The following is a 230,686-nucleotide window of genomic DNA, read 5'->3' on the forward strand; positions in this document are numbered from 1 at the left end:
CTCCGGTGCATTTTTGGAGTTGAGTGTCAATTTTAATTCACCGTCATCATTTAAAATAATGAAATCAGGAATGATGTAATTTTCTACCTTGGCTCCGCCTGCATAGCCGCTTGCGGGTTTGGGATTGAGTTTTAGTATTTCTTCTATCACATCTTTGAGCTCATCTTCCGAAATATTCAGATGCCGCGCTAATTTGTGATAGTGTTTTTTTGTAAATTCTTCAAAATGATGGGTCAAAATTTCCTGCGCCATCTCAATATGAATACGGTGTCCTTCTTCTCTGCGGTGCAACTGGATAATCAAAGACTCCTGTAAACTACGCGCTCCCACACCTATTGGCTCAAAACTATTTTGTATAACTTTCAAAATTCGTTCAATATGTCCTGTACTGGTATCTACATTGTGCCTAAATGCCAAATCATCAATGATTGCTTCTAAAGGGCGGCGCAAATAACCGTCATCGTCTATGTTGCCGATAATTTGTTTCGCAATTTGCTTGTCTTCGCCGTTGATGTTCAATAAATTAAGCTGTTGTAGCATGTACTCATGAAAAGTATCCAACATCGGCAGGGGCAAATAGCGATAACCTTCCTCATCGTTATTGTTTGCATTGTCGTGGTCGGCACGGCTTTTATACGAACTATCCATCAAACTTTCATTTGACAAATGATCACTCATATCTACATGATTCAATGTGGTGTAGGCATCTATATCAATGGCTTCGTTTTCGGAGTCGTTGTCTTCTTCACCGGACATTTCGTTTTCATCTAATGCCGGATTTATTTCTAATTCCTCCTTGATACGTTGCTCCAAAGAAGTAGTAGGTATTTGCAACAACTTCATCAGTTGTATTTGTTGCGGCGAAAGTTTCTGGACTAAACTTTGTCCGAGTTTCTGTTTTAGCATGGAGCGAGAGTAGAGTTGTATCGTTATAATAAAAGTTTTTAGAGTACTTTTTGCTTTTATCAAATAATATGCCAAAAATAAATGTTTTAATTCAAAAAAACAAGAAAAAATATTTTATTACCTTATAGTCGGTTTGGAATGGTAGTTGATTTATTATGAGAAATCTTTTATAATAAGACGTTAATTTTTAAAAAGTAACATACTTGTAAAAAAATAATATGACATATTGTGTCCTATCTTTTTCAACAGTAAATATATCAATAATCAATGATAATTGGCATTGATTACCTATGCTACAATTGTTGAATAAGCATTATATTAATTGTTTTTTTACTTTAAATGTTTCAAAATGTTTCAAAGTAAAAATTATAATAATATAAAAAAATAAACACTTTTTACATAAAAAGCATCACCTTTGCCCTGCTTTTTTTCAACAGCTGCTCTGTATTTGGTATTATTGTGCCTGTTTTTGTATCGAAAAAAACGGCTCTTTAATTATTCCGGTTCGGCTTTTAATTGACTTTATTTTTTAAAATATACTTTATTTACCCATTTATTTATATCAGTACTTAATAATTTATGAAGCAGGTTTATATTGCTCAACTTGCAGCACACGAAAACGAAACAGTGCATTTAAAAGGATGGCTGGCGAATAAACGCACCGGAAAAGGTATCGCTTTTTTGATTATGCGCGACGGCTCGGGATATTGCCAATGCGTAGCAGAAGAAAGTTCTTTAAACACTGATGATTTTGAGGCTGCTAAACGCATTTCTTTGGAGAGTTCGCTTGAAATTACGGGGCTTGTACTCAAAGATGAACGGCAAGAGGGTGGCTACGAAATTAGGGTGCAATCCATACAAATTTTGCAACAAGCCGAAGAATATCCTATTGCCAAAAAAGAACACGGTATTGATTTTTGCTCGATAATCGCCATTTGTGGCTGCGTTCACGCAAACAATGGGCAATTATGCGCATTCGCAATCGTGTCAAGTATGCGATTTATACGTTTTTCTATGAGCGCGGTTTTGTTCAGATAGATACGCCTATCTTCACCGGAAATGCTGCCGAAGGCACTACTACCCTCTTCGAAACCGACTACTACGGGCAGCCCGCTTATTTGGCGCAAACCGGACAACTCTATGGCGAAGCGGCGGCTATGGCACACGGAAAAATTTATACTTTCGGTCCTACCTTTCGTGCCGAAAAATCTAAAACACGCCGCCACCTTTCCGAGTTTTGGATGATAGAACCTGAAATGGCTTTCCATGATTTGGAAATGAATATCGATATGATAGAAGATTTTGTACGTGCCATCGTCAACGATGTGTATCTGCATTGTCGTAGCGAACTGGATATATTGGAGCGCGATACCAAATTGTTCGAAAGTATCCACCAGCCGTTTCCGCGTATTCCTTACGATGAGGCTGTGCAGATTATTCGCGGCGAGCGCAACGTAAATGGTAAAAATGCGTTGGAGGCTTTTGAAAACGACCTGAAAGAGTTGGAAGAGAAAGCCGCCGCCGCCCGTCAGGAAATTGCAGAGCGCGAAGATGCCATCAAACAACCCGGAACCAAAGCAGGTGTTATTAATTTTAATCAGAATAAAATTGATAAACTCAAAAACGACCTCAAAGAATGGGAGGAAAAAATGCGCAATATTCCACAATGGCTGCAATCGGCACGCAACTTTGAACACGGCAACGACTTGGGCGGCAGCGACGAAACCGTACTGACGCGCCTGTTTGATACGCCCGTATTTGTTTATAATTGGCCCGCCGCCATCAAAGCGTTTTATATGAAGCGCGTAGAAGGAAATCCCGATTATGTAAAAGGTGTGGATTGCTTGGCTCCCGAAGGCTTTGGCGAAATTGTAGGCGGCAGCCAGCGCGAAGAAGATATAGAGTTGCTCAAAGCACGTATCCGCCACGAAGGGTTGCCAATGGAAACTTTTGAATGGTATTTGGATTTGCGCCGCTTTGGTTCTGTGCCGCACAGTGGTTTTGGATTGGGCTTCGAGCGGCTTATTATGTGGCTCACCAACTGCCAGCATATCCGCGAAACTATTCCGTTTCCGCGCTACTACGGCAGATTGTTTCCATAATAAACCAATTTAATTGTATTTAAAACGACATTTCCTATTCGGGGAATGTCGTTTTTCTTTTACTACATACATATATAATATAAATTCTGTTTTTGCCCTTTTTTACCCCAAAAACAAATGTATTTTTATAATTTGCCCCTTTATTTTGATATTATATTTTATTTGTGTAAAAAAATATTAAAAAAAATTTGTTTTAATAAAAAACACTGTTTAACTTTGCGCCTCAATTTGAGCATAAGGTCTTTCCAATATCTTAACGTGTAAGATTTTTCGCTTGTAAATTAATGGAAGCATTTGTCCTTGACAAAATAAAAAATAAAGCCTTCCCTCTTAATTCAATTACAAGAAACATTGAAACCAAATTTTTTTGTTTTCAACTTCGCTTTCCTGTTCTTTTAAGAGGTTAATGTGCCTAACATTTTTTTGCTTTTGCAAATACTTCCCGTCAGTTAAAAAAAATATTAACCTCAACAATGCCTACCATACAGCAACTTGTAAGAAAAGGTCGCACTACTACAGAAGTGAGCAGTAAATCGCGTGCGTTAGATGCCTGCCCTCAAAAGCGTGGCGTTTGTACTCGTGTATATACTACCACTCCCAAAAAACCTAATTCCGCTTTGCGCAAAGTAGCCAAAGTACGCTTAACCAACCAAATTGAAGTAATCGCCTATATACCCGGTGAAGGACACAACCTTCAGGAGCACTCTATTGTGCTCATTCGCGGTGGTCGTGTAAAAGACCTTCCGGGTGTGCGTTATCATATTGTGCGCGGCACTCTGGATACCTCTGGTGTTGCCAACCGCAAAAAAAGCCGCTCCCTCTACGGCGCAAAACGTCCGAAACCCGGACAAGTTGTGGATCCTAAAGCCAAAGGAAAAGGCGGTAAAAAATAAAAAGCCGTTCAGTTAAAAGCAGTTTTATTGTAAAAACGGAATTAAAAAATGAGAAAAGCAAAGCCTAAAAAAAGATATTTGGCGCCCGACCCCCGCTACAGTGATGCCTTAGTTACTCGTTTTATCAACAACTTGATGTACGATGGCAAAAAAAGCGTAGCTGCTTCTGTATTTTATGAAGCATTAGATGTCGTAACTCAAAAAACCGGTGAAGAAGGTTACGAAGTGTTTAAAAAAGCACTCGCCAACATTATGCCGCAGGTGGAAGTACGCAGCCGCCGTATCGGAGGTTCTACTTTCCAGATTCCTACCGAAGTACCCCAAGATCGCAAAATTGCCGTAGGTATTAAATGGCTCATCACCTACTCGCACAAAAGAAGCGGAAAATCTATGGCTGAAAAATTGAGCAGCGAAATTATGCAAGCTGCCAAAAATGAAGGTGCAGCCGTGAAGAAAAAAGAAGATACGCATCGTATGGCTGAAGCCAACAAGGCTTTTGCTCATTTTAGAGCGTAATTTTTTGATAGCAAGTTTATTTTTTAATAAAAATGGCAAGAGATTTAAGATATACCCGAAATATAGGAATTGCTGCTCACATTGATGCCGGCAAAACCACTACTACCGAGCGTATTCTCTATTACACCGGTAAAACCCATAAAATTGGTGAAGTACACGACGGTGCTGCTACTATGGACTGGATGGTACAAGAGCAGGAGCGCGGTATCACTATCACCTCCGCCGCTACCAAAACCGAGTGGCGTTATAAAGACGATCTCTATACTATCAATATCATTGATACCCCCGGTCACGTGGATTTTACCGTAGAGGTAGAACGCTCTTTGCGTGTGCTGGACGGTGTGGTGGCTTTGTTCTGTGCAGTGAGTGGTGTAGAACCTCAATCTGAAACAGTATGGAGACAAGCCGACCGCTACAAAGTACCGCGTATCGGTTTTGTAAATAAAATGGATCGCTCCGGTGCAGACTTCTTTGAAGTAGTACGCCAAGTGCGCGAAATGTTGGGCGCAAATCCTGTGCCTTTACAAGTGCCTATCGGAGCAGAAGATACTTTTAAAGGTGTTGTGGATTTGATTAGCAATAAAGGTATCGTATGGCACGCCGAAACACAAGGTGCTACTTATGACGTTGTGCCTATTCCTGACGACATCAAAGATGATGTGGCTCACTGGCGCGAAAAACTCATAGAAGCCGTTGCAGAATTTGATGACCAGATTTTGGAAAAATTCTTTGATGATCCGGATTCTATCACTGAAGAAGAAATCAAAGCAGCTATTCGCCAAGCTACCATCAATATGAAAATTATTCCGATGATGTGCGGCTCGTCTTTTAAAAATAAAGGCGTACAATATACTTTAGATGCTGTAGCTTCTTATTTGCCTTCGCCGATGGATGTTGAAGCCGTAGAAGGAACAAACCCTGATACTGGTGAAACCATCTTCCGCAAACCTAATGCAACAGAACCTTTTGCAGCTTTGGCTTTCAAAATCGCTACCGATCCCTATGTAGGACGTTTGGCATTTTTTAGAGTATATTCAGGTCGTTTAGATGCAGGTTCTTATGTGTTGAATACGCGCAGCGATAAAAAAGAACGTATTTCGCGCATTTATCAAATGCACGCCAATAAACAAAACCCTATCGAATTTATCGAAGCGGGTGATATAGGAGCAGCAGTAGGTTTTAAAGAAATTCGTACCGGTGATACCTTGTGCGAAGAAGCAAATCCTATTGTGCTGGAGTCAATGCAGTTCCCTATACCGGTAATCAGTATTGCTATTGAGCCTAAAACTCAAAAGGATTTGGATAAATTGGGTATGGCACTCAACAAATTGGCGGAAGAAGACCCTACTTTTAAAGTGTCTTTTGACGAAGATACCGGACAAACCATTATCAGTGGTATGGGTGAGTTGCACCTTGAAATCATTGTGGATCGTCTCAAACGCGAATTCGGCGTTGAATGTAACCAAGGTGCACCGCAAGTAAACTACAAAGAAGCTATCACACAAGCCGTTCAACACCGCGAGTTGTACAAAAAACAATCGGGTGGTCGTGGTAAATATGCCGATATTATTTTTGAATTGATGCCGGCTAAACCTGATGAAAACGGTAAAGTTGAAGAAGGATTGCAGTTTGTAAATGAAATAGTAGGTGGTGCTATCCCGCGCGAATATATCCCTTCTATAGAAAAAGGATTCCGCGAAGCAATGTCCAACGGTGTATTGGCAGGCTATACGATGGACTCTTTGCGGGTACGTTTGCATGATGGCGGCTTCCACGCAGTGGACTCTGATGCCTTCTCTTTTGAGCAAGCCGCAAAAATGGGCTATCGCGAAGCCGCTCGTAAAGCAAGACCGGTATTGTTAGAGCCGATTATGAAATTGGAAGTGATTACACCCGAAGAAAATACTGGTGATGTGGTAGGTGATATTAACCGCCGCCGTGGTATTATGGAGGGTATGGATATGAAAGCAGGTGCACAAGTGATTAAAGCTAGAGTTCCTCTCTCGGAAATGTTCGGCTATGTAACTGCTTTGCGTACCATTACTTCCGGACGTGCTACTTCTGTAATGGAATTTTCGCATTATGCCGAAGCTCCTACAAATATTGCAGAAGCTGTTATCGCTAAATCTCAAGGAAAAATTAAAGTTGAACAATAGTCGCTTATTTTCTCATGACACAAAGAATCAGAATAAAATTGAAGTCGTATGACCACAACTTGGTGGACAAATCGGCTGAAAAAATAGTGAAAACTGTAAAAGCTACCGGAGCCGTTGTAAATGGACCCGTGCCGCTTCCTACTCACAAGCGTATTTTTACCATTTTGCGCTCTCCGCACGTTAATAAGACTTCACGGGAGCAGTTTCAGTTGAGTACTTATAAAAGATTGCTTGATATTTATAGTTCAACTTCTAAAACTATTGACGCATTGATGAAACTGGAATTGCCCAGCGGTGTTGATGTAGAAATTAAAGTGTAATTAATATTATGATAGGAATAATAGGAAAAAAAGTTGGTATGACCAGCATTTTTCAAGCAGACGGCGTTTATGTCGCTTGTACCATCGTTGAAGCTGGACCTTGTCCTGTAACGCAAGTAAAAACTGACGAAACGGACGGTTATAATGCCATACAGGTCGCTTTTGATGATGCTAAAGAAAAAAATGTTCCCAAACCGATGAAGGGGCATTTTGCCAAAGCAAACGTAACCCCTAAACGTAAAGTGATGGAGTTCCGAAATTACAATACCGTGCCTGCTTTGGGCGATGCTATCAATGTTGAAAATTTTGTAGAAGGAGATAAAGTAAGTGTAGTAGGTGTGAGCAAAGGAAAAGGTTTTCAAGGGGTAGTAAAAAGACACGGATTTGGTGGTGTAGGTGAAAGCACACACGGACAACACAACCGTGAACGTGCACCTGGTTCTATTGGTGCTTGTTCATTCCCTTCGCGTGTGTTCAAAGGCAAACGTATGGCGGGAAGAACCGGCGGTGAGCGTATTAAAATTAAAAATTTAGAAATTATTAAAATCTACAGAGACGAAAACCTCCTCCTCATCAAAGGGGCTGTTCCGGGTGCTAAAGGCTCTTATGTAGTAGTTGAAAAATAATTACGGATATTGACCATGACTATAGACATTTTAAATACACAGGGAACATCAACCGGCAGAACGGTTGAATTGCCCGATGCTATATTCGGTATTGAACCAAACGATCATTGTATTTACTTAGCCGTAAAACAATATCTCGCCAACCAACGTCAGGGAACGCACAAATCCAAAGAACGCAGCGAAGTGTCGGGTTCTACTCGCAAATTGCATCGCCAAAAAGGTACGGGCGGCTCTCGTAAAGGAGACATCAACAACCCGCTTTATCCGGGTGGGGGACGTGTGTTTGGTCCAAAACCCAGAGATTATCGCTTTAAATTAAATAAAAAAGTGAAAGAATTGGCACGTCGCTCCGCATTAGCTTACAAAGCGCGTGAAAATAATATCATTGTTGTTGAAGACTTGAATTTGAATCAGGCAAAAACCAAAGATTTTTATACTATTGCTAAAAATTTAGGTGTAGTTGGTAAAAAATTCCTCTTGGTTACGAAAGATATAAATCCTAATGTGTATCTGTCGGCTCGCAATATTCAAAATGCGCAAATAATGACAGCCGGTGCTTTAAATACTTATCAAGTAATGAAAGCGCATTCGCTTATTTTGTCGGAAGGTGCTATCAGTTTGATACAATAAAAATTACTCATTTTAATAAAACGAGCAATAATAAGATGTCTATTCAAATCATTAAAAAACCCATTATCAGTGAAAAAATGGATAAAATGGGTAAAAAAATGAACCGCTACGGTTTTATCGTTCATAAAAAAGCCGATAAGCCTGCTATCAAAGCAGCCGTAGAAGAAATGTTCGGAGTGCAGGTCGCAGCAGTAAACACAATCATTGAACCAGCAAAAACTAAACGCCGCTATACGCGCCGTGGTATTTTGGAAGGCTCAAAACCCTCCATCAAAAAAGCCATTATTACTTTAAAAGAAGGTTTTACCATTGATTTATATTCAGGCGGTGAATAATTTTTAACATTCAAAACTAAGTTTTTCGAGCAGCACGCAGCATCGAATTATATATTTTAATTACATGGCAACTAAAAAATTTAGTCCAATTACTCCGGGTTTGCGCTTTCGCGTAGCAGTAGATTTGTCGGAATTGTCAAAAGTAGCTCCCGAAAAAAGCCTCTTGCAGCCTTACACCAAAACTGGCGGTAGGGGTAAAGACGGCAGAATGTCCACCCGCAATGTTGGTGGTGGTCATAAAAGAAAATACCGTATTGTGGATTTCTTGCGCAATAAGCACGGTGTTCCTGCTACTGTGAAAACTCTTGAATACGATCCTAACCGTTCGGCTTTCATTGCTTTGGTGAGTTATGCCGATGGCGAAAAACGCTATATCTTGGCTCCCGAAGGCTTAAAAGTGGGCGATACCGTACAATCCGGTGAAAATATAGCCCCTAATTTAGGCAATACCTTGTTGTTGCGCGATATTCCACTTGGTACGGTTATCCACAATATTGAAATGCAACCGGGCAGAGGAGGAGTAATGGCAAGAAGTGCTGGTACTTATGCGCAGGTGGCAGCCAAAGATGGCAAATATGTTGTTATTAAATTGCCTTCAGGCGAAACTCGTATGATTCTCCATACTTGCTTGGCTACTGTCGGTACTGTTTCTAACCCTGATCACGGATTGAAAATTTTAGGTAAAGCTGGACGCAAACGCTGGGAAGGCAGAAGACCTCGTGTGCGTGGTGTAGCGATGAACCCTGTGGATCACCCGATGGGTGGTGGTGAAGGAAGAGCCTCTGGCGGACACCCGCGCTCTCGTACTGGTTTGTATGCCAAAGGTCAGAAAACACGCAATGCCAATAAAGCGTCTTCTAAACTTATTATTGCACGTAAAAAAAATGCTAAAAAATAACAATGGGAAGATCTCTTAAAAAAGGACCTTATGTGGCTTATCACCTCCAAATTAAAATTGATAAGCTCAATGAGTCAGGTAAAAAAAATGTGGTTAAAACTTGGTCGCGCCGCTCTTTGATTACGCCCGATTTTGTGGGACACACTTTGGCGGTGCATAATGGAAATAAATTTATTCCGGTGTATGTTACCGAAAATATGGTAGGGCATCGTTTGGGTGAGTTCTCACCTACACGTACCTTTAAAGGACACTCATCTAAGAAACAAAAATAATTTTAAATAATAACTCATGGAAGCGATTGCAAAGCTGAAAAATTGCCCCTCATCGCCACGAAAAATGCGTTTGGTTGCTGATTTGGTGCGTGGTATGAACGTTGAAAAAGCTTTATTTGTATTGAAATATAGCAATAAACAAGCAGCACGCGATATAGAAAAATTATTGCTCTCTGCCGTTGCCAACTGGACTGTTAAAAATAACGACAAAAGCATTGATGATGTTGATTTGGTGGTGAAAAGAATTTTTGTGGACGGCGGCAGCCAGATCAAACGCTTTCAAACCGCTCCTTTCGGCAGACCGCGTAAAATCAGAAAACGCTCTAACCATATCACTATTATTGTTGATGGTGCGACTGCGGAACAACCCCAAAAAGTATCTTCTAAGAAATAATACAACTCTGTAAAATTATATGGGACAAAAAACCAACCCTATAGGTAATCGTTTAGGCATCATCAGAGGCTGGGAATCCAATTGGTACGGCGACTCTAAAGATTTTGCTACTAAATTGGTAGAAGATGAAAAAATCCGCCAGTACCTCAATGCTCGTATCAGCAAAGGTGGTATCTCTATGATACAAATTGAGCGCACGCTCAAACGTATCACTGTTACTATTCATACTTCTCGTCCGGGTATTATTATCGGAAAAGGCGGTAATGAAGTAGATAAAATTAAAGAAGAGTTGAAAAAACTCACCAATAAAGAAATTCAAATTAATATCAGCGAAATCCGCCGCCCTGAATTAGATGCCAATATCGTAGCTGAAACTATTGCTAAACAATTAGAAGCGCGTGTGAATTTCCGCCGTGCCATCAAAATGGCGATAGGTTCTACCATGCGTATGGGTGCCGAAGGTATTAAAGTGCGTATTTCTGGTCGTTTGAATGGTGCAGATATTGCCCGCAGCGAGGAATATAAAGAAGGAAGAACTCCTTTACACACCTGGCGTGCAGATATTGATTATGCTTTGAAAGAAGCCTTGACAGTGTATGGTTTGATTGGCGTGAAAGTGTGGATTTGTCGTGGCGAGAAATATGGGAAAGTAGATTTGTCGCCTGTAACAATAGCACCTAGCAAAGGTTCTTTTGGTGGCGGTGATGGTGGTAATCGTGGAGACCGCGGAGACCGTGGTGGCAGAAAACGTCGTGATGGCGGCGGCGGCGGTCGTGATGGTGGTGGTCGTGGTGATGGCGGTAATCGCGGAGACCGTGGCGGCAATCGTGGCGGCAAGCGTTAATTTTTTAATGGATATTTTTTATTTTATATTATATATAGCGCAATTTTGTTGGAATTAACAGGTAAATGAAAGACATCTCTTTTTTTTGATGCATCACACTTTCATTACCACCAAATTTTAAATCATTATGCTTCAACCCAAACGTTCAAAATATAGAAAACAGCAGAAAGGCAGAGTAAAGGGTATCGCCCATCGCGGAGCTACCATCGCATTCGGTTCTTTCGGACTAAAAGCTACCACACAAGGTTTTATTACTTCAAGAACTATTGAGGCGGCTCGTATTGCACTCACCCGTTTTATGAAACGCGAAGGTAAAGTATGGATTCGTATTTTTCCTGATAAACCGATTACCGCTAAACCCGCTGAGGTGCGTATGGGTAAAGGTAAAGGTGCACCCAGCCATTGGGTAGCTGTTGTAAAACCCGGCAGAATTTTGTTTGAAGCCGATGGCGTATCACCGGAAGTGGCGCAGGAAGCTTTCCGTTTGGCTGCTCAAAAACTTCCTGTACTCACTAAATTTGTAGTAAGACCGGATTACGGTAATTAATCTTTATATATTCAAATTTCCATGGCAAAACAAAATATTATTGATTTTAAAGGAATGTCGCAAGAGGAGCTGCTTCAATATGTGAAAGGCGAAAAATTGCGCTTGCAAAGAATGACATTCAACCATAGTGTTACTCCTATGGAAAATCCTACCCAAATCAAAGCCTTGCGCAGAGATATTGCGCGTGCCAAAACTGAAATGCGTGCTCGCCAGCTCGCTGCTCTTAAATAATTTTTAAGCCTATATTTTTACATATATATTATGTTAGATAGAAAATTAAGAAAAACCCGTGTCGGCATCGTAACAAGCAATAAAGCCGATAAAACTATTACGGTATCTATTGAACGGAAAGAAAGACACCCTTTATACGGAAAATTTATTAAAAAAACCAAAAAGTTTCACGCACACGACGAAAAAAACGAATGTAACGAAGGAGATACTGTGCGTATTACGGAAACACGCCCTTTGAGCAAAACTAAAAGATGGCGTTTGGTGGAGATTGTAGATAGAGCCAAATAATATTTTTTTTATTTGCTCCTATATTCCCGACACCTTTTGATTTTTTTATATTTTTCATAATTTTATTATCAAAAGAGAACGATTGTTCTGTTTGTCATACAACAACGATTTTAATTTAATAAACCATGATACAGCAAGAATCCAGACTGAAAGTAGCGGATAACAGCGGCGCAAAAGAGGTGCTTTGCATCAGAGTGTTGAAAGGAACACGTGCTCGCTATGCTAGCGTAGGCGATAAAATTATTGTAGCAGTAAAAGATGCACTGCCCGGTGGTGCCGTGAAAAAAGGTGCCGTTTCCAGAGCTGTGGTAGTACGCACCAAAAAAGAAGTGCGCCGCAAAGATGGTTCTTATATCCGCTTTGATGATAATGCCGTTGTTATTTTGAACAACCAAGATGAACCGCGCGGTACCCGTATTTTCGGTCCGGTGGCTCGCGAATTGCGCGACAAACAGTACATGAAAATCATTTCCTTAGCACCTGAAGTATTATAAAAAATACCATGAAAAACGAAGCAAAGAAAACATTCAAATTCCATATCAAAAAAGGAGACACCGTGAAAGTAATTTCAGGTGACGATAAAGGTAAAACAGGAATTGTCTTGCACGTAAACAGAGATACTTACCGCGCTATCGTGGAAGGATTGAATATGGTAACTAAGCACCAAAAACCAACAGCCGCCAATACTGCAGGCAGCCGTGTACAGTTGGAAGCACCTATTCATATTTCTAATTTGATGCTGGTAGATGCTAATGGCGTTGCCGGTCGTGTTGGTCGTAAAGTAGTGGACGGCAAAAAAGTTCGCTATTCCAAAAAATCAGGAGAGGTTATTATCAATCAATAGAACATTATCTTATGAGTAAAGTAAAAATAGAATCGCGTTTGCGTAAAAAATACCAAGATGAGGCGGTGGCAAGCCTGATGGAGCAATTTCAATATAAAAGCCCAATGGAAGTGCCTCGCTTGAAAAAAATATGCTTGAATCAGGGAATGGGTATTGCCGTTTCTGATAAAAAAATGATTGATGCCGCTATTGACGAAATGACGGCTATCACCGGACAAAAAGCTGTTTCAACTCGCGCTAAAAAATCTATCTCTAACTTTAAATTGCGCGAAGGAATGCCTATTGGTGTGCGTGTTACTTTGCGCCACAATAATATGTGGGATTTCTTGGATAGATTTGTTTCTATTGCTTTGCCTCGTGTACGCGACTTTCGCGGTATCAACGATAAAAGCTTTGACGGACGCGGAAACTATACCATGGGTATCACCGAGCAAATTATTTTCCCTGAAATCAATTTGGATAAAGTACCCAGAATTTCAGGATTTGATATTACTTTTGTAACCTCTGCCAAAACCGATAACGAAGCATTTGCTTTGTTGAAAGCTTTGGGATTGCCTTTTAAAAAGTAACCTTATTTTTATTTTTTTGACTATCACCGAATTGTTTTTTATATACAATGTCTAAAGAAAGTGTAAAAGCGCGTCAGTTGAAACGCGAAAAAATAGTGGCTCAATATGCCGACAGAAGAAAAAAATTAAAAGAAGAAAGTAATTGGGAAGCTTTGGACAAACTCCCAAAAAATGCTTCGCCTGTACGTTTGCGCAATCGCTGTAAAATTACCGCAGACCCCGTGCTTATGTACGCTTTTTCGGAATTTCAAGGATTAAATTGCGCGACCTCGCCAATGCAGGTAAAATACCCGGCGTGGTAAAAGCAAGCTGGTAATCTTTTTTTTAGTATCATTTTTTTCTATCTATTTAGGATTTTATATATATCAAACGGTAAAATTTAAATATATCTATGTCAGCAGTTACCGACCCTATTGCCGATTATCTTACCCGAGTGCGCAATGCCATTATGGCAAATCACCGTATTGTAGAAATTCCGGCTTCTAACCTTAAAAGAAGAATTACCGAAATTCTTTATGAACAAGGTTATATCTTGAAATACAAATTTGAAGGTACCGAAAATCATCAGGGGCTTATCAAAATAGCCCTTAAATACGACCCCGTTACCAAATTGCCGGCTATCCGCGAAATCAAACGCTACAGCCGCCCCGGCTTGCGCCAATATGCCAAATCTACCGAGATTCCGCGCGTTATCAACGGCTTGGGTATCGCTATTGTATCTACTTCGCAAGGCGTGATGACCGATAAAGAAGCTCGCGAACGCAAGGTGGGCGGCGAGGTGCTTTGTACGGTATATTAATTTTGATAAAAACGGTTTTTTTAAAAACAACAACTCAGTAAATAACTTTTTATATGTCACGTATCGGAAAATTACCCATTACATTGCCGAACAATGTCAATGTAAGCGTAAATAACAATAATGTAGTTACCGTAAAAGGACCTAAAGGCGAATTAAAACAAGCCTTGAGCAATGGAGTATCTGTGAAAGTGGAAGACGGTGTGCTTACCGTAGAACGCGGCAATGACCAACAACAAACCAGAGCATTGCACGGATTGTACAGAGCATTGCTCAATAATATGATTGTGGGGGTATCCAACGGATATAAAGTAGAGTTGAACCTGGTAGGTGTGGGGTATCGTGCTACGAATACCGGTCAGTTGCTTGAACTTACACTTGGTTATTCGCACCCGATTATGTTTGTATTGCCTCGCGAAATAAAAGTAACGACTACCGCCGAAAAAGGTCAGGCTCCTGCTATTATTTTAGAAAGCAACGATAAACAACTGCTCGGACAAATTTGTGCAAAAATACGCGCATTTCGCAAACCTGAACCTTATAAAGGAAAAGGTATTCGCTTCAAAGATGAAGTATTGCGCCGCAAAGCAGGTAAAACCGCATCTAAAAAATAATTTCATATATTACCATTTCCGATTTATTCAATTTTTCTTTTTATTGGAACGGTATTTCGGTTGGAATCGAAATAAAATATTATCATCAACATGGCAACTCTAACGAAAAAAGATAGAAGAAAAAAAATTCATTATAAAATCCGTAAAAAAATAAGCGGTACCTCACAACGCCCGCGCTTGTCGGTGTTCAGAAGCAATAGTGATATTTATGCACAGGTAATAGATGATACGGCAGGACGTACTATCGTTTGTGCTACCTCTAAGGATAAATCTATTAGCGAAGGCACTAAGTCGGAGCGCGCTAAAAAAGTGGGACAGATGATTGCCGAAAAAGCAAAAGCAGCTGGTATTGATACTATCGTATTTGACCGTAGCGGTTATTTGTATCACGGTAGAGTTAAAGCTTTGGCAGAAGGTGCACGCGAAGGCGGATTGAATTTCTAATTTTTATTTTATAAAATTGCTATAAAAACGAATTATATCTCGTGAAAGTAGAAGCACAAAAGGTAAAGCCTACCGATATAGAAAATTTACAAGACCGCGTGGTAGCGGTAAATCGTGTGGCGAAAGTAACGAAAGGCGGTAGAACTTTTAGTTTTGCAGCGATAGTGGTGGTGGGTGATGGCAACGGCTCCGTGGGACACGGCTTGGGCAAAGCACGCGAAGTAACTGATGCTATTACTAAAGGTAAAGATGCCGCTATTCGTAATATGATTAAAGTTCCTGTTATCAATGGCACTATTCCGCACCCGCAAAAAGGAAAATTCGGTGCAGGTAAAGTATTGTTGCGCCCCGCCGCTAAAGGAACTGGTGTTATCGCAGGTGGTGCGATGCGTGCCGTATTGGAAAGTGCCGGTATCCACGATGTAATCGCAAAATCTATGGGATCTTCTAATCCGCATAATGTTATTAAAGCTACTTTAGATGCTTTAACTTTGTTGCGTAGCGCAAAATCGGTGGCTAAAGACCGCAATATTTCCTTGCAAAAGGTTTTTAATGGTCACTAATTTAAAATAATATCTATTGTATTTTTTTGCTGCATTACAAAACTGAATACAAACATTCATTGTATTGAATTTTTTTTCTTTATTTGCGTATTATAAGCAGTATCAGAGAAAGAGCAGCAGCTTATGTTTTTATAAAAAATTAGACTCGCAACCAATAATGGCACAATTAAAACTTACACAGGTTCGTAGTTCCATCAAACGTCCGCACACACAAGTAAGTGTGTTGAAAACTGTAGGATTGGGACGTATCGGAAAAACTGTTATCGTCGAAGATAGCCCTTCCATTCAAGGCGTTATCGCTAAAATAGGTCATCTTTTAAAAGTAGAAAAGATTTAATTTTGATATGAAATTACATACATTAAAACCCGCCAAAGGCTCTGTTCGTGATAATAAACGCAAAGGTAGAGGACAAGGCTCTACTTTGGGAAATACCTCCGGACGCGGACATAAAGGTGATAAAGCTCGTTCAGGTTCCAAAGAAAAAAAGGGATTTGAGGGCGGTCAGATGCCTTTGCAACGCCGTACTCCAAAGCGTGGATTCAATAGTTTGTTCCGCACCGAATATGTTGGCATAAATTTGGATAAGGTTCAAGAATTAGTAGACAAATACCAATTGCGTGAGTTTAGCTTCGATAAGTTACGCGAATTAAAGTTAGTTAAGCAAAGTGATAAAGTTAAAATTTTAGGAAGAGGCGAGTTGAAAGCTAAAGGTGTGCAGTTTAATGTACACGCTTATAGCGAAGCTGCTAAAACTGCTATTGAAAATAGCGGTGGTGCTGCTAATCTTCTTTAAAATTGAGATGTGTTTCCAAAGGCTTAATTTATTTTATAAATAATATTGTATCCTATCGAAGTCCTTGTCATTGTTTTGGCAAGCAGGGGCTTCGGTTTTTTTCTTTTAATTTATATTCAAATTTGCACAGCACTTTTGTATGACAGGATTTATTAATACCTTAAAAAATATTTGGAAAATTGATGAATTGCGCAACAAGATTATCTATACCTTGTTGCTTCTTCTCATTTATCGAATAGGTACCTATGTGGTATTGCCCGGTATCGACCCTAACCGTTTGGCTGATTTTAATGCCAACCAAAATGACGGCTTGTTGGGATTGATTAATATGTTTGTAGGAGGCTCGTTTTTGCGTGCTTCCGTGTTGGCTTTGGGCATTATGCCTTATATCTCGGCATCTATTGCTATGCAATTGCTCACCTTGGCAGTGCCTTATTTCCAAAAAATTCAGCGCGAAGGAGATAGTGGACGTAAAAAAATTACCCAATGGACTCGCCTTTTGACTGTGGCAGTAGCTGCTTTTCAGGGCGTGGGTTATGTTACTTTCTTGAAATCTACGGTGGGTAATGCCGTTACTCTCAATAATACTTTCTTATTTACCCTTTCAACGATGGTAGTGCTCACCGCCGGTACGCTTTTTTGTATGTGGTTGGGTGAGAAAATTACCGACAGAGGTATCGGCAACGGAACTTCTATAATTATTATGGTGGGCATCTTGGCACGTTTGCCTTTTGCTTTTATGGCAGAATTAGGTGCTAAAACCGCTAAAGGAGGCGGTGGATTGGTGTTTTTCCTCTTGGAATTGGTGCTTTGGTTAGTAATTGTTACAGTGTGTATTTTGTTGGTGCAGGGTGTGCGCAAAATTCCGGTGGATTATGCCCGCCGTGTATTAGGTGTGCGCCAATCTACCAGTGGGGCACGTCAATATTTACCTTTGCGCGTAAATGCTTCCGGTGTAATGCCTATCATTTTTGCCCAAGCATTGATGTTTATTCCTACTTTTATTGGGCAATATTTCCCTAATAGTTCTTTGGGACAATCTTTGGCGAGTGGTCAGTTTTATTTTTCGTGGTGGTATAATTTATTGCTCTTTTCATTAATTGTAATTTTTACTTACCTCTACACTGCCCTTATCATTAATCCGACCCAAATGGCGGAAGATATGAAACGCAACAATGGTTTTATTCCCGGAATTAAACCCGGACAGCAAACTGCCGAATTTATAGATACTGTTTTGTCGCGTATTACTTTGCCCGGAGCGGTATTGTTGGGCTTTATTGCTATTTTTCCTACCGTTGCCAGAGCTATTGGTATCAATACTCAGTTTTCACAGTTTTTTGGTGGCAGTTCTATTCTGATTGCCGTAGCTGTAATGCTGGATTTGTTGCAACAAGTAGAAAGCTATTTGCTGATGCGCCATTATGATGGTTTGATGGAGGGCGGACAACGTATTCAAGGACGTAATGCTATGAGTAATGTAATGCCTTAGTGTAAAAGTTTTTTAATAAAAAATTTACCTATAAAAAAACTGCTGTTTGGATAACCAAACAGCAGTTTTTTTATATGAATCAGATTGTTTTATCCTTTTTTCTTCATTAGTTGTCTTCGGACACAACCATTAATTTATAGCCTTTTCCATGAATATTTTTGATTTGGATATTCGCATCGTGGGAAAAATATTTGCGCAATTTGGTAATATATACGTCCATACTGCGTGCGGTGAAGTAATTGTCTTGTTTCCAGATGCTTTTTAATGCCAAATCGCGCGGCATAATATCGTTGATGTAATCGCCGAGCATTTTGAGCAAAGCGGTTTCTTTGGTTGTGAGGCTGATGCTCGGCTGATTGGGAAAAGATAAACTTTGTTGGTTTACATCAAACTGGTAATTGCCAATTTGGTACAATATTTTTTCGTTGCTGCTATGAAAACGTGAACGGCGCAAAATAGCCTCTATGCGCAGGTGCAACTCCTCCATACTGAAAGGTTTGGCCATATAATCATCGCCGCCGATACTCAAACCTTCTATACGGTCGTCTTTGGCGGAGCGTGCTGTGAGAAAAATAATCGGTAGCTCACTGTCGTTTTCACGGATAAGTTTTGCCAACTCAAAACCGTCCATTTTCGGCATCATTACATCAAATATCGCTAAATGAAATAACTCCTGCTGATAACTGCGCCACGCCAAATCTCCGTTTTCGCAAAGTTTTACATCATAGCCTTTGATGGTTAAATATTCTTTCAGCAAAGCCCCCAAATTATGATCGTCTTCTGCCAGTAATATTTTTATTTTCATATTGTTTTTATCGGTGTACACATTCATATATCTATTTTTAGATTTTTTTTGTGGTTTAGTTTACAAAGAGGATAATTTTTAAAATTTTGTTTTTTGTTATATTATCTGTTATATTTTGTTTTTTTGACAATAAACTTGCCACAATTTATATTTTATGCCGTTGTACAGTGTCGGCTATTTTATTTAAACGGAAAAGTTATCAAAAAATTACTTCCTTGTTTTACTTTGCTTTTTACTTGTATATCGCCCTGATGTGCCGTTATCATTTGTTTTACATAGCTTAATCCCAAGCCAAAGCCTTTTACATCGTGCAGATTGCCGTGCGGCTCGCGGTAAAAGGCTTCAAAAATCCGCTGTTGTACGTCTTTATTCATTCCTATTCCTTTGTCGCTCACCTCTATAGCAATGCCGGTGGGCGTATTGTATGTGGTTACGCTAATATCCAGCGCGGTGGGGCTGTATTTGATGGCATTATCCAAAATATTGGAAAAAATATTGGATAAGTGCAAACGGTCGGCTTGAATAATGGAATGTTGTGCCTCAAATTGTGTGTGTAATACTCCGTTTCTTTGCTCTATCACCAGCATCAGCGGCTTTATGAGGGCGTTTAATACTTCGTGTACATCTACCGCTTCTATGTTTAGTTTTATTTCGCCGCGCTCCAAACGCGCAAATTGTAATACCTTTTCTATTTGTGATGCCAAGCGGTTGTTTTCATCGTGAATGATGCCTAAATAACGATTGAGCATGGCAGGTTCTTTTTGAAAAGATTTATCCAAAGCCATATCCGTTGCCAAACGAATGGTGGCAACCGGTGTTTTTAGCTCGTGCGTCATATTGTTGATAAAATCTGTTTTTAGCTCCGAAATCTTTTTTTGATAAAAAAGTGCGTACAGCGTATAAGCAAAACACGAAATCAATAAGCCGATGAACAGCAAAGCCAACAAAGGCAGGGCTAAATTGCTTTGTTGGAGGTATTGTTGCTCTTGATGAAAATAAACGTTTAAATGACTGGGGGGTTGGCTTAAATCCAAAGGGAAAAGATTAATCTGATATACTTTATTATCGCGCTGTTGTGGGTTAAATGCAGCACTTTGCTGTACGGTTTCGGTGTAGTTTTGGGCAATTTCCCATTCGGGTTTTATGCGAATACCCTGCGTTTTAAATTCTGTTGTAATCAGCGAATCCATGTTGATGTTGTGGCATACTTTATCCCAAATGCTCCGCTGAGGATTTTCTATTAAATTTTGTAAAATATTACTCAAATCGCCAAGTTCGCTGCCCAATGCCTGATCTAAGGAGTCGTGCGCATCAATCGGCATTTGTACATTTAAGTCTTGTAACTCAACCGGATTGTTGGGGCTGATCAGTTGTGTTTTTTCGGGGTTGCATCGCCTTTCGTATGCGATAGAAATGGGATTTTTGTGGTAGCTCAAACGATTGAGCAGTTCGCGCACCTGCAATACCGAATTTACAGGCTGTTGATTGATGCTCGTGATAATATCTCCATTACGCAGCCGCGCCATTGCCGCCGGACTGTCGGCATATACTTCTTTTACATACACACCATAAGCCCCTTTGAGGTCTAACTCCGGCGGAGCATCTTCTAAATCCGATAAACTTAAACCCAAAAATCGCTGCTTGCCGCTATTGGGAGCTTTTTCATCAAGTTTCTCCTCGTTGAAATCGGATAACTCCACTTCACTTTTCATAAAACCATACGCTTCGCGTGCTTCTAATTTTCGCGAAATGCTTTGTAAAGTGCCATACACCGTTCTTTCAAAATGCTCCTGATTCAGTAAAGCTGCTTTATCTAACCAATACAATTGGATAGTCGCTAATCCGAGCATAGCAAAAGATGCTAAAATGATGATGATGTAATATTTACGGCGACTATTGAGCGACATATCAGTCAGAGTATAATATATAGAAGTCAGCAGTAAGTTATTAACGAGTGAATGATTTTAAAGGTTTAGTGTATTGCTTTAAAACGTACTAAAAAATATTAAAAAAATAAACTTTTACAATATAAACTGCTATTGTGCAAACTTGTGGCTTGTTTGCAAATAATATATTGTGCTGTAAAATATGGGGAATAAAAAAAGAGGAAAAATAAAAAATGGCAGAAACCTATATCACACCGCTCAACCATCTCTCCTTGCTGCCTTCCAGCCCTGGGGAATTGAAACAGGAGCTGGTCGTATAAGCTCTGCCGCCGCAAAGATAGTATCTTTTTTTTCGTGCCTGCAAGTATTTTTGTAAAAAAATTTGTCATCAACAAAAAAATATACATCTTGCAGTATTAAAAATACTCTTTTATTACACAATGGCAACAACTCCTAAACAACTTGAAAAAAACAGCAACGATGATGCAATGCGTTTGGCTTATAGCGAAGTGCGCAAACGATTGGAGCGAATTGAACAGGGCGGCGGTACAAAAAACATAGAAAAAGAACACCAGCAAGGAAAATTCACCGCCCGCGAGCGTATTGAAAAACTATTGGATAAAAACACTTCTTTTTTAGAAATCGGTGCTTTCGCAGCTTATGATATGTATGCCGAGCAGGGCGGCTGTCCGGCGGCAGGTGTGGTGTGCGGCATTGGCACGGTGAGCGGCAGGTTGTGTATGATTGTTGCCAACGATGCTACCGTAAAAGCCGGAGCTTGGTTTCCGATGAGTGGCAAAAAGAATTTGCGCGCCCAAGAAATAGCGATGGAAAATCGCTTACCCGTCATTTATTTGGTGGATAGTGCGGGGGTGTTTTTACCGATGCAAGATGAAATTTTTCCTGATAAAGAGCATTTTGGACGTATTTTTCGCAACAACGCTATTATGTCGTCTATGAATATTCCCCAAATTTCTGCCATTATGGGCAGTTGTGTGGCGGGCGGTGCTTATTTGCCTATTATGAGTGATGAAGCCCTGATTGTGGAAAAAACGGGTTCTATATTTTTGGCAGGTCCTTATTTGGTAAAAGCCGCTATCGGCGAAGATGTGGATAAAGAAACACTGGGCGGTGCAGCCATGCACAATACTATTTCGGGTGTGTGCGATTATCAGATGCCCGATGAAGAAAGTTGTATAGAGCAAATACGCCGTTTGGTGCACAAATTCGGTAAGCGGGCTACTGCTGGCTACGACCGCATCAAAGCGGAAGCCCCTGCCCTGCCCTTCGAAGAAATCTATGGCGTTTATCCCGATGGCGGTGCAAAACCCTACGATATGCGCGAAATTCTGAAATGCCTTTGCGACAACTCCCAATTTGATGAATACAAGGCGCAATACGGTAAAACACTCATCTGTGCTACTGCCCGCATTGATGGCTGGGCGGTGGGCATTGTTGCCAACCAACGATTGGTGGTGCGCAGCGGCAAGGGCGAAATGCAACTCGGCGGCGTAATTTATTCGGAGGCGGCAGATAAAGCGGCGCGTTTTATTATGAACTGCAATCAGAAAAAAATACCACTGGTTTTCCTGCACGATGTCACCGGATTTATGGTAGGCAGCCGCAGCGAGCAAGGAGGAATTATTAAAGACGGCGCGAAAATGGTCAATGCTGTTGCCAACAGCATAGTGCCGAAGATAAGCATTGTAATCGGCAACAGCTATGGTGCGGGCAACTATGCGATGTGTGGCAAAGCCTACGACCCGCGTTTTATTTATGCCTGGCCTACTGCCAAAATTGCCGTGATGGGCGGCGAACAAGCTGCAAAAACATTGCTGCAAATTAAAGTGGCTTCGCTCAAAAAACAAGGGAAAGAAATAGATAGCGAAACCGAAAAAAACTTACTCAACGAAATTAAAAGCCGATATGATGAGCAAACAACCGCCTACTATGCCGCCGCGCGCTTGTGGGTAGATGCTATCATTGACCCGAAAGAAACTCGCCGTATTATTTCGCAAAGCATTGAAATAGCCAACCACGCTCCTATTGAAAAGGAATTTAATGTGGGTGTGAGTCAAACTTAGATGTTTTTTATCCACCCTTGTTTCTTTTATTCCAAAATCTGGGCGGTATGCTCGGCGGTGTTTACATTGCTGATGATACGCTCTATTTTTCCTTGCTCATCAATGATAAAAGTGGTGCGCAAAATGCCCATGTATTCGCGCCCCATAAATTTCTTTTTGCCCCATACGCCGTAGGCTTCGGCAATGCTGTGGTCTGTGTCGGCGAGGAGCGGGAAAGGTAAGTCGTATTTTGAAATAAACTTTTGATGTTTTTTTTCGTTGTCGGGGCTTATACCCAATAGCACATATCCGGCGGCTTGCAGCGCAGCATAATTGTCGCGCAGATTGCAGGCTTGGGCAGTGCAGCCAGGGGTATCATCTTTGGGATAAAAATATAAAATTACTTTTTTGCCGCTTAAATTTTCCAAAGCAACAGTGTTGCCATTTTGGTCTTTGCCACTGAAAACAGGAGCAATATCGCCCGTTTGTAGTACGCTCATAACTTGATGAATAAAATAGTTAAAAATGAAAAAGCATCGCTTGTCAGGGCAAAAGTAGTGAAAAAAAGGGCGTATTTTTGTGCTTTTATACGATTTTATCCTTTTTTTAATAAATATGAATCCTCGCAGTGCTTCTATATTAGAGCGTCCGATTGAATATTTGAAAGGCGTGGGACCGCAGCGCGGTGCTTTGCTCCAAAGTGAATTGGGCATTTTCACTTGCGGCGATTTGTTGCAGCATTATCCGTATCGCTATATCGACCGCACCAAAATCAACCGCATCACCGACATCAGCCCCGAAAGCCAATATATTCAGCTCAAAGGTTATATTACCGACATCAACGTCATCGGCGACAAGCAGAATAAACGCCTCGTGGCTATTTTTGAAGACCAAAGTGGTGCGGTGGAACTTGTGTGGTTTCGGGGTATCAGCTATATGGAAAAATATTTGCAAAAAAATGTAGAATACCTCATTTTCGGCAAACCCAATTTTTTTCGCAATACCGTCAATTTCCCACACCCCGAAATAGAAGCTCTCAGCGAACAAAAAAGCCCCGAAACCGCCGCGCGGCTGCAAGCGATGTATCCTTCTACCGAAAAAATGAAGGCGCGCGGCTTGGACAGCAAAGGAATGGCGAAATTGCTGCGCACTCTTTTGGAACTATTGCCTCCGCACGAGTTGCCCGAATTTTTACCCGAGTGGCTCTTGCAGGGCTATCATTTGCTGCCGCGCTACGAAACTTATAAAAATCTCCACATTCCCGACACCGAATACCTCATTGCACAGGCGCAACATCGTATCAAATTTGAAGAGTTGTTTTTTATTCAGTTGCGTATTTTAAAAATAAAAGAAAAACACCAAAAAACACAAGGCTTTGTTTGGGGCGAATTGGGTGCGCATTTTAATACTTTTTTCAAAGAACACCTCCCTTTTGAACTCACCGATGCCCAAAAGCGCGTTATTAAAGAAATAAGAAAAGATACGCTGAACGGCATACAAATGAACCGTCTGCTGCAAGGCGATGTGGGAAGCGGAAAAACTGTGGTGGCTTTGATGTGTATGCTGATGGCTGCCGACAATGGTTTTCAGGCGGCACTGATGGCTCCTACCGAAATTTTGGCGCAGCAGCATTTCAACAGCCTGAGCGCGATGCTCCAAAAAATGGATTTGCGCGTGGATATACTCACCGGCAGCATAAAAGGCAAAAAACGCCGCCACCTGCTCGAAGAACTTCAACTCGGAATGATTGATGTTTTGGTGGGTACGCACGCTTTGATTGAGGATAATGTGTTGTTTAAAAATTTGGGCTTCGTGGTCATTGATGAGCAGCACCGTTTTGGGGTAGCACAACGCGCCAAACTATGGGAAAAAAACCAACTGCCGCCGCATGTGTTGGTGATGACCGCCACGCCCATACCGCGTACTTTGGCAATGACGGTGTATGGCGATTTGGACGTGAGCGTGATTGATGAACTGCCGCCCGGACGCAAAGCCATCATCACCGCCCACCGCTTTGAGTCTTCGAGATTGCAGGTTTTTCAGTTTTTAAAAGAGCAAATCGCCGAAGGCAGACAAATCTATATTGTGTATCCTTTGATTGAGGAGTCGGAAACTTTGGATTTGAAAAATTTGCAGGAAGGTTACGAAAATATTGTGCGGGTGTTTCCGATGCCGGAGTATCAGGTGAGCATTGTGCACGGAAAAATGAAGCCCGCTGCCAAAGATGCTGAAATGCAGCGTTTTAAAAACGGCGAAACACAAATAATGGTGGCTACTACGGTGATAGAAGTAGGTGTTGATGTACCCAATGCTTCGGTGATGCTCATTGAAAATGCCGAGCGTTTCGGATTGAGCCAATTGCACCAGTTGAGGGGTAGGGTAGGGCGCGGCGCAAAACAGAGCTTTTGTATTTTGATGAGCGACTACAAACTCTCGCAGGAGGCGCGACAACGACTGCAAACGATGACCGAAACCAATGACGGTTTTAAAATTGCAGAGGTGGATTTGAAACTGCGAGGACCCGGCGATTTGGAAGGCACACAGCAAAGCGGTATCGCTACTTTGCGAATGGCGAACCTTATCAAAGATCAGGATATTTTGCAGATTGCCCACCAAGCCGCCGCCGAAATGCTCGCCTTAGATGCCGACTTGATTTTGCCGCAGCATTTGCCGTTGCGACAGCACTTAACCCAATTGCGCAAAAAACAAGGTTTGCAATGGGGAAAAATAAGTTAATGAAATGGCACATTCAATGTGCTTGCATTGCAGATGTATCATATTTTGGCGACTTCGGGTATATATTTGGCGGCTCATACATTTTTATCAAAAAAAATATTTTTATTGCATCTATGCCATATTTTAGGCTCAGAGGTGCATCGTTTGCGTCCCCTACCGTGAAATTTCACGTCAGGAACGTGAATTTTGGCGTAAAGAACGTGAAAATATACGTCTGCCACCGTGAAATTTTACGCCTGATACCGTGAAGTTTTACGTCAGGAACGTGAAAATTGGCGTAAAGAACGTAAAAAATGCACCTCCGAACGCAAACGTTTACGTCTGTCACCGTGAAATTTCACGTCAGGAACGCAAACGTTTACGTCTGCCACCGTGAACGTTTACGTCAGGAACGTGAAAATATACGTCTGCTACCGTGAAATTTCACGTCAGGAACGTGAAAATATACGTCTGCTACCGTGAAATTTCACGTCAGGAACGTGAAAGTTTACGTCTGCCACCGTAAACGTTTGCGTTTTTGTGTCCAAAATGTCAGATGATTTTTTATACCCTAAAGATTATACTTTTTTTTGGGGTGTATTGCTCACGCTCGCTCTTTGTAGCGAAAAAGAAGAATGTTTTTTCAATCAGGTTTTTTAAAAAAAAGACGGCAATTTTTTTATCTTTTTTATCGCTGTATCTTTACCTTCCGAAAAAATATTATTTCCATCAAAAAAAAATACCGTTCATCCTATGCCCGCTGATTTTCAAAATACTGTTGTTGATTTGCGCAGCGATACCGTCACGCGACCTACTGCTGCTATGCTGCAAGCTATGTTGCAAGCACCGCTCGGCGATGATGTATTCGGCGAAGACCCCGCCATTAATGCTTTGCAAGCCGAAGCCGCCGCTATGTTTGGCTACGAGGCGGCTTTGTTTTGTCCTTCGGGTACTATGACCAACCAAATTGCCGTAAAAGCCCACACACAGCCACTTGATGAAGTGCTGATGGATAAACTTTCTCATATTTATAAATACGAAGTGGGCGGTTATGCTTTTCATTCCGGTGTGGCTATTCGTTTGTTGGACGGCGATTTGGGGCGGATTTCACCGGAGCAAATTACCGAATTTTTGCAAGGGGGCAACGATTGGGAGCCGCAAAGCCGTTTGGTCTGTATTGAAAATACCGTTAATCGCGGCGGCGGCTCTTATTATACATTGGAACAAATGCAGGCTATCAGCAAAACCTGTCGCAAAGCGGGTTTGCTGCTCCACATGGACGGTGCGCGTATTTTTAATGCTTTGGTAGCCCAGCAATTGTCGCCTTGGATGCTCAAAGGTTTGTTTGACAGTATTTCGGTGTGCCTCTCCAAAGGATTGGGTGCGCCGGTAGGCTCTTTATTGCTCGGCAGCAACGATTTTATTCGCCGTTGCCGCAAACTGCGCAAAGCTTTCGGCGGCGGTATGCGGCAGGCGGGTATTTTGGCGGCGGCGGGCAGCTATGCCCTGCAATACCACATACAGCGTTTGGAACAAGACCACGCCCACGCCCGTATCATTACGGCAGCTTTGCAGGCTTTGCCCTATGTGGCAGAAATTTTGCCCGCTCCTACCAATATCATCATTTTTAAAATAGATGAACGGCAATGCTCTGCTGCCGAATTTGTACATCGTTTGGCACAACAAAATATTCGCGTTTCTGCATTTGGCGGACAATGGGTGCGCATGGTAACTCATTTGGATATTTCTTCGGATATGGTAAATTATACAACAGAACAATTAAAAAAACATTTTTCCCCTAAAGCCCATGTCTAAAAAAGGACGTTTACTCTTAGTACCTACTTTGCTCGGCGGCGATGATATTACTTGGATAGCACCCGCTACTTTGGAGCTTTTGCGCCCTATTCGGTTTTTTGTGGTGGAAAATGAGCGCAGTGCTCGCCGTTTTTTGGTAAAGGCGGGTATTCATCATGCAATAGATGCGTGTAAATTTCTGCTGCTCGATAAGCACCAAACTAATCCAAATGCTCCATTACCTCCTTTTTATTTGGCAGCGGCTTTGGAAGGCAATGATGTGGCTTTGCTGTCGGAAGCAGGGTGTCCGGCGGTTGCCGACCCGGGCGCGGCTCTTGTATTGGAAGCCCACCGCTTGGGTATAGAAGTAGTACCTTTGGTAGGTCCTTCGTCTATTCTGTTGGCGTTGATGGCTTCGGGGCTTAACGGGCAAAAATTTATGTTTCACGGCTACTTGCCTATTGATGCCGCCGAACGCGTGCGCAGCATAAAATGGTTAGAAAAAGTATCGAAGCAGCAGAGATGTACCCAAATTTGCATAGAAGCTCCCTATCGTAATACGGCTTTTTTGAAAACAATACTCCAAAATTGCCAACCGCATACCCTGCTGTCTGTTGCTGCCGACCTCACTTTGCCTACACAATATATTGCTACCAAAACAATTGCGCACTGGAACAAAAGTAATTTGCCCGATTTGCATAAACGCCCTTGTATTTTTTCTTTCTTATCGAGTTAATTCTTCTTAATAATTGCAGGTTTTTCTGTTAAATACTTGTTTTTTATAAAAAAAGTTATATCTTTATAACCTACATTTCTCACCCTACTTTAAAGTAAGGTGCTGGTTTTTCTTATAATAACTTAAATACTTGTAATTATGGCTATGTATATTACTTTCAACGACCTGCGTCATCTCAAAGACAGTCTGCCGGAGGGGGCAATGCGTATGATTGCCAAAAAATCAGGTTATGATGAAGAAACCGTGCGCAGCTATTTCGGAGGCGACCCGCTACACTGCGGCGATATACCCAATATTCATTATGAAAAAGGACCTAATGGCGGCTTAGTACGATTGGAAGATGACAGATTGTATTATATGGCAAAGGAAATTTTAGATAAGGCTTCCGATAATTAATTTTTTTTATGACTCTTTTTTTTCGGATTATACTTGCTCGGCAAGTTTGAGGTAGGCTTGCAGCCAACGATCCGGAATTTCACTTTGGCAGGTAGCTATGTAATCTTCGTGCAAACAGGGAATGTAGCGGTGTGTCAGCTGTTCGGTGGGGTGCAGCAAAGGTACTTTCATCCACCAACGCTCGGTGCGCGGGCTTTTGATAAAAACTATGTCTTGCCGCCCCTCTAAGTTCACGATGTATTTTACAAAATTTTCCTCTCCTTTTTCGGGGTATTCGTTGCGCCTTTGGCTGATGCCTTCTATAAAGTACCAAACCATTTGAGCAATGAGCAATGCACTTTGCCCGCGCACGTCAAATTGAGGATAATGCTCATAAATACCTACTGACGAAATATGTTCGCTCAGTCCGGCAAAATACATCAAACGACATATTTCGTCGCCGCTCAAGCCATTTGGAGAGCCATTTTTTTGTGCCGGAGCATCTGCCACACACACACACGACATATCTATCGACAGCAGGTTACAATGTCGTAGGAGGGGTTCGGTACGCCGCAAATCGGTGCGTATATAGCCCAAACGATAACACCCGAAATGCAACTTTTCAAACGTATTGATAACAGAAGGATCTACAAAAAAATGCTGATAACCAATTTGTGTATAATGATATAAATAATTCGGCTGATGGGCAAATATCTTGTACAAAAAAGATTGGGATTCGTGGTCGTCGCTGTGATTCAGCAAATCAATGCGTTCATCAATTACCGCCATTTCAATTCCTTTGCTTTGCTCCTCATAACCACTGAACTGTGCAAAAGTAAAATCGTGCGTACCTCCTAAAATAATAGGTATAATGCGCTGTGCCAGCAACCACGCTACTATTTTGCTCAATCGCTCCTGCACACGATGCAAGTCTTTGTGCGGTTTGATGTTGCCTAAATCTATGATTTTGAGGTGTTTGTGCCAACTGTATAATTTATAAAATGCCTGACGAATATGATACGGCGCGGCAGAACAGTTTTCTTCTATATCTGTATTCTCGTGGTCTTCGGCTACACCTACTATTGCTATCTGATAGCCTTCTATATCGAGAGGCTCGCCCTTATAAAAATCTACCTGATAAGCCCACTGATGCACCGAAAATTGTTGGTCTTTCAGTATTTTTTCGGAAGATACAGGGCGGAGATAGTGCTTTAAATTCATATTAATCGGCTTGTTTTTTTTCAGTATCAAAGCTAAAAAAGTTTTTTATTTCATTTCTTGCTTTTTTATGCCTGTTCTGCACATTCATTTTTTTTGTTTTTTTGCGCTTTTCTTGATTGTATGGGCTGTTTTTGTTACTTTCACGCTTTTAATTTTGTATTCAATTGACGATTTTAATTTCTTTTGATATATGAACATCATTATTCCTATGGCCGGACGCGGAACTCGTCTGCGCCCGCACACACTTACAACTGCCAAACCACTTATTCCTATTGCCGGCAAACCGATGGTTCAGCGTTTGGTGGAGGATTTGGAAAGTATGGCCGGCGAAAAAATAGATAATATCGGTTTTGTTATCGGTGATTTTGGGGAACAAGTGGAAAAAGACCTGCTCGCACTGGCGACTTCTTTGGGTGCAACCGGACATATTTATCATCAGCACAAACCACTCGGCACAGCACACGCTATTTTGTGCGCTGCTCCTTTGTTGCAGGGGCGCACCATCGTGGCTTTTGCCGATACCTTATTCCGTGCTTCCTTTCATTTCAACCTCGCCGACGAAGGCTGCATCATCGTGCAGCGCGTAGATGACCCCCGCGCCTATGGAGTTGTAAAACTCAACGAAGCCGGATTTATCAGCGATTTTGTAGAAAAACCCGACACCTTCGTCAGTGATATGGCTATTATCGGAATTTATTATTTCAGCGACGGCGACTACCTGCGCCGCGAAATGCAATATTTATTGGATAATGACATCAAAGATAAAGGAGAATTTCAACTGACCAACGCTTTGGAGAATATGAAGCAAAAAGGCACCCGTTTTACGGTAGGCAGCGTGGAAGAATGGTTGGACTGTGGAAATAAAGACGCTTGTATTTATACCAATGAGCGCGTATTAGAACACAAAAAAGAAAGCATCGTGCAGGGGCGCAATTTTATGTCGGAAAATTCGGTAATTATTGAACCGTGCTTTATCGGTGAAGGCGTAATTTTAAAAAATTCGGTAGTAGGTCCTTATGTATCCATCGGAAACCATTGCAGTATCCATCATTCGGTGGTGAGCCACAGTATCATTCAGCACAAAAGCAACATCATCGGCAAGCACATCAACAACAGTATGATTGGCAGCAACGTGACACTCAAAAGCAAAGCAGAAGAGTGGAGTATCGGCGATTTTTCTTTTTGCCATGATGAATAAAAATTTTTTTTAGTCAATCATTTCATTTTTTTAAAACTTTTATACAAGAAAATAAAAAATTAAACGTTTTTTTTCTTTGGTTTATTGAAAACCCTTATCAACAACACAGTATTTGAACATTTTTTTGTTTTTTTAAAAATCAATAAAGGCTATATAGTTGTTATGTAGCTTATACCTTTTTTTATATATATTTTTTCAAAGATAATGACACATAAACGGCAGCTGGGTATCGTGGCTTTGTTGGTTTTGAGCCTGTTTGTACAGTGGAATACCACTATGGCGCAAAACAAAAAGAAAGGCAACGGCAAGCAAAGCAACAGTGCCGCTCTCAAACACACATTGGAGGGCGAAGATGTTTTTATTCAGGCACAAAAAGCATTGATTTTGCAACACTACGAAGAAGCTAAAACGCTCTTTGATCGCTGTGTAGAAATTGATGCCAAAAACGATGCCGCTTATTACGAACTTTCGCGCATTGCCTACGACGAACGCCAAACTGCCGACGCACTCCGCTATATTGAAAAAGCCGTAAAATTAGACCCCGACAACAAATGGTATCAACTGATGTATGCCGATGTGCTCGGAATTGTCGGCTCTATGGATAAGTCGGAGGAGGTGTATCAGGCTTTGATAAAAAAAGATCCCGATAACCCCGAATACTACTACGATTTGGCTTATACACTCAAATTTAAAAACGATGCCGCCGGAGCATTGAAAGTATTCGACAAATTGGAGCAGTTGATGGGTATTGACGAAAACATTACCCTCGAAAAACAACGCCTTTATATGGAGTTGGAACAGCCCGAAAAGGCAATAGAGGAAATGCAAAAACTGATAGAAAAATACCCGCACCGCGAAAAATATTATCTGCTACTGGCTGAATTGTATGTGGTAATGAACCAAAAAGACAAAGCCATTGAAGCATATCGCAAAATTTTGGAATTTAATCCCAATCATCCGATGGCACGTTTGGCAATGGCAGAGTACCATTTGGATAACGGCGACTCGGAACAATATATGCAGGAACTGAGGGGTTTTTTCAGTAATCCGGCGGTGGGGGCGCACGGCAAAGTAGAGGTGTTGCTTGCCAAATATGGCGACTATGCCAGCAAAAAAGGTACGCCCGCTTTTGACGAAGTATTGGAACTGTCTAAAATAATGATAGATACCCACCCCGAAGATGCCGAAGCCAATGCTATTCGTGCCGATATCTTGTTTTATGGTGGCGAAAAAGAGGCTTCTATTCCTTTGTACCAAAAATCAACCCAGTTAGATGGTAGCAACTATTTGGTGTGGCAGCAATTATTTTATGTTCTTGCCGACCTCAACAAACATCAGGATTTAGCCGATAATACACAAGCCGCCATTGATTTGTTCCCAAACCAGCCATTGCCTTATTTTTTCAATGGCTTGGCAAATAATCATTTGAATAATTACGAAAAAGCAGTAAAATCGCTCAAAAAAGCCAGCTTTATTGCTACCGACAATACCAATTTGCTTACCGAAATTTATGCTCAACTCGGCGATATTTACAATACCACCCGCGAGTACAAAAAATCGGACGAAAGCTACGAAGAATCTTTGCGCATCGACCCCAACAACGCTTATGTACTCAACAATTACAGCTATTATTTGTCGGTGCGCAACGAAAACCTCGACAAAGCCGAAGAAATGTCCAAAAAATCCAATGAAATAGAACCCGACAATATATCATTTCTGGATACCTACGCTTGGATTATGTTTCAGCAACAAAAATACGCTGATGCCGCTACTTGGATAGAAAAAGCACTGGCGCAGGGCGGCGACAAACGCCCCGTGATTGTAGAACACGCCGGAGATATTTATTTTAAACTCGGAAATGTGAATAAAGCTGTGGAAATGTGGATAAAATCAAAAGAATTAGGCAATAAAAATCCCGAATTGGATAAAAAAATTGCAGAAAAACGCTTTTAATTTGTTTTTTTTGCTATATTGCGTTGTGAAAAGCGTGATTATGTTTATTTTTTTATAAAAAAAATTTCTGGTTAAAAATCAATAAAAAATAATGAGTACTTCTGCTGTTTTGATGATGGTAATTTCCGAAATTGTAATTACCGCTTTTACTGTTTATTTTTTTATGAAAGTATTACGTACACCACCTAAGCCTGAACCCGACAGCTATTCGGAAGAATAGACGTTTTGTTTTGGGTAAATTTATTTTTCTACCACTTTTCATTCCTTTTTATGCGCCTACACAGCTTATTCTCACAGGCACAAGCGCATTTGCGTCATTATTTTACCTTCAACAGACAAGATAAACGTGTGCTGTTGCTGCTCTTGTTGTCGGCGGTATTGCTCAAAATAACGGCTGAATGGTATTTTTATCGGCGAGTTGCAGAAACAACGCTTCCTTCTCAAACCCTACAAGCCGCCGCCACTTGGTTGGAGCAACAACAAACCGCCGCTGCTTCCGAGCAAGCCGCCGTAGTGTTTGATGCTGCCGGCAAGCCGATAGTAAATGCCGCTTATTTTCCTTTTGACCCCAATCAAATTACTTTGGAAGAATGTTTGCAATTGGGTATTAAGCAATATGTGTGCAATAATTTGATAAAATATCGGCAAAAAGGAGGGGCTTTTAAGAAAAAAGAAGATTTTGGAAAACTTTACGGACTTTCAGCCGCCGAGTATCAACGTTTAGAGCCTTTTTTGCAACTGCCCGCTTCGGTGGGTGCTGAACCTGAAACTTCGTTTTCTACTGCATCGCCGCCGCCCACTTCTTCGCCTGCGCCCGACCTTGTATTGCAATTGCAACCTTTTAATCCCAATGAATGGAGCGAACAGGAATGTAAGCAAATGGGACTGCCTGCTGCTGTGTGCAAAACTATTCAGAATTTTTTGGCAAAAGGTGGCACTTTCCGTATCAAAAGCGATGTGGCTAAAATTTACAGCCTGCCCCCCGATTTATATCGTCAGTTAGAGCCTTATATCCAACTGCCCGCCGAGCGCACATCTGCTGCTGCCAACAATGCACTTGCCACCAACACCAATACCAACACACCGACTGTTGCATCGGTGCTTGCACCTTTTGACCCTAATTTGCTCAATGCACAGCAAGCCGAAGCTCTGGGATTGAGTGCGGCACAGTTCAAAAGTATTCGTAAATATGTGGAAAAAGGAGGCGTATTCCGAAAAAAAGAAGATTTTAAAAAAATGTATGTGATTTCGGAGGAGGAATATCGTCGTTTAGAGCCTTATATTGAAATTGCAGCAACGCCACCCACTGCTTTGCAGTTGTTGAATATAAACACCGCCACCATTGCCGAGTGGCTGCAACTGCCCGATATGAATGAAAATATAGCGCAGGATATTGTTAATTATCGCTCTAAATTGGGCGGATTTGTGGAGTTGGCACAACTCAGAGAAGTAAAAAGCGTGAAATCGGCGTGGCTATCCAAAATAAAAAACCGTCTGCAAGTAGATCCGGCACAGGTGCAACGCCTCAATATCAACCGCCTCAGCGAAGCAGAATTGGCGCGCCACGAATATATCGCTTATTCGGTGGCAGTGGCTATTGTTCAAATGCGCCAAAAGGCAGGAGCTTTTACATCGGTGGCTCAATTGGCGGAAAACCCTGCCATCAGTGCCGAGCAATACAAGAAAATAGCACCGTATCTTCGCATAGACTAATTATTAATTGAGCGAAATCATCGGAATTTGCCCGAATGATATATTTTCGTGAAACATCAACTCCACCGCCCTGTACTCAAAATAATCGTACAAAGGCATATTTTCTATAATTTCGCGTACTTTGTCTTCGTTTTCGGCGGGCAACACCACCCACAGGCGGCTGCGGTCGGCTGAAAGCGAATAATTGAGGAGCTTGGCTTCATCAAACAAGGCAGCAATGTATTTGCGCTGTTCGGGAATTAACTGCCAAAAATGTGGTGGTGGATTTTGAGGCAAAGCAATTTCTACCATAAATTCTTTCATCTTACTTCTCGTTTTTTTTTATCTTGCTTATTAATTTTTACAAATATATTGTATCGTATCGGACATTAAAAATAACAGAAAGATTATTAAATTCACTCATTGACAATATATTTTTTATGAGCTATGGTTTTTGCTCAATGTGTTGAAAAATCTACGCTATTTGGAGATAAGCACTTTTATTTAAAGTCATCTATAACAACTTTTTTGATTTTTTGTTGTACAACCGCTTCTGTAATGTAACTTTACGCTTGTTTTTTTATTATATTGTGGAATGGGTAAAAATAAATCAACTAAGTTTGCAGAAGTAGAAACGCTGCCAAATGTGTTTCATAACAAAAGTTTTCCGGTGGCACAATTGTACGACCACAGCGGTGCGGAGGTTTCGTGGCGCGGCAGGTGGGCAGCGTATTTTAATAATGAAAACCCCCTCGTGCTGGAATTGGCTTGCGGTATGGCGGATTATGCCCGCAATATGGCAACAATGCTGCCTCAGCAAAATTATATCGGTGTGGACTTGAAAGGAAACCGGATTTGGAGTGGTGCTACACGTGCGCTCAAAGCGCAGCAACAGCAGGTTGCTTTTATTCGCTCGCAGATTGAACTCATTGACCAGTTTTTTGCACCCGCCGAAGTCAGCAGCATTTGGATTACTTTTCCCGACCCCCAACCCGAAAAAAAACGCGCCAAAAAACGCCTCACACACCCCCGTTTTTTGAAAACTTACCGCCGTTTTTTGCAGCCGAACGGAAAAATTCATTTAAAAACCGACAGTGACCTGCTCTACGAATTTACGATGGAGGTGCTGCAAGCGGATAAAGAAGTGAAAATTTTTGAACAATACGATAACCTGTATGCCGCTGCTCCCGACAATCCTTTGCTGCACATCAAAACCAAATATGAGCTAATGCACTTAGAAGCCGGAAAAACTATTAAATATGTGCAGTTTGGCTGGTAAAAACTGTGCTGTTCTCTTTTTTTGTGATTGAAAATATATGCCTTTATTTTATTAAAAAATGTAATACTTCTGTATTCTTTATTATCATCAACATGAAATCCTTGTATTTTTTTATATGCAGTTTGCTGCTGCTCGGCACATTTGCTTGCAAACAAGACCCTGCCGCCCCCAAAAAAAACACGCCCCCCACTCCTGCTGTTGCGCTTCCTTCAAAGGCTGCTCCTTTTGATGCACAACGCGCATACGATTATGTAAAAAAACAAGTGGATTTTGGGTCGCGCGTGCCCGGAACGTCTGCTCATAAAAAATGTGCCGAATGGCTCGAAAAAGAATTGCGCCAACTGGCAGACAGCGTGCAGATACAAAAAAGTGAAGTAACGATTATGGGCAAAAATGCACCGATGTATAATATCATTGTGAGTTTTAATCCCCAAGCCACTTATCGTATTATGTTGTCGGCACACTGGGACAGCCGCATGATTGCCGACCAAGACGATGAGCGTCAGAAGGAAGCCGTTTTGGGTGCAAATGATGGCGCAAGCGGTGTAGCCGTATTGCTCGAAATAGCTCAACAACTCAAAAATACTCCCCTCAAAAATATAGGTGTGGATATGATGTTGTGGGACGCTGAAGATAATGGTTTTGAAGGCGAAGGCTGGTGCTTGGGCAGTCAGTATTGGGCGAAAAACCCGCACCACGCCGGATACCGCGCCAATTATGGTATTTTGTTGGATATGGTTGGCTCTCGCGATGCCGTATTTTGTCAGGAAGGCGTATCAAGAGCTTATGCGCCTCATATTTTGAAAAAAGTATGGGAAACCGGCAATGCCATTGGTCATAGCAGCTATTTCGTTTTCCGTGCCGTAAATGAAATCATTGACGACCATTTGTACATCAACCAAATTGCTAATATTCCCACTATTGATATTATTCAGTACGACCCGCAAACCTATGTCAAAGGTTTTGGCGATTTTTGGCATACCCACGACGATAATATGAATATCATTGAGCAACGCACCCTACGTGCCGTTGGAGAAACGGTACTTACTGTGATTTATCATGATGATACTTTAACATTGTAACTTATTTAGTGTCGTTTCTATTTTTCAATGATATGAAAAAAAATATTTCTTCATACCTGATTTTGTTTATTGCTGTTGTTGTATTGTTGTTGATTTTATGGTTTTCTCAAAGATATTTTTTATTTCATCAATTGAAATGGATATTTTATGGCGCACCATTTTTGTTTTTTGCTGTAGAAATATTATTTAATTTATTTAAGGTTTCTGACAATAAAAAGAATGTTTTATATCGCCGTTTACAACGATACGTTATTTTGTTTTTTGCTTTTGCAGTGTCTTTTTCCTTGTTATTTGATACTTGGTATGGATATTCAAGAGCTTTATATCAAATAAAGAGTGTGATTGCCACCAGCGATGCAGCTGCTTATTACGAAAGTATCGTGCAGCTTATTCACGGTGTGAAACTTCACGGCGGCAGTGCTTGGAAGCCCATTGCTATGACTACCAATGCGATATTGTTGAAATTAGTATTTCAGAATGTAGTGGCGTTTCATGTTCTCAATACTTCATTGGTGGCTCTTTCTTTTTATGTGGCAGGTAAATATATTGCCCGTAAAACAATGCTCGGAATCGGGGTGGCTTATGTGGTGTTTTGTGCGGTTTATTTAATTCCGGTTATCGGCTCGTTCGGAACGGAATTGCTCGGTATTGCCGTAGGCCAATTGGCTTTGGTGGCTTTGTTGGAGGGGGTTTGGGGTGAGCGAAAATATTTTACACTCGGACTCCTGCTTTTAAGTGTCGGTATGAACGTTCGTCCGGGTGCTATGTTTATTATTCCTGCTTTGTTGGTCTTTTCATTTTGGTTTTTGGCTGAAAAAAAAATCAATCGTTTTTTATTGTCAAATGTAGTTGCTGTTGTATTGGGCTTTGTAATCAGCATTGTTGTTTCAATGATGGTATCGGCTTCACAAGAGGATTATCAGGGCAATTTTTCGCGCAATTTATATGCGCTCTCTATTGGTAAAGATGCCAAAAGCTGGAGACAGGCAAATCAGGATTTAAAACAAGGAATGCAGCAACTAAAAACGGTCAATCAAAGAAATGATTATATTTATAAAGTTGCTTGGGATAATATAAAATCCAATCCTATGCAGCCTTTGAAGGGATTTATGGGTACTTATTTTAAAGGAGATTTGAAAAATTACTTGGTTTTTTCTAATAATAATATTTTGATGTATGGATTAGGAGTTACTTTATTGCTGCTTATCTTTTATTTATTTAACAGCAGCACTGCCGAAACAAGTTTTTTTTCAAGGAAAATGATATGGTTTTTGCTTTTTTCGTTAGCAGGTATTTTATTTTCTATGCCTTTTTTACCCACATTTGGCAGAAATTTAGCGGTTTCGGTGGGTTTTAATGCTTTGATGATTTTATTGGGTTTGTATGGTGCTCTGAATTTTATTTTACAAAAAATTCAAAAGGATAAGTCGCTTATGAATGTAAATATTTCAAAGTGGCGGCAGGGATTTTCTACAACTTTTATGTTTGCATTGCTATTTGGTATTGTCGTAAGCCCTTTTTTATTATTGATATTGCCCAAATCCGCTTCTCAAAAAGTTAATTTAATACCAAATATATGTACTAAATAGTCCAATCAAAATATTGAAAAACATAGTCAAAACTGCATATATTCTTAACCTCATTTGAGGTTAGATTTTGACGTTTTGTAATAAAATCACTGACTTGATTTAAAGAACTGCATAAAATATTTGTAAATGATCGTTTAAATTTCCACCCTTTTCTGCAGGATTAAGTTCCGAGTATGGAGGAAGAAAAATCATTCCTATATTTTCTGGAATATTTAGTTTTTTAGCCTTGTGAAAGGCAGCATTATCCAAGACTAAAATTTTATATTCCGATGGTCTATGTTTTGATAATTCATTCAGATAAACTTGAAAAGTTTGTGCATTGCATAAAGACATTTCCATCAAGAAATTATCCCCATCCAAAGGGAAATGAGCCAAAAGATAGGTAGATTTAAAACTTGATGGTAAGGACAGATAGGTTTTTCCTTTTGAAGTAAGTATTTTCCCATTTCTTGTAAACATTCCAAATCTTGATTCATCTTGAAAATATAGATTCACTGTTTTGTATGGGAAACTTACTGGTAAAGGTTTATACACTTTTGATGGAAGTTTTTAAAGCCTCCACTGCCTTTTCTTCTTTTTGAGACTTTTGGGCAACTTTATTTTGGTATTAAAGTTTCGTTGTACATATTTCACCAAAGTAATATACTCATATCTTTGTAATTCAGTATTTACCCAGTTTAGTAGTTCTATAACCCATTCCATTGCTGGGTTGGTCAAAATTTTCTAATTGCTCTCGTTCATTGTCCTTTATAATGGAAGGTTTAAACCAATTCTTCCAGCTTTAAAACGCATCTAAGCCTTCTTTTGCATAGTATTTCTCCATTTTAATACGGTGTTATGATTTATCCTGTTAAATCAGAAACTCCTTTTTGAAATTCAGTATGCTCATCTTTTTTAACACAATAAGAATATTTATTCTTTTGCAATAAGTGGAATACTACGCCTTTGTAAAGATTTAAGTTCTTTGATTGTTTCTTTGATTTGAATAATTTTAGGAAAAGACATATATAAATATTTTATAGTTCAAAATTAATAAAAAATCCATTTCGCAAATATTGGACTATATCTGTTTTATAGATGGTATAACTTCTTATACTTGCCCCAATGGTAGAGATTTGGTCGCTGTAGATTTGCGCTCTGATGCCTACCTGAATATCGGTGGTGCAGGAAATGGGATACATCAACTGCCTTTAACACAATACAGGCGTATCTTGAACAGAAATATTCATCGTGCACCGGATATAATGAAAAACTCGGCACGCTCCCTGATACAGGGCGTGAATGTTAAGAATAGAAAGGCTTTTTATTTTTTGTTGGCAGATGATATTATACAACCGCAATGGGATTATGCCGTATGCTGCATATCGTTGAAAAGGGAAAATGGTTATCAATCGGCACAAATTAAGGGAGGCGGAAAGTTGTAGTTCTTTTTTACTCCAATTTTAGGCGTTCGAGGGCGTTTTGTGCGGCATTCTTTTGTGCCGACTTTTTGCTCAGTCCCTGCCCCGTTCCTACTCGTTCACCGTCTAATTTGGCAGCAAACGTAAATACGCGCTGATTGCTGTCGAGGATTTTTTCGTTGATGAGTTCAAACTCCAGATTTTTTGTTTCTTTTTGCGACCATTCCAGTAGCTTGCTTTTGTAATTGACTTCGGTGCGTTGCAACTCTTCCAAATCTATGAAGGGTTTGATGATTTTTTGATTGACAAAACGCTCCGCCAACAGATAGCCGGCATCTAAATAAACCGCTCCTACCAAAGCCTCCAGCGCATTTCCCAACATACCGCGATTGACCACCAACGCATTTTTATTGTACTCCAAAAAATACTGCAACTCCATTTGTCCGCCGATTTCTCCTAATTTTTTGCGGCTCACAATTTTAGAACGCATCTCTGTCAAAAATCCTTCGGTAGCCTTTGGGTACTTTTTGAATAGATATTGTGCGATTACCATATCCAATACGGCATCGCCCAAAAATTCCAGACGCTCGTTGTTTTTGATGAGCTGGTCGGCTGCGGAGCTATGACGAAATGCCAAGTTATACACCGACAGATTATGTGGTGTAAATCCTAACAGTCGGCGCAATTTTTTGTAATAATCGCTTTGTACCGACAAATACAGATAATAAATAGATGCTATCCGATAAAAAAAGTTATACACTTGGCGTTTTTTTCAAAATATACATACTAAATCTCTTAAAAGGTTTTCTATCAAAGATTGAGCCTGATTTGAAAACGCACTATGCCCCTTTCCATTTTTTTATAATAACAGAAGCATTATGTCCACCAAATCCAAATGTATTGCTCAATGCAGCGCGTACTGTTCTTTTTTGTGCCTTGTTAAATGTTAAATTGATATTGGGGTTGATGTCGGGGTCGTCTGTAAAATGGTTGATAGTCGGCGGTATAATATCCAAATGTACCGCCATTACACAAGCCAAGCCTTCTATAGCTCCGGCAGCACCGAGCAAGTGTCCGGTCATTGATTTGGTGGAGCTTACATTGAGGTTTTGTGCGTGTGCGCCAAATACATTTTCAATAGCTTTTACTTCGGCTACATCGCCCAAAGGTGTAGAAGTCCCATGTACGTTGATATAATCAATTTCTTCGGGTTGCATATTGGCATCTTCCAACGTTGCCTGCATCACCAAACGTGCCCCCAAACCTTCGGGGTGCGGGGCTGTCATGTGATACGCATCGGCACTCATACCGCCGCCCGCTACTTCTGCATAAATGGTAGCACCGCGCCGCAGCGCATGTTCTAATTCTTCCAATATCAATGCACCTGCACCTTCGCCAAGCACAAAACCATCGCGGTCTTTGTCAAAAGGGCGCGATGCTGTTTCGGGCGAGTCGTTGCGCTCCGATAGTGCTTTCAAGCCATTAAAACCGCCGACACCTGCTTCTACTACGGCGGCTTCCGAACCGCCCGTTACAATTACGTCTGCTTTGCCCAAACGAATCAAATTGAAAGCATCTATGAGGGCGTTGGTAGATGAAGCACAAGCTGCTACCACCGAATAATTCGGTCCCCGAAAACCATGGCGAATGGATATATGGCCACTCGCAATATCGGAAATCATTTTAGGAATAAAAAACGGATTGTATTTAAAAGGCTGATTGTAGCCGGCGGCGGCGTGTTCGCGCACCTGCTCCTGAAAAGTGAGCAGCCCACCTATACCCGACGACCATATTACTCCAACACGATCTTTGTTGATATTTTCATCTAAACCTGCGTGGCGTATGGCTTCGTCGGAGGCAACAATGGCGTATTGGGCAAAGGGGTCAAATTTGCGGGCTTCTTTGCGCTCTATAAAATTTTCTGCATTGAAACCCTTCACTTCGCAGGCAAAACGGGTTTTGAAATGGGTGGCATCAAACTTTGTGATGGGGGCAGCTCCGCTTACGCCGCCTTGCAGCGCGTCCCAATATTCGGGCAAAGTATTGCCAATAGGAGTTAATGCTCCCATACCTGTAATCACAACTCTTTTAAATTCAATCATATATAATCTTTGTACTGTGGCTGTAAGTTGTTTTTTTAAAAATCTTGTAAATGTTTTTTCGCTTGCTGTTTACTTTCAAGCAAAATTAACAAATAATTTTGTTTTGATTTTTTTCAGTATATGCTTATTATGCAGCAATGCGCAAGAAATCCGGCTCCTGCCTTAGATTTCTTGCGCATTGCTTTTTTCTTTAATTTAAAAATACAGCTTTCTTATTTAGCCGAATTGGTTTCAAGATACTCTATGGCGTTGCCTACCGTTTGAATTTTTTCTGCTTCATCATCGGGAATAGAAATGCCAAATTCTTTTTCAAATTCCATAATTAATTCTACTGTATCCAATGAATCGGCTCCTAAATCGTTGGTAAAACTGGCATCATTGCTCACTTCTTGTTCGCTTACGCCGAGTTTATCAACGATAATTTTTTTTACTCTTGATGCTACGTCAGCCATTGTTGTGATGTTATTTTTTTGTTTTGTTATTTAATATAAAAATTAATATTTCTTTCTTTGACGGTGCAAAGATATGTTACAAAACTAAAAGATAAATCACATAGTTCAATATTTTGATATTTTAAGTCTATTTTTTTTATGGTATCATTTGCCTTATCGTCTGCTTTCTGTAAAATATTTTCCTTGATTTATAAACTTTGGCTTTTATTTTGCAGTTTAATTATGTTGTTTCTACGCAACACATTATTTGGACAATCATGAATTTTTTATATCCCTCCTTTTTATGGGCATTGGCAGCATTGGCAGTGCCTGTTATTATTCATCTGTTTTATTTTCGCCGTTTCAAAAAGGTTTATTTTAGCAGTGTTCAGTTTTTAAAAGAAATTAAAAAAGAATCGGCTTCGCGCAGCCGCCTGAAACATTTGCTCATTCTTTTGAGTCGTTTGGCGGCTATTGCTGCTTTGGTATTGGCTTTTGCACAACCTTTTTTGAGCAACGATGCTGCTGCCATCAAAAAAGGGAAAAAGGCGGTGAGCGTTTTTGTGGATAATTCTTTTAGTATGAACGCCCGCAACGGCGATGTGGCTTTGCTGGAACAGGCAAAAGCCAAAGCCCGCCAAATTGCTGAGGCTTACAGTGCCGACGAACAATTTCAAATCCTGACCAACGACTTCGAAGGCAGACACCAACGGCTGATAGGCAAAGAAGAATTTTTGGCTTTTGCCGATGAAATTCAATCGAGTGCACATACACAGCCTCTCAGCCGTGCCACCGACCGCCAAAAACAAGCCCTTGAAAATGCCAATGCCGACTACAAAAATATTTTTATTATCTCCGATTTTCAAAGAAATATCGTCGATTTTAAAAACGACAGCTTGTATCATTATTACCTCGTGCCGCTGCAAACCGCCACACCCAACAATGTGTACGTGGACTCGCTGTGGTTAGATGCCCCCGTACAGGCTCTGCAGCAAAGCAACAAAATGTTGTTTCGCCTCACCAATGCCGGCAATACCGCCGCCGAAGAGGTGCGCGTCAGCCTCAAAATAAACGAGCAAACGAAAGCAATGACACAAACGGCTCTTGCCGCCGGCGAAACCAAAACCGATACCCTTGAATTTAGCGTAAGTGAGAGCGGCTGGCAGCGCGGCGAATTTAGCATCACTGACTACCCTATTGATTTTGACGACCATTACTATTTTAGTTTTTATATTGAACCCCAACTCAATATTTTAGAAATTTACGGCGACAAACCCAATCGCTATATCGGCACTTTGTTTGGTCAAGAAGCGTATTTTAATTTGCGCTCGCAGTCTGTCAATCAGTTGGATTATTCCAAAATGAGCGATTATCGCCTCATTATTATCAACGATGTAAAAAACATTTCTTCGGGCTTGGCTTTTGAGCTGAAACAATATGTGGAAAACGGCGGTGATGTGGCTGTTTTTCCTTCCATAGATGCTGCTGCCGATTCGTATAATGCTTTTTTGAAGTCGGTGGGGGCAAATGTATTGTCAAAAACCACTGCTTCGCTGCGTGAAGTGAGCCGCATCAATACTCAACAGGAAATTTTTAATGATGTTTTTGAGCGTATTCCCCAAAATCTGGATTTGCCCACTGCCAAAAAAAGCTGGGAAATGTCGCATTTTTCTACTACCACCGAAGAAGAACTGCTGCCCCTGCGCGATGGTGGTTCTTTGTTGAGCAAATACGCCGTAAAAGACGGAAAACTCTATGTTGGTATTGCGCCTTTAGATGTAGCCGCCACCAACCTGCCCGCCCACGCCGTTTTTGTGCCCATGCTTTTGAAAATGGCTTTTGCCGGCAGCGATGCGCCTTCGTTGAGCTATACCATCGGCAATAATAATATTATACAAACCCGCGCACCCGATAAAAGTAGCGGTGCTGAAGATATTTTGAAACTGCGCAACAAAGAGCGCGGCGAATTTATTCCCAACCAAAAAATAGTCGGCAACCAACTGATTCTGTCGCTCGGCAACCAATTGCAACAAGATGGTATTTTTGCATTAGAACCCGAAAAAGATACTACGGCAGTGGCATATTTTGGATTTAATTACAACCGCAAAGAGTCGGACTTGAAATACTTGGCTTTGGATAGCTTGAAACAAAAATACAATGCCGCCAATATTAAAATAATTGATAATCCCGATGCCGACTTAGCGGGTTTGGTAGGCGAAATTGATCAGGGTGTTGCACTTTGGAAATGGTGCTTGCTCGCAGCTTTGTTGTTTTTGGCAATAGAGGTGCTGTTGCTGCGATTTTGGAAAACCTGATTTGTTTTTTTTATATGCTAAAATATAGCTCAAGCATATAAAGATATGCTTTCTTAAAGCCCGATTTTATTAAAAAAGAAGAGCAATTTTTTATTGTATAAAATATTGAGATTCAATACTTTGATTTTTTGATAATTTGAACCTGAAAAACTGCCTTCATTTATTTGCTTTTATTGTATTTTAGCGAAAAATTGCTGAAATACCTTTGATTTTTGTTTGATACAATAAATTTTAAAAAGAACTGTTTTTATACAAAATACTTCTTTTGTTTTTCTTTTTATCTGAATGATGTACGCCTACGCTTTTTTTATAGTTTATTATATTGTTGCTTGCTTTTATTTTTTTTCTTCTACTCTCCGCTTGCCCCAAGCTGCCGGTTCGCTAGCCCCTGCCGTTGTTCCTGTTGAATATCCGAAAAATTATTTTCGTTCGCCTTTGGATATTCCTCTGATATTGGCGGGTACTTTCGGCGAGTTGCGCACCAATCATTTTCATGCAGGTATCGATATAAAAACACAAGGAAAAGAAGGTTACAATATTTATGCCTGTGCCGAAGGCTATGTGTCGCGTATCAAAATTTCGGGCGATGGCTACGGAAAAACGCTCTACATCACCCACCCCAACGGCTATACCACAGTATATGCTCATCTTTCGCGCCTCAATGGTGCTATCGCCGATTATGTGCGCACTCAACAATACGCTCAACAACAATTTGAAATAGATCTCGCTGTGCCTGCCGGTGTGTTGGCGGTACAAAAAGGCCAGGTGGTGGCACTTTCGGGCAATACGGGCAGCTCTACTGCTCCGCATCTGCATTTTGAAATCCGCGACACCGCCACTGAAGCCCCCATCAATCCTTTGCTTTTCGGCTTTGATGTCGGTGATACCCGCAATCCCGTTATCCAGCAAGTAAATGTGTTGCCTTTGGATTTGGCAAAAAGAATCAACGGCTCGCGAAGCATATTACCCGCCCGCGCTTTGGGGGGCGGTAATTATGCACTCAGCAAAAATGATGTAGTGATGACTACGCCCTTTGCCGGAATAACCGTAAAAACCTACGATACTCAAAATGCCTCCGACAATGCCAATGGAGTGTATGGTATTGAAATTAAAAAAGATGGTTTATCGGTATTTTCCTTTAATATGGAGTCTTTTTTGTTTGAGCACTCGCGCTATATCAATTCGCATATTGATTATGATTATGACGTAAATGGCGGTGCTGCTATGCATCGTTGCTATGTAGAGCCAGGAAACCGTTTGCCTGTTTATAATAACCTTATCCAGAGTGGAGCGATAGATTTGAGCGATGGAGCTACGCATCAAATTGAAATTATCGTGCGTGATGCCTACAATAATACTTCGCGGCTCAACTTTGCTATGCGCAGCACGCTCACCAATCAGCAAATGGCGAGTCCCTTACCCGGCACTTACAGGCAATTGATGTATCAGGGCAATCCTGCCCGCTACACCGATGGCAACGATTTTGAAGCGATATTTGCGCCTGATGCTTTTTATGATGATGTTTATTTTAAACACAGCCGCCGTGCTACTTCTTCTTCTATCTATTCCGATATTCATAGCGTTCACGAAGTCAGCACGCCGGTACATTCTTATTTTGATATTGGCATAGTGCCGCGCAATCTGCCCGAAACCCTCCGCGATAAAGCACTGATTGTGCGCAAAAGCGGCAGCCGCGAAATACCTTTGAAAAAAACACGCTGGGATAATGAATTTTTAATCGGACAAGACCGACAATTCGGGGATTTTTATGTAGCAACAGATAATACACCACCTACGATTAAGGTATTTAAAAACTACGAAAAAATAAAACTTAGCCCTGCTTCTACCGTTCAGTTTAATATTTATGACGGCTTATCAGGTATTGCTTCCTTTAATGCTTATGTTGATGAACAATGGAATTTGATGGATTATGATAAAAAATCGGGGGCATTGCGCGGAAAAATAGATGTGCCTTTGAGTGCGGGTACACATCAGTTTCGTTTGGAAGTGCGAGACGACCGCGGAAATTTGACTACAAAAGCATTTAATTTTTTGTGGTAATCGTTTTTCTTTTTGAGTAACGAAAAATTATTTGAGTTATTAATCTTTTATCAATAAACTTTTGGGCAAAAGCTACTGTCTATTTGAGGTCGGCATACGGAAATTGCGGTATTGTAAATAACAACACACTTTTTTTAATAACTATTATATATGTTGAAAAAATCTTTTTATTTGTTGCTTTTGTGTTTGGCATGCGCTAATATCAATGCCCAAGAACATTTTACCATAAAAGCAAATGTGCCTTCTTTGTTGATGCGCACTTTAGCGGTTTCGGGCGAAGTTACTGTGGCGGAATCGTGGTCTTTGGGTTTGCAGTACAATTATACTTTTCCGAAAAATTTCGATATTAATTCCTTAGAAAAAGCTACCGCCCAGCGCGATTATCGTTTTGGCAGCAATGTAAAAGCCGATGCATTTAGTTTCACACCTTATTTTCGCTTTTATCCTCAAAAAGATGCGCCCAACGGATTTTATATAGAGCCTTTTTTGCGTTACACCCGTATGTCTATGACGGTGCCTTATGATTACGAACGCCAGTCGGATATTATTAGCGGGTCGGTGGCGGCACGTTTGTCGAGTGTGGCGTTGGGCGTAGATTTGGGGTGGCAGATTGTAAACGAAAGCGGCTTTAGTGTGGATATTTTTGCGGGCGGCGGTTTTGGTTTTGGCTCTTTGAAAGCATCTTTGCAAGACCCTAATTTATTGCCCACCGACTATGACAATATTAAAGACATTTTGGAAAATGAAGAAGCTACACGAGTGGGTTTGTTTTTAATCAATATTATTCTAAAAACAATGAGTGTTGATGTTTCCGGCGATCATTTGGCAGGTAGTGTGAGCGGCATACCTATTCCGGTGGGCAGATTTGGCGTTGCCTTGGGATACACGTTTTAAGGCGATAAAAACGTATAACAATATAATTAGCTAATTTTTACAACTCCAATATATCCTCGTCACCGGAACGCTTGCGTACTTTGGGTGCGGATTTTTTAGGAGTGTTGTTCTTTTTCAATTGCTCGGGATTTTGTAGCTTTTTCTGCGAAGGAGTTGCTATTCTTTGCATACTTTTGTCGTCAGCAACAGAGCCGCCTAACATGCGTGCACCATCGGAGATGACGGCAAGAAAAGAATGTGCCACTCCTCCTACTGCCGGAACCGCATTGAATACACGGTTGCTGAGAATATCGTAGGTAGGCTCAATAAGAGGATATACATTGGACTCGGCAGTAATTGCCGGAGAAATAACATCGGATTTTTGAAAAATACTCACAAACCAGCTAAACATTGCTGCCATTAAAAACATCCATAGCCCTACGCCCACATTTTTGCGCGATAATTCTACGCCGGTTTCTTTGCTGAGATTGGCAGTGCTACGGTTGAGCAAAGAAAAGCCCAGCATCACCAAACCCAAAGCCATTACAAAAGAAATAAAAGGCGTGTAGGCTGCCTTTACAAAATTGGATTTTATGGCGAAATCGTTGATAAAAGGGCTTACGTTGAGCGCAACAATAGCACCTACTATCATTTTGGCACGGCTCGCTATGGCTTCAAAAGTACCTTTTTGCCAACCACTGTAAATGCCGTAAGCCAATGCAACAAAGAAAGCAATATCTATCAGCATAGAGCCGCTTGTTTTTATTTAATGTTAAAATAAAAAATCGTTATCCTGTCGGAGAAAGTAGAAAAGGCAATGAGTAAAATGCAGGGCAGATAATAATTTTTATACATCGGCATTTATACACCAAAAATCCAATACTTTCTACTATTGTCCAACAAAAATAATCAATATTTGTGCCAATTTAATATAAAATATTAATAAATAAAAATTATTTCCTGTTTAAACGGATTCAAAAAATCCGGTTTTACGGTTTTTTTGTACTTTATCCCAATCAAAATAGCGACCATTCATGGCGATATATACGCCGGCTGGCAGTGTTTGTGCAAAAGCAAGTGCCGCACCGAGATTAAAGAACCCATCAGATGAATTACCGAATTGATACGGAATCATAGCTCCGGTAAGTACGATAGTTTTGGGAATGGCGGCGGCGGCAAGCAATTTGGCGGTTTGTACCATAGTATCAGTGCCGTGCGTGATGACAATTTGCGATTCGTCGCATTTTTCGCAGTTGTAGCGAATAATCTGTCGTTCTTCATCACCCATTTCGGTGCTGTCTATCATCATCAGCGTCAGTATGTTGATGTCCACTGTGCAGCGTCCGCGTTCAAACATTTCGGGCAGGTGGGTATCTTTAAAATATAATTCGCCACTGATAAAATTGTATTCTTTATCAAAAGTGCCGCCGGTTACAAATATTCTGATGGGGTGCATGCTGTTATTTGGTGTATTTTCTTTCATTGAAAAATTAGATTTTTGATGTCGTTTTTCAACTAAAACGCATACAAATCTAACAAATCTTGTTTAAACCGTTCGGCAGGCAAATAATTGCGCTCCAAACCGCCTGCAAAAGGTATCGGTGTATCTAAGGCGGCGCAACGCACAACGGGCGCATCTAAATATTCAAAACAATGCTGTGCCAGCAACGCCGAAATCTCGCCGCCGATGCCGCCACTCAAAGCGTCTTCGTGCAAAATGATAGCTTTGCCTGTTTTTTTCACCGAAGCAAAAATAGTGTCGGTATCCAAAGGCGAGAGCGTGCGCAAATCAATCAAATCTGCTTTGATATGGGCGTTTTCTGCTAAAACTGACTTTGCCCACCATACGCCCATACCATAAGTGATGATGCTCAAATCTTCGCCTTCGTTCACCAAAGCCGCTTTGCCAATAGGCACGGTATAGGGCGCATCGGGAATATGTTGTACACATTCTTTGCTGCGATATAAGGCTTTATGCTCAAAAAACATCACCGGATTGGGGTCGGCTAAAGCCGAAAGCAATAAGCCTTTGGCATCGTAAGGATTGCTCGGATATACGATTTTTAAGCCCGGACTATGGAAAAACCACGCTTCGTTGCTTTGTGAATGAAAAGGACCTGCACCTGTGCCCGCACCCGTAGGCATACGCACCACCACGTCGGCATTTTGCCCCCAGCGATAGTGTATTTTGGATAAATTGTTGATGATTTGATTAAAAGCGCAAGTAACAAAGTCGGCAAACTGCATCTCTACCATTGCTTTGTATTTTTTTACCGATAATCCCAAACCAATGCCTATAATGGCACTTTCGCAAATGGGGGTGTTGCGTACCCGCGCCGCACCGAATTGTTCCAGAAAACCTTCGGTAATTTTAAACACGCCGCCGTATTCCGCAATATCCTGACCCATCAATACCAAATTAGGGTAATATTCCATCGCTTGGCGCAAGCCATCGGAAATGGCATCAATGAAGCGTTTTTCGGAGGTTTTGGACAAGTCGGGTGCCATTTCCAAAGGTGTTGCCGCCTTGTACATATCACTCAATTCGGTTGTGGTAAGCTGCGGCTCGGTGGCTTTGATGCTGTCGGCGGCTTCGCAAGTGCGCCACGCTTCGTCAATTTGTGCTTTAAAATCGCTTTTCAGTTGCTCTATCTCTGCCGCTTTCAATATTTTTTCCTCCAATAAATAATTTTCGTAATTGCTCAAAGGGTCTTTTATTGCCCATTGTTCCTGCAATCCTTTTGGATAATATTTTGTACCCGAAGCCTCCTCGTGTCCGCGCATACGGAAAGTCATACATTCCAATAAAATAGGACGCGGTTTTTTGAGCATTGAAGCACGCAGGTTTTTTACGGTATCATATACTTCCAAAATATTGTTGCCGTCTATGGTATGCGCTTCTATACCGTAACCGATGCCTTTATCTGCTATTTGTTTGCATTTGAATTGTTGCGAAGGTGGTGTGGAAAGCCCCCAGCCGTTGTTTTCTACTACAAAAATAATGGGCAAGTCCCAGACGGCGGCGGTGTTGAGTGCCTCGTGAAAATCGCCTTCGCTGGTGCCGCCTTCACCACTGAAAGCCACGGCTATTTTTTTGTCGCCATTGAGCAAATGCCCCAGAGCAATGCCACCGCCTACCGCAAGTTGAGGACCCAAATGCGAAATCATTCCTATAATATGATGCTCGTTGGTACCGAAATGAAATGACCGCTCGCGCCCTTTGCTGAAACCCTCCCTTTTGCCCTGCCACTGCATAAATAATTTCGCCAAAGGCAATTTGCGTACCGTAAATACTCCCAAATTACGATGCAAAGGCAACACATATTCATCTTCGTCCAAAGCTGCAGTAACACCCACTGCTATTGCTTCTTGACCGATACCGCTAAACCATTTGCTGATTTTTCCTTGACGCAAGAGCAAAAGCATTTTTTCTTCAATCATTCGCGGCAACAATAATTCGCGATAGAGCGACAAAAGTGTGGCATTGTTGTGTTTTTTTCTTTGAAATTGCATATTTTAAAAGCAGGGGTGTTTTTTTTTGAATGATGATTTTTGTTTTCTTTTTAAATATTGATAATGAAATATTTGCAAACAATATTTGTTTTTATTTCCAAAAAAATAAAATACCGCTTGCAACGTGAGCAAAAGCACACAAAATTTAAAATAAATCTTTTTCTACCAACTCGCACAAAATATGTCCTACCAAAATATGACATTCCTGAATACGCGGTGTGTGGTCGGAGGGCATATTGAGCAAAACATCGCACAGGGCACTCATTTTTCCGCCTTGTGCGCCCGTAAATCCTATCACTTGCATGTGTTGTTGGCGGGCGGTTTCAATGGCTTTGAGGATATTGGGCGAATTGCCGGAAGTAGAAATTGCTATCAGAAGGTCGCCGCTTCTGCCTGCTGCCTGCACCATACGCGCAAAAATTTCGTTGTAGCCGTAGTCGTTGGCAACGGCGGTGAGGTAGGAACTGTTGCAATGAAGAGCTTCGGCGTAAAGCGGCGCACGGTCTTTGAAAAAACGCCCCGACAATTCGGCGGCGATATGCTGGGCATCGGCAGCACTGCCGCCATTGCCGCAAAACAGCACTTTGCCATCATTTTTAAAAGTTTGACTCATCAACTGCGCCGCTTGCAATACCCGTTCCAATAGGGAGGTATCCTGCAAAAGTTGCTGTTTGGTATCAATGGAGCTTTGTACTAAATGATGTATGGCTTCGTAATTCATATTTTAATGAAAAAAGAAGATAAAAAAAATGTTCCGCAAAGTTGTGGCAAAAATCGCATTGTTTATGATTTATTTTAATCATTTTTGCGTTCTGTAAATTTTTTAACGATGACAATTGATACGCTTGAAAACTTTAATCCTAATGGTGTGGGTGCTGCCAACGGCAATATTTTCGGATTGCCGCATACTTATGAAAATGCCCAAATCGTCATTATTCCCGTGCCATGGGAAGTAACAGTTTCGTATTTGGCAGGTACTGCGCGGGGCGCACAGGCGGTTTTGGATTATTCGCCACAGATTGATTTATTTGATTTTGATGTCGCTAATGCCTGGAAAATTGGTATTTATATGTTGCCTGTTCCCAAAAAATGGCTCAAACAAAATGATAAATTGCGCAAGCAAGCCGCCGCTTATATCCGGCATTTGGAAGAAAAAAGCGACAGCGACTTGCCCGCTCCGCTCAAAAAAACTTTACAACATATCAACCAAACCTGCGAAGAACTGAAAATGTGGGTGCGCGAACAAGCGGCGGCAATTGTGGCAGACGGAAAAATTCCCTGCGTGTTGGGTGGCGACCACAGCACTCCTTTGGGACTGATGGAAGCCATTACCGACAAACACAAAAATTTCGGCATCTTGCAAGTAGATGCCCACGCCGACCTGCGCGATGCCTACGAAGGATTTACTTACAGCCACGCCTCTATTATGTTCAATGCGCTCAAATTAAAACAGGTGAAAAAATTGGTAAGTGTGGGCGTGCGCGATATTTGCGAAGCCGAAGTATTGCTCGCCGAACATTCCAAAAAACGAGTAGTGCCTTTTTATGATTTTGTTTTGCGCCGCGAACGACTGAGAGGTGAAAAAAATTGGCAACAACAGTGCAATGATATAGTAAAAGAACTGCCCGATGAAGTGTATGTAAGTTTTGATATTGATGGACTTAGCCCCGAACACTGCCCAAATACCGGCACTCCCGTAGCAGGTGGTTTGAGTTTGGAGGAGGCGGTGATGTTGCTCAATGAAATTGTCGCTCAAAACAAAAAAATTATCGCTTGCGATTTGTGTGAGGTGAGTGTGGGCAACCACAAAAAAGTAGCTCCCGAACAGGAATTTAATGCCAATGTGGGGGCGCGTGTGCTATATAAAATGTGTAATTTGATGGCTAAGTCGCAAGGAAAAGCCTGAGCTTATCAAGCAGATTTGGCAGGCGAGGTAAAACAATTATCCGATTTTTTGTAGCTTTGCGCCCTTTGTTTGCATCGTTTTTTTTATTATTTAATTTGGCAGCATTTAATTTTAAAAAAATTCCTTGCATGCTGTGTTGATTTTATAATAACTTTATTGTGAAATGCTTGTTTTTCAACAAGTTAATAGATTTATATATGAATTTTGTCGTAAAAAAATCAGGTTTTATACACCTTGTACTAACGTGTTTTTTGTGGTGCTGTGTTTCATTTATATCGTGTAAACAAGACCCCAAAAGCTCCGTAAATGCCACTGCCGACAATAGCAATGCCGCCAATCAAGAAGAAGCCCCAAAAAAACGTTTCGGACTTGATGCGGTGGATTTTGGTATGTCGCCTTCCGAATTTGCGGCTATCGGTTTTCCTGAAGGATACCCCGTTCCGCTCGGAAAATACGGCTACAAAATTGTACCTGTTTATACCAAACGCGATGAACTGCGTGCGATTGTTATCAAAGGTTTGCCCACCACCGACGTAAAACAATATACCACTTTTACTTATTTGATTTGGGAAGATTTAATAGATGTATTTACGCTGAAATACGGAAAAACCATCGAAGAACCCAAAATTTTTCCGCCTGCTCAATACCTCAAAGACGGTCGCTTGCTATTTACGCACGAGTGGCAAAGCGGCGACAAAACCATTCAGCTGGGGTTGATTAACGATAAAGGCAGCTATTCGGCGAATGTATTTATTGAAAATAAATCATATAATTAAAAAATAATTTAATTCGTTTTTTTTTGTTATTAAGATTTGTTCTTTTTATTGTTCCTTATTTTTAGGAAACACTCCACAAATATTCTTTAAAATCTTCAAAGCGAGGGCTTAATAAAGTCGCTTCTTTTTGCAAAGGAAGGAGACGTTCCAAAGTCGGCGGCAATGCCACTTGTATTCCCAAAGCCTCTTCTACTACTTCAATGAATTTGGCAGGGTGTGCTGTGGATAAAAAGATACCCTGTTCCCAATCGGGGCGATTTTCCATCTGACGCACTAAAGCACGATAAGCAACAGCAGTATGCGGACAGGCCACATAATTGTATTGTTGATACAACTCGCGCATGGCAGCAAGTGTGTCGGTATCGCTCACACTGTCGGCGGCGATAGCGCGGCGCAGAGCCGCAGTATCGTGGTGGTAGAGGCACTGCATACGCTCAAAATTGCTCGGATTTCCCACGTCCATTGCATTGGATAAGGTCGGTAACGAAGGGCGCGGCATATAATCAGCACCCGACAAAAATTGTGCAACTACATCGTTGGCGTTGGTGGCAGCTACAAAGTGGCGCACCGGCAAACCCATTTTTTGTGCAATAATGCCCGCCGATAAATTGCCGAAATTGCCGCTTGGCGTACAAAATACGGGCGCAACAGCGTGTTGTTGCTCTTCTTGTAGCTGGCGATATGCCCATATATAATAAAACGCTTGTGGAATCAAGCGGGCAATATTGATAGAGTTGGCAGATGATAAAAACAACTGCTCCTGCAAGTCCTTGTCGGAAAAAGCCGCTTTTACCAAACGCTGGCAATCATCAAAAGTACCCTGCACCTCCACCGCCGATACATTGCCGCCCAAAGTAGTGAGTTGTTTTTCCTGCAAAGGACTCACCTTGCCACTCGGATACAAGATAGTAACACGGATATGCGGCGTATTCCAAAAACCCATCGCCACTGCGCCGCCGGTATCGCCGGAGGTAGCCACCAAAATATGCAGTTCTCGGCTTTCGTTGCGTACAAAATAGCCCATCAGACGCGCCATAAAACGCGCCCCGAAATCTTTGAAAGCCAGCGAAGGTCCGTGAAATAATTCCAATACCGAAATGCGCTCGTTGATGCGGCGCAAAGGTGCATCAAAATTAACCGCATCATACACAATTTTCTGTAATACGTTTTCGGGGATTGCTCCTTGCAACAATTGTGAAGCAAAACGATAAGAGGCTTCAGGAAAAGAAAACTGCGGCAGATTTTCCCAAAAATCGGCGGGCATTGCCGGTAATTTTTCGGGTAAATATAAACCCTGGTCGGGGGCTAAACCGCGCAATACGGCTTCTTGGAGTGTCACCGGCGGCGATTGTTGCCGCGTGCTGTATAATAGCATATATATCAAAAAATAAAATGAGCCAATAAAAAAGCAAACTTGCCGCAAAATTTTTATTTGTACAAAATTTTGCGGTAAAAAATAGCAGAAAAAGAAAAGATAAATATAAAAAGACTATGCGTGACAAGAATTGCACACCGATTTGTGGGGAACAAAACGGCTGTACAAAACAGCAGCAGCGCATAATATACCGCCAACGGACGATAAAGAATGAACATGACAGAACAAAGCTAATATTGTAAACAACACTGCCAATGTCCACAAAGTAAAAGGAATAAGTGTGCGATAACGAACAAACTGAGGAACTAATACCAAGCCCGACAGCAATAAACTAAGGCTCATTGCAAGTGCTTCTACCCAAGGTTGATGAAAAAACGAAGGCAACGTAAGTGATGCAACGGCTAAAAAAGGCATAGCCATACAATGCACCGCACACAGCAGCGACAAATGAACACTTGTTTTTGCATACCAATTTTGAAAACGCATCATAATTTTACATCCTGTATTTGCAATTATGTTGCAAAAATAACAATTATTTGCACTACCAATCTTTTTATGTTCAATAAATTGATATTTTTTTGTCATTTTTTAATTTTAGTATCTATTTCTTCTGTAAAAAAATTATTTGTTTCTATATCGTTGGCTTTATTTTATTGCAATTTTGTTTATTATACAATGTATTATAACAAAAAACCTGTAATCTTGCAGCATTAAACATTTGTATTGCTTCCAAAACAGCAATTATTTGTGCAATTTTTATTATTTTCTTTTTATTTTTTTGGTATAAAAAAAGATGAAAAAAACTCTACATTTTGCGGTGTTTTGTATTCTGCTGCTGCTTTCTGCCCCCAATACACACGCTCAATTAGCCGATGGCAGCACTGCTCCTAATTTTACACTCACCGACCTCAATGGCAATACTCATCAACTTTATGATTATCTCAATCAGGGAAAATCAGTAATATTAGATTTTTTTGCGGTATGGTGTGGACCTTGTTGGCAATCTTATACAGACCCGCAAGGTATTAACGCCGCCTATGCACAATATGGACCGCAGGGAGATAATTCTGTGGTGTTTTTGGCTTTGGAATCTGATAATGCTACCAATAATACATTGAGCAATAATGGCTCTATAGGCAACTGGCTTTCTGTAACCAATATACCTATCATTAACAATACTCAAAATGTACCCAATCTGTATACTTTGACTTATTTTCCGACTGTATATATTGTGTGCCCCGATAAAAAAGTCTATGAAATCCCTTACGCCGATCCTGCTACCATCGGTTTTTATAAAAGTGCCGAATGTGCTACTGCATTAGGGGCTAATAATGCCGCTATCAGTTATTTGGGCGAAGATGCTTTTTGCAGTTCTTTTACTCCTATCATAGAACTGCAAAATAAAGGAACAAACCCGCTTACTTCGGTACAAATAACTGTAAAAAATGGCACACAGACCGTCCAAACTCTTAATTGGAGCGGCTCTTTGGCTACTTTTGCTTCGCAGCAAATTGCGCTCAATGCCATCAATGCCACCAATAATGTCGCTTTACAAGTTATTGCCGCCCAACCCAATGGACTTGCCGATGCAGACAACAGCAATAATCAAATCAATCTTACCGTTCAACATTCTACTGCTGCTAATCCTGTGACACTTCAACTACATACCGACTTTTGGCCCGAAGAAATTTCGTGGCAACTCAAAAATGATGCGGGAGCAGTGTTGTATCAAAATGGTGCTATGCAATGTAATCAAACTTATACCACCGATTTTGATTTAACGCAGTCCGGTTGTTATACTTTTGAAGTTCAGGACAGCTACGGTGATGGTATTCTCAACGAAATCGTAAACAGTAATTCGCATAGCTGCACCACCGGCAATCCTACTCAGGCAATGGGCAGTTTGGTTTTGAGCGATAACAACGGAACTGTTTTGTTTAATGAAATCGCTTATGGAATCGGCACTTCGTTTCGTTTTTATATTGATGCTGCTGTCATTTGCGAGCCTTTGTCGGTAGCTTTGCAAAATCCGCCCCTGCAAGTATGTGGTATGGCTATGCCTACTATTTTTACTGCTCCCGAAGGATATAGCAACTATCAGTGGACAGTAAATGGCGGTACTGTTATTGCCGACAGTAATCCCAACGACAATAGTATCAGCGTGGTGTGGTCGGTGCTGGGAGCAGCTACGGTGTCACTTTCTGTTACCGATGCCAACGGTTGTACCGGAACTACTTCCAATACAGTTTTTATCAACAGCATACCAACCGCCAACGCCGGAACTGATAAACAATTAACCTGCTCACAAACAAGTGTAGTATTAGGCACAACTGCACAAAGCGGATTTACTTATCAGTGGTCGGGACCGGATATCAATGATAGCAATAAAAATATGGCAATGCCTACCGTCAGTCAGGCAGGAACGTATCAGCTTACGGTATTTAACGGAACTTGTAATAGCAACGATCAGGTGTTGGTGTCTCAAAGTGCTAATGTTCCCTTGGCAGCGGCTGCCACACAAGGCATTATCACCTGCAACAATTCTACCGCCACGCTGCAATCGGTAGGCAGTAGCAGCGGTGCTAATATCACTTATCAATGGGCAACTCAAAACGGAAATATTGTTTCGGGAGCAAATGCCGCTAATGCAGTCGTCAATGAAGCCGGACAATATACGCTCACTGTTACCAATACCCAAAATGGTTGCAATGCTTCTGTTACCGTTAGCGTACAGGAAAATACAACACCTTATCAAACCAATACCTATTCGGCTATTTGCGAAGGTATTGTTGCTGCCGGTGATATTATTTTAAATCCTGCTCCCAATCAAATTGAAATATTAAATTTCAATAATTATACTCCCACTAATGGTCAAATTCCTCTTGATGAAGAAAGCACAATATTGACAGCCAAAAATGGTTGTGATTCTGTTATTACACATTATACCTATAATTATGTAATGTATTCCGAAAACAATATGACTTTACAAACCTGTAATAATGTAACTGCTAACTATGCCGGTTATAGTTTATCGGCTGCCAATACACATCATATTTATTATACCAATAATCAAAGCTGTATAGAAAATATTGAGCATGTAACTGTGAATACAGTAGCAGCAGTCAGCAGTGATATAACAATGGAAACTTGTGCGGGTGAGCCGGTGGCATTTATGGGGCAATTATTATATGGCGGTCAAAATGAGACTTTTGTTTTGCAGCAAACGGATAGCGGCTGCGATTCTATTGTTGTTATTCATGTGGTAGAAAAAGAGGCTTTGTCCGGTGCTGTGCAATTGAGTGTTTGTTCGGGCGAAAGCATTATTTTCAACAATACCGAATTGCAGGGCGGCCATGTGGAAACTTTTACATTTACTTCGGCTTGGGGCTGCTATTCTTTGTTGACGTTAAAGGTGAATTAATTACAAAGTTTTCAAACGGCTCTTACCTTAGAAACCTGTTCGGGCGAAAGTATCACTTTCAACAATACCGAATTGCAGGGCGGCGATGTGGAAACTTTTACATTTGCTTCGGCTTCGGGCTGCGATTCTTTGGTGACGGTGACGGTGAATGAATTACAAAGTTTTCAAACGGCTCTCACCTTAGAAACCTGTTCGGGCGAAAGCATTATCTTCAACAATACCGAATTGCAGGGCGGCGATGTGGAAACTTTTACTTTTGCTTCGGCTTCGGGCTGCGATTCTTTGGTGACGGTGACGGTGAATGAATTACAAAGTTTTCAAACGGCTCTTACCTTGGAAACCTGTGCGGGCGAAAGCATCATCTTCAACGATACCGAATTGCAGGGCGGCGATGTGGAAACTTTTACTTTTGCTTCGGCTTCGGGCTGCGATTCTTTGGTGACGGTGACGGTGAATGAATATATGCTGACCGTGAATGCCGGAAATGATGTGCAACTGCCGCTTACCGGAACAATTTCTCTTGTGCCTACCCTATCAGATAATCAAAATGAACTCGACATTACTTGGTATGGTGTAGGTATCCTTGCCGAAAATGCACATACAGCCACACAAATCATCAGCGAAGCCGGAACTTATGTACTCGAAATACAAAACAGCAATTTGGGCTGCACCGTCATAGATACTGTTGTTGTTGCTCCGCGCGATGCGGTGACGGTATTGCTCATCGACGATAATGTGTTACAAGCTCCCGAAGGCTACAGCTACCAATGGTATTTCAATGGCGAATTGATTGAAAATGCCGATGCTGCCACTTACACTGCACAGCAAAGCGGCAATTATTGGGTTGTCATTACTGATGCAGCGGGTTTCAGCAATAGCTCCGAGCCGATGCAAGTAAACGTGGTTGGGCTTCAAAATGATAATGAGATAATACTCCAAATAGCTCCGAATCCTTCGGGTGGTGTGTTTTATATTAATAGTTCACAGCCTTTGCTGGCGTGGGAATTATATAATGTATTGGGCGGATTAGTGTTGGAAAAACAATATTTTAACAATGTCGCCTTTGATGCAAATGTGGATATTTGCCATTTGCCCGATGGAATGTATTTCTTGCAATTATATCATACTTCAGTAGTAAGCACACAACATCTTATAGTAAAAACAGGAAAATAAGAGTTGTTTTTTTTTAAAAAACCTAAATTTTTTTATTCATAAAAAGGCAAAATAGGAAAATCACAACATCGTTTTTTTCCTTATTGATATAATGAATTGATGAAAATATACACCAAAACCGGCGATGATGGCAGCACCCAGCTTTTTGGCGGCGCACGTTTGCCCAAGCATCATCTGCGTATTGAAAGCTACGGCACAGTTGATGAACTTAACTCGCAAGTGGGGCTGCTGCGCGACCATCTCCAAGAGCCTTCTTTGCGTGCCGCCCTCGAAGCCATACAAAACCAACTGTTTGTAGTAGGAGCGATGCTTGCCACCGACCCGAACGCCAAAAATGCCAAACCGCCGCATATCGGCGAGCGACATATTGTTCTGCTCGAACAACAAATAGACGAAATGACCGAACAACTGCCGCCTTTGCGCCATTTTATTTTACCCGGCGGCGGCGTTCCTGTGTCTTTGTGCCATGTGGCGCGCTGTGTGTGCAGGCGTGCCGAGCGGTGTGTGGTGGCTCTTGCCGAAAGCGAACCAGTATCGCCGCTTGTTGTCCGCTACCTCAACCGCCTGTCGGATTATTTTTTTGTGTTGGCACGCTATGTTGCCCATATCTCCGGCGCAGAAGAGGTAATCTGGAAAAAGGAGGACGAAGCAGACGCATAAAAAAACGAAATGGTCAGGTTATTTCAAAGGATTTATCCACGAAAAATAGTTGTAATAATCCAAAGTTACCAAATTTTGAGTAGGCGAAATTGGTGCTTGGGAAGGGCGATTATTGAGCGATACTTCGTATTTTACAAAAATGGCGGGCTGTTGCATAATACCTTTTTCTTTTAAATTGGAGGCAATTTTTCTCCCTAACAACACAACCGTGCGCGGGTCTTCTTTCAAATACTTAAATTGCATCGTATTAATCATCTTTTCATAGCTAAGTTTCAGCCGTTTGCCGTTGGCTTCATCAATGGCAACAAACTCTATCGGTAAGGTCATCTGCTTTATCTGATTTTTCATACGCCACGAAAAACCACTGCCGATGGTATGCCACGAGGTATTGCCCGACAAAAAATAATTGCGCAACGGGAACAACAACTGAAAAGCAACATAGCTGCTCCATACAACTGCACTAAAACCCGATAAAGAAAATGCAGGCGGCGAACTAGCAGTGGCTGTTTTTGTAGCTGTTTTGCGCTTGCTGAACCAATGGCGATCGAGAAAATCCGGTTCAAAAAACATAAAAGTACTGAACAACATCACAAACGGAAAAATGCCGATGTCGTTGAACAAGTGCGAATTGGTGAGATTAAAAAATAATACCGACAAAAAGCCCAACCAGCGTGTGCGGCGATACATCAGCAAAAATACAATACCCAAATCGAAGAGCAGACCGCCCACACTAAAAAAATGCACCCAAATTTCTGATGTAAGTGCAGCGTGCAGGTTATTTTTTAAAATACTTCGTATCGGCTCTTGCCGCACCACCCAATCATAACTCGTCAATTTTACAACACCTCCATAAAAATATACCAAACCTATCTGAAACTGCAACAACATCAAGTATAGACGCGGAATATAATTGCCTTGCTGCGGCTTTTTGTCTATATAATTTTGAACCGAAAAATTCGCTTCTATCGGCATTGCACTCATCAGCAATGCCAGCAGCGAAAATAAATAAAAGTGATTATTGAAAAAAGAACGGTCTAATAAAATCAGATACAAATACGCTACTCCAAAAAATGCCGCCGCCCAACGGCTTTTCCAGCCTATTGTTATCAGCACCGCCGCCGCCAACATAAGGTACGGCAAAGCCAGCATCAAAGGAGCAGGCAAAGGGCGCAGCCACTCCAAATAATCAAACGGAAACAAAACCTGCGGCAACAAAAATCCTTTTCGTATCCACTCAATACCGATATAATACAGCATTTCTATGATCATAAAAACGCCATAAACGATACGAAATACCGACACATGTGTAGCCGATACAGGCTGACATACTAAAGAACGCAAACGATTGAACACGGCAGTTGATATTGAAAACTATAAAAAAACAATTTGTACTATTTATAATAAGCAGTGCTAAAAATACGAATTTCATTTTTTATGATTTTTAAAAAATTGATTTAACACACTTTAACACCACTTTAAAACTCCTTTAATACCTTTCAAGCAACAAATCATATTAACTTTGGACATCAAATTCAATGATTCAATTTTCTCTTTATTGTTATGAATAAATTAATGATAATGGTGGTTTGGTGGAGTGTTTCTTTTTTGCCAAGCTACGCACAAAACGAAAGCCGTGTTTTACACTTGAATATTGAAAAAAATGAAAACGGCGAAACAGTAAAAATAGATACCACTATTGAATTGGGGGAATTGGAGCAGGATATGCAAACCCTGTTGCGCAATTTTGGCTTTGACAACGAAGGTATGTTATCGTGGGAGCAGTCGCCTTTTGGGTTTGAAGTCCCCGACAAGGATTTGTTTTTTAATTTTAATACGGACAGCCTGATGCAGCAGGAAGAACGCCCCTTTATGGGTGTAACCTTAGTGCAGGAGCAAAATATTGAAAATACAGATGGCGGCTCGCCCAAAGGCAGCACTTCGGTGCGCATTGAAAGCGTAATGAAAGACGGAGCCGCCGAACTCGCCGGCGTACAAAACGGCGATGAAATTATCGCCATTGACGGGGTGGCGATGAACGAAGTGAAAGATGTAATTGATTATGTGCAAAGCAAAAAAGTAGGAGAGGTGCTGCAACTCAGTCTGCGCCGAAATGGTCAAATGCTTACTTTGTCACTTACCCTCAAAACCCGCTCCGGCACTTTGGGCAGCAATATGTTGCCTCCCGCTTTTCACAATTTCCCCTTTTTTAGAGGAAATGATTTTGAGTGGCACGCACAACCCGACCCGAAAAGTGGCGGCAACTGCCATACCCCAAAACGTAGAGGCGGCAACTGTGGCGGCACTTGCAAAGATATGATGTGCAGCCCGCCCAACGGAAAAGTAATGCTCGGCATTATTCCCAAACCCATCAGTGACGACATCAAAGCGCAATCGCAACTCAACAACCGCTTGGGCGTGTATGTAGAAGAAGTGTTGCCCAATAGTGCCGCCGAAGCAGCCAAATTGCAACAAGGCGATATTATTCTCGAAATTAATGACACCGATGTCAATAACAACTACGGCTTAATGGAAATATTGAGCCAATACGAACCCAACGAAAAAATAAAAATAATCATCTGGCGCAACGGCAAAAAACAAAAACTCACTGCCACCTTACAGGCACGCCCCGCCCCACAACAACGCCACCCAGACGATATTTATTTCTTTGATGAAAAAAGTGACGAAAATGGAGCAACAGAAACACCCGATAAAAAAGTGTTGCGCAAAGAAATCATAATTCGTGAAGATGAAAACGCCGCCACCTCACAACAAAGAAACATCACCATTGAGGATTGGAAGGAAAGCGACATACAGCAATGGATAGATAAAAACAATACCGCCCCTTCTGAAAATTCTGATGTATTGTTGCTGCAAGAACTGAGCTATTATCCCAACCCCAACCAAGGCGCGTTTACGCTGCATTTTCGCTCCGCCGACAACAATGCTGTGCGAGTGCGCATCATGAATATGCAAGGCAGAGAAATATTTATTGAGCATTTAGAACCCTTTGAAGGCGAATATCACCGCGATATAGAGATGAACCGAGTTGCTGCCGGTGTGTATCTGCTTCAAATAGAACAAGGCGGGAGGGTATTTAGCAAAAAAATTATTGTTAAATAATTGATTCTGTGAACTACACAAAAAACCTTTATTCCCTTATTCAACCGTATTTTTTTTAAATGGTTATAAGTTTTTAGGTGATTCTTTATTTTGATAAAACGGCTTCCTATTGGATACAATAGGAGCCGTTTTTATATATTATTGAATATAAAATGGTTAGTAATAATAATTTTTTTTCAAAAAAAACAAAAAATTGAAACTTTTTATAAAATACCTTTATTTTGTAAATAAAAACAAAAGAAGTCTTTGTTTTTGGTATGATAACTGAAAATAAAGAGACTATTACTACTTTTTTTATTTATCACAAATTTAATTTTAGAATATGTATTGGACACTAGAATTAGCATCGTATCTGGAAGATGCTCCTTGGCCGGCCACCAAAGATGAATTGATAGATTTTGCCATTCGTTCCGGCGCACCGATTGAAGTAATTGAAAATTTGCAGGAATTAGATGACGAACCCGGAGAGTTTTTTGAATCTATCGAAGATATTTGGCCAGACTATCCCACTCAGGAGGATTTCTTCTTTCACGAAGATGAACACTAAAAAAAATATTTTATGAATATCTGTATTGCCGACTGATTACCTGTCGGCTGCTGATGAGGATAAGCAAAAACAAAAATTGCGTCAATAAAAAATATTTGATTTTGTTGCAAAAGAGCAAGCGGTATGATTTTATGCCGCTTGCTCTTTTATTTTTATACCATAAAAAAATGCCGCTTTTATAACCTATTTTTGCAAAGTATAATCTGTTTTTTTTACAGTAAACAAAATAGAAAAACAACATGCCCCTTTGTTTCTACCCGTTTAGCAGCCTTTGAGCGTTTGCTCCAAATTATGAACGACCTACGCTAAAAATGCCCCTGGGATCGAAAACAAACCCTCGAAACCCTCCGCTTGCTCACCATTGAAGAAACTTACGAACTCGCCGATGCCATTACTGCCAACGATTTAAAAAATTTGGAGGAAGAACTCGGTGACTTATTGCTTCACATTGTGTTTTATGCCAAAATCGGTGAGGAGCAGGGCGTTTTTGATATAGAAAGTATTATGAATAAATTGTGTGATAAACTCATTCGCCGCCACCCCCACATCTACGGCAATGTACAAGCCGAATCCGTGGAGGCGGTACTCAATAATTGGGAAAAAATAAAATTGCAGGAAAAAAGCGGCTCAAAAAAATCGGTGCTGCAAGGTGTTCCTGTGGCTTTGCCCGCCCTGCCCAAAGCCTTGCGCATACAGGAAAAAGCCGCCAAAGTGGGCTTTGAGTGGGATACCAAAGAGCAAGTGTGGGATAAAGTATTGGAAGAAATCAATGAACTCGCCGAAGCCGTAGCCAAGCAAGATGCCGCACAACAACACCAAGAGTTTGGCGATGTGCTGTTTGCTTTAGCCAACTACGCCCGCTTTATTAATATTGACCCCGAAAATGCCCTCAACAGTACCAACCATAAATTTATACGCCGCTTTCAGGAAATAGAACGCATTGCACAAGAACAAAATAAAAATCTCGAAGATATGAGCCTCACAGAGATGGACGCAATCTGGAATGAAATAAAAGCGAAGGAAAAGCACTAAAAAAAGGTTCAATACAGCAATTAAATTTTATTTTTAATAAATTGTATAATTATATAATATTGATAATCATTTAGTTGAATACTTAAAGACTTTTTTCATAAAAAGAAAGATATAGTTTAAAAAATATAAATATTAGATTTGTTGGACTGTAAACTTTATATGTATATGAAAAAAGTAAGTTTAACAAAAATATTTTTCCTGGTAGCTACATTGTGTTGCTCTATCCTTGTACAAGCACAACAGGTAGGTGTCAATACAGAAAACCCGGATTCTTCATCTATTTTGGATATAGTATCCAACGGTCATGGCATTTTGTTGCCCCGCCTGAGCGATTTTGAGCGCGACGCTATCGTAAATCCGGCAGAGGGATTGATGGTTTTTTGCACTTCGCGCAATTGCCTCAATATTTATAATGGCACGCATTGGAATGAAATATGCGGCAGCGATGCCCCCTCCGGCTTTCAGTGTGGCGATACCTTCATTGACCCGCGTGACGGACAGGCATATCCTACCGTACAAATCGGCACACAATGTTGGTTGGCGAAAAACCTCAATTATAGTGTAAGCGGAGCAATAGCAGGCACCGGCGTGTATTCGCCGGATAGTGTGGGTTTATTCTATAATTGGACTACTGCTATGCAAGGCTATCCCGCCACCAACGGCATACCCGGCACCACGCAAGGCGTATGTCCCCCGGGTTGGCACTTGCCCACCCGCGATGAATTTACGACACTCAACACCATCATCGGCAACAATGGTAATTCCCTCAAAGCTATAGGTGAGGGTGTAGCTCCTTATGGGCAAGGCACTAATACCACCGGATTTACTGCTTATTTGACAGGATACTATTATGTGGGTACTTTTGCCTCTAATAATTCAAGTACCTATTTGTGGAGTAGCACTATGGGTACTACTTCTTCCCGTGCCTGGGCGAGGACATTAGCAAGTAGTGTTGCTGATTTTGTTGAATCCGATACTTTTCAGCCTATATCATATTGTGTGCGTTGCATTCGTAATTATTGATTTTTACCCTATTTTCCTGAATTATGAAATATTGTTTTTTACTTTTAATTACTTGCATCTGTGTCAATAATATTTCGGCACAAAGTTTAAATATCAATACTGCCCCCGACACTTTGGCTTTGCTCAATGCAGTATCTGACAGCAAGGGCGTTTTGTTTCCGCGCCTTACTGCTGCCGAACGCGATGCCATCGTTGCGCCTGCCGAGGGTTTGATGATTTATTGTTTAAGTTCACATTGTCTGAATATTTATTTCGGCGGTGCATGGAACGAGTTGTGTGGTATGCAAGCACCTTTGGCACATACCTGCGGCGATACCCTGATTGATTTAAGAGATGGAAAGGCTTATCCTACCGTGCAAATTGGTACGCAATGCTGGACGGCAAAGAACTTGGAGTACGAAATAACGGGGGCTATTGCTGGAACAGGAATTTACGACCCTGCTATTACGGGACTTTTTTATAATTGGTCCACCATGATGCAAGGCAGCCCCAGTCAAGACGGAGTACCCGGCACTGTGCAAGGTGTATGCCCTCCCGATTGGCACATACCCACACAAAGCGAATGGGATTTGCTCGAAACTGCCGTAAACGGTAATGGCAATGCGCTCAAAGCAATTGGGCAGGGAGTAGCCTCTGGAGAAGGCACCAATACTTCGGGTTTTAGTGCCATCTTGACGGGGTTTGCTACAGATACTAACAATTTCATACAAGGTACTTCTACTGCTCCTTTTTGGTCGGCTACGGTAGCTGCTAATCCTTATTACCGCTACCTAGCCTACAATAACGGAAATTTTGTGGAGGCTACCAATATGCTTGCCACCTTTTACCTTCCGGTACGTTGTATTAAAGATTGATATTTTTTATAAAATTATTTAAAACTTTATAAAAATGATGAAATATTTATACTTATACATTATTACCATATTTTTATTCAAAATACAGAATGTTCAAGCACAGAGTGTTGGTATCAATACCACAGAACCCGATGCTTCTGCTATTTTGGATATAGTTTCAAACAATAAAGGCGTTTTAATTCCCCGTCTTACCGCCGTGGAGCGAGACTCTTTGGATAATATTCCTTTGGGGCTGACTATTTATTGTACTACCTCCAACTGCCTCAATGTATATAATGGCTCTAAGTGGAAGCAACTCTGCTCCGATGCACCTGCCGCTATGCCGCCTGCCGCACCGCGCAAAATAGCTATAAGTTTGCTGCCACAGATGTTGAGGAAAACGAAATTTCTTTGATTATCATGGAAGTAGCTCCTAACCCCGTCAGCGACAAATTGAATATAAAGGCAATACTTAGCCAACAGCAAGCACAAATGATGGTACAGATAAACGACCTCAACGGCAAGCTGATGAGCTTGCAAAGCATGAAAAACTTACAAAGCGGTGAACATCTGTTTACTATAAACACTAAAAACTGGCAAAGTGGCTTATATGTTTTGACGCTGTACAATGAGCATTTTTCAAAGAGTACACAAATTTTAATACAGCATTAGTATTTTTTTATACAATAAAGAAGCGGCAAATACAACTTTTGCCGCTTCTTTCGTTTTAAAAAACCCATATAAATTCTATTTTTGTAAAAAATAAATGGTGCTTTTGTAATGATTTAAGTAATAAATATGTTCTGTATATTTGTATTCAACAACATAAAACTGTTTTTTATATGACATTCCTTCAAATCATCTTGATTATTTTAGTAGGGATTATATTATTACTCGTAGAACTGTTCATTTTTACCGGCTCTACTATTGCTGGCGTGGCGGGTACCATTTTATGGGTGGTGGGCGTAGTCGCTTTCTATTATTATTATGGTACTGTAATGGGGCATTGGGCTTTGGGAATCAGTTTGCTGCTCGGTATAGGGCTGGCAGTGGCTACCGGTCGTTGGCTCGGGAAACGAGATGTAGGGCTGACAAAAACACTTGACGGAAAAATGAATACAACCCCCCAAGACGAATTAGAAACAGGTATGCAGGGTGTAGCTTTCAGCGATTTAAAACCTTACGGAAAAGTTACTATTTCAGGAAAAATTTATGATGTACATTCCGAAGGAGGATATATTTCCAAAGGTACGCAAGTAAGTATCAGCAATATTACACCGCAGGAAATTGTTGTGAAAAGCGTATAAAAAGGCAGATACACTCCACCTGTGAAATGTTTTTATATACTTATTTTTTATATCAATAAAAATGAAATAAAGAAATGAAGAGAAAAATTTTGATAAACACTATTTTTTTACCTTAATTTACGCAAAATTTGTTTGTCATTATTTTTTCTTCTAACTACTCTTATTCTTATTTTGTCAAAAGTAAATACTACTGATACTTTAAAATCTGCTCTTAAAGCGCGCGTGTTTTCTTCTACGGGGTCGTGGTACTATGCACGCAGCAACGACGAGCGCGAGTGGCAATGTAGGCTCAAAGGCAACCTGCGGCTCAAAGAGGCTCTTTTTACCAATCCAGTGGCAGTGGGCGATTGGGTGTATATAGAGCCGGAAACAAATCATGCGGCGGCGGCTACTATCAGCGAAGTCCTCGACCGCAACAATTATATCATACGACAGTCGCCGCGCAACGAGCACAAAAGCCATATTTTAGCTTCTAATATTGATGAGGCTCTCCTGATTACCTCTTTGCGCAGCCCGCGTACTTCTTTGGGCTTTATTGACCGCTTTTTGGTTACTGCCGAAATGTTTCATATTCCCGTTTCTATTATTGTCAATAAAAAAGATTTGTATAATAAAGACGAACTGGCAGTTTTTGAACAATGGCGTGCTATTTATGAGCCTTTGGGCTATCGTGTGTTTTTGTTTTCGGCAATGGATAAAGCAGATATTGATAAAGTAAAACGCATTATCACCGGAAAAACCAGCCTCTTTGCAGGGCACTCCGGTGTAGGAAAATCAACCATTATCAATGCCATTATTCCCGAAGCACAGCAAAAAACCCGCGCTATTTCGGATTATACCGACAAAGGCATGCACACGACCACTTATACTATTATGTTCCGCGCACCTTTGCAAAGCAGTATTTTTGATAGCTTTATTATTGATACTCCCGGCGTAAAAGAATGGCAGCCTACCGAAGTACAACAAGATGAAATTTCGCATTATTTTCCTGAAATGCGCTCTTTAATCGGTAAATGCCGTTTCAATAATTGCTTACATATCAACGAACCGCATTGTGCGGTGACTGCTGCCGTAGAAGACGGAACCATTGCAGCTTCGCGCTACCACAGCTATACGGGTATCGTATATCCCGAAGATTATACTTAAACCCTCCTTTTTTATTTCACGTTTGGTTTGCTATTGATTTTATATGCGTAATGAATTTGTATTTATCAGTACCCTGTTTATTGTGGGTGTGCTGCTTTTGGGATATTTTGTGTCGCCGAAGTGGTGGTGGGCATTGGCAATTATTGTACCCTTAGTAATAGGAGGTATTTATGATATGACCCAATCGCGCCGCGCCATTGTGCGCAATTTTCCACTCTTGGGCAGAAGCCGCTATTTGATGGAAGAATTGCGCCCCAAATTTTATCAGTATTTTATAGAATCGGATATTGATGGTCGTCCTTTTAACCGTATTACGCGCTCTATTGTATATCAACGCGCCAAAAAAGAATTGGATACCACACCTTTCGGCACTCAATTAGATACCTACGCCGAAGGCTATGAATGGATGCAACATTCTATTGCTGCCATTAATCATCACGCCGCCGAAGTTCCGCGCACACGCATCGGTGGAGCAGCCTGCACTCAACCTTATATGGCGAGTATTCTGAATGTATCGGCGATGAGCTTCGGTTCATTGAGCAAAAATGCACAACTTGCACTCAATACAGGAGCTAAAATAGGAAATTTTGCCCACAATACCGGCGAAGGCGGTATCAGTCCTTATCATTTGGAAGCCGGCGGCGACCTCATTTATCAAGTGGGTACGGGCTATTTCGGCAGCCGCGATCATGATGGAAATTTTTCTTTGGAACAATTTGCCGAAAAAATGCGCTATCCGCAGGTGCGTATGGCTGAACTCAAATTGTCGCAAGGCGCAAAACCCGGACACGGTGGTATTTTACCCGCCAAAAATACACCCGAAATTGCCGCTATTCGCGGCGTAAAACCCTATACCGAAGTACTTTCGCCTCGGCGCATACTGCATTTTCTACGCCCTTGGAATTGTTGCAACTGATAGGGCGTATGCGCGAAGCCGGCGGCGGAAAACCGATAGGCTTTAAACTTTGTATCGGCAGCAAAAAAGAGTTCATCGCTATTTGCAAAGCTATGATACAATGTGGTATCAAACCCGATTTTATTACCATAGACGGCGGCGAGGGTGGCACTGGTGCAGCTCCTTTGGAGTTTTCCAATTCGGTGGGTATGCCCTACCGCGAAGGACTTGCTTTTGCTTACAATGTGTTGCAGGGCTTTGATTTAAAGAAAGATATTACGCTGATAGCTTCGGGAAAAATTGTCAGCGGTTTTGATATGATACGTGCCTTTGCTTTGGGAGCAGATGCCTGCAACAGTGCGCGGGCGATGATGATGGCTTTGGGCTGTATTCAGGCTTTGGAGTGCAATGCCAATACCTGCCCCACAGGTGTAGCAACACAAGACCCCGAATTGGTAAAGGGATTGGTGGTCAGCAACAAAAAAGAGCGTGTGGCTAACTATCACCGCGAAACAATAAAAAGTTTTATGGAACTAATGGCTGCCGCCGGATTGCACGATACACATCTTATCAATCGCCACTTATTGATGCGCCGCGTAACGATGAGCGAAGTAAAAACCTATGCCGAATTGTATCCTTATATTCCGGTGGGCTGTTTGCTGAGTGCCGCTACTGTTCCCGAAGCATACCGCCACGACTGGGAAGCCGCCGTTCCTGAGCATTTTTAGCAAAAAAATATTCTTTCATTGCTATAAAAATACTTTTGAACATAGATTTGATGAATGGAACGGATTTTCACAGATAAAAATCTGTGATTATTCGCTAAATCAGTTTTATCTGTGTTCCATCTTTTTGCTATAAATGGAAAATAATTTCTGAATAAAGTACCTGTGTTTTATATTCAGAGCCGCGCTATGCTTTGCGGACGGTGCGCTGTTCGATGCGTTTTTCATAATCAGTGCCCTGAAAAATGCGCTTTACAAAAATACCCGGCGTGTGGATATGGTCGGGGTCTAATGCTCCTATTGGTACTAATTCTTCTACTTCGGCAATGGTGATTCTTCCGGCGGTTGCCATCATCGGGTTGAAATTGCGGGCGGTGTATTTGAATACCAAGTTGCCCAGCGCATCGCCTTTCCAAGCCTTTATGATAGCGAAGTCGGCGGTTAAGCCACTTTCCAGCACATACTTACGCCCGTTGATTTCGCGTATTTCTTTGCCCTCTGCTACTTCTGTGCCGTAGCCGGTGCGGGTAAAAAACGCAGCAATACCCGCCCCACCTGCGCGGATACGCTCCGCCAATGTGCCCTGCGGTGTGAGTTCTACTTCCAACTCGCCCGACAATAACTGACGTTCAAATTCGGCATTTTCGCCCACATAGCTCGATATCATTTTTTTGATTTGGCGCGTTTTCAGCAGCAAACCCAAGCCAAAATCGTCCACACCGGCATTGTTGGAAATACAGGTCAGCCCGCTCACTCCTTTGCGCACCAAAGCAGCGATAGCGTTTTCGGGAATACCGCACAAACCAAAACCACCGAGCATTAGCGTAGTGTGGTCGGGAATATCAAAAATTGCCGCATCGGCATTTGCATACACTTTATTCATAAAAAAATAATTTCGCAGATGTATCGTGATAAAATGAAATTCAATCCGTTTTTTTAAAAATCAAAATGATAAAAAAAGGAACGCAATGTTACAAAAAAATATCGTGTATGTCAAACAAAATGATGTCATTTTTTAATCGTTTTTAGCTTCGCGGCGCGAGAGTTCTTCCATTACACGGTCGTAAATGCGCTCCATTTTATCCGCCTGACTGCTGTAATAAATAAAAGAATTTTTAAAATCTTCTATTTTCACCGAAGGGTGGTGTTGCATTACCCAAGCATACATCTGCTCTTTGGAATAGGGCAGTTGAGTGGCGTTTTTGTGATCTTTATAGGCGGCTTCCAGCAAATGAATGTCTGCCAAAATCTGAATTAAAGTGTCTTCGGCTATCAAATTTGCAGGCGGCGCAGGTGCGGGCGTATTGGCAGCAGGACGACAGGCATCTGTAAACAAAACGGCAAGCGCAACAACAAATAATAAAAAATATTGCTTCACCACGCGGAATATAGGTGATGATATTGAGCATTGAGCAGTTGAGTTTTGCAACAAGTTTGTAATTTTGGGTTTTGAAGTTGATTGATGATGGCAAATATGGCAATATTTCGGCAAATAAAAGCTGAATTGGAAGAAAAAGGTGCGCGGTTGGTGGCGGTGTCTAAAACCCGTACAACTGCCGAGATAATGGAACTGTATGCAGCAGGGCAGCGCATTTTTGGCGAAAACCGTGTGCAGGAAATGGTGCAAAAATATGAGCAACTGCCCAAAGATATTGAGTGGCATTTGATTGGTCATTTGCAAAATAACAAAGTGAAATATATTGCGCCGTGGGTGGCTTTGATACATTCGGCAGACAGCCTTCAATTGCTCCAAACTATCAATAAGGAAGCTGCACGGCAACACCGCCGTATTGATTGCCTTTTGCAGTTTCATATTGCTCAGGAGGAAAGCAAATACGGCTTTACTTTTGCCGAAGTGGAGGCTTTGTTGGAGTCGGAGGCATTGGCGGCATTGCAGCATATTCGCATCAGTGGCGTAATGGCAATGGCTACTTTTACCGATGATGTAGCGCAGATACGCCGCGAATTTGCCACTTTACAGCAGTATTACCGACAACTGAAACAGCGTTTTTTTTCCAAAAATGACGATTTTAAAGAAATTTCTATGGGTATGTCGGGTGATTATAATATAGCTATCGAAGAAGGTTCTACGATGGTGCGTATCGGCAGTTTGTTGTTTGAAGAATAATAAAAAATTTTTCAAATACGAAATAGACTATTTTTTGCTTTAATTTAGTTCATCGCCGCGCAATTTGCGGTAGCGTTTGCGGGCTTCTACGGTGTAGAGGCTGCCCGCATAATCCACTATTATTTTTTCGTACAACTCCATCGCTTTTACTTTATCTTTAAAATATTGCTCCTGCAATTCGGCATTTTCAAAAATAGCATCATCAGCCAAAATATCTTCGGCAAAGCCATTGGCTACCTGCTCCCAATATTGATAGGCATTTTCGTATTGGCGTTGGCGATAAGCAATTTTGCCGCGTCTGAACAATATATCATCTGCCAAAGCATGTCCCGGGTACAAGTTTTCGAGGCTGTCGAGGGTGCGCAAGGATTCCTGCATTTTATTTTGAAACATCAATAAATCGGCGCGTGCAAAGTAGCCCATCGCTTCCATCGTGCTGTCCATACCGCTATTGTCCAAAATAAATACCGACAACTCCAAAGCATCGTTGGCGATAAGCTCGGAGGTGGAGGCTTTGAGAACATCTAATTGCGAAGCCGCCCACTCAAAGTCGCCGTTGAAATAAGCGAGGCGGGCATTGCGAAAGCGGGCATCTTCGCCCAAAATATCTTCTTTAAAATCTTTATCTACCTGCATATAATACAAAGCCGCCTCCCACACATCGCCTTGCATAATGTAATAATCGCCGAGTTCTAATTTGGCTTGTCCGCGCAATACACCATTGACGGCGGGCATCACGATTAAGTTTTCAAGCAGCGCAATGGCAGCATCTAAATCGTGAATATAAAGTGCGTATAAACGGGCGAGATTGCGCATAACAATGGCGGTGGACGGCAAACGACCCAGTTCGTCTAAAATTGCCAGATAATTTTGCTCCATACTTTTTAAATCATCGGCGGTATAATCTATCGTGTTTTCGAGGCGTTGCATTTGGGTATTTGCCAATGCTGTGCGTGCCATACTGTATGTAGCAGTGCCTTTGCCTTTCGCAATTACATATTCGTAAGCCTCAATAGCGGGCACATAGTCTTTTTCCAAAGCCGCACTTTGCGCCAACTCAAACACGCGCTTGCCATCTTCCTGAAAACGGCGGTCTAAGGCTTTTACCTGCACAAATGCCGATTCGTAGTCTTTTTGTTGCAGAAAAAACCAAATCAGCAAATTGGTATAAGGCACATCATTGCCGTTTTCGTTTTGTACGCGCCTGTAAATTTGGGCTTCTAAATAATCGCGGTGTTCTTCAATAGGAATAATACGCTGAAATTCGTTTTTGGCGAGTTGCATATTATTGTCGCTCATCGAAGCGTACTCCAAAAGCGCATCGGTCATTTCTTTAAATTTTCCCTGCTTTTTATAAGCCTGTGCCAGCTCGTAAGAAAAAGCAGTGGGGTCTTTGAGCAAATCGCGGGCTTTGAGATAGGTGGCGAGCATATAATCGCTCAGTTCGTAGCTGCCGAAAGAGTTGGCAACCGAATAGGCTTGCGGCACATTACTTTTGGTGATGCCGTCCAATGCTTTTTTAAAAGCTGCTTCCGCCTCTTCATTTTTTTGTTGCTGTAAATATAAATACCCCAAATCAATCCAACCGACCAAATTATCCTGATCTTTATTTTTGAGTGTTTTGCGGATAAGTTTTTCGGCGGTGTCGTATTGTTTTACATATATCATACAGCGGAAATAATTGTAATAATAAAGACCGTTAGTGTTGTTGGCTTCGTACAATTTTTTGTACAAAGGCAGGGCTTTTTCGTATTCGCCGCTTTGAAAGTACTGCTGCGCCAGTTTCACATCTTGGTCCACCGCCGTTACAGTAGGTGTTTGTTGTGCAAATACCCACGTATCGGCAAAGACGATGCTGCACAGGCACATCAACAAACGTATCAAAAAATTATTCATTTCTTTTATGGTTAAAAAATCCTTTTTAATAGTTATATAAGAAAATAACTGCTTTTTGATTTTTTTTTCATTACTGCCAACGCCGCACCTCCGAAGTATCGCGGCAGTGGGCGAGCAATTGGGCGCAAGTGCGGTGCAATAAAGGATGCGAGAGATTGGGTGCAATGTCGCACAAAGGTTGCAACGCAAAACGCCGCTCGTGCAACAAAGGGTGGGGGAGGGTCAAATCGGAATGTTGCACAACAACATCATCATACAGCAACAAATCAATATCAATAATGCGCTGCCCCCATTTTTCGCGGCGTACCCTTCCCATTTGCTGCTCAATGCGCAAGGCGGCGGCGAGAGCTTCGTGCGGAGATAGGGTAGTGTTTAGCCATAAAGCCTGATTCAAAAAAGCAGCTTGTTGCGTATTGCCCCAAGGTGCGGTTTCGTACACCGCCGATACCGCCGCTATGCTCCCCACCTGCTGCGATAAATACTGTGCCGCCTGACGAAGCCGATAGTGCCGCTTTCCCATATTTCCGCCGATTAAAATATATAAATTTGCCATCAAGAGATATTACAAAACGAAGTTCAAACTCCTTACAACTTCAATATTACCCATTTTTTATATTTAATTATAAAAAAAATGACAGTAAAACGTTTTTTATAAGACAATTTTTTCGTCGCACGTTACTCAAAAGCTGCATTTTTATCATTGGCTTTCATAAAAAATAAACCGCCGAATGAGCAAGTTGTTGTATTTTCGTTTTTTGATTTATCATCTTTTTTTGTTTTTTTCTTTTTCGCGATATGAAATTAAATGTTCGTCTGTTGCTGATAAATGTGCTTGTTTTTTTTGCACAAGCTACCGCACAAGCTCAAAACTGGATACCTGCACCGGGTAAATTGCTCGAAGGCAAAACCTATATTATGAATGCAACGCTTCATTTAGGAAACGGAAAAGTAATTCCGAATGGTGTGCTGGGTATGGAAAACGGGCGTATTATTCTGGTTGCCGATGCTACCGTTATACGCCTCAATATGAGCGATGCCAAAACGATTGATGCTTATGGAAAACATGTGTATCCGGCACTTATATCGCCCAACAGCATTTTGGGCTTGAGTGAAACGGGGGCGGTGCGTGCCCAGCGCGACTACTACGAAGTAGGCGATTATAACTCAAATGTGCGTGCCCTGATTGCCTACAACACCGACAGTCAAATTACGCCCACCGTGCGCTCCAACGGCGTGCTGATGGCGCAAATTGTGCCGCAGGGCGGACGCATCAGCGGTACTTCTTCGGTGGTGCAGTTAGATGCGTGGAATTGGGAAGATGCCGCCGTGAAAGCAGATGAAGGTATGTGGCTCTCTTTTCCTTCTTTGTACGAATACGAAGAGGGGCGCATTGTGCCTTCCAAAAAATACGAACAGCAATTACAGGAGTTGGAGCAATTTTTTACCGAAGCCGCAAATTATTGTCAAGCACCTTCTGATTATCCGCAAAACCTCAAATTTGAGGCGATGTGCGGTGTTTTTGAGGGTAGTAAAAAACTGTATATCCGCGCCAATCTGACCAAAGAAATTATGGCAGCAGTGCAGTTCGCGAAGCGTCATCAGGTGAAAATGGTGCTGGCAGAAGGAGCAGAAAGTTGGTTAGTTGCCGATATACTCAAAGAAAACGATATTCCGGTCATTATTCAGAAAACACATCAGTTGCCGCGCCGCAATGACGACGATATTGATATTTTTTACAAACTGCCCGCTTTGCTCCAAAATGCGGGCGTATTGTACGCTGTTTCGGCAGAAAACGACAGTGGCGAGCAGCGTAATTTAGCTTTTACGGCGGGTAAGGCGGTGGCTTACGGGCTGACCAAAGAACAGGCTTTGAGTGCCATTACTTCCAATACGGCGGCTATTTTGGGCATTGATGCCGCTTATGGAACTTTGGAACAAGGAAAACAGGCTTCTTTTATCATTTCCCAAGGCGATGTTTTAGACCCAATGACCCAACATATTGAGCGGGCTTTTATAGACGGACGGGAGGTGAATTTGGAAAATAAACAAAAAGACCTGTATCATAAATATATGAACAAGTATAATTTGCCTGAAAAGCAAAACTAAATAAACCAAACTGAAAAGGGTAATAAAAAAAGAGAAAAAACAGTGTAAAGTATTAGTAGAATTATCCTTTTTATCATTGCCTTTGAACCTTACAACTTTAATTTAATATATTTTTGTTTTTAGCGTTGCGTAGCTTTTTTTATCATGTATATAAAATGCCTTAATTTATGGGTTTGGAAAAAAATACAAACTCGAGGTTTAAAATTTATTTTGCCCTCGTACTGACCTATATAGTAATTAGCACAATTGTGCGTATTTCTCTTTATTTTTTGAGTATTGGCGAATTGGATTTTTCTGTTTTTGAATTGCTCAAAATGTTTGGCATTGGTTTTTTATATGATAGCTTTGTAGCAATGTGTTTTGGGGCGGTTCTTTTACTTTATTTGCTTTTGTTTCCCAAAAAATGGATAGGTACTCAAATAGACAAAATATTTATTTTATTTATTTTGTGTATTACGCTGTTTGTTGTTTTGTTTTCTTCTTTTGCCGAATTTCCTTTTTGGGAGGAGTTTAAAACAAGGTTCAATTTTATAGCGGTGGATTATTTGATTTATACTTACGAAGTCATTGAAAATATCAATCAGTCGTATCCTATTCCCTGGCTCATTACCGCACTTATTTTGTGTATTGGTGCTATTTTATGGATATTCAATAAGCAGCATGTTTTTAAAGCAACTTTTACGTCAAAAACTCCTTTTTTTAAAAGACTCGGACTTGCAATTCCTTTTTTTGCCCTTTCTTTTATTTTGGGCTTTTTTTTAGATAATAAAGCTGCCGACTGGAGCAATAATATATTTGAAAATGAAATCAGTAAAAACGGGGTTTTTTCGTTTTTTGCCGCTTTTAGGTCTAATGAGTTGGATTATGATTTGTTTTATCCCACTTTGGATTTAAAAAAAGCATACAGCATCATTAAGCAGGAACTCTTGCAGGAAAATGAAAGCTATGTAGATGATGCAACATTTGATAATATAACACGCAAAATAACAGGTACGGATTCATTGCAGATATTTCCCAACATTATCCTCGTTACCATTGAAAGTTTTAGTGCCGATTTTCTTCGCGCTTTTGGCAATGAAAAAAATATCACACCTAATTTTGATAGCTTTATAAATGAAGGCGTATTTTTTTCCAATATGTACGCCACCGGAACCAGAACCGTAAGAGGTATGGAGGCTTTGGCTTTGAGTGTTCCGCCAACACCCGGAAACAGTATCGTAAGGCGACTTCACAACGACAATATATTTTCGATAGCGAATGTGCTAAAGGAAAAACAATACGAAATCAAGTTTATTTATGGAGGAGATGGATATTTTGATAATATGAATAATTTTTTTGGCGGACAGGGTTTTGATATTGTTGATAGAAACAGAGGAAATCCTTTGTCTGATGATATAAAAACTCAACGCTATAATATCAACGACAATGAAGTTTCTTTTGAAAATGCCTGGGGTATTTGTGATGAGGATATTTATAACCAATCTTTGAAGTATGCTGATATAGATGCCAAATCAAATAAACGTTTTTTTCAGTTTATTATGACTACTTCGAATCACAGACCTTATACTTTTCCTGATAATAAAATTGATTTGCCGCAGGGTGATAGAGAAAGTGCCGTAAAATATACCGATTATGCTCTTGGCCAATTTATTGAGAAAGCAAAAAAGAAACCCTGGTTTGATAATACCATTTTTGTAATTGTGGCAGACCATTGCGCAAGCAGTGCCGGAAAATGGGAAATCAACATTGAAAAACACCATATTCCGGCATTAATTCTCAACGCACACAAAAACTTAAAGGTTGATAAACTTTGTTCGCAAATTGATTTGATGCCAAGTGTTTTTTCATTGATGAACTGGAGCTATGAAACACAATTTTATGGGAATAATATTTTTAAAATGAAAAATACTGACGAAAGAGCACTCATCGGAAATTACAGAACGCTCGGTATGCTAAAAGATACCACTTTTGTTGAAGTGAACGACAGAAAAGAAATTAAAACTTATCTGTGGAATACAGATTTAAAAAGCATGACTTTATCAAATACTAAAAATAATTTTTTGGAGGAAAAAACCATAGCTTATTACCAAACAGCGAGCGAAAGATATAAAAATGGTAAAATGAAAAACTTAAAATAAGTTGATTGTTTTTTTTATACCAAAAACGCCAGCAATTGCAGCGTATAGCCCATTGCATATCCGGCATATACCTCCTGCGAAGTGTGTGCATTGAGCAACAAACGCGCCGTACCTGCCAAACCCGCCAACAATATCGCCGCCATCAGAAAAACATCTATGTTGTACAGCGAAAAACGCACCGAATACAAAACCGCCGCCACCAAACAACCCGCACCAATACCGTGCAAACTGATTTTGAAACGCATCACATTGGCAAAATATGCCCCCAACAACGAAAAAGCCGCACCGAGCATCAAATCCTGCAAAGGCTCTTGCATTTCAAAACGTTTGAAATTGAAATAAGCCGAAAACATCAATATCATCAATATCAGCAGAGGGAGCAGCCTTTGTTTGCGCTCTTCCATTGCAATGTCTTTGATAAAATTCAATTTTTGGAGTAAAAACAAAGCCGCCGCCGGAAAAATCAGTGTGTCGCGCACAAAACTGAACAATACCGTAGCTCCCTGCGGCGAGCGCAACGGATGAAAATAATAGGGGTTGCTCCATAAATAATACACCGCCGCAAGCGTACACATCCATATCGGGTGCAATACCACCGACACCGCTTGTGCAAAAAATCGTATAACAGATGATGACGACATAAATAGTTGAAAAATACTTTTACCCACACACAGGCTGGGCAAAGTTTTTGCTGTAAAAATGCGAAGATACAATTTTGATGAATGTTTCAGTATTGATAATATGCCGGAATTAGTATATTTTTGATGTGTCAATTTTTATGACTGCACCTTATGAAAAATTATTTTTTGATGATAGCAATGTACTGTTGTTATTATTGTAGCAATGTAAATAGCCTTCAAGCACAGGATTTTCAAACATTGTTGGGCTTTGAAAACTCCATAGAAAGCCCCGCGAATATGATAGAAACTCCCGATGGAAATTTATTGCTCGTGGCTACCCAGAGTGCCAACGGCGATGATAATGCTTTTGTGGCAAAAATTGATGCACAGGGCAATTTGCTGTGGCAAAATAAATACGGCAGCCCCACCGCCTCCGAAAAAATGAGCGATACGCCGCCCATTGAATTTACCCCTGACGGTTATCTTATCACGGCGCGGCGCAATACTGCCACTTTTTGGCGTTTTCTTATCAGTCCGCAGGGCGTATTGCTCAACGAAAGCACGCAGCCCGTACCGCTTTTTGGCGCAAAACCCGCCGAAGGAGGCGGCTATTTTATGGCGGAAAATGTCGGCGGGCACGGCTGGTTGAGCCGTTTTGATGAGCAGGGCGTTTTTCATTGGAAAATACAAATACAAAATTTTTCGCAGTTCAGCGATTTTCGCCCTACAGTGGACGGCGGCTGCCTCATTATCGGTGAGGAGCAGGCGGGCAACTGGATAAAAAAAGCATGGAAATACAATGCTCACGCCCAAAAAGAATGGGAATTGGAAATACCGCCACCGCCCGTAAATTTGGGAAACTTAAATGTAGCCCAGCAAAGTATTCATTTGATAGGAAATGCTTTTATACAAGTATGCAACTCTGTAAATTACGGCGGTCCTTCTGTTGCGGGTATTTCTTATACCAAAATTATCTATAACTACGAAGGCAAAGCAATACGAAGTTCTGTCAGCGATATTTCACAAGGTGCGCTTGCTTCCTATACCTCTTTTTTTTATACCTCCCGCAAATCTCCTTTTTTATACGAACTCCAATCCGGCAATATTGCCAATAATATCAATGGTGGTATTTGCGGGGCTATACTGAATAAATACAACAAAGACGGCAAAAAAATATGCGAATATAATTTGCCCACTCCCACCTATTTGGCTCCGGGTTGTATTGTGCCGGGCAGTGTGCTGCCCTATTCCAATTTGGCAACGGCGGGTGGCTTGATTATCGGCTACGACACCCCCCATTTTTTTGCTCAAATAGAAGGAGATATTAAATTAAATCTGTACAAAAACTGCTCTTTTGAGCAAGAGGAAAAAAATAACCTGACCGTTGAAAATACAGGAGCTGCTGTTTATGCCGGAAAAAATACGCTTTTTCTTGAAGGCTGGGGGGCGGCTTGCGCTTTGCAACCTACTTTTACCTACGACCCCGCCAACCAAACTTTTTATATTCAGTTTGATAATTTGTATTTGAATGATGATGAAAATATCCACTGTGGGTATGATTTTTATCGGAAAGTAATTGATTTGGGCGCATTGCCAGCCGGAAAATACAGCGTTAAAATCAACAGCAACGAAGTACAATGGAAAGATGAAGCTCTAAAAAATTTCCATTTTGTAGTAGGTGTAGAGCCGCCTTTTGTGTCGCCGCAACAGGTGTATTTGTGCAATGGCGGCACTTTGAGCGATGCTTTTCTGGCGCAGGGCAGCAATATCCGATGGTATGATGCCAACCAGAATTTATTGGTACAAGGCAGTGGGTTTGTACCCGACCAAGCCGGTTATTATTATTGCACCCAAAGTATTAATGATATTGAAAGTAATTCTGTCCAAGTAGAAGTGTTGGATAAAAGCATCAAAGGCTATGAGCGCAACTATCTCACTTTGGATTATCAGGGCAGCAGTTTATTTGATTTTTGGCGAAATAATGCGCTGGATCTACTTACTTTGAGCAGTGACGACAGCCTTATCATACAGATTGGGAATACTTATCCGCTGCATTTGCAACAAAGCACCTCTTTTCCTGCCGCCGAAGCAGAAAGTGTTTATACTTTATCGCTCCACTCCGGCTACGGCTGCGAAATAACTGAACAGTTTGCTACCAAAGCCCAAGTTCCCGAAATACCCGACTATAATTATTGCAATAATAACCCACCTGCTCTTTATAGTGCAGGCGGCAATATTCGTTGGTATCGCGCTGCCGACTCTGCCTTATTGCATAGCGGTAATTCTTTTGTGCCTGATATATCCGAAAAAACTCAATTTTTTGTCACCAATACCGTCAATGGTGTGGATAGCGAGCCGGAGTATTTCACTATTTATTACCCCATACCTTTTATTTTAGAACAATACTTCAGCCATCAAGTACAAATTATCACGAATAGTGATTACGAATATAATTTTAGTATCAATGGTGAGGCTGTTCCTTTTAATAATGGTTTTTATGATTCCTACCACAATAATGCTCTCCTGATTGTGAAAGTGAATCCTTTGGGTATGCCTGATTGTGTGTTGGAAGAAACAATACCATTGATAGGCACTGTTGGCGATACTACGATATATGTGTGTCAAAATACTGATAGTGTTTTTATTCATTTAAACACAACAGATACGGTGTATTGGTACAACGAAGCAGGCGAATACTTGACAATGAATGAAATAATAATAGATATGAGCGATAATATAGATGTGCCTCCCAACCAAAGTCTTGTTAGGTTGCGGGCTGCCAAAGTATTCAATGGCAAAGTTGGTTTCAAATCAACTGTTGATATAAGGAGTTCGGGTATCAAAGATGTGGAATTGGAGTATGATATGCCTTTTTTAACACTCAATAATCCCGAATCGCAGCAGATAATTTGGGCAAAATTTAAAGGAGACCCCCTCAGCCCGCAGCCTGATGGCTCTTTTGTTATTGAAGAAAATGGTTTGTTTGAGGCATTGGTGGCTTTAAAAAACGATAATTATAATTTGGATTGCGGGACATCTTTTGTATCAAAATATATTTTAATGCCCCCTGTTTTTGAAGAAAATATATATGAGATTTGTGATGAGGATACGCTTGTATTGTCGCCTCAAAACAGCATCAATACGCATTGGTATGATGCACAGGATAATTTGCTGGCGGTTGGCAATACATTTGCTGCCGCTTTGCCGCCCGATGCAGCAATGACCACCATAAAAGCAGTGAACGAATATGCAGGTACACAGAGCAACGCCGCTTTTATTACATTAAAATCTGTATTTAATGCCCTTTCTGAGCATTTAAAATATGATGCTGACGCTTATACCAAAATTTCGCCTGCTGTGTTGCAATTCAACGATTTACCCGCCGCTTACACATATACGGTGTTTTTGCCTTCGGGCGATACGCTGTCGCTCAATGAAAATCAGCAAGTAACTTTAAATTATAATTTCCCCATTCAGCTCATAGCTACTGACGAGGAAATATCTTGCACAAAGAGTTTTTATATCGTGCCGCCACCTTTTGTTGAGTACACCTGCGGCAGTGCCGAACGCTACGCTTATGGTGAACATATTCGCTGGTACAAAAAGGGTGCTTGCGATAATTATATATTGGTACAAGAAGGTAATTATTTCTCTTTGCCCGAAAATACGCTGTATTATGTGAGCCAGACTTTAAATGGTGCGGAGGAGAGTCATTTAATGCCTGTTGTCGGCGGAATGGCAGGCGGTGGCGATACCATTGAATATACCATGGGTGCAAATGGCAATCAAATTGAAATTCTAAATGCAAACGCAACCGCCGAATATACGATTTTGTTCAACGGCAACCCTGTTGAGAACGGCAGTGTGCTACCCACCAACGGCGATGTGGATATTTATGCGGTGTATCCTTTCAGCACTTGCCCTTCGGATAGTGCGAGTTTTTATTTTTATTACACGCCGCCGCCTGCTCTCATCGCCGCCCATTATAATTTTTGCGTCAATGAAGATGCCCTTATCACCGCCAATGGCACCGACCTGCGCTGGTATGCCGATGCTGCCCTCACCGAGTTGCTTGCCGAAGGTGATGTTTTTACGCCAACTGCCGAAGGTACTTATTACGTTGTACAAAGCATCTACGGCACACGCAGCGAAGCGGCAATTTTTACGGTCAATTTTTATTTGCCTTTTAATTTCAACTGTATTGAAATACCCACTCCTATCAGCCCCCAGAATGTTGATATAAATATCACGAATGTGTATCATTTTGGCAGTAAAGACAGTAGTAGTGCAAATGCCGTGAAAGGAAGCGGTAAAACGACTCCGTTTTATATCATCAATACCACCGGCTCCATACCCAATACTCCGCAATTAAAAGTGCGCCCCGTTCCGGCTGCCGACTATTTATTCGTTGAATATACCGACTTATCTGCTGCAACAGGTACTTTGCTGCTACGCAATGCCGCCGGACAGATTGTGCGCAGCATAAAGGGTTATAGTAGCGGCACTGCCGTAGAGGTATCTGCATTGCCGCACGGCGTGTATGCGGCGGAGTTTTTCAGCGATAAAGGACAATGGAGTGTCGCTAAATGGGTGAAATGAATAATTTTTATTATTATTTCTTTGTGAGCATCATTTTTTTAAATATTGTTGATAATATTTTAAGGGCTACATATATGTTTTTTTAAGATAAAGGTATTGCGATTTGTAGCAAATTATTTACTTTTGGGGAATCTTTCTAACTATGAGCACCTGATTGATTACATTTTAAAAATCCATATCTTTAATTTGTATTAGACTTTTATAATATATCCTACTACCTTAAAAACTCTTATTTGTATATGGAAATCAGCCTCATTTGCGGCACTATCAACAGAAGTAGTGAGCTAATTCCATTGTTGCGTTCTTTACAGCAACAAATTAATGCCCCTGCGTTTGAACTGATTCTTGTGGATCAAAATTCAGATGACCGTGTTGAAAAAATATTGAACGCTTATGCCGGTACGCTCACGGTTCGGCATATCAAAACGAAGCAACGCGGGCTGGTGACAAGTCGTAATTTGGGGATTCATCAGGCTCGCGGCAAAATTATCGCCTTTCCCGATGATGATTGCTACTATGCACCCGATACCTTAGCAACGGCAACCGCACAATGTAAAGATATTTTGGGTATCGGATACTATAATAGCTGCCCGCCTCATACTTTATATTTTCGCAGTACGCAACCGCATTACCTCAAAAAAAATGAAGTATTTTCTTTGTGTTGCTCGATTTCTATTTTTATTAATTCCGCTTTACTGAAAGATATAGGTCTTTTGGATACCAACTTAGATTATGGCAATCCGGCTACTCCATACGGTGCTATGGAAGATTATGAAATTGTATTGCGTGCTATGCAAAAAAACTACTCTGTTTATTATAATCCTCACATACAGGTATTTCATCAAATCAATCAGGGGGCTTACTCTGAGCATCGTATGCTGTGTAGCGGCTTTTGTTATTATTATCTGCTGAAAAAATACTTTCCTGCTTATAAACTATGGAGTTTATACTTTAAGGAATGTATTATTATTGTTATACACACATTATTGCGTCGCAAAGTGTCCTTGCGCTGGCATCAAAATTTTATGCGCGGAATTAGAATAGGCGCACAACAAAATTGATATTTTGATTATTTGCTTTTTTTAAAAAAATCTATCGTAGCATCGGCGGCACGCTGCATATCGGGCGGCAAAGTGGGAGTATTCCAAGGGTGGCGTGCTCCGAATACATGGTCGGCTTTCTCAATTTCAAATAGCTGCGCCTGCGGTGCTTGTGCCACAATAGCCTGTGCCGCCTCCATTGGCACTACCACATCGGCAGTGCCGTGCACTACCAACACCGGAATTTGCAAATGCTGCACCCGCTCCAGAATATCAAAACGGCGGCGGTTGGCTAATAGGTTTTCAACAATTTGATAATGTAGGGGTAGCAGTTGTCCCGTGCGCGAATTTTGTACATAAATAATTTCCTGCTCCCGCCAATACGCCAACTCTTCGGGGGTATAGTTGCCACTGTGCGAAGCCACCGCCGCCCATGTTGCCACTTTGCGCACACGGCTGTCTTCGGCGGCTTTGAGCAACACATCGCCGCCACCCCGACTGTGCCCCAGCAAATAAATACGGTCGAGGTCTATTTCGCTCACCGAAATGCCGATGTTTTCATTTACCAACCAATCTATAATTTTACCCAAATCATCTAATTCATAAGTGAAATTATTGTGTGCAAAAGCGTCCAAATCGCTCAGTTCCTGCCAATTGCCCGCCACAATACCATTGTGCGAAAAATTAAATTTCAGCATCGCAAAACCCGCCTGTGCAAAATATTGCGACAGCAAATCCCAAGTACCCCAATCTTTAAAACCCTTAAATCCGTGGCAAAATATGATTATCGGCTTGGGCTGATTGTTGAGTTTTAGATGCCAATCGGCGTGCATGCTGCGGCTGCCACTGCCTTTTATTTCTAAATGTTGCAAACTGTGAATAGTTTCCATAGCTACGCAAGGTGTGTTTTTTTTATTTGTAAATATACACCAAAACCTCTGGATATAGTGTGTTTTCGTTTTTGAGCAGATAAAATATTTATACTACCTTTGCGATTGCAAAACCGATGATGTCGCTCGAAGCCATACAAAAACCCATTGAACGCGAATTGCATATCTTTGAAGAAAAGTTCAAAGAAGCAGTGCGCAGCCGTGTGGCTTTGTTGGATAAGGTGATGTATTATATTGTGCAGCGCAAAGGCAAGCAGATGCGACCGATGTTTGTGATGTTTGCCGCAAAACTCAACGGAAATGACGGCATCACCGAAGCCACCTATCGTGGGGCAGCACTGATAGAGTTGTTGCACACCGCCACCCTCGTACACGATGATGTAGTAGATGATGCCGAAGAACGGCGCGGCTTTTTTTCGGTCAATGCGCTGTGGAAAAATAAAATTGCTGTATTGGTGGGCGATTATTTGCTCTCAAAGGGCTTGTTGTTGTCGGTGGATAATGGTGATTTTCGCCTGCTCCAGATTGCTTCTACTGCCGTGCGCGAAATGAGCGAGGGCGAACTGCTCCAAATGGAAAAATCCCGCCTCCTCAACCTCAACGAAAATGATTATTACGACATCATTCGCCGCAAAACAGCTTCCCTCATTGTGGCAGCCTGCGGCATCGGCTACGCTTCGGGGGGCGGCAGCGGATTTTTGGCAACACAACTTACCCAATTTGCCGAATATGCCGGTATCGCTTTTCAGATGAAAGATGACCTCTTTGACTACGGCAACGAAAAAATAGGCAAACCCACCGGCATTGACATTCGAGAAAAAAAACTCACCCTGCCCCTTATTTATACCCTCAGCCAAGCCAGCAACTCCCTGCGCAAGCGGCTTTTGTATTTGATAAAAAATAAAAATAACGACACCGCCGCCGTACAAGAAGTTATCAACGCCGTATGGAAAAGCGGCGGTATTGAATATGCCCAACAAGCCATGGAGCAGTATCGCCACAAAGCCTTAGAAGCCCTACACCATTTTCCCGCCTCCGAAGGCAGAAACGGTTTGGAACAATTGATGGATTATACCATCAACCGCACCAAATAAAAAGTTTGTTTTTTATCCCTTGATTTGCCGCCTCAACACATAAATTACCGAACTCGCCCGCTCAGTGTGCAGGCTGCCCTGTAGCCAACTCCAAAAACCCGTAATACCTCCGCGCAACCAGCCAAAACCGGAACGGCGGTATTTTTCGCTCAATAATGCCACATAAAAAGGGTCGAAGGGCAACTGCCGTTTTTCGGCTATTTCAAAACCGTGCCGCTTTGCCAAAATTTCCATGCTTTTCGGGCTGAAATGATACAAATGGCGCGGCACGTCCCACGCTGCCCAATGTACCCAATAATGGCGGGCATCGTAGCTTTGGTGGTTGGGCACGGCAATAATGAGTGTGCCTTGCGGTGCGAGCAGTTGCCCGAACTGCTGCCAGTAGGCATCTAAATCGTGGACGTGCTCCAGCACATGCCATAGCGTAATGGCATCAAAGTGCTGCGCACCGCTCCCTTGCACCGCCGACAAAGTATCTGCTACCTGCAATCCGAACCGCTCCCGTGCAAAATGCCGCGCTCCTTCGCTCACCTCCACTCCCTGCACCTGCCAGCCTTTTTGTTGCAGGGTATTCAAAAAGTAGCCCGTGCCGCAGCCGATGTCCAAGAGCCGTTTTTGCGATGCACCCTGCCATTGCTCTAATAGGCGGCTTTTGCTCTGCAACATACGCGCCCGCACCCGATGGTATATTTGAGACATCATACCTTTGCGCGTGTCGGAGTGCGAAATATAATTGTCGGAGGCATAATACTTGCCGATGTCGGAGGCTGCGGGTGCGCGTTGTGTATATTCGCCCGCGCACTGCATACAACGCCACACCTCAAACGACTCGCCACTCACAGAGTAGTCGGTGGCGGTGAAATGATACTGAATATCTTTGTGCAAACAAAAAGGGCAAATGCTGCGGCTGATGCTGTTGTAGGTCATATATTTTTTTATATACGAGAGGCTGGCAAGTTGAAAAAAAAACACCTTGAGCCGCAAAGTTCCGAAAAAATACGGTAAATGAAAAACAACTTATTTGCTTCCCTCCGTTCTATTTTTTTGTTGCCCACCACTTTGACAAAGTTTATTTTACAGACTCACATAACTTTAAAAATACTGTTTCAAAGTATTTACTGTATTAACTTTGCAGCGTTTTTGATAAAATTATTTTCAATAAAAAAACATGGATAATACCATAGAGATATTTGTAATCGACCGCGAAGGCACAAAACATACCCTCGAAGCTCCCACAGATATGGGTATGAACTTAATGGAGTTGTGCAAAGCATACGAGTTGCCAGTTAAAGGCACTTGCGGAGGTATGGCATTGTGTGCCTCGTGCCAAGTATATGTACTGAGCGACCACGAACTCAGCGAAGCCACCGATGATGAGTTATTGATGCTCGACCAAGCATTTTATGTACAAAAAAACAGCCGTTTAGGTTGCCAAATTCATTTAAACGATAACATCAACGGACTTACCGTACAACTTGCTCCCGAAAGCGAAGTATAAGGATTTTTAAGACACACTTTGCGCTATCCACCAAGCGAGGGCAGTGGATAATACACAAAAAACAGTACTCACCATAACATACACCGCCGCCGTGCCCCAGCGACCCTGTTGCAGCATTTGAAACACCTCAAAGCTGTAAGCGGAAAAGGTACTGAAACCGCCACAAAAACCAACGGCTACCCACAAGCGAAGCAAATAGGGTACGCCGCCGTCTGCTTTTGCCCAATATCCCAAAAAAAAGCCCATTATCAGCGAAGCCAATATATTGGAAGCCAGAGTGCCGAGCGGAAATACCAAATAAGGCGATAAGGACTTACTCACCCAAAAACGGCAGAGCGTACCTAAGCCGCCGCCTACAAATAAAGCGACATAATAAGTATTCATCATAAACGGGAAGAATGATGTGGGTGCTTGATACGATAAAACCATTGCATTATGCCAAAAACAAGCGCGAAATAAGCAAAAACCGTCCAGCAAAAAGCCCCTTTGCAGGCTTGTGTGCTGTGCAGAAAATAAGTGCCTGCTGCGGAAATTGCCGACAATGCAACAAATATCCACGCCACCTGATTATCTTTCAGCCCCGACAATGCCAAGCGATGCGTAGTGTGGTCGCGCCCGCCCACAAAAGGCGACTGCCCACGAGCCAACCGCCGCCCTGTTACAGTGAGGGTATCCACCAAACAAGGCGTAAACAACAACAAAGGCAAACACAACACCTGCCAATATACCAAGCCATCAGAGGGCAAAGGAGCTACATTCCACAACAAAGCAATAGAAGCGGCACCCAAAAAAGCCCCCAGAAACTGACTGCCGCTATCGCCCATATATACTTTGGAGGGGTGCCAGTTGTAATACAAAAATCCCAACAAACCGCCTGCTACTGCCACCAACAATGCCTGCCACGATGCGTCATTGCTGCACCCGCATAAAGCAAGGGCGGCAAACAGCGCAATAGTACCCGCAATGCCGTCCATGTTGTCAATCATATTAATGGAGTTCATCAAAGCAACGACCCAAAAAATGGTAGCCATATAATTGAGCCAAGGGAGTGTAGAAAAACCGATGATATTTCCACTGAAATAAATAAGATGAGCACAGAGCAATTGCCCGCCAAACTTAGCCGCCGCGCTGATATTGCGATTATCATCTATCAATCCCAACAAATAACCGAAAAAAGTGGCAGCAACAAGCCCCCACTGTACCCCTGTAAGCGAGCCTTTAAATAAAAACACATATGCCACCAATCCTACTGCCAAAGCAGTTGCAAACACAGTGCCGCCCACCAAAGGCTTTGCCTGCGCCGACCAGCGCACCTCCTGCGCATTTTTGGAAAGTTGTTGTTGCAGCAATCCGCTTTGTATGCCACGCAACACACGATTGATTAATATCAACGCTATGATAATATTTATCAGCAGCAGCCCTATGTTCAGAACAGTAAAAATTTGCACACTTATCAACATCATTTTTTTTTAAAACAATGCACAAAGGTAGCAGAATTGAAATAAGTAACAAAAAACAAGGTGAGGGGGATAAAAAATAGCTATTAAGTTGCCGAAATTGCCTCTGTAATTTCCTGCATTTGCAATAAATGCCGCTTGTTGTGTTCAATGAGCAAATGCAACCAATCCAGCATGGTGAGTTCGCCCATATAAGGGTGCGGAGCGGTAGCCGTTCCAAACGGCAAACCCTGCGGCGTGTTCAAAGCCTCGCTGAGTTGTTGGCGTTGGGCGATAATTTTTTGGAGCAGCGTATTCCAGTCGCCGCGTGTGCCCTTGGGTTGTACAAAATCGGGAGCTTCCCAGTAGCGATTGCGGTTTTGCATTGCTTTCTGCATTTTTTCGTAGGGCACGGTTTCGGCGAAGCGGTCGTTTGCGCCCTCGTTGCCCTGCCCCAAAAGAAAGAGCAGCCGCACAATTCCCTTTTCCACCGCATACACATGCTCCACACACTCGGCAAGCGACCAGCGTTCCGGCGTAGGTTTTATATCCACAATCGCCACATCTATTGCTTTGGCAGCAGTTTCAAATGCAGCAGTGTTGTTATCTAATTGTGTTTTGAGTTCGGAGCGAAAATCTGTATTCATCATCAGACAAAAATACTAAAAACAAGGGAGAATAAACAAAAGTAGCAATGTTTTGATACAATAAAGAATATGATTTTTATTGTATCAAAAAAAAGTGCTCAATCACTCACTTGGGTGGTAATACTGTAAAGTATAAGACAATAAATTCATTTTTCATTTCTTTTATCCCTAACTTTGCCACTCAAAAAAAACAAGCATTTTGCAATGATAGATAAATTAGAGGCGATTTTAATACGCTACGAAGATGTGCGTTTGCAATTATCCGACCCCGCTATTATGAGCGACATCAAACGCTACACACAACTCAGCCGCGAGTTTAAAGAATTGGAAGAAATCGCCAAAGTAACACAAGTGTATAAACAACTGCTGGGCAGCATTGAAGAAAGCGAAGAAATTTTGGCAAATGAAAGCGATGCCGAACTGCGCGATTTTGCAAGAGCCGAATTAGAAGAGGCGCAAGGCAAATTGCCGGAGATAGAAGAACAGGTCAAAAATCTTTTAATACCCAAAGACCCCGAAGACAACAAAAACGCCATTTTGGAAATTCGCGCCGGTACGGGCGGCGATGAAGCGGCGATTTTTGCGGGCGATTTGTTTCGTATGTACAAACGCTACATAGAAAACAAAGGCTGGAATATGGAAATATTGTCGGAGAATGAGAGCAGTTCGGGCGGATTTAAAGAAATTTCGTTAGAAATCAGCGGCGAGCAGGTATATGGCGAATTGAAATACGAATCGGGTGTACACCGCGTGCAGCGCGTACCCGAAACCGAAGCCAAAGGGCGCGTACATACATCGGCAGCCACCGTTGCCGTATTGCCCGAAGCCGATGAAGTAGATGTACAAATCAATCCTGCCGACCTGCGAGTAGATACCTACCGCGCCAGCGGAGCAGGCGGACAGCACGTTAATAAAACAGAATCCGCTATCCGCATCACACACGTACCCACAGGCCTGGTTGCCGAAAGCCAGCAAAGCCGCAATCAGCACAAAAACCGCGAAATAGCGATGAAGATGCTCTTTACGCGCCTGTACGAAATGGAATACACCAAACACATGAACGAAATTGCCGCCCGCCGCAAAACCTTGGTTTCCACAGGCGACCGTTCTGCTAAAATACGCACCTACAATTTTCCGCAGGGGCGCATCACCGACCACCGCATTGATTTGACCCTCTATAAATTAGAAGCCATTATCAACGGCGATTTGCAGGAAATTATTGATGCGCTCAAATTGGTAGAAAATGCCGAAAAACTAAAAGAAGGCAGCAATTAATTGTTTTTTTTGGAAGGGATAATGTATTTCGGCAGGCTCAATGCACCTATTCTGCACCAAACACAATTATTAGAGGTTTGAAAATTCGTTTTTTTTATAACAAAAAACAAACTCAACCGCCGATAAATGATAACTTAGCGAGCTTATTTTTGTTGTTATTTTATAAATTTTAATGCACTCATCATCTTTTTTTCTGAACAACAGAAAAAAACATTTTCATTTTTTATCGTGACCTACCAACGCTATACCATCACGGCAGCACTGCCTTACGCCAACGGCGGCGTACACATCGGGCATCTTGCCGGAGCTTATATTCCTGCCGATATTTATGTGCGTTATCTGCGCCGCCGCTACGGAAAAGAGAAGGTACTCTTTGTGTGTGGCTCTGACGAACACGGTGTTCCTATTACGTTGCGTGCTCAAAAAGAAGGTATCACCCCGCAGGAGTTGGTGGATAAATACCACCATATTATGGGCAGCAGTTTTGCTCAATTCGGTATTGATTTTGATATTTATCATCGCACCTCCGACCCTTTGCATCACGAAACAGCAGCGCATTTTTTTAAAAAAATGTATGATGCGGGCGTGTTGCCGGAAAAAGAAAGCGAACAATATTATGATACCGAACAGGGGCGTTTTCTTGCCGACCGCTACATTATAGGCACTTGCCCGCGCTGTGCCAACGAAAATGCCTACGGCGACCAGTGCGAAAAATGCGGCTCTACCCTTTCGCCGCAAGACCTTATCCGTCCGCGCTCGGCGTTGAGTGGCTCGGCATTGACATTGCGCCCCACTACGCATTGGTATTTGCCATTGGACAGCTACCAGCAGTCGTGGCTCAATGCTTGGATATTGGAGGGCGAAGGGCGCAGCGAGGCGTGGAAAAATTCGGTGATGGGGCAATGTCGCTCGTGGTTGGAGCAGGGTTTGCAGCCGCGTGCCGTCACGCGCGATTTGGAGTGGGGCGTGGCTTTGCCCATTCCGCACACCGAGGGCAAGGTGCTGTATGTATGGTTCGATGCGCCCATCGGCTACATATCGGCGAGCAAGGCGTGGGCGGCACAGCAAGCGGGGCGCGACTGGCGACCCTTTTGGCAAAGCAGCGACAGCAAGTTGGTGCATTTTATCGGCAAAGACAATATCGTATTTCACTGCATTATTTTTCCGGCAATGCTGCGCCAGATGCAGGATTTGGGCGAGCCTTATATATTGCCTGTAAATATACCAGCCAATGAGTTTTTGAATTTGGAAGGTGAAAAAATATCAACCAGCCGCAACCACGCTGTTTGGTTAGATGAATATTTGCAGGATTTTCCGCAGCAGCAAGATGCTTTGCGCTATGCCCTCACGAGTATTATTCCCGAAAGCAAAGACAGCGACTTTACTTGGGCAGATTTTCAGTTGAAGGTAAACAGCGAGTTGGTAGCGATTTTGGGCAATTTTGTGAATCGGGTGTTGGTGCTGACGCACAAATTTTTGGAAGGAAAAACGCCTTCGGCAAAAGAAATAGAAGACAACAGCGAATTAAGAACCAAAATTCTCGCTGCTTACAGGAGTAATTTTGAAGAGAGTAATAAAAATATATGCAATATGATAGCGGGCTTGGAGAATTATCGTTTTCGTGAGGCGCAAGCCGAAATGATGAATTTGGCACGGGGCGGCAATAAGTTTTTGGCAGATTGCGAACCTTGGAAAATCTACAAAAGCGACCCCGAAGCCTGCGCTGCCGTATTGAGCTATGCGCTGGAGCTTACCGCTAATATTGCGGTGGCTTGCGAGCCGTTTTTGCCCAACACAGCGCGGCGTATTTTGGAGCAGCTTCGCCTTGATATTTCAGAAGCCTGTCGGCAGCAATTTTGGGAGCAGGGTGTTTTGCAAAATATTTTACCCGAATTTCATACGCTCAACAGCCCCGAATTGTTGTTCAGAAACATTGAAGATGAAGAAATAAAGGTACAGACCGACCGATTGGCGGCGAGAAAAGCCGAGCGCGTGGCGGCGGCTCCGGCGGCTGTGGTGTATGCGCCGCTCAAAGAAAGCATCGCTTATGATGATTTTGCGAAATTAGACCTTCGTACTGCTACGATTGTGGCGGCAGAGCGCATTCCGAAGGCGGATAAATTGCTGAAACTGACATTGAATGTGGGTTTTGAGGAGCGCACGGTGTTGAGTGGCATTGCGGAGCATTTTGAACCCGAAGCGATTATCGGGCGGCAGGTGTTGTTGTTGGCAAATTTAGCTCCCCGCACGATGCGCGGTGTGGTATCCAACGGAATGATTTTGATGGCAGAAGATGCCGAAGGCAAACTGCATTTTGTAGCCCCGCCTGTTGCTATCAACAACGGCGCGACTATTTCGTAAGGAACAGAATTTTATATTTTAACACACCCACACTTTCAAAAAAGTGTCGGTCTGTTTTTTTATTGGGGAAGGAGATGATGATTATTTTTTCTTTTTGAACATACGCAGCATACGGTCAGTAACCCAATAGCCGCCTACTACATTAATAGCGGCAAATACCACCGACACCAAGCCCAACCATTTGCTGAGGTGGTGCAAATCGCCGAAATTGGAAGCGAGGATAGCCCCTACGAGGGTGATGCCGGAGATGGCGTTGGAGCCGGACATCAGAGGAGTGTGCAAAGTGGGGGGTACTTTGGCGATGAGTTCGAAGCCCACATAGCTGGCGAGTACGAGGATATAGATGAGTACCAATAAAGTTTGAGTATCCATACGGCAGGTGCGCAATAGAATTTTGTTGTGCAGGTAAATATAATACTTTTTTTTATGATTGCACAAAAACGGCGGAAAGGGGCAAATTTATTGAAGTATTTGGAGCTGAAGGGCGAGGGGATTTGATTTGCCTTGAATGACTTTGACGGCACTTTGGGCATTTTGGTATCCGGGTGCGGAGATGAGCAGGGTGTAATTGCCGTGAGGGACGGGTTTGATGTGTGCGATGCCGCCGGCTCCGGTGGTGGCATTGATGTTGAGTTCTGCAATGCTAATGGTGGCGTTGGGGACGGGGAGGAGGGTTTGGTTGTTTTTGAGTTCTATTTTGATGCCGGTGGTGGTTCGGGTGGGGTCGATGATGATGCGGAGTTGGCGGTAGGTGAGTAGGAAATCGGGGTTGGTATTTTTGAATTGGAGGGATATTTTGTCGAGTTGGTTTTTGAGGAGGTCGTCGGTTTCTTTGAGGAGGTTTTTGATATTGATGCGGAAGGTGCTTCGGTTGCCGATGGCGTTTCGGACGAGGGGTGTGGCATTGGTGTAGTTGTTCATGGCGTTTTGGAGGGTGGTGAGTGCGGCGGCGTTGAGGGCATAGTCGGCGAGGTTGGGTAGGTTGGCTTGTGCTTGGTTGTAGATGACTTGGCAGGTGGGTACGAGGAGGTCGTCTTTGATGCGGAGGAGGTCGGAGACGGAGAAGTTCATTTTTTGGCGGAGGGTGTTGTTGTTGGTTTGGTGGGCGTAGGCATATACGGCGGCGGCGATTTCGGCGGTGCGGGTGCAGAGTATTTCTTTGGCGGCGGTTTTATCTTGTGCGATGCCGCCGATTTGGGCGGATTCTTTGGAGGCGTTGCTTTGGATAGCGGCGATTTTGGTTTTGAGGGTGTTGAGGGCATTGGAGAATGCAGGCACCGTGGCAATGAGGGCGGCGTTTTTGTCGCAGTATTGAGTGAGGGCGCGATACATGTTGAGTTTGGATTCTTGACGTGCGTTCATGGTGTGGTGTTTTTTTTGTTTTAGTGAAAAAATATTTTTTGCTACTTTTATTGTTGTTGGTGTAGCATCGGCACAATAACGCAACGAGTATGAAAAATATTGTGGGAATGATAAAAATTATTTTTGTAAGATGTTTTTGCGGACTTGTAACGTGGCTTTGCAGGTGTGTAAGCTGACATTGTTTTAGTGTAACGTGGCTTTGCGAGGGTGTAACTATGCTTTGCGAGGGTGTAACGTGGCTTTGCAGGTGTGTAAGCTGACATTGTTTCAGTGCAACCTGACATTGTTTCAGTGTAAGGGGGCTTTGCGAGGGTGTAACTATGCTTTGCGAGGGTGTAACGTGGCTTTGTAAGGTGTGTAAGCTGACATTGTTTCAGTGCAACCTGACATTGTTTCAGTGTGACGTGGCTTTGCGAGGGTGTAACTATGCTTTGCGAGGGTGTAACGTGGCTTTGTAAGGTGTGTAAGCTGACATTGTTTCAGTGCAACCTGACATTGTTTCAGTGTAAGGGGGCTTTGCGAGGGTGTAACTCGGTTTTTTTCGTTTTTTTACCTCTTTTTTGCTCCGAAAGGGGGAATTTTGGAGGGTACTATTTTTTTGGGTTTTGTAAAAAAAAATAGTACTATTTTTTTTGCTGTGTAAAGAAAGGAGTTATATTTGCAATATCACTTTTTAAAATAAAAATATATCCTATGAGAAACAACAGTATGGTTTGCGCCATTTTTGCTCATAGCGGTAAGTTTTTGGTTTGTCCGTAATTTTGTCATTATATTTTCTTTCCAAAAATTCTTATGAAATACTTTATATTTTACATCACTATGCTGTTGAGTTGCTCCTCTTTGCTCCAAGCGCAAGAAGACGATTATATACCGATGTTGCAAGATGGTAATGTGTGGACTATATCAAGTTCCCAAGGAGGCATAATAGCAGGCACGACTAATAAATATACCACGGTAAAAATAGCCGGAGATAGCCTTATCAATGGTAAGGTGTATAAAAAACTAGTGGATTCTACCTATTTAAATACATATAATTATGAGACTGGTATGTATGATACAATTAGTTACCCTTTCAAGTTATTAGTTTTATTGAGAGAAGAAAATAAACAGGTTATTGGTTATAATAACGCTACTGCTACAGAGGGTGTTGTCTACGATTTTAATATTCAGGTGGGCGATTATATTCCTAAGGATATGTATGCTTATTCAAGGGTTCAAAGCAGTGGCGATACTATTTTGGCAGATGGTTTGTCGCACCGCTATTTTGAAATTGTAGATACCTGCACTTTTATGTGGTGTGGTAGTACGTGTTCCCCTTACTTACTGATAGAAGGGGTGGGTACAAATGAGGGATTTTATGCTCCTGCTAATTGTGTCTATTTTGAGCAAGTCTCAAGTTCATGGCTAAATTGCCTCAATCGCAATGGCAATGCCATTTATGGGTGTGGTGTTCCGGACGACACATTGAGCGTTCCGGTACTTGCGTTGCCGCCGCAGAGGGTGAGTGTATCGCCAAATCCGGCGGTGGAGTGGGTGGAGTTTCGTGCGGCGATGCCTTTGGAGTGGCGTATTTACGATGTGAGGGGTGTGTTGCGCTATCGGAGTGGTGGGGCGCAAAGTTATTTGCCTCTTTCTTTACAAGGCTGGCAGTCGGGCGTTTATTATTATCAAGCCACAGACGGCAGGGGGCAGTATAGCGGTAAGTTTTTGGTTTGTCCGTAATTTTGTCATTATATTTTCTTTCCAAAAATTCTTATGAAATACCTTTTATTTTACATAACTATGCTGTTGAGTTGCTCCTTGCTCCAAGCGCAAGAAGACGATTATATACCGATGTTGCAAGATGGAAATGTGTGGGAAGTACGTCATAAAAATATGGATATATCCGGAAACACTTATTATTATATCACCATAAAGATAGCCGGAGATAGCCTTATCAATGGTAAGGTGTATAAAAAATTAATGGATTCTTTGTATTCAGAGATACATAGTGGTGGTATAAATGACACAATTAGTTATCCTTTTGAACTCTTTTCTTTATTAAGAGAAGAGAACCAGCAGGTTATTGGTTATAATAACACTACTGCTACAGAGGGTGTTTGGTACGATTTTAATATTCAGGTGGGCGATTATATTCATAAGGATATGTATGCTTATTCGAGGGTTCAAAGCAGTGGCGATACTATTTTGGCAGATGGTTTATCGCATCGCTATTTTGAAATAGTGGATACCTCCACTATTGAGTGGTCGGGTATTAGTTGCAATCCTTATTTACAGATAGAAGGGGTGGGTACGGATGAAGGGTTTTATGCTCCTGCTTCCTGTTATTATTTTGAAACATCATCGTCCGCCATATTGCTTTGTCTGAGTCGCAACGACAGCACCATTTATGGAAATTGCAGCACACCGGACGACACATTGAGCGTTCCGGTGCTTGCGTTGCCGCCTCAGACGGTGAGTATATCACCAAATCCGGCGGTGGAGTGGGTAGAGTTTCGGGCGGCGATGCCTTTGGAGTGGAGTATTTATGATGTGAGGGGGGTGCTGCGCTATCGGAGTGGTGGGGCGCAAAGTTATTTGCCTCTTTCTTTACAAGGCTGGCAGTCGGGCGTTTATTATTATCAAGCCACAGACGGCAAGGAGCAGTATAGCGGTAAGTTTTTGGTTTGTCCGTAATTTTGTCATTATATTTTCTTTCCAAAAATTCTTATGAAACACTTTATATTTTACATCACTATGCTGTTGAGTTGCTCTTTGCTCCAAGCCCAGGAAGACGATTATATACCGATGTTGCAAGATGGTAATGTGTGGAAGATATGGCAACATTCCGGAGGAGTATTTTCTGGTGATAAAAACCGATACATCACAGTAAAAATAGCCGGAGATAGCCTTATCAATGGTAAGGCTTATAAAAAACTAGTGGATTCTACCTATTTAAATACATATAATTATGAGACTGGTATGTATGATACAATTAGTTACCCTTTCAGCTTTTACTCCTTATTAAGAGAGGAAAACCAACAGGTAATTCGTTATGATACCGCTACTACTATGGAACACATTGTACACAATTTTAATATTCAGGTAGGCGATTATTTATTTAATTTAAAAGTTGAAAGCAGTGGCGATACTATTTTGGCAGATGGTTTGTCACATCGCTATTTTGAAATGGTAGATACCTCCACTATTGAATGGTTTGGTAGGAGTTGTGTTCCCTATTTATTGATAGAGGGAGTAGGTACAAATGAAGGAATTTACTCGCCAGCTTCCTGTACTTATTTTGAAATATCATCAACTTCATGGCTAAATTGCCTCAGTCGCAATGGCAATGCCATTTATGGGTGTGGTGTTCCGGACGACACATTGAGCGTTCCGGTGCTTGTGTTGCCGCCTCAGAGGGTGAGTGTATCGCCAAATCCGGCGGTGGAGTGGGTGGAGTTTCGGGCGGCGATGCCTTTGGAGTGGAGTATTTACGATGTGAGAGGGGTGCTACGCTATCGGAGTGGTGGGGCGCAAAGCTATTTGCCTCTTTCTTTACAAGGCTGGCAGTCGGGCGTTTATTATTATCAAGCCACAGACGGCAAGGAGCAGTATAGCGGTAAATTTTTGGTTTGTCCGTAATTTTGTCATTATATTTTCTTTCCAAAAATTCTTATGAAACACTTTATATTTTACATCACTATGCTGTTGAGTTGCTCTTTGCTCCAAGCCCAAGCAGACGATTATATACCGATGTTGCAAGATGGAAATGTGTGGGAAGTACGTCATAAAAATATGGATATATCCGGAAACACTTATTATTATATCACCATAAAGATAGCCGGAGATAGCCTTATCAATGGTAAGGTGTATAAAAATTAATGGATTCTTTGTATTCAGAGATACATAGTGGTGGTATAAATGACACAATTAGTTATCCTTTTGAACTCTTTTCTTTATTAAGAGAAGAGAACCAGCAGGTTATTGGCTATAACAGCACTACTGCTACAGAGGGTGTTTGGTACGATTTTAATATTCAGGTGGGCGATTATGTTCCTAAGGATATGTATTCTTATTCGCGGGTTCAAAGCAGTGGCGATACTATTTTGGCAGATGGTTTATCGCACCGCTATTTTGAAATAGTGGATACCTCCACTATTGAGTGGTCGGGTATTAGTTGCAATCCTTATTTACAGATAGAAGGGGTGGGTACGGATGAAGGGTTTTATGCTCCTGCTTCCTGTTATTATTTTGAAACATCATCGTCCGCCATATTGCTTTGTCTGAGTCGCAACGACAGCACCATTTATGGAAATTGCAGCACACCGGACGACACATTGAGCGTTCCGGTGCTTGCGTTGCCGCCTCAGACGGTGAGTGTATCGCCAAATCCGGCGGGGGAGTGGGTGGAGTTGCGTGCGGCGATGCCCTTGGAGTGGAGTATTTACGATGTGAGGGGGGTGCTACGCTATCGGAGTGGTGGGGCGCAAAGTTATTTGCCTCTTTCTTTACAAGGCTGGCAGGCGGGCGTTTATTATTATCAAGCCACAGACGGCAAGGAGCAGTATAATGGTAAGTTTTTAGTTTGTCCGTAATTTTGTCATTATATTTTCTTTCCAAAAATTCTTATGAAACACTTTATATTTTATATCACTATGCTGTTGAGTTGCTCTTTGCTCCAAGCGCAAGCAGACGATTATATACCGATGTTGCAAGCGGGTAATGTGTGGAAGGAATGGCAGTTGAATGTAAACGGTCCCGGGCAAAGTTGGAATAATTATATTACAAAAAAGATAGACGGCGACAGCCTTATAAACGGAAAAATGTATAGAAAAATTATTGATTCAATGTATGCCTTTGATAATTTATTTGGCGATACAATTGTTCAACCTTTTAAATTGAGATCTTTGTTGCGTGAGGAAAATAGGCAAGTTATTCGGTATAATACCTCTAATGAAACAGAATACATTTTGTATGATTTTAATTTGCAAACAGGGGATTCTATCTCTTCTAATTCTAAAATAATAAATAGTGGTGACACGATTTTGGCAGATGGTTTATCCCATAAGTATTATGAGATAGATACTTTTAGTTTGGGGGATCTTTATTGCAATTCTTATATACAGATAGAGGGAGTAGGCTCAAATCAAGGGCTGGGGGTAATTATGTGTAGTTCGTTTGAAAATTATAATTCAGGCTACTTAGTATGTTTCAGTCGCAACGACAGCACCATTTATGGAAATTGTAGCACACCGGACGACACATTGAGCGTTCCGGTGCTTGCGTTGCCGCCTCAGACGGTGAGTGTATCGCCGAATCCGGCGGGTCAGTGGGTAGAGTTGCGTGCGGCGATGCCTTTGGAGTGGCGTATTTACGATGTGAGGGGGGTGCTGCGCTATCGGAGTGGTGGGGCGCAAAGTTATTTGTCTCTTTCTTTACAAGGCTGGCAGGCGGGCGTTTATTATTATCAAGCCACAGACGGCAAGGAGCAGTATAGTGGTAAGTTTTTAGTTGGTCCGTAAATAAAATTCTGTAAAAAAAAGACCGTATCTCAGATACGGTCTTTTTTTTATAAGAATCTGTATGCAACTACTCAAGCACTATTTTATACAATTGGTTGAGTTGCTGTTCTGCATTAGACAAGTGCAAGAAATAAATCCCCGCAGCCCAGCCTGCTCTATCTATCCGAAAAGATTGAGAGCCATTTTGCAAGTTGTATGCCTGTGTGGTCACTAATTTCCCGTTTACATCATACATTGTGGTTTGCAGCACAGTTTCGGTATTGCTGCTGATGTGGATATAAATTGCATCTTGAGCAGGAACGGGACCCACACTTACAACAGATAATTCGGGTTTGCCGCGCAAGAGGCTGATGGTTTGGCTGTAAGTATCAGGCTCGCCGCCGCCATTTTCCATACGCAAGCGATAATAAGCAATGCCTTGCGGTGCTTTTTTATCAGTAAAATGATAATTGCGTCCGGTGGTTGTTCCGTTGGCTGCCGCTTGTATGGTAGCAATGTCTTCAAAGTTAATACCATCGGCAGAACGCTCCAAAGCATAGAACAACAAATTATATTCGCTGGCACTTTGCCAATGCAGTTCGTTGGCGTTTTCGAGAGCTTCGCCTTCAAAGCGCAATAAATCTACGGCGGTAGGACCCTCGCACAATACTTCTTTGCTGAAAGAGCAGTCGTTGTTGTCGGTGATAGTGATTTCAAAAGCGGCATCTTCGCACAAAGCGGTAGTCATGATATTAAAATTAGGCATATTGCTGCTGCCTTGTTCTACCACTTCGCCGTTGCTGTTGGTGATGCTGTAAGCAAAAGGAGCTTCGCCGCCGTTGAGGGTAAATTGCAACTGGCTATTGCTGCCTTGACACAAACAACTGTAAGCGTTGAAATTCATCAGGGCGCAAGGGTCGGGTTTGCAGGGAATAGCAGGGCTTTGATAGTAGAAAGTACAGCCTTCGTTGTCCACCACCGAAATACTGTAAGTGCTGCCGCCTGTGAGAGGACCTATGGTGAAGTTTCCGGCAACATACAGTATATCATTTACCGTACCTTCAATAGTATAAGGCGGATTGCCGCCGCTAATAGCTACGTCCACCAAAAACTTACCGATAGTTTCGTCACAAGTTACATCGTGCGTTACCGAAAGAGAGGAGCAAGGCTGTACTTTGCAGCTTATCGGGCCACCGGATACCGTTGTTGCATTGCCCTGTGCATCGCTGACGGTGATTTCGTAAGTAGAACCCGCCGTAAATTCAGCAGTTTGGTAGCTGTTGCCCATAATATTATCAGCTTCTACGCTGCCGCTCAAAGTATAGGGAGCTTCGCCTCCTTCTATATTCAACAATACTACAAAAGCATCATTATCTTCGTTACAAATAGCAAAAGATTGTGCCGAAAGTGCCGGTGTGCAGATAGTGGCAGCGAGCCAATAAATAGTTTCACAACCATTAGCATCAACAAATTGCAGCTTATACGGAACATTCATAAGTCCTGTGAAAGAACTGCTGTTACTGTTTAAAGTACCTTCTACCACCAACACTTCACCGCCACCCAAATCGGCTTCGTAGGTATAGTTGTAAGGAGGTGTACCATTTGACAAATGATAGGCAATGAATACACCATCATTTAAACATTCGGTTGATACATTGTTTACTTCAAATAAAAAGCAAGTGGGGCAAGCAGCTTCTTCAATAGTACCCGTAGCAGAGGCACTGCAACCATTGGCATCGCTGACATTTACTTGATAAGTGCTGCCGTTGGGATACACATCACCATTTTGCGCACTGCTATAGAAATAAGGAGGAGTACCGCCGCTTACATTAATCTGGAGTGTCGCTGTTCCGTCATTATTGCAAGTATAGCTGTGTTCAATAGAAATATTTACATCGGCGCAAGGGTCAATGGGTGGGCAATTAATTGTTCCTTGCTCCACATACGAACAACCATTAGCATCAGTCATCGAAATATAATACGTTTCGTTGTGTGCTACGGTAGCATTATTGGCGGTTCCGGTGAAAAAATAAGGCTCAGTGCCGCCGCTTGCAGTGAAGGTCACGATTCCGTTTCCATTTCCGCACGCAACATTGACATTTAAAGATAAATCGTTGTCGGCGCAGGGGTTGGTATATGGACAATCGGCTACGCCCTGCACGGTGACATTACAACCATTGGCATCGGTGACAGTAGCATAATACGTTTCGTTGTGTGCCACGGTAGCATTGTTGGCTGTTCCGGTGAAAAAATAAGGCGCAGTTCCTCCGCTTGCAGTTAAATTAAGTAAGCCGTTTCCATTTCCGCAAGTCACATCGGCGGCAAGAGCTAAGGTAGAGTTTTCGCAAACCGAAGTCGGCGGGCAGTTGATAGTTCCCTGAACAGAGGCGGTGCAACCATCGGCATCAATGACGGTGGCGTTATAAGTTTCGTTGTGTTGTAATGTAGAGCCGCTTGGCACACCTGAAAATTCGTAAGGCGCAGTTCCTCCGCTTGCAGTTAAATTAAGTAAGCCGTTTCCATTTCCGCAAGTCACATCGGCGGCGAGTGCTAAGGTAGAGTTTTCGCAAACCGAAGTCGGCGGGCAGTTGATAGTTCCCTGAACAGAGGCGGTGCAACCATCAGCATCGGTGACGGTGGCGTTATAAGTTTCGTTGTGTTGTAATGTAGAGCCGCTTGGCACACCTGAAAATTCGTAAGGCGCAGTTCCTCCGCTTGCAGTTAAATAAAGTAAGCCGTTTCCATTTCCGCAAGTCACATCGGCGGCGAGTGCTAAGGTAGAGTTTTCGCAAACCGAAGTCGGCGGGCAGTTGATAGTTCCCTGAACAGAGGCGGTGCAACCATCAGCATCGGTGACGGTGGCGTTATAAGTTTCGTTGTGTTGTAATGTAGAGCCGCTTGGCACACCTGAAAATTCATAAGGCGCAGTTCCTCCGCTTACAGTTAAATTAAGTAAGCCGTTTCCATTTCCGCAAGTCACATCGGCGGCGAGAGCTAAGGTAGAGTTTTCGCAAACCGAAGTCGGCGGGCAGTTGATAATTCCCTGAACAGAGGCGGTGCAACCATCAGCATCGGTGACGGTGGCGTTATAAGTTTCGTTGTGTTGCAATGTAGAGCCGCTTGGCACACCTGAAAATTCGTAAGGCGCAGTGCCGCCGCTTGCTGTTAAATAAAATAAGCCGTTTCCATTTCCGCAAGTCACATCGGCGGCGAGTGCTAAGGTGGAGTTTTCGCAAGGCACAACAACCGGACAATCAATAGTACCGCTTACAGTACCACCGCAACCAAACTCCAACAAAGTAGTAATGCTGTACGATTCGCCGTTATTGAGAATAGCTCCATTATTGTGTGTGGCATTTAGTACGAATATGCCTATATCTTGGGGATAATTGATAAATAAAGTTGCTGTACCGTCTTCGTTGCAAATAGTATTGACAAAAAAATCAGGTGTATTGTTATCAGCACAAGGGTCGGGACAATTATTAGAATCGTTAAATGTTGCTACACAGCCATTGGCATCAGTAGCCGTGATTTGATAGCTTTCTTCAAATTGCAAAACGGCGGTGTATGTGCCGTTGGCATTCTGTTGTACTAAATCATTATATACAAAATTATATTGCCATTCGATAGGAGGAGTGCCTCCGTTTGTACCAAAAGTAATTTGACCTCCATAATTACAATTTGGTGCATTGGCAACGGTGATAGAAAAACTTTCGCAAGGGTCTGCACAATCTATGGCATTTTCAATCGTAACGCTTACAAAGCTATTACTCACTTCAAAACAAGTACCTGCAATTTCGGCAATAGTATTGCCCAGCACTACTGCATTATCATACGCAATACCATAAATACGATAAGTACCTGCTGCAAAATCGGTATTGAAAGAAAGCGTACCTGTTGCAGACAATGACGATACAATTTGACCATCGGCATCTGTTACAAAATAAGCATAGTTGTTTCCGTTTTGACCGCTCACCCCTACAGCTACGGTTTGGGGCAAATTGGTTTCGCATAAAGTATTGGTGCTACCTGCCGCCAAAGTCACTGTTCCGCCTGCTGCTTCGCACGCCACACAACCTTCGCCCGGGGCTATCGGCTGTGCAAAAGCGATATACGGATAGCTGCCATCAGTTTGGATAGAGCCGATACACAAAGGCTCAAACTGCGGTGTGGGGTTGCCCTCTTGCGGCACTAAAATCGGAACAATAACATAAGACGTATTATAAGAGATGATTTCTGCTTCTACCAAAAAAGATACATCAACAAATCCTTCATCATAAATACTATTACCATCGGTAGAAGAAAGAGAAATTTGAGAAAAATTAGGGTCTTCGTAAGGATTTTCAACGCTGGGCTGGTCGTAATAGAGTGTAAAAATTACTGCTCCTGCGGTATCATTGCTATCGGGAAAAAATAAGTGCTGGGTTCAATGATTTGAGAATTGAGGAAAAGCCCATTTTCGGCACAAAACAAATAAGGATTATTTTGTGTACCTGTGCCTCCCAAAGCGAAGTCGGCGTAAGTAGTTGTAATTTCTGCCATACACAAGGAGTCGGTAATCGGGCACTCGGCGGCAGGATTGGCGGTATTGTTATAGATATAGATTTTGCCGTTGCTGTTGGGTTTGGCGGCACAATCGGGAGCAAAAACGCCCAAAGTATAAGTACCGCTTACAGCAGGGGAGTAAGTAAAAATAGCACCTGCACCACAACCGGAGGTAGTGCCATCGGCATAAGCTACTTGCGTTTGGGCGGAATTAAACAGGGTAAGTGTGAGATTCCAAGAGCCATCGGGATTACAATTTCCGATAACGTAGGTGTTACCCGCCACTAAATCCATCGTATAGCCGTAGGTGCTGAACACCGATTGCGTAGTAGCGATGCGGTCGGTACAATCAGATGACAAAGTAGCCACAGAGGTGGAAGAAAAAGGCAATGTTTGTGTGATGGCACTATGCGGGCATTGTGCATCAAGCGTTTGATATACTACCAAACACAACAACAGCCAAATGAACATTCTTTTCATTTCGTACATATTTTTTTATAAAATTGGAACAACAAAGTTATATACAATTTTCAGCTATTACTGCAAAATATGTACTTTATGACGATAATTAGAGTATTAAAAGCAGGGTTGGAGGAAAAAGAACGATGTATCAGAGCAGGAAATGACAATATCAAGGGTCATTTATGGGCAAGATGGCACTTTTTTACAAAAACTTACAGACCAATACCGAAATATCATCGGAATAAGCGTCATTATTAAACTGGTGATTTTCTATAAAGGACAGAATAGTTTGTTTAATATCGCTGATATTTTGTAATTGGCAGTTCAAAAGAAGTTCTTTAATAGCTTCGTGCGTATGTAAGCAATCATGCGGTTCGCCGCACATATCCGTAAATCCGTCAGTGTGGAGCATTAACAAAGCTGAGGGCGGTATATTGCGTACAGTTTCCTGAATAAAAGGCAGTTTTTCAAAAACGCCCAACATCGTACAGCCTCCGTCAAGTTCATCGCATTGTTGTTGATGCACCAATAAAGGCGGCACATGACCGGCATTGATATAGCAGAGTTGGTGTTCTGAGGCATTATATTTAGCAATAAAGAGGGTGATATAGCTATCGCCGCCGGTAATTTCAAAAACGTTGTGATTGAGTTTTTGTACTAAATTAGACAAGCTGCCGCCATCTTTTACATAAGCGCGCAGCACTGCCTGAAAATTTGACATCATCATAGCTGCTCCCACACCCTTGCCGGATACATCGGCGATACAGAGCAGCACTTCTTTGGGATTGAGAGGAATGACATCGTAGTAATCGCCGCCTATATTTTGGTGCGGCAAATAAATACCCTCGATAGTATATGCTTTACTATGAGGCATTGTTTTGGGTATCAATGTCTTTTGTACTTTTTCGGCTACTTGCATTTCGTAGTACAATGCCTGCTGTTGTTCTAATTTTTGGCGTTCGCGCAGAATTTGTTTTTTTAAATAAGTATTTATTTTCTACGGCTACGAGCACTACATTTGCCAGCGTTTGAATAAAATCAATATATTTTGTTAGTTTGGTATTATTGTCAGGTTTTCCGAGCAACAAAAATATCAGAGGTTTTTCTTTATGAGAGATAGGCAGCAGCAGTTCAAAATGTTCTTTAAGACGCTCAAAAGAGCTTTTTTGCAATACGACAGGCTCTCTATACCCCAACCAATCTTCATCAAAAGCCAATATTTCAGGATTAATATCTTCTATTCCCGATTCAAACACACAATGCCAAGATTGATATTCCCTTCTGTAAACTACTAATTTACGTACAGACAACAAATCTTCAAAAATTTTTGCCGAGCGTTCATATAAACTTACTTCAGGCTCATTGATACTAACTGCCCGCGTCAATGCCAGCAGAGCGTCTAATTCTCTCTGTTTAGCTTTTAAAGAAGCCAGTAAAGATGGTGAATTTCTTGTTTCTTTTTCTGCAGCCCTTCTCATAATTGCAAAAAGCTGTTATAAATAGATGATTACCAAAGTATAAAGATATGAACAATATTTTTATAATTGCTCTATGTATCTCAATAGAAATGTTTTTTTTAACTAAAACTTCAAAAATTTTGCTCCTGTTGTTCCGATTCCATTATTTAATTGTATATAGTATAAGCCATCAGGCATTTGTTGAAAAACAGCATTATCCCATACAAAATAAGAGCCGGATACAGGTGTGTACAATTCGGTTTGTGCAATAATTTTTCCGTTAATATCTATTACGGCGGCTGTGAGGATTTGGGAGTCGAAAGGATGGTGTATGAGTAAATTTAAACCCGCAGCAGAATAATACACTGCTTCTAATTGTAAGGCTGAATATACCGATATTTCATCTATTCCCGTTCCACATTCGGCATTATCCTCTTCTAAAAAGACGACCGGAATGGCGGGCAAAGCGATTTTGGTACAAGGGGCATCAAAATCAGGAATACCTCCGCCGCTGTCGTTTCCTACCAGAGCAGTAGCATAATAAAAAGTATTGAAAGTGATGAGATTGCTGCTCAATTTTGAAAACGAACCTGCCACCGGATTGGCTGCAATAATTTGAGACAAGTCGTCAGGATTGGGCATATTATACAGTACATACAACACCACATCGTTATCGTCTAAGGTGCTGCCTTCAAGGGTATAAGTTGCCAACTCTTCGGGGCATACCTGCAAAGTGGCTTCTGCTGCTGTTACTTCGCCGGCAACCGTAGTACAAGCTACAAAATCGGCACAGCCTTGTGCGGGCGATTGTACAAAAATAGTATCGGTGCTGAAGCAAGTAGTGGCAGCATCTTCAAATACCAGCATATAATCACCCGTTGCGGGCAATTGAAGCAGCGTATCTGTGGCATCAGGCAAAGTAAAATCATCTATGAGTGTATTTTCCTGATAAACGTGTACCCTGCTGTTTCCATTTACGCTTTGAGCAGTATTGAAAACAAGCCCCAATGTATTAAGAGCAGTACAAATGGGCGGTTCTGTGAGCATAGCCGAAGGCGCAATACCCGCCTGAAACGGGATACAATTAGATATATCGGCACAATAATCAGCCAGCAACTCGGTAATAGTACCCGCCGACATCCAGCTTTCATTTTGAGCAAAAGATACACCATACAAACAAAGCGGTTCGCCCAAATGCGACAAAAGCGGTGCGGACGTTACATCAATATTATACAAACTTGCATAAATAATGGTATCGCCGTTGGTAATGATATAGCCGTATCCGTATTGCAAACCCACGTTACTGTTTTGCGGAAAAATATTCACCAATACAGCATCGTCACCATCAATACAAATGTTGGCAGGCACTAAAGGCGAAGGCAGTTCAAAAGTTCCGGCTTCGGCAAAGCAAGTATTTTCGGTTTCGCAGCTATAAGCTACTTGTACTTGATAGATGGAGTCGGGTGCGCAGGGAGCTTCAAAAGGTAGTTGTATTTCAAAAGTATGATTGCCTGATGTTCCGGCTTCGGCAATAAAAGTATTATTATTTAAGTTGCCGCCCGAAATGATATAATCATTACAAAGGGCAGCAATACTCACACTGCACGAGTCTTCCTGTATGGTGATATTTTGTTCAATATCGGGCATTACAGTAATGGCAACCGTTTCGTTACCCGTTCCAAATACCACAGCACCCGTAATATTGCAAGTAGCATTAAGGGTAAAATAGTAAACTTTTGGCGTACAAGTTAAATTTTGTAAGGTAATATTTTGAATATCCTCCAGCAAACCCAAGCCATCACTTCCATAAATACTGAAAGTGGCAGAAGCGGCACTTCCCGTACCCACCGAAGGCAACAAATCTATGGCATCGCCGGAGCAGATGATATTTTCCGTACTTTGCAAAATGGGATTTTTAGGGCAGCAATAATGATTCGGCGTACTGAAAGAAAAATTACAACCCAAAGCATCAGAAACCGACAAATTGAGTACAGTAGCATCTGCAACATAAGGAACAGTCAGAATATTGTCATTGATAGTGCCGTAGCCCTGCACCGTATAAGGCGGCACACCGCCGTTGAAAATAATATCTATATTATAGGTATTACTGCTGCTGTTACATTCGTAATTATACGATATATCATTTACTTGCAAACAATCGTTGCAATCAGTAGCACCGTTCAGAGTAACGCTACAACCCTGCGAGTCGGTGATGACGATATTATATGGGGTTGCCGAAGGCAGCGTAAAAGAGTGGGTAGCGGTATAAGTAGCACCCGAACTGTAAGTGCCGCTGATGGTATAAGGCGGCACGCCGTTGCTGATATAAAACTGAACTGTATAAGTACCTGCGGCACTGTTGCAATACAAATTATTGATGTCGGCATCAAAACCCGTACAATTAACAGTATTGGGGCAATTATAAGGTAAGTTGATAGCCTCCGACCAGCATTGTCCTTCATTGTACGAAACCTGCCATGTCGCTATTCCGCTTTGTCCGGCACTTACGGAAGCAGGCACACTGACAGGAGTTACCAAATAATTATCGCAAAGAGCCGTAAGTGTGGGCACTTGACATTCGGTTTGAGAACTTACCAGAAGTGAAGCATCAAAAACGGGTACTTTATGGAGCAAAACAGACCCCGCCGGAATAAGAGAATTATCTTTACTGCATCTCAAAGCTGCAAATACAATTTGGTCAGATATTTCACAGGTTGCATTGGCAGCGATTAGATAATTTTGAGGATTATTGATATTTTGAGTTAAAGTGCCGTTTGAAAACCACTCTATACCCACAGCCGTATTATCGGGGTCGCTGAATTGAATAAAATTTTCCCAAGCGGTTAAATTTACGGTTTCATTTTCGCATACGACTACGCTGGAATTGAGCAAAGTATTAATAGTAGGGCAATTTTGTACAGTGGTGGCACAGTTATAGGGCAAACTCACTTCAAAAGGCGGCACACACTCAACATTGCTATTTAGATAATTATAAGAGATGGTATAAGTGTGCTGACCGGAAGTACCCTGCACCGCCGTTTGTGTTCCGCCGTTGGAAACCACCAAATAATTACCACATTCAAAATTAGGAGTAATAGAAGTAGTGCAGGTATTCATACCGCTAAAATTCAAAAAAGCATTGATACTACTTGGAAATACCACCACTTGCACTTTTTCGTTGCCCAAAGGCGTAATAAAAGAATTATCAAGCGTACAAATTGCCTGCACTGTAAATTCATAAATAAGCGGTGCACAATTGGTGTTGGTGAGTACCACATTTTGCGGATTGGCGATAGTGCCCAATCCGTTGTTGCCACTCCAAGCATAGCTCACCGCCGTACCATTTTGTACCGTTGCCGACAAGCTGATACTTTCTCCCGAACAGATATAAGATGTATTGACAGCAGCAATAGGATTGATAGGGCAGCCTGATTGTGCTTCGCCAAGCGTAAATGTACCCTGATACCAAATATCTCCTACATTAGTGCCGTTGCCGTTGCCTCCGATGCCGGCTATATTAAACGCAATATTTCCTTCGCCCAAAGGCGGTGCTTGCCACGAAAAAGCCCATACGCCACTGGTATTTACACCACTGTGTTCAATTTGCTGAGTAATACCTGTTCCTTCCAGAGCGGTGGTGCTGCCTGCGATAAAAGCATCATTGACCGAAGAAGAACTCATAGCAAAGCCATAGCGAGCAAAAGAAATATTATATTTTACCAAGAAATTATACACACCATTGGGCGTATAAGTGGTAACAGTGTTGCCGGAGGCATCGGTAACGAGTACCTCCAACTGCTGCCCTGCTCCAAAAGTACCCATACCCGCCGCGCCGCTGCTGTGGCAACCACCATTGCCGCACGAACTACCAAAAGCACCCGTTTGTCCCAAAGGGGGATTCGCCTGATTGCCGGTGGCTTGCTGCTCGCTGCTGAAATTCGGATAAAAATGAAAAAGAAAAACCCCTATAAAAATTGCGATAATAATTTTTGTATTCATAGCCTTTGAAAGGATATATTTGGCGACAAAAAATAAAGATAAAACACAAAAGTAGTGATTTTTTTAGTTTTTATGATGAGCTTTTGCGAAACGAAGCCTCTAAAACCTGTATATTCATATAAATCGTATTGCAATACACCACAACATCGCTATCTTTGTACAAGTTTTTTTTGAATAAAAAAACAGACAGCATATTTTTTATTACACCACATACAATCATGCAGCATCATTTATCTGCCTTAGAAATCCAACGCCGCGAAAAATTGCAAGAATTGCAATCGCTGGGAATTGAGCCGTATCCGGCTTCTGAATTTACGGTAACACACATAGCGAACGACATCAAGCAACAATTCAACGAAGCCAATAAAGAAAATTTCCGGCAAGTGCGCTTGGCGGGTCGCCTGATGCAATCGCGCATTATGGGCAAAGCTTCTTTTGCAGAGTTGCAGGATAGCAGCGGACGTGTTCAGCTATACATTTCGCGCGATGAAATATGCCCATCCGAAGACAAAACTTTGTACAATACAGTATTTAAAAAGCTCCTTGATATTGGCGACTATATCGGCGTGTGCGGCTATGTATTTACTACACAAACCAGTGAAATATCTGTCCATGTGAGCGAATTAAAACTGCTTTCCAAAGCCTTGCGCCCATTGCCTGTGGTAAAAAAAGACGAAGACGGCAATATATATGATGCTTTCACCGACCCCGAAATGCGCTATCGCCAACGCTATGTGGACTTAACGGTAAACAGCGAAGTACGCAATACATTTATTAAACGCAGCCAACTCATCAGCAGTTTGCGCCAATTTATGAGCGAGCGCGGCTATTTGGAAGTAGAAACCCCCGTATTACAGCCCATTCATGGTGGTGCGGCGGCGCGCCCCTTTGTTACGCACCACAATGCTTTAGACCGTCCTTATTATTTGCGCATTGCCAACGAGCTATATTTAAAACGCCTGATAGTGGGAGGTTTTGACGGAGTTTTTGAGTTTGCCAAAGATTTCAGAAACGAAGGTATGAGCCGCTTTCATAATCCCGAATTTACATTGATGGAATTATATGTGGCATATAAAGATTATAAATGGATGATGGATTTTGCGGAAGCAATGCTGGAAAAAGCCGCCCTTGATTTGCACGGCACAACCGAAGTGCCTGTAGGCGAGCACATTATCAGTTTCAAACGCCCCTGGAAACGCTACACCATGTTTGGAGCGATAGAAGCCTACACGGGTGTAGATATATCGGCAATGGACGAAGAAACCTTGCGCCACACCGCCCGCCAGCTCCACGTACCTATTGATGGCACCATGGGCAAAGGCAAATTGATAGATGCCATTTTTGGCGAAAAAGTAGAGCCATTGCTCATACAGCCCACTTTTATCACCGACTATCCGGTGGAGATGTCGCCGCTTGCCAAACGCCACCGCAACAACCCCGATTTGGTGGAGCGTTTTGAGGCGATTTGTAATAAAAAAGAAATTATGAACGCTTTTTCGGAACTCAACGACCCGATAGACCAACGCCAACGTTTCGAGGAGCAGTTGAATTTGGCAGCACGCGGCGATGAAGAAGCAATGGCATTGGACGAAGACTTTTTGCGGGCTTTGGAATATGGTATGCCGCCCACTGCCGGAATTGGTATCGGCATCGACCGCCTCGCCATGATTATGACCAATCAGCCCTCTATTCAGGAGGTGATTTTCTTTCCGCAAATGCGCGATGAAGCATAATACAAATACGGATAATTACAGTAATAATATCTTTTTCTTAACCTTGTCGGGTGGGCAATCATTACTTGACAAGGTTTTTTTATTAGCATTGTATTCATTTAATCACTTTATTATCTTTGTACAGATATACGAAAAATTACTTGTTTTCGTTAGTGCTGTGGCTGCTTCATTTTTATTACAACAACAAAAAAAACAAATACTTTCCCTTGCATTATCGCTCTTTTTCCTTACCGATTGCGCTGTTTTGTACCTTTTGGTTTTTAGTAGCGGCTTTAAGTTCCTGCCAACAAGAAGATTTGCTGTATAGTGCCTCCGATGCACAGCTCGAATTATCGGCAGATACGATCACATTTGATACCGTATTTACCAATATTGGTTCTACTATCAATGGTTTTTTGTTGTATAATCCCTACAATCGCTCGCTGAACATCAGCCGTATAGAGTTGTCGGGCGGCTCACAATCCAATTTTCGTATCAATGTCGACGGCATCAATGCCCCACTTGCCGAAAATATACAGGTTTTGCCCGGCGACAGTATGTATGTATTTGTAGAAGTCATTGTGGATCCTAATCAGGGGCAATTACCTTTTGTGATAGAAGATTCCATTTTACTCACCACCAACGGCAATTTGCAAAAAGTATATTTGAATGCTTGGGGGCAAAATGCACACTATTTGCGAGCCGATAGTGTATATTTTTGGGAAGTATGCGATGAAGTATTTGAAGATGATTTGCCATACATAGTATTTGGCGGATTATATGTGCCTCCGAATTGCACGCTCACTTTGGCACAAGGCGTAGATTTGCACATACACCCCAAAACCAATAATCTAGCTACCTTCTCAGGCATTTGGGTAGAAGGAACTTTGCTTATTGAAGGAGAAAAAGACAGTCTTGTAGAAATAAAAGGAATGAGGTTAGAGGATTATTTTGATGATAAAGCCGCCCAGTGGGGAGCGATACATTTATTGCGCGGCAGTAGCAGCAGTATTCGCTATGCAAGCATTAAAAACAATATCTGGGGCATTACCGTAGGTAAAACATTAGACACCACCTGCACCACCATTGCTACCACACCCAAAGCCAATTTGAATATAAAAAATAGCACCATTTACAATAATTTAGAACACGGCATAGAAGCCATACTGAGCAATATTACCGCCGAAAATTGTTTGATTTATAATTGCGGAAAAAATAATGTATTGTTGCAATACGGCGGCGAGTATCAGTTTACAAATTGCACTTTTGTAAATTACGGCGGCAATTTATCGCACCAAAACAGTCCGGTAGCAGCGGCACTTAATTTTATTGTATGCACAGAAAACGGAGAGCAAACTGCATTTGCCGCCCCTGAAATTACCAACATATTATTCAAAAATTGCATTATTCACGGCTCACGAGAAGAGGAGTGGGTATTTAACGACCAAGATGTTCCGCAAGGAGCAGAGATTAATTTTGAAATGAGCAACTGCATTCTGCGCACCAAACACAACACCGACACGCTCGGCTACACAAATTGCATCATCAATCCCTTAGCCAAAGACACTATGTTTGTGAAGCGCAGCGAATTTGATTTTCACCTGCACCCGCAATCGCCCGCCATTGACAAGGGCAACTGGGACAACCCCCTGACCGATGATTTGGACGGCAACCCGCGCAGCAATATTCCAGACATAGGCTGTTATGAATATCAATAGATGCTGTTGAATACATTATTTTTGTAACACACGAGTCGGTAAAAAAAATTATTATCTGTCACTTTTATAACAACAACTTTGGGATATGAATCAAGAGGTACTTCATCTGCTGGCACGAGCTACTTTCGGCATTTCTGCTGAAAGCATCACAACATTTGCTTCGCTCAACAGGCAACAAGCCCTTGATATATTGTGGGAAACATCAGCTACTCCCCCACAAAACCTGAGCCTCGCGCCACGCCGTGTACCCATTGCAAATCGCACGGCTCAAAAGACACCCGAAGAAATTAGAGCCGACAAATTATTGATGCGGAGCGAAAAAAGCCGCCTCAATTTGCTGTGGTTAGAGCATTTGGCGCGCGGCAAAAAGCAGTTATTGGAAAAAATGACACTGTTTTGGCACGACCATTTTGCCTGCAATATTCCCAATCCGACCTTGATGGAGCAATATATCCACACTTTGCGCACCCACGCTTTGGGATATTTCGGCGATTTTCTGCTCGCCATTATCCACGAACCCGCCATGATAGTTTATCTCAACAGCCGCAAAAACCTCAAATCATCACCCAACGAAGATTTTGCCCGCGAGTTATTGGAATTGTTCAGTATAGGTATTGGCAACTATTCCGAAAAAGACATCAAAGAACTGGCGCGTGTGTTTACGGGTTGGAATTTTGACGGTGCGGGAAATTTTATGATTCAGGAGGCGAACCACGATTCGGGCATCAAAACATTGATGGGCGAAAGCGGCAATTTCAGCAGCGAGCAAGTGGTGAATATCTTGCTCAACCGCCGCGAAACGGCACAGCATATTACAGGAAAAATTTGTTTGTATTATTGTGGAAAAATGCCCCCTGCCGAAATTTTAAATGATTTGTCGGAGCGTTTTTTTGCAGACGGCTACCATATCGGCAATTTGGTGCGCAATATTTTGAATTCAGATTGGTTTTATGCTGATGAATACAGAGGCAATCGTATTAAATCGCCGATAGAATTATTGGTAGGAACAATGCGTTTGTTTAAAGTAGATTTTCACGAACCGATGGCGGCGGTGGGCTTGCAAAAATTGATGGGACAGGAGTTATTAGCTCCGCCAAATGTAGCGGGTTGGGCGCAAGGCACGGCTTGGATAAATCTATTTACACTCACTTTTCGTTTAAATCTCTTTCGCAATTTGCTCAACAAAAGCATGGCTACCGTAAAAACCCCGCCGCCTTTGAGCGATGAGGGCGATGAAGTGGAAGTAAACAGCGAAGAAGTGATGCGCCTGCTGAATATAGATGTAGCACCTTTTATTCAAATGTTGGAGCAGCACCCCACACAACAGCCCGCCCAACAATGCGCCCAAAATATATTATTGTGCAGCACCTCCCATTTAGAGCCGCTTTTTGAGCGATGGAACACCGCCTTCGTGCAACAAAAAATCGGCTATCGCGATATTATTATTAATCTGCTCAGTATGCCGGAATTTCAACTCAATTAAAACAACACACAAAAGCTGTTCTCATGGCTATTTTCAATATACGCCCCACTTTCACTTCTCCTGAAAAGGCAGCCCCTGCTTTTTTGAAAAAAAACCTCCCTGCCTCCAACAATACCGACCAAATATTGGTAGTTATTCAGTTGAGCGGCGGCAACGACGGATTGAACAGCATTGTACCGTACCAAAACGACATATATTACCGCAGTCGCCCCCACTTGGCATTACCCAAAAACACATTGGTACATTTAGACGATATGCACGCCCTGCATCCGGCTCTGACACCTTTGAAAAAATATTATGACGAAGGCACGATGTGCATCATCAACGGAGTGGGCTATCCTAATCCCAATCGCTCCCATTTTCGCTCTATGGATATTTACCAAAGTGCAGCACCCGATAGCTACGAACAAAGCGGTTGGATAGGACGCTATTTAGACGAACACTACCAACACTTTCCCGAACATTTAGCTATCCCCAAAGCCATAGAAGTAAATAGTTTGCCCTCTTTGGTAATGAAAGGAAAACAACATCAAGGCATTGCATTTGAAAATGCGCAGACCTTGGAAACCTTTTTTGAAAAGCCTTTTTTTAAAAACCTGTACGAACAAAATACCGATGATTTTACAACACACAACGAAACTTTAGATTTTTTGTATCAAACGCTGAATGTGGGGGCGGCTTCAAGTGCTTATATCAACGAAAAAGTAGATTTATACACACTCAAATCGCCTTTTCCGAATTATGAATTGGGAAAAAAACTGCACAATATTGCCCAAATGATTTTGTCGGGCGTAGAAAGCAGCGTATATTATACGTCACTCGGTTCTTTTGATACGCATGTGTCGCAAAGCAACCGACATGCCAAATTGTTGGGTATGCTGGCAGAAAGTGTAGATGCTTTTATTACGGCGTTAAAAAGTCAGGCACAATTCAAACGGGTAACGATTGTGGTGTTTTCGGAATTTGGGCGGCGCGTAGCCGAAAATGCAGCACAAGGCACCGACCATGGAGTGGGTAATTTTATGCTGCTTTTTTCGCGGCATTTAGCCAAGTCGGGTTTTTTCAATCCGATGAATAATCTCCAAAATCTATTTGATGGTGATGTACCCTGGGAAATTGATTTCAGGCAAGTATATGCTGCTTTGCTCGAAAATATCCTTCAAACGCCCGCCAAAACCGTGCTGAAAGGAAATTTTGAACCTTTGCCTTTATTCAAAAATCAAGTTCTTTTAACATAAAAATAAAATAAAGCATAGTGCAAAAATCAGAACTTTGCAGTTTATTTTTTTTATGATTTTTCTTTTGAAAAAAAATTTTGATTAAAAAAATGACAACAAAACCACTCAGTATTTTAGTAACCAACGATGACGGCATTACCGCCGCCGGTATTGCTCAATTGGTGCAGGTAGGGCTTAAATTTGGGAAAGTAACCGTAGTAGCTCCCGACAAACCGCAATCGGGAATGGGACACGCCATTACTATCAGTTCACCGTTGCGGCTTACGTCAGTTTCTATTTTTGAAGAATGGGGCGTAGAGGCATTTTCCTGCTCCGGCACACCGGTAGATTGCGTAAAACTCGCCAAAGACCAAATTTTGCACCATGCTCCCGATATTTGTTTGAGTGGAATAAACCACGGCTCCAATGCTGCCATCAATGTCATTTATTCCGGCACGATGTCGGCAGCGATGGAAGCCGCCATTGAAGGCATCAACGCTATTGGTTTTTCTTCGCTCAATTACGACCCCTCCGCCGACCTGAGTGCCTGTGCGCACTATGCCGAGCAAATTATCCATCAATGTTTGAAGTACGGATTTCCGGCTTCACGCTTGCTCAATGTCAATTTTCCGAATTTGCCGCTTGATGCCATCAGAGGTATCAAAATATGCCGACAAGCCGAAGCCAAGTGGGAGCAGATTTACGAAAAACGCTACGACCCTTTCAAACGACCCTATTACTGGCTCACGGGCGATTTTGCCAACGAAGACACCCACGCCGACAGCGACTGGACAGCTTTGATGCAGGGCTATGTATCAGTAGTGCCCGTACAGCACGACCTCACCGCCTACCGCGATGTGGACTGGTTGCGCGAGCATTGGCAATAGCGTTGACAAGAAAGAATTTTTAAGCGTTTTTTTGTTCAAATGATTGCAGCACTTCCACTAAATGTTGCACACCTTCCATATCCATGGCATTGTACAAAGAAGCCCTGAATCCGCCCACTGTTTTGTAGCCTTTGATACCTACAATATCGTGTTGTTGTGCATATTGCAAGCAAGTCGCTTCCAAGTCGGGGTTTTTTATATCAAATACTACATTCATCAAAGAGCGGTTTTCTTTGCCTTGAATACGCGGAGTAAATAATGAACTATTATCCAAAAAATGGTATAAATAAGCCGCTTTTGCGATATTATCCTGCTCTATTACAGCCAAGCCGCGTGCTGCTATCCATTGCAAAGTCAGATAACACGAATACACCGATAGCACCGCCGCCGTATTCAGCACCGAAGCCTTGGCGATATGAGCGGCATAATCAAAAATTTCGGGTATGGGGCGCGGTTTGTTGCGTTGCGCCCATTCGCGGTCAATAATGACCAAAGAAGTACCCGCCGCGCCTAAATTTTTTTGTGCGCTGGCGTGAATGAGTGCAAATTGTGCTACATCAATACGCTTTGAAAAAATATCGGAACACATATCAGCCACCAAAGGCACTGCGCCACACGCCGGATACTGCTGAAATTGTGTGCCGTAAATGGTATTATTGCTGGTAAGATAACAATAGTCGGCATCTTGCGGTATGTTCATATTTTGCGGAATATAGCTAAATTGCGCATCTTGGGAAGATGCCACTATTTCAGCATTGCCGTAGCACTGTGCATATTCAACGGCTTTGTTGCTCCAGTGTCCGGTATTGATATAGGCAGCTTTTTTTGCCAAAAAATTCATCGGAATCATAGCAAAATGATGCGTAGAGCCTCCGGTGATAAAAAGCACTTCGTGGGTATCGGGCACTTGCAAAATTTCGCGCACCAAGCGTCGCGACTCCTGCATGACGTGCGTAAAATCGCTGCTTCGGTGCGATATTTCGGCAACAGACAAGCCACTGCCGTTGAAATTAAGAACACCCTGTGCCAATTGTTCAATAACGGCGGCGGGCAAAATAGCGGGACCCGCATAAAAATTATATTTTTTCATAGCGGCAAAGTTTTAAAAAAAATAGCAAAAAACGATGTTCAGGAAGGATTTTTGAATAAAATTGTGCGGCTCTGCATTTCTTTTACAATTTCACGAAACCAAAAAGAGAAATCATCGGGCTGTGCGGCAATCCAATGCTGCAAGGCAGCAGGCACTATCCACAATATAGCATCGGCTTCGCTGTGGGCAAAGGGAACATTACCATCGTAGCGAGCAGCAAATACGGTATCGTGTTCGTATTCCCAGAGTTGGCTTTTTTCATCAAAAAAACGATATACAAAAGAAAATAAGTTTTGAAGGACATTTTCGCCAACAGCAATTCCCAATTCTTCTTGTAGGCGGCGGACGGCGGCTTGTTCTAAAGTTTCGTGGAGGCGCGGGTGGCTGCAACAGGCATTGCTCCACAAACCGGCACTGTGGTATTTGCTGTAAGCGCGGCGTTGAAGCAGCCATTCTCCGCGCTCATTATAGAGCAGCACACTAAAAGCGCGGTGCAACAGCCCTTCGCGGTGGGCGTGCAGTTTTTCGGCACTGCCAATAGCAACGCCCTGTTCATCTACTAAAATAACCTCTTCGCTAATCATAGACTATGTAGGAAATGAGCAAATGATATCGTTTTTCTTTAACAAGGTTTGGCTACTTGTGCAAAGTTTTTTTTCATTTCCAAGCGGTCGTGCAATTGTTTGCCTAATGCCTTTGGCGGTAAGGCTGCACCCATTTCAAAGCCACAGCTTTTCCAGAAAGCGATAGCTTTTTCATTTTCTTTCATTACTGCTATACAAATACGCTCAAATCCCTTCGACAAAGTATAACTTTCAAACCATTGATAAATGCTTTTTCCTTTTCCTTTGCTTCGTTTTTCGGGGTGCAGGAGGAGCAAGGGCAGATGCATGGTATTTTTGCAGGGGTAATGCTTGACGGCTCGAATGATGCCGATGAGTTCGTTGGCTTCAAAAATACCGAAAGCCAAATATTGTTCGGGGTTGCTGTCTTCAGGAAAATCAGTGAAAAAACCCTGAGAACCAGCTTCGGTAGGCAATTGCCCTTCCATCAAAAGAGCATAGTCGGTGCATATTTCGGCAAATTCGGCTACGATTTCATTCTCACGTTCTTCCAGCAGTTTTATCATGAATTCAGAGTTCTTAAAAACCAAATGCTCTGTCATACTTTTATTTTAAAATAAAGACGTTATAAAGATAAAAATAGTTCTGTCGGCTACCGAAAAAATATACTATATCAACAGCAGGCGACATTTTTTGTTTGGCTTTGAACAATAAAACACAAGATTTATATCTGTAAATTGCATTGTAAAAATTTATATTTCATACATTTACAAAGCATTTAGAATTTCTTCACATAAAGCGATATTGTTACGAGTGCGATATGGTATAATAATCTGTGCTTGCTGATAATACAATTGACGTTGTTGTAAGGTATTTTGGATAAAATTCATCAGTTCATCGCCTTTGAGGTGTGCAATTAAAGGGCGGTGTGCTTGTTGAAATTTAAGCCGTTGATACAGCACTTCGGGCGGTGTTTGCAGATAAACAGTACAGCCCTTGTTGTTCATAAATTGCATATTGTCAAAAAAACAAGGTGTTCCGCCGCCTGTTGCAACCACAACTCGTTCAAAACCGGACATTTCTTGTAGGGCGGCGGCTTCTTGCTCCCGAAAATAGGTTTCGCCGTGTACACTGATGAGTGTTTTGATACTTTTGCGGCAGCGTGTAGCGATGTATTCATCTAAGTCAATGAAATCGTATTGCAAGGTTTGTGCCAACAATGCACCTACGGTACTTTTTCCGGTTGCCATAAATCCGAGCAAAAATATTCTTATAGGAGGTTGGTACTGTTTATTATTCATCGCTGCTTACCGCTACATCAAAAAAAACGGGGATAATATATTATTCATTCTCATTCGCCTGATTGCTCCGCACCATTGACCATACGTGTTGTGCCAGTTCGGGTACTTGTTTCAAATAAGCCAGTTCGCGCATTTTATCGCGGGCATCTTCAACCGGAATACCGAAATACACCTTACCGCCTTCGAGCGATTTGGGCACACCCGATTTAGCCAATACTACCGCCCCTTCGCCGATATGGAGGCTTTTGTTGATGCCCACCTGCCCCCAAATAGTCACGCCGTTGCCGAGCGAAGTTTTTCCGGCGATACCCACCTGAGCAGCTATCAAACAATTTTTGCCCAGCACCACGCCGTGTCCGATATGCACCTGATTGTCAATTTTGCAGCCTGCGCCGATAATGGTATCACCCGAAACACCTCTGTCGATGGTGCAGCCTGCGCCGATTTCTACATTATCTTCAATGAGCAGCCGCCCGCAGGAGTGCATTTTTTCGTAGTTGCCTGCGGTGCGTTTTTTATAATAAAAAGCATCGCTGCCCAAAGTAGTGTTGGCGTGTACAATTACATTTGAGCCGATGTGGGTATGGTCATAAATGACCACATTGGGATAAATAATAGTATTTGCACCAATACTGACGTGGTTTCCAATCGCAACATTATGAGCAATTTGCGCCGTTTCGTCAATATTAACTGTTTCGCCGCAGGCTTTGGAGCTTATTTTCAAGGGGCGAAAAAATGTTGCCAAACGGTTGTAGTCGCGGAAGGGGTCTTCAGAGATGATGAGTGTTTTTTGGAGGGGGTTGGCAACCTTTGCTTCATTGATGATAATAACAGAAGCAGCGGACTGCAAGCATTTTTGATAATATTTGGGGTGATCCACAAAACTGATGTCGCCCGCCTGTACTTTATGTATTTCGTTGATACCCAAACAAAGTTCATCGTCATTGCCCAAGCAAACAGCAGACAGCATAGCAGCAATATCGCCTGCACGGTAAGGTTGTGGAAATTGCATACAGATATGAAGATGTATAAAAGAAATGAATATTTTTTAATTCAGAAATAATAAGATTTGATGCTTTTTTTATTCAACCACACGAATACGCGGTATAAACCAGAGGCAGAAAAAGGTTAGCAGAATAGATAAATAACCCACGACAGAAAAATTGCCCAAAGTACCGTCTGCATTTTGCACAATAATAAACCCCGCCAAGGTAGAACTCAATCCTGAAGCTATATTTTGTACGGCAGCGCGCAAACTCATAAAGCCGCCGCGTTGTTGTGCCGCCACTGCTCCCGACATCAGTGTTTGTGCCGGAATATAACGTCCGCCTCCCAATACAAAAAACAAAGCAATCACCACAAATATAAACCACAAATGAGTAGCTGCCGTCAAATGTGTAATGAGCAAAGTAGGTATCACCGCCAAAGCAATGAGTACTTTCAGTACCTGATGGCTGCTATAACGGTCGCTCAATCTGCCCAGCAAAGGCGACGAAACCACCGACACACTGCCACCCACCAAATATATCAAAGGAATTTGCTCTTGAGTAAACCCTATATTTCTTACCATATAAGGAGCAAAGAAAGGAATGAGTACAAAATGTCCGATGGTGATAAAAAATCCCAAGCACAACGCATATACTTGGTTGGAGTCGCGCAGCACTTGTTTTAAATAGGTGAGGGGCGATGCGTAAGGAACGGCTTGCTGCAAGTGCTTTCTCAAAGAAGGCAACCAAGCCAGCATCAATATCCATATCAAAGCACCAAAGGCGGCTACCGCCAAAAAAGGAACGTGCCAATCATACAAATTAGCCAAATACAATCCGAAAGGCACACCTGCAATGGAAGAAATAGAAAAAGAAATGGAATACAAGCCCATGGCTTTGCCGCGCTCGTGGTATTCGTACAAATCGCTGATGGCAGCCAATACCAAACTACTCGCCACGCCGCCAAAAATTCCGGTAATACAACGCGCCAGCAACAATACCCAATAGCTGTAAGCACTGCCGCACAAAGCCGTACCCAACACAAAACCACCCGCCGCCACCAACAAAGCCGGACGGCGGTCGAAGCGATCTAAAAAAAAGGTAGCGGCAAAACTGCTCAATCCAGCACTAAAAGTATAAATAGAAACGGCAATACTGAATTGTTGGGGCGTAATGGCAAATATTTTCATGAGGCGGTCGCCTAAGGGCATCATCAAAATAAAATCTACCATGTGCGCAAAATTCAACAACACAAACAACCATAGCAATTGGCTGCGGTGTTTGGTCAGCAACACATCGGCTGCTGCCATAGGAGAGGATACACTACTCACACAATATCAATTCACAAAACGATATGAAAAAAGAAAAAGTGACGAACGGCGAAAATCGATAAATTCATCACTTTTTTTTTGAATAGGGATATAAAAATTAAAATTAAGGCAATTTATTCAGGGCTTTTAAAACGGTTTGCCCGATAAAAGCGGGTGATTCTACAACGTGAATACCACATTCGCGCATAATTTTCATTTTAGCGGCAGCCGTATCTTCTTCGCCGCCTACAATAGCACCGGCGTGTCCCATGGTTCTGCCTTTGGGTGCGGTTTGTCCGGCAATAAAACCAACAACGGGTTTAGTGCCGTAGGTTCGGATATAATGAGCAGCATCTGCTTCCATAGAGCCGCCGATTTCGCCTATCATAATAATAGCTTCGGTGTCGGGGTCGTTCATCAGCAATTGCACGGCATCTTTGGTAGTAGTGCCCACGATAGGGTCGCCGCCGATACCGATACAGGTAGATTGTCCCAAACCGGCTTTAGTGACCTGATCTACTGCTTCGTAGGTGAGCGTACCGGAGCGCGACACAATACCGATACTACCGGGGCGGTGAATAAAGCCGGGCATAATGCCAACTTTGGCTTCGCCCGGAGTGATAACACCCGGGCAATTAGGTCCGATAAGGCGGCTTTTTTTATCCGAAAGGTACGATTTTACGCGTACCATATCCTGAACCGGAATACCTTCGGTGATACAAATAATAACGCCAATACCTGCTTCGGCAGATTCCATGATGGCATCGGCAGCAAAAGCCGGCGGCACAAAAATAATGGATACATTGGCATCTTCCTGGCGCACGGCATCATACACTGTATTGAACACCGGACGGTCTAAGTGTTTTTGACCGCCTTTATTCGGCGTTACACCGCCTACTACTTTTGTGCCGTACTCTATCATTTGTTGCGCATGAAAAGTGCCCTCCGAACCTGTGAAGCCTTGCACGATTACTCTGGATTGTTTTCCTACTAAAACAGACATGGAAAAGAATGAATTATGGTTGATTTAAAATAAATGCCGCAAAGTTACGCTTTATTCAAGTAGTTTATGAAAAAACAATAAAATTTTATTCATAGGTTTAAAAATATCTCAAGTATTTTATGTATATTGTTGCGTTGTTTTTTTTATTTGGGTACAATATTTCTTATGCGATTTATATTGAATTTTTATTTTACAATCCTTTTTGTATTAACAAATACGCTGCTGTATGCACAAAATACCGTAGTATGGAACGATACACAAGGGCATTTTTGGGCTTTTAATAAAAATGGCACATACCAATTAGATCATCGTCCTGTAAAAAACTACTATATCGGCAACGATTATGTAGTTTTTCAAAACGACCGCAAAGATGTAGTATATTATTACAAAGGCAATACGCGCATATTGTCGGCATTGGGCGGTTTGGAGTATTGCGATGCCAAAGGCGACATAATGGTATCTGAACTAAAGGGACAGTTAAGTGTAATAGAAAAAGGAAAAGAACATCTTCTTTTATCGGCAAAAATCCCCGACAAAAAATATAAATGCAGTAATTCCATAGTCGGATTTTCGGACGGAAAAAATCTGAGCATATACCAACAGCAACAGATTTATCCGGTCACTGATGCGGCGGTGTTGCAATGGGCGGTGAGCAATACCGGATTGGCATATATAGCACCAAGCACAAAAACGCTGCGTCTTTGGAAAAACGGTACTGATGAAGAAATAAGTACCAATACACAAGCATTTTTTATTGGCGACGATTATTTGGCATATCAGTCGGAGGATGGAAAATGGTGGGTATATTATGAAGGCGAAACATCTCCTTTGCCCGACTTATACGATATGCAATACGGCGACTCCCTAATTGCCTGTAAAGCTGATAATGCTCTGTATGAATGGAGAAAAGGAAACTTAACCACGCTTGCCAACGAATATGTTAAATATTTTGCTGTCAGCGGAAATACAATAGTGTGGGTAAATACAAATCAGGAACTATGGGGTTTTTATAAAGGAACAACAAAAATTTTGAACAATGATGTAAGAGCAGCCACTTCTCCTACCCCACAAAAGCGTTCCGCCACAAAATCTAATAACACACCGAAGACTTATACATCTAACCCATATAAGGAAAATGATTATAATAGCGAAGACAAAGTATTAGTAATAGAAACAACGAAAGATGGAAAAATAGATATATTAGCATGCAAGGAGAATCCTAAAAAAAATAGGATAGACCAAAATAACAAGAATACAAATGAAGTTTTCCCTTATTCATTGCAAGAGCAAGGTGCATTATTTCATCTGTGCGATGACCTCATTTTACTTTCAGGGGATTATATGCAGTGTTTTTATAGAGGAAATATATTGCCAGTAAATAGTCGTATCGCAAAAAATATACAGGCTTTCGGCTCTTCCTTATTATATGATATAGGAAATAAAGACTATTACATTTTTTATGATGGTAAAGAAATTACTCCATAAATTTTACGTTTATTTTTATTCAGAATACTCTTATTCTAAAATAGTTTATCTGCTGTGTATATATCAAATGTGGGCATATACTCTAAGATTAATACACCCAAAATATAGTATATTTTATCTTTATCGTCAGATAAAATCATCACTATGCCCCAAATAGATTTCGAATAAACAAACCAATAAAAAAGGAACAAAACTCAGCAAGAGTTTTGTTCCTTTTTTTGGCTGAAATCTGCAAACAGCACAACTACTTCAAATCCAAGAGAAAGCCGATGGTAAAGTTAGCGTCCCAGTCAAATACAAACTGCTGGCAGTCGGTGGCATCGGCGATGGCTTTGTAAATGTTCAAGCCCGCTTTCATTTTGGCATCGCTGCCGGCTTGGTATTCGGCGGGGTCTTTGAGCACCGTAAAACGCTCCTTACCATCGCGTGTTTGTTTTGCCAACGTAAAAGGCACGCCTCCTATGATAAAACACACTTTGCGGTGTGATGCAGGAATACCGGCAGCTTTGCGTTTGGTTTCGTCATATACTTGGCTGTCGCTGACATTATTCTGAAAATATTTTGCTCCCGAAGCTTCAAAAGCCGATATTTTGCCGTTGTCTATCCACGATACTTTGGTATTGCCCGAGCCAATATCTACCACAAAAGCATCGGCGGCATAATCGTTGGGCAATACACTCTTGAGAGCCAAAGCTCCTTCTTGTTCGGGTGTTACGGTATTGACCACATATCCCATTCCTTTCAAAAATTCTATGATTTTTTTAGTAATATCTACTTTTTGTGCACCGGAGCTAATCACAAAATGTATGTCGCGCGGGTTTACGCCAAAGTCGAGCATATTGCGAATATAGGCTTTCAAGCCGCTTTTTACATCTTCGTCGCCGGTGAGTTTTTCATATACCAAACTCGCTCCGTAGTCGGCTTTTTCGAGTTTCCAGTTTTTTTGAGCATCGGCAGTAATGATAAAAGAGTTGAAACCACTCGCACCCAATTCCACTACGCCTTTGAGTTTGCCGCCCACCGGAGTTTTTGGGGTATAATCAAAATTGCGGCGCGAACCGCCGCTGTTGCCCGATGAGGCAGGCGCAGTAGCGGGCGCAGTGGCGGTGCTGCTGCTATTGGCATCAGATACCGCACCGCCCTTATCGGCAGCAGTGGTGCCGGTGGTGGTGGTTTCGCCGCCGAATTTATCCTTCATTCCGGGCAAAAACGCCCTTGCAGCAAAAAACAATGCTGCTACAATAACTGCTGTAATTAAAAAACGAGAAAAAGTTGTCAAACGAGCCATTTTATTATAAATTAAAATTTAGTGTAAAAATGATGAAAAGCATACAAATGCTGCTAAATCAACACAAAAATATAAAAATATTACAATAAAGAAAGAACAAGGCCTAAGTACAATTTTGTTCCTTCATCATTTTTTTTAAAATAAAATTACAATTAAGAGATTAAAACATTCAGTTTTTTGAGCAGCCAAGTTACGTCAGCTATATTTTTACTTTTTTCAATCTCCTGTTGCAATACCGACAAACTTTTTTTATTACGCGGGTCGGCTTCGCGGAGTTTTTTGAGGTATTTTAAAAAATTGAGATAAACGCCCCGATTAAAGTCAGAAAGTATTTTTTTGCGCTGCAACAATACTTTAAAACTCTCAATCAAAGAATACAAAGCCTCGTCTTCGTCCAAATCATAGTAGGTTTTGAGCAATAATATTTTGGTATCGAGCATATAATATACATCTTCGTATTCCACTTCGGCGAGCATCTGAATAACGGCTTCGTATTGTTGTCGGGCATAATACAAGCGTGCGCGATTAAAAGTATAAGCATTGCGGCGTTCAGCTTCGTAGAGGTCGTCCTGATAATTTTCAATAAAGTGCTCCACCCAATCCAGTTCGTTGAGGCGCAGTGCCAGCGTAACAATATTTTTGTAGCTCGAAGCACTCAACTTATCATTGCTGAAAATAAATCGCTCGCGCAATACAATTTGATACAATTCAAACAACTCCGACAAAAAAGAAGTATTACCGCTATTACATTGGCGAATACAATAATTTTGCAAAAACACATACAATTCGCGTATTTCTTCTGCGGGCAGCATAGTGGCGTAGTGTCCCATTTGTGTTTTGAGGCGGCGATAATGTTCTTCGTGAGCCGGCTCTTGCAGCATTTGCAACACCTGATAGTAGGCTGTTATCATCGGTGCATCAGGATATTCATTTTGCTGCAAATGGCTGATAATATGCGACAAAAAAAGCGGCTCGTAGTCAGTTTTTATTACATTTTTAAAATTCAGCAGCGTACAATACAATTTCAGTTTAGAGCCGAGATAAAAAAGCGTCTAAATATTTCATAACCGCCGCTATATTGTGCTCACCGGAGCGAGCCACAGTATGCTCCATCATAGTATTAATGTGACTTTCCAACTCAAACTGCTCTAAAAAGTGCCGATTGTCGCGGTGTACACTATCTGTTTGCCACCGTCTCACCTGCTCCAATGCTGTTTGGTACAATACCGATATTTTTTGCTCATTTAACGCCTGAAATAAAAAATTGATGCGATAAAACCGACTTTTTTCATAATGTTGCTGTGTCAAAAAATCTTCTGCGAGTTGTAATAAATCAGAATGATAACGCCTGAATTTTATATCGTTATAAGTTTGCGTGCCGCAAAGTGTTTGCCACACTTTTTCTTTACTTAGTGTTTTCGTTTGGCTTTTTTTTAGGTAATTTTTATACAAATCAAATAATTGAACCAATACTTCCTGCTCGTTGAAATAGGGCGAAGTGATAAATTTTCTAAAACGATTCAATTCATATACACTAAAAAACAGAAGTGCCGACAGTAATTTATTTTTATATGGTTTTTTCATTTTTATTTGTACAAATAAAATTATAAATAATTGATTATTAATTGTTTAAATTATATATTATAAAAAAATAAAAGTATATTTAAAATAAAATGTACTTGTACAAAGATATAAAATAAAAGAATTTTGTAGTGTTAAAAAATATAACAGCAAAAACACATACCAATAAAGTTTTATATACAACATATTTCAGCAATACAGTATCTTTTTATTATATAGCCTGAATATTGATGTAAAATATTGGATAGTAGGAAATGTAGTTCATTTTTTAATAAAATTTATTCGCATTTTATTTTTATAAAAAAAAATATATCAACAAGATATGAAAAAATATGCTTTAATCGTTTGGATATGTGCAGGAGGATGGCTTGCGCTCTTCGCCGCAGATGATGATGCTACGGAACGCTCCGTCCGTATGCTGAAAAACATCAAACAAGCCCACACCACAATTCCGGTGATGGAAGACGTGTTGAGTTGCCAACCCAACCCAACAGCACCGCCATTGTGGGCAAGTGCAAACTTAAATGCGGGTACAAACCATAAAATTGCACCGCCCTGTGACGAAAATATACCCGCCGGTTTTACGATGCAATATCAAACTTCGTATGGCACTGACGATGTACCACAGTCGGTGGCGGCACATTCTTTTTGCTTCACCGCCGATGCTGCTATTATCAACACGCCCCTCAATTTTAACTGGACGACGAGCAACGGACAAACTTCTGCCGAAGTAAGCCCCTGTTTTTCTTTTAGTTATATTGAAAACGGGCAACCTGTAAATACACCATATCAAGTATGCCTCACTGTTAGCAGCCCGATAAACGGTTGCACCACCGACAATTATTGTATTTCGCTTTTTTTGGGCGGCGGTGCGGGTTGTGTAAATGCACAAAATATTAATTTGCAGGCGGTATGTCCTTTTTATTATTTGCCGGTATGCGGTTGCAATGGCGTACAATACGAAAATCCCTGTTTTGCTCAGGCAGCAGGTGTCACCTCGTGGACACTTTCAGTAGAAGATGGAGATTGCGGTGTTTTGCTGCCACCGCCGCCGATCGATCCTGTTTTCAACAACCCACTCACCGATTTGCCTTGGCTCTTTGAACTCACCAATCCGCAAAATACAGCCGATGATATATGCTCTTGCTCCTATTTGCAAAGTGTAACACAAGCCCTCAACGAAAACGGCGAAACAGTATTTATTTTACAACATTACTGGGGCTGCGAAGCACCGCCTCCCGGAGATGGAAGTTCTATTTATGATTACAATGGTCAAATCATTTGTGATGGATTTTCGCCCTGCAACCATGTATGTACCAACGAACAATTAATTTGGACAAACCCGCACAATGTGCTGGATATGCCCTGGTTGCAACCTTTTGTCAATCAAAATTGCTACACCATTTATCAGATTCAGTATTTCGGAGGTATGACCACCGAGTATGCTTTCGGTATAGAAAAATGTACTTTGGACGATGCCATGCCGATGGTGGATATTTACAGTTGTAGCGGTAGTTTGCTCTGTACGGTTAATTATTCCGATTGGACTAATGATAGTTTGTGTTTAGGGCTGCCGAATTTTCAACAAGATTTCCAACCCGAAGTTATTCACACTTGTGGCAGCTTTGATTGCCCCGATTGCATTTGTCCTGATGTAGTTGCACCTGTTTGTGCCAATGGTGTTACTTACGGTAATGCTTGCGAAGCCGAATGTTTGGGCATTTACAATTATACCGCCGGAGCTTGTGGCGGTGTGTCTAACGATACTACCTATATTTATGCTACACTTTGCCAAAATCCTGCCTCCGTTTACAGCGACCTTTTGGGAAGTTTTGGTGATGAAGAAGGTGTAGGATTGAGCGTAGCACCACAACACGGACTTGTAACTTTCACCGGACAGCCTTGGCTACAGAGCTTTTCTTATGTGCCCAATGCCGGATTTACAGGAAAAGATGAATTTGTATTTACTGCGGGCGGCATACAAATCGGCAGCAATGGAAATACTGAATACACCATTTATATCCGCAAATATATCATAGAAATAATGCCTTGCGGCGGCGGTTGTTTTGATGTGTCGGGAATAGATTTTGGTAGTTGTGCAATGGTATTAGGCATAGCGTGGAGCGGTGGTCAGTGCACTACATTGAGCGGCTGCGATTGGCAGGTGAATGGTGTGGACTATTCCTCGTATTTCTTCCAGTCTATGGAGGCTTGCCAAAATGCTTGCAGCAACCCCCCGAATAATTGTTTTGATGTATCGGGAGTAGATTTTGGCGATTGTGAAATGCTATTGGGCGTTGCGTGGAGCGGTGGGCAATGCACTACTTTGAGTGGCTGCGGTTGGCAGGTGAATGGTGTGGATTATTCCTCGTATTTTTTCCAGTCTATAGAGGCTTGCCAAAATGCTTGCAGCAACCCGATTGACAGCACTTCCTGCACAGCAAAAATTGCCTGCGACCCCATTATGCCCGGCAGCGTGCTTTTTCTTAGCACATCGCAAAGCGGCTCGCCGATAGTATCTTATACCTGGACAATAGACAATAATGTAGTGTCTAACGAGATGCAATTTACCTATGAAGCCGAAATTGGCACTACCCACAGCGTTTGTCTTACAATTGCTACCCAAGGCGGCTGCACCGATACTTTCTGCGATGAATTTACGGTAGGCGAAATAGCACCACCGAACTGCACTCCTGTACAGTATCAAAATACGCTACAAAACCTCATCAATCAGGCAGACAGCGATTGTTGCAACATCGGCAGCATTTCCACTTTTCAAACACCGGAGGGCGAAACGGTTTTCTTTACCCAACCCAACGAAGCCAACTGTATGATTTCTGATATGCCTGCTGTATTATACAATTGTGCGGGAGAGCAAATCTGTATGATAGGATTTATGCCATCAGGCGAAGGCGTATGCCCTGCTGAATTGATGGCTTCATTTACCAACCAAACGCTTGTATGGGAATGTGGCAGCACAAATCCGCCTAATGAGCAGCACTATTATATAGATGTTTGTGCAGGTAACAGTGTCTCTATCGGCTTAGGCGGTTGGGAAGGAAATACTTCTTATACTTGGTCGCCTGTTGGTGGATTGAGTTGTACCGATTGCCCTAATCCCGTTGTTACTCCTACGCAAGACATTACCTATCATTTGCATACATTTACTACTATTGGTATGACAGAGAGTGATTTTTATTATCATCTTTCTGTTAAAAATTGTAGTGGCTGTATTGATTCAACACTAATTGACCCCAATGCTTTTTGCACCATGGAATATGCGCCGGTATGTGGTTGCAATGGTGTCACTTATTCCAATGCTTGCGTGGCGCAAACACAAGGCGGTGTTACTTCTTGGTCGGCAGGTGAATGTCAAACAGTGGTCAGTTGCGACCCTGCCAATATGGACTGGTTGCAAGTATTTATGACCGAAGGCACTAAAATTACTTTGCATACTTACAACGGACAACAAGTATATTTTGTACAACCTTGCACTATATTCCCCGATGCCATGTCGGTGTTGTACGATTGCGAAGGAGGTTTTATTTGTGGTTTTGGCGGTATAGGCGGTCTTAATGGCGAAGGCTGCGAAGGTTTTGTTCCTGTAAATGGCCTCTCTGTTTGGAATGGCTGCGGCGGCGGCGACTGTCCGCCTCCCGGACAATTAATGTGGTTGCAAACCGCTATCCAAAATCTCAACAATGGCTCTGACACTTGTGTGTGCGGCATTGCTCAATATCAGTACAACGGCGAAATTGTGTATCTTTTTGATGCCAAAGATGAATGTAATGCTTATGATTATCCCGATGTTTTATACAACTGTCAGGGCGAGATGATTTGCATTACCGAAGGAGAAAGCGATAACAATTGTGTTGATTTTCAAGGAGCAATTTTCTTGAATAATATATGGCAATGCGGCAGCAATCCCAATAATTGTATAGATTCTACACTTATCAATCCTTCGGTGATGTGTATTGAATTGTACGACCCCGTGTGCGGTTGTAACGGTGTCACTTATTCCAACGAATGTGTAGCTACTAACTATGGAGGGGTCACTTCTTGGGTATCGGGCGAATGCCCCAACAATGGCGGCTGCGCACCAAATCAATTGGGCTGGCTCAACGAATTGATACAAATGTTGCAAATGGAGATGTCGCCGAATTGTTTAGGCTACGAATTTATTCATCAGGTGGGGTATCAGGGTCAGGTAGGATTTTTGATAGATGTGAACAATGCCGCCGATGCCGCCGACTTGATATTGGATTGCAATGGCAATGTAATATGCAGTATGAACGGATTGACTCCTCCTCCTTATTGTGGCACTTATACCATTTTACAAACTCTTTGGAGTTGTAGTGGCGGCTCGCCCGAATGTAGTACCGACAACTGCGTGTGGCCTGGCGATGCTAATAATGACGGTTTCGTCAACAACTACGATGTACTGTCGTTGGGATTATCCTACAACGAAACAGGTGAAGCACGTTCGAACCCATCTTCTGTTTGGATAGCACAAGCTGCTGCTACTTGGCAGTCTGATATAAACCTCGTAAATGCCGAAACCAATATGGCATTGATCTCCTACAACGAAGCCTACAGCGATTGCAACGGTGATGGTATCATCAACAACAACGACCTTTCCGTTATTGAACAGAACTACGGCTTGCAGGTACCGAGTATTATAGAAGATACACCTCCTGTCTTTGATATAAACGGTGTAGCAGATGCTCTTGATAATTTGAATATAACTTTTGAAGACAATCAAAATATTTTCCAACCCGGCGATACAGTTACTACATATATCAGTTTGGACAACGATACCCCCAATGTAGGTATTCAAAATGTATATGGATTGGCATTTACTATACAATACGGCAATGAAATAAACGGTCAGGAAGCCATTATAGCATCTACCGTTGAACTTACCTATCACCAACCTTCTTGGTTGAGCAACAATACCGAATTATTAAAACTGAATAAAAAAACAGGCACTACGCTTCAAACGGCAGTAGTGCGCATCAATCAGCAAAATGTGAACGGAAGCGGAACTATTGCAAAACTACGTTTTGTGATTGATGATAATTTGGCAGGAAAAAATGCTACTAATATTCCTATCGTTATCGGTATCCAACAGGCTGCCATCGTGAGCAAAGACGGAGTTGTCACCCCTCTACAAGGTGCTACTACCACTGCCGAAGTAGTATTAGATGTAGTTGATTTGGAATTACAAGAGTTGCGCATTTATCCCGTTCCTGCTGATGATTATCTGAATGTAGAATGGAAAGGCAACGCTCAGGTAAACTCTATAGAGTTGGTGAATATATTAGGACAGGTTGTAAAAAATAGCATTAACATTGAATCGCAACAAGCACGTTTGTATGTAGATAATTGTCAGGCAGGTGTTTATTTATTAAAAATAAATACCGAAAAAGGTACCCTCACACGCAAAGTGCAGATTTTTTAATATTCTAAAAAAGAGGTTCTTTTTGTATAATAAGTGATTTTGTTTTGAGGTTAATGGTATCCCTGATGTGTAAAAAACATCAGGGATTTTTTTTGAATAAAAAAAGACATCTCTTTAATTTTTTATACTCAGATAGCACAATCCCGCGCAATCTGTATTATTTTTGTGCAATACATCGTATTTTTTTATTTCATCACGTCTATCAATTCTTATTTTTTATTATGCCTTTGGATAAATTCAGTATTGCCCGCCGCATCGCTCAAGAACTCAAAGACGGCTATTATGTAAATTTGGGTATCGGAATCCCTACTTTGGTCGCTAACTATATTCCCGAAGGCGTAAATATTGTGCTACACTCCGAAAACGGGCTGCTCGGAATGGGTCCTTTTCCCACCGAAGAAGAGGTAGATGCCGACCTCATCAATGCCGGTAAGCAAACCATTACCGCCTTAGCCGGCAGCAGCTTCTTCGATTCGGCAGACAGCTTCGCTATGATTCGCGGCGGACACATCGACCTCACCGTACTCGGTGCTATGGAAGTAAGCGAAAAAGGCGACATCGCCAACTGGAAAATTCCGGGTAAAATGGTAAAAGGTATGGGCGGTGCTATGGACTTGGTGGCAGGCACTGAAAATATCATCGTGGCTATGATACACAGCAACAAAGAGGGAGAAAGCAAGCTATTGCCCACCTGCGAGCTGCCGATTACCGGATTGGGTTGTGTAAAACGCATCGTCACCGACTTGGCGGTATTAGATGTACTACCCGATGGCGGCGGATTTTTATTGGTGGAGCGTGCCCCTGATGTGAGTGTAGAAGAAATAAAAGCCAAAACTGCCGGCAGGCTCACCGTACCTGCCGATGTGCCGATAATGCGTTTGGATTAATTTTTGCTGTATTCGGGCTGTTGTAAGGCACGCCAATCGGCAGTGCCGTGAAAAGTATTCGTCTGCCTATTCATTACGGCGACACTTGCTGCTCTTTTATGTAAAACGATGATGCTATGTTATACGGAGATGGAAAAATAACGCTTAGTTCTCAAATGAATACAGAGTATTTGTTTTATAATGGCGTTTTTTTTCCGATAGAGCGTTTTTTTGTGCGCGCTCACAATCGCAGTTTTCGCTATGGTGACGGTTTTTTTGAGTCGCTGCGCTTGATACGAGGGCAATTACCTTTTTACGAACAACATTATCGCCGCATAGAAAAATCCTTACAACTCCTGCAATTACCCGCCAATGATTTTATACAGCATTCTGCCCTGCGCCGCTATTGTATCCAGTTAGCCGAAAAAAACAATATAGAAAACGGGCGTTTTCGTATTCATTTTTTCAGAGAAGGCGAAGGATTATACGAACCCACCACAGAACAACAAACGGCGGTTTTAATTGAGTCACGCCCTATTGAAGATGATGAATTTGTATTGAACAAGCGCGGCTTGGTACTTGACATTTATACACAATACCCCAAACCACAGCACCCGATATTTTCTATTAAAAGCAACAATGCCCTGCCTTATATTTTGGCGGCTCTCTACAAACAACAGCAGCAATTAGATGATTGCTTGCTGATAAATGCACAAGGAAATATTGTAGAAGCACTTTATTCCAATATATTTTGGGTAAGCGACAACACCTTATACACGCCACCTTTGAGTGAAGGCGGTGTAGAGGGTGTGATGCGCGGCATCCTGCTGCAATTGGCAAAAATACATCATTTTCCTTCACAAGAGAAAATCCTCCCCCCTGATTTGCTCCAATACGCTGATGAATGTTTTTTGTGCAATGCCGTACAAGGCATACGCTGGGTGCAAGTGTATCAAAAAAAGGTATTTGGCAATAAAGTAAGTCGCTTGCTTACAGAGCTGCTCAATCTGCAAACGAAGCGGCTTATCTCTATTTATCAGGAATTATTGTAAGAAATCATTATTCTAATATCCACCTGACAAGATTTTCTTTTTCCACAATACTCCACGAATGAGGATTTTTTTCTCCATTTGCCCTTATTCCCCGATTTTTTGTTTTAATCAATTCAGCCTTTTTACTCCCAACCTGAACCAAAGCAAGGTAGGTTTTTTCAAGTTGATGAGCATTCAATTCTTCGTACTTTCTATTTTTATTCTCCATTTGCCACTCCAAAGCGGGTTCGCAATAAAATCTTATTTTAATATCCTTCAAATATTCAATATTATACATTGAATTACAAGAAATTAAATAAGGTGAAATTGTTTTATACTTTTCAATATTTTTGTTTGGTTTTCCAATGCTGTTTTCAAACAAATCTATTAAAAACTTTCCTTCCTCCACTGCCACTGCGTTGGCGTTTTTATTCAAGTCATTTTTTGCATTATTATACAATGCTTCCAAATCCAAAGGCGAATCGACTACAAATATTCCTTTAGGCTGAATAGCGTGTCGGGTTTTAATTAAAAAATTTGAAAGTACCACCGATATATTGCCCCCGCTTGAAAAGCCCCCGATAAAAACATTCTCTTTCACGATTTTATTTGTATCAAAAATGGAGTTTAACAATTGAGCATATTCTATTTTTTCGGCTTCGGTTAAGTATAATTTTTTGTTAATATTTAAAAGTAGCGTGGTAATGCCTTCTTTTTCAATATTTTTTAAAAATTCAGCTTCCGTTTTGGTATTTTCAATATCGCACGGAAAACAGGGAAACAGAATTAAAACTGCTTTTTGTTCATCAGCGATGTTCAATTCATAATTTTCGCCTTTTATCACCCGATCTGTTGTGTTGCTGTCAGATTTACAGTTTGCTGCAACAAACAAAACAATCAAAACGAACCATATAATTTGTTTCATCAAATTGGTTTTATGCGAGTGGGGAAATATTTTTGGAGGATAAAGCCACTATTTATTTTGAAAATTTTGGAAATTTTTTTGCTCTCAATCAATCATAAAACATCCACGAAAAACCCAAACGAATGGTACGCTCCAATGCCGGATAGTGCGGTGCTGCAAAATAACCGCTTCGTTTGTTGAGTATCGCCTGATTGAGATGTTGGGAGGCGACAAAAAAACGGGCGCGGCTGATACGAAAATTCAGGAAAACATCTGTAAGTGGATAATATCCCAGCAAAATAGTGTTGGTATCCTGCAAATAAAATTGCTGCAAAGCAGGCGAAAATGCAGGAGCATAAAAATTGCTGTTGTAACGAAAACGCATACCGGCTTCCAGCAGCAGATTGCCGCCGAACAAATGGTTGCGGTAATAAACCTGAGCATCTATACACCATTGCGGCAGCGAAATACGCTCCAAAGAACTTTTTTGCCACATAATCGTATGCTCCCAGTTCCATTTACGCCACCTCAACCGACTCCATTGCTGCACCTGCCATAGTTGCCAGTTGTCTATTTGTTCCGGCTCTTGTTGGGCATTGAAAACCAAATAATCCGTAAAATCGTGGCGTAAGAGGCGTATTTGATGGCTTTGCTGCATATTTCCGATGCTTATTTCGGTTTGAAAATGCTGCTGTTGTTTCCATGCATCGTGCCGCCATTGATAATGATTGCCAAAAGCGGAGCGAAACAAAGCAGCCGGAGCGCGGCGGCTGTAAGTGAGTGCGGCTTCTAGGCGTAATTTTTGAAAAGGAAAAATGCCGCCCTGACTGTGCCACATCAAATCTTTGCCGTTGTAGCCCGCCACACCTTGTTGCCATTTGGCTTTTACATACCAAAATCGTTGCCGCAGTATCGCCTCACAATAGGCGGCTATATTTTGCTCATATTCCTTAAAACTGAACGATAAACTGTCTGCATAATAGATAGTGGGCGAAAGAGTAAACGTTTCGTAGTATGCCCCCGCGCGGATATGCAGCGGAGAAATAGAGCGAAGCGTATCTTGTTTGGCATCAAACTGAAAGGTCGCTTCATTTCGCCAGCCTTCCAACAGCCACTCATCGGAGGTGCTGCTGCTGTCGGCAAAAATATGTGAATAAAAACCCGCAGGAATTTCGGCATCGCTATATCCGTAAGTTTCGCGGCGATAGCGGACGGTGTGCGACAAACGCCACTGAGCGGTGGGTATAGCTATTTTTTGAAGGACTGTATCTTTTTTAAGCGTATCTATGCGCGCTACTAATATGGTATCTCTACTCGAAAAATCGTACCACTGATGCCACTGCCAAGTGCGCTGGCGATTGCTGATATTGGCTTTGCTGAGTTGTATCGGCAATACATCTTTGCGCAGCACAGAAGTATCGTTGAAAATATTAAAAGTAGCCACACCGCCGTTTTGTTCGGCACTTTGGCGATGATTGAGCAGTCCTACAATGGAGTGATAGCGGCTGTTGCGACTGCTATACCACAGGCTCACATGTAATGATGTGGCTTTTGCTTTTTGTCGTTGATAAAAACCATCTGCCGAAGTATTGAGCCATTCCAGCGTATATCTGAAACGCTGCTGTACCAAACTTTGAGCGTGCGTGAGGTGCATTTGTTGTTCTTTTCCCGAGCCTATCACATAAAAAATATCAGTATAGGGAGCTTTGGGGTCAAAATAGCTCAAATCTTGCGGCTGCAAGAGGTAGCCATCAAAAATGTGGTAGCCGCTGTCAAAAAAAATACTATCGGAATAATGAAAAAACAAAGGCAGAAGTGGTTGTGCCACTGCTCCCAAAGGACGATAGCGATAAGGTTGGCGTTCTAACTGTGAATATTGATGAAAATTATGGAGGGCGGTATCCAAAGGCAGGAGCGTATAATTATCCAAGCCGCGCATCAAGTGTATCCAAGCATAGCGGGCATCTAAATTCAGGCTGTCGGCAACCGGAAATTCGGGCATTGCAGCAAGAGAATCGCTACCCGACTGAATACTGTCGAGCGGTATATTCGGTGTAGCAGTAGTAGATACATTTTTCAATACATCATTGCGCAGCGAAGAACGCTCCTGAGCATAAGCATCAATGGTGGTACTTATACAAAAAAAAGCTGCACATAGCAAAAAAAGCGTATGCAATAAGAAGGAAAAACAATAATGCAGAAGAAAAAAATTAATACTGTTCCGTTTCATTCGGAAAATCGCTGCTTTTTACATCGGTCACATAGCGTTCTACTGCTCCTTTAATATCATCGTACAAATTGAGGTAGGTACGCAAAAAACGGGGTTTAAATTCTTTGGTAATGCCCAACATATCGTGCAGCACCAACACCTGCCCATCTACACCGCCGCCCGCACCAATGCCGATAATAGGAATTTCGGCGGCTTTTGCGACTTCTTCGCCGAGAGCAGCGGGAATTTTTTCCAGCACAATTCCAAAACACCCCAAATCCTCGAGTAATTTCGCATTTTTGCGCAACAGATCAGCTTCCTCTTTTTCTTTGGCACGCACTGTATAAGTTCCAAATTTGTAAATAGACTGTGGCATCAGCCCCAAATGCCCCATCACTGGCACACCCGCCGACAATATGCGCTCAATGGATTCTTTTACTTCGTAGCCGCCTTCTAACTTTACGGCGTGAGCACCTGCTTCTTTCATAATACGAATAGCAGCTTTGAGTGCCGCCAACGAATCGCCCTGATAAGTACCGAAAGGCAAATCCACGACCACTAAAGCGCGGCTTACGGCACGCACCACCGCCGAAGCGTGATATATCATATCATCGAGCGTAATGGGCAAAGTAGTTTCGTGCCCTGCCATTACATTAGATGCCGAGTCGCCCACCAAAATAATATCAATCCCCGCATCATCGACAATTTTAGCCAAAGAAAAATCGTAAGCGGTGATCATAGATATTTTTTCTCCTTTTTCTTTCATAGTGCGCAAATTATGCGTAGTAATGCGCTTGATTTCTTTTCCGGATTCGGTGGACATAAAAAAAATAGAATTGGGTAAAAAAATTAATCAAAAAAATACAGATAGCACAATATTAAGAAATGACAGCAACAAAATTATACTTTTTTATACAAGATTACAGCTTAAAATTCTAATGTGCTAATCATCTCATCGCGCAGGCGCAGCACCTCGCTCTCAATACGGGTGGCTACATCGTTATTTACATTTGCCAAAGGCAGGCGCACTGTATTTCCGCACAAGCCTAAAGTTTTGAGGGCTTCTTTTACACCGGCGGGGCTGCCGTCTTCATAAATCATTTGTACTATATTCAATAATTTGTAATGATGTCTGCGGGCTGTAATCAAGTCGCCTTCTAAGGCAGCATGAACCAAACTGTCGAACTCGCGCGGAAAAGCGTTGGCAATCACCGAAATCACGCCGTCCATTCCCAACGACAAATAAGGCAGCGTGAGCAAATCATCACCCGAAATAACCAAAAAACTTTTGGGTCGCCGCTTGATGATATTCATACATTGCTCCATATTGCCCGATGCCTCTTTGATACCGACAATGTTTTTAAATTCACGCGCCAAACGCAAAGTGGTGCTGGCGGTAATATTGGCGGCGGTGCGCCCGGGCACCTTATAAATGATGATGGGTTTGTTGCACACTTCGGCGATGGCGGCATAGTGCTGATACAAACCGCGCTGATTGGGGCGGTTGTAATAAGGGCTCACCGACAATATAGCCGAAATGCCTTTGAGTCCGTAATAATTAATGGAATGAAGAATATGTTGTGTATCGTTACCACCGAAGCCCGCCACTATCGGCACCCGCTCGCGCACGGTGTCAATCACGAAGTCAAGGATTTCAAAACGATCTTTGTCGCTAAGTGTGGGCGTTTCGCCAGTAGTGCCGAGTACCACCAAATAATCTATTTCATTAGCGATTTGGTAATTTACCATACGTCCCAAACCTTCAAAATCAATAGAAGCATCTTCGCGAAAAGGCGTGATTAAGGCTACACCGGTACCTTTGAGTTGGTCGAGCATAAAAAAATGGTGGCGTGGAGAATAATAGGAAAGAGATGGATATTGAATGAAAAATAATTTTGACAGTACAAAGATACTGCACAGTTAGCTGAAAAACCACAAAGAAGCATAAAAAAGCAAAACGAGTGCTGCATCACTGCAATCACTCGTTTTTTAGTTCACCCTAAACTTAGACTATGAAAAAGTATTTTGCTTGCTATGTTTTTAAAAGAGGGTGTTCTCACACACCTGATTTATCCACACCATTTTACATCACAAAGTCTCAAAAAACTATCAACAATTTCTTATCCGTATGATTATTAACTTTTCTTTTGTTTATTTTAGAAAAACAAACCCAACTGAATGCTCCATTGTTGAAGCGTTGTGCTGCTATTTCCTAATTGCGGGTGGTAATTGATACCCATTGTAGCAATACCGCCATTGCCATAAATATTATATTCAGTACCTACTCCGATTGTTCCGAGCATATTATACGAATCGGCATCAGAGTTGGCAATTCTTTCTTTTACACCGCTTGAAGCAATATAAGACGCATCATTTTTAATCAGAAAATTATTCACAATACCACCTTGTACATAAGTTTTCAGGCTATTGCTGAATACTTCAGGCGAACGCCATTTCAGAGAAATAGGCACAGATACATAACTTTGGGCAGTGCTTGTATTTACTGTCACTGTTTTTTGTTGGTGAATACCTTCTGTTACTATGGTTTGTTCGCCATCTTGTTGGTATTGGCTGTATTGCGCTCCACTGCTCAATACCAAAGATTTGCGATATAAAAACGCTTCTGTCATCAGTCCGCCGCCTAAAACATAACCACTGTTATTGTTGCCGTTCAAAGCTCCTACTTGTGTACTCAAACCAAAACGAAAAGTAGGCAATGCGCTACTTTTGTTACTGCTTTGTGCGTTGGCAAATGAACTTATAAATAACATTGCAGCTGCTGCGAAAATAAATTGAATGTGTTTCATTGTTTTTGGAAATTTTAGAATATTCTTTTTAAATGAATATTTGATTAGTAATCTTACCTGCTCAAATAGCTTGTTTTGTTAAAAAACATTCAAAAAAAAGAATAAATGTTAAAGGATAAATAGTAAAAATTTCCTTATAAGCAATAGCTGTTTTTAAAATTCGGCTGCAAAGGTAGGTGTTATTTTTATATAAAAAAAGTTTTTGAAAAGAAAAATGAAATATTTTTTATTTATATGTATAATATTTTGTATTTTAACAACAAAATACTTTTTTGTTATTCAAATATTTAATTTTAACGTTGCAATAGCTGTTCATTTCTTTACAATCAAGCTCTACTCTTATTTATTAAGTAACGGCTGACTATCATAAATATTATACAACGACTGATATTTTTTATTTTCCATTTTTGTTTTATATTTTTATTCCTCAGTTTATCTGTAAAAATTATCCTTTGTATAAAAAAAGCAGTGCTTTGAAATAACATTCAAAGCACTGCTTTTAGGGCATTATGCCCTACTTTAACACAAAATTTTAATTATTTTTTCAAGCCAATTTCACGCAAACGCTCATCTAAATATTCGCCGGCAGTGATGGGAGTGTATTGCAAAGGTTGCTCATCAGAGATGCAATGTTCCAAGCAATCCAATTTCATTTCGGAGCGCGGGTGCAGGAAAAACGGCACTGAAAAACGCGAAGTATGCCACATTTCGCGCGGTGGATTTACTACGCGGTGGGTGGTAGAGCGGAGTTTATTGTTGGTAAGGCGTTGCAACATATCGCCCACATTCACCACAATTTCACCCGGGCGTGCCGTAATTGCGAGCCAGTCGCCTTGTTTGGTGAGCACCTGCAAGCCTTCGGCAGAAGCACCCACGAGCAGGGTAATCAAGTTAATATCCTCGTGTTCTTCGGCACGAATGGCATTTTTAGGCTCGCTTGTAATAGGCGGGTAGTGAATTGCACGCAAAATGCTGTTGCCGTTTTTGATTTTGCCATCAAAATAATTTTCCGGCAAATTCAGATAATTGGCAATAGCATTTAATAAATAAGAACCCGATTTTTCAAAAGAACGATACGCCGAATAAAGAGCTTTATTCAAATCTTTCAGTTCTTCTGTGGCTACATTGTCAGGATACTGACTTTTTATAGGGTCGTTGTCTTCAACCGTTTGTCCGTATTGAAAAAATTCTTTCAAATCTGCCACTTGGCTTTGTTTGGCATGTTCTTTGCCGAAAGAAGTATAGCCGCGTTGCCCTGCCAATCCGCTCACTTCAGCTTTTACTTTGGTTTCGGACGGCAAGCTGAAAAATTGTTTTACTTCTCCGTACAAGTTTTCAATCAGGTCGGCGGGTATCCCGTGATTAATAACAGTTACAAAACCTACCTCTTCAAATGCTTTTCCGAGTTTTTCAACAAAGGCAGCTTTTTGTTCAGGTGTGCCATTCACATAATCGTTTAAATTTACCTGAGGAATGAATGTGGACATATCCGTAATTTTTTTGTTTTTTATTTAAAATAATGATAAAAAAATACTGGCTTTTATAAAATGTTTTTTTAATAAAAAAACGCTTAAGACACGTTTAACAAGCAAATTTAAAAAAAAAACAAACAATCCGATGAATTTTTAACGGTCATGTAATTAATTTTATCTAATATTGTATCACTTTTTGACTATTCCATTTTTTAATCAAATTTATATTCAGTATTTATGAAGAAAAAAACGTTACTCATGCTTCTATTTGTTGGAAGTGTGTTTCTGTTTTTTAGCAACAGGAATAACCAAGGACACTCCTATTCTGCCAATCCTCCGGAGGGCTATACAGGGTTCGGTGTTTCCACTTGTGGCAACGGCGGCTGTCATTCAGCTACAGCGGGTGTCAATAGCAACCTAATGGTTGTAATAGAAGATGCCAATGGTAATGCTGTAAGCAGCTACCTTCCGGGTACTACTTACAATGTAAATGTGCATTACATGTCAAGCCATGCGCGTTATGGTTTTGCTATGCGCAGTACAGGGACAGATGACTTCTTCACAGCCGGAAGCAACACAGTTGTAGAGGGCGGTGAAATTCAACACGGCTCGGTAAATACTACCGGCACTTGGGATTTTACTTGGACGGCTCCTATTGCGGGTACAGGTACAGTTACATTTTACATCGGCGGTATCGGTGCCAATGGCAATGGTAGCACCGACGGAGATACCTACTACGAGGGTACTTTTACGCTGGCTGAAGGTTCGGCAGTGGCAACTTCTACTGTAACTTTCTTATTAGATGGTAATTGTGCTCCGCTTACAACTGCTTCTACTCCTTATATTGCCGGAGATTTCCAAGGTTGGGACCCTGCTACCAGCGCAATGACAGACAGCAACGGTGACGGTATCTGGGAAGCCACTTTTGAAATTGAACAAGGTTCTACGGTTCAGTACAAATTTTTAAGTGCAGCCGGTTGGGGCAATGATGAAGGCAGCGGATTAACCGCTTGTGGCGTAGATAACGGTTTTGGCGGTTATAACAGAAGTGCCACTATTCCGGCTACTGCTACTGCTTCTTTCGGTCCTGTTGCTTTCAACAGTTGCGAAGCTTGTCCTGTTATTCCTCCTGATAATGTAGAAGTAACATTCTTGTTAGATGGTGCTTGCAATGGCGTAACAGCTCCTTATATTGCAGGTAGTTTTCAGGGTTGGGATCCTACAGCCAATGCAATGACCGACAGCAATAGCGATGGTATTTGGGAAGCCACTTTCACTATTGCGGAAGGCTCGGCTTTGGAATTCAAATTTTTGAAAGACGGCAGCGGCTGGGGCAGCGATGAAAGCGCACCTGCCGAATGTGGCAATGGCAATGGCAACCGCACTTATACTGTGCCAATGGACGTAGCTACTGCTACTTATGGTCCGGTAGCTTTCGGTTCTTGCGAAGTCTGCCCTGCTCCTCCTGTTTGTCTCGCCGAAGCGGGTACTGTTACACCTCCGGCTAATACAACCATTGCTTTCGGTGGTACTTCTGACGCTCCTACCGTAAGTGGTCAAACAGAAAGTACCGAATACTCATATATATATGTACTGACTACCGATTCTCCGGGCAACTCTACTGTATATGATATTTTGGAATACAACACTACGGGCTCTTTCAGTTTTGCCGATTATAGCGCAGGCACTTACAATGTTCACGGTTTGAGTATTTTATCTGCCGATGTAGCTACTGCTGCCGCTGCTATTGATAATGGTTTAATTACAAGCGGTGAGGCTGCTCTGGGAGTTATTGCCAATGGTGTTGTTTGCGCTGAATTAATTGTTCCGGGTTATCAATTAACGGTATTACCTGCTGTTGTATTTGATTGCGAAACTTTACAGGCAAATATAGGCGATGCTTGCGATGACGGCAACGCGAACACCGAAAACGATATGGTAACAAGCGGTTGCGAATGTGCAGGCACAGTAATTGCTCCTACTTACGATTGTGAAAACTTGCAAGCCAATGTAGGCGATGCTTGCGATGACGGCAATGCCAACACCGAAAACGATATGGTAAATACCTCTTGCGAATGTGCAGGAACAGTAATTGCTCCTACTTATGATTGCGAAAACTTGCAAGCCAACGTAGGTGATGCTTGCGATGATGGCAACGCCAACACCGAAAATGATATGGTAAATACCTCTTGCGAATGTGCAGGAACAGTAATTGCTCCTACTTACGATTGTGAAAACTTGCAAGCCAACGTAGGCGATGCTTGTAATGACGGAAACGCCAACACCGAAAACGATATGGTAAATACCTCTTGCGAATGTGCAGGAACAGTAATTGCTCCTACTTACGATTGCGAAAACTTGCAAGCCAACATAGGCGATGCTTGTAATGACGGAAACGCCAATACAGAAAATGATATGGTAAATACCTCTTGCGAATGTGCAGGAACAGTAATTGCTCCTACTTACGATTGCGAAAACTTGCAAGCCAACGTAGGCGATGCTTGTAATGACGGCAACGCGAACACCGAAAACGATATGGTAAATACCTCTTGCGTTTGTGCAGGAACAGCCATTGACCCTTGTGCCGGTGTAGCTATCAATGTTACTTACGACCAATTGGATTGTACAGAAGCTGACCACAACAATGGTACTTACTCTGTTGAAATTTCTTGGACAGGCGGCGTAGCTCCTTATAGCATTGACGGTGCTGTTACAGAATCAGGTATTAGCGGCAATTCTTATATCATCAGCAACCAAACAGATGGTTCTGAATTAGGAATATTAAATATTCAAGATGCCAACGGTTGCACTGGTACAGTAACACTTCCTGCTATGGATTGTGTAAAATGCGGCTTGACAGTATCTCACGCACAATTAGAATGTACATCAGCACAACAATCTGCGGGTGTTTACTCTTTGGCTATTTCTTGGACAGGCGGTGTAGCTCCTTATTCTGTAACCGGTGCTACCATTAACTATACTGACGTTACCGGAAACTCTATCATCGTAAGTGATATTACAGATGGTACTGCTTTGGGCAATGTTACTGTAACCGATGCCAACAGTTGCGATGTAACGGCAAATATTCCGGCTTACGATTGTGCTAAATGTGTAATTACTCCTTCCTATGATTATGTTCCTTGTAGCGAGCAAATGATTAACGAAGGTAAATTTACAGTAAATATCAGTTGGACAGGAACCGGTCCTTTTGACATTAGCGGCAGCTACGAAGCTGATAATTTCAATGGCAACAACTTACAACTTACTTTTACCGACAATACCGATTTAAGTTTCTATATCACTAACAACGAATGTAATGCAAGTTTAGTAGTTCCGGGTATTTCTTGCGATAAATGCCAATATTATGAAGTAAATGCAATAGCAGATTGCGGACCTAATACTGCTTCTACTTATTGTGTAACGCTTTCGGCTGTTGGCGGACAAACCGCAGGACCATATAATATTACAGGTACTCAAACATTACTCGGCGCAGATAACAACACCACCATTTGCGGATTAACAAAAGGCGAGCCTTACGAATTTACTGTATTTGATACCAGCAAAGGTTGTATTGAAACCGTAGCCGGTGCGCCTTGTCCTTTGAGTGCCGACTTGATCCGTTTTGAAGGCGAAGTGATTGAAAACGGCAACCAGCTTTCTTGGGCTACTGCTGCCGAAATCAACACAGACTACTACATTTTAGAGCGCAGCTTAGATGGTATCAACTTTGTAAATTATGCTAAAATTGATGCTGCCGGCAATACTGCCAGCACACAAGTATATGCTTATTTGGACAATCAGGTAGAAGATTGCGCTACTTACTTCTATCGTTTGTCGGAAGTAGATGCTTTGGGCAATCAAGAAATTATTTCTGATGTTATCCGTTTGCAAGGCAAAGCAGACGCTTGTTTGTCTGTAGAAATTGCACCAATTCCTGCCAGCAGCACCTTAAATGTAAACTTGAACATGGGCAGCGATGCAGCAATGGTTACTCTTAAAGTTACAGATTTATTGGGTCGTGTTATTACTCAACAAAACGTTCACACGGTAGCAGGTTTCAATCAAGTAGAATTGAATATTGCAGATTATGCAGTAGGCACTTATTTCTTGAGCGTTGAAGACGGATTGCGCAACACTACCATGAAATTTGTGAAAAAATAATCATCTAACCAATCAATAATTTAATTATTGCAATACATAAAAAACCGCCTCCTGTGCAGGAGGCGGTTTTTTTTTATCCTATTGAGCAGTAAAATAATCCTTAATTTTGTTATAAAATACTACAAAGGCAAGCAAAAAGAACAAAACACAGTTCTTTTTTATCCATTTTTGTAAATTAATACCTATATTTTATAATATTTTGAATTAAAAAAATGATTATTATTGAAGATAAAATTATCAGCGATGCTGTTATAGAGGAGGAATTTGTATGCAACTTACAGGCTTGCAAAGGAGTATGCTGTGTAGAAGGCGATGGCGGCGCACCCTTAGCAGAATCAGAAGTTGCCATTTTAGATGATATATATTCCATAGTGTCGCCATATCTGACGGAAGCGGGCAGGGCAGTTATTGCCGAGCAAGGACGCTATGTACCCAACGAAGAGGGCGGATTTTCAACGCCGCTTATCAACGGTGGAGCTTGTGCTTATTTGCGTTTTGACGAAGCGGGTATTGCCAAATGCCAAATAGAAAAAGCCTGGGAAGACGGAAAAATTGATTTCAAAAAACCCATCTCCTGCCATCTATACCCCATTCGCGCCACCCGCTACGATCGTTTTGTTGCGCTCAATTATTTCGAATGGGATATTTGCGACCCTGCTTGTGTATTGGGAAAAGCCCTCAAAGTACCGGTGTATCGTTTTTTGAAAGAGCCGCTTATCAGAGCCTACGGCGAAGATTTTTACGCTCAACTTGAAGGAGCTGCTGCCACACATTACGCCCGACATCAAAATAATCATTCATCATCAAGTGATACAAATCTTTGAACAATTTATTTTAATTTATATCCTCAAATAAAATTTTTAACGAATTTCAACCATGCTACAACGTATTCAAACGGTTTATTTTTTCTTGGCAGGATTATGCGGGCTTTTATTTCAGTATTTTCCGACAGTAGAAATCAATGATATTGCTCAAAAACCGGCATTTAATCCTATTATGGCGGGTATAGGGGCACTTATTTCAATCGCTTGTTTTTTGATTATTTTTTTGTTTAAAAAACGACCTCTTCAAGCCACACTTGCTTTGATAAATGGTATTGCTATCATCGGATTGATAGTTTTTGTTGGAATGACAGAATATTCAGATGGTGATTTTATTCCGCAATTAGGTGCTTTATTTCCGCCTTTGATGTTTTTGTTTAACAGCTTAGGCATACGAGGTGTGCGTAGCGACGAAAAATTGGTGCGCTCTATGGATAGGTTGCGTTAAAAATGATTTTTTTTATTTTTTTCTTGAATAAAATTATGAATGATACAATAAAAAAAATGCTTTTGAAGTTGTTTGCGCTAAGTGTACTGCTTGTTTTATTGTCGCCAAGCGTATTAGCTCAAACTTTTAAGGCAGGATTGATTGCCGGAGCTAATTTTACCCAAATAGACGGTGACGACAACAGTGGTTACCGCAAAATAGGGCTTAATACCGGCATCTTTGCAGAGTTGCCTTGGAGCGAGCGTTGGAGTACCACCATCGAAATTTTATATGCTCAACGCGGCAGTGCCAGTGCTTTCAACGCCAACCGCTACGCCGACGATTTCAAATTGGTGCTGGATTATGTAGAGATTCCTTTTATTGTAAAATATCACGATGTAAATCGAATGAATTTCGGCGCGGGATTAAGCGCTGCCCGCTTGCTGCGTACCAAGCAGTTCAACGGAGGCATAGAAAGCGACACCTATTTTACCCAAAACCCACCCAATAAATGGGACTTCAGCGGATTAATAGAGATACAATACCCTTTATCCACACGTTTTTTGGTTAATTTGCGTATGGCATACTCTATTGTATCTTTTCAGAAAAACATATTCAGCAACAATCAACAGCGCATCGTAGGGCAATATCACAAAACTATTGCTTTGCGTTTTTTGTATAAATTAAGCGGCATTACCGAAAAACACCACTAATTAATACTTTGCTTTGGAAGAACGTCCCTCGCGTCTGTAACTCAAATAAGAAAGCACCAATACGGTACTGAATACCAAAGAGGCAACAACTATTTCTTGCATAATCAGGTTAGGTGAAGGTTTAATGAATAAAAAAAACAAAATATCATCAACGCAATAAGTTTTTACAAAATGGTACTTGCAATACTTACAAATATATAGTAATTAATTAATTACGCAAATTTATAATGATTTATTTGTCGTTTTATTTACAATTTTAATCAAAAATTTACATTTTTTAACAATAAAAATGTAAAAAACGAACAAAATCACCTTAATTAATTCGAGTTTTGATAAGTTTTTTGTACATTGCATCTGTTGTTGATACAGCGTGCTGATATACAGCAAAAAAAACAAGAACGTTCATATTTTTAATTTATTTATCTTATACCTAAAAATATTTTCATGAAAAAGTTAGTTTACACACTTGCTTTCTTATTAACAAGCACTTTTATTTGCGCACAGGAAGCGGCAATGGATTTTACGAAAACAGATTGTGACGGCAATAACCATACCTTATTTAGCGAATTAGATGCCGGAAAAGTGGTAGTATTGGATTTTGTGATGATGAATTGCACACCTTGCATCACTGCTACCAAAGCATTGGATAATTTATTGGAAACTTATGCCATATCTCACCCCAATCGTGTGGAAATATACAGTATCGGCTATCTAGATAACTATACCTGCCAACAGATGAAAAATTGGCGTACCGATAATAATTTTGAACACGAAGTATTTACCGAAGGGGCTGAAATGGTGGCTTACTATGGTGGTATGGGTATGCCCACTATCGTTATTGTAGCCAAAGATACTCACGAAGTATTGTACAAAACCATCGGCTATTCGCCTTCGGATAATACCGACATTTTGGCTGCCATCAACGAAGGACTTACTTACTCGCCAGTGGGTATCGAAACATTTATAAATTCTGTTGTTGTTACTCCCAATCCTTTTGAAAACACTTTATCTGTCAGTGCCGACAGCCCCATAAAAAAAATACAAATCAGCGACATAAATGGCAAAGTTGTATTGGAACAAATTTTTGACGATGCGTCTGTTCAGGTACAAGTATCAACCACAGACTTACAAAACGGTTTGTATTTATTGCAGTATGAAGATGTGTCGGGCAAAACAGCTTTGAAAAAAGTATTTAAACAATAAAATAAAACGAGACAGATGATGAAGAGGAAAAGTAGAAATAATCGCTTCAGTATTGCAATGCTATGTTTGTTGCTGGCAGCTTGTCAAAAAGAAGATGACCAGCAGCCTATTTATGATCCTACAGCCTTACAAGTAGATTATCCGCAGTGGATTCGTATTTATTTAGATGAAATACCCATTCCTGCCGATAACCCGCTTACCGAAGAAGGGGTGGCGTTGGGCAGAATGTTGTTTTACGAAAAAAATCTTTCAGCTGATGGCACGCAGTCTTGTGCTACCTGCCATCGGCAAGAAAATGCTTTCTCGGATCCGGAGCGTTTTAGCAAAGGCATTGACGGCTCTTTGGGTACGCGCAACGCAATGGCTATCATCAATTTAGGGTGGTCGGAGAAAATGTTTTGGGACGGTCGCCGCAATACGCTCGAAGAGCAAGCCCACGACCCCGTTGTGAATCCGATAGAAATGAAAAATAAAAACTGGGTAGGTGTGCTGCAACGACTTCAAAACGACAGCAAATACCCCAAATTGTTTTTTGAAGCCTTCGGCACTTTTCAGATTGACAGCACCCACGTTACCAAAGCCATCGCTCAATTTGAACGCACTTTAATATCCTTTAATTCCCGCTTTGACCACTACTATTTTGAAGGAGACACTACGGTATTCAATGAACAGGAAAAACGCGGCTTGGAGGTTTTTTTGCATAGTGGAGAATGTAACCATTGCCACAGTGATGCCTTGCTCACCGATAATTTCTTTAGAAACAACGGATTAGACGAAGCCCCCACCGACTTGGGTATGGGAAGTATAACAAATGGAAGTGCTACCGACAACGGAAAATTTAAAGTAACGACCCTGCGCAACATCGCACAAACTGCACCCTATATGCACGACGGGCGTTTTGCTACCCTCGAAGAAACGGTTGAACATTATAACAGTGGGATTAAAATGAACTCGCCGAATATAGATGAGTCTGTTCCTTTGGCAGATGGCGGCGGCGACCTGCTCACCGCAGAGCAAAAAGCCGATTTACTCGCATTTTTGCAAACACTCACTGACGAAAGTTTTTTGAATAATCCGAATTTTAGTGACCCCAACTAATTTTTATGTCAATATAATTATGAAAATATTTTATATATGGATTTTGTTGCTGCCTCTATATGGGTGGGCACAAAATAAAACCGTACAAGTACAATTTGACCATTTGGTGGGTAAAAGTGTACTTTCTTTGAATAATGGTGTATATAGCAATGCTGCCGGACAAAAAATGAACATCACCCGCGCACAATTTTATTTGTCGGGTTTTGAAATAACCACCAAAGACGGTTCTTCCGTTGCTTTTCCTGATACTTACTTGCTCGTTAATGCTGCTGATTACGACAAAGTATATGATATTGGCGAAGTACCTACTGCTACAGAGGCAGCTCGTTTGCGCCTGCAAGTCGGCGTTGATGCCGTTGCCAACCACAGCGACCCTTCTTCGTATCCTTCCACACACGCCTTAGCCAACCAAGAACCCTCCATGCATTGGGGCTGGACGGCGGGGTATCGCTTTTTGGTAATAGAAGGAAAAATAGATACCGATGGCGACCAAATACCCGAAACTGTTTTTCAATACCACACCGTAGGCGATGAATATCTCACGCCCCTTACAATTGATTCCTACGGAAAAGACGAAAACAATACTTTGCTTTTCAAATTAAAAGCAGATTATGCCGCTTTGCTGAAAAACATTGATTTTTCTTCATCAGCTAATTATATCATACATGGCGGCGGCGAAACTATTGATTTATTGATGAGCAGTTTTCAGGCAAATGATGCTATTGATTTAGAAGAACGGACTTTTGCAGTAGGTTCAAAAGTAAATTTTGCGGAAAACGCAGCCACTATTTATGATATTCAGAAAGAAGTAAAATTAGTAAATTTAACCACCAAACCTTTGAGTTTGCTTTGGCAAATTGTAGAAACACAAATGCCGGAAGGTTGGGTACAATCCATGTGCGATACCGAAGGCTGCTGGAATATTAACGTTACTGAGCACAATTTCACTTTGGGCATAGAAACTTTGCCTACGGATAGGCTCAATATGCACTTTTATCCCTATAACCAAGCCGGAACAGGCACAACACTCGTAAAAATAACCAATACCATCAGTGGCGAAGCTATTTTTGTGCGCTGGACTGCTACTGCCACCGCACCGGTAGGCATCAGTACCGTTGAACAAAATATCCATATTTCGTGTGTGCCGCAGCCTGCGCGCGAAACCGCCACTTTATTTTATACTTTTCCTTCCGAAATACAAACTCTTTGTATTTATAATCTTTTAGGACAAACTGTTTTTCAACAAAAAATACAACAAACACAAGGCAGCATTACACTGAGCCAATTAGAAACAGGTTGGTATCAGGCTGTTTTTTATGATGCTCAAGGAAAAGCAATCGGTCGTTGCCCCATTAGTGTTGCAAAATAAATACATACAAAAATATTTATAAAAATGTATGTAAATTTGCCGTTTTAAGCATTTTTTGATGAAAAGAGTTTACAAAAATATCATTGAAGCCATCGGCAACACGCCGCTTATTCAACTCAACCGCATCACGGCGGGCATTGCTTGTCCGGTATATGCCAAAGTTGAATATTTTAATCCGGGCAACAGTATCAAAGACCGTATCGCCCTCAATTTGATAGAAGATGCCGAGCGCAAAGGTTTGTTGCAGCCAGGTGGCACTATTGTAGAATGTACCAGTGGCAATACAGGAATGGGCTTGGCGTTGGTAGCTTTGCAAAGAGGCTACAAATGCGTATTTACGATGGCGGATAAAATGAGCAAAGAGAAAATAGATATTTTGCGGGCAATGGGGGCGGAGGTATTTGTATGCCCCACCGATGTTCCCGCCGAAGACCCACGCTCCTATTATTCTGTTGCTGCCCGCATTGCCCAAGAGCGCAACGGCTGGAATCCTGACCAATACAACAATTTATCCAACCGCGAAGCACATTATAAAAGCACTGGTCCCGAGCTGTGGGAACAAACCGAAGGAAAAATAACGCATTTGTTCGTATCTACGGGCACGGGCGGTACATTGGTGGGTACGGGGCAGTATTTAAAAGAAAAAAATCCGAATATCAAAATTATCGGCGTTGATCCGCAAGGCTCTATCCTGAAACATTGGTTTGATACCGGCGACATAGATGTATCTTTGGCAAAAGTATATGCCGTAGAAGGTATGGGCGAAGATTTTTTGCCCGACAACTACGACCGCCGCTACATTGATGCAATGGAAACCGTACAAGACAAGGAATCGCTGTTGATGTGTCGCCGCTTGGCTCGCGAAGAGGGTTTGTTCTGCGGAACTTCTTCAGGAGCAGCTATGCAGGGTACGATGCAGTTGAGCCATACCTTTAAGCCCGATGATTTGGTAGTCGTAATTTTTCACGACCACGGCAGTCGCTATGTGGGCAAAGTGTATAATGACGACTGGATGAAAGAAAAAGGATTTATGTAAAAAAATACAGCGCAAATGGGACAATAATTATTGAGTATTGCCCCATTTGCAAAAACCTTTCAACAGAATTTCCCAATCTTTTTCCGGCGAATAATCTTTGGCATATAAAAAATTGAGTCGCGCAATGGTATTGCCGTTGAGTTGTTGCTGATGTTGTTGAGGCAGCGCATCTAAAGGGCTGAGTACGCTCGGTTTCAGTTTGGGCAAAGCAGTAATGTTTAGCCCTGTGGCATATCCCACCCACGTTTTGCTGCCGATGAGCGTTTGGCGACAATTTCGCAGCCAAGCCCACCGTTGCGGCACTATCCAAATTAATAAAGGCGACAGCAAAAGCATCACCACCGATACGGATATATCAAAGAGGCGTTTGCTGCGCCGAGCTTGGTTTATTAGCATTTGAATATCAATGGCATACAAATCGCCGGCAGAATTTTTTGAATTGCTGCCGATAATGCTGCTGCTGTCGCGTGGAACAATTTTGTAGTTGTAGCGATTGCCCAGCAGCAACATATTTTCAATAATTTTTTGTGATGATATATCGCGGGCACAAAAGATGATGTCGTCTATTTGATAAATTTCCGCACATTCTTTCAACTGCTCTATTTCGCCCAATATCTTTTCTTCATCTTGCAAAGCATTGAAATCTTCGTCATTTTTTTCACTGATAATCCAACCCAAAAAATTGATATTGACAGCACTTTCGTTGAGCAATGCCAATACCCTTTTGCCTTCGGATATGCTGCCTGCGATGGCGAGACGCGGCGGCGCGCTTTCGTCGAAATTAAAATTTTTGTGGCGCACAAAATGTAGCACCGCCCTCCACAAAGGCAGCAGCAGCAAAGCCCAAGCCGCCCCCAACAATATCATCGCCCTCGAAAAACGATAGCGCATATCCAAAAAACCATAGACCGCCGAAATGAGCAAAGTACCCACAAAAATACCTCGTACTATTTTGTATGAACGTTGGTGGCGGGTGTCGTAGCCGCCGCTAAAATATATACTCGCTATCCAAAGTGCAATGTATAGCGGCACATTGAAATACATATATTCGGGTGCATACTTTACATTATCAATGAATTTTACATTTTTTTCCCAAAACTCTTTAATCAAATACAGTCCGCCCAACAAAATGCCGCCATCTATCCACATTTCCCAAGTGCGCGACACAAAACCAATCAACAAACTCAGCAGCGCACGCAAATAAATACCCAATTTTATGAACACAATATACAGCCGCGCCTGCTGCTTGGATAAGTGCTTTTGGGCAAAAATAATCATCGCCTGATAAAAAATGCGCACATAATTCAGGCTTCCTTTTTTGGTACTTTCGCCTTTGTAGTGAATAATGCGTGTGTCGGCTAAATAATAATTTTTATAACCTCCTTTCAAAATGCGATAGGAAAGGTCTATATCTTCGCCGTACATAAAAAAGGTATCGTCCAATACGCCTACTTTATCAATGGCTGTTTTGCGCAGCAGCATAAAAGCCCCCGATAATATTTCTATTTCGTGGTTTTCGTGTTCGTTCAGGTGCCCCAGATAATAGCGGTTGAAAAGCGGTGAGCGCGGAAATAAGGTAGATAAGCCGGTAAGTTTGCAAAAAGCCACCCAGGGTGTGGGCAAGCCGCGTTTGCTTTCAGGCAAAAAATTGCCTTTTCCGTCTAACATTTTCACACCCAAAGCTCCGATGTCGGGGCGGTTTTCCATTGTTTGTACGCATTTGATAAAAGTATCTTCTTCCACCAGCGTATCAGGATTGAGCAATAAAATATAATCGCCTTGTGCTATGGCAATTCCTTGATTATTGGCTGCCGAAAACCCTACATTTTTGTTGTTGGCGATGAGTACAATATGTGGAAAACGCTTGCTTATCCACGCCACACTTCCATCTGCCGAATGGTTGTCCACAACAATTATCTCTGTTTGCCAGTGTTGGGTGCGCTCCATCGCCGCTGCCGCTTGCTGCACCGACAAGAGGCTTTGTTCTAGAAAATATTTTACATTATAATTTACAATGATAACGGATAGTTTCATCTGCGGCAATTTGTGATATGTACCGAAGGGCAAAGGTAGCGATTTTTAGTGCGTTGTGTAATTTTTAGCGTTCAAGATTATTAATGATAAAAAAACGAGACGTATTTTCTCGTTGAAAGAAAATGCATCTCGTTTTTTGCAGTCAGCTACAACTTACCCTGTGTTTAGTCAATATCGTAACCTTTCTTTTAAAAAATCAAACTATAACGGATAAGGCACTGTGATGAGGTTAATTTTTTACGAATTTAAAATATTGCACGGCATTTTTTTCATTGCTTTGCTGCTGTGGTTCAAGGCGGACAAAGTAAGTGCCGCTTGCCAAGTGTGCAATGTTGATATGCAGGTTATTCAGAGTTTGGGGCGCATATCGCGCTATTTCCACTCCTTTCAAATCAATGATACTTGTGCCAACGAGTGCGGCAGCCGTTGCAGGTGTTGAAACAAAGCGCAACTCATCGCGGCTCGGATTGGGATACAACAGGGCGGCAAGGTTTGCAAAGTCCTTGTCTGCGATGCCTGTGTTGTAGTCGCGGTCGCCGGTGGCAAACCAGTAGGCCATTTGGCTTCACCAACCAACACGCTTGCATCGCCGGTAGAGTTGATTTTATTGGATTGTATGGCAATTTGTGCTACTACTTCTTTTCCGTTGTTGTCCAATGACGTAAATACCATTTTTTGATCATCAATAGAATAGGAAGGATAACCCAAAACCTGATTTTGGAAAATAGTGCCTATATCGCCGGTTTCGGTATTCACTGCCATTACAGCCGTTGAGCTTTCAGAAAAATAATCAAATCCCAATATATTCGGCGATGTTTTTGCGAGCGCAGGGTTGCCGATGCTCACACCTTCGGGCAAGTTACTGAAAATAGGCAATATGTTACCATCTCCGAAATTATTGGTGCTTTTATTCCATACACGCAATACACCCAAATCCCAATAATTTTTACTGTTAGTGCCACCAATCTCATTATAGCTGTCAAAATACACATATTCGCCGCTATAATCCCATTCCAAAGCATCGGCGTATTGTACAGAGTTCAGATTAACGCCGCTACCTGTGGTTGGGTTGTATAAGTCGTATTTTTTCCAGCTTTCCTGCCCGAAATCATACACCCAGATTTCAGGTACTGCTTGCTTTGGAATACACGCCAATTTGCTGCCATCTTTTGATATGGCTACATTATCCCAATAAGCATCGCTCGTGAGGGCAAAAGTTTGTGCCGGATCTTCGGTGAGGTCAGTAGTATAAATATTGTTGTTACTTCCTACAAATACAATATATGCGCCATCATCGGTTACAGAGGGTTTGCGGTTGGGAACAATGGTAGTAAGCGGAACAAAATTGCTGCCTACGGTGCTGCTCAGATACAAAGTATTGTTGTCGGTAGGAGTAGTATTGATGAGCAAAATAAATTCGTCACCCGGATTTTCTTCGAGTATAGGGTCGGTGTTGGTGGGCGTACCATCGCTGATACCGACTGCATCGAAGGCTTGTTTGGCTTTTTGTACTTCGTTGGAAGTAGCTCCATACAAATCTGTGGCGGCTTTTATGATGGCAATGCGCAAATCAACAAACTTCGACGATTTGGTAAGATATTGTTTCATAGCTCTGAAATACACTTTTTCGGCGGTGGTTTTGCTTACAACGCTGGCAAAATTGTAAAATGCTTTGTTTGGAATACCACTGTTGACGTGTACACCTCCGTTATCTTGGCTGCCGCTATATATTTCACTCATTTTATCGGGCTGCCAGCCATTGCTGCCCAAACCTGTGCCTCCGTTGTGCGGATTTTGTAAATCGCGCAGACAACCCGAAGGAAACACAGAAGTTTTTACAACATCTTCGCCCATTTTCCAGTCATCGCTGTCTATCATCGCCCCGAAAACATCTGCCAAGTGCTCATTAATCGCCCCGGACTGATTTTGATATATCAGATTTGCTGTACTTTGGATTACACCGTGCGTCATTTCGTGCCCTGCCACATCTAATCCTTTAGCCAAAGGCTTAAAAGCAGTAGCTCCATTGCCGTAAAACATATAAGAGCCGTTCCAGAAAGCATTATCCAAACCACCTCCATCATCATCTGCCACATTAATAAAAGATACCAAATCGCCGCCATTGCCGTCCACCGATTTCCAAGTGTGCTTACTCAAATAATAGTCATAAGCCACACTCGCATTATAGTGCGCCGATACTTCGGTGGGTGTCCAACCATTGGCGGTGGTAGAGGTACAATCGCCGTAATTCGGGTTATTGGTTGTAGAATTATTAAAATCCAGTGTAACAATAGAGCCTTGTCCTTCTTGCGGCAAAGAAGTAGTGCCGCCGGTGTACATAGATTTGGAAGTGTCGTAGAGATAATAAGTGCTGCCGCTTTTAAAAATTTTTATGCTGCGCGATACGCCGTTGAGGTCGGGGGCAGTGCCTGTATCGGGTCCCAAAGCGCAAGTATGATTATAAGTATTGAGTACCTCGCCTGTGTGGGCATCAATAAAATATTCCCAACGCTCTATAAAATTCGGAAATACGGTCAAGTGCCACGCCAAACGCATATCATTTCCTTGCTCGTCAAGCGGATAAATGAGGAGTTGGGCTTGATGAACTTCTTGTAAATATGGTGGAAAATCGGTATTTTCTTTATTGTAGTCGGCTACGGTTGTTTTTTTCTCCAACTCCGACAAAGCAAAAGCCAAGGCACTTTCTTTCGTAAGCGAAGGTATGGTGCTTGTTACAGTGGCGGGTGTAGGCAGGCTGCGTCCATTTAATACCACTTCTCCGTCAGGTGAAATGTGAACGGCTACCTCTGCCCCAAAAATTTCCAATCCTGCAAATTGTTGCTGTGCCTTAAAATGAAACATACCCAATTCGTCGGCGGCATCATTACCGCGCAACTGCCACTCTTGGTCGGCATCGTTGATTTGCAAAACTGTTGCCGTTTTTTGTAAAAATTGCCGTGCTGCCGTTTCTGCCGTGCTTTTGTTCAATGAATTGCTTTTTGCCAAAGCACTTTTGCCCTCCAGCAGAATAGGGCGTTGAGTGGAGGGATCGGCGATACCGCTTTGCAGCAACAAAGCAGGAGCATCTACAGAAGGAGCTGTCAAGGTGATGCCGCTCGCCAATGTTGCTGCGGGGGTGGCAGTTGCCGGAGTTGCCCGCTGTGCCAGATATGCCGATAATTGTGTGTGTGGCAGCAGTTCCGCCGGTTCATTGCGCTGCTGTTGGGCGGCAGGGGTTGTATTTTTTAATTTTGATACAAATGAGCTTTGAGCTTGTATGTTTGCTATACAACCATACAGACACAATGCAAGTGTTAAAGTATATTTTATCATTATTCAGGTTGTTTTTTTTTACTGTTGTACATAAATGTGTGTGTGTTTTTATAAAAACTACCGTTTTTTGCTAAAAAGTATCAATAAAACGTTCAAACAATAAAATTATTGCTTGGGTTGTTGCGTGGCTGTCATCAGCGGGCGACTTGCTTTTATAAGAGTATCCAAAAAAGGCTTTAAGCTCACCGGCATAATATATTTATCATCGCCCCACATACTTTGAGTAAGTGTATCTTCGGGTTGTGCTTTGTAGCCGATAAATCCATATACATTGCCCGGGTGGTTGAATTGCAAAGAATCAATATTGATTTTATTCAGTTGTTTAAAAAAATACTTTCGTGTCTGTTTAGGCAATTTACCGACAAAAAGCGTATCAGCCTGCAATTTTTCCTGATAAAAAAACTGTCCGTTTTCCAACAGAAAATAAGTTGCTCCATTGCCCGCAAAACCGCCGCCTTTTCCCCATTGCAGTTGCTTGCCTTTGGTATAGGTGGCGGGAGTATATTTTTTGTTGCAGGCATTAGACAATAACAAAACGGCTAAGGAAAACACAATAATTTTTTGGAGTTGCATGGTGCGTGATGATAAAACGTTGAAATAATGTATATATGTTTTGTCGGCAAGATGAAAAAAAAACGGGTATCGGGAGGTTTGAATGAGATAAAATTAACACCATTGTATAATACACATACAAGGTTATTTTTTTTATGATCGTTATATTTTTTACAAAAATACAAAACATCAGGCTTTATTTTTAAGTTCAATTTTTATTGATATAAGAAATTTGTCTGTTTTTTAAACCACAGAAGATAAGTTTTTTTATTTCATCAAAAAAATAATGTAAATTTGCGGCGTATTTCCAACAAGAAGGGGACAAATTCTGTCCCCTTCTTCTTTTTTAATAGTCTCAATATAATTATTACACAGTGTATTTATGAAAACAGAGCAGCGTATCACCGATGCCCTTGCACAGCGTTTGGCGAATACGGACAAATTTTTGGTAGAAGTGAAAAGCAGCGGCAGAAAAATTCAGGTATTTTTGGATAGTGATACCTTTGTGAGCATTGATGATTGTGCCGACATCAGCCGTTTTTTGGAGCAAATCCTCGAAACAGAGCGTTTAGTGCCTGAAAATTACGTTTTGGAAGTGTCATCGGCAGGCGCAGATATGCCACTTCGTTTGGCACGTCAGTTTCAAAAACACATCGGACAAGCGGTAGAAGTACTGTTGAACGATGGTATAAAAATTGAGGGTTTGCTTATTGGCAGCGAAGAAGACAGTTTTGAAGTAGAAGTATTGTCGCCACCCTCCAAGAAAAAAAAGCCTGCTCCTATTAATGAACCTGCTGTTCGTTTATTTCGTTTTAATGATATAAAGAGTATTAAACGCAAGTTGGTATTTTGACAAAAAAACAGTGACAATAAAATAAACAGACCGATTTTAATCACTACTATATATTTATATATATTCTATAAAAAATAATTTTTTAAAGACGACTTATGAGCAACTCCATATTAATTGAATCGTTCAGCGACTTTAAAGATAATAAAAATATCAATCGCCCGACCATGATACGGGTAATTGAAGATGTGTTCCGCACTATTTTGCGCCGCAAATACGGCAGCGATGAAAATTTTGACATCATTGTCAATACTGACAAAGGCGACCTTGAAATTTGGCGGCGGCGCACCATTGTAGCCAACGGAGCAGTAGAAGACACGAACACCGAAATTGCTTTGAGCGAAGCCCGCAAAATAGAAGCCGACTACGAAGTAGGCGAAGAAGCCTACGAATCCATCAACATTTTGGATTTCGGTCGCCGCTCTATCCTCACTGCCCGCCAAACGCTCATTTCGCGCATCAACGAAGTAGAAAAAGACGAACTCTACAAAAAATACAGCGAGCGCATCGGCGAGTTGGTAACAGCCGAAGTATATCAGGTATGGAAAAAAGAACTGTTGCTTTTAGACGACGACAAAAACGAACTCATTTTGCCCAAAGACCAAATGATAAAAAGCGATTTTTATAAAAAAGGAGATGCCGTAAAAGCCGTAGTTCAAAAGGTAGATTTGCGCAACAATGCACCCATTATTCGTTTGTCGCGCACCGACAATGCTTTTTTGTCAAAGCTCTTGGAACAAGAAGTACCCGAAATATTTGACGGCATCATTCAGATAAAACGCATTGCACGGCTTCCGGGCGAACGCGCCAAAGTAGCCGTAGAATCTTATGATGAACGCATAGACCCCGTAGGTGCTTGCGTAGGTATGAAAGGCACACGTATTCACGGCATTGTACGCGAACTGCGCAACGAAAATATAGATGTTATCAACTACACCAATAATCTCAATCTTTTTGTGCAGCGTTGTTTGGCTCCTGCCAAAATCAATTCAATGTTTGTAAATGAAGATAAAAAGAAAATAGGCGTATATCTCGACCCCGAACAAGTATCTTTGGCTATCGGAAAAGGCGGAGCCAACATAAAATTAGCCATCAAACTCACCGGCTACGATATTGATGTGTTCAGAGATGTTGATGAAGAAGATGAATATGATATTGAATTAGATGAATTTTCTGACGAAATAGAACAATGGGTCATTGATGCTTTGAAAAAAATAGGCTTGGACACTGCCCGCAGCGTATTGGAGCAAAGTTCGGCAGATTTAGCACGCCGCGCCGACCTTGAAGAAGAAACCGTTGAAGATGTACTGCGCATTTTGAAAGCAGAGTTTGACAACGAAGATACAGCACCCAATCATCCGGAGGCTTAATTGCCATAAAAAAACAGGATTTTTTGAACAAAGAATAAATTTTAAAACCTTGCCCAATAAGTTCTGTGATATTTTTGCTTAATTTTGACCTTTATTTTAATTAAATATCAAAAAAACTAAATATAATGCGCTTTTTAGCCATATTTTATCATTTTTTGTAAAAAGTGCGATCTTTTTATATAGCAATTAGATAATTTTTCACTTACAACAAGAAAAAAAGTAAACCTTCGGGCTGTATTATACCCATCAAGGGCAGATTTTTTTCGTATTTTTTATTGAAAACCGGTTCATGTTAGAAAACACGGTACGATTAGCAAAAGCAGCCTCCCAATTAGGGGTAGGCACCGATACTATTGCGGAATTTCTTCGCAAAAAAGGCTTGGTTGAAAATCCATCGCCTACTACCAAAATCACGCCCGAAGTATATGAATTGCTCCAAAAAGAATTCAAAACTTCTGCCGATTTGAAAGAACGCGCCGATAAACTGAGTATCGGCACTAAAAAACGCGAGCGTCTTGAATTAGATGAACACGGGCATGTACACGCTGTCATCGCCGAAGAAGCACTTCGTAAAAACGCTGAAAAATCAAAGGAATTATCGGAAGATATTTTATCGGCGAAAGAAACACTTGAAGAATTGTTGCCAACAGAACAACAACCTGCCCCAGCAGCGGTAGTAGATTCAAAGGATAATGAACCCGAAATACCTGCAATTGTAGAGCAAAAAGAAACAGAAATTTCGCTGCCAAAAGAAGAAATTGCAGAGCAGCAACCTGAAAAACAGCAACCTGAAAATATACCCACGCCCATAGTTTCGGAAACTGTTATACCGGAAGCAGAAACACATACAACTCACGCTTCAGTAGAAACAACAGGCACACCACCACAGCCTGTTGCAGAAGTGTCGGAACAAAAAACTGTCGTTGAGCCACAACCCGAAATAGAGATACAACAACCGGAAAAAACAGTCGCAGCACAGGAAGAAACACCCGAAACTAAAACTGACGCGTCTGATTCCTCTTTCAAAGTTGTCGGAAAAATAGATTTGAGCCAATTTGATCGCACTCCAAAAGGCAATGCACCAAAACAGCAACCACCACAACAAGACAACAGAAAAGAAAACCGTAAAAACGAACCCAAACACGAACCCAAAAAAGAAACACCAAAACAACAACAGCACGAACCGCGTCCGCAGCAGCATACACCACCTGCTAAACACACACACACCAACACACCTGTCAAAGAAACAGTAAAACCGGCAACAGAAACTCCCCCCGTTTCTACACCTCCCCCCATATTGCCTAAAATTAAAAAAGAGGATGAAATACAATTTATTGAAACCCAAAAAGTTACATTGACCGGTCCTAAAGTTATCGGAAAAATAGAATTGCCCGATAAGAACTCAAAATTTGAACAAGATAACGATAAATCGCGCAAACGCAAACGCAAACGAGTAAAAAAAGCGGTAGATGTAGAAAACAAACCTAACACTCCCAATAGCAATACTCCCAATAATAATACTAACAACAACAATAACAACCGAAGCAATCAAAGCGGCGGCTCTCGCGACAACAATAACAATAACAATCGCAGCGGCAATGCGCCCGACCGTTCACGTCCGTCTGGCGGCGGCGGTACACATCAACCTGCTTCGCAATCAGGACACCAACGCCAATCATCTCCTTCTAATCAAAATACCCTTCCCAACAAAAGGGAAACACACCACCACCTGCACAAAAACACAAAAAGAAAGGAGGAAAAGACCGAAAAAGTACAGCGACCGGAGTTTCCGGCAAAGAAGTACAAGATAATATCCGCTCCACGATGGCAAAAATGGGCGGAGGCACTAAAAAGAACCTGCGCTCCAAAATACGCCGCGACAAACGCGACTTAAGAGCCGCCGCCGAATCCGATGCAGAAATGCCCGATAATTTGTTGCAAGTAACCGAGTTTATCACCGTAAGCGAATTAGCTTCGCTGATGGAGGTAGCACCGGCACAAATTATTTCTATGTGCATGAAACAAGGCTCTTTCGTATCCATTAACCAGCGTTTAGATGCCGAAATGATAGAATACATCTGTTTGGAATTCGGATATGATGTAGAATTTATAGGTGCAACCGAACAAGAAAATGACGAAGAGGAACAGATAGATGCCCCCGAAGATTTAGAAGGAAGACCACCTATCGTTACAATTATGGGTCACGTTGATCATGGTAAAACCTCTTTGCTCGACTATATCCGCAACAGTAATGTAGTAGCAGGCGAAATGGGAGGCATCACCCAGCATATCGGAGCTTATGAAGTAACAACATCCTCCGGCAAAAGTATCACTTTCTTGGATACTCCCGGTCACGAAGCATTTACGGCGATGCGGGCACGCGGTGCTAAAGTTACCGACATTGCCATTATCGTTATCGCTGCCGATGATGCCATTATGCCACAAACGCGCGAAGCCATCAGCCACGCACAAGCTGCTGGCGTACCCATGATTTTTGCCATAAATAAAATAGATAAAGACGGAGCAAACTCTACCAAAATAAAAGAGCAACTCGCCGCTATGAATTTATTGGTAGAAGATTGGGGCGGAAAATATCAAAGTCAGGAAATATCAGCCAAAAAAGGATTAAATATTGATGCTTTATTAGAAAAAGTCCTCCTCGAAGCCGAGCTTCTCGAACTCAAAGCCAATCCAAATCGCACGGCGGTGGGTTCAGTGATTGAGGCTTCTTTGGATAAAGGGCGCGGCTATGTAACCACAGTGCTGGTACAAACCGGTACACTCCACGTAGGCGATATTGTACTCGCCGGAACAAATTGGGGGCGTATCAAAGCCATGTTCAACGAGCGCGGTAATAAATTAAAAGAAGCAGGACCCTCAGCTCCTGTACTGATTTTAGGCTTGAACGGTGCACCCCAAGCCGGAGAGCGTTTGCGCGTATTTGAAGATGAGCAGGAAGCCAAAGCCTTGGCTTCCAAACGCGAGCAACTAATTCGTGAACAAGGGCTGCGTACCAAAAAACACATCACCCTCGACGAAATTGGTCGCCGCCGCGCTTTGGGCAACTTCAAAGAACTCAACATCATTGTTAAAGGAGACTTCGACGGTTCAGTGGAAGCCCTATCCGACTCTTTGCTCAAATTATCTACCCCCGAAATTCAACTCAATATCATACACAAATCAGTGGGTCAGATTTCCGAGTCAGATGTATTGCTCGCTTCTGCTTCCGATGCCATCATTGTAGGTTTCCAAGTACGCCCTTCGTCCAATGCGCGTAAAATGGCAGAAAACGAAAACATAGACCTGCGCCTGTACTCTATCATCTACGATGCCATAGAAGAAATCAAAAAAGCGATGGAAGGCATGTTAGAGCCGGATATTGAAGAAAAATTTGTATGCAATGTAGAAGTGCGCGAAGTATTTAAAGTAAGCAATGTGGGTACGGTAGCAGGTTGTTTTGTACAGGAAGGAAAAGTACAACGCAATACAAAAGTGCGCTTGGTACGCGAAGGTATTGTAGTTTATACCGGCGAAATAGAAACCCTCAAACGCTTTAAAGATGATGCCAAAGAAGTAATTGCCGGTATGGAATGTGGTATTGCACTCAAAAATTTCAACGACATCAAAACGGGTGATTTTATTGAGGGCTACGAAGAAATACAAATCAAACGCAAACTTTAAAAATCATATTAAAATACATTTACGCAAAACTTCATTTTTGATGTAAATGAGCAATTTTTAACCATAATGACGATGGTATTTTGCAGCGTGTTTTGCTGATGTATTGTGAGGCATAGATAATTTTCATGATTTACTACAAAACAGAAGAAGAAATAGAGCTGATGCGCAACAGCAGTCAGCTGGTATCAAAAACATTGGCAGAAGTTGCCAAACATATTCAGGAAGGTATTCCTACGCTGGACTTAGATACACTTGCCGAAACATTCATCAGAGACCATGGAGCCGAGCCCGGTTTTAAAGGTTATCACGGGTTTCCTTACAGTTTATGTATCTCTGTAAATGATGCAGTTGTACATGGTTTTCCGAGTCGGCAGCCCCTTCAGGCGGGCGACATTGTGTCGGTGGATTGCGGCGTAAAATGGAACGGCTACTACGGCGATTCGGCATATACTTTTGCAGTAGGCGACATTCGTCCCGAGCATCAACAATTGCTTCAAATCACGAAAGAATCGCTCTATAAAGGCATAGAACAAGCCGTAGCGGGCAAACAAATCGGCGATATTTCGGCTGCCGTACAGCAGCACACCGAAAAGCTAACATGGCTATGGAGTAGTGCGCAAATTAGTGGGACACGGTTTAGGGCGCAATTTGCACGAAAGCCCCGAAGTACCCAACTACGGCAAAGCTGGCAAAGGCTTGCGGCTCAAAAAAGGTCTCGTCATTGCCATTGAACCGATGATTAATTTAGGCACTGCCGATGTGTATCAGGATAAAGACGGCTGGACAATTCGCACCAAAGACGGAAAAGTGTCGGCACACTTCGAACACAGCATCGCCATCGCCAACGGAAACGCCGATATACTGTCAAGATTTGATATAATAGAAAATTCTATAAAAAGCAATAAAAATTTATTTTTTATTTAAAATAAATTTGTATCTTTGCGCTCTAATTTTGCTAAATGGGAAAACAAGACGTAATCAAGCAGGACGGCATCGTGGTAGAGGCACTCGGAAACGCGCAGTTTCGCGTGCGTCTTGAAAATGGTCATGAGATTATCTCTCACATTGCCGGAAAAATGCGTTTACATTACATTCGTATTCTCCCGGGCGATAAAGTGGCGATAGAAATGTCGCCCTACGACCTGACAAAAGGCAGAATCACCTATCGTTATAAATAACGAAAAAAAGGGTACATAAATTAGTTGTACCGCTATTTTATTGAGTAGTGTATAGAAAAAACATTACACAATATATACTTTTTTGTTTTTTTTATTAAAAATTTTTAGAAAAAAATATAACACCAGCAAGGTTATGAAAGTAAGACCGGCAATTAAAAAAAGAACAGCTGATTGCAAAATCGTAAGAAGAAAAGGAAAGCTGTACGTTATCAACAAGAAAAATCCTAAATACAAACAAAGACAAGGATAATTCTTGTTGTTTTTTATTTTTTATTAAATACTCATTCAGCAGAATTATTTTTAAATAATATTTTATGGCTCGTATAGCAGGTATCGATTTACCGAAAGAAAAAAAAGGCTTTATAGGGTTAACTTACATTTATGGCATCGGAAGAACTACCGCCGCACGTATATTGCAGGAAGCGGAAGTAGATGCCGACATTAAAGTAAAAGACTGGACAGACGAACAGCTCAATCGTATTCGTACTATCATCGGAGAGATGAAAGTAGAGGGTCAGTTGCGCTCCGAAGTTCAAATGAGCGTAAAGCGTTTGATGGACATTGCCTGCTATCGCGGCTTGCGCCATCGTAAAGGGTTGCCCGTGCGTGGTCAAAATACGCAAACCAACTCACGTACCCGCAAAGGTAAACGTAAAACAGTGGCAGGTAAAAAGAAAGCACCTAAAAAATAATATCGCTTTTGTCAATCCTTTTTGTGCTGTTTCGTCGTACATTTATAATGATACTGTCGGCAGCAAGGCGGCTTGATAAAACGGGGGTTTGCCGTTTTCCAATAAAAAAAACGGTACTTTTTATTTTAATATCAGATAATATTCTTCAAAAAAAGAATCGGATAACATACAACAATGGCTAAATCATCAAATGCTGCTAAAAAAGTAGTAAAAAAACGTGTCGTGAAGGTGGGCGCAGAGGGCAAAGTGTTTGTAACGTCCAGTTTTAACAATATCATTGTATCCTTCACCAACTTAGACGGACAAGTAATCTCTTGGGGTTCGGCAGGAAAAGCGGGTTTCAGAGGTTCTAAAAAGAATACACCTTATGCTGCACAAATGGCGACCGGCGACGCAGCCAGAGTAGCTTATGATGCGGGTATGCGCAAATGCGAAGTGTATGTACAGGGACCTGGATCGGGCAGAGAATCGGCTATCCGTACTGTATCCAATTCGGGTATAGAAGTTACATTAATCAAAGATACCACGCCTATCCCGCACAACGGTTGTCGTCCACCCAAACGCAGAAGAGTATAATCGGAGTGTTTTTTGTACAACGGACAATCCCAACACTTGTTTTTTTAATCCGAAGAACATACAATTAAGAAAAAAATATTCACCAGATGGCACGATATAGAGGTTCAAAAACCAAAATTGCAAGAAAATTCGGCGAAGCTATTTATGGCTATGATAAGTCGTTTGAGAAAAGAAAATACCCTCCCGGACAACACGGTATCAACAAAAAAAGAAAATCGCAGTCGGAATACGCACTTCAATTAAAAGAGAAACAAAAAGCCAAATATACTTATGGCTTATTGGAGCGTCAGTTTAGAAAATTCTTTGAAGAAGCGAGCCGCCGCGAAGGAGTAACCGGTACCAACTTGTTGCAAATGTTGGAGTCTCGTTTGGATAATGTGGTGTATCGTATGGGATTAGCAAACTCCCGTCCGGCTGCTCGTCAGTTGGTATCGCACCGCCACATCAAAGTAAATGGCGAAATCTGTAATATCCCGTCCCGTATTATAACCCCGGGCACTCAAATTTCGGTGCGCGAGCGTTCGAAAGATATGGAAAACATAAAAAACTCTATAGCCCAAAAAGGGAAACTATCTTTGTGGGTGGAGTTTAATAAAGAAACGATGAGCGGCACTTATTTGGCAGTTCCTGAACGTGAGGCAATTCCAGAAAACATCAACGAACAGTTGATCGTAGAGTTGTACTCTAAATAGGCACTATGCCTATATATATGTTCGGATAGTGGTGAGGGTAGCCCAGCAACAAACTGCCGCCACCTCTATCCGACCTATTTATGTATGGAGTATCATTTTTTCGTGTGTTAAACTGTTTTTTATTTAAAAACAACAAATTTATACCACAACAACTATATATATGGCATTATTAAACTTCCAAAAACCTGATAAAATTTCGCTTCAGAAGGCTACCGACTTTCAGGGATTATTTGAATTTAAACCTTTGGAGCCGGGTTTTGGTGTTACGGTAGGCAATGCTATCCGTCGCGTGTTGTTGTCTTCTTTGGAAGGCTATGCCATCACCTCCGTAAAAATCAAATCGGTTGATCATGAGTTTTCAACCATCAAAGGGGTGATTGAAGATGTGCCCGAAATTATCCTGAATCTGAAACAAATTCGTTTCAAACGCATCATTACAGAAGAGGGCGGCAGTGGCAATCTGAGTGATAAAATTTATATCACGATCAATAGTCAGGAGCAATTTAAAGCCGGCGATATTGAAAAATTTACCAGCGGATATGTGATTACTAATCCCGAATTGGTAATTTGTAATATGGACGATAGCACCGTACTTGAGTTGGAAATGACTATTCAGAAGGGTCGTGGTTATGTACCCGCCGAAGAACAACAGCATGTAGATAAAACCATCGGTACGATAGCCGTAGATTCTATTTTTACTCCGATTAAAAATGTAAAATATACTATTGAAAACTTTCGTGTGGAGCAAAAAACCGACTACGAAAAGCTTTTAATAGAAATAACAACAGACGGTACTATTCATCCGGAAGATGCCATCAAAGAAGCTGCTAAAATATTAATTCAGCATTTGATGCTCATCTCTGATGAAAAAATAACTTTTGATACCAAAGTAGATACAGAAGATGATGTGGTTGATGAACATGTATTGCACATGCGCAAATTGCTCAAAACCAGCCTCGAAGATATGGAATTGTCGGTGCGTGCATACAACTGCCTCAAAGCAGCAAAAATCAATACACTCGGCGAACTCGTTCAATATGATACCAATACATTGATGAAATTCCGCAATTTTGGTAGAAAATCTTTGGTAGAAATAGAACAATTAGTGCTTGAAAAAGGACTTTCTTTCGGAATGGATTTATCCAAATACAAATTGGACGAAGAATAATACAATACCTGCATCAATTTCGATTTTATCTATACAAAAATTATAAACATTCAATTCTCATCATACAGATTGTAATTTTAAGTTATGAGACACGGAAATAAAGTAAACCATTTAGGTAGAAAATATGCCCACCGCAAGGCTCTTTTGTCAAATTTAGCTTGTTCTTTGATTGAGCATAAGCGCATTAAAACAACGCTTGCCAAAGCAAAAGAATTGCGCAAATATGTAGAACCATTGCTTACCAAAGCTAAAAATAATACGACTCATAATCGCCGTACTGTTTTTGGTCGTTTGCGCAGCAAATTTGTTATCACAGAACTCTTTGATGAGGTTGCACTCAAAATTGCAAACCGTCCAGGCGGCTACACTCGCATTGTACGTTTGGGCAGACGTGCGGGCGACGCAGCAGAAATCTGTTTGATAGAATTGGTGGACTATAATGAGTTGTTGTTGAAAGATAAAGCAGGTGATGGCAGCGCAGCGAAAAAGACACGCCGTAGTAAACGCAAAAACGTTGCTGCTCCGGTAGCCGCCGCTGTAACAGCTGTAGCAGAAATGGTGCAAAACAAAGTAGAAACAGTGGTAGAAACTGTTTCGGAAGTTGTAGCAACCGTAGAAGAAAACATCACAGCAAGCCCCGACTTGTCAATGGCGAATGAATTGATGGGTAAAAAAGTGCAATATAACGACCTCAAAGTAGTAGAAGGTATCGGTCCAGCTATTGAAGGTTTGTTGCACGCTGCCGGTATTAGCACTTGGGCGGAGTTGGCAGCAGCCCCTGTTGAGCGCATCGAACAAATTTTGGACGAAGCCGGTTCTCGTTTTAGCACGCACAATCCTGCTACTTGGAGCAAGCAGGCACAAATGGCACACGATGGTGCTTGGGCTGAACTGAAAGCTTATCAAGATGAGCTGGACGGCGGAAAAGAAGTGACCGAATAGTTTTTTATTTGTAATAAAAAATTGATTAAAAGAATAAAGAATCCCAACAGCCGGTGAAATTTGTTTTCATCGGCTGTTGGAGTTTTTAGGATATTGCCCTTTTTATTGTTATGGATATTAATATACAATCAATCGACAAACTTGCCGATTTGGCAAAACTCAACTTTGAAACCGAAGCACAGAAAAATGCTATCGCCAAAGATTTACAGCAAATCCTGACTTTTATAGAACAAATTAATCGCATTGATACGCACCATATAGAGCCTTTGGTGCATTTAACTCAGCAAAGTGTCTGGCACAACGACCAGCCCGAAACATCTACTCCGGTTGGTGAGGTGCTTAAAAATGCGCCCCAACACAACGAATCTTTTGTTTGGGTGCCAAAAGTTATTCAAAAATAAAACATATTCAGCACTCCTCTTGTTGAAACACTCATCAACAATTTTTTATTATCAATAGCGATCAACAACAGCGATGAATATTATTGAACTGAGCAGTATTACCAAATATTATACGATGGGCGATACCGTTATCAGGGCGTTAGACGGTATCAATTTGACGGTTCAAAAAAACGAATATGTAGCTCTGATGGGTCCTTCCGGCTCAGGAAAGTCCACATTAATGAATATGATTGGCTGTTTGGACTCGCCCACTTCGGGTGCTTATATTCTGAATGGTCAGAATGTGTCGGAGATGAGCGACAACGAACTTGCCGACGTGCGAAATAAGGAAATCGGTTTTGTGTTTCAAACCTTTAATTTGTTGCCTCGCCTCACTGCTTTGGAAAACGTAGAACTGCCCTTAGTGTATAACGGTGTTGGTAAATCGGAGCGAAAAAAACGCAGTACGGACATATTGACTGCCGTAAATTTGGGCAATCGTACCGACCACAAACCCAATGAACTTTCGGGCGGGCAACGCCAGCGTGTGGCTATTGCGCGGGCTTTGGTCAATAATCCCTCTATCATTTTAGCCGACGAACCCACAGGCAACTTAGACAGTAAAACCTCTGAAGAAATATTGGCTCTTTTTGCCGAAATTCATCGCAATGGCAATACTGTAATTTTGGTAACGCACGAAGAAGATGTAGCACGCCACGCCCATCGTGTGGTACGCATCAAGGACGGAAAAATAGACAGTGATGAAAACGTTGCTGCCGCTACTGTATCTTCGCCCCCATCTGCCGCCGATTAGTTGCCATACTTTTTCTTTATTTTTTATATAAATAAACGCCCCTGCGGTATTGCTTTTTCAAAGTGAAGTAATTGGTGTTTGCGCTCCAAGCCGCCCGCATAGCCCACCAATTGCCGATTGCTGCCGATAACCCGATGACAAGGCACTACAATGGCAAAAGGATTTTTTCCGTTGGCAAGCCCTACCGCCCGCACTGCTTTGGCATCGCCTAATTGTTGGGCGAGTTGCAAGTAGGAGCAGGTTGTTCCGAAAGGTATCATTATTAATTGTTTCCACACTTTTTGTTGAAAAACAGTGCCTTGCCCCCAATATAAGGGCAGGTCAAAGGAGGTGAGTTTGCCATCAAAATAAGCCGCCAACTGTCGGGCAGCGTTTTCCACACAAGTCGCAGTAAGCTTATCATCTGCAACAACAGCATCTTTATCATCAACAAATGCGATGCTATATATACCTTGTGTGTCGTTGCCGGCAACAGCGATTTGTCCCAAGGGAGTTTCTATAAAAGTTAGAGCGAGCATCATCGTTTTTTTTTATAAAAAAATTATACCCGAAGATAGCTGTAAATATAATATCAAATAAAAATCTAAAAGACACAGTTTATTCTACACTCCCTTTACAGACTCTGCTGCACCCAAAGAAATGCTACCCTCGGCAGGATCTAATCTTGTAGGGGTTTAAGTCTACTGGCAAAAAACCCTAATTTCATAAAGTGAAGCCTCTCCAAAGCCTGAGCCAAGACTTTGGCACCGGGAAAAGGCTGCTTTTTGGAAGGAGCAAATCCCATTATCTTACCGAGTGCTAAAGCCATATCCTTAACAGTAGTAATTTCTCGTGTACTGAACGATTGTAAGACTGCTATTTCCTCTTCTTCAAACAGCCTGTTGGCAGGGTGTTCTGCTGCTTGCCTGATAAAATAAGTCATCGCCAAAATCTGCCAAGCCACTACCGAGTAAAAACTTAAAGCATTGATGGTGCTATGAAGGGTATCAAACTGTAGTTTTTCTACCTGCAAAGCCTGATTTCATCAGATAGTAGAAACGCGTTCTATACGCCAGCGAAATGCGTAGAAATCTACAACACGCTCTACATCTGTCTGATTTTCCACCGGCAAACTAGTCAATAAATACCAAATGGCTCGTTCTTGTCCGTTGAAAAGGTTCTCTGCTGTCAGGTTATCTACACAGGCTGTTTCTTCGACAATTACCAAACAGAGTCCTTGGGTTTTGTGTTTTTTAGCACTTAATGCCCCTTGTCGGGATACACATTCACAAGTCCACCCCGAAGTGCTAAGGTGAGGCGAACGGCTCGGTTTTTTCTTTGTATCAAGACCTCCTTGCTGCCAAATGCAGGCAAAATACTACTAATAGTATCTAATTTTACAGGCTTTTGCCCACCCGATACCTCCATATTTCGTGGTTGGTGTACCCGCACCAATAGTGATACATTCTCTGCTCTGTCTGCCTTGAAAAAGCAAAAATATCTGCTTCCCTATCTGATACATTGACTACTTTTTTATCTATTACGTTAGAAAATATACCCGCCACTGTTTGACGAAAACTATTCCCTATACAAGCCGAAAATGAAATGCTTGACTTTGATAACAGTAGTCCATTTGCTTTTGCTAAACTTTTTTTAATTGGGGACGAAATACGCCCATTTTTACAAATTCTGACATATATATATGTTTTTTTTCACAAATATAACTATTTCCTTAAACCCCTACAAGATTAGTCTATACAGGAGGCGGTTTTGAAAATGAAAAAAAACAAAATTACCTTTTTAATAATTGCGATGCTCTGCAACCCAGTCTGTGATATAAGCCACAATATCAGCAATAGGTGTGCCGGGTGCAAATAAATTACCCACCCCCATTGCTCTCAGTGTTTCCATATCGTCGGCAGGAATAATACCGCCACCAGTAAGCAATACATCGTTCAAACCCTTCTCCTGCATCAGTTGGAACACTTTCGGAAAAACCGTCATGTGCGCCCCCGATAAAATGCTCACGCCGATAGCATCGGCATCTTCCTGCAAAGCCGTATTGACTACCATTTCGGGAGTTTGGCGCAAACCTGTATAAATCACCTCCATACCTGCATCGCGCAGAGCAGTAGCTATAATTTTAGCCCCACGATCGTGGCCATCTAAACCTACCTTAGCAACTACAATGCGCAAAGGTCTATTCAAAATCTTCATACTCTTCGGGATTATCAGGAATTAAATCTTGACGCTCTCTTAATTTTTTATCATCTACATTTTTATTCAAAAACACATTCAACTGTTCAGGATCTACGCTCATTTGCACTTGACCGAACTCATTGATTTTGATTTCAAAACCTTCCAATTCTTTATGTACCTGAGGCTTCCCTTCTTGTGGTTTCTTTTTTGACATGTTGAAGAAAAAGATTAAAAAATAAAATAAAATTATGACATTATTAATACAACCAATATTGCACCAAATACGAGTGACAGTGTATTTTTTTAAAATTAAAAAATACTACAAACGCTCAACAATGCCTGCTATGCCCTGTCCGCCGCCTACACAAGCCGTCACCATTCCGTATTTTTTATTCAAACGTTTCAAATCGTCCAGAATTTGAACAGTGAGTTTAGTACCGGTACAGCCGAGCGGGTGTCCCAAAGCGATAGCACCGCCGTTGATATTCACCACATCAGGATTTAAACCTGCTTCGCGGATTACCGCCAACGCTTGTGCTGCAAATGCTTCGTTGAGTTCTATCAAATCAATATCATTGAGTTGTAAACCTGCATTTTTGAGTGCTTTCGGAATAGCAGCTACCGGTCCGATACCCATATATTTGGGATCTACACCCACACTTATCGCTGTAATAAAACGCCCGATGGGTTGTAAATTATGTCTTTTTACAAAATCTTCACTCGCTACAATCACAAAAGCAGCACCATCAGAAGTTTGCGATGAATTGCCGGCAGTAACACTGCCATTGGCAGCAAAAGCGGGCTTGAGTTTGCTCAGTGTTTCAATGGAAGTATCGGCGCGGGGACCTTCATCGGTATCTATCACAAAATTGCGCTCGGCGCGTTTGCCTTGCTCATTCACATATACTTCATCTACTTTTACAGGCAAAATTCCATTTTTAAAATATCCTTTTTCTATCGCATTGATAGCTTTGCGATGCGAATGGTAGGCAAATTCGTCCTGATCCTGACGGCTGACATGGTATTTTTGAGCTACTGCCTCTGCGGTCAATCCCATACTGCTGTAATAGTCGGGGTGAGTTTTGGCAACTTCATAATTCAGTTCGGTGCGCCACCCTACCATTGGCACCAAACTCATACTTTCTACACCTCCGGCAATAATACATTCAGCCATACCTGCCTGAATTTTAGCGGCGGCAATGGCGATAGTTTCCACACCCGACGCACAATAGCGGTTCACGGTCATACCGGCAGTGGTTTTGGGCAGCACACGCACCCCAATCATACGACCGATTTGCATACCCTGTGCCGCTTCGGGAATAGCATTCCCGACTACGAGGTCTTCCACCAAAACGGGGTCAAGTTGCGGCACACTCGCCAATAATTGTTGAATAACATCTACTGCTAGATCATCGGGGCGCACAAAACGAAAGCCGCCTTTTTTGGATTTGGTGACGGCTGTTCTGAAACCGGCAACTAAATAAGCATTTTGCATACTACGAAAAATATTAAAAAAAATGGTAGATGGTAAATAACCACACAAAATTTAAAACTGTAAAAAAACGATGTTTTTTTGTATTATAGCTACTGAAAAATAAATTTTATCAAAAAAAATTCAAGCATGGCATTTTTCAAACCTATGCCCCTGCATCAATGTATCAGCCATATTCGGATATATATAACAACGCTGTGACAACAGGGTTCGTGAGCAGAAACAATAAATCAGATAAAAAAGCAGTATCGGCTCACAAAAAAAACATCAATTTTTGTAAAACAATAAAGAAGAAGATGCGGCAGGTGCTTGTTCTGGGCGATGGAGTGTAATACGATACATACCAACCGGCAAACCGGAAATATCATATTGCCAGTGGGCGGCATTTTCAACAGGTATATGATACCAAGTTTTTCCTTGCATATCGCCGATTTCCAACATACCTGCCTCTACATTTTGCAGATTAAGCTGTTGATATACAGGGTTTTGTGCAATACCGAAAGCTACTTGTCCGCCTGCAATATTGTCAATACCATCAGTAATACAATCCAACTGTATAATTTGCTGAAGAGTATCGCGCTCGCCGGATAGGTTTTCTACAATAAGAGTTACTTCATAATTACCATTGGCGGTATAAATATGGGAAGGATTCATTTGTTGTGAGCCGCTGCCATCACCAAAAGCCCATTGATATTGTACTTCTTCGGTATTATTTTCTTCGGCGTTGAAATAAATTTCGTAGCAATACTCTTCATTGGCGGTATATGTGAAAGCAGCCGAAGCGGGCGATGCTTGATAAATATATTCCACCGACAATAAATTGCTGGTGCTATCCGTCTTTTGATAATTCAATGTAGCCAAAGGATAATCTTTATCTTTTGCCCAAAAGCGCAGGCTTTGAGCATATACTAAAGTATCCAAATATGGCAAAGGAATAATATCCTGTATCAATTCTTCTGGAACGGGAATCGGAAAGCCCGGAATCAGTTCTACAAAAACGCCCGTAGTGATATGAGCTTCTATGTCTTCATTGTAGCGCAACACTTCGGTGGGACTGCTGTTGGGCAAAGTGAGCGTACCGAAAGCATCAATTTGGCTTTGATTTTGCAAATCTATTTTGATTTGATAATAGGCACTGTCAAAATAAATGCGTGCTACCATTTCGGCTTCGCTCTGCCACTGATCGTTGAGGTTGCCCACCGACCAAAAACGATAAGCGGGGTCGGAATCGATAACGATGCTTTCCTGTCCAATACCGAACTGCGAAGTATCAAACCACAAACCCTCAATTCGCACATTGCCCTGCGCATCTTTGGAATAATAAGCATCGGCATCGGGCAAAGCAAAGCCACCTGTTCCGAAATCGAACTCAAAGCCAAGCAGAGAAGAAATAGAGACGCTGCGCTTAAAAGTAGCTGCCGGAAAAGGCGATTGTGTGGCGTTTTCGTTGGCAACAAACATAACTTTATTAAGTGTGGGACTTTGCAGCGAAGAGAAATTCCACATTTGTGCAGTAAGGGCATCGGCAATGCCTGCATTGATATTTTGCGGAAGTGCCTGTGTTTTTGTCCACAGATTAGTACCAATTTGCGGCAAGTCGGAGGGAGTAATACTTATTTGTGCCCAAGTATTTTGGTACATTCCGAGCAAAATAAAGCAGCAGAACAAAGCTGTGTGTGTATGTTGTAAAAATGGAAAGCGCATAGATAAAAGCAAGTGCTGAAATTTTATCAAAAATAAGTATTCATGTAAAATATAGGGTTAATTATTTAGCTCATCATATAAACCCAAATATTAAACGCAACCCCACCCAAAAACTGCCAAATTTCTGGGGTGATGCCAGATAAGAAATTTTTTCTTTTTGTATATTTTTTTTATAAATATCAAATCGATAACCTAACGAACCCTGCAATCCCAAATTTACTGAATGTTTGCCTTTAGCATATTTCCATGATGCCAAATCTTTGCCGACAACGCTTATAGATATTTCGTTAAAGAAACCATTATTTATAAAATTATATGTCTTTTCATTCCTAAAATAAGGATTACTTATAAAGGTTGAATCAATATCAATCCCAAAATTAGAGGTTGAATCAATTACAAAAACCATATCCGACGTGTCTATAACTATCGGGCTAATTGTTTCGTCAAAAGGAGGGCGATTCCATTCAGGAATAACATTACTAAAATCCTGATTAATTTTTTGAGTAGAATTATATTGCCGGAAACCCAAAATTATTTCAGGGATCAGATACAATTTCTTTATTTTGTTTATGTTGGTTAGGGGTATGTAATGTTGTATTTTAAGAGCCAACCCCCAACTTTTGGCAGAATTTTGAGATTCAGGTATAGAATAAGAAGTAAATCCGGCGACTCCCACATATAATTTATTGCTAATTCGCCGATTTACAGCCATTTCCCATTCAGTAAGCGGTCTATTATAGGGATACTTTACATCAAAACCAAAGTATAGCTGGCGTATAGCCATTTGCATTTCATATTTAGCAGAAGGAGATGCTTCTTGAGCTTGCAATACATATATCCCTATCAACAAAGAAATGATTAAAGTAAAAAGTTTCATATCAAATAACTTTAAATAACAGGACACAAGCTACATAAAAATCGTATATAAAACAATAAAAAAATTGTTTTTGTAAAAAATCCCTCGTAAACAAAAATTTAGAGGGACTTTTTATCATTTTAAATACTTCCTTTAAGCATCAATTTTAGCATATTTGGCGTGGCTTTCTATAAATTCGCGGCGCGGCGGCACTTCGTCACCCATCAGCATAGAAAACACGCGGTCGGCTTCGGCGGCACTGTCAATGCTCACGCGGCGCAGGGTGCGTTCTTCGGGGTTCATGGTAGTTTCCCACAATTGTTCGGCGTTCATCTCACCCAAACCTTTGTAGCGTTGTGTTTTCACCGAGTTGTCGTTGTCGCCTTTACTAAAGCGGCGCACAGCCTCTTCGCGTTGTGTTTCGCTCCAGCAATACTGAAAATCTTTGCCCCTATACACACGATACAAAGGCGGCTGTGCAATATAGATATAGCCATTTTCTATAAGTTCTTTCATTTTACGGAAAAAGAAAGTCAGTATCAAAGTGCTGATGTGACTGCCGTCAATATCGGCATCGCACATAATAATAATTTTTTGATAGCGCAATTTGTCAATATTGAGGCTTTTATCATCTTGTTGGTACACCCCCAAAGCAGTGAAGATGTTTTTTATTTCCTCATTTTCATAAATTTTATGCTCCATCGCTTTTTCTACATTCAATATTTTACCGCGCAGGGGCAAAATAGCCTGAAACTCGCGATTGCGCCCTTGTTTGGCAGTTCCGCCAGCCGAGTCACCTTCCACCAAATATATTTCGCATTTGGCTGGGTCGTCATTGGCGCAGTCGGCTAATTTGCCGGGTAATCCGCCGCCGCCGAGTGCGCCTTTGCGTTGCACGAGTTCGCGGGCTTTGCGGGCAGCATAGCGGGCAGTGGCAGCCAACACCACCTTTTGCATAATCTGGCGGGCGATATTGGGATTTTCTTCTAAATAATTATTGAGGGCATCGCTCGTAATCGTATCCACGATGCCTGTCACTTCAGAGTTGCCGAGTTTGGTTTTGGTTTGTCCTTCAAATTGGGGCTCAGGAACTTTTATGCTGATAAGAGTGGTAAGTCCTTCACGAAAATCATCGCCGGTAATATCTACTTTGAGCTTTGCAAAAAAACCATTTTTGTCGCCATAGCCCTTGAACACGCGCGTCAGTGCACGCCGAAAACCTGCCACATGTGCGCCGCCTTCAATAGTATTGATATTATTGACATAAGAGTGTATATTTTCGTTGTAAGAGGTATTATATTGCAAAGCTATCTCTACAGAAACATTATCGCGCTCGCCTTCTACATACAAAGGTTTTTCTATGAGGGCTTGTCGGGTTTTGTCAAGATACTGCAAAAACTCCACTAAGCCGCCTTCAGAATAAAAAACATGGGAAGGATATTCTCCCTTTTCGTCTTTTTCGCGGCGGTCGGTGAGGGTAAGGCGGATATTGCGATTAAGAAAAGCCAACTCACGCAAGCGGGCAGAAAGTGTATCGTAATTATACACACCCACCGTAAAAATGCTTTCATCGGGCTTAAAGGTGGTGGTGGTGCCGCTCCGACTGCTATTGCCCATTTCTTTTACGGGATAAAGTGGTGCGCCGCAACTGTATTCCTGCTGATACATTTTACCTTCGCGCTCCACCACTACTTTTAATAGTGTAGAGAGTGCATTGACACAAGATACGCCTACACCGTGCAAGCCGCCGGATACTTTATAAGTATTTTTGTCAAATTTACCGCCGGCGTGCAATACAGTCATTACCACTTCCAATGCCGAGCGACCTTCTTTTTGGTGCATCGCTACCGGAATACCGCGACCGTCATCTTGCACAGTGATAGAATTATCTTCATTAATCCATACATCTATATTTTTGGCATAGCCCGCTAAGGCTTCATCTATAGAGTTATCTACTACTTCATATACCAAATGGTGCAAACCTTTTACGCCCACATCACCGATATACATCGCCGGACGTTTGCGGACGGCTTCTAATCCCTCTAAAACCTGTATGCTGTCGGCACCATAGTAATTATTGGGTTGCTGATTTTCAGACATGCTGTATTTTTTTATTTATTAATAACAAAAGATAAACAGCAAAGTTATGAAAAAAAAATCTGATTTTAAAAAAAGCGGAAAAGCAACTTAGGAGTATTTCAAAGGGCAAAAACAGTTGCTGTTTGCTAATATAAAATATTTTTATTTATCGCATAGATACACGCATACCGTTGATATATTTTACAACGAAAGCATTTTGATACCCCAACTGACGTAATTTATTTCGGTGCTGTTTAGCAGTTTCGTAGTCATTAAAATTACCCGACATATATTTATACACACTTTCAATCTGTTCAATATGCACATCATTCTGAAGGGGGCGCAAATAAATGTCTTTTGCAGACAGTTGCTTTTTGAAAGCACCTATCTGCACTTTATATTCGGCAGTGATATTATTGGAAACAGCCATCGGCTCTAAGGTAAAGTTATTATTATTGGGTAAAGGCAAGGGAGGTACTGTGGTATCTACGCTGCCATAAAGAGTAACAGGGTCAGATTTGGGTATTTTTTTACTGCTGTCGGGTTTTTCGGCACTTATATTATTATTTTTATGTTGATTTTTGTTGCCGCCGGAAGAAGAAGCAATACCGCTATAAGTAGAACTACTATTATTATTGGTATTGTTTTTAGGCGGATTCTCGCTTTTTGTAGCTACAGGAATAGTAGGCAAGTAATCGCCGGAACGCTGCACTACCTGACGACTGCCGTAGAGTGTTATTTGAATAAGATGTGGGGCTTTTTTGCCGCGTGTAGAAACCATCTGCACGCCATCAATGCGGAAACCCGCACCGGCTATCTGAGCAATGGTATAATCGCGGTCAGGATCTACATCAAAACTGAACATACCGTCTGCCTGTGTGACAAAGGTTTTTTTCACCTTAGAAGCATTATCTGTGAGTTCTACCGTACCCTTGTCAATAGGACTGGCGGTTTCACTGTCAATCAAAGAGCCGATGATATATATTTTAGATTCCTGACGTTTTTTGGCAGGAGCAGGTGTTGCATAAGCGGTCGCACTTGCCATTTCTTCAGGCTCAGGAATTTCGCTGTATTCTTGTTGTTCCGCCTCTACCATCAAATCGCTGCCTTGTCTGCGTAATTCCTGTGCTTTTTCGCCTTTGATAATAACCTGAAAAATATCGTCGTTGCCATTGCGGTTTGATGAAATAAAACCATTGTCTTTGTCGGTATTGAGCACCAGAGTAAAATCATCGGTAGCATCATTGACAGGATAGCCCATATTACGCGGCGGCTCCCATTCGTTGTTGAGTCGCAACGTATAATACACATCTAATCCGCCAAAACCGCCCAAGCCATTGGAAGCAAAATACAAAGTGCCGTCTTCGTGTATAAAAGGAAACATTTCATCACCGGCAGAATTGACGACAGCACCCAAGTTTTTAGGCTCACCCCATTTTTTATAGCGATACTCTGCCATATACAAATCTTTGCCGCCATAGCCGCCCACTTTATCGGAAGTAAAAAACAAATAATGTCCATCGGGCGAAATAGCAGCGTGTCCGGCAGAGAAACTACCATCTTCGGAATTAAAAGGCAACTCCTCCGGCTCCGACCATTTACCGCTTCTTTTTTTGGATTGATAAATTTTCAAAACCGCCAGTCCGTTTTTATTCTTTTTACCGTCATTGCGTGTAAAATACATCGTATTGCCATCGGCAGTAAAAGTTGCGGGTCCTTCGTGATAGTGGCTTTCGTTCCAATCTTTCACCTGCATCGGCTCGCTCCAAGTATAAGCTCCCGAAGGTTCGGTATAGTACATATCTACATAGCTTTCGCCCGTCCAACCCGATTTTCGCTCTATGTTCTGGTTCGGGCGGGCAGAAGTGAAGACAATACCATTGTTGTAATAAACGGCGGCAAAGTCAGATTCTTTTACATTAAAAGGCAAATTGCGCAAGCTGTATTGAGAGGAGTCGCGCAGATATTCTTCTACATGGTAGCACCAATCCATTAGCTTAATGGCGCGTGTATCGCGCGGCGACTTTTCGGTATATTTTTTCAAAATATCCAAAGCATCGCTGTATTTACGATTGTTCATCAGCACCTGTGCATAATTAAGTTGCAAAGCGGCATTATTTTTATCCAAGCGCAAGGCTTTGCGATACCACAGTTCGGCTTGTTTATAATTGCTGATTTTTTGATAACAATCGGCTAATTGAGCAGTAGCTTCACCATCTTTTTTCTTTTTTTTCAGATAATCGTTGTACAGTTCAATAGCTTTGGCATAATTAAAATGCGTGTAATGCTCCTGCGCGGCGCGCAAAGCAGCCTTTTGTGCCTGCAATGTTTGGAAAGAGGCGGCAATTCCAAACGTGCATAACAAAAACAATGAGAAAATATGTTTCATAACTTAGCCTTTTATTCTTTCTTTTTATCAGGTAACAAGGCAAAGACTAAGCCAATCTCACAATTAAGTTATAAAACATTAAAAAACAATATTTTATATAGATTTATTAATACCTTACTATATCTAAAAATCATTTATACAGGGTATTTTTTTGTATAAAAAAATAGACAATTTAAGGTTTTTCTATTTAATTATTTTTTGATAAAAATAAGCTGTTTCGTGATGTATAATGAGAAGATAAACTCCGGCTTGCCAAGTTGAAGTATCTATACTGCCAGAAATGGTAGCAGCCTGTTTGATTATTTTTCCGGTGCTGTCGTAAATAAATATTTGGCTGTTCGGCGGTATGGAAGCGGGCAGTTGAATGTAAATTTTATCAAAAAAAGGATTTGGGTAGATGCGCGGTTCAAGCGGAGTGGTTGTCGTAAAAGGAAGGGCATTGACGAGGTCGTTTTCATAAGCACCCATATCGGGCAAAGAGTTGGCGGGCAGAGGGCGGTCGTTGCCTTCGAGGTCGTTGAAGAGTACCGTACCCTCCCCCGCAAAAGCTGCATTGATACAAGGGCTTTCGTTGCGCAGACGAAAATCGTCTTTTGCCACAAACAGCGGCTCATCGCCGATATTGCCGTTACCTTCCCAGTTGTTGCGTAAACAAGAATAGCTAATATGAGCCGTTGCATTGTTCAGCAGCAACTCAGAGCCGCAAGTAGATTCATTCCAAGTGATAGAATTATTTAAATACAGATTTGCTCCATTTTCTGCCGTAATACCGATACCCGGCACACAAACCTGTCCGGCGTAGTCCCAACTATTGCTCGCGATGGTAACAAAATCAGCCGCCACCTGCGCCGCTGCGCCATTCATATACATACCCGCACCATTATAATCTGTTCCGTTGCCGCTCATAATATTGCGCACCAAAGCACTTTGAGCGATATTTAAAGTATCGTTTTGCACAAAAATCGCCGCTCCGTAGCCACTTCCATTATCCAAAGCAATACAAGTATTGCGGCTAATAAAGCAGTGTTGTATTTGCTGTTGTCCGTTTTCTAAAAAAAGTCCCGCTCCCTGAATATCAAAAGCCAAAGCCGAATTAGCAGTAAGTTGGCAATGACTGAGTTGCATATCGCCACTTTGCGCATACACACCTGCACCCTGCACATACCAGCCTTCGGCATAGTTTTTTTCTATGCTTCCGCCTATGTACTGCAAATTCTCATTATAAACTGCATATAATCCCACACCTGCTACCTGTATGCCTTTGGCGGTATTATTGGTGATGATACAATTTTCAAAGCGCGAAGCCTGCGTATTGCTTATCCACACACCCGCCCCCTGCGAAGTATTATCCGAAAAAGCATCTTCCCAATCATTCAAACAACGATTGTAAGCGATATAACAATTTAAAAATTGTACGCTACCGCCTTCTGCATAAATACCCGCACCTTTGTTGTGTATTGTTTCCAATTCATTTTCAACTATTTTCAGATTTTCCGCCACCACTTTGCTGTCAAGTAGATACAAACCTCCTCTTCCTTCGCGCAACGTAAAATTTTTGATAAAAGCACTATTAATATGGTTCAGAGAAATGACGGGTGCTGTATTATTGCTGCCGTTGATGATAGTATTATCGCTATTGCCGGAACTGATAAGGTACAAATTTTCAACATTGCTCCAGATGATATTTTCGTAGTAAGTACCTGCTGCTACCACAATACTGTCGCCCGCCTGTGCCGCATCTATTGCCGCCTGAATATTGTTGAATGAAGCAGGAACAGACAATATTTCGGCGTGCGCACGCTCCTCAAAAAAAACAATTATGAGACATAACAATAAAACAGATATATTTTTCATACAAAACACAGCAAATTTAACAAATACAAAAATAACCCGTTTGTGCCGAAAATACAGAAAAAAATCAAAAACCAATAGATTTTGCAGCATAAGTGCTCATTTTTTACAACAAAGCAAATACTTTGTGATTCTGTTGGCAATAATATATGTTTGAGTTTTTGGATAGCATGCTGAATGTGCTTACTTTTGTGCGGTTTTTTCATTCATCAAATCAGGCTGTATAGTTTCACATGTCAAAAACTACTTTTTATCCGCTCGTTGTAAAAGAAATTAAACGCGAAACCGCAGATACCGTTTCTATTGTTTTATCAGTGCCTGAGCATTTGAAATCCGCATTTGCATATAAGCAGGGGCAATATTTAACTTTCAAATACAATGAGGGAAAAGAAGAATTACGCCGTTCCTATTCTATTTGTTCCAATCCTTATATTGGTGAAGATTTGCGGGTAGCAGTAAAAAAAATAGAAAGTGGCAAATTTTCATCTTATGCTGTTGAGCGTCTGCAAGTAGGCGACACACTCGAAACACTACCGCCCGAAGGCAATTTTTTCACCGAATTAAGCAACGACCAACAAAAAAGCTATGTAGCAGTAGCGGCGGGCAGCGGCATTACTCCAATTTTTTCTATTTTGAAATCTGTGCTTTCGCAAGAGCCTGAAAGTCGTTTTTTATTATTGTATATCAACCGCAATCCAAAAGAAGTAATTTTCAAATCAGAACTACAAGCGTTGGAAGAAAAACAAGGAGGTCGTTTGCAGGTGATTTATTATTACAGCCGCCACACGATGTCGCAGTTGCCTCCAATAATGGAAGCGGGGCGTTTAGATGCTGCCAAATGGCAAACCTTGTGTGCTTTTTATCCCCAACTTACCAAGGGCGATGAATATTTTTTTTGCGGTCCTTATGAGATGGTGGAAATGTTGCGCCACGCGCTGCAAGGTCAATCTATACCTGCGGCACATATTCACTACGAACTCTTTACGCCGCCGCCCGCCACTGCCGGCGAAACAAATACCATAGCCACAGCAAGCGGTGAAAGCCTCCTGAGCGAAGTAAGTGTTATTATTGACGACGAAACCACCACCTTTCTATTGGCATCGGACGGCAAAAACATTTTAGATGCTGCCTTAGACGAAAACGCCGACCTTCCTTATGCTTGCAAAGGAGCTGTATGCTGCACCTGCCGCGCCAAAGTATTAGAAGGCAAAGTGCTGATGACAAAAAACCACGCTTTGAGTGCAGACGAAGTAGCAGCCGGTTTTATCCTCACCTGCCAAAGCCACCCGCTTACGCCGCGCGTGTGCATCAGTTTTGACGAAGTGTAGCAAAAAATGCTACTTTATCTACACAAAAGAGCATATTATTCTTTTTTTAAAAAAGAATTTTCAAAAAAAGAATTTTCAAAGTGTAAAAAACACACTAAGTTTGTTTGTAATTTGATGACGGTTTAAGTTTTTTATAGTTTTAAAAGAAAACAAATCGCTTAAATTCACCCTATTAGATGAGTATTACTATCACAAAAGATTTAAAAAAAATAGCGGTTTTCACTTCCGGAGGCGATGCACCGGGAATGAACGCCTGCATCAGAGCCGTAGTGCGTGCCTGTATTTATTATCAGCGCGAAGCGGTGGGCATTCGTCATGGCTACGAAGGTATGATTGACGGCGATTTTATACCACTCGGTGCGCGTTCGGTGAGCGGCATCATCAACGAAGGCGGCACCTTTTTAAAATCGGCACGCAGCGCACGTTTTTTCACACCCGAAGGTCGCGAAAAAGCCTACAAAAATCTCAAAAAAGCAGGCGTTGATGGTATAGTAGCCATCGGTGGCGACGGTACGCTTACAGGGGCGCATATATTTATGGAAGAATACGGCATTCCGGTCGTTGGTATTCCGGGTACTATTGACAACGACCTCATCGGCTGCGACTATACTTTGGGTTACGACACTGCCACTAACACCGCCATGCGAGCCGTTGATGCTTTGCGCGATACAGCATCTTCGCACGACCGTTTGTTTTTTGTGGAAGTAATGGGTCGCAACACAGGTTTTATAGCTTTGCGCGTAGCCATAGCGGGCGGTGCAGAAGCAGCCGTAATTCCGGAAGACAAGTTTTCGGTAGATGATTTGATTAGTATCCTTGAAAAAGGAGCGAACCGCAATAAAACGTCCAGCTTGGTAGTAGTAGCCGAAGGCGGCGACAGTGGCAGTTCGTTTGAGCTGGCACGCAAAGTGCGGCAGAGTTTCAACCATTACGATACGCGCGTATCTGTATTGGGGCATGTGCAGCGCGGCGGCAGCCCTACCTGCTACGACCGCATTCTTGCAAGCCGTTTGGGAGTATTGGCAGTAGAAGGATTATTACAAGGCTACAATGATGTGATGGTTGGTTTGGTAAATCGCCGCGCCACCTACACACCAATTTCCGAAGCGGTAAGCCGCCGCAACGACATAGATCAGGAATTGGTACGCATTGCCAAAATTTTGTCGGTATAAGCCAATAAAAATAAATTAATTTGATTTCAACCAATAATATTTTACCAACAACACACCATGATTATAGTAGCAGACAGCGGCTCTACCAAATGCGATTGGATAGCCGTAAAGCCGAACGGCGAGCGGGAAGAGTTGAATACGATGGGTTTTAATCCGTTTTTTCACAACGAAGATTTTATAGAAAATGAACTGCGTCGCCAAGAAGCTTTTTTAGAGTTAGGTCCTTTGGCAGAAAAGATATTTTTTTATGGAGCAGGGGCTTCGAGTGATGCCCTGCGAGCAGTGGTAAGGCGCGGATTGTCGCGAATATTTCCGAAAGCAGATATTCATGTGAGCCACGATTTAGACGGAGCTGCCTACGCCGTGTGGGACGGTCGTCCGGCGATTGTTTGTATTTTGGGTACAGGCTCTAATTCCTGTTTTGTGGACGAATACGGCAATGTTACACAAAAAGTGCCTGCACTTGGCTATATTTTAGGAGATGAAGGAAGTGGTTCTTATTTTGGTAAAAAGTTGTTGAGTAATTATTTATACGAAAAGCTGCCGGTACATATCCACAACCAATTCAAAGAACGCTATGAGTTGAGCAAAGAAGAAATTTTTCAAAATGTGTATATGAAGCCCAATTCCAATGTATATTTAGCTTCTTTTATGCGTTTTTTATCCGACAACCGCGATAATGATTTTGTGCGCAAAATGATTTATAAAGGGTTTTCGGAATTTATTTCCACACATATCTGGAAATACGAAAATCACCGCGAATTACCCGTACATTTTGTGGGGTCAGTAGCTTATTATTTTCAGGATTTACTGCGCGAAGAATCCCGTATTCATTACCTCAACATCGGCAATATCGTAAAGCAGCCAGTATTGAATTTAGTGGAATATCATATAAAAAAACAAAACATAAATTCGTAATAAAAAAACTACTTTGCAGTTACAAAAAAGCAACCGTACCGAAGAAAGGTATGGTTGCTTTTTTGTAAAAAAAATAAAAACCGTTGCAGACTATCACAGCTTTCACAACGGCACACATTCAATTAATCAAATAAAGAATGCATAATTAATTTTTATTATGAATGATTGTAAAACAATGTATGTAGTCTCTACAAACAATAGGTCTCTATTACCTTTATCTTATCTACAAATCGTTATACCAAATAAATATCTAAATGACACAGTGTGTAAAATCTTCTATTTTGTAATGATGTGGCTGATATTATTGCTAATATAAGCCACTTTAAATGGAATTGAATTAGTAAAATAACTATGCCAAATAGATATTTTAATGGTATTATACAACAATGAAAACATTATATTTTACATTTTTATATCACCAACAATTTACAAACGCCCTTTTTAATATCATCTACTACGGAGGGGTCTAAAAGTGTGGTAATATCGCCCAGATTAGAAGTATCGCCTTCGGCAATTTTTCTTAAAATACGACGCATAATTTTGCCACTTCTCGTTTTGGGCAAGCCGCTTACAAATTGTATTTTATCGGGTTTGGCGATAGGTCCTATAATCCTCGATACTGTTTCCAAAATATCTTTGCGGGTGAGTTCCATGTCGGTGACTTCGCTGTTGAGTATCACATAAGCATAAATGCCCTGCCCTTTGATGTCGTGCGGATAACCGACTACGGCACTCTCTACCACATCTACATACATATTGATAGCGTTTTCTACTTCGGCAGTGCCGATGCGGTGTCCGCTTACATTGAGTACGTCATCTACCCTGCCTGTAATGCGGTAATAGCCGTCCTCATCGCGTAGGCAACCATCTCCGGTGAAGTATTTTTCGGGATAGGCGGAGAAATAAGTTTGACGAAAACGCTCGTGGTCGCCGTAAGTGGTGCGCAACATACCCGGCCAGGGAGCAGCTATCACCAAATTACCACTCACGCCGTTGCCTTCTATCACATTGCCGTTTTCATCTACCAATTGCGGCTGCACACCGGGCAAGGGCAAAGTGGCAAAAGTCGGTTTTGTTTTGGTAATACCCGCCAACGGCGAAATCATAATACCACCGGTTTCGGTTTGCCACCAAGTATCTACAATAGGGCATTTTTCTTTTCCGATATATTTATTGTACCAGTTCCATGCTTCTTCGTTGATAGGCTCACCCACGGAACCCAGCACCTGCAAACTGCTCAAATCATATTTCTGTACATAATCCAATCCGTAGCCCATCAGTGAGCGAATGGCGGTGGGTGCAGTATAAAAAATATTAATTTTGTATTTATCGCAAATTTCCCAAAAGCGTCCGGCATTGGGATAAGTTGGTACGCCTTCAAACATCACCGTAGTAGCTCCGGCACTCAGAGGTCCATATAAAATATAAGAGTGCCCTGTAATCCAGCCGATGTCGGCGGTACAAAAATGCACTTGCCCGGGTTGGTACTGAAATACATTAACAAAAGTGTAATTTGCCCATACCATATAGCCGCCGCAGGTATGCACCACCCCTTTGGGCTTGCCGGTAGAGCCACTGGTATATAAAATAAACAACATATCTTCAGCGTCCATTTCCTGAGCTTCGCAATGATGTTGTCCGAGTGTTTCCACTTTATGGATTTCGGTAGTCCACCACGCATCTCGTCCTTTTATCATAGAAATAGGCGTGCGCGTATGCGTGAGCACAATTACTTTCTGAACACTGTTGCATTGGTCAAGCGCATCATCTACGGTAGCTTTCATAGGTATTTCTTTATTGCCGCGAAAAGCCCCATCTGTCGTAACCACTAATTTACATTGTGCGTCATTGATACGGTCAGCGATAGACTGTGCCGAAAAGCCGCCAAACACCACACTATGCACAGCCCCGACACGCGCACAAGCCAACACAGCTATTGCCAATTCAGGAATCATTGGCATATAAATACAAACCCTGTCGCCTTTTTGAATACCATTGTTTTGAAGCACATGAGCAAACTGGCATACTTTATCAAACAGTTGGCGATAAGTAAGTACACGGTGTGGTTCTTCGGGGTCATTGGGTTCCCAAATGATGGCGGGTTTATTTGCCAAAGTGGGCAAATGGCGGTCTAAGCAATTTTCAGTGATGTTGAGTTTAGCACCTTTAAACCACTCAATGCTCGGCGTGGTAAAATTCCATTCCAAGACTTTATCCCATTTTTTTCGCCAAAGGAAATTATCTGCCACCGAAGCCCAAAACTGCTCAGGTTGCTCCACGCTCAGGCGATATTGTTGTTGATAATCTTCAAAAGATTGGATTTGATAAGGATAAGACATAGCATTGCAATAAATAAAGGGTGATGAATATTTTTTTTAAGATTGTGTAAAATTAGTTATTATTTTGTTACAAAAATTCAGATTATTGCTAAATTAATATATCTTTGCTAAATTAATATACTTATATTTTTTCTTCTTTTTATATCATTACTGATGAAAATAAAATTCTGTCCGCGTTGCAATTCTGAGCATTGCGTAAAAAGTGGATTATTGAAAGAGGTACAACGTTACAAATGTAAAAAGTGTAATTATTATTTTACAGTGGATAAAATAGGAAAATCTATCGACCCATATTATGTAGTAAAAGCCTTACAATTATACATAGAAGGCGTACCTTTTCGTGAAATAGAGCGCATTTTGGGAGTATCGCATGTATCGGTGATGAATTGGGTAAAAAAATATAAAATACAAGCTCCCGAACTGATAGATTATCGCCCCACCTATAAAGTAATGACGCGCGAAGACCTCTCCACAGCATTAGCGCAACCCGATTATTTAAAAAACTCAAGTATGATTGTAAATGAATTAGGCGATAAGTTAATGGTGATTAAATGGGATAGAAAATAAAAGAGATGTATATATAATTACCACTTGTGTATTGGAGATGACGATTGTATCAAAAAGAGTTTTCATATTCGTAGCAACTAAATTTTTAGAATATGAGAAAATCGCTATTCATCTCGCTCTTGGCTTGGGTTATCACCTGCTCTACTGCCTACGCACAAGAAAAAAAAGTAGAGGATAAAGTACCTTCTACTTACAAACCACTGAAAATCAACTTAAACGAAGATGGTACAGAGTACATTCGTTTTATTACATGGCTGCAAATGTGGACAACCGCCACGAGCCTCAATCCGGGGACGGTGGGTTTAGACGGCAAAGCGCAAAGTTCTTCGATGGACGTGGGCATACGCCGTTCGCGCCTATTGATTTTGGCACAACTCAATTCCAAATGGCTCATTCTCACACATTTTGGTATCAACAATCAGAGTTTCATCAATGGTGGTGTCAGTGGTACTGACGGCAAAAAGCCGCAATTGTATGTTCACGATGCCTGGACAGAATATACCGTAGTGCCCAAAAAATTGAATATTGGTGTGGGCTTGCACTACTGGAATGGTGTATCGCGTATGGCAAGTGCCTCTACATTAAATTTTATGACCTTAGACGCTCCTGTTTTCAATTGGTTCACCATTGAAACCAATGACCAGTTTGCACGCCAACTCGGTATTTATGCCAAAGGTCAATTGGGCAAATTAGATTATCGCTTGGCTCTCAACAAACCTTTTGCCAACGGCGCAAATCCTTATTTGGCAACCACCGCCAATACCGGTATCGCAAAAAATGCTATTTCGGACGATTTTGCACAGGCAGGCTACTTTAAATATATGTTTAAAGATGCCGAAAGCGATTTACTGCCTTTTGAGGTAGGTTCTTATTTGGGTGCAAAAAAAGTATTCAATGTGGGTGTGGGCTTTTATCATCACCCCAATTCGGTATATACCAAAAATGATGCAGTGCAGGACTCCGTTGTTACGTCGGCAACTACGGTATTGGGTGCTGATGTATATTATGATGCACCGGTGGGCAGCAAAGGAAGTTCAGTGAATGTATATGGTTTGTTTCAGAGTATGGACTATGGCGACAAATACTTGCGCAACATCGGTATTCTGAACACATCTACTACTTTGGGCACTGCCACACAACTTGGCAACGACTCTGCCAATGCCAGTGTTTTCGGTGCGGGCAATGTGCAGCCCACTTTGGGCACAGGCTCTTTGATGTATGTGCAATTAGGCTATAAATTTCCAAAAAAAAAAAGGTGCGGCTTTTATGCCTTATCTGACCTATACCTACAAAAATTTTGATGCCATCGGAACGGGTTCTTCACAATTCAGTTTGGGCAGCAATTATTTTATCAACGACCACAACTGCAAAATTACCGCCGAATACGCATTGCGTCCGGTGTATAAAGCAGATGCGGGCAGCAGCTCAGGTGTTACACAAAACGGCTACAAAGGTCAATTTACAATTCAAACGCATATTTTCTTATAGTAGAAAAGCAGCTATTTTTTCTTTTTAATTCCCTAAAAAATTTTGATTATGACAGAGCATAAAAAAAGTTCAATGTTCAGTATCATATCCGCTTCGTCGGTAGGTACAATGATTGAATGGTACGACTTCTATATTTTCGGAAGTTTAGCTACAATTATCTCCACTAAATTTTTTCCGAGCGGAAACCCAACAGCCGCTTTTCTTTCCACACTTGCCACCTTTGCGGCGGGTTTTGTGGTACGTCCTTTCGGGGCTTTGGTTTTTGGGCGTTTGGGTGATTTGATAGGCAGAAAATACACTTTTATGGTGACACTGCTGCTCATGGGCGGTGCTACCTTTTTGATAGGCTGTGTGCCAAGCTACGAAAGCATCGGTTTTGTTGCGCCTTTATTGGTGCTGCTGTTGCGTTTGTTGCAGGGTTTGGCATTGGGCGGCGAATACGGCGGTGCAGCCACTTATGTTGCCGAGCACTCGCCCGCCGAAAGTCGCGGCTATATGACTTCGTGGATACAAACAACAGCCACCATCGGCTTGTTGGTATCTTTGTTGGTCATTGCCTTTACCAAAAGTTCTATGAGCGAAGAAAGTTTTAGCGATTGGGGTTGGCGTGTGCCTTTTTGGGTTTCTATATTCATGGTGGGAGTATCGTATTTAATTCGCAGAAACATGAGCGAATCGCCCTTATTTGCCAAAGTAAAAGCCGAAGGAAAAACCTCCGTCAATCCTTTAAAAGAAAGCTTTGGACACAAACTCAACATGAAATATGTGCTGTTGGCTTTGCTGGGTGTGGTAATGGGGCAAGGGGTAGTTTGGTACACCGGACAATTTTATGCAATGAGTTTTATTGAAAAAACAATGAACGTAAATGCCGACAATGTGCGCCAGATTATGTTGTGGGCTTTGTGTTTAGCTACGCCGTTTTTTTTGGTTTTCGGTTGGTTGTCGGACAAAATCGGCAGAAAATGGATTATGATGCTGGGTATGTTGTTGGCAGTATTATCATATCGCACTATTTATTCCAACATGTACAACACCACCGATTTAAAAAACAAAAGTGAAATAGCCGAAAAAACGGTTTCGCTGGCAGAATTAAAAGACAATACAAAAAACAAAACAGGCGGCAAAGATTCGGTATTTACTATAACAAAGGCATTTACGGACGGCACCACCTACAAAGAAGTAAAAATTGTGACTTTGGACAATGGCAAAGCCGCATTGAAAGACGGCAAACCGATGACCGAAGTGAAAAAAACCATCAATATCAACGACTCAGACAAATGGAGTTTGATTTGGTGGGTATTCATACAAGTAATTTTTGTAACGATGGTATATGGTCCTGTGGCAGCCTTTTTGGTGGAGCTATTTCCGGTTAAAATCCGCTACACCTCCATGTCTTTACCGTATCACATTGGCAATGGTATTTTTGGCGGTTTGCTGCCGGCAATTGCGACTTTTTTGGTAACAAATGCCAAAAATAACAACGACCCCCAATTTTATTTAGAGGGGCTGTGGTATCCGATATTGGTGGCAAGTATATGTTTTGTTATAGGCTCTATTTATGTAACGGGCAGAGATACCGATGTCAACGACTAAAAACCACATACTTTCCATTACATTATTCTTTATTTTATCAAAAAAACCATCATTTTGTTATGAACGCCATAAAAAGAATTTTAGGAGTAGTTTGGATACTCATTGGTATATGGGCGGTATATTATTTGCTCGTAAATCAAGCCATTGATATGTGGAAAACAGGTGGTGAAAAACTCGTGCCTGCTATTATTTACACTTTTGTATTGTGTCCTATTATTGCGGGGTCTTTGTTCACGTTCGGCTACTATTGCTTCACCGGAGAATACGATGAGTGATGATGCAATTGACGTTCCATTTCATTAAAGTATAATTTGTGTTGTTAAAAGAATCCAACTTTGTATCCTTTTATTTAATTCCATAAAAGAAGAAGTATAAAAGGCTCTGCGAGGTTGGTTCTTTTTTTACAAAAAAATACATTTACAATTATTACCATATAATACATATCTTTATACACCTTAAAAAAATATTTTTTTCGGCACGATGGCTTATGAATAAAAAATTAGGTATCATAGCTTTATTATTGCTGTTGTTAAGTGTTTTTCCGATGAATTTATTGTTGCGTTATACGGCGGCATTAAATTCTATAAGCGATATTGCTGTGTGCTTTTTTTGTAGTCTGGTTGGTTTTTATCACAACAACTGCCCTACTGCTTTATCGCCATTCTTCTTCTACGTCCGACCCGAACATATGAATTTAGGAATTATATTTTTAATCTCTTTCTTATACTTGGTGCTGCTGTTTTTGATTGCCAATACAGTAGAAAATAATTATACGCGGTTTGAAAAATGGATTAATAATCCATATACATATACTTTGTCGTTGGCGGTATATTGTTCGGCGTGGACATTTTACGGCAGTGTGGGGGGGGCTTCGCAAAATGGCATTTTGTTTTTGTCTATATATTTGGGTCCTACTATTGCAGCTTTTTTATTTATTCCTTTTTACCAAAAAATCATCCGCCTCAAGCAACAAACCGGTTTTTCGAGTTTTGCCGATTTTATCGCTTTACATTTCGGGCGCAGCATTTGGTTGGGCGCACTGATTACGATGTTGTGCATCATCAGTGTAGTACCCTACATTGCTTTGCAACTCAAATCACTGACCGACATTATAGTATTAGTACAACACTATCAGCAGCCTACCACCACTGCTACGCACATCTCCAATAATTTTTATCAAAGCATCAGTATTTATATTGCTTTGGCTTTGAGTTTCTTTATTATGGTATATGGTTTTCGTACCATTGATGCCGGCGAAAAACGCAATGGTATGATAGGAGCTATTGCTTTTGAGTCTATTATAAAATTGCTGTCATTTCTATTGGTGGGTTTTTTTTCGGTGCGGCTGGCTGCCGATTTCGTACAACAACCTTTACAATCGCCCTATAATGCACATTTATTAAGTGCCGACACATTTTGGGATACACACACGCAAATAGATTGGTTAGCTAATATTTGCCTGTCATTTTTAGCATTTTTGTTTTTGCCGCGTCAGTTTCAAGTAGGAGTAGTGGAAAATAAAAACGAAAAACACCTCCGCAAAGCATCGTGGCTTTTCCCTTTGTATTTGCTGTTGATTAATTTATTTGTATTGCCCATTGCTTTATATGGCAATGCTTTGTTGCACAGCCAACAAATACACCCCGATAATTTTGTTATCGCACTGCCGCTTGCTCTGCACCAACCCGTACTTGCCTCTATTGCCTATCTGGGAGGTTTTTCGGCAGCTACGAGTATGATAATTGTAGAAACCATCGCGCTCAATATTATGCTCAGTAACAATATTATTTTGCCCTTACTAATATGGATTCGCCAAAAGTCAGGCATTTTGCAAAACAAAAATCTTGATTATATCATTCTCAACGTGCGCCGTTTCGGAGTATTGCTCATTATGACTGCCGCTTTCTACTACGAAACCATGCTCAATACCGGCAGCAGCCTTATCAATATCGGCTTAACATCTTTTGTAGCCATTGCACAATTTGCCCCTCTTTCATTAGCGGCTATTTACAGCAAACAAACATCAGCCCTTGCCGCCTATGGCAGTTTGGCGGTGGGTTTCGGCTCTTGGTTTTTCTTTCTTATCCTTCCTTATTTCGAAGCCACCCATTTATTGCACACCCACATCAGCACACAAGGTTTGTGGAGCTTACATTATTTGAGTTCTGCCAATTTTTTAGGTATCAGCGGCTATGCGCCCACCACTACTGCCTTTTTTTGGAGTTTGCTGTTCAATTCGCTCACTTTTATTATATTATCGGTATGCTTTGAGCCAAAAACTACTACCACTTTGCAACTCGATTTACTCCAAAAAGCCACTTTGGACGAAATGCAGCACAAAGGCAATATGAAGGAGTTGATGCAAATTATGGAGCATTTTTTAGGCAAAGACCGACTAAATGCAGTGGTGGCAAGCTATCAAAAAAGCCAAACGACAGCACTGCCCCAACAATTTGCATCTTCACATTTTATACAATATTGCCAGCGCATTTTAAGCAGCGTATTGGGGTATCCAGTGCGCGGCTTTTGTTTAAAAATTTTGATAAAAACGGCGGAGCAGATATACCCGAAGATGTGATTCAGGTGCTGACCGAAAAACAAAATATAAAATTGATGAATAAAGAGTTGGTGCGCAATCAGGAAGCACTCAAACGCGCCACTGTACAATTGCAGGAAGCCAACGAAAAGATGAAAAAAATAGATGCTGCCAAAGATGAATTTTTGCATACCATTACCCACGAGCTGCGCACACCGCTCACTTCCATTCGCGCATTGTCGGAAATAGTATTGGATAATCCGCACTTAGAAGCCGAAGAACGGCAACACTTTATCCAAGTGGTGGTAAAAGAAGCAGAACGCCTTTCGCATCTTATCAATCAGGTGTTGCGTTTGGAAAAAATAGAATCCGAAATGTACCGCCTCAATTACAGTGTTTTTGATTTTTCACAATTAATAAAAGAAGCAACAGAAGCATTGGAGGGCATCATTACGCAAAAGCAAGCGACATTGAACTACACCCCTTTGCCGACAGCTTGTAATATAGAGGCAGATAAAGATTTATTGATGCAGGTGCTTCAAAATTTATTGTCCAATGCCATCAAGCACAATCATCAGGCGCAGCCGCTGATAGCGGTGAGGCTACTTGATAAAGAGACCTATTGGGAATGTAGCATCAGCGACAACGGACCCGGGATTGACCCTCAAGTAGGCAATGCCATTTTTGACAAATATTTGCAAGTACGCAGCACTGTTAAAAAAAACAAACCCGAAGGCAGCGGTTTAGGTTTGGCAATTACAAAAAAAATCATAGAATTGCATCGGGGAAAAATAGATTATTACAATAATCCCGAAATTGGATTAACTTTCTTTTTCACCATACCCAAACAACAACAGCCCTCATCAACTTTATCCAACTTACAATAGCAGCCGATATGAGTTTCAAAGTATTAATAGCCGACGACGACCCTTATATTTTGATGTCGCTTGAATTTTTAATGAAAAAAAACAAATACGAAGTCCTCATTGCCCGCAATGGCAGCGAGGCTCACCAATTAGCCCTGCAACATCGCCCCGATTTGGCAGTGCTGGATATTATGATGCCCGAAATGGACGGCTATGAATTGTGCAAACAAATTAAAAACAATGCAGCAACCCATCATTGTCAGGTTATATTTCTGTCGGCAAAATCCAAGCAAGAAGATATAGAAAAAGGCTACCAAACGGGAGCGGCTTTATATATTCCCAAACCCTTTTCCACAAAATATTTAATACAGCAAATTGAAATTCTTTTAACCACCGCCAATACAAAAAAAACGCTTATGGACTACCAACAACAGTGGCAACACAGCATACAAAATCCGAATGATTTTTGGTTACAACAAGCCGCATTGCTGAACTGGTTTAAAAAACCCGACACTGCCCTCAGCTACAATACCGATGGCAAATATGCGTGGTACGAAGGCGGCAAACTCAATCTGGCTTATTTGTGTTTGGATTATCATTTGGAGCAGGGGCGCGGCGAACAAACGGCACTCATCTATGATAGTCCGGTGACACAAAGTGTGCAAAAATTTACTTACAACGAACTCCGCGATGCCGTGAGCAAACTGGCGGGTGTGCTGCAAGCCAAAGGTGTGGACAAAGGCGACCGCGTTATTATTTATATGCCGATGATTCCCGAAGCAGTAATGGCGATGCTCGCCTGCGCCCGCATCGGTGCTATCCACAGTGTGGTATTCGGCGGTTTTGCGCCGCACGAGTTGGCAGTGCGCATTGAAGATGCCACACCAAAAATGCTCATCACGGCAAATTACGGGATTGAAACAGATAAAAAAATTCATTACAAACCCTTAGTAGATGCCGCCCTTGCCCAAGCAACGCACCAGCTGGACAGTGTGATTGTTTTGTTGCGCAACAACGAAGCCGTAGCAATGCAGACAGGTAGGGACTTTGTGTGGAGCGACCTGATGCAAGAAGCCGTAGGCGTGCCTTATATTACAATGGACGCTACCGACCCCCTGTATATTCTCTATACCAGCGGCACTACCGGCAAGCCCAAAGGAATTTTACGCGACCACTCTTACGCCGTTGCGCTCAAATACAGTATGGGAGCTATTTATGATACACAGGCAGGTGATGTATTCTGGGCTGCCAGCGATGTAGGTTGGGTAGTAGGACATTCGTATATTGTGTATGGTCCTTTGTTACAAGGCTGCACCACCATTTTGTACGAAGGAAAACCCATAAAAACACCCGATGCCGCCGCTTTTTGGCGCGTAATAGAGCAGCACCGAGTAAAAGTGTTATTTACAGCACCCACCGCCATACGCGCCATCAAAAAAGAGGATTTTGCCTGCGAAGGCTTGAAAAGATACGATATTTCGAGTTTGAAATATTTGTTTTTGGCGGGCGAACGCTGCGACCCTGATACTTACAATTGGATAAAAGGCAAATTGCAGCGTCCGGTAATAGACCATTGGTGGCAAACCGAAAGCGGCTGGCCTATGTTGGGAATTATGATGGGTCTGGAAGCAAAAGCCACCAAAGAAGGCTCGGCGAATTTGCCGATATGCGGTTATGATATTCAGGTACTCAACGAAAACGGCGTACCCCTCGAAGCCAACGAAGAAGGTTTTATTGCCGTTAAAATGCCTTTGCCGCCGGGTTGTTTGCGCACACTATGGAACAACGAAGCAGCATTTCAGCAAGCCTACTTATCAAAATTCCAAGGCTATTATCTGACCGGAGACGGCGGCTATTATGACGAAGACGGGTACTTTTTTGTAATGGGGCGTATTGATGATAATATCAATGTAGCGGGGCATCGCCTGAGTACCGGAGAGATGGAGCAAGTGATAGCGGCACATCCGGCGGTGGCAGAATGTGCAGTGCTGGGCATTGCTGATTCGTATCGCGGACAAATTCCGGTGGGTTTGGTGGTGATAAAAGATAGTATTATGCAGAATGAAGCAGAAATTTCAGAAGAAACGATAGCCTTAGTACGCGACCAAATCGGGGCAATAGCCTGTTATCGCACCACGCTCATCGTGCAGCGACTACCCAAAACACGAAGCGGCAAAATTTTAAGAAAAACGCTGCGCTTTATCGCTGACGGAGTGCCTTACTCAGTACCTTCCACCATCGACGACCCGCTGATACTGACCGAGATTACTGAAATACTGCGAAGCAAAAAAATAGGAATTGCTTTTTCGGAAGAGAAATAGCAGTTGCGCTGTTTTTTGGTATATATACATCATTTTTAACTACTTATCAATAATTATTTTTTATAAATATGCTTTTTAAAACCTGCGAATATTATGACAAACAACAAAAACATACTACAAGCGGTAGCTGTATTGGTGATAGTAAGCGATTCGCAACAACATATAAAAGAGGCAGAAAAACTGGCAACCACCATTACCGAAATACTGCACTTGCCTTTATTAAAATCAAAGATTGATACTTATCCCAAATTTCCACATTCATTCAAAATAACTTTATTGTTTAAAATACAAGAACAAGAAGATAAAATACGCTGCGGCTTATTGCACACCTCCCGTCTTTGCACCCCTTGGCTGTGTTGGTATGATGATGGTGAAGATACATTAGAACTTATTTTTAACAGAGAATCTTCTACTCGTTACACACATACAGCCTTGAAAGACATACGCTGGGGCAATTGGACGATAGAAAACATAGATATTACCGAATAAGATTTCTCCATCACCTGTAACATTAGTATTTTTTTATGGCTCGTATTACTATTGATTTACCTGAACATTTTCATTTTTCCACCATATTGCCAGTACGCATCACCGACATTAACTATGGTAATCATTTGGGAAATGATATGTTTTTATCTCTTTTGCACGAAGCACGGGTTCGTTTTTATGCACATTACGGCTACACCGAACTGAACTTAGCAGGTGTGGGTACAATTATGGCAGATGTGGGTATCATATACAAAGCGGAGGTAAAATATCCGAGTAATTTGGAAATAGCCGTAACTGCGGGCGAGTTTTCGCGGGCAGGATTTGAAGTGTATTACAGAGTAAGCGAATCAAGCAGCGGCAAAGTATGTGCTATTGCAAAAACAGGTATTGTATGCTACGATTACAGTGCCGGAAAAATAGTAAGTGTACCGGAAAGTTTTAAACAATTTTTTACAAGAAAATAAAAAATACCGGCAGCTCTCATCAACGATGAAATTATAAGAGCTAAACATGGGGGGAATTATCTCTTTACCGCCGGTATACAAACTTCAACAGCTTGTTAAAAAAACTATAATTGTAAGTCATTTATACAAAAGACGTACATCTGTGTATTTACAATAATATATAATATCAAAGACCACAAGCAAAATAATAATCGACATTGTACAATAACTTGGTACAAAATTGGGATGACGTACAAAAAAAATGAAACAAATTGAAAATCAAAGTTTTACAAAATAATATCAAAATTTCTAACGCACCATGTGTTTTTTGCCTAAATCCTGTCTTTCTATTCAGAGTTACAACAAACCTACAATATAATTTTAAAAATAAACAAGCTACTTTATCATAAATTTTTGTCGTTTTGCGACAATTCCATTGTTTTTAAGCTGTATATAATACAATCCTTTTGACAAATGTGCGGTTTCTACGCTGAGAGTGCCATTTCCTTGATCAATTCTTGCTCCAAAAACGCTTCTGCCCCACATATCGCATATTTGTATGTACGCATCGGGATAAGACTGCGTATAAGACACCCTTAACACATCAGAAGCCGGATTGGGACTTATTTGCATCATCGCCGTTTCGTTGCCGGAGAGCGGAGTTGCAGGCAAACCTACCTCTTCTTCGGGCGATTGTATTTTTACCAAAATATCATCTACATAAAAGCCATCTCTTTCTTCGTACTGGTCGCTGTACAGGTATAATTGCAAAAATATTTTTTCACCCAACAAGTCATTCAGCGATATATTTTCTTTCACCCAAGTATCTTGCAATCCATCATACAAGGGTTCATTCTGAATTTCGTAATTAGTAGTGTTGGTGTATTTGCCACACAAAGCAGTAACCGAATTATTGGCAATATTCACGGCTTGTATTTGCACATAATCAAAGTCGGTTTCAATATCCCATTTTGCCCAAAACTCTACTTCGGCGGCTTGCGCTGCTGTGAGGTCAATGGTATCTTTCCAGCGTAAGGTACTGTACGTTGATGCTTCGTAGTAGCCCACCGGCGAATCAGTGATGCTGCTGGGCGCACTGTGATACTGAAAAGTGGTAACATTCCATTCGCCGCCGCCATTGACGCTCCAGTCTGCGGCAAAGCTATCCAAAGAAGGCTCAAGAATAATATTATAGTCGGCGGTGGGAGCATCAATAGCAACTTTGCGTCTTAGAGTATCTGAGGTTAAATATTGTCCGTTGGATACATTGAGCAAAAAAGTCACTTCTTCATTACCCTCCAAAGCATTGATATCCACGCTATAAGAGAGCGAATCGCTGCGGGTTTCGAGGAATTCCATTGCATTAAAAGACTGAGGTGCTCCGAAGGTAATCCCTTGCGAAACAGGAATGGCACTGACTACAAAATTGCCGTTGCCATTGAGTCCCAAACGTTGCAAATCGAAATGTATGAAGCCGTTTTCGCCGAGTACAACATCGGCGGCATCGGTGGCAGTAAGCCGCGCACTATTGCCCAGCACGCGCAAAGTAGCCACATTAATATCCATAGAAGCATAACATTGCGGAACAATCATTTCTTGAGGTGGCCAAAAACCCAAAGCACCGACTTCGGGTGTATAAGAATAGATACCGCGCTCGCCATACATCCAGTCATCGCTGTCGCCGTTGGTCAGGTAGCCCACCGTTTGGTTGCTCGTTCCGGTGATAAAATTATTGCGGTACGACATCCAGTCGGAGTGTGCTCTGAACGTCAGAGAGTCGGGTGTTTCAAAATCGCCTATGTAGCCCCAAGGATAAATGAGCATATCGCTGTAGGTATGATAATTTTGAGCAATGGTAAAAGGTACTTGTTCACAGAGCCATTTAACAGCCTGCGTTTCGGGTTCGGAAAAAGGAACAGTGCCGCGATAAGTGTCGCTGGAAGTTTCCGGCGATGAGCCTTCGTCGTCATTACCCCAAAAATGACCATAATTGCGGTTCAAGTCCACACCAAAAGTGCCGTCGCCATTGTCGCGGCGATTTTTGCGCCAAAAGCCCCCTCCTGCCGGATTGGTGGTGGAATTATAAATATAGCCGTCGGGATTTACGCAGGGAATGATATAAATTTCGTTGTCGTCCACCCACGATTTCACGGCAGCATCGGTATTGTAGTTTTCCAGCAGATAGTACATAAAAAATATCATCTGCGACAAACTTTCCGGCTCGCGGGCGTGATGCACCGCCGTAAAGAGTACTTTGGGTTCGGCGGTTTCGTCAGCAGTGGGATTATCGGATATTTTGAGATAATAAATAGGGCGGTTTTGAAAAGTTTTAAAAGTATCAATAGCGGCTTTGGCGGTGATGAGGTCAGGATATTTGCTCGCCATATTATCCAAATGAGCAAGCATTTCATCATAAGTAAAAAAACCGCCCATACTACCCAGATTAAAATCGGCGGGGGTTTTGTAGTACAAACCACTACCGCTACTGCCGCCGCAATTATCACCGCGCTCCCGACTTGCCGAAAAAGCAGCCGCCTGTTTTTGGTAAAAATCCCACGCATTATCGGCGATGATTTCGTAGGCGATGCCGGTGGCTTGCAAACGTGCTACATCGGTGGTAGAAAAATCACTTTCAAACCAGTGCCCTCTTTTAAATATGCCGTGGTCAATGCCGATGCCTTGCTGCTGCAAATAAGCCAACTGTATATCATCGGCATAAATACGCACTCTCTGATATACCTCCTGTGCAGATACGGAAATGATGCTCAAAAAGCCGACTATCAGAAAAAAAAGATTTCTTTTCATAAAAAATGTATAAAGATTGATAAGTATTTAGTGATGAATAAATTGCGTTTTTTTTAATAAAAATAAGTTTTAATTTAAGAAACATTTTATAAATCACGAAACATATAATTATTTTATTACAAGTACTTTGCAAACATAATTTATATTTTCGGCATTAATTCGTGCAATATAAATGCCTGTTTCCAGCATAGATATATCTACACATTGCACACCGCCCGTCAGCGATTGCTGCCATACGGTTTTTCCCCAACCATTGAGCAATTGTAAATAAGCATTGTCGCTGCTGTTTTCTATCCAAAATACGCCCTTGTTCGGGTTGGGGTATATTTTTATTGATGATGTTACTTCGGCGGCGACAGCAGTATCGGTGCTGTCGGTGCTGCTGTTTGTTTCGTAAACAGGCGGCGGCGGGGTAGGCCATATTTGCGCTTCGCCCACCATTATCCACACCGTAGCGGTATCTGCACCACAGTGAGGGTCGCTCAACAAATATTGCCAGGTATCAATACCGACAAAATCGGGTGCGGGCATATAAAAATAAACATTGCCGCCGCCGCTTAAAGTGCCATAATCGGGTGCGGTGATGACTTCAACGCTCAATGCTTGTGCTTCGGGGTCGAAATCGTTGGTGGCAATTTGCAAATAAGTCGGCGTGTTGAGAGCAGTATAAACGGTATCATCGGCGGCAAGGGGAGCGATATTTTTAATACATTCTATGGCTAAATCATCTATATAAAAACCGCCCGCGCCGTAAGTATTATCGCTATAAAACAACCATTTGAGGCGCACTGCTTTTCCCAAAAAAGCATCTAAATTCACCGTTTGCCGCCTCCATTGCTTTTGAAAATTCTGATAAACTGCTCTGTCGGTGTAGCCTGTTTTTTTATCAAAAGCATTTTGGCTATCTGCCGAATATACGCTTGTTTCTTCTTGGCTGTTTATCACTTCCACACTTATTTGCACTGCATCGTTATACGGCATTATATCCCATTTTGAAAAAAAATGAGCCTGTGCGTGCAAGCAGTCTTCCAAGTGCAGCGTATCTGTAAAATACAAACTATGGTGTAAATTACTGGCATAATTGCCGATTGGCGATTCGGTAATGCTACCACTACCCTGAATAAACTGCGTATTGCTCACTTGCCACACACCCGCCTCACTCCACCAATGCTCCATTGTTTCGGCGGCATCATAAACATCAGCAGTTTTTTGAGCAAAATAAGTGTGTAAAGTATCATAGCGCACATGTTCACCTTCTTGCTGCAAGAGCAAAATTTGCAGAGCATCGCCGTTTTTGAGTGCGGGCAAAGCAAAAACATCAAAAGCAATTTCTTGCTGTGCATAGGGCGGCAGACTGATATTTTTATTGTTTTCGTAAAAAGAAAAATGTGGCGAAAGCGGTGTCACACTCAACAATACATTGGTACTCGCATTGCTGATATTGCGCACTTTCAGCCGTATTTTGGGGTTATCGGCGCGAACATAATCGGGCAAAAAATCGGTAATGACATTATAGTGCAAAGCTATTAATGCCTGTATATTTTGCCACATCGTGCTTTTGCACAAAGGAATAATTTCTTCTTGTGGCGGGTAAAATCCTAAAAAATTATTGCCCACTTCGGGGGTCATCGCCATAATTTTGTTTTTGGTGTTTTGCTCGCCATACATCCAGTCATCGCTGTCGCCGTTGGTGGCATACAATACCTGATGCGAGTTGCCATATTCAAATTTATTTTCGCGGCACAAATGTTCGGTCAAAAATCAAAATGCAAAGCATCGGTGGGAAAAACAGCATCGCTATACCCGAAAGGATACAATAAATAATTGCCGTAGCTATGATAATTGAGGGCGATTTTAAAAGGATATTGTTCGCACAGGTAGCGAATAGCTTGGGTTTCGGGTTCGGAAAAAGGTGCAGCCCCTCGATATAGTGCGCTGCCCGTATTGCCGGAAGAGCCGTTGTCATCGTAGCCCCACTGATAGCCGTAGTTTCGGTTTAAGTCCACGCCGAAAGTGCCATTGCCGTGGTCGCGGCGGTTTTTGCGCCAATACCCGAAAGAAGGGGGCGTGGTGCTGCCGTCAAAAAGGCTTTCGTTGAAAACTACGCCATCGGGATTGACGCAGGGAACAAAAAACAAGTTGCTGTTGTCCACTAATTGCCGCAGGAGCGCATCATTATCATAATTTTCAATCAGATAATACATAAAAAATATCAACTGGCTCACAGATATAGGCTCGCGGGCATGGTGCAAAGCGGTGAACAAAATAGCGGGGTCGTTCGGCTCGTAGGCGGCAGGGTGGTTGGAGATGGTCAGGTAATAAAGGGGTCTGCCCTCAAAAGTTTGAAAGTTGCCAATAGGTTGTTTTTCACTCACCAAATCGGGGCGCAAATTGTGCAAATTATCCAAATGCGCCAATATTTCTTCGTAAGTAAAATAACCGCCCAAAGAACCCAAAGAAAAATGTTCGGGGCTTTTCCATCTAAACATCGCCGCCTGAAACGCTGCTGCTGTATCGCCGCGCTGTGCTGTTTGTTGTCGGAAATATTGGAGCATTGCGGCGGCAGAAACAACACGATGCGGCAGGTCAGCCTCCTGAATCAGCAGTTGCTCCTCCGGCGACAACTCCAAAAACAGCGAATCGCCCTGTTGCCATACGCCGCAATCCAGTGCAATGCCGCACTGCTGTAATTGTGCAGGCTTCACCTGCCTCATATCTACACCTACACGCAACGACTGTGCCCGCAAGGTTAGTGATAAGATGATGAGCGTTATACACATACAACATCTCACCAAACATTTAATCACTTTTACAGATATATGGCTTTGCAAACGCTTATTCATGTAGCCGAAAATGCTTCTTTCTTTCAAAGATACGACCAAATATAGCAATATACACCATAAAATGGCGTGTTTTGTAATATCTATTACTATTTTTGCAGCAAAAATTATATCCATGCGTTCTGATTATGACTTATTAATCGTCACCACCTCCCGCTTAGATAATCCGGTGACGGCTCCTATTTATTCTTTGGCAAAAGAATTTGCGCGTACCAACCGCATTTTTTATATAGAACACCCCTACACTTGGAAAGATTACTGGCAAGGCAAAAACGACCCCATTATCAAGGGCAAAAAAGAGGCACTTATAAAGGGCACTTCTTACTACCGCCACCTGAATGGCTGGTCAAAAAATCTGTATGCCATCACGCCGGAACTCACGCTGCCCATTAACTGGCTGCCCGATGGCGCACTCTACGACACGCTGGCAAAACGCAACGATGCAGTATTGTTCAGAACTGTTATGAAAACCTTAAAAGAATTTGATGTAAAAAAATTCATTTTAATCAATTCTTTTGACCCTTTTTTCGGCAGATTTTTTCCAAAAGATTTTAAGCCGATCTTAGATATTTACCAAACCATCGACTCCATTGCCGGAGAGCCGTATATTGCCCGACACGGTGTGCGCCTTGAAGCGGAGCACGCCCGCCGCGCCGATATATTTCTGACCACTTCCAAAAAACTGCAAGAGCAATACACCACCCTTACGCCCAATGCCCGCCAACTATCCAATGGTGTAGATTTGGAAGTATTTGAAAAAGCCGTTTCGCCACCTGCCCCTGCTTTGCCGCGTCCGGCAGATATGAAAGATTTAAAGGGAAAAATCATTTGTTATTTTGGTCATTTGGACAGCCTCCGCATTGATTTTGAACTGATGAAAAAATCGGCTTTGGCATATCCCGACATTCAATTTGTGTATATCGGACCCATTCACGGCGAAGAATACAAAGAGCGCGGCTTGGATAAGTTGCCGAATGTGCATTTTTTGGGTAGAAAACCTTTTTTAGAATTACCCGCTTATTTGCAGCATGTAGATGCTACCATTATTCCGTACAAACTCAACGATTTGACGAGCAATATTTATCCGCTCAAATTCAACGAGTGTTTGGCTTTGGGTAAGCCGGTTATCGTTACGCATTTTTCCAAAGATTTGGAAGACTACGCCGATGGTATTTATATTGCCCGCGATGCCGACCATTTTGTGTCTTTGCTCAACACGGCACTGCATCACGACACGCCGGAACGCTACAAAGACCGTTGGGAGCGCAGCCGTGCCAACTCGTGGGAAAACCGCGCCGAACAATTTTGGAAAATCGTTGAGCCATTTTTACAAGCCAAAGAAGGCAAGCAGGTGAAAGTAGTTTAAATACGCGCCGTCTTGGGTTTTTGTAATAGTTTGCAGCAAAAGAGTTTTTTTTAAAAAGAACAAAATCAGGTTGCAAAAATCATATTCAATAAAAAAAGGAAAGCACAAGGCTTTCCTTTTTTTATTTTCTCTCACTCCGCCGAACTTTGTGGGAATTTATACCATCTATAAAACAGATATAGTCCAATATTTACGAAATGGATTTTTTATTAATTTTGAACTATAAAATATTTATATATGTCTTTTCTGGGTAAATACTGAATTACACAAAGATATGAAGTATATTACTTTGGTGAAATATGTACAACGAAACTTTAATACCAAAATAAAAGTTGCCCGAAAAAGTCATGTCAAAAAAGATGAAAAGGCAGTGGAGGCTTTTAAAAAAACTTCCATCAAAAGTGTATAAACCTTTTACTTTCAGTAAGTTTTCCATACAAAACAGTGAATCTATATTTTCAAGATGAATCAAGATTTGGAATGTTTACAAGAAATGGGAAAATACTTACTTCAAAAGGAATAAAACCTATCTGTCCTTACCATCAAGTTTTTAAATTTACCTATCTTTTTGGCTCATTTTCCCCTTTGGATGGGGATAATTTCTTGATGGAAATGTCTTTATGCAATGCACAAACTTTTCAAGTTTATCTGAATGAATTATCAAAACATAGACCATCGGAATATAAAATTTTAGTCTTGGATAATACTGCCTTTCACAAGGCTAAAAAACTAAATATTCCTGAAAATATAGGAATGATTTTTCTTCCTCCATACTCGCCGGAACTTAATCCTGCAGAAAAAGTATGGTGGAAATTTAAACGATCATTTACAAATATTTTATGCAGTTCTTTAAATCAAGTCAGTGATTTTATTACAAAAACTTGTCAAAATCTAACTTCAAATGAGGTTAAGAATATATGCAGTTTTGACTATGTTTTTCAATATTTTGATTGGACTATTTAGTACATATATTTGGTGATAACTTTGACAAAGTTCGAACTTTGACAAAGTTAGGCAGTAAAAAAACTAAAAGAAAAATTTGCATCTTTCAAAAAAAGGATTATATTTGTTGCAAACAACGCTCAGGGAAGCGTTGAGGCTTAGGGTGAGTAAGCAGTAATGAGGAGTAAATATTAAAGTATCGTTCCGTCCGTTCCACGACTATTACAAGGTATTTGCAGTGTTTATAAAACTGCTGCCTTTTAAAAGAAAGAAAAAACTCAATTGCCGCAAGGCGTTGGGAGTCATTATACTTTATTTTTTAACACCAAAATTTTTTCTTTATTATGAGAAAAAACCAAGAACTCGCCGCGCTGCTTTCGAGGAAGGCGATAGCGCAGCAACACATTAACTTTATTTATCACAAATTGGGGGGGGGACTGCGTACTTGCTTCGCTTTATGGAAACCGCAAAGGCTCATAATCGCTATGGCTATGCTGCTGATATTCGGTAAGGTGGCTTGGGGGCAAACACCTGAGTTATCCCTTATAGAACAAATATATAGTAATAATTTATGCGTTACAGAACCAACCGTACCTATTAACATCGAAAATCTTACCCCTCTGGATAATCCATGTACTTGTACACCTCTGCGATTTATTAGAGTTGCTTTCCATGTACTAAATCCACCTATTGGCCAACCTATGCAAAACTTTGACCCAAATAATCCGCAAGATACAGAAATACTAAGAAAATTAGTAGAAGAAGATTTGGGAGAAGCTATATCTAGTTTAGTAAATTGGCAGTATAGTGCTCCTATTTTAGATAATATACTCTTGCCAGACCCTGCTACCTATGCACAAAATGTTGCTAACCACCCTTGTCCTAATTGTGTTTCGTGGGAAACACTGTCGTATGAAGAATTCACGAGTATTATAGATGGTACTTCTTCAGACTTCGAGCTATTAGAGGAAGATTTTACTACTTTGTACGATGCATCGTGCAAAGATGCTCGAGTTCGTTTTGTATTGGATAATATATATTATTATAATGATCCTGGTGTTTATAACAACAACGATTGGGCTGATTTAGCAAATTTATCTACAAATAATATAGACGCTAATGTGATTGATATTTTGTTGGCATTCCCAGTTGATTACAATGGACCCCAAATGTTTAGCAACAATGCAATACGAATGGGAGGTATCTATGAGAAATTACAAATAAATAAAGTTCCCACAGTGGCTTTTATGCTTCATGAAATAGGACATCATCTAGGTGTCAATCATTCAAGATTGAACGATGATGGCTGTGATGATACGCCTGGCTGCAATGAAGGACTGTTGATGCCATTAGAATTTGTTCAATGTGGGCCTGGCTGTACAGGATGTCAGGGATGTGGAGAATGCCCTGTTATGATTGGATTAACAAATAACATTATGGATTCTCATGGAAATTTGCCTGTTGCATTGACCCATTGTCAGATAGATAGATATTACAATGGCGCAGAAAATTTTGTAGATAATACGCCTCACAATCCATTTATTTGGGCGGAATATCCATCAGTACCTATTTTTTATTTTGGTGCTACTCATTATGAACAAGTAAATATTTGTTCGGGTGACGCAGTAGAACTACATTTTTCGGAGGGAGATTCTCCGTACAATAATATTAGCTGGTCAGCTGCTCCTTATTATAACTTTGGCTCCACTGAGATCTATAATAACACTAATATTACGGTATATCCTGCTCAAACAACTACTTTTTATTTAACATTGAGCAGTGATTGTGAAAATATTCCTCAACAAATTCTATCATTTGTAATAAATGTTCCTTTAACATCTGGAGCTAATCATTTAGATGCTTGTATAGGATCTGCACTAACCCTTATGGGGAGCAGCAACGGAAATAATGTAAGCTATCATTGGGAGGCGGGTAATACTTATTGTCCTCCTTTAAGTAACTATGACCTTGCTAATCCTATTATGAATACCAACAATGCAGAAGATGGTTCCATTTATCCCTACTTTTTAACGGTAACTAATGAACAGGGCTGTGTTGCCAATGAAACTTTTTATGTACATGTATTTCAATTTGAGATTAATGCTGGTGATGATATAGAGGCTTGTGTAGGAGAAGAAGTGCATATAGAAAGTTTAGATAATCTTAATTATATATGCAACTGGTCAGTATATCCTGTTAATGGCGCACCAATACCAACTAATGGTTATGTAGGGGCTCTCATTACCCTCAACACCGCTAATGCCACCCCCGGCACTTATACCTACACCCTCACCGCTACCAACGACCAAGGCTGCACCGCTACAGATGCGCTTGATGTTATTATTACCCAGCTTTCTGCCAACGCCGGAAATGATATTACAATGTGTCCCGATGGCAGTACCATTACACTATCAGGGCAGGGTACGCCGGAGCCACTTATAGTTGGACAGGGACACCAGCATCGCTCCTCCGCTCACCAATGCCAATACCCTCAACCCCTCTTTTACCGCTACCGATAATTCTTATGAAAACTTCAATATTGAATACACCCTCACTGTATCGCAGAATGGCTGCACCAACAGCGATGTAGTGCAAGTGCATTTAGGCTATCACCCCGATATTACCATTGAAGTACCTAATGGAATCGACAAAATATGTCAAGGAGAAAGCGTGGTACTCACAGCTTCTGCTTCGGGTAAGGATTTGGAATACATTTGGAGTACCGGACAAACCGGCACATCAATTACTGTAAGCCCCACCACCACCACCACCTATACTGTCACGGTTCAAGACCAATATATTCAATGCCATTCTACCAAGTCTGTTACAATACAGGTCGTGGAGCCGCCCTACGCAGGCGAAAGCACTACCGAAGCGGTATGTGAGTTTGAGTTTCCCATAAACCTCCCTATCTTATTGCAAGGCGAAGATGAAGGCGGTATTTGGACAGATGCAGGTGGAAATGAGGTAAACGGTAGTAGTATCAAAGAGGTAGGTATATACACTTATACCGTAGAAAATATGTGTGGTATTTCTACCTCCACCGTCACACTCACCGCCGCTACCGACTGCACCGACCAATTTTGTTTGCCTGTCGCGGGCAGCGAAATTTATGCTGCTACCTCCTACAGCATTGCTCCTCTGGCAGCAGCGGGCACTGTAAATACCCCCACCATCGTAAGTTGGAACACCGTGAATAATACCCTCTTTACCGACGGCAACCCCGACAACAATATTATCAATACGTCTATTATCATTCCCTTGGGTTATAAACTTGAAATAGCGGCAGCTACCCTGCGATTTGGTCCTTTTGGAAGAATAGTGGTAAAATCCGGCGCACAACTGCTGATAGATAATGCTACTTTACAAAGTGCGGGCGACTGTATGTGGCAGGGAATACGGGTTTTAGGACCGGGTATTAATAATAACCCCAAGCTGAACCCACAAGGAAAATTAGTTACACAAAACAATGCAACTATCCGCGATGCTTTGATTGGAGTAGCTTTAATGAACACGCCAGTATATGATTTGGTGCAATTAGAAAGCACCCTCCCTACGCCCGACCTCAATAACATAGCTTCGGTCAATGTTTTTCAAAACCTCAACAACAACAATAATTTGGCAAAGACAACATCAGGCGGTTTAGCTATTATAAACAGAACGAATTTTATCAACTGTCATCAGGGTATCAATGCCAGCCACGGCTATTACAATGCTATTAACTCCGGCGACCTCTCAGATGCCAAAATATACACTCGTTTAGATGTGTACGACAGTAGTTTTGAACGCAGCGGCGATTTATTATTTCCTTTGGATAATGGAATACACGCACTCGGTATCTGGTCCTTTTTATATGGCAATGTATATGTAGGAAATACAAGATTTACTAAACAATACAGTGGTTTTTTCGGCAGAGGTGTGCGCAGTCTTAATGCACGCAGCAATATCTTTCAGGAATGTTATTGGGGTATCAGAGATGGCGGGGATCCCGGTAATTTAGAAGCATTTACATTTGGTGATGACATTGTTAGCAACAGGTTCACCAACTGCCGCTTTGGTATTCACCTCACTGCCGAGCGCGGCCTCGTGCGTAACCGCAATATCCTTGACCGCAGCAATACAATAGGTACTTTCTATAGCATGCCTAATACGGGCATCAGCCTCATCGGCAGCGAAGTAGATATTTTAGAGCAAAACGTTGTCAATCGCCACAAGACCGATGTATTTGTGCGCAATGGCGAACAAATGGGGAATCTGCTGTGCAGAAACCATTTTCTCAACAGCCTCACCGGAGTATTGATACAAGGCAATAATCTGGGCTTGGATATACGCTGCAACGAACACGCAGGCTATTACAAGGGCTGGCAACTAGATAATAACTTCTCCACCGTGCTCCAAATGCAAGACCAGGGGAGAGTGTTTAAGTATTCCAGATGCTCCTAACTACGTCCCCCTCAATACCTTCACCTGCGACCTCAACAACCTCCTCATTCCTTCTGCCAATGCCTGCGACCCACCCTTCGAAATGGACATCAGCAGTGCCACCGACTTTATTTATTGGTACGCCGCCCCCGAAACCCAAGAACCCGAAGTAGTGAGTAATATTGTAGATGTTGAGTTGTGTACAAATTTACCAGCTAGTGCTTTAACCTGCAATTGTGGCAGAACCGCCCTCAGCAGCGGCGATATTTGTAATTTGGCTGACGACCCACGCCGCGATGCACTCATTCGCAGCAAAACCCGCGAACTCGTGCGCACCGGTAAATTAAACGAAGCGGTAGGCTTTTTGGAGTGTCTCAATTCGCGCCTCAGCCGTCGCCTTTTGTTGCCGCATTATATCGCCAAAGGACAACTGAGCCAAGCCAATACCTTGCTCAATGAAATGAAAAACGCCGCCGCCGCCAAAAGCAATACGCTCAATGAGCAGGAAGACAGCAATTTTGTGGCATACTACGAAATTTTGCTGGCTTTGCGCTCCGATACCACCCTTACTCCCTTCGACCTCAACAGCGAACAACGCAGTCGTTTGCAGGCGATAGCCGCCTTCGATACCTACAGTTCTTATCAGGCGCGTGTGCTTTTAGAAATTATTGACACTACGCTCACCGAAATAGACCCCCTCATCTACGACTCCGACAACAGCGATTGGGACTGTGCCGAAGGCGACCCCGACAGCGATGCAGACGGTATTTGCGATAAACAGGATTTTTGCGATGGCAACGACCTGCAAGACAGCGACGGCGACTTTATCCCCGATGCCTGCGACCCCGAACCCTATTGCGGCACGGCAGACTACAGCACTGTGCTACATACCTCCGGCAGCGACAGCCTCTATAGCCGCCAATACTGGATAATGAGCGGCGATACCATAGCCGCCGGCGCACAAGTGGAGTATCGCGCAGGCGAATATATCGACTGGCTGCCCACATTCGAAGCGCGGCAAGGTGCTTGGGTAGATGCCAAAATAGAAAATTGTGCTGCTCCCCCCGCCGCCAAAAAACAATTGTACGAGCCGCCACCACAAGGGCTGCGGGTATATCCCAACCCGAGCAATGGGGAAGTGTTTTTTGAAAGCGACACCCCTTTTACACAATTGATATTCAGCGATACACAAGGCAAAACAGTGGCTCATTACAGTTTCAAAACAGCGATATCGGTGTATCGCTGTCAGATGCCACAGCTTGCCGCCGGTATTTACTTATATCAGGTTCAATTGCAGCAGGGCAGCAGCAAAAGTGGAAAATTGGTGATAATAAAATAAATAATAGCCTTGTTTAGCAAAAAAAACTACCTCAGGAATTTCAATGTATTGCCTTGAGGTAGTTTTTTAATTATTTTTAAATTTTAAAAATATATAGTATGAAACACCCAATACGATTAGTATTTTTTTTGATACTTTATTCTGTACAAGCACAGGTTTTATTTGAAAAAGATTTTGCCATAAAAGATATTCAAAATGGCTTTAATTTGTTAAAATACAAAGAAAATGAATTTTGGATAGTTGGAAACACATTAAGTTGGGATAATCAGCTTTGGCAGGCATACATTTTGAGGTATGATACTTTGGGTATTGTAAAAAATACTGTTCTACAAAATGAGTCGGAATATGAAAGTTCTTTTTATGCTGCCGCAAAAGGGAAGGATGGAAATTGGGTACTTATAGGACAACGCAATGAAGCAAATGAAAATATATCTGTATGGAATACTTTTGCAGGTTTTTGGAAATTTGATGCATTTTGGTACACCAAAGAGATAGGGAATACCAGTTATTATAATTTTTGTACATCTATTGTACCAACAGAAGATAATGGATTTATAGCGGGAGGACAATTATTGTTGTCGCAGAGTGATGACGACCCCTTAGACGGACACTACCAACCCTACATCATAAAAATAGACGAGAATGGAGATAAGGAATGGGAATTAATCATAGAGGGATACAGTGATGATAACAAAGTAACCGACCTGCTTGCACTACCCAATGGCAACTTTTTAGCCTCCTGCTTAGTGAATTGGCAACCGTGGAATAGTAATAATCCATCTGACATTGCATTAATAGAGTTTGATGAGTCAGGAATTATTATACAACAAAAACTAATAGATTGGGAAGTAAATGAAGTATTGTGGGATTTATATGTTTCTGATTCTGATTATATAGCAGCCTATAATAATCAAGATAGCACTTATATAATGAAATTAGACCTTAATTTCGATGTGGTTTGGAAAAGCGAAGAGATAACAAATAATTGTAGTATATTCCAACCAATGGTCTTAATTAATGGAGATATAATAGCGGGTGGGTGTTATAGAACTAACTTGATTGATTATGCATTACAAGCACAAATAATTAAACTCAACAGCAACGGCGAGCTACTCTGGCGCAGGCTATACGGCGGCGAAGAAAACGACTACGGCTATGCCCTCTTGCGCGATACAGACGGCACGCTGTGGGTAACGGGCAGATACGAGAGTGGTTTAGAGAGCGTTCCGGTACTCAATGGTCAGGGGGATACGCTCTACTTTGGCGGTCGTGCCAATGTATATTTGCTGCACACGAATTGCTTGGGCTTGTTGGAAAATCCCAACATTACCTTCCAAAGCACCCAAAACGGCACCGATGTCACCTTCACCGCCGACACCTTGGGCTTTCGGGGCGAGCCGTATAGTTTGTGGTGGGACTTCGGCGATGGCAGCGAACCAGAGCCTACGCCAGCAGGCACTACACAGCAGCACGTTTATGCCCAAAACGGCGTATATTGGGCAACGCTCAATGCCTACTTCTGCGACACCCTGAGCGTGGGTCAGTGCATACGCATCGGCACCACCGAGCAATGCCCCGAAGAATGGACAGTGGGCAACGAAACAATGCCGCCGCTCACAGGCAACCATATCGCCGCCACCTACACCGCCGCCGACCATACCCTCCACTTTTGGGCAGAGCTACCGCCTTGCGAGGCACAACTCTACGATGTAAGCGGCAAAATGGTGGAGCAAGCGCAGATTTCGGGCAGTCGCTGGCAGTTGCCGAGTTTGCCGCAGGGGGTGTATTTTTACCGTATTTTCACGCAGCACTCCAAAACCCCCCTCGCCGATGGAAAATTTGTCGCTCCTTAAATGCTTGTTGCTGCACCTAAAGAACTGCTACCCTCGGCAGGATATACATCGTGCTGCACCTAAAGAAACGCTACCCTCGGCGGGATATACATCGTGCTGCACCTAAAGAAACGCTACCCTCGGCGGGATAGGTATCGTGGTTCACCTAAAGAACTGCTACCCTCGGCGGGATAGGTATCGTGGTTCACCTAAAGAACTGCTACCCTCGGCAGGATATACATCGTGCTGCACCTAAAGAAACGCTACCCTCGGCGGGATAGGTATCGTGGTTCACCTAAAGAATTGCTACCCTCGGCGGGATAGGTATCGTGGTTCACCTAAAAAATTGCTACCCTCGGCAGGATATATATCGTGCTGCACCTAATAAATTGCTACCCTCGGCGGGATAGGTATCGTGGTTCACCTAAAGAACTGCTACCCTCGGCAGGATAGGTATCGTGGTTCACCTAAAGAACTGCTACCCTTGGCAGGATATATATCGTGCTGCGCCTAATAAAGTGCTACCCTCGGCAGGATATATATCGTGGTTCACCTAAAGAAATGCTACCCTCGGCGGGCTTGTATCGTGCCGCACCTAAAGAATTGCTACCCTCGGCAGGATATATATCGTGGTTCACCTAAAGAAATGCTACCCTCGGCGGGCTTGTATCGTGCTGCACCTAAAGAACTGCTACCCTCACTTATAACTTTGACAAAGTTGAAACAAAAAATCAGTAACTTTGCAGCCGTTCTAAGTGTCAGATTGTTGGTATAATAAAAAACAAAACAATCTTTTTCTTTTCAATCATCTTCATTTTAATCCATGAAACGACATTTTTTGCATTACACTGTCGCTTTTTATAGCTTTTTATTTTCATCAGTGGTCATTGCCGCCGATACACCGCCGCAAGAGAACGATTTTTTGAGCCAAACGCGCCAACTTATCTATGAGGGAAAACGTTCCGGTGAAGGTTATTTTTCACCAGACGGACGCTACCTGATTTTTCAGAGCGAGCGCGAAGCTGCCAATCCTTTCTACCAAATATATGCTTTAGATTTAGAAAGCGGCGATGTTCAGCGCGTATCGCCGGGCAAAGGCAAAACAACCTGTGCTTTCTTTATGGGCAATAGCCAAAGGGTTATTTTTGCTTCATCGCACGAAGACCCGCAAGCTCTTGATAAACAAAAAGCAGAATTAGAATTTCGCGCTTCGGGCAATAAACGCCGCTACTCGTGGGATTATGAACCTGCCATGGATATTTTTAGTGCCAATGCAGATGGTAGCGACCTGAAAAACCTCACCCATACCAAAGGCTACGATGCCGAAGGGGGCGTGTCGCCTGACGGCAAACTCATTGTTTTCTGCTCCAATCGCAGTGCTTTTGAACAAACATTATCGCCCGAAGACCAGAAAAAATTAGAAATAGACCCTGCTTATTTCGGCGAAATTTATTTGATGAATGTCGATGGCTCTCAAGTGCGCCGCCTTACCCAACAAAAAGGTTACGATGGTGGTCCTTTCTTTTCGCCCGATGGCAAACGCATCATTTGGCGGCACTTTGAAGAAAAGGGCATCGTTGCTGATGTTTTCAGTATGAACCTCGACGGCAGCGATGTACAACGCCTCACCGATTTCGGAGCGATGAGCTGGGCTCCTTATTATCACCCTTCGCAAGAATATTTTATTTTCGCCTCCAACAAATTGGGCTTCAGCAATTTTGAATTATACATAGCCGATGTTGCGGGAAAAAAAGAGCCGGTACGCATCACTTATACCGATGGTTTTGACGGCTTGCCTGTTTTTTCGCCCGATGGAAAAAAACTTTGCTGGACAAGCAGCCGCACCACCGAGGGCAATGCGCAGTTGTTTTTTGCCAACTGGAATCACGAGGCAGCTTTGCGGGCTTTGGCAGGTGCCGCACCGCGCAGCAGTAGTAGCGATATGCCCGATATGTCGCCGCACGCCCACCACAGCCACGAGCAAGCCGATATGGAGGCAACGGCAGTTGCCCCTCATACAGCAGTTTTTTCCGCCGGCTTTTCGGTGAATGATTTTAAGGAAAAAGTAAATTATTTGGCTTCCGATGAATTGCAAGGGCGTGGCACCGGCTCGCAAGGCATTGAAAAAGCGGCACAATACATCAGCGCACAGTTTCAACAACAGGGGCTGCTCAGGGTAAAAGAAAAATATTTATACGGATTTGATTATACCGCCGGTGTGAGCCGTACTGCCGACAATCGTTTTTCGGTAGATGGCGGCAAGCAAGCGATAGTGGCAACGGATACACAAGCACAACCGATTTCTTACAGCCAAAACGGTACAGTAAGTGCAGCGATGGTATTTGTAGGATATGGTGTTAAGTTGCCCGAAGGTTTGGATTATCAGTACAATTCGTACAAGGGCTTAAATGTGCAAGATAAAATAGTATTGGTATTGGAAGGTGCGCCGGATTTTGACAGCGCATCGCAGCAAGATGAATTACAAACCGAACGCTACACGGCGGCACGCTACAAAGCAATGCTGGCACGCGATATGGGCGCAAAAGCGATTGTTTTTATCGGCGAAGTAGAGCTTTTTTCATTCGACGGCAAGCGCGAAGGCGGTACGGCGGGTTTGGCGGTATGGGAGATAAGCGAAAATTTTGCACAAAATTTATTGGGTATTTATGATAAAGATATAAAAACGATAAAAAGAAATTTAAAAACCTACAACCCGCACGGCGAGCCGGAAACTTTTGAATTGATGCACCTGAACGCCACCCTCCTTACCGAATTGAAAAAACAAACAGCACGCGACAACAATATAGTGGCTTTGGTTCCGGCGGCGGAAGCAGCTGCACCTTATATTGTAATCGGGGCGCACTACGACCATCTCGGGCACGGCGAACACGGCGGTTCGCGGGCAGTGGCGGGCGAAGAAGGAGCCATTCACAATGGAGCAGACGACAACGCTTCGGGTACGGCGATGGTAATGGAATTAGCGGAATATTTTGCGGATTTACAAAAAAAATCACCCGAAAAAATCACTAAAAATTTAGTGTTTGCTTTGTGGAGCGGTGAAGAAATGGGCTTATTGGGCTCGCAATATTTTTGTGAAAACCTGCCTTTTGATGCCAAAAATATAGCGGCATATTTCAATTTTGATATGGTGGGTCGTATGAAAGACAACAGCTTGATAATACAAGGCGTGGGTTCGGCTGCCGAATGGAAAAAATTAGCCGAAAAGAAAAATATTGCCGCCGGTTTTAATCTCGCGCTCACCGCCGACCCATATTTGCCCACCGATGCTACATCTTTTTACAAAATAGGTGTTCCCGTGGTCAATTTCTTTACGGGCTTGCACGATGATTACCACCGCCCCACCGATGATGCCGACAAACTCAACTACGCCGATATGGAGCGCACGGCGCAATTTGCCGCCAATTTGATACAGGAAGTATCGAAGCCCGAAACTACTTTGACGTACCAAAAAACGGATATGAGCAATACCCAGCAGCAGGTGCGCAGTTTTTCGGTGTATTTGGGTACTATTCCCGATTATGCCGCCGAAGTAGAAGGCGTAAAACTCAGTGGCGTGCGTGGCGGCAGTCCGGCGGAAAAAGCGGGTTTGCAAGGTGGCGATATTATCAAAAAGTTGGCAGACAAGGATATTAAAAACATCTACGACTACACTTATATTTTGAGCGAACTGAAACCCGCCCTTGCCGTTCCTGTTGTTATTGAGCGCGAAGGTACTCAGCAAACGCTTTCCATTATACCTTTGACGAAATAGCACAGAGTAAGCCGATTTTTCTGTTCATCATTGATTCATGTCGCATCATTCCACGCGCAAATTTTTCGGCAATGCCGCACTGTTGGTATCGCTGAATATGGCGGTAAAAATGGTGTGGATTTTGGTGATAGAGCGCGGTGTTCAAAATGAAGTAGGTGCTGCCGAATACGGCAATTATTTTGCCTTGTTCAATTTTACATTGCTGTTTCAGGCACTATTGGATTTTGGAATTAATAATTTCAATACACGCACCATTGCCGCCCAACCTGCCTTATTTCGCTCTTATTTTTCTAATGTTTTAGCTCTTAAAATAATATTAGCGATAGTATATAGCATCGTGATGGCGGTGGTGTCGCGCTGCTTGGGCTATCAAGATGATCAGTTGTATTTACTTTTTTTATTAGTACAACAACAAATTTTGTTGTCAGTGTTGTTGTTTGCACGCTCCAATGTAGCGGCACTGCAATATTTCAAAGCCGACAGTATTTTATCCGTCACCGACCGCACTTTGATGATAATATTGGTGGGGTTGTTAGCCGCCGGAGTTTGGCTGCCTTTGAATATCACCCATTTTATATATGCACAAATCATAGCTTTATTGCTGGCAGTGCTTTTGGGCATCTTGTTGTTGAGAAAACAATTGGGGCAAATTGATTTTAATATGAATATCCGCCTGATGAGCGATATTATAAAAAACAGTGTTCCTTACGCGCTTTTGGCATTGTTGATGGCAGCCTACACGCGCAGCGATGCCGTTTTGCTGGAGCGTTTAGTCCCCGAAGGTGTGAAAGAAGCGGGTATTTATGCGGCTGCTTATCGTTTGGTAGAGGCGGGAAATCAGGTGGCGGTATTGTTGTCGTCTTTGCTGCTGCCTTGGTATGCGGCGCGTTTGGATATGCCCCTTGCCATACAGCGCATAGCGGAATGGTGCGCTGCTTTGCTGGCATTGGCACTATTGCCGGTATTGGCGGCGGGCGTGTGGCAGGGCGAAGCTGTTATGAAATTGCTGTATCACGATGCTACGGCTACATATAGCAGCACATTGGCAATTTTGTTGCCCGCTTTGTTGGGTATGTCATTAATTTATGTATATGGCACTTTGCTCACGGCATATCATCGTTTGCGGCTGTTGAATATAATCGCGGCGGCGGCAGTGCTGCTGAACGTAGGCTTAAATATATGGCTGCTGCCGCTTTATCGCAGCGAGGGGGCGGCAATGGCGGCATCGCTAACACAACTGAGCGTGGCGGCTTTGCATATTGTTTTCAGCTATCAGGTGCTGCAATCGGCTTTTCCGGCAAAGGCTTTTATCAAACTGCTCCTGTATGGCTTGCTGTGTATGACTTTATTTTATTCCACTACTTTTCTAAATGTCGCTTGGTGGCTGCAAACGGCAATAGCAATGTCGGGGTGTGTTTTTATAGCTTTATTGTTGTATAAAAACAAACTGAAAGAAAAGCTGCCGACATTTTGATGTATCAAAAAGGCATTTCCTCCGCCAAAAGCGTATTTATTTTCGTGCAATAAGGTCGGTATAAAAGCTCTTATCATCGGCTTTGGCTTGCAAAGCGGCGGCATCATAATTTCCCAAAATATTGCTATTGAGTCCTGCTTGTTGGAGTAATTGCAAATATTGAGCTACAGACGTACCCGCTTTTTGGAGCGCATAAGGCCATACTTCGCCCATCAGCAAAAGCGGCTGCGAGCGTTGGAGTAGTTGGCTCATTCCTTTAAAAGCATAATATTCGTAGCCCTGAATATCAATTTTGATAAAATCCACTTTTTGGGGCGTTGGGATTACATCGTCTAAAGCCACACAGGGGATTTCGGTATAGGGGCGACCTTCGCCGCTGTCAAAAGTTTGATGATCCACATTGAGGTCGGAGGAATGAAACAGTTTGATGTTGCCGCTTTTTTCGCCTACTGCCGCTTGATGCAGCACCACATTGGAGCAGTTGCGCACATTGTTGGACAAATGGCGAAAATTGGTGGCATCGGGTTCAAAAGCATATACTTTTCCCGATTTTCCTACCAACCGCGAAAGGAGCAAAGTATAAAAACCGATATTAGCACCGATGTCTAATACCGTCATACCTTCTTTTACATAATTCCGTATTTCGTTGATACGGTCGCGGTCGCTGCTTTTTTTATAAGCAAAATACAAAGGCTTATAGATAGGATAAGCCGTTTTGTACAATTGATTGAAGAATTTTAACAAAATATAAAAATTTAAGGGGGTTAATGACAAGGAATATCTTCCTCTTCTTTGGTTGCTGCTTCAGAAACGGGGCGATAGTGCGGCAAAGTATTGTAATACTCCTCATTTTGCAAAAGCGGGTCTTGCGTGTTTTTTTGCCACTGATGGAGCCGCTGCCGCAAATCAGATAAAACATCTTGATAAAGGCTGTCATCTGCGATATTATTCAACTGAAAAGGGTCTTTTTGCACCTCGTATAATTCTTCTGCGGGCTTCGTTACAGGATATAACAACTGTATCCAATCATTAAAAATCTTATCCTTGCGATGCTGGATTAAAAATTTTTTGGTAGGAGAATTATCGCAGTCAGCCAAAAAAGAAGTTGCTTTTTTTTGATAATTTTTGATATATAAAAATTGGGTATTGCGATAAGCGCGTGTCGGCGGAGAAATGGCAATTTTATTTGTTGTATTAAATCCGTGCCGATTGAATTCCAAAAAGACACTGTCGCAGGCAGGTAGCGGCACTCTCTGTGGCAGCAGATAAGGTTTCAAAGAGCTGCCAAGCATCGTTGAAGCAACGGGCACACCCGCCAAATCCAGAATAGTGGGCGCAATATTGAGCAGGCTCACAAAATTTGTGTTTTCGCAACTATGTTCTGCATTTAAAAACATAGGAGCATAAATCAGCAAAGGCATACGAGTACCTGCATCGTAGAGTTGGGTTTTTCCGTGCGGAAAAGCCATTCCATTATCGCTCACCACAATGATAATAGTATGATGCAATATTTTTTTTGCTTTGAGTTGTTGCACCAATTCCTTTAGTTCATCGTCCATTTCGCGCACATTTTGATAATAATCGCACAAATCCAAGCGTACCGAGTCGGTATCGGGCAAAAACGGCGGCACTTTTATTTGTTGGGGGTCAATACCTTTCTTTTTTCCTTCGCCAAATACAAAAGGGCGATGTGTTTTGGTGCTGCCGTACCACAGAAAAAAAGGCTGCGAGGAGGATATTTGTTGAAAAAACTCCTCAACAGATTTTATTTTTTCACCTGCCGGATCTTCGGTATAGCCGCCTTGCTGCCAACTGCCCGGACTCCAGCCTTTGCCGATACTGCGAACAAAATAGCCGTTTTTTTCTAAAATTTGTACAAAAGTAGGGATTTTTATATCCAAGCTGCCCCACAGTACGCCGCCTGCCCCAAGTTGGTGAGCGTATTGTCCGGTGAGCAAAATAGAGCGTGCCGCCGTACAGGAGGGCGTATTCATAAAGGCATTGGAAAAGCGAACGGCACCGTTTTTTGCCAAAAAATCGTAAGTAGGCGTTTGGGCTAAAGAATCGCCGGCAATGCTCGTATGATACGACCAATCATCGCCTACGAACAAAATAATATTCGGTGCAGGGGGCGTTGTTTGAGCAGTAGCTATAAAAGGCGACAATATAAAAAATGCCAATGCCCACAGCAATAACACACAGCGTTTTTTATAATACTTTTTATTCATTTTTCGGCAAAATGTAGATTGTGGCTTATATTCGTTGAAAAATTGCTGCAAATATCTGAATATTTTTATAAAAACCCCTGCAAGGTTTATACGCTTTAAAATGACGATTTGCAGATATAAGCATCAATAATTTGTTCAATGAAGGATAATAAAGAGAATAAAAATGTTCCATTAATTGCACATTCTGCCGTAGGAATTATCCAAAGACTCACGGCACTGTGGGCATTTTCGGAGAGCGCATTAGGCGGAATGCTACATGCACTAAAAACTCCTTTTACGGGTTTGGCAGTGGGCGGTATGGCAATGATTATTATCACCCTTATCGCACATTATTCCGAAAAAAAAGCTACTTCAATTATTCCCCAAAGCCTGATAGTAGTGCTGCTGATAAAAGCAAGTTTAAGTCCTTTTACACCTTTTACTGCTTATATTGCGGTAAGTTTTCAGGCGGTGGCAGCTATTGTATTGTATCGTATATGGGGGGTCAATAAATGGAGTATTACAATTTTTTGTGTGATAGCGATGTTAGAGTCGGCACTTCAAAAATTATTGGTGCTGACCTTCTTTTTCGGTACTTCCTTTTGGAAAGCCATTAATGAATTATTGAAATACATTGCCCAACAATTGGCTTTTATACCTATTGAAACAGGGAGTATGTATCTGATAGCGGTTTATATCGGTATTTACGCGGTAGGTGGTTTGTTAATAGCGCGATTGACAGTACAATTACTACAAAATTTACAAGAACCTCTGCCTCATTATACAATGCAACTGAATGTTGTTGCTTCTCAAAAGCTGTTATTGACGGAAAATAGCAAAAAAACGGCGGTTTTTCAAAAAGCTTTGTTGCCGGTAATATTGATGTTGTTTATATCGTTGGCGGTATCTGTTGTTTTATATTATTTTTCATCAGACGAAAAAAATATAGGGGGTGCGGCACTCTATCCTTTTTTCCGAACTGTAGCTGCCTTATTATTGTGGTATGTGCTGCTTTTTCCTGTTTTCAGATGGCTACGGCGATATGGATTGCAACAACAGCGCAGCGCACACTACACACAGGAAATAGAACAGGCACTGCAATTATTCCCTTCATTAAAAAACAGCAGCCGCCTCGCTTGGGAGCAAAGTGGAGTGCAAAAAAAAGGCAAACAAATACGCTTGTTTATATTTGTGCGCCTATTGATATTATATACGATTACGCTTGAATAAGAATATGGTATGATAAAAAAAGAGGAGGATAAATTATTAAAAATTCTAATTGCGCCTTTAAATTGGGGTTTAGGACACGCCACGCGCTGTATTCCGCTCATTCGCTATTTATTGGAGCGCGGCGATATAGAAGTGTGTGTAGCCTCAGAAGGGGCGGCGTTGCGGCTGTTGCAGCGCGAATTTCCGCAAGTGCGCACCTTAGAAATCGGTAGCGAAACCATCATATATCCGAAATCGGGTACACTTTCTTGGCACATTGCCCGCCAAATACCGGCGATATTGCGCAATATACGACACGAACACCATTTTTTACAACAACTCCTGCAACGCGAAACTTTCCATGGTATTATTTCCGACAACCGCTATGGAATGTACAGTCCGCATATTCCGAGTGTCATCATCACCCATCAGATTTTTTTAAAAACCGCCTATACCTTCACCACACCTGTAATATGGCGGGTGCTGCGCCGTTGGCTGCTGCGTTTTGAGGCTTGTTGGGTTCCTGATAGCGGCGATATACAAAATAATCTTTCCGGCGATTTGGCACACAGCAACACGCTGCACCATTGGCTGCCGCAGGCGAAATACATAGGAGCTTTGTCGCGCTTTGAGCCGCCGCCCGCCAATACAGCAAACCAGCCCTTAAAATACCGCCTGTTGGTGCTGTTGTCGGGACCTGAGCCGCAGCGCACCTGTTTGGAGGATTTGCTGCTGCAACAATTACCTTCAATAGACGGAAAAATAATGATAGCACGGGGACTTCCTCAAAACAGCGACATTATTCCGCCATCATTTGAGCAACTGCCCCAACACATCAGCATCTGCAATTATTTAGATACGCCCGCCCTTCAGTCAGCAATTGCCGCTTCGGAATATGTATTGTCGCGCTCCGGCTACACCACAGTAATGGATTTGGCGGTATTTCAAAAAAAAGCACTTTTTATTCCCACACCCGGGCAAACCGAACAAGAATATTTAGCACAAATGCTGCACCAACGCCGACAAGCAGTTACGGCACCACAGCACCGCTTTGATATAGCCGCGATGCTGCACGAAGCCGCCGCTTTGCGTCCTTTACAGTTGCCCAACACACCACATTCTTTTCAAGAGATATTAAAAGCGTGGGTAGAAAAAAAAATTGAGCATTTTCCAAAATAAAAGCGGATTTTTGCGCCATGAAACCTCAAATTTCGCTGCTGACATACAATGTAAACGGAGTGCGTGCCGCCATGAACAAGGGGCTGTGTGAGTTTTTGAAAGAGACACAAGCCGATGTAGTGCTGCTGCAAGAGACCAAAGCTACACGCGAACAAGTAGATGTAGCAGCTTTTGAGCAATTGGGATATGCTCATCATTATTGGTTCAGTGCCGAAAAAAAAGGATATAGCGGCGTGGCTATTTTGAGCAAGATAGAGCCTTCGGCGGTATATTATGGAATGAACAACACATTTTTTGATGCCGAAGGGCGTGTATTGATGGCAGATATTGGCGACCTGAGCATTATTAGTTCCTATTTTCCTTCGGGCGGCTCCGGCGAAATCAGGCAGGCACTGAAAATGGAGTTTTTGGATATAATATTTGATTATTTAGAAAACTTAAAAAAACAAAAACCCCACCTCATTATTTCGGGCGACTACAACATTTGTCATCGCGAAATAGACATACACGACCCCAAAGGCAACCGCAACGAATCGGGTTTTTTACCGGAGGAGCGTGCTTGGTTAGATAAATTTTTTGATGCCGGATTTATTGATGTATTCCGCTATTTTTACCCCGAAAAAGCCCACGAATATACTTGGTGGAGTTATCGTTCGGGAGCACGCCAAAAAAACAAAGGCTGGCGCATCGATTACCACGCTGCCACCGAGCCTTTGCGGGAGCGTTTGCGCAGTGTGCAGCATTTTCCGCAGGCTCTACAATCCGACCACTGCGCCGTACTGATGGAAATAGCCATGTAGTGGATATTTTTTTGCAAAAACCTTGTTATTCAGTATTTTATTTACCTTTGTACATATTATATTATCAATAATACACATCATTACAGCCTTGTCTGTTTTTTGTAGCGGCAGATGTGGGCAATTAAAAGATACAAGTTTATTATCCTGTTTCGTGAGAGTCTCTTATGATGCAATTTATAAAAAGAATAAGAATTTTCTTTTTTCATTATTTTTTGGATAATGAATTAAAAAAAGCCGAAAATCTGCCGCGCACGATGGTGGGTTTTGAAGCAGCCAAAACCATCGGCATTTTATTTGACGGTACCAATATGAGCGACCAAAAAGTGGTAGAATCTATTCAGGAAAGCTGGCGGCAAAAAGGAAAAAAAGTGAGGGTACTGGCATTTATAAATGCTCCTGCCGCCAATAGCCACCTGAATATAGAAAGTTTTTCGCGAAATGATATAAATTGGTATTTAAAACCCATATCGCCTTTGGTGCATAGTTTTATCAACAGCGAATTTGATATTTTAATGAATGCCTATTTTGAAGAAAACCTGCCTTTGGAATATATTTCTACTTTGTCCAAAGCAAAATTCAGAGTGGGGATTCCTTTGCCGCACAGCACACATCACGCCGATTTTATGGTACAAATCAAAGAGCCTTCCTTGCAAGTTTTTTTTGATACACTGAAGCATTATCTGAAGATTTTTACCACTTCCTGAAAAAAAATTATCACCCGCCTATAAAAAAATAAACCGATTAAACCGTACAACGGTAACCTGTCTGCTTTGTGTTTTTAGTGTGTATATGAATCAGCTGTATAGATTTTTTTTGATAAAAGTTGTGCAAGTTTTTTGTGCGATAATCGGAATAATGTACAGTTGTGAAGCAGCAGCACAAAATTTTTTCCCTTCTGTTGCCGATAGTCTTTCCCCTTCTTACTGGGTGGTGCGTTCCATTGATATTTCGGGCAATAAAATTACGCAGGAGCGCATCATCTTGCGCGAAATGAACATTGCGGCAGGCGACACTCTGCAAGCCGCCGACATCAAAAAGCGGCTTACTTTCAACGAACAGCGTATTTACAACACGCGCCTGTTTAACAACGTGGAGTTGATGTTGCAACCCGACAGCACCGCTGCCACTAATGATGCCGTCCTGTATATTCGCGTCACGGAGCGATGGTTTTGGATGCTGTTGCCTGTATTTGAGCTTGCCGACCGTAATTTTAATGTATGGGCACGGGAGCACGATTATCGTTTAAGCCGCACGAAATACGGATTTTATCTAATCAACTACAATATGCGGGGCTTGAGCGAAACGCTGGCAATGAATTTTTTGTGGGGTTATTCGCGGCGGGCACTGCTGCGTTATCAGTCGCCTGCCATTGATCGCCGCCGCCGTGTGGGTATTACCGGACACGCCGCTTATGTAGCAGAGCGTGAAATAGCATATACTACCGACCATAACAAACAGCTCAATTATGCCCACCATACCTTTTCTAACCAACGCTGGGAGGGGTTTTTGCAGATGCAATACCGCCGTTCATTGCTCAAAACACACCAATTTCGCATTAGCTACCTCAATAATGGTATTGTAGCAGAAGTAGCCGAAAAAAATCCCGAATATTTTGGTGCATCTCGATTGCAACAATCGCAGTTGCAGTTGAGCTATATTTTTGGAAATGATCACCGCGATATTCGCGCTTATCCCTTGCAGGGGTACTATTTCAAGGCATTGGTAACGGTATCGGGGATATTAAAAAGTGCCAATTTTAATGCACTTACTTTTGAAGCACAATACAGCCGGTATAAAAATCTCTCAAAAAACTGGTTTTGGTCGGGAAATATAAAATCTCGGCTCACTTTTTCAAATTATTTGCCCTACAATATGGTATATCGTTTGGGTTTCAATGGTTCATTTGTGCGGGGCTACGAATATTATGTCGTAGAAGCACAACGCTATGTACTGTTGCGCAATGCGCTCAAATGGCGCGTGGTGAATACGAGTTTTAGGAATCCATTGAGTCGGCGGGTTCAATTTTCAAAAATTCCCCTGCAAGTGCTGCCAAAATTATATGCAGAAGCGGCAGCAATCGGCAACGATTTTAGTTATGGCGATAATCCGTTCAATCGTTCTTGGCTATTGGGCTATGGAGTAGGAGTGGATATATACAGTTTTTATGATTTTACTTTGGGCATAGAATATTCGTGGAATCGTCACCGAGACAAAAATCTGCTTTTTCAGGTAAATATCAATTATGAGCTATAAACATACTTCACTAAAAAAAAATAAAAAATATATACATCGCCGATACC

192 protein-coding genes, 1 other RNA gene and 9 pseudogenes (1 of these 202 only partly in view) are annotated in these 230,686 nt (G+C 41.9%); 129 read left to right on the forward strand and 73 right to left on the reverse strand.

The genetic code is table 11. The annotated features are described in order from the left end of the window. On the reverse strand, positions 1 to 906 hold the 5' portion of the coding sequence (rpoN, locus tag IPL35_10785; protein ID MBK8443853.1) for an RNA polymerase factor sigma-54. It extends 570 nt beyond the left edge of the window; 906 of the gene's 1,476 nt are visible here — the first part of the coding sequence; the start codon lies at positions 904 to 906; its stop codon lies beyond the left edge, outside the window. A 579-nt stretch (positions 907 to 1,485) separates the two neighbouring features. Here rpoN and IPL35_10790 point away from each other — a divergent pair. From IPL35_10790 to secY, 26 genes and pseudogenes are all read left to right on the forward strand, one after another. After that, a pseudogene (locus tag IPL35_10790) lies at positions 1,486 to 3,008 on the forward strand (asparagine--tRNA ligase). A gap of 473 nt (positions 3,009 to 3,481) precedes the next feature. Beyond that, positions 3,482 to 3,901 carry a 30S ribosomal protein S12 gene (locus tag IPL35_10795; protein MBK8443854.1) on the forward strand — a complete coding sequence of 140 codons (420 nt, stop codon included), beginning with the start codon at positions 3,482 to 3,484 and terminating at the stop codon, positions 3,899 to 3,901. A gap of 48 nt (positions 3,902 to 3,949) precedes the next feature. Then, a complete protein-coding gene (gene rpsG / locus IPL35_10800; protein ID MBK8443855.1) occupies positions 3,950 to 4,417 on the forward strand; it encodes a 30S ribosomal protein S7 in 468 nt (155 codons plus the stop codon). A 32-nt stretch (positions 4,418 to 4,449) separates the two neighbouring features. Next, entirely contained in the window at positions 4,450 to 6,573 is a 2,124-nt protein-coding gene (fusA, locus tag IPL35_10805; GenBank protein ID MBK8443856.1) for an elongation factor G, read from the forward strand. 14 nt (positions 6,574 to 6,587) lie between these two features. After that, entirely contained in the window at positions 6,588 to 6,893 is a 306-nt protein-coding gene (gene rpsJ, locus IPL35_10810) for a 30S ribosomal protein S10 (protein MBK8443857.1), read from the forward strand. Between the two features lie 8 nt (positions 6,894 to 6,901). Beyond that, complete coding sequence (gene rplC, locus IPL35_10815) at positions 6,902 to 7,519, forward strand: 50S ribosomal protein L3 (GenBank protein ID MBK8443858.1); 618 nt, start codon at positions 6,902 to 6,904, stop codon at positions 7,517 to 7,519. A 15-nt stretch (positions 7,520 to 7,534) separates the two neighbouring features. Then, entirely contained in the window at positions 7,535 to 8,149 is a 615-nt protein-coding gene (rplD, locus tag IPL35_10820) for a 50S ribosomal protein L4 (GenBank protein ID MBK8443859.1), read from the forward strand. A 41-nt stretch (positions 8,150 to 8,190) separates the two neighbouring features. After that, on the forward strand, positions 8,191 to 8,484 hold the full coding sequence (gene rplW / locus IPL35_10825; GenBank protein ID MBK8443860.1) for a 50S ribosomal protein L23: 294 nt from the start codon (positions 8,191 to 8,193) through the stop codon (positions 8,482 to 8,484). Positions 8,485 to 8,548: 64 nt separating this feature from the next. After that, on the forward strand, positions 8,549 to 9,382 hold the full coding sequence (rplB, locus tag IPL35_10830; GenBank protein MBK8443861.1) for a 50S ribosomal protein L2: 834 nt from the start codon (positions 8,549 to 8,551) through the stop codon (positions 9,380 to 9,382). A 2-nt stretch (positions 9,383 to 9,384) separates the two neighbouring features. After that, positions 9,385 to 9,654 (forward strand): 30S ribosomal protein S19, encoded by a 270-nt coding sequence (rpsS, locus tag IPL35_10835; GenBank protein MBK8443862.1) that lies wholly within the window; start codon positions 9,385 to 9,387, stop codon positions 9,652 to 9,654. Between the two features lie 16 nt (positions 9,655 to 9,670). After that, the gene (gene rplV / locus IPL35_10840; protein ID MBK8443863.1) at positions 9,671 to 10,048 is read left to right on the forward strand and encodes a 50S ribosomal protein L22; all 378 of its coding nucleotides are present in this window, start codon (positions 9,671 to 9,673) and stop codon (positions 10,046 to 10,048) included. A 19-nt stretch (positions 10,049 to 10,067) separates the two neighbouring features. Continuing rightward, the gene (gene rpsC, locus IPL35_10845; GenBank protein ID MBK8443864.1) at positions 10,068 to 10,892 is read left to right on the forward strand and encodes a 30S ribosomal protein S3; all 825 of its coding nucleotides are present in this window, start codon (positions 10,068 to 10,070) and stop codon (positions 10,890 to 10,892) included. Positions 10,893 to 11,019: 127 nt separating this feature from the next. Then, on the forward strand, positions 11,020 to 11,439 hold the full coding sequence (rplP, locus tag IPL35_10850; GenBank protein ID MBK8443865.1) for a 50S ribosomal protein L16: 420 nt from the start codon (positions 11,020 to 11,022) through the stop codon (positions 11,437 to 11,439). 21 nt (positions 11,440 to 11,460) lie between these two features. Next, positions 11,461 to 11,670 carry a 50S ribosomal protein L29 gene (gene rpmC, locus IPL35_10855; GenBank protein MBK8443866.1) on the forward strand — a complete coding sequence of 70 codons (210 nt, stop codon included), beginning with the start codon at positions 11,461 to 11,463 and terminating at the stop codon, positions 11,668 to 11,670. 30 nt (positions 11,671 to 11,700) lie between these two features. Then, positions 11,701 to 11,958 (forward strand): 30S ribosomal protein S17, encoded by a 258-nt coding sequence (rpsQ, locus tag IPL35_10860; GenBank protein MBK8443867.1) that lies wholly within the window; start codon positions 11,701 to 11,703, stop codon positions 11,956 to 11,958. Between the two features lie 125 nt (positions 11,959 to 12,083). Next, the gene (gene rplN / locus IPL35_10865; GenBank protein ID MBK8443868.1) at positions 12,084 to 12,452 is read left to right on the forward strand and encodes a 50S ribosomal protein L14; all 369 of its coding nucleotides are present in this window, start codon (positions 12,084 to 12,086) and stop codon (positions 12,450 to 12,452) included. A gap of 8 nt (positions 12,453 to 12,460) precedes the next feature. Beyond that, positions 12,461 to 12,802 (forward strand): 50S ribosomal protein L24, encoded by a 342-nt coding sequence (gene rplX, locus IPL35_10870; GenBank protein MBK8443869.1) that lies wholly within the window; start codon positions 12,461 to 12,463, stop codon positions 12,800 to 12,802. Between the two features lie 11 nt (positions 12,803 to 12,813). Beyond that, positions 12,814 to 13,371 (forward strand): 50S ribosomal protein L5, encoded by a 558-nt coding sequence (rplE, locus tag IPL35_10875; GenBank protein MBK8443870.1) that lies wholly within the window; start codon positions 12,814 to 12,816, stop codon positions 13,369 to 13,371. A gap of 47 nt (positions 13,372 to 13,418) precedes the next feature. Continuing rightward, a pseudogene (gene rpsN, locus IPL35_10880) lies at positions 13,419 to 13,687 on the forward strand (30S ribosomal protein S14). Between the two features lie 75 nt (positions 13,688 to 13,762). Beyond that, complete coding sequence (gene rpsH / locus IPL35_10885) at positions 13,763 to 14,170, forward strand: 30S ribosomal protein S8 (GenBank protein ID MBK8443871.1); 408 nt, start codon at positions 13,763 to 13,765, stop codon at positions 14,168 to 14,170. A gap of 53 nt (positions 14,171 to 14,223) precedes the next feature. Continuing rightward, positions 14,224 to 14,781 (forward strand): 50S ribosomal protein L6, encoded by a 558-nt coding sequence (rplF, locus tag IPL35_10890; GenBank protein MBK8443872.1) that lies wholly within the window; start codon positions 14,224 to 14,226, stop codon positions 14,779 to 14,781. Between the two features lie 90 nt (positions 14,782 to 14,871). Beyond that, positions 14,872 to 15,225, forward strand: a complete 354-nt coding sequence (gene rplR / locus IPL35_10895; protein MBK8443873.1) for a 50S ribosomal protein L18 — start codon at positions 14,872 to 14,874, stop codon at positions 15,223 to 15,225. Between the two features lie 41 nt (positions 15,226 to 15,266). After that, positions 15,267 to 15,788 (forward strand): 30S ribosomal protein S5, encoded by a 522-nt coding sequence (gene rpsE, locus IPL35_10900; GenBank protein MBK8443874.1) that lies wholly within the window; start codon positions 15,267 to 15,269, stop codon positions 15,786 to 15,788. Positions 15,789 to 15,945: 157 nt separating this feature from the next. Beyond that, positions 15,946 to 16,125 (forward strand): 50S ribosomal protein L30, encoded by a 180-nt coding sequence (rpmD, locus tag IPL35_10905; GenBank protein MBK8443875.1) that lies wholly within the window; start codon positions 15,946 to 15,948, stop codon positions 16,123 to 16,125. Between the two features lie 7 nt (positions 16,126 to 16,132). Beyond that, complete coding sequence (gene rplO / locus IPL35_10910) at positions 16,133 to 16,582, forward strand: 50S ribosomal protein L15 (GenBank protein ID MBK8443876.1); 450 nt, start codon at positions 16,133 to 16,135, stop codon at positions 16,580 to 16,582. Between the two features lie 139 nt (positions 16,583 to 16,721). After that, positions 16,722 to 18,071, forward strand: coding sequence for a preprotein translocase subunit SecY (gene secY, locus IPL35_10915; protein ID MBK8443877.1), 1,350 nt, complete (start codon positions 16,722 to 16,724; stop codon positions 18,069 to 18,071). Between the two features lie 106 nt (positions 18,072 to 18,177). Here secY and IPL35_10920 read toward each other — a convergent pair whose 3' ends face one another. From IPL35_10920 to ffs, 3 genes are all read right to left on the reverse strand, one after another. Next, positions 18,178 to 18,903 (reverse strand): response regulator transcription factor, encoded by a 726-nt coding sequence (locus IPL35_10920; GenBank protein MBK8443878.1) that lies wholly within the window; start codon positions 18,901 to 18,903, stop codon positions 18,178 to 18,180. Positions 18,904 to 19,055: 152 nt separating this feature from the next. Further along, on the reverse strand, positions 19,056 to 20,783 hold the full coding sequence (locus IPL35_10925; protein ID MBK8443879.1) for a PDZ domain-containing protein: 1,728 nt from the start codon (positions 20,781 to 20,783) through the stop codon (positions 19,056 to 19,058). Positions 20,784 to 20,993: 210 nt separating this feature from the next. After that, positions 20,994 to 21,091, reverse strand: an RNA gene (gene ffs / locus IPL35_10930) — signal recognition particle sRNA small type. Between the two features lie 111 nt (positions 21,092 to 21,202). Here ffs and IPL35_10935 point away from each other — a divergent pair. Beyond that, positions 21,203 to 22,846, forward strand: a complete 1,644-nt coding sequence (locus tag IPL35_10935; GenBank protein ID MBK8443880.1) for an acyl-CoA carboxylase subunit beta — start codon at positions 21,203 to 21,205, stop codon at positions 22,844 to 22,846. A gap of 26 nt (positions 22,847 to 22,872) precedes the next feature. Here the strand turns inward: IPL35_10935 and bcp are convergent, their stop codons facing one another. Further along, the gene (gene bcp, locus IPL35_10940) at positions 22,873 to 23,325 is read right to left on the reverse strand and encodes a thioredoxin-dependent thiol peroxidase (GenBank protein MBK8443881.1); all 453 of its coding nucleotides are present in this window, start codon (positions 23,323 to 23,325) and stop codon (positions 22,873 to 22,875) included. A gap of 115 nt (positions 23,326 to 23,440) precedes the next feature. Between bcp and recG the strand changes: the two genes are divergently transcribed. The 4 genes from recG (at position 23,441) to IPL35_10960 (ending at position 28,466) form a co-directional block, all read left to right on the forward strand. Continuing rightward, the gene (gene recG / locus IPL35_10945) at positions 23,441 to 25,561 is read left to right on the forward strand and encodes an ATP-dependent DNA helicase RecG (protein MBK8443882.1); all 2,121 of its coding nucleotides are present in this window, start codon (positions 23,441 to 23,443) and stop codon (positions 25,559 to 25,561) included. 732 nt (positions 25,562 to 26,293) lie between these two features. After that, positions 26,294 to 27,355, forward strand: coding sequence for an aminotransferase class I/II-fold pyridoxal phosphate-dependent enzyme (locus IPL35_10950; GenBank protein MBK8443883.1), 1,062 nt, complete (start codon positions 26,294 to 26,296; stop codon positions 27,353 to 27,355). Then, positions 27,348 to 28,070 (forward strand): SAM-dependent methyltransferase, encoded by a 723-nt coding sequence (locus IPL35_10955; protein MBK8443884.1) that lies wholly within the window; start codon positions 27,348 to 27,350, stop codon positions 28,068 to 28,070. Before IPL35_10950 ends, IPL35_10955 begins: the two co-directional genes overlap by 8 nt. Before the next feature lie 138 nt (positions 28,071 to 28,208). After that, the gene (locus IPL35_10960) at positions 28,209 to 28,466 is read left to right on the forward strand and encodes a DNA-binding protein (protein MBK8443885.1); all 258 of its coding nucleotides are present in this window, start codon (positions 28,209 to 28,211) and stop codon (positions 28,464 to 28,466) included. Positions 28,467 to 28,493: 27 nt separating this feature from the next. On the opposite strand, the gene IPL35_10965 is transcribed toward IPL35_10960, so the two are convergent. After that, a complete protein-coding gene (locus tag IPL35_10965) occupies positions 28,494 to 29,666 on the reverse strand; it encodes a formimidoylglutamase (protein ID MBK8443886.1) in 1,173 nt (390 codons plus the stop codon). A gap of 190 nt (positions 29,667 to 29,856) precedes the next feature. Between IPL35_10965 and IPL35_10970 the strand changes: the two genes are divergently transcribed. From IPL35_10970 to IPL35_10980, 3 genes are all read left to right on the forward strand, one after another. Further along, positions 29,857 to 30,864, forward strand: a complete 1,008-nt coding sequence (locus IPL35_10970) for an NTP transferase domain-containing protein (protein ID MBK8443887.1) — start codon at positions 29,857 to 29,859, stop codon at positions 30,862 to 30,864. Positions 30,865 to 31,068: 204 nt separating this feature from the next. Continuing rightward, on the forward strand, positions 31,069 to 32,817 hold the full coding sequence (locus IPL35_10975) for a tetratricopeptide repeat protein (GenBank protein ID MBK8443888.1): 1,749 nt from the start codon (positions 31,069 to 31,071) through the stop codon (positions 32,815 to 32,817). A gap of 270 nt (positions 32,818 to 33,087) precedes the next feature. Continuing rightward, positions 33,088 to 34,530, forward strand: a complete 1,443-nt coding sequence (locus IPL35_10980) for a helix-hairpin-helix domain-containing protein (protein MBK8443889.1) — start codon at positions 33,088 to 33,090, stop codon at positions 34,528 to 34,530. Positions 34,531 to 34,533: 3 nt separating this feature from the next. Here IPL35_10980 and IPL35_10985 read toward each other — a convergent pair whose 3' ends face one another. Continuing rightward, positions 34,534 to 34,833, reverse strand: a complete 300-nt coding sequence (locus IPL35_10985) for a hypothetical protein (protein ID MBK8443890.1) — start codon at positions 34,831 to 34,833, stop codon at positions 34,534 to 34,536. A gap of 271 nt (positions 34,834 to 35,104) precedes the next feature. Here IPL35_10985 and trmB point away from each other — a divergent pair, with 271 nt between their 5' ends. The 3 genes from trmB to IPL35_11000 all read left to right on the forward strand — a co-directional run bounded on the left by trmB (position 35,105) and on the right by IPL35_11000 (position 38,459). Beyond that, positions 35,105 to 35,788, forward strand: a complete 684-nt coding sequence (trmB, locus tag IPL35_10990) for a tRNA (guanosine(46)-N7)-methyltransferase TrmB (GenBank protein MBK8443891.1) — start codon at positions 35,105 to 35,107, stop codon at positions 35,786 to 35,788. A gap of 92 nt (positions 35,789 to 35,880) precedes the next feature. Next, positions 35,881 to 36,870 (forward strand): M28 family peptidase, encoded by a 990-nt coding sequence (locus IPL35_10995; protein MBK8443892.1) that lies wholly within the window; start codon positions 35,881 to 35,883, stop codon positions 36,868 to 36,870. Positions 36,871 to 37,208: 338 nt separating this feature from the next. Beyond that, positions 37,209 to 38,459, forward strand: a complete 1,251-nt coding sequence (locus tag IPL35_11000; protein ID MBK8443893.1) for a hypothetical protein — start codon at positions 37,209 to 37,211, stop codon at positions 38,457 to 38,459. Positions 38,460 to 38,558: 99 nt separating this feature from the next. Here the strand turns inward: IPL35_11000 and IPL35_11005 are convergent, their stop codons facing one another. Next, positions 38,559 to 38,954, reverse strand: a complete 396-nt coding sequence (locus IPL35_11005; GenBank protein ID MBK8443894.1) for a transposase — start codon at positions 38,952 to 38,954, stop codon at positions 38,559 to 38,561. 560 nt (positions 38,955 to 39,514) lie between these two features. Between IPL35_11005 and IPL35_11010 the strand changes: the two genes are divergently transcribed. Then, entirely contained in the window at positions 39,515 to 39,883 is a 369-nt protein-coding gene (locus tag IPL35_11010; GenBank protein MBK8443895.1) for a hypothetical protein, read from the forward strand. A 7-nt stretch (positions 39,884 to 39,890) separates the two neighbouring features. Here IPL35_11010 and rnc read toward each other — a convergent pair whose 3' ends face one another. The 3 genes from rnc to IPL35_11025 form a co-directional block, all read right to left on the reverse strand. Continuing rightward, positions 39,891 to 40,619 (reverse strand): ribonuclease III, encoded by a 729-nt coding sequence (gene rnc / locus IPL35_11015; protein ID MBK8443896.1) that lies wholly within the window; start codon positions 40,617 to 40,619, stop codon positions 39,891 to 39,893. 79 nt (positions 40,620 to 40,698) lie between these two features. Next, entirely contained in the window at positions 40,699 to 41,958 is a 1,260-nt protein-coding gene (gene fabF / locus IPL35_11020; GenBank protein ID MBK8443897.1) for a beta-ketoacyl-ACP synthase II, read from the reverse strand. A 215-nt stretch (positions 41,959 to 42,173) separates the two neighbouring features. Further along, positions 42,174 to 42,413 carry an acyl carrier protein gene (locus IPL35_11025; protein ID MBK8443898.1) on the reverse strand — a complete coding sequence of 80 codons (240 nt, stop codon included), beginning with the start codon at positions 42,411 to 42,413 and terminating at the stop codon, positions 42,174 to 42,176. A 257-nt stretch (positions 42,414 to 42,670) separates the two neighbouring features. Between IPL35_11025 and IPL35_11030 the strand changes: the two genes are divergently transcribed. The 3 genes from IPL35_11030 (at position 42,671) to IPL35_11040 (ending at position 47,662) form a co-directional block, all read left to right on the forward strand. Then, entirely contained in the window at positions 42,671 to 44,707 is a 2,037-nt protein-coding gene (locus tag IPL35_11030) for a BatA and WFA domain-containing protein (protein MBK8443899.1), read from the forward strand. 360 nt (positions 44,708 to 45,067) lie between these two features. After that, positions 45,068 to 46,768, forward strand: coding sequence for a M23 family metallopeptidase (locus IPL35_11035; GenBank protein MBK8443900.1), 1,701 nt, complete (start codon positions 45,068 to 45,070; stop codon positions 46,766 to 46,768). A 186-nt stretch (positions 46,769 to 46,954) separates the two neighbouring features. Next, positions 46,955 to 47,662, forward strand: coding sequence for a DUF3575 domain-containing protein (locus IPL35_11040; GenBank protein ID MBK8443901.1), 708 nt, complete (start codon positions 46,955 to 46,957; stop codon positions 47,660 to 47,662). A 37-nt stretch (positions 47,663 to 47,699) separates the two neighbouring features. Here the strand turns inward: IPL35_11040 and IPL35_11045 are convergent, their stop codons facing one another. From IPL35_11045 to IPL35_11060, 4 genes are all read right to left on the reverse strand, one after another. After that, the gene (locus tag IPL35_11045) at positions 47,700 to 48,389 is read right to left on the reverse strand and encodes a CvpA family protein (protein MBK8443902.1); all 690 of its coding nucleotides are present in this window, start codon (positions 48,387 to 48,389) and stop codon (positions 47,700 to 47,702) included. A 216-nt stretch (positions 48,390 to 48,605) separates the two neighbouring features. Then, entirely contained in the window at positions 48,606 to 49,097 is a 492-nt protein-coding gene (locus IPL35_11050) for an asparaginase (protein ID MBK8443903.1), read from the reverse strand. Positions 49,098 to 49,156: 59 nt separating this feature from the next. Then, positions 49,157 to 51,154 (reverse strand): dehydrogenase E1 component subunit alpha/beta, encoded by a 1,998-nt coding sequence (locus tag IPL35_11055; protein ID MBK8443904.1) that lies wholly within the window; start codon positions 51,152 to 51,154, stop codon positions 49,157 to 49,159. A gap of 145 nt (positions 51,155 to 51,299) precedes the next feature. Continuing rightward, positions 51,300 to 51,875 (reverse strand): D-sedoheptulose 7-phosphate isomerase, encoded by a 576-nt coding sequence (locus tag IPL35_11060; GenBank protein MBK8443905.1) that lies wholly within the window; start codon positions 51,873 to 51,875, stop codon positions 51,300 to 51,302. 108 nt (positions 51,876 to 51,983) lie between these two features. On the opposite strand from IPL35_11060, the gene IPL35_11065 reads away from it, so the two are divergent. After that, entirely contained in the window at positions 51,984 to 53,060 is a 1,077-nt protein-coding gene (locus IPL35_11065; protein MBK8443906.1) for an agmatinase family protein, read from the forward strand. Between the two features lie 251 nt (positions 53,061 to 53,311). After that, positions 53,312 to 53,836 carry a hypothetical protein gene (locus IPL35_11070; protein ID MBK8443907.1) on the forward strand — a complete coding sequence of 175 codons (525 nt, stop codon included), beginning with the start codon at positions 53,312 to 53,314 and terminating at the stop codon, positions 53,834 to 53,836. A gap of 61 nt (positions 53,837 to 53,897) precedes the next feature. On the opposite strand, the gene thrC is transcribed toward IPL35_11070, so the two are convergent. Both thrC and IPL35_11080 read right to left on the reverse strand, forming a co-directional pair. After that, entirely contained in the window at positions 53,898 to 55,211 is a 1,314-nt protein-coding gene (gene thrC / locus IPL35_11075; protein ID MBK8443908.1) for a threonine synthase, read from the reverse strand. 114 nt (positions 55,212 to 55,325) lie between these two features. Then, complete coding sequence (locus IPL35_11080; GenBank protein MBK8443909.1) at positions 55,326 to 55,700, reverse strand: MerC domain-containing protein; 375 nt, start codon at positions 55,698 to 55,700, stop codon at positions 55,326 to 55,328. A 304-nt stretch (positions 55,701 to 56,004) separates the two neighbouring features. Here IPL35_11080 and IPL35_11085 point away from each other — a divergent pair, with 304 nt between their 5' ends. The 3 genes from IPL35_11085 (at position 56,005) to IPL35_11095 (ending at position 60,465) form a co-directional block, all read left to right on the forward strand. After that, a complete protein-coding gene (locus tag IPL35_11085; GenBank protein ID MBK8443910.1) occupies positions 56,005 to 58,632 on the forward strand; it encodes a redoxin domain-containing protein in 2,628 nt (875 codons plus the stop codon). A gap of 72 nt (positions 58,633 to 58,704) precedes the next feature. Then, positions 58,705 to 59,805, forward strand: coding sequence for a T9SS type A sorting domain-containing protein (locus tag IPL35_11090; protein ID MBK8443911.1), 1,101 nt, complete (start codon positions 58,705 to 58,707; stop codon positions 59,803 to 59,805). 99 nt (positions 59,806 to 59,904) lie between these two features. After that, a complete protein-coding gene (locus IPL35_11095) occupies positions 59,905 to 60,465 on the forward strand; it encodes a cob(I)yrinic acid a,c-diamide adenosyltransferase (protein ID MBK8443912.1) in 561 nt (186 codons plus the stop codon). 18 nt (positions 60,466 to 60,483) lie between these two features. On the opposite strand, the gene IPL35_11100 is transcribed toward IPL35_11095, so the two are convergent. Beyond that, positions 60,484 to 61,818: an HTTM domain-containing protein gene (locus IPL35_11100; GenBank protein ID MBK8443913.1), complete on the reverse strand. Its 1,335-nt coding sequence runs from the start codon at positions 61,816 to 61,818 to the stop codon at positions 60,484 to 60,486. 207 nt (positions 61,819 to 62,025) lie between these two features. Here IPL35_11100 and IPL35_11105 point away from each other — a divergent pair, with 207 nt between their 5' ends. The 10 genes and pseudogenes from IPL35_11105 (at position 62,026) to IPL35_11150 (ending at position 71,096) form a co-directional block, all read left to right on the forward strand. Beyond that, the gene (locus IPL35_11105; protein ID MBK8443914.1) at positions 62,026 to 63,585 is read left to right on the forward strand and encodes a PDZ domain-containing protein; all 1,560 of its coding nucleotides are present in this window, start codon (positions 62,026 to 62,028) and stop codon (positions 63,583 to 63,585) included. Positions 63,586 to 63,907: 322 nt separating this feature from the next. After that, entirely contained in the window at positions 63,908 to 64,132 is a 225-nt protein-coding gene (locus tag IPL35_11110) for a DUF2795 domain-containing protein (protein ID MBK8443915.1), read from the forward strand. A gap of 123 nt (positions 64,133 to 64,255) precedes the next feature. Beyond that, positions 64,256 to 65,164 (forward strand): annotated as a pseudogene (gene mazG, locus IPL35_11115) (nucleoside triphosphate pyrophosphohydrolase). A 210-nt stretch (positions 65,165 to 65,374) separates the two neighbouring features. After that, positions 65,375 to 66,187: a hypothetical protein gene (locus IPL35_11120; protein ID MBK8443916.1), complete on the forward strand. Its 813-nt coding sequence runs from the start codon at positions 65,375 to 65,377 to the stop codon at positions 66,185 to 66,187. Positions 66,188 to 66,210: 23 nt separating this feature from the next. After that, entirely contained in the window at positions 66,211 to 67,041 is an 831-nt protein-coding gene (locus tag IPL35_11125) for a hypothetical protein (GenBank protein ID MBK8443917.1), read from the forward strand. Positions 67,042 to 67,075: 34 nt separating this feature from the next. Then, positions 67,076 to 67,435 (forward strand): hypothetical protein, encoded by a 360-nt coding sequence (locus IPL35_11130; GenBank protein ID MBK8443918.1) that lies wholly within the window; start codon positions 67,076 to 67,078, stop codon positions 67,433 to 67,435. Positions 67,436 to 67,440: 5 nt separating this feature from the next. Then, positions 67,441 to 67,692 (forward strand): T9SS type A sorting domain-containing protein, encoded by a 252-nt coding sequence (locus IPL35_11135; protein MBK8443919.1) that lies wholly within the window; start codon positions 67,441 to 67,443, stop codon positions 67,690 to 67,692. 170 nt (positions 67,693 to 67,862) lie between these two features. After that, positions 67,863 to 68,327: an NfeD family protein gene (locus IPL35_11140; protein ID MBK8443920.1), complete on the forward strand. Its 465-nt coding sequence runs from the start codon at positions 67,863 to 67,865 to the stop codon at positions 68,325 to 68,327. A 171-nt stretch (positions 68,328 to 68,498) separates the two neighbouring features. Continuing rightward, positions 68,499 to 69,473, forward strand: coding sequence for a ribosome small subunit-dependent GTPase A (gene rsgA, locus IPL35_11145; protein ID MBK8443921.1), 975 nt, complete (start codon positions 68,499 to 68,501; stop codon positions 69,471 to 69,473). Positions 69,474 to 69,516: 43 nt separating this feature from the next. Continuing rightward, a pseudogene (locus tag IPL35_11150) lies at positions 69,517 to 71,096 on the forward strand (FMN-binding glutamate synthase family protein). 184 nt (positions 71,097 to 71,280) lie between these two features. Here the strand turns inward: IPL35_11150 and IPL35_11155 are convergent. Together IPL35_11155 and IPL35_11160 are read right to left on the reverse strand one after the other, a co-directional pair. Further along, positions 71,281 to 71,976 (reverse strand): CoA transferase subunit A, encoded by a 696-nt coding sequence (locus tag IPL35_11155; GenBank protein MBK8443922.1) that lies wholly within the window; start codon positions 71,974 to 71,976, stop codon positions 71,281 to 71,283. A 132-nt stretch (positions 71,977 to 72,108) separates the two neighbouring features. After that, positions 72,109 to 72,525: a DUF4296 domain-containing protein gene (locus IPL35_11160; protein MBK8443923.1), complete on the reverse strand. Its 417-nt coding sequence runs from the start codon at positions 72,523 to 72,525 to the stop codon at positions 72,109 to 72,111. A gap of 33 nt (positions 72,526 to 72,558) precedes the next feature. Between IPL35_11160 and IPL35_11165 the strand changes: the two genes are divergently transcribed. Next, positions 72,559 to 73,221, forward strand: a complete 663-nt coding sequence (locus IPL35_11165) for a YggS family pyridoxal phosphate-dependent enzyme (protein ID MBK8443924.1) — start codon at positions 72,559 to 72,561, stop codon at positions 73,219 to 73,221. A 39-nt stretch (positions 73,222 to 73,260) separates the two neighbouring features. On the opposite strand, the gene IPL35_11170 is transcribed toward IPL35_11165, so the two are convergent. Together IPL35_11170 and folK are read right to left on the reverse strand one after the other, a co-directional pair. Further along, complete coding sequence (locus IPL35_11170) at positions 73,261 to 75,117, reverse strand: tetratricopeptide repeat protein (protein ID MBK8443925.1); 1,857 nt, start codon at positions 75,115 to 75,117, stop codon at positions 73,261 to 73,263. 70 nt (positions 75,118 to 75,187) lie between these two features. Then, positions 75,188 to 75,670, reverse strand: coding sequence for a 2-amino-4-hydroxy-6-hydroxymethyldihydropteridine diphosphokinase (folK, locus tag IPL35_11175; protein MBK8443926.1), 483 nt, complete (start codon positions 75,668 to 75,670; stop codon positions 75,188 to 75,190). Positions 75,671 to 75,912: 242 nt separating this feature from the next. On the opposite strand from folK, the gene IPL35_11180 reads away from it, so the two are divergent. Both IPL35_11180 and IPL35_11185 read left to right on the forward strand, forming a co-directional pair. Beyond that, the gene (locus IPL35_11180; protein MBK8443927.1) at positions 75,913 to 77,223 is read left to right on the forward strand and encodes an amidohydrolase family protein; all 1,311 of its coding nucleotides are present in this window, start codon (positions 75,913 to 75,915) and stop codon (positions 77,221 to 77,223) included. Between the two features lie 167 nt (positions 77,224 to 77,390). Next, positions 77,391 to 79,361 carry a sulfatase-like hydrolase/transferase gene (locus IPL35_11185; GenBank protein MBK8443928.1) on the forward strand — a complete coding sequence of 657 codons (1,971 nt, stop codon included), beginning with the start codon at positions 77,391 to 77,393 and terminating at the stop codon, positions 79,359 to 79,361. 14 nt (positions 79,362 to 79,375) lie between these two features. Here IPL35_11185 and IPL35_11190 read toward each other — a convergent pair whose 3' ends face one another. Continuing rightward, positions 79,376 to 80,044: a hypothetical protein gene (locus IPL35_11190; protein MBK8443929.1), complete on the reverse strand. Its 669-nt coding sequence runs from the start codon at positions 80,042 to 80,044 to the stop codon at positions 79,376 to 79,378. A gap of 108 nt (positions 80,045 to 80,152) precedes the next feature. Here IPL35_11190 and IPL35_11195 point away from each other — a divergent pair, with 108 nt between their 5' ends. Continuing rightward, complete coding sequence (locus tag IPL35_11195; GenBank protein MBK8443930.1) at positions 80,153 to 84,580, forward strand: hypothetical protein; 4,428 nt, start codon at positions 80,153 to 80,155, stop codon at positions 84,578 to 84,580. A gap of 239 nt (positions 84,581 to 84,819) precedes the next feature. Then, complete coding sequence (locus IPL35_11200) at positions 84,820 to 85,641, forward strand: glycosyltransferase family 2 protein (protein MBK8443931.1); 822 nt, start codon at positions 84,820 to 84,822, stop codon at positions 85,639 to 85,641. 8 nt (positions 85,642 to 85,649) lie between these two features. On the opposite strand, the gene IPL35_11205 is transcribed toward IPL35_11200, so the two are convergent. Beyond that, positions 85,650 to 86,510 carry an alpha/beta hydrolase gene (locus IPL35_11205; protein MBK8443932.1) on the reverse strand — a complete coding sequence of 287 codons (861 nt, stop codon included), beginning with the start codon at positions 86,508 to 86,510 and terminating at the stop codon, positions 85,650 to 85,652. Positions 86,511 to 86,629: 119 nt separating this feature from the next. Between IPL35_11205 and IPL35_11210 the strand changes: the two genes are divergently transcribed. Continuing rightward, entirely contained in the window at positions 86,630 to 87,604 is a 975-nt protein-coding gene (locus tag IPL35_11210) for a polyprenyl synthetase family protein (protein MBK8443933.1), read from the forward strand. Positions 87,605 to 87,616: 12 nt separating this feature from the next. On the opposite strand, the gene IPL35_11215 is transcribed toward IPL35_11210, so the two are convergent. Further along, positions 87,617 to 88,531, reverse strand: a complete 915-nt coding sequence (locus IPL35_11215) for a class I SAM-dependent methyltransferase (protein ID MBK8443934.1) — start codon at positions 88,529 to 88,531, stop codon at positions 87,617 to 87,619. Positions 88,532 to 88,772: 241 nt separating this feature from the next. Here IPL35_11215 and IPL35_11220 point away from each other — a divergent pair, with 241 nt between their 5' ends. Then, entirely contained in the window at positions 88,773 to 89,102 is a 330-nt protein-coding gene (locus tag IPL35_11220; GenBank protein MBK8443935.1) for a 2Fe-2S iron-sulfur cluster binding domain-containing protein, read from the forward strand. 6 nt (positions 89,103 to 89,108) lie between these two features. On the opposite strand, the gene crcB is transcribed toward IPL35_11220, so the two are convergent. The 3 genes from crcB to IPL35_11235 all read right to left on the reverse strand — a co-directional run bounded on the left by crcB (position 89,109) and on the right by IPL35_11235 (position 91,188). Further along, positions 89,109 to 89,489 (reverse strand): fluoride efflux transporter CrcB, encoded by a 381-nt coding sequence (crcB, locus tag IPL35_11225; protein ID MBK8443936.1) that lies wholly within the window; start codon positions 89,487 to 89,489, stop codon positions 89,109 to 89,111. Continuing rightward, positions 89,486 to 90,565: an undecaprenyl/decaprenyl-phosphate alpha-N-acetylglucosaminyl 1-phosphate transferase gene (locus tag IPL35_11230; GenBank protein MBK8443937.1), complete on the reverse strand. Its 1,080-nt coding sequence runs from the start codon at positions 90,563 to 90,565 to the stop codon at positions 89,486 to 89,488. Before IPL35_11230 ends, crcB begins: the two co-directional genes overlap by 4 nt. Positions 90,566 to 90,645: 80 nt before the next feature. Continuing rightward, positions 90,646 to 91,188, reverse strand: coding sequence for a DinB family protein (locus tag IPL35_11235; GenBank protein MBK8443938.1), 543 nt, complete (start codon positions 91,186 to 91,188; stop codon positions 90,646 to 90,648). 201 nt (positions 91,189 to 91,389) lie between these two features. Here IPL35_11235 and prfA point away from each other — a divergent pair, with 201 nt between their 5' ends. Both prfA and metG read left to right on the forward strand, forming a co-directional pair. Continuing rightward, positions 91,390 to 92,460 carry a peptide chain release factor 1 gene (prfA, locus tag IPL35_11240; GenBank protein ID MBK8443939.1) on the forward strand — a complete coding sequence of 357 codons (1,071 nt, stop codon included), beginning with the start codon at positions 91,390 to 91,392 and terminating at the stop codon, positions 92,458 to 92,460. A gap of 228 nt (positions 92,461 to 92,688) precedes the next feature. Continuing rightward, a complete protein-coding gene (metG, locus tag IPL35_11245; protein MBK8443940.1) occupies positions 92,689 to 94,821 on the forward strand; it encodes a methionine--tRNA ligase in 2,133 nt (710 codons plus the stop codon). Between the two features lie 81 nt (positions 94,822 to 94,902). Here metG and IPL35_11250 read toward each other — a convergent pair whose 3' ends face one another. Together IPL35_11250 and IPL35_11255 are read right to left on the reverse strand one after the other, a co-directional pair. Beyond that, positions 94,903 to 95,193 (reverse strand): NAD(P) transhydrogenase subunit alpha, encoded by a 291-nt coding sequence (locus tag IPL35_11250; GenBank protein MBK8443941.1) that lies wholly within the window; start codon positions 95,191 to 95,193, stop codon positions 94,903 to 94,905. An 87-nt stretch (positions 95,194 to 95,280) separates the two neighbouring features. Then, positions 95,281 to 96,183, reverse strand: a complete 903-nt coding sequence (locus IPL35_11255; protein MBK8443942.1) for a carboxypeptidase regulatory-like domain-containing protein — start codon at positions 96,181 to 96,183, stop codon at positions 95,281 to 95,283. Positions 96,184 to 96,975: 792 nt separating this feature from the next. On the opposite strand from IPL35_11255, the gene IPL35_11260 reads away from it, so the two are divergent. Genes IPL35_11260 through IPL35_11285 form a run of 6 tightly spaced genes read left to right on the forward strand, consistent with a single transcriptional unit; the run spans position 96,976 to position 101,684 of the window. Then, positions 96,976 to 97,905 (forward strand): T9SS type A sorting domain-containing protein, encoded by a 930-nt coding sequence (locus IPL35_11260; protein ID MBK8443943.1) that lies wholly within the window; start codon positions 96,976 to 96,978, stop codon positions 97,903 to 97,905. Positions 97,906 to 97,938: 33 nt separating this feature from the next. Beyond that, positions 97,939 to 98,859: a T9SS type A sorting domain-containing protein gene (locus IPL35_11265; protein MBK8443944.1), complete on the forward strand. Its 921-nt coding sequence runs from the start codon at positions 97,939 to 97,941 to the stop codon at positions 98,857 to 98,859. Between the two features lie 33 nt (positions 98,860 to 98,892). Next, positions 98,893 to 99,804, forward strand: coding sequence for a T9SS type A sorting domain-containing protein (locus IPL35_11270; protein MBK8443945.1), 912 nt, complete (start codon positions 98,893 to 98,895; stop codon positions 99,802 to 99,804). A 33-nt stretch (positions 99,805 to 99,837) separates the two neighbouring features. Next, positions 99,838 to 100,044: a hypothetical protein gene (locus tag IPL35_11275; GenBank protein ID MBK8443946.1), complete on the forward strand. Its 207-nt coding sequence runs from the start codon at positions 99,838 to 99,840 to the stop codon at positions 100,042 to 100,044. After that, positions 100,044 to 100,757: a T9SS type A sorting domain-containing protein gene (locus tag IPL35_11280; protein ID MBK8443947.1), complete on the forward strand. Its 714-nt coding sequence runs from the start codon at positions 100,044 to 100,046 to the stop codon at positions 100,755 to 100,757. The genes IPL35_11275 and IPL35_11280 overlap by 1 nt, the downstream gene beginning before the upstream one ends. 33 nt (positions 100,758 to 100,790) lie before the next feature. Further along, positions 100,791 to 101,684: a T9SS type A sorting domain-containing protein gene (locus IPL35_11285; protein ID MBK8443948.1), complete on the forward strand. Its 894-nt coding sequence runs from the start codon at positions 100,791 to 100,793 to the stop codon at positions 101,682 to 101,684. Between the two features lie 67 nt (positions 101,685 to 101,751). Here the strand turns inward: IPL35_11285 and IPL35_11290 are convergent, their stop codons facing one another. The 5 genes from IPL35_11290 to IPL35_11310 form a co-directional block, all read right to left on the reverse strand. Next, positions 101,752 to 105,912 carry a T9SS type A sorting domain-containing protein gene (locus IPL35_11290; GenBank protein MBK8443949.1) on the reverse strand — a complete coding sequence of 1,387 codons (4,161 nt, stop codon included), beginning with the start codon at positions 105,910 to 105,912 and terminating at the stop codon, positions 101,752 to 101,754. A 128-nt stretch (positions 105,913 to 106,040) separates the two neighbouring features. Further along, complete coding sequence (locus IPL35_11295) at positions 106,041 to 106,688, reverse strand: hypothetical protein (GenBank protein MBK8443950.1); 648 nt, start codon at positions 106,686 to 106,688, stop codon at positions 106,041 to 106,043. A gap of 184 nt (positions 106,689 to 106,872) precedes the next feature. Further along, a complete protein-coding gene (locus tag IPL35_11300) occupies positions 106,873 to 107,544 on the reverse strand; it encodes a serine/threonine-protein phosphatase (protein ID MBK8443951.1) in 672 nt (223 codons plus the stop codon). Continuing rightward, a complete protein-coding gene (locus tag IPL35_11305) occupies positions 107,534 to 108,148 on the reverse strand; it encodes a hypothetical protein (GenBank protein ID MBK8443952.1) in 615 nt (204 codons plus the stop codon). The genes IPL35_11300 and IPL35_11305 overlap by 11 nt, the downstream gene beginning before the upstream one ends. Before the next feature lie 102 nt (positions 108,149 to 108,250). After that, a complete protein-coding gene (locus IPL35_11310; GenBank protein ID MBK8443953.1) occupies positions 108,251 to 112,126 on the reverse strand; it encodes a hypothetical protein in 3,876 nt (1,291 codons plus the stop codon). Between the two features lie 218 nt (positions 112,127 to 112,344). Between IPL35_11310 and lysS the strand changes: the two genes are divergently transcribed. From lysS to surE, 5 genes are all read left to right on the forward strand, one after another. Beyond that, on the forward strand, positions 112,345 to 113,859 hold the full coding sequence (lysS, locus tag IPL35_11315; protein ID MBK8443954.1) for a lysine--tRNA ligase: 1,515 nt from the start codon (positions 112,345 to 112,347) through the stop codon (positions 113,857 to 113,859). 140 nt (positions 113,860 to 113,999) lie between these two features. Continuing rightward, positions 114,000 to 115,556, forward strand: coding sequence for a right-handed parallel beta-helix repeat-containing protein (locus tag IPL35_11320; GenBank protein ID MBK8443955.1), 1,557 nt, complete (start codon positions 114,000 to 114,002; stop codon positions 115,554 to 115,556). An 85-nt stretch (positions 115,557 to 115,641) separates the two neighbouring features. After that, positions 115,642 to 117,039: a DUF1800 domain-containing protein gene (locus tag IPL35_11325; protein ID MBK8443956.1), complete on the forward strand. Its 1,398-nt coding sequence runs from the start codon at positions 115,642 to 115,644 to the stop codon at positions 117,037 to 117,039. Between the two features lie 23 nt (positions 117,040 to 117,062). Then, positions 117,063 to 118,277, forward strand: coding sequence for a DUF1501 domain-containing protein (locus tag IPL35_11330; GenBank protein ID MBK8443957.1), 1,215 nt, complete (start codon positions 117,063 to 117,065; stop codon positions 118,275 to 118,277). An 89-nt stretch (positions 118,278 to 118,366) separates the two neighbouring features. Beyond that, on the forward strand, positions 118,367 to 119,143 hold the full coding sequence (surE, locus tag IPL35_11335) for a 5'/3'-nucleotidase SurE (GenBank protein MBK8443958.1): 777 nt from the start codon (positions 118,367 to 118,369) through the stop codon (positions 119,141 to 119,143). 19 nt (positions 119,144 to 119,162) lie between these two features. Here the strand turns inward: surE and serC are convergent, their stop codons facing one another. The 7 genes from serC to sucD form a co-directional block, all read right to left on the reverse strand. Next, positions 119,163 to 120,233, reverse strand: a complete 1,071-nt coding sequence (gene serC / locus IPL35_11340; protein MBK8443959.1) for a 3-phosphoserine/phosphohydroxythreonine transaminase — start codon at positions 120,231 to 120,233, stop codon at positions 119,163 to 119,165. A gap of 38 nt (positions 120,234 to 120,271) precedes the next feature. Next, positions 120,272 to 120,814 (reverse strand): isopentenyl-diphosphate Delta-isomerase, encoded by a 543-nt coding sequence (gene idi / locus IPL35_11345; GenBank protein MBK8443960.1) that lies wholly within the window; start codon positions 120,812 to 120,814, stop codon positions 120,272 to 120,274. A 41-nt stretch (positions 120,815 to 120,855) separates the two neighbouring features. Then, complete coding sequence (locus IPL35_11350) at positions 120,856 to 121,362, reverse strand: GNAT family N-acetyltransferase (protein ID MBK8443961.1); 507 nt, start codon at positions 121,360 to 121,362, stop codon at positions 120,856 to 120,858. 201 nt (positions 121,363 to 121,563) lie between these two features. Next, on the reverse strand, positions 121,564 to 122,097 hold the full coding sequence (locus tag IPL35_11355; protein ID MBK8443962.1) for a shikimate kinase: 534 nt from the start codon (positions 122,095 to 122,097) through the stop codon (positions 121,564 to 121,566). Between the two features lie 40 nt (positions 122,098 to 122,137). Continuing rightward, a complete protein-coding gene (locus IPL35_11360; GenBank protein MBK8443963.1) occupies positions 122,138 to 123,109 on the reverse strand; it encodes a UDP-3-O-(3-hydroxymyristoyl)glucosamine N-acyltransferase in 972 nt (323 codons plus the stop codon). Between the two features lie 69 nt (positions 123,110 to 123,178). Continuing rightward, entirely contained in the window at positions 123,179 to 124,414 is a 1,236-nt protein-coding gene (locus IPL35_11365) for an MFS transporter (GenBank protein MBK8443964.1), read from the reverse strand. A 103-nt stretch (positions 124,415 to 124,517) separates the two neighbouring features. After that, positions 124,518 to 125,396, reverse strand: a complete 879-nt coding sequence (sucD, locus tag IPL35_11370; protein MBK8443965.1) for a succinate--CoA ligase subunit alpha — start codon at positions 125,394 to 125,396, stop codon at positions 124,518 to 124,520. Positions 125,397 to 125,561: 165 nt separating this feature from the next. On the opposite strand from sucD, the gene IPL35_11375 reads away from it, so the two are divergent. Then, positions 125,562 to 126,881, forward strand: coding sequence for a hypothetical protein (locus IPL35_11375; protein ID MBK8443966.1), 1,320 nt, complete (start codon positions 125,562 to 125,564; stop codon positions 126,879 to 126,881). 244 nt (positions 126,882 to 127,125) lie between these two features. Here the strand turns inward: IPL35_11375 and IPL35_11380 are convergent, their stop codons facing one another. From IPL35_11380 to IPL35_11390, 3 genes are all read right to left on the reverse strand, one after another. Next, complete coding sequence (locus IPL35_11380; protein MBK8443967.1) at positions 127,126 to 128,169, reverse strand: hypothetical protein; 1,044 nt, start codon at positions 128,167 to 128,169, stop codon at positions 127,126 to 127,128. A gap of 152 nt (positions 128,170 to 128,321) precedes the next feature. Then, the gene (locus tag IPL35_11385) at positions 128,322 to 129,191 is read right to left on the reverse strand and encodes a hypothetical protein (protein MBK8443968.1); all 870 of its coding nucleotides are present in this window, start codon (positions 129,189 to 129,191) and stop codon (positions 128,322 to 128,324) included. 7 nt (positions 129,192 to 129,198) lie between these two features. Continuing rightward, positions 129,199 to 129,753, reverse strand: coding sequence for a hypothetical protein (locus IPL35_11390; protein MBK8443969.1), 555 nt, complete (start codon positions 129,751 to 129,753; stop codon positions 129,199 to 129,201). Between the two features lie 319 nt (positions 129,754 to 130,072). Here IPL35_11390 and IPL35_11395 point away from each other — a divergent pair. From IPL35_11395 to IPL35_11415, 5 genes and pseudogenes are all read left to right on the forward strand, one after another. After that, positions 130,073 to 130,738: pseudogene (locus IPL35_11395) on the forward strand (hypothetical protein). Positions 130,739 to 132,928: 2,190 nt separating this feature from the next. Continuing rightward, positions 132,929 to 133,123: pseudogene (locus IPL35_11400) on the forward strand (hypothetical protein). A 459-nt stretch (positions 133,124 to 133,582) separates the two neighbouring features. Continuing rightward, positions 133,583 to 133,828: pseudogene (locus IPL35_11405) on the forward strand (hypothetical protein). Between the two features lie 1,604 nt (positions 133,829 to 135,432). Continuing rightward, positions 135,433 to 136,098, forward strand: a complete 666-nt coding sequence (locus IPL35_11410) for a CoA transferase subunit B (protein ID MBK8443970.1) — start codon at positions 135,433 to 135,435, stop codon at positions 136,096 to 136,098. A gap of 116 nt (positions 136,099 to 136,214) precedes the next feature. After that, a complete protein-coding gene (locus IPL35_11415) occupies positions 136,215 to 137,129 on the forward strand; it encodes an aminotransferase class IV (protein MBK8443971.1) in 915 nt (304 codons plus the stop codon). Between the two features lie 7 nt (positions 137,130 to 137,136). Here the strand turns inward: IPL35_11415 and IPL35_11420 are convergent, their stop codons facing one another. From IPL35_11420 to IPL35_11445, 6 genes are all read right to left on the reverse strand, one after another. Continuing rightward, complete coding sequence (locus tag IPL35_11420; protein MBK8443972.1) at positions 137,137 to 138,033, reverse strand: hypothetical protein; 897 nt, start codon at positions 138,031 to 138,033, stop codon at positions 137,137 to 137,139. An 88-nt stretch (positions 138,034 to 138,121) separates the two neighbouring features. Beyond that, the gene (locus IPL35_11425) at positions 138,122 to 140,242 is read right to left on the reverse strand and encodes a hypothetical protein (protein ID MBK8443973.1); all 2,121 of its coding nucleotides are present in this window, start codon (positions 140,240 to 140,242) and stop codon (positions 138,122 to 138,124) included. Further along, positions 140,223 to 141,044, reverse strand: coding sequence for a 3-methyl-2-oxobutanoate hydroxymethyltransferase (panB, locus tag IPL35_11430; protein ID MBK8443974.1), 822 nt, complete (start codon positions 141,042 to 141,044; stop codon positions 140,223 to 140,225). Before panB ends, IPL35_11425 begins: the two co-directional genes overlap by 20 nt. 104 nt (positions 141,045 to 141,148) lie before the next feature. Next, the gene (locus tag IPL35_11435) at positions 141,149 to 142,057 is read right to left on the reverse strand and encodes a 4-hydroxy-tetrahydrodipicolinate synthase (protein MBK8443975.1); all 909 of its coding nucleotides are present in this window, start codon (positions 142,055 to 142,057) and stop codon (positions 141,149 to 141,151) included. A gap of 320 nt (positions 142,058 to 142,377) precedes the next feature. Beyond that, positions 142,378 to 143,028: a hypothetical protein gene (locus IPL35_11440; protein ID MBK8443976.1), complete on the reverse strand. Its 651-nt coding sequence runs from the start codon at positions 143,026 to 143,028 to the stop codon at positions 142,378 to 142,380. 536 nt (positions 143,029 to 143,564) lie between these two features. Continuing rightward, positions 143,565 to 144,515, reverse strand: coding sequence for an isopenicillin N synthase family oxygenase (locus tag IPL35_11445; GenBank protein ID MBK8443977.1), 951 nt, complete (start codon positions 144,513 to 144,515; stop codon positions 143,565 to 143,567). 243 nt (positions 144,516 to 144,758) lie between these two features. On the opposite strand from IPL35_11445, the gene IPL35_11450 reads away from it, so the two are divergent. The 8 genes from IPL35_11450 (at position 144,759) to IPL35_11485 (ending at position 155,328) form a co-directional block, all read left to right on the forward strand. Beyond that, the gene (locus IPL35_11450; protein MBK8443978.1) at positions 144,759 to 148,661 is read left to right on the forward strand and encodes a T9SS type A sorting domain-containing protein; all 3,903 of its coding nucleotides are present in this window, start codon (positions 144,759 to 144,761) and stop codon (positions 148,659 to 148,661) included. A gap of 212 nt (positions 148,662 to 148,873) precedes the next feature. Continuing rightward, complete coding sequence (locus tag IPL35_11455; protein MBK8443979.1) at positions 148,874 to 149,485, forward strand: DUF3109 family protein; 612 nt, start codon at positions 148,874 to 148,876, stop codon at positions 149,483 to 149,485. 52 nt (positions 149,486 to 149,537) lie between these two features. After that, positions 149,538 to 149,930, forward strand: coding sequence for a DUF4293 domain-containing protein (locus IPL35_11460; protein ID MBK8443980.1), 393 nt, complete (start codon positions 149,538 to 149,540; stop codon positions 149,928 to 149,930). Positions 149,931 to 149,986: 56 nt separating this feature from the next. Then, positions 149,987 to 150,622 (forward strand): PorT family protein, encoded by a 636-nt coding sequence (locus IPL35_11465; protein MBK8443981.1) that lies wholly within the window; start codon positions 149,987 to 149,989, stop codon positions 150,620 to 150,622. A 444-nt stretch (positions 150,623 to 151,066) separates the two neighbouring features. Continuing rightward, the gene (locus IPL35_11470) at positions 151,067 to 151,825 is read left to right on the forward strand and encodes a T9SS type A sorting domain-containing protein (GenBank protein MBK8443982.1); all 759 of its coding nucleotides are present in this window, start codon (positions 151,067 to 151,069) and stop codon (positions 151,823 to 151,825) included. A gap of 15 nt (positions 151,826 to 151,840) precedes the next feature. Continuing rightward, positions 151,841 to 152,923, forward strand: coding sequence for a cytochrome-c peroxidase (locus tag IPL35_11475; protein MBK8443983.1), 1,083 nt, complete (start codon positions 151,841 to 151,843; stop codon positions 152,921 to 152,923). Positions 152,924 to 152,942: 19 nt separating this feature from the next. Continuing rightward, positions 152,943 to 154,292 carry a T9SS type A sorting domain-containing protein gene (locus IPL35_11480; protein MBK8443984.1) on the forward strand — a complete coding sequence of 450 codons (1,350 nt, stop codon included), beginning with the start codon at positions 152,943 to 152,945 and terminating at the stop codon, positions 154,290 to 154,292. 58 nt (positions 154,293 to 154,350) lie between these two features. Continuing rightward, positions 154,351 to 155,328 carry a pyridoxal-phosphate dependent enzyme gene (locus IPL35_11485; protein MBK8443985.1) on the forward strand — a complete coding sequence of 326 codons (978 nt, stop codon included), beginning with the start codon at positions 154,351 to 154,353 and terminating at the stop codon, positions 155,326 to 155,328. Between the two features lie 27 nt (positions 155,329 to 155,355). Here the strand turns inward: IPL35_11485 and IPL35_11490 are convergent, their stop codons facing one another. The 4 genes from IPL35_11490 to IPL35_11505 all read right to left on the reverse strand — a co-directional run bounded on the left by IPL35_11490 (position 155,356) and on the right by IPL35_11505 (position 161,268). Then, positions 155,356 to 157,362, reverse strand: a complete 2,007-nt coding sequence (locus IPL35_11490) for a glycosyltransferase (GenBank protein ID MBK8443986.1) — start codon at positions 157,360 to 157,362, stop codon at positions 155,356 to 155,358. 229 nt (positions 157,363 to 157,591) lie between these two features. Next, entirely contained in the window at positions 157,592 to 157,813 is a 222-nt protein-coding gene (locus IPL35_11495) for a T9SS type A sorting domain-containing protein (GenBank protein ID MBK8443987.1), read from the reverse strand. Continuing rightward, entirely contained in the window at positions 157,750 to 160,695 is a 2,946-nt protein-coding gene (locus tag IPL35_11500) for a M4 family metallopeptidase (protein ID MBK8443988.1), read from the reverse strand. The genes IPL35_11495 and IPL35_11500 overlap by 64 nt, the downstream gene beginning before the upstream one ends. Before the next feature lie 105 nt (positions 160,696 to 160,800). After that, a complete protein-coding gene (locus tag IPL35_11505) occupies positions 160,801 to 161,268 on the reverse strand; it encodes a hypothetical protein (protein MBK8443989.1) in 468 nt (155 codons plus the stop codon). Positions 161,269 to 161,629: 361 nt separating this feature from the next. On the opposite strand from IPL35_11505, the gene IPL35_11510 reads away from it, so the two are divergent. From IPL35_11510 to IPL35_11570, 13 genes and pseudogenes are all read left to right on the forward strand, one after another. Next, entirely contained in the window at positions 161,630 to 162,100 is a 471-nt protein-coding gene (locus IPL35_11510) for a ribosome maturation factor RimP (protein MBK8443990.1), read from the forward strand. A gap of 95 nt (positions 162,101 to 162,195) precedes the next feature. Further along, a complete protein-coding gene (gene nusA / locus IPL35_11515; protein MBK8443991.1) occupies positions 162,196 to 163,467 on the forward strand; it encodes a transcription termination/antitermination protein NusA in 1,272 nt (423 codons plus the stop codon). A gap of 289 nt (positions 163,468 to 163,756) precedes the next feature. Continuing rightward, positions 163,757 to 167,148, forward strand: a pseudogene (gene infB, locus IPL35_11520) (translation initiation factor IF-2). A gap of 125 nt (positions 167,149 to 167,273) precedes the next feature. Beyond that, positions 167,274 to 168,072: pseudogene (gene map / locus IPL35_11525) on the forward strand (type I methionyl aminopeptidase). A gap of 35 nt (positions 168,073 to 168,107) precedes the next feature. Beyond that, the gene (infA, locus tag IPL35_11530) at positions 168,108 to 168,326 is read left to right on the forward strand and encodes a translation initiation factor IF-1 (GenBank protein MBK8443992.1); all 219 of its coding nucleotides are present in this window, start codon (positions 168,108 to 168,110) and stop codon (positions 168,324 to 168,326) included. A 133-nt stretch (positions 168,327 to 168,459) separates the two neighbouring features. Then, complete coding sequence (gene rpmJ, locus IPL35_11535) at positions 168,460 to 168,576, forward strand: 50S ribosomal protein L36 (protein ID MBK8443993.1); 117 nt, start codon at positions 168,460 to 168,462, stop codon at positions 168,574 to 168,576. A 64-nt stretch (positions 168,577 to 168,640) separates the two neighbouring features. After that, entirely contained in the window at positions 168,641 to 169,018 is a 378-nt protein-coding gene (gene rpsM, locus IPL35_11540) for a 30S ribosomal protein S13 (protein ID MBK8443994.1), read from the forward strand. A 174-nt stretch (positions 169,019 to 169,192) separates the two neighbouring features. Beyond that, positions 169,193 to 169,594 carry a 30S ribosomal protein S11 gene (gene rpsK / locus IPL35_11545; GenBank protein ID MBK8443995.1) on the forward strand — a complete coding sequence of 134 codons (402 nt, stop codon included), beginning with the start codon at positions 169,193 to 169,195 and terminating at the stop codon, positions 169,592 to 169,594. An 86-nt stretch (positions 169,595 to 169,680) separates the two neighbouring features. Next, positions 169,681 to 170,286, forward strand: coding sequence for a 30S ribosomal protein S4 (gene rpsD, locus IPL35_11550; GenBank protein MBK8443996.1), 606 nt, complete (start codon positions 169,681 to 169,683; stop codon positions 170,284 to 170,286). Between the two features lie 160 nt (positions 170,287 to 170,446). Further along, positions 170,447 to 171,454, forward strand: a complete 1,008-nt coding sequence (locus IPL35_11555; GenBank protein ID MBK8443997.1) for a DNA-directed RNA polymerase subunit alpha — start codon at positions 170,447 to 170,449, stop codon at positions 171,452 to 171,454. 84 nt (positions 171,455 to 171,538) lie between these two features. Next, positions 171,539 to 172,396 (forward strand): 50S ribosomal protein L17, encoded by an 858-nt coding sequence (gene rplQ, locus IPL35_11560; protein ID MBK8443998.1) that lies wholly within the window; start codon positions 171,539 to 171,541, stop codon positions 172,394 to 172,396. 110 nt (positions 172,397 to 172,506) lie between these two features. Next, on the forward strand, positions 172,507 to 172,797 hold the full coding sequence (gatC, locus tag IPL35_11565; protein ID MBK8443999.1) for an Asp-tRNA(Asn)/Glu-tRNA(Gln) amidotransferase subunit GatC: 291 nt from the start codon (positions 172,507 to 172,509) through the stop codon (positions 172,795 to 172,797). Positions 172,798 to 172,876: 79 nt separating this feature from the next. Further along, positions 172,877 to 173,590: an ABC transporter ATP-binding protein gene (locus IPL35_11570; protein MBK8444000.1), complete on the forward strand. Its 714-nt coding sequence runs from the start codon at positions 172,877 to 172,879 to the stop codon at positions 173,588 to 173,590. Between the two features lie 23 nt (positions 173,591 to 173,613). On the opposite strand, the gene IPL35_11575 is transcribed toward IPL35_11570, so the two are convergent. The 12 genes from IPL35_11575 to IPL35_11630 all read right to left on the reverse strand — a co-directional run bounded on the left by IPL35_11575 (position 173,614) and on the right by IPL35_11630 (position 186,121). Continuing rightward, positions 173,614 to 174,108 (reverse strand): methylated-DNA--[protein]-cysteine S-methyltransferase, encoded by a 495-nt coding sequence (locus IPL35_11575; protein ID MBK8444001.1) that lies wholly within the window; start codon positions 174,106 to 174,108, stop codon positions 173,614 to 173,616. Positions 174,109 to 174,248: 140 nt separating this feature from the next. Next, positions 174,249 to 174,602: a hypothetical protein gene (locus tag IPL35_11580; protein ID MBK8444002.1), complete on the reverse strand. Its 354-nt coding sequence runs from the start codon at positions 174,600 to 174,602 to the stop codon at positions 174,249 to 174,251. A gap of 12 nt (positions 174,603 to 174,614) precedes the next feature. After that, positions 174,615 to 174,797, reverse strand: coding sequence for a hypothetical protein (locus tag IPL35_11585; protein MBK8444003.1), 183 nt, complete (start codon positions 174,795 to 174,797; stop codon positions 174,615 to 174,617). A 32-nt stretch (positions 174,798 to 174,829) separates the two neighbouring features. Further along, positions 174,830 to 174,997, reverse strand: a complete 168-nt coding sequence (locus IPL35_11590) for a hypothetical protein (GenBank protein ID MBK8444004.1) — start codon at positions 174,995 to 174,997, stop codon at positions 174,830 to 174,832. A 372-nt stretch (positions 174,998 to 175,369) separates the two neighbouring features. Beyond that, complete coding sequence (locus IPL35_11595; GenBank protein ID MBK8444005.1) at positions 175,370 to 175,786, reverse strand: cobalamin B12-binding domain-containing protein; 417 nt, start codon at positions 175,784 to 175,786, stop codon at positions 175,370 to 175,372. Beyond that, positions 175,770 to 175,982 (reverse strand): hypothetical protein, encoded by a 213-nt coding sequence (locus IPL35_11600; protein ID MBK8444006.1) that lies wholly within the window; start codon positions 175,980 to 175,982, stop codon positions 175,770 to 175,772. The genes IPL35_11595 and IPL35_11600 overlap by 17 nt, the downstream gene beginning before the upstream one ends. 105 nt (positions 175,983 to 176,087) lie before the next feature. Then, positions 176,088 to 177,263: an acetyl-CoA C-acyltransferase gene (locus IPL35_11605; protein ID MBK8444007.1), complete on the reverse strand. Its 1,176-nt coding sequence runs from the start codon at positions 177,261 to 177,263 to the stop codon at positions 176,088 to 176,090. A gap of 264 nt (positions 177,264 to 177,527) precedes the next feature. Then, entirely contained in the window at positions 177,528 to 178,964 is a 1,437-nt protein-coding gene (locus tag IPL35_11610; GenBank protein MBK8444008.1) for a PKD domain-containing protein, read from the reverse strand. Between the two features lie 73 nt (positions 178,965 to 179,037). Next, positions 179,038 to 179,841 (reverse strand): hypothetical protein, encoded by an 804-nt coding sequence (locus tag IPL35_11615; GenBank protein ID MBK8444009.1) that lies wholly within the window; start codon positions 179,839 to 179,841, stop codon positions 179,038 to 179,040. Positions 179,842 to 179,973: 132 nt separating this feature from the next. Beyond that, positions 179,974 to 181,920 carry a DNA topoisomerase (ATP-hydrolyzing) subunit B gene (gene gyrB, locus IPL35_11620; protein MBK8444010.1) on the reverse strand — a complete coding sequence of 649 codons (1,947 nt, stop codon included), beginning with the start codon at positions 181,918 to 181,920 and terminating at the stop codon, positions 179,974 to 179,976. A gap of 145 nt (positions 181,921 to 182,065) precedes the next feature. Next, positions 182,066 to 184,288 carry a PD40 domain-containing protein gene (locus IPL35_11625; GenBank protein MBK8444011.1) on the reverse strand — a complete coding sequence of 741 codons (2,223 nt, stop codon included), beginning with the start codon at positions 184,286 to 184,288 and terminating at the stop codon, positions 182,066 to 182,068. Between the two features lie 183 nt (positions 184,289 to 184,471). Next, the gene (locus IPL35_11630) at positions 184,472 to 186,121 is read right to left on the reverse strand and encodes a right-handed parallel beta-helix repeat-containing protein (GenBank protein MBK8444012.1); all 1,650 of its coding nucleotides are present in this window, start codon (positions 186,119 to 186,121) and stop codon (positions 184,472 to 184,474) included. A gap of 251 nt (positions 186,122 to 186,372) precedes the next feature. Between IPL35_11630 and IPL35_11635 the strand changes: the two genes are divergently transcribed. The 3 genes from IPL35_11635 (at position 186,373) to IPL35_11645 (ending at position 189,557) form a co-directional block, all read left to right on the forward strand. Then, positions 186,373 to 187,467: a 2Fe-2S iron-sulfur cluster binding domain-containing protein gene (locus tag IPL35_11635; protein MBK8444013.1), complete on the forward strand. Its 1,095-nt coding sequence runs from the start codon at positions 186,373 to 186,375 to the stop codon at positions 187,465 to 187,467. A 176-nt stretch (positions 187,468 to 187,643) separates the two neighbouring features. Continuing rightward, the gene (pfkA, locus tag IPL35_11640) at positions 187,644 to 188,639 is read left to right on the forward strand and encodes a 6-phosphofructokinase (protein MBK8444014.1); all 996 of its coding nucleotides are present in this window, start codon (positions 187,644 to 187,646) and stop codon (positions 188,637 to 188,639) included. 57 nt (positions 188,640 to 188,696) lie between these two features. Further along, positions 188,697 to 189,557, forward strand: a complete 861-nt coding sequence (locus tag IPL35_11645; GenBank protein ID MBK8444015.1) for a hypothetical protein — start codon at positions 188,697 to 188,699, stop codon at positions 189,555 to 189,557. A gap of 410 nt (positions 189,558 to 189,967) precedes the next feature. On the opposite strand, the gene acs is transcribed toward IPL35_11645, so the two are convergent. Beyond that, positions 189,968 to 191,896, reverse strand: coding sequence for an acetate--CoA ligase (gene acs, locus IPL35_11650; GenBank protein ID MBK8444016.1), 1,929 nt, complete (start codon positions 191,894 to 191,896; stop codon positions 189,968 to 189,970). Between the two features lie 261 nt (positions 191,897 to 192,157). On the opposite strand from acs, the gene IPL35_11655 reads away from it, so the two are divergent. From IPL35_11655 to IPL35_11700, 10 genes are all read left to right on the forward strand, one after another. Continuing rightward, on the forward strand, positions 192,158 to 192,463 hold the full coding sequence (locus IPL35_11655; GenBank protein ID MBK8444017.1) for a helix-turn-helix domain-containing protein: 306 nt from the start codon (positions 192,158 to 192,160) through the stop codon (positions 192,461 to 192,463). A 92-nt stretch (positions 192,464 to 192,555) separates the two neighbouring features. Continuing rightward, a complete protein-coding gene (locus IPL35_11660; GenBank protein MBK8444018.1) occupies positions 192,556 to 193,764 on the forward strand; it encodes a porin in 1,209 nt (402 codons plus the stop codon). Beyond that, a complete protein-coding gene (locus tag IPL35_11665; GenBank protein ID MBK8444019.1) occupies positions 193,730 to 193,951 on the forward strand; it encodes a hypothetical protein in 222 nt (73 codons plus the stop codon). The genes IPL35_11660 and IPL35_11665 overlap by 35 nt, the downstream gene beginning before the upstream one ends. 48 nt (positions 193,952 to 193,999) lie before the next feature. After that, complete coding sequence (locus tag IPL35_11670; protein ID MBK8444020.1) at positions 194,000 to 195,544, forward strand: MFS transporter; 1,545 nt, start codon at positions 194,000 to 194,002, stop codon at positions 195,542 to 195,544. Between the two features lie 59 nt (positions 195,545 to 195,603). After that, positions 195,604 to 195,819 carry a hypothetical protein gene (locus IPL35_11675; GenBank protein MBK8444021.1) on the forward strand — a complete coding sequence of 72 codons (216 nt, stop codon included), beginning with the start codon at positions 195,604 to 195,606 and terminating at the stop codon, positions 195,817 to 195,819. A gap of 212 nt (positions 195,820 to 196,031) precedes the next feature. After that, positions 196,032 to 198,122: a hypothetical protein gene (locus IPL35_11680; GenBank protein MBK8444022.1), complete on the forward strand. Its 2,091-nt coding sequence runs from the start codon at positions 196,032 to 196,034 to the stop codon at positions 198,120 to 198,122. Next, a complete protein-coding gene (locus tag IPL35_11685; protein ID MBK8444023.1) occupies positions 198,071 to 198,967 on the forward strand; it encodes a HAMP domain-containing histidine kinase in 897 nt (298 codons plus the stop codon). The genes IPL35_11680 and IPL35_11685 overlap by 52 nt, the downstream gene beginning before the upstream one ends. Positions 198,968 to 198,975: 8 nt before the next feature. Next, positions 198,976 to 201,267 (forward strand): acetate--CoA ligase, encoded by a 2,292-nt coding sequence (locus IPL35_11690; protein MBK8444024.1) that lies wholly within the window; start codon positions 198,976 to 198,978, stop codon positions 201,265 to 201,267. A 93-nt stretch (positions 201,268 to 201,360) separates the two neighbouring features. Further along, on the forward strand, positions 201,361 to 201,756 hold the full coding sequence (locus tag IPL35_11695; protein ID MBK8444025.1) for a hypothetical protein: 396 nt from the start codon (positions 201,361 to 201,363) through the stop codon (positions 201,754 to 201,756). A gap of 35 nt (positions 201,757 to 201,791) precedes the next feature. Next, complete coding sequence (locus IPL35_11700; protein ID MBK8444026.1) at positions 201,792 to 202,220, forward strand: thioesterase family protein; 429 nt, start codon at positions 201,792 to 201,794, stop codon at positions 202,218 to 202,220. A gap of 375 nt (positions 202,221 to 202,595) precedes the next feature. On the opposite strand, the gene IPL35_11705 is transcribed toward IPL35_11700, so the two are convergent. The 3 genes from IPL35_11705 to IPL35_11715 form a co-directional block, all read right to left on the reverse strand. Further along, positions 202,596 to 205,004: an immune inhibitor A gene (locus IPL35_11705; GenBank protein MBK8444027.1), complete on the reverse strand. Its 2,409-nt coding sequence runs from the start codon at positions 205,002 to 205,004 to the stop codon at positions 202,596 to 202,598. A 108-nt stretch (positions 205,005 to 205,112) separates the two neighbouring features. Further along, on the reverse strand, positions 205,113 to 206,762 hold the full coding sequence (locus IPL35_11710) for a T9SS type A sorting domain-containing protein (GenBank protein MBK8444028.1): 1,650 nt from the start codon (positions 206,760 to 206,762) through the stop codon (positions 205,113 to 205,115). Continuing rightward, the gene (locus IPL35_11715) at positions 206,759 to 207,847 is read right to left on the reverse strand and encodes a zinc carboxypeptidase (GenBank protein ID MBK8444029.1); all 1,089 of its coding nucleotides are present in this window, start codon (positions 207,845 to 207,847) and stop codon (positions 206,759 to 206,761) included. Before IPL35_11715 ends, IPL35_11710 begins: the two co-directional genes overlap by 4 nt. Before the next feature lie 112 nt (positions 207,848 to 207,959). Between IPL35_11715 and IPL35_11720 the strand changes: the two genes are divergently transcribed. The 8 genes from IPL35_11720 (at position 207,960) to IPL35_11755 (ending at position 222,991) form a co-directional block, all read left to right on the forward strand. Continuing rightward, positions 207,960 to 209,210 (forward strand): glycosyltransferase, encoded by a 1,251-nt coding sequence (locus IPL35_11720; protein MBK8444030.1) that lies wholly within the window; start codon positions 207,960 to 207,962, stop codon positions 209,208 to 209,210. A 444-nt stretch (positions 209,211 to 209,654) separates the two neighbouring features. Beyond that, a complete protein-coding gene (locus IPL35_11725) occupies positions 209,655 to 210,173 on the forward strand; it encodes an IS630 family transposase (GenBank protein ID MBK8444031.1) in 519 nt (172 codons plus the stop codon). 1,415 nt (positions 210,174 to 211,588) lie between these two features. Continuing rightward, positions 211,589 to 212,671 carry a hypothetical protein gene (locus tag IPL35_11730; protein MBK8444032.1) on the forward strand — a complete coding sequence of 361 codons (1,083 nt, stop codon included), beginning with the start codon at positions 211,589 to 211,591 and terminating at the stop codon, positions 212,669 to 212,671. Then, positions 212,595 to 214,595 (forward strand): PKD domain-containing protein, encoded by a 2,001-nt coding sequence (locus IPL35_11735; GenBank protein MBK8444033.1) that lies wholly within the window; start codon positions 212,595 to 212,597, stop codon positions 214,593 to 214,595. The genes IPL35_11730 and IPL35_11735 overlap by 77 nt, the downstream gene beginning before the upstream one ends. Before the next feature lie 82 nt (positions 214,596 to 214,677). After that, positions 214,678 to 215,913, forward strand: coding sequence for a T9SS type A sorting domain-containing protein (locus IPL35_11740; GenBank protein MBK8444034.1), 1,236 nt, complete (start codon positions 214,678 to 214,680; stop codon positions 215,911 to 215,913). Positions 215,914 to 216,041: 128 nt separating this feature from the next. Next, positions 216,042 to 217,766 (forward strand): T9SS type A sorting domain-containing protein, encoded by a 1,725-nt coding sequence (locus tag IPL35_11745; protein MBK8444035.1) that lies wholly within the window; start codon positions 216,042 to 216,044, stop codon positions 217,764 to 217,766. A gap of 802 nt (positions 217,767 to 218,568) precedes the next feature. After that, a complete protein-coding gene (locus IPL35_11750) occupies positions 218,569 to 221,517 on the forward strand; it encodes a M28 family peptidase (protein MBK8444036.1) in 2,949 nt (982 codons plus the stop codon). A 37-nt stretch (positions 221,518 to 221,554) separates the two neighbouring features. Then, the gene (locus IPL35_11755; protein ID MBK8444037.1) at positions 221,555 to 222,991 is read left to right on the forward strand and encodes an oligosaccharide flippase family protein; all 1,437 of its coding nucleotides are present in this window, start codon (positions 221,555 to 221,557) and stop codon (positions 222,989 to 222,991) included. Between the two features lie 36 nt (positions 222,992 to 223,027). On the opposite strand, the gene IPL35_11760 is transcribed toward IPL35_11755, so the two are convergent. Continuing rightward, the gene (locus IPL35_11760) at positions 223,028 to 223,714 is read right to left on the reverse strand and encodes an FkbM family methyltransferase (protein ID MBK8444038.1); all 687 of its coding nucleotides are present in this window, start codon (positions 223,712 to 223,714) and stop codon (positions 223,028 to 223,030) included. A 41-nt stretch (positions 223,715 to 223,755) separates the two neighbouring features. Continuing rightward, entirely contained in the window at positions 223,756 to 225,219 is a 1,464-nt protein-coding gene (locus tag IPL35_11765) for a sulfatase (protein MBK8444039.1), read from the reverse strand. Between the two features lie 138 nt (positions 225,220 to 225,357). Here IPL35_11765 and IPL35_11770 point away from each other — a divergent pair, with 138 nt between their 5' ends. The 5 genes from IPL35_11770 (at position 225,358) to IPL35_11790 (ending at position 230,639) form a co-directional block, all read left to right on the forward strand. After that, on the forward strand, positions 225,358 to 226,428 hold the full coding sequence (locus IPL35_11770; protein MBK8444040.1) for a hypothetical protein: 1,071 nt from the start codon (positions 225,358 to 225,360) through the stop codon (positions 226,426 to 226,428). A 9-nt stretch (positions 226,429 to 226,437) separates the two neighbouring features. Next, complete coding sequence (locus IPL35_11775) at positions 226,438 to 227,586, forward strand: glycosyltransferase (GenBank protein MBK8444041.1); 1,149 nt, start codon at positions 226,438 to 226,440, stop codon at positions 227,584 to 227,586. 29 nt (positions 227,587 to 227,615) lie between these two features. Next, a complete protein-coding gene (gene xth, locus IPL35_11780; protein ID MBK8444042.1) occupies positions 227,616 to 228,386 on the forward strand; it encodes an exodeoxyribonuclease III in 771 nt (256 codons plus the stop codon). 164 nt (positions 228,387 to 228,550) lie between these two features. After that, complete coding sequence (locus IPL35_11785; GenBank protein ID MBK8444043.1) at positions 228,551 to 229,090, forward strand: hypothetical protein; 540 nt, start codon at positions 228,551 to 228,553, stop codon at positions 229,088 to 229,090. A 151-nt stretch (positions 229,091 to 229,241) separates the two neighbouring features. Continuing rightward, a complete protein-coding gene (locus tag IPL35_11790; protein MBK8444044.1) occupies positions 229,242 to 230,639 on the forward strand; it encodes a BamA/TamA family outer membrane protein in 1,398 nt (465 codons plus the stop codon). Positions 230,640 to 230,686 lie beyond the last annotated feature (47 nt).

The sequence above is a fragment of the Sphingobacteriales bacterium genome, assembly GCA_016711285.1.
Lineage (GTDB): Bacteria > Bacteroidota > Bacteroidia > Chitinophagales > UBA2359 > JADJTG01.

Coding starts and splice junctions, on each gene's coding strand:
- IPL35_11130 (MBK8443918.1), top strand. CDS start 67,076: ATGATGAAATATTTATACTTATACATTATTACCATATTTTTATTCAAA.
- IPL35_11350 (MBK8443961.1), bottom strand. CDS start 121,362: ATGATAAAACTGCTGGAAGAACGTGAGAATGAAATCGTAGCCGAATTT.
- rpsJ (MBK8443857.1), top strand. CDS start 6,588: ATGACACAAAGAATCAGAATAAAATTGAAGTCGTATGACCACAACTTG.
- IPL35_11185 (MBK8443928.1), top strand. CDS start 77,391: ATGGGTTTGGAAAAAAATACAAACTCGAGGTTTAAAATTTATTTTGCC.
- IPL35_10985 (MBK8443890.1), bottom strand. CDS start 34,833: ATGAAAGAATTTATGGTAGAAATTGCTTTGCCTCAAAATCCACCACCA.
- rpsC (MBK8443864.1), top strand. CDS start 10,068: ATGGGACAAAAAACCAACCCTATAGGTAATCGTTTAGGCATCATCAGA.
- IPL35_11490 (MBK8443986.1), bottom strand. CDS start 157,362: ATGAAACTATCCGTTATCATTGTAAATTATAATGTAAAATATTTTCTA.
- IPL35_11135 (MBK8443919.1), top strand. CDS start 67,441: ATGGAAGTAGCTCCTAACCCCGTCAGCGACAAATTGAATATAAAGGCA.
- IPL35_11605 (MBK8444007.1), bottom strand. CDS start 177,263: ATGCAAAATGCTTATTTAGTTGCCGGTTTCAGAACAGCCGTCACCAAA.
- rplO (MBK8443876.1), top strand. CDS start 16,133: ATGAAATTACATACATTAAAACCCGCCAAAGGCTCTGTTCGTGATAAT.
- IPL35_11705 (MBK8444027.1), bottom strand. CDS start 205,004: ATGAAAAGAAATCTTTTTTTTCTGATAGTCGGCTTTTTGAGCATCATT.
- IPL35_11485 (MBK8443985.1), top strand. CDS start 154,351: ATGAAAAGAGTTTACAAAAATATCATTGAAGCCATCGGCAACACGCCG.
- IPL35_11255 (MBK8443942.1), bottom strand. CDS start 96,183: ATGAACGCACGTCAAGAATCCAAACTCAACATGTATCGCGCCCTCACT.
- IPL35_11065 (MBK8443906.1), top strand. CDS start 51,984: ATGACAATTGATACGCTTGAAAACTTTAATCCTAATGGTGTGGGTGCT.
- gyrB (MBK8444010.1), bottom strand. CDS start 181,920: ATGTCTGAAAATCAGCAACCCAATAATTACTATGGTGCCGACAGCATA.
- rpsG (MBK8443855.1), top strand. CDS start 3,950: ATGAGAAAAGCAAAGCCTAAAAAAAGATATTTGGCGCCCGACCCCCGC.
- IPL35_11325 (MBK8443956.1), top strand. CDS start 115,642: ATGAATCAAGAGGTACTTCATCTGCTGGCACGAGCTACTTTCGGCATT.
- rpmJ (MBK8443993.1), top strand. CDS start 168,460: ATGAAAGTAAGACCGGCAATTAAAAAAAGAACAGCTGATTGCAAAATC.
- IPL35_11690 (MBK8444024.1), top strand. CDS start 198,976: ATGAGTTTCAAAGTATTAATAGCCGACGACGACCCTTATATTTTGATG.
- IPL35_11265 (MBK8443944.1), top strand. CDS start 97,939: ATGAAATACCTTTTATTTTACATAACTATGCTGTTGAGTTGCTCCTTG.
- folK (MBK8443926.1), bottom strand. CDS start 75,670: ATGGCAAATTTATATATTTTAATCGGCGGAAATATGGGAAAGCGGCAC.
- IPL35_11410 (MBK8443970.1), top strand. CDS start 135,433: ATGCCTTTGGATAAATTCAGTATTGCCCGCCGCATCGCTCAAGAACTC.
- IPL35_11670 (MBK8444020.1), top strand. CDS start 194,000: ATGACAGAGCATAAAAAAAGTTCAATGTTCAGTATCATATCCGCTTCG.
- IPL35_11210 (MBK8443933.1), top strand. CDS start 86,630: ATGTCGCTCGAAGCCATACAAAAACCCATTGAACGCGAATTGCATATC.
- rplQ (MBK8443998.1), top strand. CDS start 171,539: ATGAGACACGGAAATAAAGTAAACCATTTAGGTAGAAAATATGCCCAC.
- IPL35_10920 (MBK8443878.1), bottom strand. CDS start 18,903: ATGAATGTGTACACCGATAAAAACAATATGAAAATAAAAATATTACTG.
- serC (MBK8443959.1), bottom strand. CDS start 120,233: ATGAAAAAATATAATTTTTATGCGGGTCCCGCTATTTTGCCCGCCGCC.
- IPL35_10995 (MBK8443892.1), top strand. CDS start 35,881: ATGAAATCCTTGTATTTTTTTATATGCAGTTTGCTGCTGCTCGGCACA.
- IPL35_11740 (MBK8444034.1), top strand. CDS start 214,678: ATGGACATCAGCAGTGCCACCGACTTTATTTATTGGTACGCCGCCCCC.
- IPL35_11330 (MBK8443957.1), top strand. CDS start 117,063: ATGGCTATTTTCAATATACGCCCCACTTTCACTTCTCCTGAAAAGGCA.
- nusA (MBK8443991.1), top strand. CDS start 162,196: ATGAGCAACTCCATATTAATTGAATCGTTCAGCGACTTTAAAGATAAT.
- IPL35_10970 (MBK8443887.1), top strand. CDS start 29,857: ATGAACATCATTATTCCTATGGCCGGACGCGGAACTCGTCTGCGCCCG.
- IPL35_11610 (MBK8444008.1), bottom strand. CDS start 178,964: ATGCGCTTTCCATTTTTACAACATACACACACAGCTTTGTTCTGCTGC.
- lysS (MBK8443954.1), top strand. CDS start 112,345: ATGCAGCATCATTTATCTGCCTTAGAAATCCAACGCCGCGAAAAATTG.
- IPL35_11205 (MBK8443932.1), bottom strand. CDS start 86,510: ATGGAAACTATTCACAGTTTGCAACATTTAGAAATAAAAGGCAGTGGC.
- IPL35_11420 (MBK8443972.1), bottom strand. CDS start 138,033: ATGAAACAAATTATATGGTTCGTTTTGATTGTTTTGTTTGTTGCAGCA.
- gatC (MBK8443999.1), top strand. CDS start 172,507: ATGGATATTAATATACAATCAATCGACAAACTTGCCGATTTGGCAAAA.
- IPL35_11060 (MBK8443905.1), bottom strand. CDS start 51,875: ATGAATTACGAAGCCATACATCATTTAGTACAAAGCTCCATTGATACC.
- IPL35_11155 (MBK8443922.1), bottom strand. CDS start 71,976: ATGAATAAAGTGTATGCAAATGCCGATGCGGCAATTTTTGATATTCCC.
- IPL35_11700 (MBK8444026.1), top strand. CDS start 201,792: ATGGCTCGTATTACTATTGATTTACCTGAACATTTTCATTTTTCCACC.
- IPL35_11095 (MBK8443912.1), top strand. CDS start 59,905: ATGAAAATATACACCAAAACCGGCGATGATGGCAGCACCCAGCTTTTT.
- IPL35_11170 (MBK8443925.1), bottom strand. CDS start 75,117: ATGAATAATTTTTTGATACGTTTGTTGATGTGCCTGTGCAGCATCGTC.
- IPL35_11305 (MBK8443952.1), bottom strand. CDS start 108,148: ATGAGAAGGGCTGCAGAAAAAGAAACAAGAAATTCACCATCTTTACTG.
- IPL35_11425 (MBK8443973.1), bottom strand. CDS start 140,242: ATGAAACGGAACAGTATTAATTTTTTTCTTCTGCATTATTGTTTTTCC.
- IPL35_11030 (MBK8443899.1), top strand. CDS start 42,671: ATGAATTTTTTATATCCCTCCTTTTTATGGGCATTGGCAGCATTGGCA.
- IPL35_11080 (MBK8443909.1), bottom strand. CDS start 55,700: ATGATGCGTTTTCAAAATTGGTATGCAAAAACAAGTGTTCATTTGTCG.
- IPL35_11590 (MBK8444004.1), bottom strand. CDS start 174,997: ATGGAGGTATCGGGTGGGCAAAAGCCTGTAAAATTAGATACTATTAGT.
- rplV (MBK8443863.1), top strand. CDS start 9,671: ATGGAAGCGATTGCAAAGCTGAAAAATTGCCCCTCATCGCCACGAAAA.
- rpsQ (MBK8443867.1), top strand. CDS start 11,701: ATGTTAGATAGAAAATTAAGAAAAACCCGTGTCGGCATCGTAACAAGC.
- IPL35_11625 (MBK8444011.1), bottom strand. CDS start 184,288: ATGAAACATATTTTCTCATTGTTTTTGTTATGCACGTTTGGAATTGCC.
- rplX (MBK8443869.1), top strand. CDS start 12,461: ATGAAAAACGAAGCAAAGAAAACATTCAAATTCCATATCAAAAAAGGA.
- IPL35_11465 (MBK8443981.1), top strand. CDS start 149,987: ATGCTTTTGAAGTTGTTTGCGCTAAGTGTACTGCTTGTTTTATTGTCG.
- rpmD (MBK8443875.1), top strand. CDS start 15,946: ATGGCACAATTAAAACTTACACAGGTTCGTAGTTCCATCAAACGTCCG.
- rplC (MBK8443858.1), top strand. CDS start 6,902: ATGATAGGAATAATAGGAAAAAAAGTTGGTATGACCAGCATTTTTCAA.
- acs (MBK8444016.1), bottom strand. CDS start 191,896: ATGTCTTATCCTTATCAAATCCAATCTTTTGAAGATTATCAACAACAA.
- crcB (MBK8443936.1), bottom strand. CDS start 89,489: ATGATGAATACTTATTATGTCGCTTTATTTGTAGGCGGCGGCTTAGGT.
- IPL35_11200 (MBK8443931.1), top strand. CDS start 84,820: ATGGAAATCAGCCTCATTTGCGGCACTATCAACAGAAGTAGTGAGCTA.
- panB (MBK8443974.1), bottom strand. CDS start 141,044: ATGTCCACCGAATCCGGAAAAGAAATCAAGCGCATTACTACGCATAAT.
- IPL35_11770 (MBK8444040.1), top strand. CDS start 225,358: ATGAAGGATAATAAAGAGAATAAAAATGTTCCATTAATTGCACATTCT.
- IPL35_11235 (MBK8443938.1), bottom strand. CDS start 91,188: ATGATGAATACAGATTTTCGCTCCGAACTCAAAACACAATTAGATAAC.
- IPL35_11450 (MBK8443978.1), top strand. CDS start 144,759: ATGCTTCTATTTGTTGGAAGTGTGTTTCTGTTTTTTAGCAACAGGAAT.
- IPL35_10980 (MBK8443889.1), top strand. CDS start 33,088: ATGCGCCTACACAGCTTATTCTCACAGGCACAAGCGCATTTGCGTCAT.
- IPL35_11140 (MBK8443920.1), top strand. CDS start 67,863: ATGACATTCCTTCAAATCATCTTGATTATTTTAGTAGGGATTATATTA.
- sucD (MBK8443965.1), bottom strand. CDS start 125,396: ATGTCTGTTTTAGTAGGAAAACAATCCAGAGTAATCGTGCAAGGCTTC.
- IPL35_11415 (MBK8443971.1), top strand. CDS start 136,215: ATGTTATACGGAGATGGAAAAATAACGCTTAGTTCTCAAATGAATACA.
- IPL35_10925 (MBK8443879.1), bottom strand. CDS start 20,783: ATGTCGCTCAATAGTCGCCGTAAATATTACATCATCATCATTTTAGCA.
- IPL35_10965 (MBK8443886.1), bottom strand. CDS start 29,666: ATGAATTTAAAGCACTATCTCCGCCCTGTATCTTCCGAAAAAATACTG.
- rplF (MBK8443872.1), top strand. CDS start 14,224: ATGTCACGTATCGGAAAATTACCCATTACATTGCCGAACAATGTCAAT.
- IPL35_11360 (MBK8443963.1), bottom strand. CDS start 123,109: ATGCAATTTCCACAACCTTACCGTGCAGGCGATATTGCTGCTATGCTG.
- rplD (MBK8443859.1), top strand. CDS start 7,535: ATGACTATAGACATTTTAAATACACAGGGAACATCAACCGGCAGAACG.
- IPL35_11695 (MBK8444025.1), top strand. CDS start 201,361: ATGACAAACAACAAAAACATACTACAAGCGGTAGCTGTATTGGTGATA.
- IPL35_11045 (MBK8443902.1), bottom strand. CDS start 48,389: ATGCTGATAGATATTGCTTTCTTTGTTGCATTGGCTTACGGCATTTAC.
- IPL35_11250 (MBK8443941.1), bottom strand. CDS start 95,193: ATGGATACTCAAACTTTATTGGTACTCATCTATATCCTCGTACTCGCC.
- IPL35_11375 (MBK8443966.1), top strand. CDS start 125,562: ATGCGATTTATATTGAATTTTTATTTTACAATCCTTTTTGTATTAACA.
- IPL35_11675 (MBK8444021.1), top strand. CDS start 195,604: ATGAACGCCATAAAAAGAATTTTAGGAGTAGTTTGGATACTCATTGGT.
- IPL35_11310 (MBK8443953.1), bottom strand. CDS start 112,126: ATGAATACAAAAATTATTATCGCAATTTTTATAGGGGTTTTTCTTTTT.
- IPL35_11230 (MBK8443937.1), bottom strand. CDS start 90,565: ATGATGTTGATAAGTGTGCAAATTTTTACTGTTCTGAACATAGGGCTG.
- IPL35_10960 (MBK8443885.1), top strand. CDS start 28,209: ATGGCTATGTATATTACTTTCAACGACCTGCGTCATCTCAAAGACAGT.
- IPL35_11260 (MBK8443943.1), top strand. CDS start 96,976: ATGAAATACTTTATATTTTACATCACTATGCTGTTGAGTTGCTCCTCT.
- rpsH (MBK8443871.1), top strand. CDS start 13,763: ATGTCAGCAGTTACCGACCCTATTGCCGATTATCTTACCCGAGTGCGC.
- IPL35_11730 (MBK8444032.1), top strand. CDS start 211,589: ATGGATTCTCATGGAAATTTGCCTGTTGCATTGACCCATTGTCAGATA.
- thrC (MBK8443908.1), bottom strand. CDS start 55,211: ATGCTATTATACAGCACGCGGCAACAATCGCCGCCGGTGACACTCCAA.
- IPL35_11285 (MBK8443948.1), top strand. CDS start 100,791: ATGAAACACTTTATATTTTATATCACTATGCTGTTGAGTTGCTCTTTG.
- IPL35_11755 (MBK8444037.1), top strand. CDS start 221,555: ATGTCGCATCATTCCACGCGCAAATTTTTCGGCAATGCCGCACTGTTG.
- IPL35_11165 (MBK8443924.1), top strand. CDS start 72,559: ATGGCAAATATGGCAATATTTCGGCAAATAAAAGCTGAATTGGAAGAA.
- IPL35_10975 (MBK8443888.1), top strand. CDS start 31,069: ATGACACATAAACGGCAGCTGGGTATCGTGGCTTTGTTGGTTTTGAGC.
- IPL35_11435 (MBK8443975.1), bottom strand. CDS start 142,057: ATGCTCGACCAACTCAAAGGTACCGGTGTAGCCTTAATCACGCCTTTT.
- IPL35_11500 (MBK8443988.1), bottom strand. CDS start 160,695: ATGATAAAATATACTTTAACACTTGCATTGTGTCTGTATGGTTGTATA.
- IPL35_11110 (MBK8443915.1), top strand. CDS start 63,908: ATGTATTGGACACTAGAATTAGCATCGTATCTGGAAGATGCTCCTTGG.
- rplN (MBK8443868.1), top strand. CDS start 12,084: ATGATACAGCAAGAATCCAGACTGAAAGTAGCGGATAACAGCGGCGCA.
- IPL35_11215 (MBK8443934.1), bottom strand. CDS start 88,531: ATGACCTACAACAGCATCAGCCGCAGCATTTGCCCTTTTTGTTTGCAC.
- IPL35_11750 (MBK8444036.1), top strand. CDS start 218,569: ATGAAACGACATTTTTTGCATTACACTGTCGCTTTTTATAGCTTTTTA.
- IPL35_11455 (MBK8443979.1), top strand. CDS start 148,874: ATGATTATTATTGAAGATAAAATTATCAGCGATGCTGTTATAGAGGAG.
- IPL35_11665 (MBK8444019.1), top strand. CDS start 193,730: ATGCCTTATCTGACCTATACCTACAAAAATTTTGATGCCATCGGAACG.
- pfkA (MBK8444014.1), top strand. CDS start 187,644: ATGAGTATTACTATCACAAAAGATTTAAAAAAAATAGCGGTTTTCACT.
- IPL35_11785 (MBK8444043.1), top strand. CDS start 228,551: ATGATGCAATTTATAAAAAGAATAAGAATTTTCTTTTTTCATTATTTT.
- IPL35_11635 (MBK8444013.1), top strand. CDS start 186,373: ATGTCAAAAACTACTTTTTATCCGCTCGTTGTAAAAGAAATTAAACGC.
- IPL35_11775 (MBK8444041.1), top strand. CDS start 226,438: ATGATAAAAAAAGAGGAGGATAAATTATTAAAAATTCTAATTGCGCCT.
- IPL35_11390 (MBK8443969.1), bottom strand. CDS start 129,753: ATGAAAAAACCATATAAAAATAAATTACTGTCGGCACTTCTGTTTTTT.
- IPL35_11505 (MBK8443989.1), bottom strand. CDS start 161,268: ATGCAACTCCAAAAAATTATTGTGTTTTCCTTAGCCGTTTTGTTATTG.
- rpsS (MBK8443862.1), top strand. CDS start 9,385: ATGGGAAGATCTCTTAAAAAAGGACCTTATGTGGCTTATCACCTCCAA.
- IPL35_11355 (MBK8443962.1), bottom strand. CDS start 122,097: ATGAATAATAAACAGTACCAACCTCCTATAAGAATATTTTTGCTCGGA.
- prfA (MBK8443939.1), top strand. CDS start 91,390: ATGATAGATAAATTAGAGGCGATTTTAATACGCTACGAAGATGTGCGT.
- IPL35_11555 (MBK8443997.1), top strand. CDS start 170,447: ATGGCATTATTAAACTTCCAAAAACCTGATAAAATTTCGCTTCAGAAG.
- fusA (MBK8443856.1), top strand. CDS start 4,450: ATGGCAAGAGATTTAAGATATACCCGAAATATAGGAATTGCTGCTCAC.
- IPL35_11470 (MBK8443982.1), top strand. CDS start 151,067: ATGAAAAAGTTAGTTTACACACTTGCTTTCTTATTAACAAGCACTTTT.
- IPL35_11790 (MBK8444044.1), top strand. CDS start 229,242: ATGTACAGTTGTGAAGCAGCAGCACAAAATTTTTTCCCTTCTGTTGCC.
- rplR (MBK8443873.1), top strand. CDS start 14,872: ATGGCAACTCTAACGAAAAAAGATAGAAGAAAAAAAATTCATTATAAA.
- rpmC (MBK8443866.1), top strand. CDS start 11,461: ATGGCAAAACAAAATATTATTGATTTTAAAGGAATGTCGCAAGAGGAG.
- secY (MBK8443877.1), top strand. CDS start 16,722: ATGACAGGATTTATTAATACCTTAAAAAATATTTGGAAAATTGATGAA.
- IPL35_11105 (MBK8443914.1), top strand. CDS start 62,026: ATGAATAAATTAATGATAATGGTGGTTTGGTGGAGTGTTTCTTTTTTG.
- IPL35_11380 (MBK8443967.1), bottom strand. CDS start 128,169: ATGGCTCGTTTGACAACTTTTTCTCGTTTTTTAATTACAGCAGTTATT.
- IPL35_11510 (MBK8443990.1), top strand. CDS start 161,630: ATGAAAACAGAGCAGCGTATCACCGATGCCCTTGCACAGCGTTTGGCG.
- IPL35_11220 (MBK8443935.1), top strand. CDS start 88,773: ATGGATAATACCATAGAGATATTTGTAATCGACCGCGAAGGCACAAAA.
- recG (MBK8443882.1), top strand. CDS start 23,441: ATGAATCCTCGCAGTGCTTCTATATTAGAGCGTCCGATTGAATATTTG.
- IPL35_11660 (MBK8444018.1), top strand. CDS start 192,556: ATGAGAAAATCGCTATTCATCTCGCTCTTGGCTTGGGTTATCACCTGC.
- IPL35_11300 (MBK8443951.1), bottom strand. CDS start 107,544: ATGCCTCATAGTAAAGCATATACTATCGAGGGTATTTATTTGCCGCAC.
- IPL35_11720 (MBK8444030.1), top strand. CDS start 207,960: ATGCGTTCTGATTATGACTTATTAATCGTCACCACCTCCCGCTTAGAT.
- IPL35_11445 (MBK8443977.1), bottom strand. CDS start 144,515: ATGTCCACATTCATTCCTCAGGTAAATTTAAACGATTATGTGAATGGC.
- IPL35_11295 (MBK8443950.1), bottom strand. CDS start 106,688: ATGAAAAGAATGTTCATTTGGCTGTTGTTGTGTTTGGTAGTATATCAA.
- IPL35_11280 (MBK8443947.1), top strand. CDS start 100,044: ATGGATTCTTTGTATTCAGAGATACATAGTGGTGGTATAAATGACACA.
- IPL35_11680 (MBK8444022.1), top strand. CDS start 196,032: ATGAATAAAAAATTAGGTATCATAGCTTTATTATTGCTGTTGTTAAGT.
- IPL35_11055 (MBK8443904.1), bottom strand. CDS start 51,154: ATGCAATTTCAAAGAAAAAAACACAACAATGCCACACTTTTGTCGCTC.
- IPL35_11025 (MBK8443898.1), bottom strand. CDS start 42,413: ATGGCTGACGTAGCATCAAGAGTAAAAAAAATTATCGTTGATAAACTC.
- IPL35_11440 (MBK8443976.1), bottom strand. CDS start 143,028: ATGAAACACATTCAATTTATTTTCGCAGCAGCTGCAATGTTATTTATA.
- IPL35_11595 (MBK8444005.1), bottom strand. CDS start 175,786: ATGAAGATTTTGAATAGACCTTTGCGCATTGTAGTTGCTAAGGTAGGT.
- IPL35_10935 (MBK8443880.1), top strand. CDS start 21,203: ATGGCAACAACTCCTAAACAACTTGAAAAAAACAGCAACGATGATGCA.
- surE (MBK8443958.1), top strand. CDS start 118,367: ATGACAACAAAACCACTCAGTATTTTAGTAACCAACGATGACGGCATT.
- rpsM (MBK8443994.1), top strand. CDS start 168,641: ATGGCTCGTATAGCAGGTATCGATTTACCGAAAGAAAAAAAAGGCTTT.
- IPL35_11125 (MBK8443917.1), top strand. CDS start 66,211: ATGAAATATTGTTTTTTACTTTTAATTACTTGCATCTGTGTCAATAAT.
- IPL35_11275 (MBK8443946.1), top strand. CDS start 99,838: ATGAAACACTTTATATTTTACATCACTATGCTGTTGAGTTGCTCTTTG.
- rplP (MBK8443865.1), top strand. CDS start 11,020: ATGCTTCAACCCAAACGTTCAAAATATAGAAAACAGCAGAAAGGCAGA.
- IPL35_11715 (MBK8444029.1), bottom strand. CDS start 207,847: ATGAATAAGCGTTTGCAAAGCCATATATCTGTAAAAGTGATTAAATGT.
- IPL35_11480 (MBK8443984.1), top strand. CDS start 152,943: ATGAAAATATTTTATATATGGATTTTGTTGCTGCCTCTATATGGGTGG.
- IPL35_11270 (MBK8443945.1), top strand. CDS start 98,893: ATGAAACACTTTATATTTTACATCACTATGCTGTTGAGTTGCTCTTTG.
- IPL35_10950 (MBK8443883.1), top strand. CDS start 26,294: ATGCCCGCTGATTTTCAAAATACTGTTGTTGATTTGCGCAGCGATACC.
- IPL35_11475 (MBK8443983.1), top strand. CDS start 151,841: ATGATGAAGAGGAAAAGTAGAAATAATCGCTTCAGTATTGCAATGCTA.
- IPL35_11615 (MBK8444009.1), bottom strand. CDS start 179,841: ATGAAACTTTTTACTTTAATCATTTCTTTGTTGATAGGGATATATGTA.
- IPL35_11600 (MBK8444006.1), bottom strand. CDS start 175,982: ATGTCAAAAAAGAAACCACAAGAAGGGAAGCCTCAGGTACATAAAGAA.
- IPL35_11195 (MBK8443930.1), top strand. CDS start 80,153: ATGAAAAATTATTTTTTGATGATAGCAATGTACTGTTGTTATTATTGT.
- IPL35_11645 (MBK8444015.1), top strand. CDS start 188,697: ATGATTATAGTAGCAGACAGCGGCTCTACCAAATGCGATTGGATAGCC.
- IPL35_10795 (MBK8443854.1), top strand. CDS start 3,482: ATGCCTACCATACAGCAACTTGTAAGAAAAGGTCGCACTACTACAGAA.
- IPL35_11575 (MBK8444001.1), bottom strand. CDS start 174,108: ATGCTCGCTCTAACTTTTATAGAAACTCCCTTGGGACAAATCGCTGTT.
- IPL35_11180 (MBK8443927.1), top strand. CDS start 75,913: ATGAAATTAAATGTTCGTCTGTTGCTGATAAATGTGCTTGTTTTTTTT.
- IPL35_11085 (MBK8443910.1), top strand. CDS start 56,005: ATGAAAAAAACTCTACATTTTGCGGTGTTTTGTATTCTGCTGCTGCTT.
- rpsD (MBK8443996.1), top strand. CDS start 169,681: ATGGCACGATATAGAGGTTCAAAAACCAAAATTGCAAGAAAATTCGGC.
- IPL35_11460 (MBK8443980.1), top strand. CDS start 149,538: ATGCTACAACGTATTCAAACGGTTTATTTTTTCTTGGCAGGATTATGC.
- rplE (MBK8443870.1), top strand. CDS start 12,814: ATGAGTAAAGTAAAAATAGAATCGCGTTTGCGTAAAAAATACCAAGAT.
- trmB (MBK8443891.1), top strand. CDS start 35,105: ATGGGTAAAAATAAATCAACTAAGTTTGCAGAAGTAGAAACGCTGCCA.
- IPL35_11050 (MBK8443903.1), bottom strand. CDS start 49,097: ATGCACCCCATCAGAATATTTGTAACCGGCGGCACTTTTGATAAAGAA.
- bcp (MBK8443881.1), bottom strand. CDS start 23,325: ATGAGCGTACTACAAACGGGCGATATTGCTCCTGTTTTCAGTGGCAAA.
- rplB (MBK8443861.1), top strand. CDS start 8,549: ATGGCAACTAAAAAATTTAGTCCAATTACTCCGGGTTTGCGCTTTCGC.
- IPL35_11765 (MBK8444039.1), bottom strand. CDS start 225,219: ATGAATAAAAAGTATTATAAAAAACGCTGTGTGTTATTGCTGTGGGCA.
- rpsK (MBK8443995.1), top strand. CDS start 169,193: ATGGCTAAATCATCAAATGCTGCTAAAAAAGTAGTAAAAAAACGTGTC.
- IPL35_10955 (MBK8443884.1), top strand. CDS start 27,348: ATGTCTAAAAAAGGACGTTTACTCTTAGTACCTACTTTGCTCGGCGGC.
- infA (MBK8443992.1), top strand. CDS start 168,108: ATGGGAAAACAAGACGTAATCAAGCAGGACGGCATCGTGGTAGAGGCA.